The following is a 230,686-nucleotide window of genomic DNA, read 5'->3' on the forward strand; positions in this document are numbered from 1 at the left end:
CGAGACCGAGAGCGATACGAGTGCGCCAGGACTTCATGAATTCCTCCATTGGTTGTTTTCGGGTCGTTCTCCGCACAGCTCTCCTGGAGAGACGCTGCGGCCGAAAGCCGCCTGAGCTGTGCGTCCTTCACTGGGTTTGTTGCGCGCACCGGGCCAGAAGTTCACTGGGTGGTGAGCTTTTCCGGCCAGTGCTGTCCGGGGGCCGGGGCCCTCGTACGAGCTGGTCGGCACGTCCCCCACCGGTAGATCGGTGAGCGGTCTATGGGGCGCGTATGGCGCGGGGAGCGGGGGTTACGGGTGGTACTTCTCCTCGACCGTCTCGGCGGCGCCGGACTTGGTGTCCATGGTCACGCGGACGGTCACGCTGCCGCTCTTCGCAGCCTTCTCCAGCTGCTCCACGGTGCACTTCGAGGTGCCGTAGCCGTCCTTGCCGATGGACACGCTGCCCGCGTCGTCGGAGCAGATCGCGGCCGCGCCGAGAACCGTCGTGGCGTTCGCGACAAAGAACGCCTGGTCCGTGCCGCCGCCCTGGGGCTTGACGATCAGCTTGCCGGGCGCAAGGTACTCCAGCTTGCCGACGATCGTGCGGTGGTTACCCGCGTGGGCGACGCCACCCCCGGCCGCACCGGACCCGCTGCCGGTCTTGGCGGCGGACGACGCCCTGGTGGACTTGGCGCCGTCCTGGCCCTGCGAGGCGGAGTGGGCCGAGGAGGAGCCGCTCGTGTGCTGGGCCGGGGCCGCGACCGAGGCGTGTTGCGAGTCGGACGCGGTCGAAGAGCTCGTGGAGCCGACGGCGCTTGCCGCCCCGGAGCCCTGCCCGCAGGCTGTGAGCCCCATGCCCAGCGCCGCCGCGGCGACAATGGTGGTGGCGATGCGGCGGCCGGCGCGACCGCGGAGGCGGGTGGTGACGGTGGCGGTGTTCATCGTGGATTCCTGTTGCTCTGCTCGCTCGTTCGCTCCCGGACAACCATCACCTTCGTAGCCCGGGTTGGCGTTCTGCTAACGGACGACTAATGCGGTGCAGCGACGCACCGCAGCGCGCTTGTCGCCGCCCGCATCAGCGTCGCCGGCCCTGGCGTTCAGGTGTGACTGCCTCGATCAGCCCAGGTACCGAGGGACCACTACGACGAGGAGGGAGAGGAAGGGACGAGGGGCCGCTCGCAGAGGAAGACTCGGGGACGTTCCTCAGAACGACATCGAACTGAGCTGAACCGGATTTTGTAGCGGCCCTGCAGCCAGGCATGGTCGCCTCGGCAGATGGGAGGACACAGGTCCGATGCCTGCACCACGGAAGTACCCCGACGAGCTGGGCGAGCGAGCCGTCCGCAAAGTCCGGCCCTCCGTGTCCATTTGGAGATTGCGCGTTTGACGATGGTCCAGAACGTGACGGCCGATGGTGCCGACAAGGTCAATGTCGGTGCCGGTGAGGACGCCCGCGGCCAGGACGAGTTGGTCTCGGGCAGCGGCGAGGGCGGTGGTGAAGCCGGCCCGGTCCGGGTCGGTGCCCGGGGTGCTGTCGGTGGCGTCGGTCATCGCGGTGCGTAATGCCTGGTAGGCGGTCAGCAGGGCCCAGACCTCCTGCTCGATGCCGTCGGGGTGCGGGCCCGCAGGACGCGTCCGCCGAGAATCGTGGACTTCAGCTCGGCGTAGGCGGTCTCGATCTCCCAGCGCTCGTGGTAGAGCCGGACGAGTTCACCGGCCGGGTGGGTAGCCGGGTCGGTGAGGGTGGTCAGGAGCCGGTAGTGGCCGGTGCGGGTGCCCTGAACGGTGCGGATGGCGATCTCGGCATCGACGACACGCATGGTCAGCGGCCCGATCTGGGTAAGTGTCGAGCCGTCGTTGCAGCGGGCCACCAGGGGCAGGTTCCGGTTGGTCTTGCAGCGCACGAGCAGATGGGCGCCGGTGGCGGCCGGCTGGTTCAGCAGGGCGGCGGCCGAGAAGTTCCGGTCGCCCAGCAGCAGCATTCCGGCCCGCAGGCTGTCCGCCAGGCGGCGGGCGTACTCCAGCTCACCATGCGTGGCCGGACCGAACACGGCCCCGGTCACGGACCGGGTGCCGCGGGCCACCAGCGCGGCCAGCCGCAGTTGCGGGTAGCCCGAGGTCCCGTTGCCGAGCCGCTGCCGGGTGAACACCGCGAGGTTGGCCGGGCAGTCCAAGACCGGCAGCAGGGTGCCGTCGACCGCGACGACCTTCAGGCCCCGCCACCGTCCGGCGGCAGCGGTCGTGGCGGCGGGTCCGCTCACCAGGTTGACAGTGCTTTCATCGGTGCCGGACCCAGCCGCTGGCGGGCTTGGCGAAGAGCGCTGCCGCTGGGCCGGAGCAGCGACAGGCCCGCCAGCCCGGCACACAGTCGATCGAAAACCTGCTGGTAGCCCAGCCCGTTGAAGAGTGCCGCTGCCAACAGCAAGTACACCGTGACCCGCGCCGGCACCAGCCGGACCCTGCGTTGCACCGCACCTGTCTCTGCCAGCACTTCGTCGACCATCTCGAAGGGCACGATCTGGGTCAGCTCACCGATATGTCCCGGCGCGAACACCCCGGCCGCTACCCCGACCGTCCTGGTTATGGCAACCTGTTCCAACAGCGGAGCTCCTGTAGCGCCTAACTGAACGGCGTTGGCGCTAGACCGCGGTGAAGCCGCCGTCAGCGGCGACCACGGCTCCTGTGATGAAGCTGGAGCGTGGTGAGGCCAGGAAGCACAGGACCTCGGCGATCTCTTCAGGCTGTGCGACTCGGCCCAGGGGCTGCGCGTTGGCGAAGGACGCCAGGTACGCACGGCTGTCGGAGCGGATCGTGTCGAGGAAATCGGTCTCGATGACGCCTGCGGCAACGATGTTGGCGCGGATGCCCAGTGGCCCGCCCTCGACGGCGAGCACCTTGGTCAGTTGGGCCAGAGCGCCCTTCGACGCGCTGTAGGCGGCGCCTTCGGGCAGGGCGACGGTGCAGGTGTAGGAGCCGGTACTGACGATGGCGCCGCCGCCGCGGTTCTTCATGGCCCGGAAGGCTTCGCGGGTGCAGAAGAAGGAGCCGCGGGCGTTGACCGCCATCACGGCGTCCCAGTCCTCGGCGGAGGTTTCGGTGATGGGCTTGTTCAAGGCGCGTCCGGCGTTGTTCACCAGGATGTCCAGGCCTCCGAAGGTATCCAGAGCCGATTGCACCGCGCGGGCGGCGGTCTCTTCCTGCGCGATGTCGCCGCGCATCGCGAGTACGCCGGGAAACTCGTCCGGCAGAGTCGTGATGTCGGGGCGTAGGTCGACGGCGACGACGCGGGCGCCGCGGGCGTGGAGGAGCGCCACGGTCTCCTTGCCCACGCCGCGCGCGGCCCCGGTGACGAGGGCGGTCTTCCCGGCGAACTCGGCGGATTCGGATGCTTCGGCGGACGCAGTGGCAGATGTCATGGTGCGGTCCCTGGAAAAGGTGAGTGTGAGTGCAGGGCGCCGGTGCGGGGCACCTGAAGCGCTGTGGAGGGCTGTTCAGTGCGCGGTGAGCCCGCCGTCGACCACCAGTTCCGAGCCGGTGACGAACGAGGAGTCGTCGCAGGCCAGGAAGAGGATGGCGGGTGCGATCTCGTCGGCGCGGCCGGCTCGGCGCATGGGGGTGCGTTGGATGTCCGGTTGCTGGTCGCCCTGGGCGTCCAGGAGTTCCTGGATCATCGGTGTGGCGATCACCCCGGGATGCACCGAGTTGATCCGTACTCCCCGCCGGGCGTACTCGACCGCGGCGGTCTTGCTCAACAGGCGCACGGCCCCCTTGGACGCCTGGTAGGCCGCAGCCGCACCGCTTCCTACCAGGCCGAGTACTGACGACGTATTGATCACCGACGCGTTGCCGCTCGCACGCAGGAGCGGCATCGCCGCCTTCATGCCGAGCCAGGTGCCTTTCTGGTTCACGTCGATGACGCGGTCCCAAGCCTCTTCCCGCGTGTCCTCGATACCTGGCCAGTCCAGGATGCCGGCGAGGTTCACGAGCACGTCCAGCGTTCCGAACCGGTCGCGTACGAGGGTGATCACTTCGTCCCACTCCCGCGCGGAGGAGACATCGAGGCGGGCAGCGACGACCTCCGCGCCGCGTGCCCCGATCCGGTGGGACAGGTCCCGCAGGGGGCCTTCGGCGACATCGGTGATCACTAGCCGGGCGCCTTCGCGGGCGAAGAGTTCGGCGGTCGCTGTGCCGAGGCCGCCGGTCGCGCCCGTGATCAGCGCGACCTTGCCGTCAAGTCGTTGTCCTGTCATGGATATGGTCCTTGAATCTGGTTGATGCTGGCTGACTGGCTGACTGCTGTGTCGGGACTTCTTGGTCCGCCGACGGCGGATTCGCCCCCGGTGACCAGGGCGGCCGCGGCCCGGCCTCCTCTACGACGACTTCTGCTCCCGGTAGAGCACGAGGTGCTCGTGAGAGAGCACTCCGTCCTGGATGTCGCCCGTGGCGGTGAACCCGGTGTCGTCGACGTAGTCCAGGTGGCTGCCGGTCACCGTGTACCGGCCGGTGTACGCGCTGCGCCGCTCGCCGCGAGCTTCGTCGTAGCGGCCGTCCGGCCGCAGCTCCTGACGGATGTGACCATCCGCGGTCACCCACATCCCGACCACGTCGACGTGGTCGCCCTCAACGGCCCCAGCCATGGCGGACTCCTCTCCTCGAATGGTGCGGTCTTCCCCGCTCGACCGAGTCTGGGCAGGTCAGCGGCCATCAACCAGGACGCGTGCTGCCTGGGTGTGGCACACCCGGGCAGCACACCGGGCCGCCGCCTAGCCTGAACACATGGACGACAACCCCCTGGGAGACTTCCTGCGCATACGCCGCGCCGGCCTGCGGCCGGAGGACGTCGGCATGGCGAGCTACGGGGCGCGCAGAGTCGCCGGACTGCGCCGCGAGGAGGTCGCCGTCCTGGCCGGAGTGAACGCCGACTACTACACCCGCGCAAGCCCGGTTCGGTCTGGACCGAACTGCCTCGACCCGTGAGCGCCGACACCAAGCCGGTCGGCCACGTCCGCCTCGGGTACGCCCCGCCTCGACCGCACGGCAGTCCCTGGACGCACAGCTCGACTCCCTCGCCGAAGCCGGGGTCACCCGGGTCTACTCGGAGAAGATCTCCACCCGCGCCACCAGGCGCCCCGAGCTGGAGGCCGCCGTCAAGCTCGCCGGGGAGATCCGCTCGTCCGGCGTCGCCGCCACCCTCGTCGTCCACGAACACAAACGGCTCGGCCGCGGTATCGAACTCGCCATGCTCGCCGAGGAGCTGAAGGCCGGCGACGTCGGCCTGGAGTTCCTCACCGGAGAACTGAAGGGCTCGCACGACCCCTCCGGGATCGTGTTCACCGTGCTGGCCGCCATGTCCGGCATGGAGCGCGAGTACATCTGCGACCGCACCCTCGAAGGACACGAGTCCGCCCGCAAGCGCGGCAAGACCATCGGCGGCGCCGGCGTCACCGACGACGACATGCTGTCGATGGCCCTCCGTCTGCGCGACCAGGAGATGAGCCTGCGGGACATCGCCAAGCGTCTCGTCATCACCACCGGCACGAAGAAGGGACAACACCCCTCGCCCGCCACCGTCATGCGGATGCTGCGCGAACACGACGAACAGGCCGCCGAGCCGGCGAGCGCATGACGACGGTCGCGAAGCCCCGCAACCTACTTTGCGGCTGGTGTCTGGGCTAGGAGTCCAGGGCCAAGGAGCGCGAGGAGTGGAGCGAGGTAGACGCCTGGTCGACTCCGACCGGGTGTGGGCCCAGGAGAACGGAGAGCCCGTTCACCGACTGGGTGTCACGCCACTTCAAGCGCCTCGTGGAGTTGTCCGGCCTGCCCCCGGTTCGGCTTCACGGCCTCCGGCGCATCTCCGCGTCGCTGTCCCTGCTCGCCGGGACCGACATCAAGGTCGTACAGGAGCGGCTGGGGCACTCCTCCCGGCAGATCACCTCCGACACCTACACCAGCGTGGTGCCCGAGATGATGCGCACCGAGGCAGAGTCCATCGCTTCTGTCGTGCCTCGCATTGTGGTGTATGACGTCCACCGCGAGCTGGAGATCCCCGAAGGAGCGTTCCACGACAGTGTCGTCATCGTTTTCACCCGCTGCTGGCGAGACGACGCCGGCACCTGGACGGTCGAAGCAAGGACGGCTCCCGAGACCCCTGCGCTCGGACAGATCAGTACGCCTGGAGGCAGCCAGGACCAGGCCACGTTCGCCGCACTGCAATGGATTCGCGAGCACTGTGCCGACCGTGGCTGGGACGGGATGCGCATCGAAAACCTGAGCGACCACTACCCGGAGGAGCTGCGCCCGTTCAACGCCCTGCTCCGCTTCACCATCGTCAGGCCGGAGGAGCCGGACGTTGCCAAGTGGTGCCCACTGTCCGCGCCCTCTGACGGCCACACAGGGAGCACGCGGCCTCGTGCCGGCGGTCGGCCGAAGCGGTCCAAGAAGGCTGTGTGAGCGCCTGCGGGCCACCGCAACGCCATCCGGGCCACTGTAGGGCCACTGGATCTTGGTCTGAACGGCTGAACGGGGGCCACCGCGCTGTGGCGGTGGCCCCCGTTCTGACGTTTCCCCAGGTAGAAAGGGGCTTCGCCCTGGGTGCTGCGGTGGGGCGGGTGGGACTCGAACCCACGGCCGACGGATTATGAGTCCGCTGCTCTAACCGGCTGAGCTACCGCCCCCCACGGCGCGTCGCGCACATTTGTGCGCGCCGTCTGCCGCAGCATAGCCGCTCATACGATCTGTTGCCCGTGAGGGCTGCCGTCGCGCGACCTCGCACGCCCAAGAGGACTTCGATCACGGGTCGTTCGGTTCCACGGCACAAGAAAAAGGACCCCTTCCGGGGTCCTCTTCTCTCTGCTCCCCCGACTGGACTCGAACCAGTAACCCTCCGGTTAACAGCCGAATGCTCTGCCAATTGAGCTACAGGGGACCGAGCTCCCCCGACTGGACTCGAACCAGTAACCTGCCGGTTAACAGCCGGCTGCTCTGCCAATTGAGCTACAGGGGATTGCTCTGTGTGCCTCGAATGCACCGCAGTCCGGGGCTCCGGACGGCGCGCGTTCGCTGCGACACATACATTAGCGCAAGCAGGGGGGTGCTCCGCCAATCGGTATCGCCTCAGGTCACCTCGGGTGATCTCCGGCCCCGGAGGGTAGGCGCGCGTCACAGCCAGACGCTCGGGTGCGCACCGGCACCGGAGGGGTCCGACGAGAGGAAGGGTGGAGCAATGCGCTACCGGCTCACGTTCATCGCGGGACTGGCCACGGGGTATGTGCTCGGCGCACGGGCCGGCCGGGAACGGTACGAGCAGCTCCGCAAGGCCGCCCAGCGGATCTCGCAGAATCCGGCGGTCCGGAACACCGCGGAGTCCGCCGCGCTGACCGGCCGCGACGCGGCGTCGAAGGCGTTCGGGACGGTGTCGGCCAAGGTCGGCGACCGGCTGCCGGGCTCGGTCGGCGCGCGGGTCCGCTCGCTGCGCGAGCAGCGTTCCCCCGACGAGGACGACTGGGGCACCAGCAATACCTGAGCCGGGGGCCCCCGGCGGCAAACCCTGACGCTGCTCCTATGCGTCGTATGGGGCATCATCTGGGTGCATGGGGATAGTCGCCGGATTGGACAGTTCGTCCGAGAGCACACGGATCGTCGTCTGCGATGCGGACACGGGTGCCGTCATCAGGCAGGGGTATGCGCCGCACCCCGTCGAGAAGGGGCCCGAGGCCGACCCGCAGGCGTGGCTGATCTCACTCGGCGAGGCGGCGGGCCGGGGGCTGCTCGAAGGGGTGCAGGCGATCGGTGTCTCCGCGCAGCCGCACGGTCTGGTCCCGCTGGACGTCGAGGGCAACCTCGTACGCCCCGCACTGGTGGGCAACGACAAGCGGGCGCAGGGCGCGGCCGCGGAGCTGATCGACGCGCTGGGCGGGCGCAGCGCGTGGGCGCAGGCCGTCGGGGCGGTGCCGCAGGCGACGCATGCGGTGACGAAGATGCGCTGGCTGGCCCGTACGGAGCCGGCGCATGCGGCCCGGATCGCGGAGATCATGCAGCCGCACGACTGGCTGGCGTGGCAGCTGCTGGGGCGTCCCGCGCGGCGTACGACGGACCGCGGCGGGGCCTCGGCGACGGGCTTCTGGTCGGCGGCGACCGAGACCTACCGGCCGGATCTGGTGGAGCTGGCGCTGGGCCATCAGGTGCGGCTGCCGGAGGTGCTGAGCCCGTCGGGGACGGCCGGGTTCACCCCGGAGGGGCTGCTGATCTCGGCGGGTACGGGCGAGACGATGGCGGCGGCCTTCGGGCTCGGTGTCGGGGAGGGTGACGCCGTGGTGTCGCTGGGCGCTTCGGGGTCGGTGTTCGGGATCCATCACGAGGCGCTGGCCGACCCGACCGGGACGATCAGCTCGTTCGCGGACGCGACCGGCCGCCACCTGCCCGTCGTGCACACCAGCAATGCCGTGCGGGTGCTGCGCGGCGCGGCGGAGATGCTGGGGACGGATCTGGAGGGTCTGTCCGAGCTGGCGCTGAAGTCCTCGCCCGGCGCGTACGGCATGGTGCTGCTGCCGTATCTGGAGGGCGAGCGGACGCCGCATCTGCCGCATACCGCCGGGTCGTTGCACGGGATGCGCCGGGAGAGCATGAAGCCGGAGCACATGGCGCGGGCGGCCGTGGAGGGCATGCTCTGCGGGCTGGCGGACGCGCTGGATGTGCTGCGCGGGCGGGGCGTGGCGGTGCGCCGGGTGTTCCTGCTGGGTGCGGCTGCCGAGCTGGGTGCCGTGCAGGCGGTGGCGCCGGGGCTGTTCGGGGTGCCGGTCGTGGTGCCGCAGCCGGCCGATTACGCGGCGCTGGGTGCGGCGCGGCAGGCGGCCTGGGCATGGGGGGTGGCACACGGCACGCTCACCCCGGCTCCCGGGGCGGAGGCGGGCGCGGGCGGCGGGGCCGCATGGGTCGATCCGCCGCAGTGGCCGGCCGCCGCGAGCCAGGTCTTCGAGCCCGGTGAGGAACTGCCGGTCGGGCAGGCCGTGCGCCAGCAGTACACGACGGTGCGCGACGAGATCCATCCCGGGGCGTTCCAGCGGTCGGCGTGAGGCCGGCGGCGGCCCGGTACCCCCGTAGCCCAGTAGCCCTGATAGCCCTGTAGCCCATCAGCTGCCCGGTGTTCCGGCGGGTCGGCAGGCCGGTGATTCCGCGGCCGGCAGTTCTGTATTCCCTCGGCCCGGCATCCGGCGCTCCCCCGGGCCGGCAGCCCGGTGTCCCCGCGGCCCGGGAGGTCGGCGCTCCCGCGGGGAAGTGGCCCCGCGGCCCGCGGCCCCGGTTGCCTCAGTCGAGGTAGCCGCGGAGCTGGTCGGCGAAGGCGTGGTCGCGGAGTTTGCCCAGGGTCTTGGACTCGATCTGCCGTATGCGTTCGCGGGTGACGCCGAAGATCCGGCCGATCTCCTCCAGGGTGCGGGGGCGGCCGTCGGCGAGGCCGTAGCGGAGCTGGACGACCTTGCGTTCGCGTTCCCCGAGGGTGGACAGGACCGCGTCGAGGTGTTCGCGGAGCAGCAGGAAAGCGGCGGATTCGACGGGTGAGGCGGCGTCGCCGTCCTCGATGAGGTCACCGAGGGCGACATCCTCCTCCTCGCCGACGGGAGCGTGCAGCGAGACCGGCTCCTGGGCGAGCCGGAGGACTTCGCTGACGCGTTCGCCGGTCAGGTCGAGATGGGCGGCGACCTCCTCGGGGGTGGGTTCGTAGCCGCGTTCCTGGAGCATCCGGCGCTGGACCCGCACCACGCGGTTGATCAGCTCGACGACATGGACCGGGACGCGGATGGTCCGGGCCTGGTCGGCCAGCGCGCGGGACATCGCCTGGCGGATCCACCAGGTGGCGTAGGTGGAGAACTTGTAACCGCGGGCGTAGTCGAATTTCTCGACGGCGCGGATCAGTCCGAGGTTTCCCTCCTGGACGAGGTCGAGCATGGTCAGCCCGCGGCCCACATAGCGCTTGGCGACGGAGACCACCAGGCGCAGGTTGGCCTCGATCAGGCGGCGCTTGGCCATCCGGCCCAGCACCACCAACCGGTCCAGGTCGTGGGCGAGTTGGGAGGACAGGTCGGGAGTGGTGGTGAGCTTCTCCTCGGCGAAGAGGCCGGCCTCGACGCGGCGGGCCAGCTCGACCTCCTCCGCGGCGGTGAGCAGCGGGATCCGGCCGATCTCGCGGAGGTACTGGCGGAAGAGATCGGCGGACGGGCTGCCGGCCTCGGGGCGCGGTGCCGGCTCCGGGATGATCTCCGCGATGATCATTTCGGCGGCGGGTGGTTCGGGCTGCTGGGGCACGGTGAGCGGGTCGCGGGCCTGTTCCGGGGCCTGTTCCGGGGCCTGCTCCGGGGCCTGCTCCGGGGCCTGCTCCGGGGACGACTCCGGGAAAGGGTCCGAGAACGATTCGGCGTCCGGCTCCGCGTCGGTTTCCGCGTCCGGCTCCGCGTCGGTTTCCGCATCCCGTTGCGCGTCCGGTTCCGTGACCGGCTGTGCGGCGGGCGGCGCGTCGGCGAGGGTCTGGGTCTGCACGGGGGCGACCTCCAGGGTGATCGCTGCTGAGGCGGCAGAAAGGCCGGGCACGGGTGCGGCCGAGCCGCTGTCCGTCCCGAACGTCACAAGCGGTTGTGCGGGGGATTCCGGCGAGGTGCGACCGGGCCCGCCGCGCTCCGAGGACTCAGGCACCGCTTCTCAGTGTGGAGTACGACACACCCCCGCCACGAGGGGCGTGCGACCACTTTTTGAGTCCGGTCCGTGACCGGACGGCTACCGCGGGGAGTGTCCGGGGGTGTTAGGAGGCCCCTCAGGGTGCTCTAAAGGGGTCACTCCGGACGCCCCGGAGGCGCCGGAACCCAAAGGCCCCGGACGCCCCGGACGCGCCGGATACCCGGACGCCCCGGACGCCCCCCCCGAGAGGACGTTCTACAAGGCGGCGTAGCCGCGTTCGCGCAGGGACTGGCCGTACTGCTGGAGGACCCAGAGTTCGTTCTGTACGGCGGCGAGGTGTTCGGGGTCGGCGCGGGGGCCGAGGCGTTGGAGGGTGCCGCGGATTTCGGTGACGCGATGGTTGACGGCGGCGAGGCGGACGGCGACCAACTGGACGCCGGCGTAGGCCTCGTCGGGGTCGCGGCGGGTGTGCAGCGGTTCGACGGCGAGCTCGGTGACCATGGCGCGGACGGTGTCGTCGGGGGCGGCCTCCCGCACCCGGGGGACGTACGCGCTGTCGGCGGCGCCCGCCGAGGCGCCGCCGGCGGCCTCGATGCACTGGCGGACCACGGCGTAGGGCGGGGCGGTGAACTCGTCGGCACCGTAGGCGTCGAAGGCCGGGGAGACCAGGTCGGGGCGCTGCAGCGCGAGCTTCAGCAGCTCTCGCTCGACGCGGTGGGCGGGGCTGCGGAGGTTGAGCGCCGGGCCGCGCGGACCGGGCGCGGGGCGGGCCTGCTCGGTGGCCGGGGGCTGGCCCCGGCGCTGCTGACGGCCCTGGTCGGGGCCGCCGTCGCGGCCGCGCTCACGGGCCCAGCGGGCGAGCTGGCTGACGCGCTTGACCACGAACTGGGTGTCCAGGATGCCGAGCATGCCGGCGAGCTGGACGGCGGATTCGTGCTGGATGGAGCTGTTCTTGATGTTCGCGACGATGGGGGCGGCCTCGTCGAGGGCGGCGGCGCGGCCGACGGTGGTGTCGAGGTTGTGCCGCGAGACGACATGGCGCAGCGCGAACTCGAAGAGCGGGGTGCGCGCCTCGACGAGGTCGGCGACGGCCGCATCGCCCTTGGCGAGCCGCAGGTCGCAGGGGTCCATGCCGCCGGGGGTGATCGCGATGGAGGTCTCGGCGGCGAACTTCTGGTCGTCCTCGAAGGCGCGCAGGGCGGCCTTCTGGCCCGCGGCGTCGCCGTCGAAGGTGAAGACGACCTCGGAGCCGGCGTTGTCCATCAGGAGGCGGCGGAGGATCTTGATGTGGCCCTCGCCGAAGGCCGTGCCGCTGGTGGCGATGGCGGTGGTGACACCGGCCAGATGGCAGGCCATGACGTCCGTGTAGCCCTCGACGACGACCGCGCGGTTGGTCTTGGCGATCTCCTTCTTGGCGAGGTCGATGCCGTAGAGGACGTGGGACTTGCGGTAAATGGGGGTCTCGGGGGTGTTGAGGTACTTGGGGCCGTTGTCGTCGTCACGGAGCTTGCGGGCGCCGAAGCCGACGACCTCGCCGGCGATATCGCGGATCGGCCACATCAGGCGGCCGCGGAAGCGGTCGATGGGGCCGCGGCGGCCCTCCTGGGCGAGGCCGGCGAGCACCAGCTCCTGGTCGCTGAAGCGGCGGCCGCGCAGGAAGCGGGTGAGGTGGTCCCAGCCGGCCGGGCTGTAGCCGACGCCGAAGTGCTGGGCGGCGGCCTGGTCGAAGCCGCGCTCGGCGAGGAACTTGCGGGCGATCTCGGCCTCGGGGCTGTCGAGCTGCTCGACGTAGAACTGGGCGGCGGCTTTGTGGGCCTCCACCAGGCGGGTGCGCTCGCCCTGCTGGCGGCCGGGGGTGTAGCCGCCTTCCTCGTAGCGCAGGGTGATGCCGGCCTGGGAGGCCAGCCGCTCGATGGTCTCGGCGAAGGAGAGGTGGTCGAGCTTCATGATGAAGTCGACGGTGTCGCCGCCCTCCTGGCAGCCGAAGCAGTGGTAGAGCCCCTTGGCCGGGCTGACGTGGAAGGACGGGGACTTCTCGTCGTGGAAGGGGCACAAGCCCTTGAGGTTGCCGCCGCCAGCGTTGCGGAGCTGGAGATATTCGGACACGACGGCGTCGATCGGGACCGCGTCCCGTACCGCCTTCACATCGTCATCGTTGATCCTGCCTGCCACGCGTGAATTCTACGGCCGGGGGCGGACACTCCTGGCCGGGAGGCGGGGGCGGATGGCTGGGGGGGGCGTCGGCGAGTGGCCGATGGGGCGTCGGCAGGCGGCTGGGGAAGCGTGCGCGGGTGGCCGGGAGGCATCGGCGAGTGGCTGGAGGGCGTGCGCGGGTGACCGGGGGCAGTGGCGGGTGACCGGGGGCGGTGGCGGGTGGCTGGAACCGTCCGCGGGTGGCCGGGAGGCGTCCGCGAGCGCCGACGGCTCCCCCCACCCCCGAACCCACCCCCGCCCCCTCCCCCGAAGGGGGAGGAGGGGGGAGGGGGCGGGGGAGCAGCCTCGCCGTTCGCTCACCCCAGGAGTTCCCGAAACCGTTCCACCCCCACGTTGCCGCCCGAGAGGATGATGCCGACGCGCGGCGGACGGGGGGACCGACCAGGTCGTTCAGGCCGTTCAGGCACCGGGGGAAGGCCGATGTGCCCGGCGAGGAGGGCGGCCAGGGCGGTGGCGCCGCTGGGCTCGATGACGATCTTGAGGCGTTCGAAGGCCAGCCTCATGGCCGCGCGGATCTCGTCGTCGCTGACCAGGACGACCGAGTCGAGCAGCCACCGGTTGATGGAGAAGGTCAGCTCGCCGGGGATTTCGGCGGCCTGGCCGTCGGCGATGGTGCGCGGGACGGGCACGGTGACGCGGTGTCCTGCGGCCAGTGAGCGCCGGGTGTCGTCGCCCGCCTCCGGCTCCACGCCGATCATCCGGATGCCGGGGACCAGGGCGGTCGCGGCGGTGGCGGCGCCGGCCATCAGCCCGCCCCCGCCGACCGGGACGAGCAGGGCGTCGAGCGGTCCGGTCTCCTCGATCAGTTCCAGGGCGGCGGTGCCCTGGCCCGCGATGATGTGCGGATGCTCGTACGGCGGGATCAGGACGAGGCCGCGCTCCTCGGCGATCTTGCGGCCGAGGGCGACGCGGTCCTCGGTGTACCTGTCGTAGGTGATGATCTCGGCGCCGTATCCGGCGGTGGCGTCCTTCTTGGACGCCGGGACGTCCTCGGGCATCACGATGACGGCGTGGCTGCCCAGCTCCCGGGCGGCGAGGGCGACGGCCTGGGCGTGGTTGCCGGAGGAGTAGGCGGCGACCCCGCGGGCCAGTTGCTGCGGGGAGAGCCGGGAGAGGGCGTTGTAGGCGCCGCGGAACTTGAAGGCGCCGACCCGCTGGAAGTTCTCGCACTTGAGGTGGACCTCAGCACCGGTCAGCGCGTCGAGGGTGCGGGAGCGCAGGACCGGTGTGCGGTGGGCCACGCCTGCCAGCCGCCGGGCGGCGTCCCGGACGTCGTCGAAGGTGACGGCCGGGACGCCGGCGCCGCTGGAGCCGGGGCCGGAACCAGAGAAGGAGCCGGAGCCGGAGCCGGTGGAACCATGCGGGTTCTGCGTCATACGCGCACGCTACGGGAGCAGCGAGGCCAGTGGAACCTCCGGATCGGCCAGTGCCTCGGGCCGCAACCGCGCCCCGCCGCGGATCAGTTGCTGGATGGATTCGGCGACGTCCCAGACGTTGACGTTCATCCCCGCGAGCAGCCGTCCGTCCGCGCCGAGCCAGAAGGCGATGAACTCCCGCTTGGCGACGTCGCCGCGGCAGACGACCTGCTCGTAGGAGCCGGGCGGGGCGTAGCCGGAGTACTCCATGCCGATGTCGTACTGGTCGGAGAAGAAGTACGGGATGCGGTCGTAGCTGATGTCCTGGCCGAGCATGGCGCGCGCGGCGGCCGGGCCGCCGTTGAGGGCGTTGGCCCAGTGCTCGACCCGCAACCGGGTGTCCAGCAGCGGGTGATCGGCGGCGGCCACGTCCCCGGCGGCGTAGATGAACGGGTCGGAGGTGCGCAGCGCCGCGTCGACGGCCACCCCGCCGCCGGCCTCCGGGTCGGCGAGGTCCAGCCCGGCCTGTTCGGCGAGCGCGGTGCGCGGCGCGGCACCGATCGCGGCGAGCACGTCGTGGGCGGGGTGCTCCTCGCCGTCGTCGGTGCGCACCGCGAGCACCACGCCGTCCTGCCCGACGATCTCGGTGAAGCGGGCGCCGAAGTGGAAACGGACGCCGTGTTCGCGGTGCAGATCGGTGAACAGGCCGCCGAGTTCGGGGCCCAGGATGCCGTGCAGCGGGGTCGGCGCGGCCTCGACGATGGTCACCTCGGCGCCGTAGGAGCGGGCCGCCGCGGCGACCTCCAGGCCGACCCAGCCGGCGCCGGCGATGACCAGATGGCCGTTGTCCCGGCCGAGGGAGGCCAGCACGCCGCGCAGCCGTTCGGCGTGGGCGAGGCGGCGCAGGTGGTGCACGCCGGCCAGGCCGGTGCCGGGGATGTGCAGGCGGCGGGGTTCGGCGCCGGTGGCCAGCAGCAGCTTGTCGTAGGCGATCAGGGTGCCGTCGCCGAGGCGGACGGTTTTGGCCTCGGGGTCGAGGTGGACGGCGGGCTGGCCCAGATGCAGTTCGATGTGCGCCCGGGCGTACCAGGCGGGCTCATGGACGAAAACGCTGTCGCGCTCTTCCTTCCCGAGCAGGAACCCCTTGGAGAGCGGGGGGCGCTCGTACGGGTGGTCGCGCTCGTCGCAGATGAGGATCACCCGGCCGGTGAATCCCTCCGCGCGGAGAGTCTCCGCGGCCTTTGCGCCGGCCAGGCCACCCCCGACGATGACGAACGTCTGGTGTGCGTCGACCACTTGTCTTCCTCCTCGTTGCGGTGCCGTACGTCCGCGTCCGCGTCCGTAAACGCCCCCCTGTGTGCCCCCGGCCTGCTCTCCCCGGGTTTCTCTCCCCCGGCCTGCTCTCCCTCGTTGATGCCCTCGGTGCCGCAGGGGTTCCCGTTCACCGGTGAACGGGGGTGCCGGTGCGGCGGCGCGCCGGTGAACCGGGGTCCTCGGGCGCCGGTGAACCGGGGTCCTGGCGCGCCGGTGAACCGGGGTGTCCCGTGCGCTGCGGCCGGGGTTCGCTGTTCACCGTGGTCGGCGTTCTCTGTTCACCATGGTCAGCGTTCTCTGTTCACCGTGGTCAGGGTTCTCTGTTCACTGTTGTCAGGGTGCTCCGTTCGAAAGCGGTCGGGTTCGAGCGTCCCGCACGGAGCGTGAAGGGGGAAGAGCATGAGGGGGAAGAGGGGCTTCCCCCTAGGGTCGCCCTCGGTTGCCCGGCGCGTGACCAGGGTGGCGGGTGAGCCGGGCGTGCAAAGAGCGGGCCGAGGTGTCGGTCAGGGCCGCGATCTGGTCGATGACGGCGCGCATCCGGGCGGTGTCGTCGGGGGCCGCGTCGAACAGTGAACGGAACTGCGGATCAAGGCCGTCGGGGGCGCGGGCGAGCAGCGCCTCGGCCAGTTCGGCGAGGACGATGCGCTGCTCGGCACGGAGCGCTTCCTGGTCCGGGCGCTGCATGACGTACCGGTCGGCGACGGCTTTCAAAACGGCGCATTCCCACCGCGTTTCGGCCGGAACCACCAGCTCGGCTCCGTATCGGGTGAGCCGCCCGGTCCCCCACCGGGCCCGGGTCGCGGTCTCGGCCGCGAGGCAGAAGCGGCCGATCAGCTGGCTGGTGGCGTCCTTCAGACGGGCCTGGGCGAGCGCGGAGCCGTCGTAGCCGTGCGGCCACCACTCCTGCTCCAGCAGGCGGTCCAGCGCCGCGGCCAGCTCCTCGGATCCGGCGCCGGGCGCATAGCGCGCACCGGCGACCGCGAAGATCTCGGCCCGTTCGGCGTCTGCGAGCAGGAGGTTGGGGTCGAGGTGTCCGGCGTGCAGCCCGTCCTCGACGTCGTGCACCGAGTAGGCCACATCGTCGGACCAGTCCATGACCTGCGCCTCGAAGCTCTGCGCACCGGCGGGCGTGTCCCGCCGGAACCATGCGAAGACCGGCAGGTCGTCCTCGTAGACCCCGAACTTCCGGGACGCCGGGTCGGTGGGGTGGGCGCCGCGCGTCCAGGGGTACTTGGTGGCCGCGTCGAGGGCGGCGCGGCTGAGGTTCAGCCCGACGCTCACCGTCGAGCCGTCCGCGGTGGGCACGAACCGCTTGGGCTCCAGCCGGGCCAGCAGCCGCAGCGACTGGGCGTTGCCCTCGAAACCGCCGCAGGGCGCGGCGACTTCGTTGAGCGTCTGCTCGCCGTTGTGCCCGAAGGGCGGATGGCCGAGATCGTGCGCCAGGCAGGCGGTCTCGACCAGGTCCGGGTCGCAGCCGAGGGCGGCGCCGAGTTCCCGGCCGACCTGGGCGCACTCCAGGGAGTGGGTCAGCCGGGTGCGCGGGCTGGCGTCCCAGGCGGGGGTGTGGGCGCCGGGGGTGACGACCTGGGTCTTGCCGGCCAGCCGGCGCAGCGCGGCGGAGTGCAGCACCCGGGCCCGGTCGCGCTGGAAGGCGGTGCGTCCCGGCCGTTTGTCGGGCTCGGAAACCCAGCGCTCGGTATCGGCCGCGGTGTAGCCGGGGATGGTGGGTGAGGTGCCGGTCATACAGCGACGGTAGCCGCCTTGGCGCTCTCGGGACCGGATCCGGTACGCGCGAGGAGCGCCTGGTCGTAGCGGTGCAGGACGAGACGGGCCAGCGCGGGGTGGTCGCCCAGGGGCGCGGAGGCGGTCCCCGGGGCGGCGGCCGCGCACTGGGTGGCGAAGCGACCGGGGGCGGTGAAGCAGGAGGCGACGGCGATCCGGTCGTGGCCGCGGGCGGTCAGTGCTCGGATCGCGTCGGGGACGGTGGGGGCAATCTGAGAGGGGCGACGCGAAGCGTCTCGGGCTGGGGCGGTGGCGGGCGACGGGAGGGCAGAGGCGTAGGCGGGCAGTACGGGGGTGCCGCCGAGGCGGGCCGAGAGCAGCCGGGCCGTGCGCTCGGTGTCCTGGGCGGAGCGCGGGGCACGGGAGCCCGCGGCGGCCAGGACCACGGCGCTGCGCGGGCAGCGGCCGGCGGGGAATCCGGCCTCCAGGAGGCGGCCGTGCAGCGCCTCGGCGAGGAGGGTGTGCGGCCCCAGGGGTTCGGCGACCCGGCCGGTCAGATGAGGGGCGCCGGTCAGCGCGGCGGGCAGGTCGTGGGTGACGTGGTGGCCCCGGCCGAAGAGCAGCGGGACGAGGACGGCCGCACCGTCCAGCTCGGCGAGGGTGTCGGCGAGCAGGGGGCGGTTCAGTTCGATGTGCCCGAGCCGTACGGGCAGCCCGGGGCGCAGCGCCCGGACCCGGTCGAGCAGCGCCCGGACGGTGGGCAGGGCGCGGGGGTCGCGGCTGCCGTGCGCCACGGCCACGAGGGTGGGGGGCGGCGGGGCCGGGCGGCGGAAACCGTGCAGCCGGACCCGGCCGAGCCGGGTGCCGAGCTGGGCACTGATCTCGGCGGCGAGGTCTCCCGCGCCGAGGGGGCCGGGGAACGCGGAGGGCGGGTGCGGTATCGGCGCCGTCATGCCGTGAGCGTGGCAGGCGCGCGTTGCGGTGCCGTTTCGCCGCGGCGAAATCCGTGTTCCTTCCGGTTGCCGGCGGGCCCGGTCGCCCCGGGAAGGACGGGCTGACGGGACGGGCGGCAGGGACCGGGCAGGGGCCCGCCCCGCCCGGTTCCCTGCCGCCCGCTTCCCTGCCGCCCGCGCTACGCCCCGTGCGCGTCAACCTCCCGCAGGTACGCCGCGCGGTCCGCCTCGTCGAGGAAGGAGGCGCGGAAGGAGTTGCGGGCGAGGGTGCGCAGCGTCTCGGGGTCGAGGCCGAGGGCGTCGCGTACGGCGGTGAAGTTGTCGCCCGCGTAGCCGCCGAAGTAGGCCGGGTCGTCGGAGTTGACGGTCACCAGTAGTCCGGCGTCCAGCATCGCGGGCAGCGGGTGGCCGGCGAGGTCGTCGATGACCCGCAGCCGGACGTTGGACAGCGGGCAGACGGTGAGCGGCACCTGCTCGGCCGCCAGGCGGGCCACCAGCCGCTCGTCCTCCAGGGAGCGCACCCCGTGGTCGATCCGGTCCACGCCGAGGACGTCCAGGGCCTCCCACACATAGGCCGGGGGCCCCTCCTCCCCCGCGTGCGCGACGCACTTGAGTCCGGCCTCCCGGGCCAGCGCGAAGACCTCCTTGAACTTCGACGGCGGGTGCCCCACCTCGGCGGAGTCCAGGCCGACGGCGGTGATCTTGTCGAGGAAGGGGCGGGCCGCCTCGAACGTCGCCAGGGCGGAATCGGCGCTCTCGTCGCGCAGGAAGCACATGATCAGGCGGGTGCTGATGCCGTAGGTCTCCTGGGCGCTGTCGAGCGCACGGGCCAGGCCGTTGATGACCGTCGCGATCGGGACGCCGCGCGCGGTGTGCGCCTGCGGGTCGAAGAAGATCTCGGCGTGCCGTACGCCCTGTTCCCGGGCGCGGGCGAGATAGGCGTGGGCGAGGTCGGCGAAGTCGTCCTCGGTGCGCAGCACGGCCATCAGCGCGTAGTAGAGGTTCAGGAACGACTGCAGATCGTCGAAGGAGTAGGCGCGGCGCAGCTCGTCCTCGGTGGAGTACGGCAGGGCGACGCCGTTGCGCTCGGCGAGCGCGAAGGCCAGCTCGGGCTCCAGGGTGCCCTCGATGTGCAGATGCAGCTCCGCCTTGGGAAGCGGCGCGGGGGCGGTTGGGGCGGAGGGGGAGGACGGGGAGGAAGCCACGCGGGTCACACCTGTTCTGCGGGTCGGAAGTGTTCTGCGGTACGGGGAGTGTTCTGCGGTACGGGGAGTCGTCAGCGGTACGGGAAGGTGTTGCGGACAGTGGTCAGCGGTCGTGGTTGCGGTTGCGGTTGCGGGGATCTCCGCCGGTGACCGGAAGGGGCCCGTCCGGCGAGGAGTCGCCAGGCTATCGGGGCTGGTGACCGGTGCCGCGGCGGCGCTCTTGCCACCCGCGCGTCGATGGCGGCCCTGCGGCCGCGCCCTCAGCCGGCCGCGGCTCTCGACGCCGGCCAGTCGCCGCCCTCGATGGGGGTGCCGGTCGCGCGCAGCCGCGCGGCGAGGCGGTCGGCGGCCAGGTAGACCCAGGCCCGTACGGTCCTGCCGTCCGCGCACACGGCGTCGGTACGCACCCGCTCGTAAAGGTTCTCCGGGTCGCCGGGGGCGTAGTCCTCCAGCCGGTCCAGCGTCGCGCGCACCTCGTCGTAGTCGGTGTCGCGGGGCAGGACGAGGTCGCCGTGGACCACCGCGCCGGCGGGTCCGGCCGTCGCGTACGGGTATCCGGGGCCGTCGTAGAGCAGCGCGCCATCGATGTGGGCCGGTTCCTCGGCCGTGGTCCGGCCACGCAGGGCCCAGGCGTGGTTGGCCTCGCCGGGGCGCAGCGTTCCGTAGACGAAGAACGGCAGGCGCTCGGGCTCGGGCAGGCGCCCGGGCGCGGGCTCGGGCTCGGGCAGGCGCTCGGGCTCGGGCTCGGTGGTCATGGCGGTGCTTCCTCTCCGGGCCGGGGTGCTCCCTCTGCCACGATGCCAGGCCGCCTGCGCAACCAACACGGCGCGGTGGGGCGTCGCAGCCTGCAAGACCCATCACGACAGGCACGGCCGGGAAACGGGGCACGGACGGATGCAAGGGCAGGAAACGGGGCCGGTGCGGCGCGCGGGGCGGCGCATACGGCAGCGGGCAGGGAGCGGACTGCGGGGACTACCCGTACTACGCGGACTACGCCGGATCCGGCTGCCGCGGAGCCGCCGTGGCCGGCGCCGCGCCTATCAGGCGGTCGTCGCCTTGACGGTGCTGGCGCTGGCGCCCGCGACCTGGATGAACGCCTCGGCGGGCCCCCGGGTGCGCAGTGTCGCGGACGCGCCCGCCGCGCCCGTCGCCATCGTGTTCGGCGCGGGGCTGTGGAACGGCGCGCCGTCGCCGTACCTCGCCCACCGGCTGGACGCGGCCGCCGCACTGTACGACCGGGGCACGGTCCGCGCGGTCCTGGTCACCGGCGACAACAGCCGGGACGACTACGACGAGCCGGATGCGATGCGCGCCTATCTGCTGCGGCACGGCGTTCCGGCCCGCAAGATCGTCAGCGACTTCGCGGGCTTCGACACCTGGGATTCCTGCAGCCGTGCGCACCGGGTCTTCGGCGTGGACCGGGCGGTGCTGGTCAGCCAGGGCTTCCACATCCGGCGCGCGCTGGCGCTGTGTCAGGCGGCCGGGGTCGACTCGTACGGCGTCGGGGTGGCCGCGAAGCGCGATGTGACCTGGGCGTACGGCGGTGTCCGGGAGATCTTCGCGGCCCCGAAGGCAGCGGCGGAGGCGCTGCTGCGGCCCGATCCGCACTTCCTCGGGCCGCACGAGAAGGGGGTGGCGGAGGCGCTGCGTTAGCGCCCCCGCCACCCCGCCACCCCGCCGTTAACGCCCCCGCCACCCCACCCGCTGGGGCACGGTCACGCCTGCGACGCCTGGGCGTAGAGGCTGAGGACCTTCTGGCCGAAGTACGGGCTGTAGGAGATGCGGTCGCTGTCCGGACCCTTGGGGCCGCCGCCGTTGAGGCCGCCGATCAGGCCGATGACCCGGCCGGTCCCGCTCTCCTCGTCGAAGTCGGCCAGCCAGGGGCTGCCGGAGGTGCCGCCGTAGAACCCGCCGCACTCCATGCGCAGTTCATGGGTGCCGGACAGCCGGCTGGTGCGGGTGGCGCAGCGTACGGCCTTGTCCTGGGGGTCGTTGCGGACGTTCGGGTAGCCGACGACGGTGACGTCGTTGGTGTAACCGGGTGCCGGGGAGAGGGTGTTGCCGCCGGTGGTGTCCTCGACGGGTTGGCCGCCCTCGTCGGGGGCGACGGTGGCGAAGGCGAAGTCGAGGTCCGCCCCGGCGCCGCTGGTGCCACGGCCGGGGTAGGCGAAGGTGTCCTCGATCGCCCACACCCCGTACGGCTGCTTGTCCGCGCCGGAACGATACTGCGGGACAAAAGCCGCCCGGGTACCCGGATTGCAGTGCCCGGCGGTGAGGATCAGATTGCGGTGCGGGCTGTGCACCACGCTGGCGGTGCAGTGGTGCGCGCGGGCGTCCCCGTCCACGGAGAACAGCACGCCGACGGACGGGACGCCGTCGAAGTGCCGGGCGATGGCGGCCGACTTGGCGGCGGGAGCGGACCGGGTGGTGGCGGCCCGGTCCGAGGTGCCGCGTTCGGGGCCGGCCGGTGCGGCGGCCGCCATCCGCTCCCGCGTCCAGTAGGCGGCGGCGTCCCGGCTGGTCCAGGTGGCACCGGGGCGGGGGCTGGGGCTCGGCCGGCCGTCGTGCGCCGCCGCCTGCGGGGTGTCCTGCGCGGCATGGCCCACGGAGGCGAGGGTCAGGCACGCCGCCACGCCGGCCACCGCGGTCCCGGCCGCGATCCAGCGCCGCCGGACCGGCCGCTTCTGCGCGTGCCGCGTCGTCGCACCGCGACCGGTGGTGTTGCGTTCCACGTCAGCTCGTCTCCTTCGCGACCCAGGACAGATAGCCGGCGCCACCGTGGGTGACCGGCGTGGCGATGATCTCGGGGGTGTCGTAGTCGTGCGCCTGCAGGAGGTAGGACTCCAGAGCCTCGTAGCGCGCCCGGGCCGTCTTGAACAGCACCTGCCACTCCTGGCCGGTCTCGATCGCGTCGTCCCAGCGGTACACCGAGGTCACCTGCGCACTGATCTGCGCGCAGGCGGCGAGCCTCTGCTCGATCGCGCCGCGGGCCAGGTGCGCGGCCTTGGCCTCGCTGTCGACGGTCGTCATCACGGTCAGGAATCGGGCGTCCGGGTTCCCGGCGGAACCGGGTGGTCGGGTCGGTTCGGTCGGGTCGGTCGGATCGGTCGGATCGGTCGGGTCGGTCGGGTCGGTCGGGTCGGCCACAGGTGCATCCTTCGCGGTGGGGGTCGGGAGGGATCGGGACAGACGGGACGGTGGGCCCGCACCGGCCGAGCAGGCGCGCCCGCCGCCACGGAACCGTTCCGCATCGTACGGACCGAGATGATCATCCCGTAAGGGACCGGCCCGCCCGGAAGCGGTATGCACCCGGACGCCGTCCCGTCCGCGAAGCGGCTCCCGGGCGGTTTCCGGGCGGGGGTCCGGGGCGGTTTACGGACGATTCCGGGGTTGGCTCCTGGGTTGGCTCCCGGACAGTTTCCGGGCGGCCCGCGGACGGTTTCCGGGTTGGCTTCCGGGCGGCTCCCCGACGGGTTTCCGAACGGTCCCCGGCCCGTGGGCGCGCTCCCCGGTTGCGTCCCGGGGCGCACCGGCAACGATGGAAAGGAAGCTCCGCCGCGTCCGCACGCGAAAGGCCGGCCTCATGGACGATCTCGATGCACTCGCCCGTCACCTGCTCGACGAAGCCAGGACCTCCGCGCACGGCCGCAGCGCCCACCTCTTCCTGCACGACGGCCCGCTGCGGCAGGCCGTGATCGCCCTGACCGCGGGCACCGAGCTGGACGAGCACAACACTCCCCCGGCAGCGAGCCTGCACGTCCTGCTCGGCCGGGTCCGGCTGACCGGTGAGGGCGGCGGCCCGGAGCTGAAAGCCGGTCAGGTCGTCATGCTCCCGCGCGAACGGCACGGGCTGCTGGCCCTGGAGAACGCGGCGGTGGTGCTGACGGCCGTCACGGGAGTCCCGCTGAGCGAGCGCCGCACGGCGGCCGCGGCGGCGACGTCCGGGTAGGGGCACGGTGGGCACCCGAGGCAGGGCCGCGGCGGCGCCCCGGGGCAGGCGGCGACGGCCCGCGACGGCCCGCGACCACCGGACTACCGGACTACCGGACTACCGGACTACCGATTCTTCACGTCTTTCTGAATCTTCCGCACTGTCGAGAGCGTGACCAGCCCGAGGGCCCCCGAGTGCCCCCGAACGCCCCCGGGTGCATCTGACCGAGGAGGACAGTACGGCCCTGCCGCGGCGACCCACCCCCGGTGCCGGGGTCAGACCGCCAGCCACTGGTCGTAGCCCAGCTTGCACAGCAGGGCGACGACGACCACCACCAGGACACCCCGCACGAAGCCGGCGCCGCGCTTGAGGGCCATCCGGGCGCCCACCATGCCGCCGACGAGGTTGAACAGCGCCAGCAGGGCGCCGAGTTGCCACAGCACGGTGCCCTGGATCGCGAACATCGCCAGCGCGCCGATATTGGTGCAGACATTGACGACCTTGGCGGTGGCCGACGAGCTGACCAGGTCCATGTGCAGGATCGCGGTGAGCGCGACGACGAGGAACGCGCCGGTCCCGGGCCCGATCAGGCCGTCGTAGAAGCCGATGCCCAGGCCCGCGACGAGGACGGCCGCCACGACGCGCCGGCGGGAGACCGGCCCCGAGGGCGCGGGCGCGGTCCCGAAGGCCGGGCGGAAGAGGACGAAGGCGAGCACCGCCAGCAGGACGGCCATGATCAGCGGGCGCAGCACCTCGCTGTTGATCCCCGCCGCGAAGAACGCCCCGGCCAGCGAACCGGCCATCGCGGCGAGGCCGATGCGCAGCGCGCTCCGGACATCGATCGGGGCCTTGCGGACGTAGGTGACCGCGGCCGCGGTGGTGCCCACGACAGCGGTGGACTTGTTGGTCCCGAGGACGAACGCGACGGGCGTGTGCGGCAGGCCGACCAGCAGGGCGGGAAGCAGCAGCAGTCCGCCGCCGCCCACCACGGCATCGATCCAGCCCGCCGCGAGGGCGGCCAGACAGAGCAGGGTCAGGGTGAACAGCGATATGTCAGGAGGCACCGGTTGATCTTATAAACCACGCCCCGCCCCAAGGCCTCCCGACGTGCCACAGGCCCGCCGCGAAGAGCAGCGACAGCAAGCCCGCGAAGAGGAAGTTGACGGTCTGCGCCCACCCGTCGCGGCCGAGGCAGAGCGAACTGACGGGATGACGGAACGGTTTGGTGACGCGATCGGATGCAGGCACCAGGAGGACCAGGGGGCCTGCACCAGTGCGTCGACGTTTGCCACACGTGAGGCTGAACTAGCTCTCGCCGAACCGAACTTGGAGGAAATCGTGGCCATCCCTGTCTTACTCTCGTCGCCCAGCAGAACCCGGTATCGCAGCGGTCTCCGGGCGCACGTGGCAGCCGTCTGCTGTGGCCTGCTGCTGAGCGGGGCGGCCGTCACCACCGCTGCGGCTGCGCCCGCTGATCACGCCCAGGCGCAGGCGCAGTTCAAGGAGCGCGGACGGGGCACGCTGGTCTCCACAGAGAAGCTGTACACGCTCCCGACCCCGCAGGCCGCGGCCGCCGAGCTGGACGCGGCCGGGTTCGAACACGACACCGTCCGCTACGGCGTGGTTGCGTACCGGCTGGTCTACCGGACCGTCGATCCCTACGGACGGCCCACTACGGCGAGCGGTCTCTTCGCGCTGCCGCTCAACAGCGAGGAGCGGTTACGCGCGGTCTCCTTCGCGCACGGCACCGGCAGTCACAAGAACGACTCCCCGTCCATGCAGCGCGGCGCGTTCGTGTCCGCGCCGGTGATCGCGCACGCGGCGGCCGGCGCCGCGGGGGTCGCGCCCGACTACCTGGGGCTGGGCAAGGGACCTGGTTTGCACCCCTGGATGGACATCGGCTCGGAGACGACGGCTTCCCTGGACATGCTGCGGGCGGCCCGGGCCTTCGCGCCCCTCACCGGACATGCGCTGGAGCGCAAGGTCATGGTCACCGGCTTCTCGCAGGGCGCCTCGGCGGCGCTGGGGCTCGGCCGGGCTCTGGAGGCGGGTGAGGACCACTGGTTCAGGCTGGATGCGCTGGCACCCGTCAGCGGCGCGTACGACTTCGGTGGTACGGAGCTGCCCGCGCTGCTCGAGGGCAGGCTGGAGCCCAAGTCCGGTGTGCTGTATGCGGCGTACACCCTGGTGGCATTCAACCGGCTCCACCACGTCTACGACAGCCCGAGCGAGGTCTTCCGAGCCCGTTATGCGGGCACCATCGAGGCGCTCTTCGACGGCGCCCAAACGGGGGAGCAGCTGATGCGGGGCACCCCGGGCACGCCGGACGAGCTGTTGACCGAGCACGGCCGCGACCTGCTCGCGCATCCGACGGGGCCGCTGGCGGCGGCGCTGCGCACAACCGGCGCCGTATGCACCGGCTGGGCCCCCGGTGCGCCGGTTCGGCTGTACATGGCGACCGGGGACGAGCAGGCCGCCACCGCCAACACCGAGCGCTGCCAGGAGGCTCTGCTCAGGAATGGCGTGGACGCCCCGGTCGTCGATCTCGGCGCCGTCGACTACCGGGGGTCCCGTCACTTGGGGTCCAATGTCGCGGCCACGTCGGCGATCGTGCGCTGGTTCGGTGAGTTGCGCCGCCGGTGACGTGCACTCGGCCGTGGATCGTGGACGATGACTTGTGGACGCAGGTTGAGCCGTTGCTGCCACCCTGGCCCGAGCGGTCGCCGCGACCACGGCCGATGACAGACCGGCTCTGCCTCCAGGTACCGATCCGGTGGCGACAGCAGTGGCAACAGCGATACCGAGGAGGCCGAGGCCATGGGAGACATCTTCGCGATCGGTGGGGAGCTGCCTGTCCGGCGGCTGGGGTTCGGGACCGGCGGGCTCGTCGGGCCCGGCTACTGGGGGCCGCGGCACGACGATCCGCGGCGCTCCGTCGTCCTGCTGCGACGGGCCGTCGAGCGCGGGGTCACGCTGATCGACACGGCCGACAACTACGGTCCGGACGTGGCCGAGGAGTTGGTGGCGCGCGCCCTGCACCCGTATCCGGAGGGGCTGGTGATCGCGACGAAGGGCGGCGTGGTCCGTACCGGCCCGGACCTTTGGCACATCGCCGGACGCCCGGAGGACCTGCGCGCCATGTGCGAGGCGAGCCTGCGGCGGCTGCGCACCGACACCATCGACCTCTACCAGTTGCACCGGCTGGACCCGCAGGTGCCGATGGCCGACCAGCTGGGCACGCTGACCGAGCTCCAACAGGCGGGAAAGATCCGGCACATCGGCCTGGACTCCGTCAGTGCGGCCGAACTGGCACAGGCCCAGCGGCTCGCCCCCATCGCCTCGGTGCAGAACCGATACAACCTGCTGGACCGCGCCGCGGAAGACGTCCTGGAGCTGTGCGAGAAACAGGGCACGGCGTTTCTGCCGTGGTTCCCGTTGGGCAACGGCGCCCTGACCGAGGGCGCCGGCACGACGCTCGCCACCGTCGCCGCCCGGCACGGCGCGACCACCGGCCAGATCGCGCTGGCCTGGCTGCTGCACCGCTCCCCCGCCCTCCTCCCCACCCCCGGTACGGGCTCGCCCGCCCACCTCGACGAGAACCTGTCCGTGACGGATATCGCCCTCACGGAAGGGGACTTGGCCCAGCTGGACGCCGTGAGGTAGTCACGCGGCAAAGACGCCGGGGCGGGAGGTGGCGCCGGCGGTCCTCATCGCTCCGTCCCCACCACCAGTTCCACGGCGCCGCTGCGGTCCGGGAGGCTGTACCCGGCCGGTGCCCGGTCGGGGGCGGGCGCAGCGGCCGGGGTGACCGTCCGGGACACCAGGGTGGCGGTGAGCGCGCTCGCCCCCAGCAGACAGGCGGCGAGCTGACGGCGGGCCCGGACGGTGACGGCCGGGACGGTGTGCGGTTTGCGGTGTCGTGCCATGGGGGCGTTTCCCTTACGAGTGGGGGGCGATCGGGGACTGCGGGGCGAGCGCGGCGTGGCGCAACGGGTGAGGCGGCGGAGCGGGATGCACGGCGGAACGGACCGGGTGACGGAACGGACTGGGTGACGGGGCGGACTGGGTGACCGACCGGCCGCGTGGACCGGGTGACGGAGCGGGCTGGGCGACCGACCGGTCGGCGTGGGCTGAGTGACCGGCCGCGGGGACTGGGTGAAGGAGCGGCGGGCTCAGAACGTGAACTGCTCGGAGTGGATGCGGCCGGCCGGCACCCGGCCCGTTCCAGGGCGGCGGCCGCGGCTCTGGACATGCCGGGCGGGCCGCACAGATAGACGTCGTGTTCCGCCAGGTCCGGGACGAGGTTGCGCAGGGCCCGGGGCGCCAGCGGGTCGAAGGGGCCGTCGGACGGGCCGAGGAGGTAGTGCAGCGCCGCCCCCCTGGCGGCGGCGATCCTCTCCAGCTCCTCGCGCAGCACCAACTGGGCGGCGCTGCCCGCCCGGTAGAGGAGAGTGAGGTCACCCGGGCCACCCGGCAGGGTCTCGAAGAGCGCACGCATCGGAGTGATCCCGACTCCGCCGGCGAGGAGCAGCACCTTGCGCCGGGTCCGCCGGTGTGCGGTCAGCGCGCCGAACGGGCCGGTGGCCAGCACCCGTACGCCCGGCCGCAGCCGGCGAATCCGACGGGTGTGGTCGCCGCACGCCTTCACGGTGATCCGGAGCGCGTCGTCACGCACCGGTGCGGAGAGCGAGAAGGGCAGGGCCGTCCGCCACAGCCGCCGGTTCAGGAACCGCCAGCGGAAGAACTGCCCCGGCTCGGCCCGCAGTGCGTCCAGACCCACGCCCCGCATGACGACCGAGACCACATCCGGCCCCTCGGTGCGCACCTCGGTGACCCGCAGGCCGTGCCGCAGCGCCTGGCGTACCGGTACGACCAGCCGGTACCAGACCAGCAGGGTGCCGACCGTGGTGTGCAGCAGGGTCCACAGCCAGACGGCAACCGGGCCACCGGCCAGATCCGGGCCGGACAGCTGATGGGCGAAGGCGAGAGCGGCGCTCACGTAGGTCAGCAGATGTACGGCGCGCCACGTTTCATGGCCTAGCCGCCTGCGGGCCATACGGGCCGAGGTGATGCCGACGCCGGCCAGCAGTACGGTGCCGACGGCGGCCGCGGCCAGGCCCGGATAGCCCATCAGGCCGACGGCGGCACCGAGGACATCGGTGCCGGTGTGGGCGGCGTAGCCGCACAGCGCGAAGACGGTGTGGGCGAGGCACAGGGTCAGGACATGGCGGCCGCCGAGCGCGTGCCAGTGGGCCAGCCGGTCGGCGCCGACGCCGTGTTCGACGGCCGGGACCCGGGCCATCAGCAGCAGCATCACCAGGATTCCGTAGCCCGCGAGCAGTCCGCTGAGGTGGGCCAGGGTGGCGAACAGCGCATCGAGCCGCACCGAGGGATCGGCCTGCACCAGCCACAGGCCGACGACCAGCACCGCACCGCCGGCCAGCACCTGCCGCAGCGCCGTCGGCGTCAGGCGCAGCGGAGGCGCGGGCACCGGTGCCCTGCGCGGCCTCCTGCTCGTCCTCCTGCGCGGCGCGCGGACGGGCCGGGGCGGCAGGTGCCGGGGGTCGAGTCGCGAATACAGCGGGTGAGTGGTCGGTGGGTCGGCGGGGCCCGGAGTCGGGGCACCAGGACCGGGCGCGCCGCCCGGTGCGTACCCGTCACTGAGGTCGGCCTGGATCGTCACGGCGTCGAAAATACGGCTGTCCGGACACCGGAAAGAGCAGGTCAGGCCCTCTCCGCAGATCCTTAAGGCGGCCTTGAGGATGTGCTGACCGAGGGTACGTCAGCAAGGTCGAGTCCGGCACGCTGCTCCCCAGACCCAGCCAGAAGTTCGCCAAGGGCTGCGATCTCACCTTCGGGACGGGCGAGTTGTTCTCGGGCATGCTGGAGAGGATCGACGAATGGGAGCACCCGAGTTGGTTCGTCCCGTACCTCAATCTGGAGCGGAAGGCTTCGCGGATTCTGACCTACGAGACGAACCTCGTGGCAGGCATCGTTCAGACAGAGGACTATGCACGGTCCGTCTTCCGTGTATCCAACCCTCATGCGAGCGCGGAGGCGATCGAGGACAAGGTTGCCGCGCGACTACGACGGCGTGAGGTGTTCGGGCGGGACGCTCCGCCGCACCTATGGGTAATCCTTCATGAGGCATGCCTGCGCACCACGGTCGGTGGCGCCGAGGTCATGGCCGGACAGCTCGACTACCTGCTGACGGTGGGCACATCACCACGCGCCGAACTCCAGGTCATGCCCTACTCGGCGGGTATCCCGGCCACGTCCTCAATGCCCTTCATCGTGTTGCGCTTTCCGAGTTCCCGCACGGTGTTGTACACGGAGACCCGGGTAGGAGCCCGGATGCACGATTCCGAACAGGCGGTCGATGCGGCCCTGGACGACTATGATCTGCTCAGGGCGAATGCGTTGTCCCCGGATGAATCATTGCCCCTGATCAAGTCTCTGCTGAAGGAGTACCGAGCATGAGCCCCGACTTGGATCTCGCCGTCGCCACGTGGGTCAAGTCGTCCTACAGCGAAGGCAACGGCGGGGACTGCATCGAGTTTTCACGCGACTTCGCCTGGACCAAGTCGTCTTACAGCGAAGGCAACGGCGGGGCATGCGTCGAGTTCTCCCGTGCCCTCACCGATGCCCACGGCCTCGTCCCCGTCCGCGACTCCAAGAACCCCGGCGGTCCGGCGCTCGTCTTCCCGGCGGGTGGCTGGTCGTCGTTCATCACCGCGGTCAAGGGCGGGGAGTTCACGGCCTGAGGCACGGCAGTAGCTCTGATTGACCGGCCCCCGCTGTCCGGCGGGGGCCGTCGTCATGTCGGCGTGCCCCGGCTCACCCACCCGCGGAGGTCGGCGGCGAGCGCGCCGCCCGCCGCCGAGGGGTCGGTACGCGCCGCCCACGCACGCTGCGCCATCCGGGGGAACCCGGTCGTCAACCCGTAGCGCGGCGTCCCGCCGTTCCCTTCAATCGGTGCTACCGACGGTGGGGTGCCCATCCCCTGTCGGGGGACCATGGACGGCTGCCGGCGTGCTGCAGTTTCATCGTTGTTCAGGGCACCCCCCGGCAGGTCCGCGCGCCCGGACAGCTTCCTGCCCTCCGGCGTGCAACGGCCCCCCGCCTCCTCTGTGGAGCCTTCGAAAGGGGCTGTCCAACATGGCACTCGCTCTCACTCTCACCCCGTCCTCCCTCACGGCGGGCCAGACGTTCCAAGCCGCTGTCACCGGTGCCGTCGTGGGAGAGTTGATCACTTTCACGTATGACGCGGCACTCCCGCAGACAGCGGTCGCCGACCTCTCCGGCAATGCGAGCGTCACCTTCACAGCGAGCACGACGGACGTGGTGGTCGCCGCCGGTCCCACCAGTGGTGCCGCGACGGCGACCGTGACCGTGACGCCGGCGACGAACTGTGTGGTCACGCTGGAGTCCACACCGGCCAACCCGGCCCCCGGCCAGCCCGTGACGATCACCGCCACCGTCACCTGCGGCGGGGTGCCCGTCGCGGGAGCGACCGTCGTCTTCGCCACGGTCGGCGGGTCCCTGGGTGTCGGCGTCACCACCGCCGCGGGCACCGCCACCCTCACCACCAGCCTGCTGCCGCTCGGGCTCAACGTCGTCACGGCCACCGTGATCGCCGCCACCACCACCTGCACCTGTATCGGCATCGCCGCCTCGATCGACATCACCGTCACCGCGTTGTCGGACTGTGTGGTCACGGTGACCTCCTCGCCCGCCAACCCGGCCTCGGGCCAGCCGGTGACCTTCACCGCCACCGTCACCTGCAACGGGGCACCAGTCGAAGGCGCGACGGTACTCTTCGCCTCCACCAGCGGGTCCCTGGGTGTCGGCGTCACCACCGCCGCGGGCACCGCCACCCTCACCACCAATCTGTTGCCGCTCGGGCTCAACGTCGTGACGGCCACCGTGATCGCCGCCACCACCACCTGCACCTGTATCGGCATCGCCGCCTCGGTGAACGTCACCGTCACCGCGCCGCAGAACTGCGTGGTCACGGTGACCTCCTCGCCCGCCAACCCGGCCTCGGGCCAGCCGGTGACCTTCACCGCCACCGTCACCTGCAACGGGGCACCCGTCACCGGCGCAACCGTCCTCTTCGCCACCACCAGCGGCTCCCTGGGCGTCGGCGTCACCACCGCCGCAGGCACCGCCACCCTCACCACCAGCCTGCTGCCGACCGGGCTCAACGTCGTCACGGCCACCGTCATCGCGGCCACCACCACCTGCACCTGCATCGGCATCGCCGCCTCGGTGAACGTCACCGTCACCGCGCCGCAGAACTGCGTGGTCACCCTGACCTCCAGCCCCGCCAACCCGGCCGCCGGACAGCCGGTCACCCTCACCGCCACCGTCACCTGCGGCGGCGCACCCGTCACCGGCGCAACCGTCCTCTTCGCCACCACCAGCGGCTCCCTGGGCGTCGGCGTCACCACCGCCGCAGGCACCGCCACCCTCACCACCAGCCTGCTGCCCGCCGGGGCCAACGTCGTCACAGCCACCGTGATCGCCGGCACCAGTACCTGCACCTGCATCGGCGTGGCCGCGACAGCGACCGTGAACGTCACCGCCGCGCAGAACTGCGCCGTCACCCTGACCTCCAGCCCCGCCAACCCGACCGCCGGACAGCCGGTCACCCTCACCGCCACCGTCACCTGCAACGGGGCACCCGTCGTCGGCGCCTCGGTACTCTTCGCCACCACCAGCGGCCCGCTCGGCATCGGCGTCACCAACGCGTCCGGCCAGGCCACCGCCACCACCACCACGCTGCCCGCCGGCAGCACCACGGTCACCGCCACCGTGCTCGCCGGTACCACCACGTGCACCTGCGTCGGTGTTGCCGCAACGGCGACCGTGACCGTCGGAGCCGCACAGAACTGCGCCGTCACCGTGACGTCCACGCCGGCCAAACCGACCGCCGGCCAGCCGGTGACCGTTACGGCCACCGTCACCTGCGGCGGCGTACCGGTCCCGGGCGCGACCGTGCTGTTCAGCACCACCAGCGGCCCGCTCGGCATCGGCCTCACCAACGCGTCCGGCCAGGCGAGCGTCATCACCAGCACGCTGCCGGCCGGCAGCACCACGGTCACCGCGACCGTGCTCACCGCCACCGGCAGCACCTGCAACTGCGCGGGTTCCTCCGGCACCGGAACCGTGACCGTGGGCGGGGCGACGGGGCTCACCGCGCACCCGGCCTGCTACCGGCTCAACGTCCCCCCGCTGCCCTGGGCCTTCGCCACTGCCACGTTCAGCGCGAGTGGTGCAACTCCCGGCGCGACGGTCACCTTCCACCTGAACGGAGCCGCCGGCCCGGTGGTATGCACCGCCGTCGCCGATGCGAGCGGGAACGCCAGCTGCACGGCGAACCTCACCGTCGGGCAGGTGCTTTCCTCCAGCTACACCGCGACCAGCGGCGGCGCCTCCTCGTCCAACACCCTGTCCATCTGCCTCACCTGAGGCGCGACCCCGGCTCGCACACCGCGGCCGGAAACGCCGTACCGCGGCCCACCTGAACCGGCCCGTCCGCCAAGGGAGTTGCCGAGCGGCACAGCACAGCAGTCGACGAAACAGTCGGCACGGCAGTCGGCACAGCAGTCGACGAAACAGCCGAACCGCCGACGAACCGCCGACGAACCGCCGACGAAACAGCCGGCAAAACGGCCGTCCCCCGTAGTGCAAGTACGGGGGACGGCCGCTGGACCCCAAGGATAGGCCCCGGGGGCACGGCGGTACGCCTGCCGGCCGACGGGGCCGTTGGCCCTCATCGCACAACGTCACAGAAGGAGCGGAACATGGGCTGCAATTGCGGCGGCGGTGCCCGCCCGACCGTCATCATCTACCAGCTGAACCTGCCCGATGGCACCGTGCGCCAGTACTACACCTGGCAAGAGGCCGACGCGGCCAACCAACGCGCGGGCGGCGTCGGCACCATCCTCGTCATCAATCAGTAGCGGCCGGCTGGGTCCCTTCACGGTGACGGGGTGGATCTCATGAGCCTTGTGGCGTTTCTCCTTTCCCTCGGCGCGACGTGCCGCATCACCAGATTCCTGACGAAGGACTCGCTCGCGGCGGGATTCCGTTCCTGGGTGGCCGGCCGCTTCGGCGACGATTCCAAACCCGCCTATCTGGTCAGCTGCAGCTGGTGTTCGAGCATCTGGGTGGCTGCCGTCATGGCCCCGCTCGGGCACTGTACCGGAGGGACAACCGGATTCCAGATCGTCGCGACAGCGTTGTCCCTCTCCTACCTCGCCGGGCTGGCTTCCCGGTGGCTCGATTGAGCGGTGGGGGTGGGGCCAGGCCGGATATCCAAAAAGATGCGGGAAAGGCCGAGGCGAGATCCCTATTCGTCACGCCTACGCACCACCCGCAGCGAAGTGAATCAGCGGCTTGATGATTCCGTCCTCTTTCGAGGCCATCATGGCAAAGGCCCGTTCGATCTCGTCGAAGCCGAATTCGTGCGTGGTCATCGGGGTGGGGTCGACCTTTCCGTTCTCCAGGAGCCGGAAGATCCGCCGGAGCCACCCCCGGCCACCGCGGTTGAACCCGGCGTAGACCTGCTTGTCGGACATGCCGTAGCCGAAGGGCTCCAGGGGATCCGCAGCGGCTCGTGCACCTCGTCGTGGTACCCGACGTTGGAGATACGGCCTCCCGGCTTGGTGACCCGGAAGGCCGCCTCCCAGGTCTGCGGGGTGCCAAGTGCCTCGATGGCGGCGTCGACCCCCTGGCCGTCCGTCAGCTCCATGATCCGCGCGACCGGATCGCACCGGGTGTGGTCGACGATCAGATCGGCGCCGAAGCGGCGGGCGAGTTCCTGGCGGGCGGGAACCGACTCGACGGCGATGACGAGGCCCGCGCCGAGCAGCCGGCAGCCGATCGTCGCCGACAGCCCGACCGCGCCCTGGGCAAAGACCGCGACGGTCTCGCCCAGGGCGAGTTCCGCGTGTTCGGCGGCCACGAACCCGGTGGAGAGCATGTCGGTGGCGTACAGCGCCTGGTGGTCGGAGAGCGAGGCGGGAATCGGGGCGAGGTTGGCCTCGGCGTTGTTGACGAGGAAGTACTCGGCGAGGTTCCCGTCCCGCCGGGTGGTGAATCTGGCGCCTCCCAGCATCCGCCCCTGGCACTGCGAGGAGAACCCGCGCTGACAGGAATCGCACTGGAAGCAGGGCGTGATCCCGCCCACCGCGACGCGCTCGCCCTCGGCCAGCCCTTCGACGGCCGACCCGAGCGCATGGACCACACCGACCGCCTCGTGCCCCAGCGTCACATCCGGCGCGACCGGCATCGCGCCCCTCATGGTGTGCACATCGGTGGTGCACACCATGGCGGCGGTGGTGCGCACCACCGCATCAGTGGGGCCCGGTTCGGGGACCGGCTTCTCGATGACGGCGACTTCCCCGACCCTCCGGAGAACGAAAGCCCTCACGTCTGCGTACCTGCCGTTCGGTGCGGGGAGCGAGCGGAGACCGCCGGCCGGCCCCGGACCGGGCTCCGGACCAGGCCCTGGCCGCTCCGGCCGTCCGTGCGGCGGCCCCGGAGCAGGGCCGTGCCGTGCTCGCGGATACGGATTCGGATATGGGTACGGGTGTGGGCGTGGGTGTGGCGCATGATCCGGGTGTGGCGCATGCCCTCGCTCTTCCCGCAGGGGAGGCCCGGCGGTGTGTCGGGGCGTCATCTTCCGCCCGTTCGGCCGACCGCCCGGTGGTCACCTGGCATGCGCGAGCAGCCGGTCCGCCTCACCGGTGCGCTGGTAGCGGACGCTGCTGCCGTCCCGCAACCGGATGAGCAGGCCCGCCCGGTGCAGGCGGGTGAGGTGGTACGAGACCGTGGACGGGCTGAGGTGGTGCACCGCGGCGAGGCGGGTGGTGGTGAACGGCCGGTCCAGGCTGGACAGCAGCATCAGCCGCGTATGGCCGAGAACTTCACTGAGTACCTCACCCGCGCGCTGCGGTGTCCGGGGCCGCCCGCCGCCGCTCCCGGCCGACCGCAGAGCCGGATAGACAAGGCAGAGGCGGTAGCCCGCACGGTGGTCCAGCGCCAGGAAGCAGCGGGTGGCCAGAGTGGACGGGACGAGGGCGATCTCCCGGTCGTACGCGGAGTTCAGCTCGGTGTCGTGGGCAACGCACAGGGTGCCGTCGCGATAGGAGACCGAGGGGTGGAGCGAGGCGAGGCCATGGGCCAGCCCCTGCTTGGCGATGACGCCCGCGCGACGGAGGATGTCCTCCTCCGCCCGTTCCTCGATCACCGGCCAGTGGGGCTCCAGGCAGAGCCGGAAGAACCGCTCGATCTCTTCCACGAACCGCTGGGTGAACCTGTCGTCCCCGCGCACCGCTGCCTCCTGAAGGGCCTGCAGCGCCCGGGCGCGGGGCCGGGACGTGGTGGACGACGGGGAGAGGGCCAGGTACCAGGCCTTCGCCTCGTCGTCGGGAACGGCCGGTACCGCCCGGCAGGGGACCGCACCGGACAGGCCGTCCGGCGCGGAACCGTGGACGGCGGCGGGCACGGTTTCCCCGCTGTCACCCAGCAGATGGGAAAGGAACTGCAGCCGCTTCCACAACCGCGGGTCACGGGCCGTCCGGGCCCACGGGGGCTCTCCCGGCAGGGTGTGGGGCGCGAACCATCCGTGCTGTATCGCCGTCACGGTCTCCATCATGGGCGAGACCGCAAAGCGGATTGATCCCAGAGCCCGCATACTCAATTTCATCCGGATCACCGGCAACTCCCCCGTAAATCCATGCGGTGCGCCACGACACACGCCGTACGTCATACGCCATACGTCACAGTTCGCGCATCACAGTTCGCGCATCACGGTTCACGCGTCACACATCCCACGTGAACACGTCACGCATCTCACGTCACGCCCATTCGAACCTCATCGAATGGCCTTCCACGCATCCGTGGCTGCCTCTTGAATCGAGCTTATAGCGGGGAACGGCCCCGCACTCACGGGAGGAACAATGCGGATGATGCGCAAGGCGATTCTGAGCGCCGGTGCCATGTCACTGAGCGTCATGGCTCTGATCGGCTTCAGTCCGGTCGCTCATGCCGATAACGGCGCGTGCCCGAAGAACAGCTTCTGTCTGTTCGAGCACGACAACTACCTGGGCGGGCGGGCCGTGTTCCACAAGACCACCAGGCACCTGGGAAATCACAAGTTCGACAATGGCACCACGGTGGGCGACAACGCGAGCTCAATGATCAACAACATGGGCGTGGCCGTGGGGCTCTATCAGGACGGCGACTGCACGGGTAGGCACTACAACGCCCGCAGGGAAAGCACCGATGGAGACTTCAGCAACAACGGCTTCGACAACAAGGCCAGCTGCCTCGTCGTCAGCTAGGGCTTTTCCTCTGGATCACCTCACTGACCCGGTCGGTGAGGTGATCCGAAGGAGCGCGGGCCTCGGCCTGCACGGCGGCGACTGGCGGGGCGGCGGGTGACCGTGACATCGGCCGGTGCAGCAGCGGCCGATCCGCCCCCCCGCCCGAGCGGCACCGACCGGCTGAGCAGCACCGACCGGCTCTTAGAACTCTCTTAACCCCGCTGACTATTCACTCAGGTATGAAATCCCACCTCCCCACGACCACGGGGCGACGCCCCCGTGCCACCCGCGTCCTCGCCGCCTCCCTCGCGCTCACCGCGACCACCCTTGGAGTCGCCGGATGTGACAGCGCGGCCGCCGGCACCCTGGAGGGCAGCCGCCTCTCGCTTCCCGTCGCGGGCGGCACGGCCGTCGTCGACACCGCCTCGCTGGCCGTGAACGCACACACCGAGGACGGGCGGCAGCTGGTGCTGTCGGCTCCGGCCGGCGGCGGGCTCGGGAAGCCGGGGCCGGTGACCCGTACGGCCGAAGGGGCGCGCTGGAGCTACCCCGACAAGGGGCTGAAGGTGACGGCGAGTGCGGAGCGCGGGCGGCTGCGGATCAGGCTGCGGGCGGACCGCGACGGGTCGGTCAACTGGCCGGTGACCGGCACCGACCGGGCCGCCTCCGCCGTGCAGGTCCCGCGCGGCGAGGGGCTGGACATCCCGGTGAAGGACGCCTTCTGGAACGCCGGTCCCGAGAAGGGCGGGCTGGCCGGCAGCACCGTCGACATGGGCGAGGGCCTGTCCATGCCCCTGTGGGGCTACTCCATGGGCGGGGCGAGCGGTGGCGGGGCGAGCGGCAAGGGCACGGAGAGCGGCAAGGGCGGGCGCGGCGTCAGCTACCTCACCCCCACCGACCTCGGCACCTCGCTGCAGTTCGCCTCCACCGGCGGGCGGCTGCGCACCACGGCCCAGCACGCCTTCGACGCCGATGAGGGCACCCGCGACTACGAGGTCTCCTTCGCGCTCACCGACGGCAACCCGGTCGCCTCCGCCACCGACTACCGCTCCTACCTCTCGCAACACGGCCAACTCGGCAGCCTGCGCAAGAAGATCGAGCAGAACCCGGCCAACGGCAAGCTGCTGGGCGCGTTCCACGCCTATGTGTGGGGCGATGCGCGCACCGCCGCCGGGGTGGACAAGCTGAAGAAGCTGGGCGTGGACCGGATGTGGCTCGGTTACGACGCCGGCCCCGGCCCGATGAACGCGCAGGCGGTGCGGGCCGCCAAGAAGGCGGGCTACCTCGTCGGCCCGTACGACACCTTCGCCAACGGCCAGGAGCCCAAGGGCGCCGACAGCCCCACCTCCGTCTGGCCGGGCCGGGTCTATCCCGACTTCTGCGTCCGCAAGGCCGACGGCACCCCGAAGACGGGCTTCGGCAACCGCGGCTGCTACCTCAGCTCGCGTGCCTTCGAGAACGCCGAGCCGGTCAAGCACTACCTCGCCGACCGCACCCGGCAGATGGTCGCCAACGGCGCGGACAGCTACTTCCTCGATGTGGACGCGACGGGAGAGGTGTTCCGCGACCACGGCAAGGGCCATGAGATGACCAAGGCCGAGGACCGCGCGTACCGCCTGGCCCGGATGCAGCGGCTGTCGAAGAACCTCGTCCTCGGCTCGGAGAGCGCCCAGGCGTGGGCCAACCGGGTGCTGGCCTACAACCACGGCGCGCTCACCCCGGTCGACGACGGCCTGTGGAAGCTGGAGAAGGACCGGAAGACATGGGGCGGCTACTACCCGGAGAAAGCCCCCACCGCCTTCTTCAAGCCGGTGCAGCTGCCCCGCACGATGGCCACCGCCATGTACGACCCGAAGTACCGCGCGCCGCTCTACGAGACCGCGCTGCACGGCTCGCTGGTCAACGCCGAGCGCTGGGAGCTGTCGTACGAGAAGCTGCCGGCCCAGAAGACCACCAGGGCGCTGCTGGCGATGCTCTACAACACCCCGCTCAACTACGTCCTCGACGGCCCCACGATCGACAAGAACGGGCCGGAGCTGGCCGCGCTGCAGAAGTACTTCTCGCCGCTGCACCGCGCCGCGGGTACCGAGCAGCTGACCTCGTTCCGGTGGCTGACCGGTGACCGTACGGTCCAGCGCACGGTGTTCGGCAACGGCAAGCTGACCGTGACCGCCAACTTCGGCAGCAAGGCCGTGGACGGGCTGCCGGGCGGCTGCGTGGACGCCAAGCTGTCGGGCGACAAGCAGCCGCGGCGGCTGTGCCCGGCGCAGCTGAACGGCTCGAAGGGCTGAACGGCGGAATGGCTGCAAGCTGAACGACTGAACGGCTCAATAGTTGAACGACTGAACGGTTGAAGGGCTGAAGGGCTGAAGGCTTGATCAGCGGTGGGGGCCGCCGCCCTTACACGGCCGCGGCCCCCACACGGGCGGTGCAGTCACACGGGCGGTGCCGCCACCCGGCCGCCGCCCTCACACGGCCGCGCCCCCGCCACTGAGGGCAGCGTTCCGCCCGGGAAACAGTGCAGATGCGGGCGGGTAACAGCCACGCCGCAGGCTGAGTGGCATGACCTCGATGCCGCCGCACCCCGATGCCACGCCGGACGCCGCACCCGGCACCCCCACCCTCGTCCTCATCGGCCACGGCATGGTCGGCCAGCGCTTCCTGGAGGAGCTGGCCGACCGCGGTGTCACCGAGCGGACGCGGGTGGTCGTGCTGTGCGAGGAGCCCCGCCCGGCCTACGACCGCGTCCAGCTCACGTCGTACTTCGCCGGCCGCACCCCGGACGACCTGAGCCTGGCCGATCCGGACTTCATGGCCCGGCACGGCATCGAACTGCACCTCGGCGACCCGGCCACGGCCGTGGACCGCACCACCCGTACGGTCACCGCCCGCTCGGGCCGGACCGTCCGCTACGACGCGCTGGTGCTGGCCACCGGCTCGTACCCCTTCGTGCCGCCGGTGCCGGGCAAGGACAGCACGGGCTGTTTCGTCTACCGCACCATCGAGGACCTACTCGCCATCGAGGAGTACGCCGAGAACGCCCGCACCGGTGTGGTGGTCGGCGGCGGACTGCTCGGCCTGGAGGCGGCCGGGGCGCTCAAGGGGCTCGGGCTGCGCACCCACATCGTGGAGTTCAGCCCGCGGCTGATGGCCCTCCAGGTCGACGAGGGCGGCGGCCGGGCACTGCGGCGCACCGTCGAGGGGATGGGGCTGGAGGTGCACACCGGCGTCGGCGGCAAGGAGATCGTCGCGGACGGGGCGGGCGCGGTCACCGCCATGGGCCTGTCCGACGACTCCCGTATCGACACCGACCTGGTGGTCTTCTCCGCCGGTGTCCGCCCCCGCGACCAGCTCGCCCGGGACTGCGGGCTGCCGGTCGGCGAGCGGGGCGGCATCGTCATCGACGAGCAGTGCCGCACCGATGACCCCGCCGTGTATGCGATCGGCGAGTGCGCGCTGGCCGCGGACGGCCGGGTCTACGGGCTGGTCGCCCCGGGCTACGACATGGCCCGGGTGGCGGCCGCCACCATCGACGGGCAGCTCGGAAGCGACACCGCCCGGTTCGGGGGCGGCACCGGGGAGCCCGCCGGCTTCACCGGCGCGGACCTGTCCACCAAGCTGAAGCTGCTCGGCGTGGACGTCGCGTCCTTCGGCGACGCACACGGCACCACGGACGGCTGCCTGGACGTGGTCTACGCCGACTCCCGCAGCGGCGTCTACAAGAAGCTGGTGATCGGCGCCTCCGGCGAGCTGCTGGGCGGTGTGCTGGTCGGCGACGCCGACGCGTACGGGATGCTGCGGCCGCTGACCGGCACCGTTCCGCCGCTGGCGCCCGAGCAGCTGGTGCTGCCCGCCGGGGTCGCGGCCGAGGGCGGCGGCGCGCTCGGCCTGTCCGCGCTGCCGGACGACGCGGTGCTGTGCAACTGCCACAACGTGACCAAGGGGACGGTCAGGGCGGCGGTCACCGAGCACTCCTGCGGCACCCTCCCCGAGGTCAAGAAGTGCACCAAGGCCGGTACCGGCTGCGGCAGTTGCGTCAAGTCGCTGACCGCCGTGATGAACGACGAGCTGGCCGCGTCCGGCGTCAGTCTCGACACCGGTCTGTGCGGCTGCTTCCCGCACACCCGCGCCGAGCTCTACGAGATCGTCCGTACCCTGCGGCTGACGAGCTTCGCGGCGCTGCTGGACTCGCACGGCCGCCCGGAGGCACGGAACGGCGACGGCTGCGAGATCTGCAAGCCCACCGTCGGCTCGATCATCGCCTCCCTCGCGCCAGCCGTCGGCGCCGACGGCTATGTCCTCGACGGGGAGCAGGCCGCCCTCCAGGACACCAACGACCACTTCCTCGCCAACCTCCAGCGCAACGGCTCGTACTCCATCGTGCCACGCATCCCCGGCGGGGAGATCACGCCGGAGAAGCTGATCGTCATCGGCGAGGTGGCCCGCGACTTCGGCCTCTACACCAAGATCACCGGCGGCCAGCGGATCGACCTGTTCGGTGCCCGGGTCGACCAGCTCCCGCAGGTGTGGGCCCGGCTGGTGGCGGCCGGCTTCGAGTCGGGGCACGCGTACGGCAAGGCGCTGCGCACCGTGAAGTCGTGCGTCGGCCAGACCTGGTGCCGCTACGGCGTCCAGGACTCGGTCCGTATGGCCATCGAACTGGAGCTGCGCTACCGGGGCCTGCGCTCCCCGCACAAGCTGAAGTCCGCGGTCTCCGGGTGCGCGAGGGAGTGCGCGGAGGCCCGCGGCAAGGACTTCGGCGTCATCGCCACCTCCAACGGCTGGAACCTGTACGTGGGCGGCAACGGCGGCGCCGATCCGCGCCACGCCGACCTGCTCGCCCAGGACCTGGACGACGCCGGGCTGATCCGCCTGATCGACCGCTTCCTGATGTTCTACATCCGCACCGCCGACCGCCTGGAGCGCACCTCGGCCTGGCTGGAGCGGATCGAGGGCGGCCTCGACCACGTACGGGATGTCGTCGTGCACGACTCCCTGGGGCTGTGCGACGAGCTGGAGGCCCTGATGGCGGCCCATGTCACCCACTACCGCGACGAGTGGGCCGAAACCCTCGCCGATCCCGAACGGCTGGCCCGCTTCGTGTCCTTCGTCAATGCGCCCGGCGCACCGGATCCGTCCGTCCGCTTCGTACCCGAGCGCGACCAGGTCAAGCCGGATCTGACGCTGCTGGCCGGCCCCACTCTGCCCGTTCGCACCCTGGAAGGGACGTCCGTCTGATGACCACCGCACTCACCGCCCTCGCCCCCATTGCCCACCCCGGGGCCGTCGCCGCGGCCGCCACGGCCGCCACAGCCACTGCATCCGCCACAGCCGCCACGGCCGGTACAGCCGGTACAGCCGGTACAGCCGGTACAGCCGCCACGGTTGAGATCCGCTGCCCCCAGGGCTGGGTCGCGGTGTGCACGATGGACGACCTCACCCCGGGGCGCGGGGTCGCCGCCCTCCTTCCGGACGGCACCCAGGCCGCGCTCTTCGCCGACCGCGCCGGGCAGGCCTATGCGATCGCCAACCGCGATCCGTTCACCGGCGCCCAGGTCCTCTCCCGTGGCTTGACCGGCTCGGCCGACGGCCGGGCATTCGTGGCATCGCCGCTGCTCAAGCAGCGTTTCGACCTGGCGTCGGGGGACTGCCTGGACGACCCGGAGGTCGCGGTGGCGGCCTATCCCGTACGGACGCGGGGCGGGGAGCGCGACTGCTGAGACCTGCCCCTCCCTACCCATGAGCGCATGGGCGCCCGAGCACATGGGGCCTGAGTGCACGGGGGCCTGAGCACACAGGGGCCTGAGCACATGGGGGCCCGAGCACACGGGATCACAGGCGCAACCCAGCGGTTGCACCTCCTGTCGTCACGTGCAACCATCAGGTAGCACGTAAGCACCGGAAGGGCACGACAGGAGGAGCACCCCATGAGCACCGACAGCGATCAGCACAAGGACAGCGGCGGGGGCGGCGCAGGTGGCGCAGGCGACACCAACGACCGCATCGAGCGGGAGATCAGCATCGCCGCACCCGTGGAGCGCGTCTGGGCCGTGCTCACCGAGCCGGAGCACGTCGGCTCGTGGTTCGGCCAGGGCGAGCCGGCGCCGGTCGACCTGCGGCCGGGCGGGATCATGGAGCTCGACCACGGTGAGTACGGCCAGTTCCTGACCAAGATCGTGAAGGTGGACCCGCCGCACCACTTCTCGTACCGCTGGGCCAGCGCGCACCCCGGCGAGGTGGCGGTCGAGGGCAACTCCACCCTCGTCGAATTCACCCTCACCCCGGAGGGCGACGGCACCCACCTGCGCGTGGTGGAGAGCGGATTCGCCGGCCTCCGCATCCCCGAGGACCGCAGGAAGACCGCCGGGTACGAAAGCCACTCCGCAGGCTGGTCCGGCCAGGTGGAGAACATCCGGCGGTACGCGGAGCAGCTCGCGGCATGACGAGGGCCGGAGAAGCGGGCGGGGGGCCGGGCCGGGGCGTTGGCCAGGACTCGGGAGGGGGCGGCGGCGGTCCGGGCTCGCATGTGGACGCCGGCCAGGGCTCGGGCGTTGGCCAGGGCTCGGGGGCGGGCTCGGGCGTTGACCGGGGCTCTGGCCAGGGTTCCGGCTCGGACGCCGTGGCGGAGGTCTTCTCCGCGCTGGCGGACCCGACCCGCCGCCGGATACTCGACGCCCTCGCCGCGCACGGCGAGGCGACCGCCACGGTCCTGGCAGCCGAACTGCCGGTCAGCCGCCAGGCCATCGTCAAACACCTGGGGATCCTGGACCGCGCCGGTCTGGTCGCCGGCCACCGGGAGGGCAGGGAAGCGCGCTACCGGGTCATACCGGAGCGGCTGGGGGTCACCGCCCGGTGGATGGACCGGGTGGCCGCCGCCTGGGACACCCGCCTCTCGGCGATCAAGCGCCTCGCCGAGGAGGAGTGATCACGGACGCGACGCCCGGGGCAGAGGGAGGGCGGACGGGGAGGACGTAAGACGGACAGGGGACGGACAGCCCTCCTCCGGCCTTCCTCCAGCCCTCTCCGGTCCCGGCCGCCCCACCCACGTACTCTGGTCGCCCCCGTACGGAGGAGCACAGGCGTGACCCGGTGGAACACCAGCCACATCGCCGACCAGACCGGCCGCTCGGCGGTCGTCACCGGCGCCAACAGCGGACTCGGCTACGCCACGGCGCGTGAACTGGCCCGCGCCGGCGCCCGCGTACTGCTGGCCTGCCGCAACGAGGCACGGGGCATGGCCGCCCTGGACCGGCTGCGGTCCGATGTCCCCACCGCCGAGGCCGAGTTCCGGCCCCTCGACCTGGCCGATCTCTCCTCCGTACGGGACTTCGCCGCCGCCCTCGACGACTTCGACGGCGACCGCCTCGACCTGCTCATCAACAACGCCGGCGTGATGGCATTGCCGTACCGGACCACCGCCGACGGCTTCGAGATGCAGTTCGGCACCAACCATCTCGGCCACTTCGCACTGACCGGGCTGCTGCTGCCCAAGCTGCTCGCCACGCCCGGCGCCCGGGTCGTCACCGTCTCCAGCATGCTGCACGCCCTCGCCGACCTCGACTTCACCGACCTCAACAGCGCGCGCTCCTACCGCCGCTGGATCGCGTACAGCCGCTCCAAGGGCGCCAACCTGCTCTTCACCCACGAACTGTCCCGGCGGCTGGCCGCGGCCGGCTCCCAGGTCGTCGCGGCCGCCGCGCACCCCGGATACGCCTCCACCAATCTCATGACCGCCGGCGTCCGCATGGAGGGCCGCACCTCCGCCGAGCGGATCATCGACTTCGGGACGGGCCTCGTCGCCCAGTCCCCGGACGGCGGTGCCCTGGGTACCCTCTGCGCGGCCACCGCGCCCCATATGCGGCCCGACTCCTTCATCGGTCCGCGCAACGGGCTGCGCGGCGCCCCCGTCCAGTCCTTCCGCGCCCCCTGGACCAGGAAGGACGCCAACGGCGAGCGCCTGTGGGCCGCATCGGAGGAGCTCACCGGTGTCCGCTACGACTTCTCGCGCCCGGCTGCGGCATTCTGAACGAGCGGTACGGCACAGACCGGCACGGCACAGACCGGCACGGCACAGGCCGGCACGGCACAGGCCGGCACGGCGCAGACCGGCACCGCCGACCGCACCACCCCGCGTCAAGACCCCGTGAAGAACACCCCGTTGCCCGCCAGGAGGCCGCCAAGGCCGTGGGCGGCGGCCGCTCTGCCCCGCACGCTGGCCTGGTCCCACACGGTGCCGCACGGAGGTACGACGCACAATGCCGATGGTGTCCCGGCCCGATGGCCGGCCCGAGGAACCGCCGGATACCGCCACCGGCACCCTCAGCACCCGACCGGGTGCCGGCCGCAGCGGCTCCGGAGCCGGATCCGGAGCCGGCCATGCCACCACCGACCGCCTCACCGGCCGCCCCGATAACCGCACGGCTGCCACACCTGCCGCGAGCGCCACGCCCACCACACCCGCCAGACCCGCCACACCCGCCACACCCGCCACACCCGCCACGACTGACGAACCCGACACGACTGACGAACCCGACACGACTGACGAACCCGACACCCGCCACCGGCTCACCACACTCCAGGGCCTGGCCGCCCTCTCGCCCGATGCCATGGCGTCCGTCGCCTACGGCCCCGAGTCGATCGTGCTGGTCCTGGCCGCGGAAGGCAGCTACGGCCTCGGTTTCCCCCTCCCCGTTACCCTCGCCATCGCCGCGCTGGGGGAAGAGCTCGCGAGGGGAAGGGCTCGCGAGGGGGACGTGAGGGGAAACGACCCGTGATGCGGAACTGCTCACTTCTCACTTCTCACTGCTCACCGCTCGTGACACGGAACTGCTCGTGGTGACGCTCCGTTGTCAGTGGTGCGTCCTACCGTGAGGTCATGAACCCCGCGAACCCCGCCATGGATTACGAAGGTCACTGCGCCGCCATCGTCGACCAGGCCACACTGCTGGCGTCCTGCCTCACGGAGCAGGACGCCGACCTGACGACCACCGTCCCCTCCTGCCCCGACTGGAACCTCGCCCAGCTGCTCCGTCATCTGGGCGAGGCCCATCGCTGGGTCGAGGACCTGGTACGGACCCGGGCGACCGAACCCCCGCCCGAGACCGCCCTCCGCGTCCTTCCCCGCGACACCACCCAGTCCCCCGCCGAGGCCGCCGCCTGGCTCACCGAAGGTGCCCGGCGCCTTGCGGACACGCTGCGCTCCACGGACCCCGGCACCGAGATCTGGACCCCGCTCCCCTCCGGCTCCCCGCGCTTCTTCGCCCGCCGCATGGCCCACGAGACGGTCATGCACCGCGCCGATGTCACGCTCGCGCTCGGCAGCGACTTCACCGTCGACCAGCACCTCGCCCTCGACACCGTCGACGAATGGATGGAACTCGGCTCCCTCCCCGAGATGTTCGACTTCCATCCCGACCGGCGCGAACTCCTCGGCCCCGGCCGCACCCTCCACTTCCACGCCACGGACACCCCGCCGGAAGCCGCCGCCGACTGGCTCGTCGACCTCACCGGCGACACCCTCGCCTGGCGCCGCGCCCAGGAACCAGCCGCCGTCTCCATCCGCGCGCCCCTGACCGACCTCCTGCTCCTCATCTACGGCCGCACCCCCGCCGACGACACCGCCTTCGAGATCACCGGCGACGCGGAACTGCTGGAGTTCTGGCTGGCACGGGTGCTGTTCGGCTGAGAACCGGGGTCCCGGCCGGCCCCGCCTCACCTCGCCCCACTCACCTCGCCCCACCCCGGAGACGAACCGATCAGGCCGCCGGTGCGTGGATTAAGTTGACCTCGCCCACAGGCACCGGCCCACCCGAACCAACCCACCCGAGGAGAGAGCCCCATGACCGAGTCCGACCGTCCGGGCAGCACTCCCGGCCTGCCACCCACGCCTCCCCCGTACCGTCCGCGGCTCGGCCCTGAGCCCCTGCCGACGAACGAGGCCGAGGCCCTGGCGATCGGCCGGAAACACTTCCCCGAGGTCGGTTCGCCCGGCGGTCCTTCCGGCCTCTTCGTCCATGAATTCGACATCGGCTACCTGATCCACGCGAGCTGGCCGCGCCCCGAGGACCCCACCGCCCCTCCCGCGGAGCCCGGTGGCAGCAACGTCATCATCTCCAAGATCGACGGCGAGGTGTCGAACGTACCCAACTTCCCACCGGAGTCGGCGGTGAAGCTCTATTACAGGGTCTACCGCCCGAACGAGGTCCGCCGGAACGACGTCTGACCCCGGCGTGGCTGCCCGCCGGAGTGACCTGGCGCTGCGCGTATCAAGGCACTTCTTCCATCCCGGCAGCCGCCCCCGCCCTGGTCATCGGTATGAAGGCCCGCCGGCAGCGGCAACGGCTTCCGTGCCGGGCCCCGGGCGAGTCGCCCACGTAAGCACCGCACCGAACAGAAGAGAGACGGCCATGCCACAGGACACCCCCACACCACCGGCCACCCCCGAGGACGCACTCGCCATCGTCCGTAGCCGCTATGCCGAGCCCAAGCTGCCGGACGGCTCCCCCGCCCCCCTGCGCGTCCACGAATTCGACGTCGGCTACCTCGTGTACGCCGCCTCCCCCCGTACACCCGACGCATCCGGCCCCCCGCAGCCGGCCCCGCCCGGCGGGTCAAAGATCATCGTGGCCAAGGACACCGGCGAAACCGTCACCGTGCCCAACTTCCCCACCGAGACAGCCATCGAGCTGTACCGCAAGCAGCGGCAGGCCCATTCGTAACGGGCGGCAGCGGGCCCTCGGGCTTCCGGGCTGCCGGGCTGCCGGACTCCCGGATAGGCCCCGGCCCCGCTCCCTCAAGTCACTCATCCGCCCAACAGATCCCTCAACAGCCCGTCCCTGACCGGTCCCCAGCCGCGACCCAGCCCTCTCTGCTCCCCTCCCCTCCTTTCCCAGCCCCGTTTCGTGCAGATGCCATGCGCGCTTCACAGTCGTGCGGCAGAGTGGACGGTCGCACCGTCGGTGATCGATGATCACCGGTAGGTTACGAGCGCAGGGGGCGACGTGCCATGACGGAGATCGACAGGCGGCGGTTGCTGGCGGCCGGCGGCGGGGTGGCCCTTGCCGCGGGACTGACGGCGGCATGCGGGTCCAACACCGGGCGGGGCGGCGGTGGTTCGGGGCCCGCGATCAGTCAGTGGTACCACCAGTACGGGGAGCCCGGGACCCAGCAGGCCGTGAAGCGGTACGCCGCCGCGTACAAGAAGGCGAACGTCTCCGTGCAGTGGCGGCCGGGTGACTACGACCGGCAGACGGCGGCTGCGCTGCTCACCGACTCGGGGCCGGACGTCTTCGAGGTCAACGGGCCGCTGCTGGACCAGATCCAGGGCGGCCAGGTCGTCGATCTGACCGCCGAAGTCGAGCCGGTGAAGGACGACTTCAACCAGGCCGTGCTGGCGCCGAAGATCTGGCAGGACAAGATCTGGGGCATCCCGCAGGTCGTCGACATGCAGCTGCTGTACTACCGCAAGAGTCTGCTGAAGAAGGCCGGGGTGCGGCCTCCGCAGACGCTCGACGAGCTGGTGGACGGGGCGAAGAAGCTCAGCGGCAAGAAGGCCAAGGGGCTGTTCCTCGGGAACGACGGCGGGGTGGGGGTGCTCGGCGGGACTCCGTTGTTCGCCGCCGGGCTGAGCCTGATCGGCCCGGACGGCAAGGTCGGGTTCGACGATCCGGCCGCGGCGCGCACCCTGGGCAAGATCCGGCAGCTGTACGCGGACAAGTCGTTGCTGCTCGGTGCGCCCACGGACTGGTCCGATCCGGCCGCCTTCATCCAGGGGCTGACCGCGATGCAGTGGTCGGGGCTGTGGGCGCTGCCGCAGATCAAGAAGGCGCTGGGGGACGACTTCGGGGTGCTGCCATTCCCGAAGGACGGGAGCGGAGGGAAACCCTCCGTACAGGTCGGTGCCTATGGCTCCGCGGTCAGTGCGCGGAGCAAGCGCAAGGCGGAGGCCAAGGCCTTCGCGAAGTGGCTGTGGGTGGACCGCACCGACTACCAGCAGGACTTCGCACTGTCGTACGGATTCCATATCCCGGCGCGGATCTCACTGGCGAAGAAGGCCCAGCAGCTGCAGTCAGGACCGGCGGCGGACGCGGTCCGGCTCTCGACCGATCACGGCTACGCCGAGCCGCTGTTGTGGACGACCGCGGACCGTACCGCCTATCAGGACGCGCTGAGCCGGATCATCAAGGACGGCGCCAACCCGGAGAGCGAGCTGAAGGCCGTGGTGCGCAAGGTCAACGCCGAGCTCCAGCGGGTCAAGAAGAAGTGACCGCGGGCGGGACCGAAGAAGCGGTCACAGACGTACCAGCTCCGCGGGCCGCGGCGGGTCCGGAAGCCGGGCCCCGTTCGCCCGGCGCCCGTTTGTTCGGCCCGCAGCGGCGGAACCTCTGGTTCTGGGTCTTCGTCGGGCCGTTCGCGATCGGGCTCGGGCTGTTCACCTACGTACCGTTGGTGTGGAGCGTCTACCTGAGCTTCTTCGACGCGCACAACACCGTCAGTCCGGCCGGCTCGGACTTCGTCGGGCTGGGCAACTACGCCGCGATGCTGAGCGATCCGGCGTTCCTCGGCAGCCTGGGCACCTTCGCCCTGTTCACGGTGTTCATCGTGCCGGCGACCTATGCGCTGTCGCTCGCGCTGGCGCTGATGGTGAACCGGCTGCGCTGCGCCCAGGCGTTCTTCCGGTCGGTGTTCTTCCTGCCGACCGCCTGCTCCTATGTCGTCGCATCGGTGATCTGGAAGCTGTCGGTCTTCAACGGAGTCCGGTTCGGACTGGCCAACACCGTGCTGGGATGGTTCGGCGCGGATCAGACGGCCTGGCTGTCGACGACCCATCCGCCCTGGTACTGGCTGGTCCTCGTGACCGTACGGCTGTGGCTGCAGGCCGGGTTCTACATGATCCTGTTTCTGGCCGGGCTGCAGCGGATCTCACCCCAGCTGTACGAAGCGGCGGCGATGGACGGGGCGCGTCCTGGCTGGCAGGTCTTCCGGTACATCACCTTTCCGCAGTTGCGCGCCACGTCCGTGGCCGTGGTGCTGCTGCTGGTGATCAATGCGTTCCAGGCGTTCGACGAGTTCTACAACCTGCTGAGCGATGCCCGCGGCTATCCGCCCTACGCCCGGCCGCCCTTGGTCTATCTGTATTACACGGCGCTCGGACAGGACCAGAACCTCGGGCTGGGCAGTGCGGGTGCGGTGATCCTGGCGCTGATCATCGCGGTGGCGACGGTCGTCCAGGCCCGCTGGTTCGGCCTCGGCCGCAAGGAGGAGTGAGCACCGATGCATGACGCGCTGACCAGAGCCGGGCGCGCGCTGCGGGTCGTCACCGTGATCACCCTCGCGCTGCTGTTCCTCATCCCCTTCTACCTGCTGGTGCGGAACGGGCTGGCCACCGAACGGGAGATCACGGCCCCCGACTGGACGTTCTTCCCGCACGAGCTGCAGTGGTCGAACCTCACCGAGGTCTTCCGGGATCCGAACCTCCCCCTGGGGCGAGCGCTGCTCAACTCCACACTGATCGCCGTGTCGACGACCATCGGCACGGTGGTGACGGCCTCGCTCGCCGGGTACGGCCTGGCCCGGATCCCCTACCGGCACGCCAATGTCGTCTTCTACGCGATCCTGGGGACGCTGATGGTCCCGGCGGCCGTGACGTTCGTGCCGAGCTTTGTGCTGGTCTCGACGCTCGGATGGATCTCCACCCTGCGGGGTCTGGTCATTCCGACGCTGTTCAGCGCGTTCGCCTGCTTCATCTTCCGGCAGTACTTCCTGGGCTTCCCCAAGGAACTGGAGGACGCGGCACGGGTCGACGGGCTCGGCTACTGGCGGACGTACTGGCGCATCGTGGTGCCCAATGCCCGGCCGGTCTTCGCCGCCGTCGCCACCATCGTCTTCATCGGCGCCTGGAACGCGTTCCTGTGGCCACTGGTGATCGGGCAGGACCAGGAGGCCTGGACGGTGCAGGTGGCGCTGTCGACGTTCACCACCGCGCAGAACCTCAATCTGCACGAGCTGTTCGTGGCCGCGGCGGTCTCGATCGCCCCGTTGGTGGTGGTCTTCCTGCTGCTCCAGCGGTACATCGTGGCGGGGGTGGAGCGCAGCGGGATCGACGACTGAGGGACGGCCGACGGATTACTGAGGGACGGCCGGCGGACTCTGAGGAACGGCCGAAGGATTGAGGCCGTCCGCCCGAGGGGGTACGGTGCGTGGCATGAGCACGCATCCGACCGTCCGTGAGGTGGCGCCGCGCGAGAGCGGCCCCCACGGCGAGTGCGCGCCCCGCGGCCTGAGCTTCCTGCGCCGCCGCGGCCGGGTGGGATCTCCCCCGGCCGGTTGTTTCTGTACGGCCTGACGGCTTCCCGCGGTGATGGTCCCGCAGCAACGGGTCTCCTGCACTGACGGGTTCAGGCTCCGTCGGGTTCAGGCACTGACGGGTTCAGGCGCTACGGGCTTCTGCTCTGACGTGCAGCGGGCAGTGGTCCGTCCGTCCGACGACCGCGTCCGCCATGGCCGCACCACGCTCCCCGACCAGGCACCTGGCTCCCTTCCTTCTCTCCCCCATCCCCCTTCTCCCCCTCTCCCCTTCTCCCCCTCTCCCCTTCTCCCCTTCTCTCGTTCAGGAGGATCAGTTGACGACGCTCGCCGATTCCGCGGCTTCCCTCGCCCCCGTGACCACCCCCGTCCTGCGCCCCCATCGCATCCCCGCCGACGGCCTGTACGAAGGGCACCGCGTCCTGCGCCGCACTCCCGACGGCTGGGAGGACCGGCCGTACGAGCGCTTCGAGGTCGTGCCGCAGGCGGCCACCATCGGGGCCGAAATCCGTGGGCTGGACCTGTCCCGCCCGCTGTCCGGCGGCCTGCGCGTGGAGTTGAACCGGGCGTTGCTGGAGTGGAAGGTGCTGTTCTTCCGCGGGCAGCATCTGAGCTCCGCGGCGCAGCGTGAATTCGCTCGCAATTGGGGTGAGCTGGAGACCAACCCGTTGCTGGCGCGGGGCGATGCGAAGGATGTGGTGCGGTTCGACAAGGCGGCCGGCGGGGTCCCGACGTTCGAGAACGTATGGCACACGGATGTCACGTTCCGCGAACGTCCGGCCCTGGGTGCGGTGTTGCAACTGCGGGAGGTGCCGCCCGCGGGCGGAGACACGATGTGGGCCGATATGGCCGCGGCATACGACAATTTGCCTCCGGAAATCCGGGCGCAGGCCAATGGGGCGCGGGCGGTGCACGACTATCTCCCGGGTTTCGCGCGCTTCTACTCCGCCGTTCAACTGGCGCCATTTCAGGAGGAGTTCCCGCCGGTCGAGCATCCGGTGGTGCGCAGACACCCGGAGACCGGGCGGCGGATGCTGTTCGTCAACGCCTCCTTCACCACCCGGATCGTGGGTCTGGCCGAGGCGGAGAGCGACCGGCTGTTGCGCGTGTTGTTCCAGCAGGCGCAGGTGCCGGAGTTTCAGGTGCGGTGGCGCTGGCAGGCGGGGGACCTCGCGTTCTGGGACAACCGTGCCACCCAGCACTATGCGGTGAACGACTACGGGACGCATCGCCGGGTCGCCGAACGGGTCGCCATCGCGGGCGACCGTCCCTACTGATCGCGGGCCTTGCGCATCTGCCGCCCCTCAGGATGCACCCGAGGGGCGGCAGCGCCGCCCGGGAGGACCACAGGGCCGCCGACAGGACCGCAGGGCCGCCCGGCAGGACGGCACGGCGCCCCGGGCGCGCGGCACGGCGTACCTCACGCGCCCGCCGGCGTACCCGGCCCCGCTCACCCCAGCCGTTCGTACGCCGCCGCTTCCGCCGGACGCGCACCGCGCAGCAGGGCCGCCCCCAGCGGAGTGAGGGTGTGCAGCACCGCGTTGCCCTGCCGCAGGGTGACCAGCAGGCCGGCGTCGCGGAGCACCGTCGCATGCTGACTGGCGGAGGCCAGTGAGACATCGGCACGGCGGGCGAGTTCGCTGGTGGTGCAGCCGACGCCGATGCCCTGGAGTATCGCGGAGCGGGTCTGCCCGACGAGCCGGCCGAGGGAACGTTCCGGCGGGACCGGCGGGGTGAGCCGCGGCGTCTGGTGTTCCACGGGGTAGACCAGCACGGGCGTCAGGTCCGTGTTGTGGAAGGTGACCGGGGTGCGGCGGCAGAAGTACGACGGCAGCAGCAACAGCCCCCGGCCGCCGAGGTGGAGATCGCGGTCCACCGGATAGTCGGCCTCCAGTACGGGCGAGCGCCAGCGCATCATCGGCGGGAGCGAGGCGAGCAGCCGGTCCGCGCCGCCGTCGAGCAGCGCCCTGCCACGGGCGGCCCGGTCGGCCTCGATACGGCCCTGGACGCGCGGCCAGTACGGGGCGACGGCCGCCTCGTAATAGCGCTGGAGGATCCCGGCGAGCCGGCCGAGGGCACGGGTGTCGCCCTCGGCCATCGCCCGTATCCACGACGGCAGCGGGCGGGTGGCCGTGGAGAGCCGGGCCAGTTCCTCCTGCAGCCGGACGGCCGGCGTCTCGCGCAGCGCGGCGAGCGCGTCGGTCATGCCGAGGAGCCCTTCGGCGGGCGTCAGGAAATCGGGAAAATATCCGCGGGTGGGCACGAGCGGCGCCAGCAGACGCGCTTCGCCATTCAACCTTCCGCGCGTTTCCGATCGCCATTTGCCGAACGACGAATCGTCCCGTCGGTCGCGCAGCCGATGAAAGCTTAAGACGGTCTCCCACAGTGCGTCCGGGCGTGCCGCAATGCGCACACGGGCCAGATCGAGTCCACTGAAATGGACGCGTAACACCGAAACCCCCACCTCTGGTTTCCTCTGTCGGCCCCCGGCACGCCTGAGTATGCACGCCAACACGTGCGGTCACCATGCCCTTTTGGCCAGACTTGAAAGTGGTCGCGCCACCGGGCCGGGTGGAGGAAAGCTTGTACTCAATTCAGCGGCGGTGCGAACGGACCGGATTGCTCGATCCCGTGGGGGGTGATGAGCAACCACCCGGCCGCTCGCCAGCCCCGCTGAAGGCCGCACCCCGCGCCGACCGGGGTGACGGCAGCTCCCGAGGGGGGAGTCCGGAAAGAGCGAGGGCGGCACCTCCGCACAGGTGCCGCCCTCGTTATATCTGACCTGCGAAAATCAGCGGGTCCCCTTGGTCAGTTGGTGCCCCGGGCCCCGCGCTGACGGCGTACGGCGAAGACCACCCCGGTGCCGAGCAGCACAGCACCGCCGCCGACGAGGGCGAGCTGCGGCACGGCGGGCGACGCACCCGTCGTGGCGAGGCTGCCGCCGTTGGATTCCGACGCCGGCTGGGCGGAGGCGGTGGAGCCCGCGGACGCGGAGGACGCGGTCTGCGCGGCCGGCTTCGACTTCGGCTTCGGGCGGTCCTTGTCCTCGACCTTGCCGGGCTTCGCCTCGCCGACCGTGCCGGGCTTGCTGCCGGCCGGCAGCACCTTGAAGTCGTAGCGCTTCATGGGGCCGAGGACACACGGGTTGTACGCGTCGGAGGCGTCACCCGCGAAGAGCGCGAAGGCATCGAGGGCCGGGGCACCCGCTTCGAGGGTCATCCGCATCTTCACATCGGTGCGGGCGCCCGGCTTCATGTCCTTGACGGGGGCGACGTGGAAGTCGTCCTGGGAGTCCAGCTCCTGCCAGCCGGAACCGCCGGCCCACTGCACCTTCATGAAGTGCTGTTCCTGGTTCTTGGCGTTCAGGCGGAAGAACACCAGCGGGCCCACGGTCAGCGTGCGGTCGGTGGCGTTGGCCACGGTGAACGAGAAGTCGACCGTGGTCCCGGCGACGACCTTCGCGGGCAGGCGGTTGGCGAGGACGGTCAGGCCCGGCACGCGTACGCAGTCGGCGGCAGCGGCGAGCGCCTTGTCGGCCGCGTCCTTGGCCTTGCGGGCCTCTGCCGAGGCGGTCTGGACCTTGTTCCACTCCCGGAACGCCGCGACCCGGGCATCGTCCCAGGCATCCCTGGTCGCCTTGCGCTTGGCGTCCGCGTTCGTCTTGGCATCGGCGGCCGTCCTGGCCTGCGCCTCGGCGGCGCTCAGCGCCTCCTGGGCCTTGGCCTTCCCGGCCTCGTCCTTGGCCTCGTCCAGCGCGGCCTTGGCGTCCGTGACGGCCTTGTCGGCGGCGGTCTTGTCGGCGGCAGCGGCCTTGGCCGCCTTGTCCGCGGCGAGGTAGGCCGCCCTGAGCGGGTGGGAGTCCTGGCCCAGGGCTTCCATGGTGGTCTTGATCTTCTCGCGGCCGGCCTTCTCGGCGGCAACCGCGTCCTCGTACGCCTTCTTCGCCTCGTCGGCGGTCTTCTTCAGTTCCGCGTAGGTCGGCTTCTGCTGCGTCTGCGCCGGGGCCTTGGCATCGGCGAAGGCGGCGCTCGCGGAGAGCAGGACCGCAGGCGCGGTCACGGCGGCGACGGCGGCGGTCGCGAGGGTACGGCGAAGGTTCACTAGAGACCTTTTCCTGGTCAAAGAGAAGGGAATCCGCCGCGTGGGCGTGGCGCTCGGGCGGCGGGACGCCTGGGATCTTATGACCGATATAAGGTCCAATAGCAACGAAAAAATTACTTGATACGAGTGCTCCCACCCTCGCCCCCCGCGGGTAAATCGGGGCAATACCCGGCAGTTGCCCTCTTTGCCGCAGGTTTTTCTGTGATCTAACCAACGGGACGTTCCGACCGGCCCGCGACCGGCTTTCGGCTGCCGTGCGACCGCTCTTCGGCCGTCCCGCAACTGCCCGGCAGCGCCGGGGCGTTGCGTCGCCACGCCGCAGAGACACGGAGGACACCGAGGACACCGAGGCCATACCGCAGGCCACCGCAGGCGAGCGACCGCGGATAAAGACCGAGGGCGGCACCTCCGCACAGGTGCCGCCCTCTTGGGGTGCCGGAGCCGACAGCCGGGCGGCTGAGGGTAGGGGCCCGTACTGCCGGGCTCCGGTGGGTCTTTCAGGCCACCGCGGGCGCACTCGGCGTCCACGGTGACCGGTGGGGGCAGTGGTGCTCACTGCCCCCGGTGTGGTCAGCGGCTGTCGCTGCCCTTGGACTCCGCGGCCGCGCGGCCCGCCTCCAGCCGTGCGACCGGGATGCGGAACGGGGAGCAGGAGACGTAGTCCAGTCCGGCCTCGTGGAAGAAGTGGACGGACTCCGGGTCACCGCCGTGCTCGCCGCAGACCCCGAGCTTGAGGTCGGGGCGGGTGGCCCGGCCGGCCGCGGCGGCGTTGCGGACCAGGGCGCCCACGCCGTCCTTGTCGATGGTCTCGAACGGGCTGACGCCGAAGATGCCCTTCTCCAGGTACGCGGTGAAGAAGCTGGCCTCGACGTCGTCGCGGCTGAAGCCCCAGACCGTCTGCGTGAGGTCGTTCGTACCGAAGGAGAAGAAGTCGGCCGACTCGGCGATCTGTCCGGCCGTGAGGGCGGCGCGGGGCAGCTCGATCATCGTGCCGAGGGTGAGCTTGAGGCTGACGCCGTGGGCCTTCTCGACCTCGGCGATGACCTGCTCGGCCTCGTCGCGGACGATCTCCAGCTCCTGGACGGTGCCCACCAGCGGAATCATGATCTCCGCACGCGGGTCGCCCTTGGCGTTCTTGCGCTCGGCGGCCGCCTCGGCGATCGCGCGCACCTGCATCGCGAACAGACCGGGGATGACCAGGCCGAGGCGCACACCGCGCAGTCCCAGCATCGGGTTCTGCTCGTGGAGCTTGTGCACGGCCTGCAGCAGCCGCAGGTCGTTCTCGTTGGCGTCCTTGCGGGCCTCGGCGAGCGCGACCCGGACCGACAGCTCGGTGATGTCGGGCAGGAACTCGTGCAGCGGCGGGTCCAGCAGCCGGACGGTCACCGGCAGTCCGTCCATCGACTCGAACAGCTCGATGAAGTCGGCCTTCTGGAGCGGCAGCAGCTGGCTGAGCGCGGCGTCCCGGTCGGTCTCGGTGTCGGCCAGGATCAGACGCTCGACCATCTCGCGGCGCTCACCGAGGAACATGTGCTCGGTACGGCACAGGCCGATGCCCTGGGCACCGAACCGGCGGGCGCGGGCGGCGTCCTCGGCGTTGTCGGCGTTGGCCCGTACGCGCAGCCGGCGTACCCGGTCCGCGTAGGCCATGATCCGGTGGACGGCCTTGACCAGCTCGTCGGCGTCCTCGGCGCCGGCGTGCATCCGGCCCTCGAAGTACTCCACGACCGGGGACGGCACGACCGGCACCTCGCCGGCGTAGACCTTGCCGCTGGAGCCGTCGATGGAGACGACGTCGCCCTCCTCGATGACGGTCCCCTCCTGGGTCGTCATCCGGCGGGACTTGGTGTCGACCTCCAGCTCCTCGGCGCCGCAGACACAGGTCTTGCCCATGCCGCGGGCGACGACGGCGGCGTGCGAGGTCTTGCCGCCGCGGGAGGTGAGGATGCCCTCGGCGGCGATCATGCCGTTGAGGTCGTCGGGGTTGGTCTCGCGGCGGATCAGGATGACCTTCTCGCCGGAGCGCGACCACTTGACGGCGGTGTACGAGTCGAAGACGGCCTTGCCGACCGCCGCGCCCGGGGAGGCGGCGATACCGCGGCCGATCGTCTCGGACTTCGCGCCGAGGTCGAAGCGGGGGAACATCAGCTGCGCCAGCTGCGCGCCGTTGACCCGCTGCAGGGCCTCGGCCTCGTCGATCAGGCCCTGGTCGACGAGCTGGGTGGCGATCCGGAAGGCGGCACCGGCGGTGCGCTTGCCGACCCGGGTCTGCAGCATCCACAGCTTGCCGCGCTCGATGGTGAACTCGATGTCGCACAGGTCCTTGTAGTGCGTTTCGAGCGTCTCCATGATCTGCATCAGCTCGTCGTACGACGCCTTGTCGATGTTCTCGAGGTCGGCGAGCGGCACGGTGTTGCGGATACCGGCGACGACGTCCTCGCCCTGCGCGTTCTGCAGGTAGTCGCCGTAGACGCCCTGGTGGCCGCTGGCGGGGTCGCGGGTGAAGGCGACGCCGGTGCCGGAGTCGGGGCCGAGGTTGCCGAAGACCATGGAGCAGACGTTGACCGCGGTGCCGAGGTCGCCGGGGATGCGCTCCTGGCGGCGGTAGAGCTTGGCGCGGTCGGTGTTCCACGAGTCGAAGACCGCGCGCACCGCGAGGTCCATCTGCTCGCGGGGCTCCTGCGGGAAGTCCCGGCCGGTCTCCTTGGACACGATGTCCTTGAAGTGCGCGACCAGGGTCTTGAGGTCGGCGGCGTCGAGCTCGATGTCGACGCGGACGCCCTTGGCCTGCTTGGCCTCCTCCAGCGCCTCCTCGAAGAGCTCGCCGTCCACGCCCAGCACGGTCTTGCCGAACATCTGGATCAGGCGGCGGTAGGAGTCCCACGCGAACCGCTCGTCACCGGCCTGCGCGGCGAGGCCGGAAACCGATGCATCGGAGAGGCCGATGTTGAGGACGGTGTCCATCATGCCGGGCATGGAGAACTTCGCCCCGGAACGGACCGATACGAGCAGCGGGTCGTCGGCCTGGCCGAGCTTCTTGCCCATCTGCTGCTCAAGGGCGTCCAGGTGCTCGGAGACCTCGGCACGCAGTGCCGCGGGCTCGGTGCCGCTGTCGAGGTAGACCTTGCAGGCTTCGGTGGTGATCGTGAAGCCGGGAGGGACCGGAAGTCCCAGGTTGGTCATCTCGGCGAGGTTCGCACCCTTGCCGCCGAGGAGGTCCTTGAGCTCCTTGTTGCCCTCGGTGAAGTCGTAGACGAACTTCACGGACGAAGGCTGGGTTACGTGGGGATCTTGCGTTTCCGGCACGGCACTGACTCCTCGCCGACGGGCTGCCCTGACGGCGAGGAACATACCCAGATCGAAGGCGCATGGGTACGTCCACTTGGTCGACATACGTGCGTAACCAGCCGTCCGCCACTGGATCGAAAGTGATCATGCATTCGGGCGTAACTTCATTACCTGAATGCATCACTCCGCTACGCAGTCGAAATGGCGACCATGTGCTACTCAGAGCAACGAATGGCGTAATCACTCGAACGCATGATGCATGGCACCCGGTGCCACCATTGGAGAGGTGGAGTCCCATCGCCAGTGCTCATCTGAGCGCAACCCCTATCAGGGGTGGCGAGAATCACGCGCTCATGTGTGACCCGGTCCCATCATTTGGACCCTCTTCAGTCTCTCGCTCCACGACCTGTTCCACGAAGCCATCCGCCGGACGCACGCCTGCTCCGCTACGGTCGGCGGATCCGAGCGTCACATCAGGCCATAGTTCTCGGTCCGTGGTTCCCGGCCTTCCCTGTCACGCCTTTACCCCTTGGCCCGGCGTCCGCTCCGCCGTGGCCGGGGGTCCTGGCCGTCCAGCAGTTCCAGGCGCCGGCCGGCACCCCGGGTCTCGACCTGCAGCACGATCCGGCCCAGCAGGTCCGCCAGGTCCAGCGCCTCGTCATCGCTCAGGGTCTCGGTGACAAAGGCTTCCTCGGCGTGAAACTCCGGGAAGACCCTGATCATCAGCCGCTCGCCCTCGGGGGTCAGGGAGAGCAGGGCGAGCCGCCCGTCGGCCGGGTGGCTCTTGCGCTCCAGCAGGCCGCGACCCTGGAGCGTGCGGGCGACGCCGGTGAGCGTGCCCTTGGAGATGCCCGCGTCCTCGGCCACCCGCCGGGTCTCCCGCTCGCCCCAGATCCAGACCACCCACAGCACGACGAAGGAGGTCCAGGTCAGCTCGGCGTCGCGCAACACGGAGTTCTCGAAGTACTGCCGCACGGCGGCCGCGGCACGATAGATGCTCGCCACCGCGGCCATCCGCTCGTGACAGACGGGGACGGGGGCGTCAGCGAGCTTGGCCTGGACCGCCTTCTCCGTGTCCGCGGGGGAACGGTGCCCACTCACCACAACGGCTCCCTCGGCTTCCGCCCGGCCCGCATGCGCCCGGTCCGCATTCGCCCGGCATGGCATTGACCCAGGCCCGTGACACCCAGTGCCCATACGGACTCAAACGGTAGCGGCGGGCGGCAGCCGCCCGCTCGCCGACACGCCCGACGCGCCCCGGGTGCCTCCGAGCACCCCTGTCCGTACCGGGGGAAACGGCGCCACTGCCTCCGCCGGGCCCGTCCCCCGTACGGGCCCGGCGGAGGTTCACCGATTCCTCCGGGCGGCCGTAGGCGCGCCGTACTCAGGCTGCTGCCTGACGTAGCGTCAGGGTCAAGTCCGGCCGGTGAGGACCCGGTGGGCACCGCGGGACTGCCACGGGAGTACCGCGTGAGCGCCGAGGGAGCACCGCGTGAGTGCCTTCGGCAAGATTGCACCGCACGGCAGTGGGGACGCGTCGGCCTCCAGCACGACAGCGCGCCCGGCACCTCCGCCACATGGGGGAGGTGCCGGGCGTTGAACCAGGGTCCGGCCTGAGCCGCCTCAGCCGCCCGAGGTGTCCAGCTCCGCGTCGGCGTCCACGCCCGCGCAGTCGTAGGGGTCGTCCAGCCAGCCGTCCGGCAGGACGACGCGGTTGCGGCCGGAGCCGCGGCCGCGCGGGCCGTCCGCGCCCACCGGCCACGGCTGGTCCAGGTCCAGCTCCGCCAGCAGCGCGTCCAGCTCGTCGAGCGAGGAGGTCACCGCGAGGCTGCGGCGCATCTCGGAGCCGATGGAGAAGCCCTTGGTGTACCAGGCGACGTGCTTACGGAAGTCGATGACTCCGCGCTTCTCGTCGCCGATCCACTCGCCGAGCAGGGTGGCGTGCCGCAGCATCACCGCGGCGACCTCCTTGAGCGTGGGCTGCGCGTACCCCCTGGAGGCGTCGCCCCCGGTACCCGTGCCCTCGAAGGCGGCGACCAGATCGCCGAACAGCCAGGGCCGTCCCAGGCACCCGCGCCCCACGACCACTCCGTCGCAGCCGGTCTCCCGCATCATCCGCTGCGCGTCGTCGGCCGACCAGATGTCGCCGTTGCCGAGCACCGGGATCTCCGGGACATGCTCCTTGAGGCGCGCGATGGCGTCCCAGTCGGCGGTGCCGCCGTAGTGCTGGGCCGCGGTCCGGCCGTGCAGGGCGATCGCCGTGATGCCCTCCTCGGCGGCGATCCGTCCGGCGTCCAGGTAGGTGATGTGGTCGTCGTCGATGCCCTTGCGCATCTTCATCGTCACCGGCAGGGCCCCCGCGTTCGCCACCGCCTCGCGCAGGATCGAGCGCAGCAGGTTCCGCTTGTACGGCAGCGCCGAGCCGCCGCCCTTGCGGGTCACCTTCGGGACCGGGCAGCCGAAGTTCAGGTCGATGTGGTCGGCAAGGTCCTCTTCCGCGATCATGCGGGCGGCCTTGCCGACGGTGTCCGGGTCGACGCCGTAGAGCTGGATCGAGCGCGGCTTCTCGGTCTCGTCGAAGTGGATCAGCTGCATGGTCTTCTCGTTGCGCTCGACCAGCGCCCGCGTCGTGATCATCTCGCTGACGAACAGGCCCTTGCCGCCGCTGAACTCCCGGCACAGCGTCCGGAACGGGGCATTGGTGATCCCGGCCATGGGCGCGAGGACCACGGGCGGCTGCACCGCGTGCGGACCGATCTGCAGCAGAGTCATGACGGCAATACCTTCGGCTTTCTTCGGCTTCCTTCGGCGGGACGGGCGAGCCGCGGCCGTACCGGCGGTCCGGCCACCGCGATCTCCCATTGTCCCGCACACCGGGAGCGGCCCTGCCGGGACCGGGCACCCAGGATCGTTGTAGCGTTCAACCATGCCCGATCTCAGCCGCCGACGGCGTCTGCTGGTGCTGGCGATCTGCTGCATGAGCCTGCTGATCGTCAGCCTCGACAACACCATCCTCAATGTCGCCCTGCCGTCCATCCAGCACGAGCTGCATGCCTCGGTCGCCGGGATGCAGTGGACGATCGACGCCTACACCCTGGTCCTGGCGGCGCTGCTGATGCTGTCAGGTTCCACCGCCGACCGGCTCGGCCGGCGCCGGATCTTCCTGGTGGGGCTGGTGGTCTTCGCGGTCGGGTCGCTGCTGTGCAGCCTGGCGCCCGGCCTGGAGTGGCTGGTGGTCTTCCGGATGGTGCAGGCGGTCGGCGGCTCGATGCTCAACCCCGTCGCCATGTCGATCATCACCAACACCTTCACCGACCCGCGGGAGCGGGCCCGCGCGATCGGGGCGTGGGGCGGGGTCGTCGGCATCAGCATGGCGGCCGGGCCGGTGATCGGCGGGCTGCTGGTGCAGAGCGTCGGCTGGCGCTCGATCTTCTGGATCAACGTCCCGATCGGGGCGCTGGCGTTCTTCCTGACCCTGCGCTACGTCCCGGAATCCCGCGCTCCCAAGCCGCGCCGCGTCGACCCGGTCGGCCAGCTCCTGGTGATCGCGCTGCTCGGCTCGCTGACGTACGCGATCATCGAGGCCCCGGACGCCGGCTGGACGTCCCCCGAGATCCTGGTGCTCGTGCTGGTGGCGCTGGCGTCCCTGGCCGGTCTGATCGCCTACGAGCGACGCCGTAGTGAACCCCTCATCGACCTGCGGTTCTTCCACAGCGCGCCGTTCAGCGGGGCCACGATCGTGGCGGTGTGCGCCTTTGCCGCGCTCGCCGGCTTCCTCTTCATCAACACGCTGTACCTGCAGAACATCCGTGGTCTGTCCGCTTTGGACGCCGGTCTCTACATGCTCCCCATGGCCGGGATGACGCTGATCTTCGCGCCGGTATCGGGGCGGCTGGTCGGCAACCGGGGGCCCCGGCTGCCGCTGCTCCTCGCAGGGACGGCGATGGGGGCGAGCGGGCTGCTCTTCGCGGCCTTCGACGCCCAGGCGACGAACGCGTTGCTGTTCACCGGCTATGTCCTGTTCGGCATCGGGTTCGGCCTGGTCAACGCCCCGATCACCAACACCGCGGTGTCCGGTATGCCGCGTACCCAGGCAGGAGTGGCCGCCGCCGTCGCCTCCACCAGCAGGCAGGTCGGGCAGTCGCTCGGCGTCGCGGTGATCGGCGCCGTACTGGCGGGCGGGGCCCACGCCTCCGCCTCCGCGGACGCCTTTGTCGCGGCCGGCCGCCCGGCGTGGTGGATCATCGCCGGCTGCGGCGCGGCCGTGCTGCTGCTCGGTGCCCTGACCACGGGCCGGTGGGCGAAGGCGACGGCCGACCGTACGGCGACCCTGTTCGACGACGAGGCACGGGGGCAGCAGGCGGCGCAAGCGCGGCCGTAGGGGGCGGTGGACGCACAGTCGTAGGGGGCGGACGCACGGCCCGTAGGACGTAGGCGTAGGCCGTAGGGGCCGGCGCACGAGCGTCGGGGCGGACGCACGGCCGTAAGACCCGGACGCACGGCCGTGTACGGGGCGGATGCGCGACCGTAGTGGCCGGAGGCGCGGTCAATGCCCCTCAGGTCAGACCGTGACGAGCGCCGGGGATTCCGCCGACTCCGCCGACCGCGCCGACTCGGCCGACCGCGACGCCTCCGCCGCCAGCTGTTCCAGCCGCTCCCGGGTCACCTCGTCGACCGGTGTGTAGGACAGCAGCTTGGGACCGGGGTTGGGCCCCGTCCACAGGCTCGTTGCGGACAGCTGCAGCCCGCCCACCCGGGGATGCCGGAAGAGTTTGACGGAGCTCAACGGGCGGATGACTTCATGCTGTGCCCAGATCTCCCGGAACTCGGACGACGCCTCCGTCAGCCGCGCGAGCAGCGCCTTCCAGGCCGGCTCCGCGACATGCTCGGCCATCGACGCCCGGAACTTGGCGGCCATCACCCGCATCGTGCCGTCCAGGTCGACCACGCTGGCCCGCCACTCGGGGTGGGTGAACGCCAGCCACAGGCAGTTGCGGTCCTCTTCGGGCAGCGCATCGAGATCGCACATCAGACGGCCGTACGTGGCGTTGTAGGCGAGGATGTCGAAGCGGCTGTTCTGGAGGACGGCCGGGAACGGCTCCAACTGGCGCAGCATCTGCCGCAGTTCGCGCGTGACGCCGGTGCACTCCGTGCCCGGCGTCGGGTCGATCGCCCCGGCCAGCGCGAACAGATGGCTGCGCTCGGCGCGGTCGAGCAGCAGCGCACGGGCGACCGCATCCAGGACCTGCGGCGAGACGTGGATGTCCCGGGCCTGTTCGAGCCAGGTGTACCAGGTGACCCCGACGGCGCCCAGGTGCGCGACCTCCTCCCGGCGCAGTCCGGGGGTACGGCGGCGGGCGCCCCGCGGCAGCCCGACCTGCTCGGGCGTGATCCGCTCCCGGCGGCTGCGCAGAAAGGCGGCCAGCTCGTCCCGGCGGGCGGCGTCGTCGCGCGGAGTGGTGGCGTGCCGTGGGCCGGTGGCGCCCTGGGGGCCGGTGGTGTGCCGCGCGGCGGTGGCGCCATCAGGGCCTGTGGCAGTCTGCGTCAGGGGCGTGTCCACGGTCATGGCTCCAGGGTGCCGCAGTCCGGAGCCGGTTGCCAGGTAGCACCGGTACCAGGATAAGAACACTCTGGTACCAGCCTGAGCGGTCGACGATCGTCGGGTGAGTGAGCGATACCCGAGCACAGATGACCACTACGGAAGCCCCGGCTGCGCCCCCTGGAGCCCCGACCACCCTCGCGGATGCCGCGATCCCAGGGGCCCCGGGGGTCCCAGCGGCACCGGCCGCGCCCCGCCCCGCCGTCCAGCGGCACCCGGCCACGACCGTGCTGACCCCGCTCGGCCTGCTGACCGTGCTGCTGGGCGCGGCCCTGCCCATGATCGACTTCTTTATCGTCAATGTCGCGCTGCCGACCATCGACCACGACCTGCACGCGGGGCCCGCGATGCTGGAGATGGTGGTGGCCGGTTACGGCGTCGCCTACGCCATGCTGCTGGTGCTCGGCGGCCGGCTCGGCGACATGATCGGCCGCCGTCGCCTGTTCCTGTGGGGCCTGGCCACCTTCGGCCTCACCTCGCTCGCCTGCGGTCTCGCACCGGACTCCGGGACGCTGGTGGCCGCCCGGGTCGCCCAGGGCGCCGCGGCGGCGCTGCTGCTGCCGCAGGTGCTGGCCACCATCCAGGCCACGACCACGGGCAAGCGGCGCGCCAAGGCCGTCAGCCTGTACGGGGGCACGGCCGGTGTCGCCAGCGCCGTCGGCCAGGTGCTCGGCGGCCTGCTGGTCTCCGCCGACCTGGCGGGCACCGGCTGGCGCGCGGTCTTCCTGGTGAACGTCCCGATCTCCGCCGCGGCCTGGCTGCTGGCCGCCCGTACGGTCCCCGAAACCCGGTCGCCGCACCCGAGCCGGGTGGACGTCCCCGGTACCGCGCTGCTCGCCGCCACCCTGATCACCCTGCTGCTGCCGCTGACCGAGGGCCGGGCGGCCGGCTGGCCCGTGTGGTCCTGGGTCCTGCTGGCCGTCTTCCCCTTCGCCGCCGCCGCGTTCCTGCTCGTCGAGCGCCGGGCCGAGCGTGCGGGACGCACCCCGCTCGTCCCGCCCTCGCTGCTGCGCATCCCCTCCGTGAACAGCGGACTCACCATGATCATCCCGTTCTCGCTGGGCTTCGGCGGCTTCATGTTCGTGGTCGCCGTCGCCCTCCAGAACGGGCTGCACTACGGCCCCTTCGCGGCCGGGCTGTCCCTGGCGCCGCTGTGCGTCACGTTCTTCTTCGCCTCGCTGGCCGGTCCGCGGCTGGTGATGCGGTTCGGGCGGCGCGTGGTGATCGCCGGTTCGCTGATCCAGGGCGCCGGCCTGATCGCCCTGGCACTGACCGTGCACACGGGCTGGCCCGGGATATCGGTGGCCGGACTCGCGTCGAGCATGGCCGTCCTGGGCCTGGGGCAGGGCATGGTGCTGCCGGTGCTGATGCGCATCGTGCTGAGCGAACTGCCGGTGGCGCAGGCAGGCGTGGGCGGGGGCGTCATGGTCACCACCCAGCAGTCCGGCCTCGCGCTGGGCGTGGCCACCCTCGGCACTCTCTTCCTCGCCCTGATGCCGTCCCTCGGCATCCGCGACGCCATGCTCGCCGCCCTGCTGACGCAACTGGCGATCGTCGCGGGCACGACGGCGCTCGCGCTGCGCCTGCCCCGCGTCGTGCGCTGACCTGGTCGGACCTGGTCGGACCTGGTCGGACCTGGGCCGGGCGGGGCTGGGCCCGGGCGGGGACGACGGGGATGACGGGAACGACGGGAGCGGGACGCGGCACTCGACACATGACGACTGACAATTATTGAAATCTGTCAGCCGTCATGTCATAGTGATTGCAGGGCAGCGACCTGCCCGCGCCCCCACCCCCTTCCTCCCTTCCCCTCTTCCAGGAGCACGCAGTGCAGACCCGCACCCTGGGCACCACCGGCCCGCAGACGTCCGCCCTCGGCCTCGGCTGCATGGGCATGTCCGCCCTCTACGGCGACAGCGACCGCAGCGAGTCCATTGCCACCGTTCACGCCGCCCTCGACGCGGGCATCACCCTGCTCGACACCGGCGACTTCTACGGCATGGGCCACAACGAACTGCTGATCAACGAGGCTTTGCGCACCGCTCCTGCGGCGGCCCGCGAAAAGGCGCAGATCAGCGTCAAGTTCGGCGCTCTGCGCACGGTCGAAGGCGGCTTCACCGGCTATGACGGCCGGCCGAACGCGGTGAAGAACTTCGCCGCGTACTCCCTCCAGCGCCTGGGCACCGACCACATCGACATCTACCGGATCGCCCGGGTCGATCCGGGTGTCCCGATCGAGGAGACCGTCGGCGCCATCGCCGAGCTGGTCGCGGCCGGTCACGTCCGGCACATCGGCCTCTCCGAGGTCGGCGCGGAGACCCTGCGCCGGGCCGCCGCCGCCGCCCCGATCTCCGACCTCCAGATCGAGTACTCCCTCATCTCCCGCGGTATCGAGGAGGCGATCCTGCCGACCGCCCGCGAACTGGGCATCGGCATCACCGCCTACGGCGTACTGTCCCGCGGCCTGATCAGCGGCCACTTCAGCCGGGACCGCAAGCTCGCCGCGAACGACTTCCGCGGCATGAGCCCGCGCTTCCAGGGCGACAACCTCGACCGCAACCTCGACCTGGTGGACGCACTGCGCAAGATCGCCGAGCAGAAGGGCATTTCGGTCGCGCAGACCGCCATTGCCTGGGTGCTCTCCCGCGGCGAGGACATCGTTCCCCTGGTCGGCGCCCGCCGCCGCGACCGGCTGACCGAAGCACTCGGCGCCCTGGAGGTCGCCCTCGACGCCGACGATCTGGCCGCCATCGAGCGCGCCGTCCCCGCCGACGCCGCTGCCGGTGACCGCTACCCCACCGACCAGATGGCCCACCTGGACAGCGAGCGCTGACCGCGGGGCAGCATGCCCGACGGAGCGGGTACGGGGCACGGACAGGTACCGTCCGTACGTACCCGGTGGAGGGTCCGGTCTACGGATCCGGTGTCCCCACACACCGGCGACCGGGGCCGGCACCTGCGACCGGCGCCGGCACCGGCGCACCACCTGGTGGCCCACCCGGACCGCCGGCAGACCCGCCTCCCCCGTCCCCCACCGCGCCCCGCCCCTCCGAAAGGCCGACCGCCCCATGCCGCCCGAGACGTTGACCCCTGAGCGCATCCTCGAAGCCACCGAGGAGGTACTGCGGCGCTACGGCCCGGCCAAGGCCACGGTCGTGGACGTGGCGCGCGCCCTGGGCGTCAGCCACGGCAGCGTCTACCGCCACTTCCGTACGAAGGCGGCGCTGCGGGAGGCGGTCACGGAGCGCTGGCTGGACCGTACGAGCAAGGAGCTCTCGGTCATCGTCGCGACGGAAGGGCCGGCTCCGGAGCGTCTGGACCGCTGGCTGACCGCGCTGTTCGAGGCCAAGCGGCACAAGGCCGGTGACGATCCCGAACTCTTCGCCACCTATATGACGTTGATCGGAGAGAGCGGCGGCGTGGTCGACCGGCACGTCACCGATCTCGAAGCCCAGCTCACCACCCTCATCGAAGCCGGCGTCAGCCAGGGCACCTTCCACACCCCCTCCCCCGCCACCACCGCCCGCGCCGTCTTCGACGCCACCGGCCGCTTCCACGACCCGTGCTACGCCCCCGAGTGGTCCCGCCCCGGGATCACCGCCGACTTCGAGGCCGTCCGCGACCTGGTGCTACGGGGCCTGCGCGGCTAGCACCTGCCTGTTGGGGTACTCGGTCCAGAGGAAGGTGGCTTCCCGGAGGAGCCGAGTAGGACGTGTCACGAGGCGGACGGCAGCGCGAGCCAGTCCTGCCAGGTGATGTCGCGGCCCAGGTAACGAGGCTGCTGGAAGGGCCAGTCGGCGGCGATCCACTGCGGCACCAACGCGTCGAGCGCGCGCTCCGCTTCGCCGCCGACGAGGTCGTCCACCACCCACCAGGAGATCTCTCCGTCGGATCCGGCGCGCTCGGGCGGGTCGATGTAGACGCAGCCGAGGATCGCCGTCTCCTCCTCGTTCAGCAGCGCGTAGTTGAACGACTGGTGCGCGGCTATCTCCTTCTCGTGCCGCAGCAAGTCGATGCGGTCCTCTTCGTAGGTCATCGTCTCCCTGGGCCAAGCCCAGGCCGGGCCGAAGATCTCCCACAGGCGTTCTCGGGAGCCCATCACGGCGGGGTAGTCGATCGCGGTATCCGCCTCCCGGATCGGCCGCAGGTGAACCGCGGTGCCGGGCACGGGCACGTGGACGGGGTGGACGAAGTCCTCAGGTAGCCAAGTCATAAGGCCTGACGCTACAGCCGGTCGGCGCGGCATGATCCGGGCCGTTACACCGCCTACCCTGTCACCCCGTAGCGGCCGTGCCGTGCAGGAAGAGGGCCCAGGCGAGCGTGCCGAAGGCGGCGGTGTGGGCGAGCGCGCGCACGATGTTCCAGGTGACCCACCGCCCCTCGAAGCTCTCCCGCGCGGCCTTGAGCCCACCGGGACGGTCGGCCGGGGCACCAGAGCCGCCGGAACCGCCCGCGCTGCCAGAACTACCGGAACTACCGGCGGTGTTGGGCCCGTCGCGACCGTCGCCCAACGCCGCATTGTCGAGCGCGCTGTTGAGCGGGACGTTGACGCCGCCGGTCACGAAAAAGGCCGCCAAGTACAACACCAGCGCCGCGAGGATCCAGGGCAGGGCCACCTGCCCGGGCCCGCTCCAGGCCAGGACCGTGGCGAGAGCCAGCAGAGGGATGGGCAGCAGAAAGGGGAGCAGGAACCAGCCGTTGATGATGGCCCGGTTGATGTTCTGCATGGCCTGCACGAAGGTGCGGTCGGCGGACCGGCCGAGGCCGGGCATCACGGCGTAGGCGAAGGCCGCGAACAGGCCGGCCATCAGGCCCGCGCCGAGGGTCGCGACCAGGAGCGTGACGGTCTGCAGGACTCTCATGGCTCCTCCGTGTCCGGTACGTGGAGCGACCCTGTCGACACCGGCCACAGCTTCGATGCCTGCGAGGGCCTGTCCTCAAGTCCCGGGCGCAAGGCAGGCGTCACCGCGGCGCCCGGGCCGGCGGAGGAGGCGCTACCCGGCCCTCCGATAGCTGCTGCCGTCCTTGGGCCGGGCCAGCAAACCCGCCACCACGAGGTAGCGGCGCAGCGCCGAGCAGTCTTCATGCACCGTCAGCAGCGCCTCGTTGACCTCGCGCTCGCTGTATTGCCGGTCCCGCTCGAACAGCGTCTCCGCAAGATGTACGAGCAACTGCTCGCGGCGGGCCGCCTTCCGCGGGATCGCCGTGAGCCGTCCCCGCGAGAAGAGGGAGGCCACCCCCTGTGAACCACTCGACTCATGCTCAGACATGCCGGGAGCCTCCCCCGCCGCCCCACGCCCGGGCAACGCATTTTCCTGGGGCGACCGGGCCACGCGCTTTCACGAGTGAGGCGTACGACGGCAAGCGGGCCACAGCCTCACCCCTCGGATGACCTCGCCCGCCCCCGGGCCCCGGCTCACCAGGCAGGCCGGATAGGCCCGTTGGGCGCAAGCCGGGCCAGGTCGGCGGCAAGGGCGCCAAAGCGCTCCGCGCCCAGCGACTCCCGCCATGGCGCGACAGCCGCCCGGGCCGCCTGGTCGGCGGCACGCGTCGCCGCCCGGCCACGCTCGGTCAGCTCCAGGAGCCGGGCGCGGGCATCCTGCGGGTGCGGCCGGCGCAGCACATACCCCTTGCGGACCAGTTCCTCGACCAGCTGGGCGGCGGCCTGCTTGGTGACTCCCAGATGCTCGGCCAGATCAGCGGTGGTGACCTCGCCCCGGGAGATCCGGGCAAAGGCGAACCCGTGCACAGGACGCAGGTCCGCGAACCCCTGCTCGGCCACACGTGTGTGAATCTCCTGCACCAGCTGTCCGGACAGCGCGAGCACGAGCGTGGAGAAGGACAGGGCGTCATCCATGCCTTGACTATAACTGGACAAGGGGCTTGTCTATATGGACAAGTAACTTGTCTATACGTGCGGCAGCCGCGCAATGCGGCCGCCCGGGGAGGCCGACATGCCCTTCATCCGCAGTAACGAAGCCGCCGTTCACGAGGTCCACGGCGCACGCTTCCTCTCCTACGTCCGGCCCGCCACCGGCAGCCGGGATCTCGCGGCCTGGACATGCGAGATCCCGGCCGGAACGGTGCCTCCGGCTCATGTGATCAGCCAGGAGGAAGCCTTTTACGTCCTGTCCGGCCGGCTGCGCTTCTCCATCGACGGCGCGACCGCCGAACTCGGCCCCGGCGATGCGGCGGTGGCACCTGCCGGCTCGGCACTGGCGGTGGCCAACCCGGCGGACGAGCCGGCGCGGATGTGGGTCACCACCCGTGCCGGCCTGACCGCCGAGCTGTCCGACGGCAGCAGCATGTCGCCGCCCTGGGCCAACTAAGGGCTGTCCCTTACTTCTTCGACCAGGCGATCAAGCAGCTCGGCTAGGGCCGGAGATAGGGCCGGGTCATGATCTCCATGTTGTGGCCGTCCGGGTCGGCGAAGTAGGCACCGCGGCCGCCGAACCAGCGGTTGATCTGGGCGTTTTCGGTGTGGCCGGGGTCGGCGAAGTAGGTGACCCCGACCGCTTCCAGACGGGCGATCATGTGGTCGAACTGCTCGTCAGGCACGAGAAAGGCGTAGTGCTGTGACTGGATCGGCTCATCGCGCTTCTCGTAGTAGTCGAGCGTCACGCCGTTGCCGAGGTCCACGGGGAGGAACGGCCCGAAGGGAGCGCCGACCTTCAAGCCCAGTATCACGGCCAGGAACTCGGCCGACAGCTGCCGGTCTCTGGCGTAGATGGCGGTGTGGTTCAACTGCACGGAGCTCACCGGCAGCTCGGGTTCCTGCAGGTACTGCGGTTCGTTTGCCTCGTTGGGTTCGTTCAGCTCGTTCGGCATAGGTGGTGGGTGTCTCCGGGTCTTGGGGTCCGCTGGGAAGGGCGCCGCACTGGGGCGCCACGCGAAAGACTTCGGAGAAGGGGGCGGGGCTCTGGCCCGCCTCGCGCTCACGCCGAGGCCGGGGACCCCACTCGTGTATGGCCCATGGCCGACCCGGCAGTCACCCGGGTGATCTTAGTGAGCACGACGGGCCGCGGCAATCAATGGTCGTGGTCGAACAGACACCGCCCGCGGCCGGACAGGGTGCAGCGCGTAACGACCGCAGCGAGGCCGCGTCCCGTGGAGCCCGGTTGATCCGTAGGAGTGCACCGACCGGGTCCTTGTCGTTTCGCTGCCTGGGGAAGCGGTGCGCAGGCATACGTTGATGGGCCACAGCAGAGGGTGCCCACCAGACAGCCGCTGAGCCAGGGGTAGCGATGCGTCAGACCAATCTCACCGGGGAGCCGGCCGACTACGTGAGCGCCCGTGAGGAGCTGCGGGAAGCCGAGATCGAGCTGATGCGTCATCGCGAACGCGTCGCCGGCCTACGTCGCCGGCTGCCGCTGGGCCCCGCCGTAGAGGACTACGTGTTCGAGGAGGGCCCTGCCGATCTGGAGGCTGGTGACTCCCCGGCGCGGACCGTGCGCCTGAGCGAACTCTTCACCCGGCCCGGGCGTGACCTGATCGTCTACCACCTCATGTACGGCAAGAAGCAGACCGAGCCGTGCCCCATGTGCACGATGTGGCTCGACGGGTTCAACGGCGTGGCCCGCCACCTCGCGCAGAACGTCGACCTCGCGATCGTCGCCGCGGCCGGCCTGCCCGCGCTCCGTGCGCACGCCCGGGACCGGAAGTGGACGAATCTGCGGCTGCTCGGCGCCGGGTCCGGCACCTTCAAATACGACCTGGGCAGCGAGGACGCCGAGGGCAACCAGGACTCGACGGTGTCCGTGTTCACCCGCGACGACAGCGGGTCGGTACGCCACGTCTACTCCGTGCACCCCCGGATGTCCGACGACATCGACCAGCGGGGCATCGACCTGCTCAGCCCGGTGTGGCACCTGCTCGACCTCACCCGCCAGGGCCGGGGCAACTGGTTCGCCGCACTCGACTACTAGGGCCTGTCGTCCTGGCCGCCCACCCCGAGGAAGTGCAGCACCGCCAGCACCCGGCGGTGATCGGCGTCCGCCCTGGGCAGGTCCAGTTTGGCGAGGATGTTGTTGATGTGCTTGGCGACCGCGCTCTCGCTCACCACGAGCTGGGCGGCGATGCCCGCGTTGGAGCGGCCCTCGGCCATCAGGGCGAGCACCTCCCGTTCGCGGGCCGTCAGCCGCTCCAGCGGATCGCTGGACCGCCGCACCAGCAACTGGGCGACGACCTGCGGGTCCAGCGCGGTCCCGCCGGCCGCCACCCTCCGCAGCGCCTCGATGAACTCCTCGACATCCGCGACCCGTTGTTTGAGCAGATAGCCGACGCCGCTGGTGTTCGTCGCGAGCAGATCGGCCGCGTAACGCTCCTCGACGTACTGGGAGAGCATCAACACGGCCGTATGCGGCGAGTTCTGACGTATCGACAGCGCGGCACGCACGCCCTCATCGGTGAAGCCGGGCGGCATCCGGACGTCCACCACCGCGAGGTCGGGCCGGTGTTCGCCGACCGCCGCCAGGAGCTCCTGCGCGTCGCCCGCCTCGGCCGCCACCTCGAACCCGGCCATCTCCACCACCTTGACCAGCCCGATCCGCAGCAGCACGGAATCCTCGGCGATCACGGCACGCCTCACATCGGGCACGGCAGCTCCACGTTCATCATGGTCGGGCCCCCCACGGGGCTGCTCATCCGGAAGGTCCCGTCCACGGACCGCACACGCTGGGCGAGCCCCTTCAGACCGCTCCCCTTGGACGGATCGGCGCCACCCACACCGTCGTCGGCGATCACCACCCGCAGTATCCCGCCGAGCCGGGTGACCGTCACGTCCGCCCGGGTCGCCTCCCGTGCGTGCTTGGCGATATTCGTCAGCGCCTCGGAGACCACGAAGTAGGCGACCGCCTCGACGGCCGGTGCCGCCCGCTGCGGCAGGCCGGGCGGCAGATCCACCCGCAGCCGGACGGGCAGCGGGGCACGGGCCGCGAGTCCGGACAGCGCGGCGTCCAGCCCCAGCTCGTCCAGAACGGCCGGGTGCAGCCCGCGCACCAGGTTGTTGAGCTCCTCGATGGCGTCCTTCGCCTCGCGGTGCGCGGCGTCGATGACCTCCCGCGCCTCCGGTGGCAGATCCGTGAGCGTGGCCTTGGCCAGCCCCAGATTCAACGCCAGCGACACCAGCCGCTGCTGCGCGCCGTCGTGCAGATCCCGCTCGATGCGCCGCCGTTCGGCATCCGCGGCGTCCACCGCACCGGCCCGGCTCTCGGTAAGGTCCTCGACCCGGCGCGCCAGCTCCTCGGACCGGCTCACACCCAGCACGGCCCGCCCCACCAGGATCTCCAGCCGGACGAGTCCGGTGGCCAGAGGGGGCACCCCGGCGAGGGCCAGCAGTCCTGCCACCGTGAGATATACGGCGTTGGTGGTGTATCCCCCGTGCGCCTGCCGCCACTCCCCCGGCACCACCCAGACCCACACCAGGACCAGCGACGCCGCCAGTGCCGCCAACAGCAGTGCCAGCAGCAGGAATTCCAGTACGCCGAGCAGCGGACCGATCAACAGGTGGTAGCCGAACTGCCGCTTGGCCTCCTTGAACCGCAGCCGCGGCAGCTCCACCCCGCACAGCGCCCGGAACCGCCAGCGCTGCGGCTCGGTCAGTCCCCAGCCCGCGACGGCCAGCAGGGGAAGCGAGAACGCCAGTATCACCGGCGTCTCGGGGTCCGGGTCGAGCGCGGTGCCGAGCGACAGCACCACCACCCAGACGTGCAGCGCCAGGGGAAGGAGATGCAGCGTCATTCCGGCGGCTATGAAGGCGATGTCACGCCGCATACGGACGAGAGCCCGGCGCAGCCGGGGCGGGACGGTCATGATCCAACCGTATGGGGCGGGTTCACCCGGCGGCCATGACAGCAGTGTCCGCAGCGAGGGTGTAGCTGGTGCCACCCCAAGTCGGACAGCGGCGTTACTGACGGTGGCCGGCGAAAACCGGAGTGTTGATCCCGAGCCCGACGGCCGGGTTCGCGACTTCGAAAGAGACCCTTTCCATGACTCTGACCGCCTTCAACGCCCCGTTCAAGAGCGGCAGTTGCCCTGTCACCGGCAGCGCCCGCGGCCCCGTACGGCTCACCGCGGCGCGCCGGCTGCAGGGCAGGATCCTGACCGGCGCCGGGCTCGCGCTCCTCCCCTGGCTCGGCTACCTGGCCGGCACCCTGCCGCCCGCCGAGGCCGCCGCCTGGGTCGTCCTGGACGCCCTGGAGGCCGCCGCCCTCCTCGCCGCCGGCACCCGGCTGCTGCGCGGCGACTCCCGCCACCGCGCACCCGCGGCCGCCGCGGCCGTCCTGCTCCTCGCCGACGCCTGCCTCGACCTGGCCACCGCCGCCCCTGGCACGGAGCTGGCCACCGCCCTCGCCATGGCCGTCGGCGCGGAACTGCCCCTGGCGGGCCTGTGTGCCTGGCGGGCGTCGCGGCGGTCGTGAGGCCTGGGGGGGGGGTAGGGGGTCGGCCTGAGGGAGGCCTAGGGGATCGGCCTACGGGGTGGGCCTAGGGGGCGGGCGAACACATCCCGTAAGGGGTGCGAGGGCCCCCTGCGGGCCACAACGCGGGGGCGCGGAGAGGCATTCCCGCTGAGGCATTCCCGCTGCCGGCCCAGCCCCCGCGACACCCGCCCAGGCCCCTGCGCCCTCCCCTCCCCCACACCGCACACAAAAGCGCCGGCCGAGCCCGGAAGATCCGAGCCCGGCCGGCGCTTGAGGTCACACCTCAGGCCACGCCTGACATCACGCCTGACGTCACACCTGGCGTCACATCTGACATCACAGGTGGACGCCGCCCCGCGAAGGATTAGCAGCCGAGCAGCCGCGCGCCCAGGTAGGCCTGGATCTGGTCCAGGCTGACCCGCTCCTGCTTCATGGTGTCGCGCTCGCGCACGGTCACCGCGTCGTCGTCGAGGGTGTCGAAGTCGACCGTGACGCAGAACGGCGTACCGATCTCGTCCTGGCGGCGGTAGCGGCGGCCGATCGCGCCCGCGTCGTCGAACTCGATGTTCCAGTTCTTGCGCAGGTCCGTGGCCAGCCCCTTCGCCTTCGGCGACAGCTGCGGGTTACGGGACAGCGGCAGCACCGCGACCTTGACCGGCGCCAGGCGCGGGTCGAGCTGCATGACGGTGCGCTTCTCCATCTTGCCCTTGGCGTTGGGCGCCTCGTCCTCGATGTACGCGTCGAGCATGAAGGCGAGCATCGCGCGGTTCACGCCGGCCGCCGGCTCGATGACGTACGGAGTCCAGCGCTCGCCGGCCTCCTGGTCGAAGTAGGAGAGGTCCTGGCCGGACGCCTTGGCGTGCGCGGACAGGTCGAAGTCGGTGCGGTTGGCCACGCCCTCCAGCTCGGAGAACTCGGTGCCGCCGAAGTTGAAGCGGTACTCGATGTCGGCGGTGCGCTTGGAGTAGTGCGAGAGCTTCTCGGCCGGGTGCTCGAACCAGCGGATGTTCTCCTCGCGGATGCCGAGGTCGCGGTACCAGTTCCACCGCTCGGCCATCCAGTACTCCTGCCACTTCTCGTCCTCGCCCGGCTTGACGAAGAACTCCATCTCCATCTGCTCGAACTCGCGGGTCCGGAAGATGAAGTTGCCGGGCGTGATCTCGTTGCGGAAGGACTTGCCCATCTGCGCGATGCCGAACGGCGGCTTCTTGCGCGACGTCTGCTGCACCTGGGCGAAGTTGGTGAAGATGCCCTGCGCGGTCTCGGGGCGCAGGTAGGCGACCGAGGCGGTGTCCTGCGAGGGGCCGAGGTGGGTGGAGAGCAGGCCGGAGAACTGCTTGGGCTCGGTGAAGCCGCCCTTGTTGCCGCAGTGCGGGCAGTTGATGTCCGCCATGCCGTTCTCGGGGAGCCGGCCGTGCTTGGCCTCGTACGCCTCTTCCAGGTGGTCGGCGCGGAAGCGCTTGTGGCAGGAGGTGCACTCGGTGAGCGGGTCGGTGAAGGTGGCGACGTGGCCGGACGCCTGCCAGACCTCGGGGGCCAGGATCACCGACGAGTCGAGGCCGACCACGTCTTCGCGGGAGGTGACCATGGCGCGCCACCACTGACGCTTGATGTTCTCCTTGAGCTCGACGCCCAGCGGACCGTAGTCCCAGGCAGCGCGGGAGCCACCGTAGATCTCACTGCAGGGGTATACGAAGCCACGGCGCTTGCTCAGGCTGACGATGGTATCGATCTTGTCGGCGGCCACGGTGCTCTCTTCATTACGACGACGAACGATGGACGGGCGGCGCCCGAACGTCTCGCTGGGGGGTGCAGGCCGGGAGACGGGTGGGCGAATAGTTCAGGGTACCGGCGGCCGTACCCTCTGGATCAAATCGGTTACGGCCCCGCTGTCGCCCCGCTCACAGCCACCCATTCGCTGTTGACAATCGTTTCCAACTTTGTTGAAAATGAGTGTCATGAACATACGCCGTCACATATCCACCGCGACCCTCGCCGGAGTCTCGGTGCTCGGCCTGCTGGCCCTCTCCGCCTGCTCCCCCGCCGGCGGGGCCCGCACCGAGGACGGCAGGCTGCGGGTGACAGCGTCCTTCTACCCCATGGAATTCCTCGCCCGGCAGATCGGCGGGAAGCACGTCGAGGTGACCGACCTCACCAAGCCGGGCACCGAGCCGCACGACCTGGAGCTCACCCCGAGGCAGACCGGCCAGCTCGGCGATTCCGGCGCGATCGTCTACCTCAAGGGCCTGCAGCCCGCCGTGGACGACGCCGTCGCACAGTCCGGCAACAAACACGTCGCCGACGCCGCCGCGCTGACCTCCCTCGAAAAGCACGGCACCGAGGTCGACGGCCACCACCACACCACCGGCGACAACCACTCCCACTCCGAGGCCGAGGGCGGCAACGACCCGCACATCTGGCTCGACCCCGTGAAGTACGCCGAGGTCGCCAAGGGCGTGAACAAGACCCTCGCCAAGGCCGACCCGGACCACCGGGCCGCCTACCAGAAGAACACCGATGCGCTGGTGAAGAAGCTGGACGGGCTGGACAAGGCCTTCCGGGACGGACTGAAGAAGCGGTCCTCGGACACCTTCCTCACCACCCACGCGGCCTTCGGCTACCTCGCCGAGCGCTACGGCCTGACCGAGGAGGCCATCAGCGGCCTCGACCCCGAGTCCGAGCCCAGCGCCCACCGCATCAGGGACCTGCACACCCTCGCCGCCGAGCACCACGTCTCGACCGTCTTCTTCGAGACAATCGCCAACCCGGCCACCGCCAAGGCCCTGGCCGGCGACCTGCACCTGAAGACGGATGTCCTCGACCCGCTCGAAGGGATCAACGACAAGTCCCGCGGCAGGGACTACTTCGGGGTGCAGCGCGCCAACCTCGCCGCGCTCCAGAAGGCGCTCGGCAGCAAGTGACGGAGACCGGACAAGTGACACAGACCGGACGAGCGACGGAGACGAGCCGCGGAGACCGGACGAGCGACGGGCACCGGGCAGGCAGCGGACACCCGGCACCCGACGGACAGCCGCAAGTGACGGACACCGCACCACACGTGACGGAGGTCACCATGAACCAGCCCTCGCCCGGCCAGCCGGTCATCGACCTGCGCGGGGCCACCGCATCCCTGGGCGCCCGCCCCGTGCTGCGCGGCGTCGACCTGACGGTGCACACCGGCGAGGTCGTCGCGCTCCTCGGCGCCAACGGCTCCGGCAAGTCCACCGCCGTCCGCTCGGTGATCGGCCAGGTCCCGCTCACCGGCGGCGACCTGGCCCTCTTCGGCACGCCGTTCCGGCGGTTCCGGGACTGGGCCCGGGTCGGGTACGTACCGCAGCGCACCACCGCGGCCGGCGGCGTCCCTGCCACGGTCCGCGAGGTCGTCACGGCCGGCCGGCTCGCCCGTACGAAGCTGGGAATCCTGCGCAAGGCCGACCGCGCCGCCGTGCACCACGCCCTGGAACTGGTCGGCATGGCGGACCGGGCCAAGGACTCCGTCAACGCGCTCTCCGGCGGACAGCACCAGCGGGTGCTGATCGCCCGCGCGCTGGCCGGCGAACCGGACCTGCTGATCATGGACGAGCCGATGGCCGGCGTCGACCTGGTCAGCCAGGAAGTGCTCGCCTCCGCACTGCGCGAACAGGTCGGCCGCGGCACCACCGTCCTGCTCGTGCTGCACGAGCTGGGCCCGCTGGAGCCGCTGATCGACCGCGCGGTGGTGCTGCGGGACGGCTGCGTGGTCCACGACGGCCCGCCGCCCGAGGCCGTGGGCCAGCATGCGCTGCCCGGCCACGATCATGTCCACCCGCACGCCGACGCGGCCGCGGAACCGATCCGGACGGGGCTGCTGAGCTGATGCCGCGATCTTCCGGGGACACCCCCCGCACCCCCAGCCGACACCCGAGCGCCAGCTCCCTTTCGCGAGGACGACCGACATGGAAATCCTGAGCTACGCCTTTATGCAGCGGGCCCTGATCGCCGCCCTGATCGTCGGCGTCACCGCACCCGCCATCGGCATCTACCTCGTCCAGCGCCGCCAGGCCCTGATGGGCGACGGCATCGGCCATGTCGCGCTCACCGGTGTCGGCCTCGGCTTCCTGCTCAACACCAGCCCGGTGTGGGTGGCCACCGCCGTGGCCATCGCCGGCTCCGTCGTCATGGAGCTGATCCGCTGGTACGGCAAGACCCGCGGTGACCTGGCACTGGCCATGCTGTTCTACGGCGGTATGGCGGGCGGCGTGATGCTGATGAACCTCTCCGACGCCGGCTCCAACGCCAACCTCGGCACCTACCTCTTCGGCTCGATCACCACCGTCTCGCCCCAGGACATGACCACGATCTACGTCCTGGCCGCCCTGGTGCTGGCGATCACGATCGGACTGCGCCGCCAGTTGTTCGCCGTCTGCCAGGACGAGGAATTCGCCCGGGTGACGGGCCTGCCGGTACGGCTGCTCAACCTGCTGGTCGCCGTCACCGCCGCGGTCACCGTCACCGTCGCCATGCGGGTCGTCGGGCTGCTGCTGGTCAGTGCCCTGATGGTGATCCCGGTCGCGGCCGCCCAGCAGATCAGCCGCAGCTTCGCCCTCACCTTCGCGGTGGCCGTCGCGATCGGTGTCGCGGTCACTCTTACGGGCACCGCCACCTCGTTCTACGTGGACGTGCCGTCCGGCGCCACGATCGTGCTGTTCGCCATCGGACTGTTCGTGCTCTTCACGGCGCTCGCCGCGCCGCTCGCGAAAAAGCGCGCCAGGGCTGCCGCGGAGGGCACCGAGGGGTGCACCCTGGAGGTACCCGGCGGCCGCGCCGCCATGGACGATGTCAGCGTGGCCGGATGAGCGCGGGCAGAGAGGCGTCGGCAGGTAGCGTGAGCACAGAGACGTACGCGTAAGCGTCCCCCCGGTGGCCCGGCCATCACCTGGCACAATGACGGAACGCACGTGCAGGGGGAAGTCCTGACGTCCTAGGGAGGCAACGGTGGCGACGAGCGCGGGATCTCCGGTACGCGGCCGGTCGACGCGGCAGCGGACCGCGGTGTCGGCCGCACTCGACGAGGTCGAGGAGTTCCGCAGTGCGCAGGAGCTGCACGACATGCTCAAGCACAAGGGCGACTCGGTCGGGCTGACCACCGTCTACCGGACGCTGCAGTCCCTCGCCGATGCCGGTGAGGTCGACGTACTGCGCACCAGCGAGGGCGAGGCCGTCTACCGCCGGTGCAGCACCGACGATCACCATCACCATCTGGTGTGCCGGGCCTGCGGCAAGGCCGTCGAGGTCGAGGGCCCCGCGGTGGAGAAGTGGGCCGACCAGATCGCCGCGGAACACGGCTTCCGGGACGTCGCGCACACCATCGAGATCTTCGGGACCTGCGGGGAGTGCGCGGCACGGTCCGCCGCGGAGCAGAAGTAGCCGCGGAGCGGAAGTAGCGGAGCAGAAGCCGCAGAGCCGCCGTAGCCGCAGGGCACGAGCAGCAGCGAGCACGCGAACGGGCCGCCTCCACACGGAGGCGGCCCTTCCGTCTGTCCGGACCGTCTGTCCGGACCGCCGAACCGCGCCAGGGGCATCTGTCAGGTACACGCCCCTGCTAGCCTTACGCGGCATCAGCGTGGAGCCACACGCGTACACGGGGGTAGAACATGGACGTTCTCGGGGAACTCCGGGACGACGGCACCGAGCCGGCTGGCGATGCGGTCGGGATCGGCAAGGACGTCATGACGACGCCGGCCGAGCTCGCGCACCTCGCGACGACCCGCTCTCCACTCTGAGCACGTCGGCCACCCGCCGTCGCCTGCCGCCCGTCGCCTGCCGCAGACCTGCTGACGAAGCATCCGCTTTGCTGGACGAGAGAGAACTCCTGCATGTTCGCCCGCCGCCTGCTCGCCGCAGCCGCTGTCGCTGCGGCACTGGCCACACTGACCTCCTGCAAGGGCGAGGGCACGGACGCTTCCCCGGAAGCAACCGCCTCGGCCGCCTCAGCCGCCCCGGACGCCTCATCCCCGGCGGCCGCGCCCTCCGGCTCACCGGCCCCCTCGGCCCCGGCGTCCGCCCCGGCCTCGCCCGTGAAGGACCTGCCGATCGACCCGGAGCCGTCCTCCGACTGCACCCCGGGCAAGGTGACCAAGGGGCACCGGATGGTGCAGGTCATGGGCGCGCCGTCGCAGGGCGCGCTGTCCGTCCGGGCGGCGAAGTTCGCCTGCGATCCCAACGGCGGAGGCTATGCGGGGACCGGGAAGGCCGCCCGACAGCCGCTGGCCCCGGGCGTCACGGCCGAGCTGAGCACCGGCGCGACCGGCCACCGCACGGTGCCCCTCGCCACGCTCACCCGGCACCTCACCGCCTGCCTGAAGCACGACCAGGTCAAGCCGCCGCTCGCCTGCTCGGGAGACATCTACGAGATCACCGTGAACGGCTCCGGCGCCGTCTCGCACCTCCGCGAGATCTGGCACTCCTGACGGCACACGAGGCAGAGGGGCCAGGGGCCGGCGGCGTTCGCCCGAACACCGCCGGCCCCTGGCCCGCCCTCTTGGCACACCCCTGGGCGCCCTACCCCGCGGACTGGTCCTCCGCCTCCGGCGCAGCCCCGAACCTGCGGTCCCGCTTCGCATACTCCAGGCACGCCTGCCACAGATTCCGGCGGTCGAAATCCGGCCACAGAATGTCCTGGAAAACCATCTCGGCATAGGCGCTCTGCCAGATCAGGTAGTTCGAGGTCCGCTGCTCACCGGACGGCCGCACGAAGAGATCCACATCCGGCATGTCCGGGTAGTACATGTACTTCGCGATGGTCTTCTCGTTCACCTTCGACGGGTCCAGCTTTCCGGCCCGCACATCCGCCGCGATGGCCGCCGCCGCATCCGCGATCTCGGCCCGCCCGCCGTAATTCACGCAGAAATACAGCGTCATGGCGTCATTGTTCTTGGTCTGCTCCTGGGCGATCTGGAGTTCCTGCACCACGGACTTCCACAGCTTCGGCATCCGGCCGACCCACCGGATGCGAATACCCAGCGCGTCCATTTCGTCACGCCGGCGCCGGATCACATCGCGGTTGAAGTTCATCAGGAACTTCACCTCGTCGGGCGACCGCTTCCAGTTCTCCGTCGAGAAGGCGTACAGCGAAAGGTTCTTCACGCCCATTTCGATGCAACCCTTGAGGACGTCCATGACGACACCCTCGCCGACCTTGTGGCCCTCGGTGCGCGGCAGCCCGCGCTCCTTGGCCCAGCGGCCGTTGCCGTCCATGACGACCGCCACATGGTTCGGGACGAGCTCACCGGGGATCTTCGGCGGCCGCGCACCGGAAGGGTGCAGCTCGGGCGTCACGTACTCACGTCGATTACGGCCCAGAATCCCGCGTCGTGCCATGCGGCCCACGTCTCCTATGTGTCTTGAGGGCGTTTGTGTCTTGAGGGCTTTTTGCCTTGAGGAGCGTATGTGTCTTTGGGGTGCTGTTCGCTATTTCTCTACGTACCGGAGGGAACGCAGGCCCCGCTCCAGATGCCAGTGCAGATACGCCGTGACGAGCCCGCTGCCCTCCCGGGCATGACGGGCCTCGCAGGCGTCCGCGGTCTCCCAGTCGCCGGTCAGCAGCGCGCTCAGGAGGCCGATGGCCTCAGAGGAGGGTACGACGCTCCCCGGCACCCGGCAGTCACCGCAGGTCACACCGCCCGCCCCCACGGAGAAGAACCGGTTGGGGCCGGGCAGCCCGCACCGTGCGCAGCTGTCGAAACTCGGCGCATAGCCGTTGACGGCGAGCGAGCGCAGCAGAAAGGCGTCCAGCACCAGATGCGGCTCGTGCTCGCCGTTGGCCAGCGTCCGCAGCCCGCCGACCAGCAGCAGGTACTGCTGTACGGCGGGCTCGCCCTCGTGGTCGGTGAACCGCTCGGCGGTCTCCAGCATGGCCGTGCCGGCCGTGTAGCGGGCGTAGTCCGTGACGATCCCGCCGCCGTACGCCGCGATCGTCTCGCTCTGCGTGCACAGCGGCAGCCCGCGCCCGATCAGCTCGCTGCCGCGCGCATAGAACTGCACGTCGACGTGCGAGAACGGCTCCAGCCGCGCCCCGAACTTCGACTTCGTGCGCCGCACCCCACGCGCCACCGCACGGACCCGGCCGTGGCCCCGGGTGAGCAGCGTGATGATCCGGTCCGCCTCACCCAGCTTCTGGGTGCGCAGCACGATGCCGTCGTCGCGGAACAGACTCATGGCGCCATTCTCGCGCATCGGCGGGGGCGGACGTCCCTCAGGCCCGTTCGCCCCTGCTGCGGGCATTGACGTACGCGGTCGCGACGCTCAGCCGCTCGGCGACGGTGTCCCGCGGGTGCGGCGCGGGCTCGGCGGGACACGGCGGAGCCCCGTCGAGCGCACGGGTCAGCCGCCGGGCGACGTCCATCGTGCACCGTCCCAGCTCCACGAGCGGCGGCAGATACCGATGCTCGTACGAGACGGGATCGGGGCGCAGGGAAGGCAGCACGACGCCGACGCGGGCGAGGGCTTTCCGCAGATCCGTCGTCACGGTTTCCACTTCCTTGGGCTGATTCATGATCGTCCGCACTTTCCGTGAGGGGTTTCACTGTTCGCATTCAGAGCGTGACGGTGCGGAACTAGGCTGGGCAAGAAGGTCGGCAATACAACTGCCGGGATGAGAAAGGGAGTCAGTGATGGCCCAAGCTTCACGGCATGCAGCATGGGAATTCTGGGGTACCGAACTCAAGCGCCGCCGGGAAGAGGCCCGCTTAACCCAGGAGGAACTGGGGCAACGAATCTTCGCCTCCGGCGGCTACATCAGCCAGCTTGAGCAGGCGTCCCGGAGGCCGCAGTTGGATGTAGCAGTGCGGATCGACGGAGTTCTACAAACCGATGGTTTTTTCGAGCGGACCTGGCGACAGCTGATCGACGACCAGCGGTACCCGGATTACTTCGCGGCAGCGGCGGAGCTGGAGCGGTTGGCAACGAAGATCTGCGAGTTCGCACCCATGATCATGCCGGGACTGCTGCAGACGCCGACGTATGCACACGCCCTCATGGTCGCGGGTAATCCACTCGCGACGGACGAGTACATCGAAGCGGGGGTCCACGCCCGCCTGGACCGGGCAGTCATCCTCAAGGAAGCCGCACGGCCGATGTATTGGGTGGTGCTGCACGAGGCCGGGCTAAAGGTCCCAGTGGGCGGGGCAGCCATCATGGCCGAGCAGTTGGCGTACGTCGCGCAGCTGACGCGCGAACGGAAGCTCCTGATGCAGATCCTCCCGTTCGCCGCCGGCCCGTACCCCTCCATGGGAAAGATGTTGAAGATCATGGAGTTCGACGACGCCCCGCCAACCGCCTATACAGAGGGCGTGCATTCGGGAAACCTGCTGGATGATCCGGCCGTAGTGAAGCATGTACAGGCGGACTACGATCTGGTCAGGGCCGCCGCACTGTCGCCGGAGGCGTCCCTGGCCCGGCTCGAATCGGCGGTGGAGGACTACAGACGATGCGCGAGTACAACCTGAGCGCCGCTCGTTGGCGCAAGAGCAGCTACAGCGACGACAAAGGTGGCGACTGCGTCGAGTTCTCCGACGCCCACCCCGGCATCGTCCCCGTCCGCGACAGCAAGAAGCCCCACGGCCCCGCCCTGGTCTTCCCCGCCACCCGCTGGACCGCCTTCGTCGATGCCGTCAAAAACTCACATTTCACCGGCGCCTGACGCCCTTTCACCAGCCGTACACACCAGGCACACAAAGGCCCCGCCATCCCACTGGATGACGGGGCCACATCACGTTATGGTCCGGGTCATCGCGGGCGGAAGGCGACCTTCCGCACTTCTCAGTCCCCCGAGGGAAGTGGCCCTCACGGCACGTCAACAGCCCGGTAGCATCCCGTGATGATCGGCAGCACGACGCCGTGATGGCCGGCCGACCCAGTCAGTACCCCAATTGAGGATCTCGATGACATCCATACCGGAGGCGCTGTTGTGGTGCCTCAGCGCAGGTACGGCCGCCGCCGTGGTCCTGGCGGCGCTCTCGATCCGCGCGCGCGGGCAGCGCGCCGGTCTGAGATCGCGCCTGTCCGCCGCTGAGGAACGGAACAGCGCCACGCTCCACAGCAATACGGAGCTGTCGGCCCGGCTGCGCGCCACCGAGGCCGAGATCCGGCACCTGTCCGGTACCCGGCTCCCCGACCTGACGCTGGCGCTGGCCCACCCGCATGTGCCCGTACCGGGGCTGCTGGACGCGCGGTTCGCCGGGACGGAGACGGACCAGGCGCTGAACGCCGTACTGGAGCAGGTCAGCGACGCGATCACCAAGGAGCGGGCGCGCGTCGACGCCGCCGCCCAGTCCACCCTGCGCGGCGCGACCACCACCATCCAGGCGCTGCTCTACCAGCTCCAGTCGGCGCTGCAGGAGATGCAGCACCGCTACGACGACCCGAACGTCGCCCAGGACCTGCTGAACGCCGACTTCCTCAACGAGCAGGCGCTGCGGCGCATCCAGGCCACCGGTGTCGTCTGCGGCGCCTGGCCGGGCCTGACCCGCGAGGACTCCTACCTCGCCGAGCTGGTCGTCGGCGCCACCTCCCGGCTGCGCGGCTACGAACGGGTGCAGGTCAGCAACCAGTTGCGCGACCCGGTCGCCGTGGTGGCGCGGGCCGTGGAGCCGGTCGCGATCGTGGTGACCGAGCTGCTGGCCAACGCGCTGCACCACTCGCACCGTGAACTGCCGGTCACCATCACCCTCCAGCAGGGCAACCGCGGCGCCTCGGTCATCGTCGACGACTACGGCGTCGGGATGCACGACGACGAGATCAAGGCCGCGATGGAGCTGCTGTCGGGTGACGAGGACCTGCTGCTCACCCAGCTCGGCGACCCGCCGCGGTCCGGGTTCGCCTCGGCCGGCCAGTTGGTGCGCCAGTACGGATTCGGAGTGCATGTCGAGCCGTCGCCGTACGGCGGTGTGCGGGCGGTCGTGTACCTCCCGGGCGACCCCCTCCTCACCGTCCTCGACGAGAGCGCCCAGCCGATGTCCGTGATGGCTCCTCTGCCGCACCGTTCCGCGGTGCCGGATCGTTCCTCCTCCGTACTGCCCACCGGTTCCGCGACGCCGCCCCCGGCCGCCGCGCAGCCCGCGCCCGCCGCGCAGCCCGCCCCCTCCTACGAGGCACCCGCCCAGCAGGCCGACGGGGAACTCCCGCGCCGGCGCCGCCGTAAGCCCGTGTCCGAACTCGACGAGAGTGCCCCGCGCACCGAACCGTCTCCCCCGCGCTCCCCGGAAGAGACCGGATCCCGCTGGGCCGCGCTCCAGCGCGGTACCGAAACCGGCCGGGCAGCCGCCCAGTCAGAACCCCCTCGCAGTCCCGAAGGGAACGCACAGTAATGAACAGCCCCACCCGCCGCCGCGTCGCCGAGGACAAGTCCTGGGTGCTGGCGCCCCTCATGGAGTTGCCGCATGTGATTCACGCAGCCGTGATCTCCGGTGACGGTTTCATCGAGGGCGCCTCGCCGGGCCTGAAGCGTGACTCCGGCGAGGGTGTCGCCGCGATGATGTCCGCGCTCCAGGGCGCGGGCCGTGCCGTGACCGCGGCGTTCGCCGGGAAGGACGACACCCGGCTGCGGCAGACGGTCATCGAGTCCGACGAGGGCTTCGTCTTCGCGATACCCGCCGGTGAGAACACCTGCCTCGCCGTCTTCGCCGGTCCGGAGGTGAACATGGGCGTCGTCGCCCACCACATGCAGATCCAGGTGACGACCCTGGGCAACAAGGTCATGAACAGCCCGGCCCGGGATACGGGTAACCCCGTATGACCCCGCGCCAGAGCAGCGGCAGGCGCCTCGTACCGGCCTATCTGGCCACCGGCGGACGCGCCCGTCCCAGCCGCAACACCCTGGACCGGCTCACCCTGCTGCACAGCGTCGGGATGCCGATCACCAGCGAGGTACGCCCGGAGGAGCACCGCATCCTGGAGCTGCTGCAGCCCGGGGCGCTGTCTCTGGCCGAGGTCGCCGCCCACCTTCACCTGCCGGTGAGCGTGGTGAAGGTGCTGGTGGCCGACCTCGTCGATGCCGGGCGGCTGCACGCCCGTGTCCCCATTCCCGAAGCCGAGCAATTCGACCGACAGATCCTGGAGAGGGTTCTCGATGGACTCCGCTCTCTCAAGTCCTAGCGCCCACGCCGACGCGAGCAACGGCAGCATGTACCTCTCCGGCGAGAACCAGACCCTGGTCAAACTCCTGGTGGCGGGGCCGTTCGGCGTCGGCAAGACCACGCTCATCCGCGCGTTGTCCGAAACCCCGCCGCTGCACACCGAAGAGGTCATGACCCAGACCGGCGCGATCGTCGACGATCTCGCCGGCGTCCGGGAGAAGACCACCACCACCGTCGCCATCGACTTCGGGCGGCTGACGCTGCCCGGGGACCTGGTGCTGTATCTGTTCGGCACCCCCGGGCAGAAACGGTTCCGCCCCTTGTGGCAGGACATCGCCCGCGGCGCGCTGGGTGCCCTCGTCCTCGCCGACACCCGCCGCCTGGCGGACTCCTTCGAGGTCATGGACATCGTCGAGGAGGCCGGGCTGCGCTACGCGGTGGCGGTCAACACCTTCCCCGACGCGCCCCAGTACGACGTCGAAAAACTCCGCGAGGCGCTCGATCTGCACCCCGAGACGCCGCTGGTGCTGTGCGACGCCCGCGACCGGGAGCAGTCCGTCGACGCGCTGATCGCGCTCGTCGGGCACGTCCTGGCCCACACCCCCGAGGAGAACCCGAACCCGTGACTTCCCCGCACCAGCCGGGAGCCGCACCGCCACCGGGCTGCCCGGCGCACGCCGCCGCCCCGTACCAGCAGGTGCCGGCCCAGCCCGACGCCCACACCCCGGTGAAGCTCTACGGACCGGACTTCGCCGCCGACCCGCACCGCGTCTACGACCAGTTGCGCCAGTTCGGTGCGCTGGCGCCGGTCGAGATCGCGCCGGAGGTGACCGCGATGCTGGTCACCGACTACCGGGCCGCCCTCGATCTGCTGCACGACGACGCCACCTGGTCCAAGGACTCGCGGGAGTGGATGACCACGGTCCCGCCGGACTCGCCGGTCATGCCGATGCTGATGTGGCGCCCCAACCTCTTCTACGCCGACGGTCCTGCGCACGTCCGCTACCGGGACGTCGTCGTCGACAGCTTCAAGCTCGTCGAGCCGCACGAGCTGCGTGCCCGGGTCCACCACGCCGCGGACTCCCTGATCCGGCGCTTCGGCGCGCACGGCGAGGTCGATCTGATCGCCGACTATGCGCGGCTGATCCCGCTGCTGATGTTCAACAACCTCTTCGGGATGCCGGATTCGTACAGCGACCGGCTCATCACGGCCATCGGGGGCATGCTGGACGGCAACTCCCCCGAGGAGGCCGCGGCCGCCAACGAGGCCTACACCAGCTACATCATGGAGCTGGTCGGCTCCAAGAAGGCCGAGCGCGGGCCGGACCTGACCTCCTGGTTCATGGACCACCCCAACGCGCTCAACGACGAGGAACTGATCCACAACATCATCCTCACGATGGGCGCGGGCCACGAACCGCTCGCCAACCTCATCGGCAACGCGCTGTCGCGGATGCTCTCCGACGACCGCTACTACCACACCCTCTCCGGCGGCGCGCTCACCGCGCACGACGCGCTCAACGAGGTGCTGTGGAACGACCCGCCGCTGGCCAACTACTCCGCGCACTTCCCGGTCCGTGACGTCTTCTTCCACGGCACCTGGGTGCGCAAGGGGCAGCTGGTGATGGTGTCGTACGCGGCCGCCAACAGCCAGTTCGACACCACCGGGCAGACGGGCCCCGGCTCGGGCGGCGGCTCGCACCTGTCCTGGGCGGCAGGACCGCATGCCTGCCCGGTGAAGCGGCACGCCCTGCTGATCGCCACCACCGCGATCGAGCGGCTGACCGCCTGGCTCTCGGACATCGAACTCGCCGTGGACGCACGCGAGTTGCAGTGGCGCAACGGTGCGTTCCACCGGGCCCTGGCCGCGCTCCCGGCCCGCTTCACCCCCATCACCCCCGACCAGGCAGGAGCCACTCCATGGCACAACAGGGACAGCAGCCCTACGTCATCGACCCGGTCGGAAGCGACATCCACGGAGAGGCGGCCCGTCTCCGCGCGCTAGGCCCGCTGGCGCGCACCGAGCTCCCCGGCGGCATCGAGGCCTGGTCGGTCACCAGCCACACCCTGCTCAAGCAGCTGCTGACCGACGACCGGGTCTCCAAGAACCCCCGGGAGCACTGGCCGCTGTGGCAGCGCGACGACATCCGCGGCAGCTGGCTGCAGTCGTGGATCGGCGTCACGAACATGTTCACCGCGTACGGCGCCGACCACCGCCGGCTGCGCAAGCTGATCGCCCCCGCGTTCACCGCCCGCCGCACCGACGCCATGCTCCCGCGCGTGGAGGCCATCACCACGGCCCTCCTGGACGGCCTGGCCGCGCACCCCGCGGGCGAGCCCGTGGACCTGCGCGCCCGCTTCAACCACCCGCTGCCACTGCAGGTGATCTGCGAGCTGTTCGGCTTCCCGGAGGGCGAGCAGCGCGCCGAACTCGCCCGTCTCGTCTCGGCCATCATGGACACCACGGCCACCCCGGAGCAGGCCGCCGCCACCGGCGCGGCCGTCCATGCGCTGCTGTCGGAGCTGGTCGCCGCCAAGCGCGAGCACCCGGCCGACGACCTGACGAGCCTGCTGGTCTGCGCGCGGGACGACGAGGGCGAGCGGATGACCGAGCAGGAACTTCTCGACACCCTCCTGCTCGTCATCGGCGCCGGCCACGAGACCACCGTCGACCTCCTCGGCAACGCCGTGCACGCCCTGCTGACCCACCCCGAACAGCTCGCGCTGGTGCTGTCGGGCGACGTCCCCTGGAACGATGTGATCGAGGAGACGCTGCGCTGGGCCCCCAGCATCGCGGCGCTCCCGCTCCGCTTCGCCGTGGCGGACATCGAGGTCCCGGGCGGCCCCACCATCCGCAAGGGCGAGGCGATCCTCCCGGCGTACGCGGCGGCCGGCCGTGACCCCGCGTTCCACGGCGAGAGGGCCGACGGCTTCGACGTCCGGCGCACCCGCCAGGAGCACCTGGCGTTCGGCCACGGCGTCCACCACTGCCTGGGTGCCCCGCTGGCCCGTATGGAGGCGCGGACCGCGCTGCCGGCCCTCTTCGCCCGCTTCCCGGACCTCCAACTGGCCGTACCGTCCGAGGAGTTGGCGCCGACGGACGGCTTCATCTCGGGCGGTCTGCGCAGCCTGCCGGTGCGTCTCCGGTGCGCCTGACGCCGGGCTGAACCGCCCGGACGCTGCCGGTGTCCGACCCCGTCGTCCTGCTGGGGTGGCGGGGTCTTTCCGGCTCCCGTGCGGCCGTCGCGCCGCGGGCCGGTCGGGCGCATCCGGCCGTCGTGCCGCGGGCCGGTCGGCGCATCCGGCCGGTCGTCCCGCCCCTCAGGACGGGGTGCGCGCCGCCGCCAGCAGCCGGTTGGTGTCGGCGGGGCGGAGCGTCAGGGCGCTGCCGACGGTGCTCAGCACCTCGCGCTCCGCGGGCGTGTAGGAGCCGTCCGCGAGAGCGATACGGGCGCCCTGGAGGAGGATCGCCTCCCGGCCGGCGGGGGCGAGGTGCGGGGCGAGCGGTTCCAGGGCCTCGTGGAGCTCTATGGCCAGCGCGGTGCCGCACGGGTCCAGACCCTGGGGCGCGCAGTGACCGCCGGTGACCGCGCCGTAGGTGCCGGTGAGCCGGCCGGTGTCGGCGGCGAGGGCGGCGAGCAGGGTCAGCAGTTCGTCCTCGGAGCAGTCCGCGAAGCCGGCCGCGCGGACCGTGCCGACGGCGGCGTCGCGGACGGCGCGGGAGGACGTGCCCCCGGCGGCGAGCAGCGCGAGGGTGACGGTGTGGACGGCGTCCCTGAGCATCGCGGAGAAGCGGACGGTGGTGGGGTGGTCGAGGGCGTCCGGGCCGAAGTGGCCGTGGCAGGCCGAGCACTCCAGGACCGGGCCGGTGGCACCGCGGGGCACGAGCGGGACACCGAGGACGGTGAGACGGCGGCGGCCTGCCCGGCGGAGGTAGTTGCGGTCCCCGCCGCAGTCCGGACAGAAGAACTCGCCATCGGCGACGGTGCGCCAGGACGTGCGCACACCCATCACACACATCTTGTGCCTCACGTCAGCCCTCCGTAACTCCCCCGTAGCCCTCCGGGCACGGGTGGGGGTCCCCAGCGGTACCTGGGGGACTACCCCGTGGCCCCTCGCCGTATGGGACGTGATGTTAGCCACATACGTGATGTGGCGTCAGCACCTCGTACCGGACAACTGGCCGGATGACGAAGGCCTCTGCCCCCGGTACGGGCGGGGCAGAGGCCTGCGGGCGCTGTGAACCGCGTGGCTACGAGGAGGCGGGCGGCGGGTGAGGCGGTTGCGGGCCCCGGTGGCGCCGCGGTCCCGGCTTGGCCAAAACGGTGAGGGTGCGGCGGGAGCGCACCGGGTTCCCCGTCACCCCATCGAGGTCATCAGGGCCCGGGTCACCTGGTGTGCCTGGTTGTCCAGGCCGCGGGCGTTGGGGTGGACGAAGGTGCAGGCCTCGCCGGAGCCGGGGATGGTCTTGCACAGCTCCGACGGCGTGTCGGTCTGGTCGCCGTCACCGGTGAGGTTGTCCCGGACGCCGTACATCCACTTCGCGTCCCCGCTCCGGCACACCCCGTGGTTCACACTGGGCCCGTAGGTGTCGACATAGAGCGCGGCGTGCTCCTCGGCGTGCCGGTGGAGCAGCCCGTTCAGACGCTTTTCGAGCCCGTCCAGCCAGGGCATGTCGCCCTTCTTGACGCTGCCGAGCTGGTTCCAGTGCAGGAACGAACAGCCGGAGCTGTCCGGGACGATGGCGGGGTAGCCGACGACGGCGATCCTCGCCTGCGGTGCGCGCCGGTGGATCACCGTCATCATGTGCGCGAAGTCGGCGTCGAGCTGCGCGAACCGCTCCTCCAGCCAGCTCGCCCCCTCGCCCCCGCCGGTGTAGTGGTCGGTGCAGGGCTTGGTCTGCAGGGGCTTGGTGATGCCCAGTTCGAGGCAGGTGCTCACGATGGACCCGAAGCCGAGGGAGTTGCCGCCGATGCCGACGGTGACGTAGTCGGTGGTGGGGGACAGCGCTTCCACCTGCGGGGGCAGATCGGACCAGCCGCCCGGCGGCGGGATCGACGGCGGCCCGTAGATCTTGGCGGCCGGCTGGGGTCCCAAGACCCCGTCGACCACCTCGGCGGCCCCGCAGGTCGCATCCGTCAGGTGGAACCCCAGCTGACGGGCGACCTGGTGCGGGTAGTTGCGCGCGGAGCGGCCGCAGCCGTCGTCCTCCTCCCAGGGGCGGACGAACACCCCGGCGCTGTAGGAGTCGCCGAGCGCCACGTACTCCGGCCGGTCCGCGGCCCGGGCCGGGGCGCCCGAGGCCGCCGGGGCGAAGGCTGCGGCCACCACGGCCAGCGAGGCGGTCGCCGCCACGAGGAGCCGGGAGAGTGCGGGCATGCCGTGTCTGCTCATCTGCACGTCCTTGGTGTCCGGCGTCGCGGCCTGTCCGACGAACGCCCGTCACCAAACGTACTGATGTGCTTACTGACTGTGATGCAAAGGGGATTCAAACCCCACCATCAGGTGGCGGGGTCGCACAACGGCGCCCCCGCCGCTCGGGGAGAGCGACGGGGGCGCGTGCGGAACGGGTGGTGCGGAACGGGTGGTGCGGAACGGTGCGGCTGCCGGGTCAGCGGCCCGCGCGGTTCACGGCGGAGACGACGGCCTTCAGCGAGGCGCGCGTGGTGTTCGCGTCGATGCCGATGCCCCACAGCACCTTGTCGCCGATCGCGCACTCGATGTACGAGGCGGCCAGCGAGGAGGCGCCCTCGCTCATGGTGTGCTCCTGGTAGTCCAGCAGCCGCGCGTCGATGTCCAGGCCCTGCAGCGCCTGGAAGAACGCGGAGATGGGGCCGTTGCCGGTGCCGGTCAGCACCGTCTCCGCGCCGTCCACCTCGGCCTCGACGGTGAGGGTGTCGATGCCGTCCTTGTCGGTGGTGGTCTGGCCGTTCCTGACCTGGATACGGCCCCACGGGTTGTGCGGGTTGGGCAGGTACTCGTCCTGGAAGGCGGACCAGATGGCGGTGGGCGTGATCTCGCCGCCCTCGGTATCGGTCTTCTCCTGGATGATCCGGGAGAACTCGATCTGCATCCGGCGCGGCAGGTCCAGGTGGTGGTCGTTCTTCAGGACGTAGGCGATACCGCCCTTGCCGGACTGCGAGTTGACGCGGATGACCGCCTCGTAGGAGCGGCCGACGTCCTTGGGGTCGATGGGCAGGTACGGGACCGCCCACTCGATGTCGTCCACGGTCTTGCCGGCGGCGGTGGCCTCGGCCTCCATGGCGTCGAAGCCCTTCTTGATGGCGTCCTGGTGGGAGCCGGAGAAGGCGGTGTAGACCAGATCGCCCGCGTAGGGGTGGCGCGGGTGGATCTCCATCTGGTTGCAGTACTCGCTGGTGCGACGGATCTCGTCGATCTGCGAGAAGTCGATCTGCGGGTCGACGCCCTGGGAGAACAGGTTCATGCCCAGCGTCACCAGGTCGACGTTGCCGGTGCGCTCGCCCTGGCCGAACAGGCAGCCCTCGATGCGGTCGGCGCCCGCCATGACCGCCAGCTCGGCGGCGGCGACGGCGGTGCCCCGGTCGTTGTGCGGGTGCACGGACAGGCAGACGTGCTCGCGCCGGGACAGGTGGCGCGACATCCACTCGAAGCGGTCGGCGTGGGTGGACGGCGTCGAACGCTCCACGGTGGCGGGCAGGTTCAGGATGATCTCGCGGCCCTCCTCGGGCTGCCAGACGTCCATCACCGCCTCGCAGACCTCCAGCGCGAAGTCCAGCTCGGTGTCGGTGAAGATCTCCGGGCTGTACTGGTAGCCGAAGATCGTCTCGTCGCCCAGGATCTTGTCGGCGTACTCCATGACCAGCCGGGTGCCGTCCACGGCGATCTGCTTGACCTGCTCCTTCGAGCCGCGGAAGACGACCCGGCGGAAGGTGGGCGCGGTGGCGTTGTACAGGTGCACGGTGGCCCGGTGGGCGCCGCGCAGCGACTCCACGGTGCGCTCGATCAGCTCCTCGCGGGCCTGCGTCAGGACGGAGATCGTCACGTCCTCGGGGATCGCGCCCTCTTCGATGATGGAGCGGACGAAGGCGAAGTCGGTCTCACCGGACGACGGGAAGCCGACCTCGATCTCCTTGTAGCCCATGCGTACCAGCAGGTCGAACATCTCGCGCTTGCGGGCCGGCGACATCGGGTCGATCAGCGCCTGGTTGCCGTCCCGCAGGTCGGTCGAGAGCCAGCGGGGCGCGGCGGTGATGCGGTTGTCGGGCCAGGTGCGGTCGGGGATGTCGACGGCTTCGTAACGGCCGTACTTGTGGACCGGCATGCCCGAGGGCCGCTGCAGCTGCGTCGCGCTGGTGACCGGGGTGGGCCGGCCGACGGGATGGCCTGCGGGGCTCGACGGATTCGTCATGGTGCGTGGGGCTCCTCGTGTGTCCGCTGGGGGTCCCCCTGCTCCTGGGAGTCAGGGAGGGCCGACGGGGCGAAAACATCGCAACACCGAACTCCGCGGGGAGGGGGTCGGCCTACGACTACAGGCCCTCACCGCGGCAGCTAAGGAGAAGCAGCCCGAAACGCATGATGCACAGCACCTTAGCCGAGGTCGGCCCTGGAGGGCGGTCGCGTATCAGTATGCGGGACCGGGCGGACTTTGTTCCCCAAATGCGACCAACCACACTTTTTCGGGAATTTCGGCCGCAGGCAGTGACAGCCGCATTACACAGTGCCACCTTTTGTGCATGGACCTCAACGACGCGCAGCCAGTTCCCGCCACCGGCCACACGCCCGTCTTCTGCACGATCATCCCGCCGCACATCCTCGACAACCTGGCGCAGTCCGACGACCCGGAGCGGCACGAGCCCGCCCGCCGCACCCTGGAGCACGACCACGTACGGCGGACCGAGCGCCGCGAGATCGCCGCCCGGGGCGGACTGACCCCGGGAGAACCCGGCGCCGCCCCCGGCAAGCCGAACCGCACCGTCTACGACGCCAGGCACCAGGAGAACCTGCCCGGTCACAAGGTGCACGCGGAGGCGGACGGCCCCGTCAAGGACGCCTCCGTCAACCGCGCCCACGCCGGTCTCGGTGCCACCTTCGAGCTCTACCTCAAGATCTACGGCCGGAAGTCCATCGACGGCGCCGGCCTGCCGCTCAACGCCACCGTCCACTATGGCCGGAAGTACGACAACGCCTTCTGGGACGGCGAGCGGATGGTCTTCGGCGACGGCGACAACGACCTGTTCAAGGACTTCACCATCCCCGTCGACGTCATCGGCCACGAGCTCACCCACGGCGTCACGCAGTACACCGCCAACCTCACCTACGAGGGCCAGCCCGGCGCCCTCAACGAGTCCGTCTCCGACGTCTTCGGCGTGCTGATCAAGCAGTACGCCCTCGGCCAGACCACCGACCAGGCCGACTGGCTGATCGGCGCCGACCTCCTCGGCCCGAACGTCACCGGCAAGGCGCTGCGCTCGATGAAGGCCCCGGGCACCGCGTACGACGACGACGTCCTGGGCAAGGACCCGCAGCCCGCCACGATGAAGGGCTACGTCCGCACCACCGACGACAACGGCGGCGTCCACATCAACTCCGGCATCCCCAACCACGCCTTCTACCTGGCCGCCACCGCCCTCGGCGGCAAGGCCTGGGAGCGGGCGGGGCAGGTCTGGTACGACGTCCTGACCGGCGGCAAGCTCTCCTCGGACGCGCAGTTCGCCGACTTCGCGGCCCTGACCGTCAAGGCCGCCCAGGCCCGCTTCGGGGCCGGCGACGAGCACGAGGCCGTGGTCAAGGCCTGGACCCAGGTCGGCGTGACCCCGAAGTAGCGGCGCCACGAGGTCCGCGGGGCGGGCGGCGCCGGCAGGCGCGGCCGCCCCGCGCACGGTTAGCGTGGCCGTACGGGGTAGAAGTCCGTCGGAGGACGTCGGAGGAGTCGTTATGCGCATTCACGTTCATCGCACCGGCGGTTTTGCGGGCGTCGACCGCCGCGCCGAGGTCGACACCTCGGGCCGCCCGGACGCCGAGGACTGGCAGAGCCTGGCCAAGGACGCCGTCGCCACCGCCCGCACCGAGCCCCCCGTCGGAGTCCCGGACGGCTTCAGCTACCAGATCACGGTCGACGGCCGGACGGTCTACTGCTCCGACCCCCGCCTCACCGACGAGCAGCGCAAGCTGATCACCAAGGTGATGAAGGAAGGGGCGTAAGGGCCAGGGGCACCACCAGGTCCCGCCCCCGCCCGGGCCAGGCCGGCGCGGCATGCAACTTCCCGCCGCCGCTTGCCCCTTGACACTGTTACCGCCGGTTACAAAGATCCGGTGGCATGACGAGCGAACCGGTGTCCGACGCGCTGCCCCGCTTCCCCCGTGACTTCGTCTGGGGGGTGTCCACGTCCGCCGCGCAGATCGAGGGGGCGGTGGCGGACGGGGGGCGCGGGCGGTCCGTGTGGGATGTGTTCGCGGCGGAGGCCGGGCGGATCAAGGACGGGTCGGACGCCCGGGTGGCAACCGGTCACTACCACCGGTACCGGGAGGACGTGGGGCTGCTCCGGGAGCTCGGGGTCGGGGCGTACCGGTTCTCGGTGGCCTGGCCACGGGTGGTGCCGGACGGGGACGGGGCGGTCAACGGCGCGGGGCTGGACTTCTACGACCGGCTGGTGGACGCGTTGCTGGCGGCGGGGGTCGCACCGGTGCCGACGCTCTTCCACTGGGACACCCCGCAGGCGCTGGAGGAGCGCGGCGGCTGGCTCCGGCGGGAGACCGCCGAGCGCTTCGCGGCGTATGCGGACGTGGTGGCGGGGCGGCTCGGGGACCGGGTGGAGCGGTGGATCACGCTCAACGAGCCCGCCGAGGTGACCTTGCTGGGCTACGGGCTGGGCCAGCATGCGCCGGGCCGGCAGCTGCTGTTCGAGGCGCTGCCGGCCGCGCACCATCAACTGCTGGGACACGGGCTGGCCGTGCAGGCACTGCGGGCCCGCGGGGCGCGGAGCATCGGGATCGCCAACTCCCACGGTCCGACCTGGACCGCGAGTGCGTCGGAGGCGGACACCGCGGCGGCGGATCTGTACGACCTGCTGCTCAACCGGCTGTTCGCGGAGCCGGTGCTCCTGGGCCGGTATCCGGACGAGGAGCTGGCGGCGCTGCTGCCGGGCCCGGTCGCGGACGACCTGAAGGTGATCGGGCAGCCGCTGGACTGGTACGGGATCAACTACTACCAGCCGACGCTGGTGGGCGCCCCGGGCGCGGACGGTACCGCGGCAGCCGACTTCGGCGGGATCCGGCTGCCGCCCGAACTTCCCTTCGCGCCCCGGGAGATCGAGGGCTACCCCCGCACCGACTTCGGGTGGCCGGTGGTGCCCGGGGCGCTGACCGAGCTGCTGGTGTCCTTCCGGGAGCGGTACGGGGACCGGCTGCCGCCCGTCGTGATCACCGAGAACGGGTGCTCGTACGAGGGCGTCGAGGACCGGGAGCGGATCGCGTTCCTGGACGGGCATCTGCGGGCGCTGCATGCGGCGATGGCGGCCGGCGTCGATGTCCGCGGGTACTTCGTGTGGTCGCTGCTGGACAACTTCGAGTGGGCGGAGGGGTACGCCCGGCGGTTCGGGCTGGTGCACGTGGACTACGCGACCCTGGAGCGGACGCCCAAGGCCTCCTACCACTGGCTGCAAGGCGTGCTGCGGGAGCAGGCCCGGGGATGAGCGGCCCGGCTCCCGAGGCGCTTGCGGAGCCGTCGCAGCAGGCCGGGCGGGCGTGGACCGCCGCGCTGTCGCTGGCCAACGGGGCGATCTGGGTCGGGTGGTACGGGCCGCTGCAGATCCTGCTGGCGCTGCAGGCCGCGCAGCTCGCGCCGCCGGAAACGCCGAAGGAATCGGTGCTGGCGTGGGTGACCGGGGCGGGGGCCGTCGTCTCCATGGTGTCCAACCCGCTGTTCGGGGCGCTGTCGGACCGTACGGCCTCGCGGTTCGGGCGGCGTACGCCGTGGATCGCCGTGGGGGTGCTGGGCGGGGCCGGGTCGCTGGTGCTGCTGGCCGGGGCGGGCACGGTGGCGGTGATGGTGCTGGGGTGGTGTCTGGTGCAGCTCACCCTCAATGCGGCCTTCGCGGCGGTCACCGCGGCGGTACCCGACCGGGTGCCGCCGCGGCAGCGCGGGGCGGTGGGCGGCTGGCTGGGTGCCGCGCAGATCCTGGGCGTGGTGGCCGGCACGGGGCTGGCGACGGCGGCGGGAGGGGTGGCCGCAGGGGGCGTGGCCGCGGGAGGAGTGGCCGCGGGCTATCTGGCCTGTGCCGGTTTCGTGGTGCTGGGCACCCTCCCGTATGTGCTGTTGCACCGGGATCCGGTGCTGCCGGCCGGACGGCGCCCGGCGCTGAGCGTACGGGCCCTGGCCGCCGGGTTCTGGATCAGTCCGCGCCGGTATCCCGATCTGGGGTGGGCCTGGCTGACCCGGTTCCTGATCAACCTGGGCAACGCACTGGCCCTGCTGTACCTGCTCTACTACCTGCGCGACGTGCTGCACCGCCCTGACCCGGGCGGCGGGGTGCTGATACTGACCGCGGTGAACGGCGTGACCCTGCTGGGCACGGTCGTGGTCGGCGGGTTCTGGTCGGACCGGGCCGGGCGGCGGCAGCCGTTCGTGCTGTGGTCCGGGGTGATCATGACGGTGGCGACCGGGCTGCTGGCCGGATGGCAGACCTGGCCGGGCGCGCTGTGCGCCGCGGCGCTGCTCGGCGTCGGCTTCGGCGTCTTCACCTCCGTCGACTTCGCGCTGATGACGCAGGTACTGCCGGCCGCCGCGCACCGCGGCAAGGACATGGGCGTCATCAATATCGCCAACGCACTGCCGCAGGTGGCCGCCCCCGCGCTGGCCGCGCCGATCGTCCATCACCTCGGCGGCTTCCGGATGCTGTACGCCGTCGCGGCGGCGGTGGGGCTGGTGGGGGCGCTGCTGGTACGCCGGATCCGGGGCGTGGCCTGAGGGCCGCGGCGCGCTGCGGGGCGTGGCCCCGTACGGGGCCGTGGCACCCACGGCCGGGAGCCGGACCGGGCCGGCCCAGAGGCCAGAGCGGCTCAGAACCCCAGTTTGCGGAGCTGCTTCGGGTCGCGCTGCCAGTCCTTGGCGACCTTGACGTGCAGATCCAGGAAGACCGGCGTGCCGAGCAGTGCCTCGATGTGCTTGCGGGACTTCGAGCCGACCTCCTTGAGGCGCTTGCCCTTGGGGCCGATGATGATCCCCTTCTGGCTGGGGCGCTCGATGTAGACATTCGCGTGGACGTCGAGGAGAGGCTTGTCGGCGGGGCGGTCCTGGCGCGGCAGCATCTCCTCGACGACCACCGCGATGGAGTGCGGCAGCTCGTCGCGGACGCCCTCCAGCGCGGCCTCGCGGATCAGCTCGGCGACCATGACCTGCTCGGGCTCGTCGGTGAGATCGCCCTCGGGGTAGAGCGGCGGGCTCTCCGGGAGCATCGGCACGAGCAGGTCAGCGAGGAGCGCCACCTGGGTGTCCCCGACCGCCGAGACCGGGATGATCTCGGCCCACTCGATGCCCAGTTCCTTGCCGAGCTGGTCGATGGCGATCAGCTGGGCGGCCAGCGCCTTGGAGTCGACCAGGTCGGTCTTGGTGACGATGGCGACCTTGGGGGTCTTCTTGATGCCGGCCAGCTCCGCCGCGATGTAGCGGTCGCCGGGGCCGAGCTTCTGGTCGGCGGGCAGACAGAAGCCGATCACGTCCACCTCGGACCAGGTGGTCCGCACGACGTCGTTCAGCCGCTCGCCGAGCAGCGTGCGCGGCTTGTGCAGACCGGGGGTGTCGACGAGGACCAGCTGCGCCTCGGGGCGGTGCACGATGCCGCGGACCGTGTGGCGGGTGGTCTGCGGGCGGTTGGAGGTGATGGCCACCTTCGTGCCGACGAGAGCGTTCGTAAGGGTGGACTTGCCCGCGTTGGGGCGGCCGACGAAGCAGGCGAAGCCGGCGCGGTGCGCGGCGGAGGACTCTGTACGAACGCTCATGGCGCCCATTCTCCCCGATCCCGGGCGCGGCTCCGACCAACCGGCCGCGGGGGCCGGTACGGGCGGGCGGTACGGGGCGGCCGGAGCCGCCGCGGGCCGGTACGGGGCGGCCGGCCACGGTCGGGCGGCCGCATCCGGTGGGCCGCCCCCGCACGCCGTCCGTACGCCGTCCGCGCATTGTCCGTACGACGCCCGTACACCGCCCTCCAAGGCTCCCGCGCTCAGGCCGGTGCGTCCCCCGCCGGGACGGCGCTGCGCAGGGTGCCGTCGGGGCCGGCGACCAGGACGGGCGTCGCGGGCCCGCCGAGGTCGCGTACGGCCGCACGGTCCGCGTCGGCGGCGCGCTCGGCGTCGGTGACCACGGCCGCGGCCTCCAGGGACGTGGCCCCGCTGGCGACGGCCATCGCCACGGCCGTCTGCAGCGCGCTGAGCTGCAGCGAGTCCAGGGCGACGGTGCCGGCGACATAGGTGCGGCCGGTCTCGTCGCGGACGGCGGCGCCCTCGGGCACGCCGTTACGGGCCCGCGCCGAGCGGGCAAGCGTGATGATCTTGCGGTCTTCCGGGTCCAGCGGTGCGGCTTCGCTCATACGGGCGAGCATATGCGGGGCCGCGGACGGCGGCGGAAAAGGGGGCGGTCGGCCCGGGGCCGCGGACGATGCGCAGGCAGCCCGCGGCGGAAGGGAGAGGTGGCTGCCCCGGTCCCCCGCTCCGGGGCAGCCTGCGCGGGAAGATCTCTGTGACGATTTCCCTCACGCACGGCGGCCGCGCTTCCAGCGACCGCCAGAAGATCTTTCCATGCGGCACACGACAGAATCCAGCCCCACTGGAAATGACTTGCAGAACATTTCCGGTGCACTGGAGATAAGTAGCCTTGTGGAGTTCGGCGGCGAAGAAAATTCCCGCCCTCACACGAAATTACGCAATGAATTCCGCATACGTTCAGCCGGCGGAACGACCGCCCTCCCAGGGCCCCTCCGACGCGCTCGCGCCCTCGGGACGCACCGGCTCGCAGACCACCGTGATGATCTTGTTCCGGCGGCCGCCCGGGGACTCCGCGGTCAGCCGGAGCGCCTTCAGGCCCGGGTCGGACGCGTCCTCGGAGAGGTCGACCTCGGCGGTGGCGCCGGCGATCGGAACCCGGCCGAGGAGCTTGGCGAGCAGTCCGCCGACCGTTTCGACATCCTCGTCGTCCAGCTCGGCCAGGCCGTACAGCTCGCCGAGGTCGCCGATGTCCAGCCGGGCGGTGACGCGATAGCGGCCGTCGCCGAGGTCTTCGACGGGCGGCAGTTCCCGGTCGTATTCGTCGGTGATCTCGCCGACGATCTCTTCCAGGATGTCCTCGATAGTGACAATACCGGCGGTGCCGCCGTATTCGTCGATGACCACCGCGACATGATTGCGGTCCTGCTGCATTTCGCGCAGCAGATCACCGGCATTCTTGGTATCGGGGACGAAGACGGCGGGGCGCATGGCCGTGGAGACCAGCTCGTTCTCGGCGTCGCGGCTGATGTGGACCTTGCGGGCGAGGTCCTTGAGGTAGACGACGCCGACGACATCATCCTCGTTCTCGCCGGTCACCGGGATGCGCGAGAAGCCGGAGCGCAGGGCCAGGGTGAGCGCCTGGCGGATGGTCTTGAAGCGCTCGACGGCGACCAGGTCCGTACGCGGCACCATCACCTCGCGGACGAGGGTGTCACCGAGCTGGAAGACGGAGTGCACCATCCGGCGCTCCTCGTCCTCGATCAGCGACTCCTTCTCCGCGAGGTCGACCAGCGAGCGCAGCTCGGCCTCGGAGGCGAACGGGCCCTTGCGGAAGCCCTTGCCGGGGGTGAGGGCGTTGCCGAGGAGGATCAGGAGCGGCGGGACGGGGCCCATGATGCGGGCCAGCGGCAGCAGCACATAGGCGGCGGCGGTCGCGGTGTTCAGCGGGTGCTGGCGGCCGATGGTCCGCGGCGAGACGCCGACGGCGACATAGGAGACCAGCACCATCACGGCGATGGCGACGGTCAGCGCCTGCCACGTCTTGTCGAAGGAGCGCAGGCAGGCGTAGGTGACCAGGACACCGGCGGCCATCTCGCAGCCGACCCGCACCAGCAGGGCGACATTGAGGTAGCGGGTGGGGTCGGCGGCGACCGCGGCGAGCTTGGCGCTGCCGCGGCGCCCCGAGCGGACGGCCTCCTCGGCCCGGAAGCTGGTCGTCCGGGCCAGGCCGGCCTCCGCGCAGGCGGCGAGCCAGGCGATCACGACGAGCAGGACCGCGACCGCGATCAGCTGGGTGGTCATCGCAGCGTCCCGTCAGGTCACGGTGGGGGCCGGCGAGGGGCCGGTCAGGCCCTGCTCGGTCCGCCAGCCGTCGATGATCGCCGCCTGCAGGCCGAACATCTCGGCCTTCTCGTCCGGCTCTTCGTGGTCGTAGCCGAGGAGGTGGAGCACGCCGTGGACGGTGAGCAGCTGGAGCTCTTCGTCCATGCTGTGCCCCGTCGGGGCCTCCTCGCCCTGCTTCTTGGCGACCTCGGGGCAGAGCACGATGTCACCGAGGAGTCCCTGCGGGGGCTCCTCGTCGTCCTTCGCCGGCGGACGCAGCTCGTCCATCGGGAAGGACATGACGTCGGTCGGGCCCGGCAGGTCCATCCACTGGAGATGGAGCTGTTCCATGGCCTCGGCGTCCACGACGATCACGGACAGCTCGGAGAGCGGGTGGATACGCATCCGGGCGACGGCGTAGCGGGCGACATCCAGGATGGACTGCTCGTCGATATCCGTGCCGGACTCGTTGTTGACGTCGATGGACATGGGGGAGTTGCTTCTCGCTTCTGTGTGCCGGGCGCGGGCCGGCCGGTGGTCCCGGCCGGCCGGGGCTCATGTGCCGTTGCGGCTGTCGTACTTCTCGTAGGCGTCGACGATACGGCCGACCAGCTTGTGACGGACCACATCCTGGCTGGTGAGCAGGGAGAAATGCACATCGTCGACGCCGTCCAGGATGTCCCGGACCTGGCGCAGACCGCTCTTCGTGCCGCCGGGGAGGTCGACCTGGGTGACATCGCCGGTGATGACGATCTTCGATTCGAACCCGAGGCGGGTGAGGAACATCTTCATCTGCTCGGGGTTCGTGTTCTGCGCCTCGTCGAGGATGATGAACGCGTCATTAAGCGTTCTACCGCGCATATACGCCAGCGGAGCGACCTCGATCGTGCCCGCGGCCATCAGGCGCGGGATGGAGTCGGGGTCGAGCATGTCGTGCAGCGCGTCGTAGAGCGGGCGCAGATACGGGTCGATCTTCTCGTAGAGGGTGCCGGGCAGGAAGCCGAGGCGTTCGCCGGCCTCGACGGCGGGGCGGGTCAGGATGATGCGGTTGACCTGCTTGGCCTGCAGCGCCTGCACGGCCTTCGCCATCGCGAGGTAGGTCTTGCCGGTGCCGGCCGGCCCGATGCCGAAGACCACGGTGTGCTCGTCGATGGCGTCGACATAGCGCTTCTGGTTGAGGGTCTTGGGCCGGATCGTGCGCCCGCGGTTGGACAGGATGTTCTGGGTGAGCACCTCGGCGGGTGTCTCACTCGCCGCTCCCTCGCCGTCCTCCGCCGCGCGGAGCATGGCGATGGAGCGTTCCACTGCGTCCTCCGTCATCGGTTGTCCGGTGCGGAGCACCAGCATCATCTCGTCGAAAAGGCGCTGGACGAGGGCGACCTCGGCGGCGTCGCCGACAGCGCTGACCTCGTTGCCACGGACATGGATGTCGGTCGCCGGGAAGGCTTTTTCGATCACGCGCAGAAGGGAGTCTCCGGATCCCAGGACCGTGACCATCGGGTGTTTGGCCGGGACGGTGAACTGGGCGCGCGCCTGCGGTTGCGTGGGTGTCTGCGTCATGGGGCGGCTCGGTGGCCTGCTCAACCCCCATCCTTTGCTCGTATGAGGTGCCTGCCTGCAATGACCTGCACTCGACTCCTTGGGATACAAGAGTACGACGGGGCACCGACAAGCCCGAGGCCTTTTCCTGCCAGGGGTGGGCGTGGGGGCGGCCGGGACGCGGCCGGACGGCCCGATCGGCCCCGGCCTCATCGGCCCCGGGCCCGGTCCGCAGGCCGGGCCGCGCTCAGGCCGGGCGGCGGAAGCCGATCGTGGGGACGGCGCGGGCCAGCGGGGCGGGCCGGTAGGCCGCGGGCAGCACCTCGTCGAGGAAGGCGTACTGGCGGCGCAGCGCGCCCGGCGCACCCGCCTCGCAGCCCCGCACCTGCTGCCACCAGCCGGCGATCTCGGCCCACCCGGGTGCGGACAGCGAGCCGCCGAACTCCTGTACGGACAGCGCGGCGCTCAGCCCCGCGAAGGCGAGCCGGTCGGCGAGCGGCCAGTCGGCGAGGGTGCCGGTGACGAATCCGGCGACGAAGACATCGCCGGCGCCCGTGGGGTCCAGCGCCTCCACGGCGATGCCGGGCACCTCGGCGCTCTCGCCGGTCCGCCCGTCCACCGCGTAGGCCCCCTCGGCTCCCAGCGTGACCACGGCAAGCGGCACCCGGTCGGCGAGCTTGCGGGCGGCGGCGCGCGGGCAGTCCGTGCGGGTGTAGCGCATCGCCTCCTCGGCGTTGGGCAGGAACGCCTCGCAGTGTTCGAGGTCGGCTAGGTCGGCCGGGTCCCAGCGGCCGGTGTCGTCCCAGCCCACATCAGCGAAGATCCGGCTGCCGCGGCCGGCCGCGCAGCCCAGCCAGCCCTCCCGGCGGCCCGGTACCAGCGAGGCGACGCAGGCGCGGGACGGCGGCGGGCAGCCCGGGGCGTGCTTGCCGTCGAAGGTGTAGTCGGGCGGCGGCGCCTCGTGGCCGTGCGAGACCATCGTGCGCTCGCCCTCGTACGCCATGGAGACGGTGACCGGGGAGTGCCAGCCGGGGACGGTGCGGGACAGCGCCAGGTCGATGCCCTCGCCCTGTTCCAGCGCCTCCCAGCAGTACTCGCCGTAGTGGTCGTCGCCGAACGCGGCGGCGAGGGAGGTGCGCAGGCCGAGCCGGGCCAGCGCGGTGGCCATGTTGGCGACGCCGCCGGGGCTGGAACCCATGCCGCGGGCCCACGATTCGGTGCCGCGGACGGGGGCGCTGTCCAGGCCGGTGAAGATGATGTCCAGGAAGACGGTGCCGGTGAGGTAGACGTCGGTGTGCGGGTCTCCGTCGGCGCGCACCGCTGCGAGCGGATCGAGGGCCGGTGGCACTGCGGCCGGTCCCGCGGGCAAAAGGTCATCGCGTCGGCTGCTCACCGTGCTCGCTCCTCTCGTATCGGCACGTGCCGCCAGTGTGCCTGATGCTGCGGTACGTTCCGCCCCATGAGGCTGACGATTCTGGGCGGGGGCGGCTTCCGGGTGCCGCTGGTCTACCGCGCGCTGCTGGACGACCCGGCACACGCCGTCTCCGAGGTGGTGCTGCACGACACCGATCCGCGCCGGGTGGGGGTGATCGCCGAGGTGCTGACTCGGCTGGCGCGGGGGCATCCGGCGCCGGTGCCCGTACGGGTCGAGGAGCGGCTGGACGACGCGCTGGCCGGGGCCGGCTTCGTCTTCTCGGCGATCCGGGTGGGCGGCACGGCAGGGCGGATACGCGACGAGCGGATCCCGCTGTCCGAGGGGGTGCTGGGCCAGGAGACGGTCGGCGCGGGCGGTGTCCTCTACGGCCTGCGGACGGTCCCGGTGGCCCTGCACATCGCCGAGCGGGTCGCGGCGCTCGCCCCGGAGGCGTGGGTCATCAACTTCACCAACCCCGCGGGCACGGTCACCGAGGCGATGTCCCAGGTGCTGGGCGACCGCGTCATCGGGATCTGCGATTCGCCGGTGGGGCTGGTGCGCCGGGCGGCACGGGCGGCCGGCGTGGACCCGGCGGCCTTCGACGGGACCGGCCGGGTCGGCTACGACTACGTGGGGCTCAACCACCTCGGCTGGCTGCGGTCGTTGACGCTGGACGGCACCGAGCTGCTGCCGGGGCTGCTCGCCGACGACGCCGCGCTGGGCTCCTTCGAGGAGGGCCGGCTCTTCGGCGCCGACTGGCTGCGGACCCTGGGCGCGCTGCCCAACGAGTATCTGCACTACTACTACTTCCGCCGCGAAACCCTCGGCTCCGTACGGGACACCACCGAGACCCGCGGCGAATTCCTCGATCAGCAGCAGGGCGGCTTCTTCGAGCGTGCCGCGTCGGCCGGCGGCCCGGAGGGGGCGTACGAGCTGTGGGAGCGCACCCGGCTGGAGCGCGAGGAGACGTATATGGCGCACAGCAGGGAGGCCAGTGGCGGCTGGCAGCGCGACAGCCACGACCTGGAGGGCGGTGGCTACGACCGGGTGGCGCTGGCGTTGATGCACGCGATCGTGGGCGACAGCGGGACCCGGCTGATCCTCAACGTCCGCAACGGGACGACGGTGCCGCAGCTGGCGCCGGACGCGATCGTGGAGACGGTGTGCGAGGTGACGTCGCAGGGCGCCAGGCCGCTGCCCTGCGCGCCCCTGCGAGAGGACCAGTTGGGGCTGATGCTGCAGGTCAAGGCGGTGGAGCGGGCGACGGTGGAGGCGGCGGTCTACAAGGACAGGGACGCCGCGCTGCGGGCGCTGGCGCTGCATCCGCTGGTGGACTCCCCCGCGGTGGCCGCCCGCATCCTGGAGCGGGCGGCCGGGGAGGCATGAGGAGGCGGAGGCCCGGCGAGGGACAACCTCCGACCGGCCGGAATGCCTCCGCCCTCGCCGGAATACCCTCCGTCCCCGTCGGAATACCCTCCGTCCCCGCCGCGTTGTGGCCCGCAAGGGGCGTCCGCAACCCTTACGGGATGCGGCCGCCCCGGCCCTTAATGGCCCGCGCGCCCCCAGCGCCTTCGTTCAGCCCAGCGCCCCGCGCCGCCTCAGTGGCCCGCGCCGCCGCCCCAGCGCCCCCGCCGCCCCAGTGGCTGCGCGCCCCTCAGTGCCCCCGCTTGATCCACTCCTCCAGATGCGGGGCCTCCGCCCCGATCGTCGTCGGGTCGCCGTGTCCGGTACGGACCTGGGTCGCGGGCGGCAGGGTCAGCAGCCGGTCCCGGATCGAGGCCACGATCGTCGGGAAGTCCGAGAAGGACCGGCCGGTGGCGCCGGGGCCGCCCTGGAAGAGGGTGTCGCCGGTGAAAACGGTGCCCAGCTCGCGGGCGTAGAGGCAGACCGCGCCGGGCGCATGGCCCGGGGTGTGCAGCACGGTCAGATCCGTACCGGCGATGGTCAGCACCTGGCCGTCCGCCAGCTCCGCGTCCGGCGCGGTGTCCGCGTGGGTCATCTTCCACAACGGCAGGTCGGCGGGGTGCAGATGGATCCGGGCACCGGTGCGGGAGGCCAGCGCCGGGGCCGCGTCGATGTGGTCGTCGTGCCCATGGGTGCAGACGATCGCCCGCAGCGTCCGGCCGCCGAGGGCTTCGAGGATGGCGTCGGCGTCATGGGAGGCGTCGATGACGATCGCCTCGTCGTCGTCGCCGACGATCCAGACGTTGTTGTCGACGTCCCAGGTGCCGCCGTCGAGGGAGAAGGTTCCGGAGGTGACCAGGTGGTCGATACGGGCCGCCATCAGAGCGTCACCACCGAACGCAGGACGTCGCCCGCGTGCATCCGCTCGAAGGCCTGCTCCACGTCCTCGATGCCGATGGTCTCCGTGACGAACGCCCCCAGGTCGATCCGGCCCTGCAGATGCAGGTCGATCAGCATCGGGAAGTCACGGGAGGGCAGGCAGTCGCCGTACCAGGAGGATTTGAGGGCGCCGCCGCGGCCGAAGACGTCCAGGAGGGGGAGTTCCAGGGTCATGTCCGGGGTGGGGACGCCGACCAGGACGACGGTGCCGGCCAGATCGCGGGCGTAGAACGCCTGCCGGTAGGTCTCGGGGCGGCCGACCGCGTCGATGACGACGTCCGCGCCGAAGCCGCCGGTCAGTTCGCGGATCGCCTCGACGGGGTCGGCGGTACGGGAGTTGACCGTGTGGGTGGCGCCCATGGAGCGCGCGGTCTCCAGCTTGCGGTCGTCGATGTCCACCGCGACGATCGTGACCGCACCGGCCAGCCGCGCGCCCACCACGGCCGCATCGCCGACGCCGCCGCAGCCGATGACCGCGACCGAGTCGCCGCGCCCGACGCCACCGGTGTTGATCGCGGCGCCGATGCCCGCCATCACCCCGCAGCCCAGCAGCCCGGCCGCCTCGGGCGCCACCCGGGGGTCGACCTTGGTGCACTGCCCGGCGGCGACCAGCGTCTTGTCGGCGAAGGCGCCGATGCCCAGTGCCGGGGTCAGCTCCGTGCCGTCCTTGAGCGTCATCTTCTGGCGGGCGTTGTGGGTGTCGAAGCAGTACTGGGGGCGGCCCCGCAGACAGGCGCGGCACTGGCCGCACACCGCCCGCCAGTTGAGGACGACGAAGTCCCCCGGCGCCACATCGGTGACCCCGGCGCCGACCGACTCCACGACGCCGGCGGCCTCGTGCCCGAGCAGGAACGGGAAGTCGTCGTTGATGCCGCCCTGCTTGTAGTGCAGATCGGTGTGGCACACCCCGCACGTCTGAATCTTCACCACGGCCTCGCCGGGGCCCGGATCCGGCACCAGGATGGTCTCCAGCCGGACCGGTTCGTTCTTCCCCGGCGCAATCACGCCGCGCACTTCCTGTGCCATCGGGACAGCCCCTTTCAAAGATCACGTACGGGACCACTGTGGCGCGCCGCCACCGATCCGTGCCTCACCGTACGCGCGCCGGGCCACCGGGCACAGGACCACGGCCGGGTCCGTGATCTCCGGTCCGGGACCGCCGGGCGCACGCCCGCTCGTGGTGCCCGCGGGCGACCTACTCGCGTCTGCAGAGGGAGTGGGCGGCCAGGGAGCGTCATGGCTGTCAAGAGTCCGTACCCATGAGCCTTTGCCAAGGGTTGAATCTTCGCGCGTAGAGACCGACTTGAGGCTCTGTTAGACCTACGGGGTCCACTCATGTCTCCTGAGGAGTCGCGCATGCCCCGCCCCGCCCGTTTCCGCCCCGCCCTCACCCGGAGAGCCCGGCTCGGCGCCGCGACGGTCGCCGCCCTCGTCACCGGCACCGCGGTCTTCGGCATAGGCCAGGCCACCGCCGAACACTCCGTGCCGCGCACCGACAAAGAGATCCCCAACCTCACGCAGGTGCAGGACAAGATCAAGGCGTACTACGGCGACACGGTGACGGCGGACGGCGAGCACTACGCCTCCCCGCACAGCAACTACGCCCGCCAGGTCCGCGGCATCGAGGCCAAGGCCCGCGGCTACCTGTCCAAGGCCCTTGCGCAGCACGGCCGGACGGGCAAGCAGGGCAAGGAAGGCAAGCAGGCCAAGCCGGCCATCGTCCTCGACATGGACGACACGACCCTGCTCACCTACAACTACGAGCTCCAGGTCGGCTTCCACTACACCGAGGAGAGCCAGGACAAGTACCTGGCCCACCACGACATGGACCCGGTCTTCGGCATGAACCGGCTCGTGAACTGGGCGCACGCCAAGGGCGCCGAGGTGTTCTTCCTGACCGGCCGCAAGGAGGCGCAGCGCGACTGGAGCGTGCGCAACCTCACGAACGTCGGCTACGACGTGCCCCTGGACAGCCGGCACGTCTACCTGAAGAACAAGGAGCACCCGCCGGCCTACCTGCCCTGCGGCGCCACCTGCACGACGGTCGAGTACAAGTCGGGCACCCGCAAGCACATCGAGTCTCTCGGCTACCGCCTCGTCGCCAACTTCGGGGACCAGTACAGCGATCTGAACGGCGGTGCCGGGGACCGGACGTTCAAGCTGCCGAACCCGATGTACTACCTGCCGTAGGAGCGCGGCGCACGGCCGCGGAAGCACGGCGCGCACGCCCGGAGCGGCGCGGCACACGCCCGGCGGACGGATCTCCGCCGGGCGTTCAGCGCCGCTTGGGCACCGGCACCCGCATCAGGTCCTTGGCGATGGTCAGCTCGCCCGTGAAGCCCGCCGCGCGGGCCTGCCGCTCGAACTCGGTGGGGTCGTCGTAGCGCTGCGAGAAATGCGTCAGCACGAGGTGCCGCACCCCCGCCGACGCCGCGACCTGCGCCGCCTGCCCGGCGGTCAGGTGCCCGTGGTCGGTGGCCAGCTGAACGTCCTCGTCCAGGAACGTCGACTCGATGACCAGCATGTCCGCCCCCTCCGCGAGGGCATGGACGCCGTCGCAGAGGCGGGTGTCCATGACGAACGCGAAGCGCTGGCCGGGGCGCCGCTCGCTCACCTCGTCGAGGGTGACGCCGTTCAGCTCGCCGAGCCGCCGGAGGCGCCCGACGTCCGGTCCGGCGATGCCGTGCGCCGCCAGCCGCTCCGGCAGCATCCGGCGCGCGTCCGGCTCGATGAGCCGGTAGCCGTACGACTCGACCGGGTGCGAGAGCTTGCGCGCCTCCAGGACGTACGCCGCCGAGCGCTCCAGCTCACCGTCGACGGCCACCGGCCGCTTCACCAGCCGGACCGTCTCCCGGTACGCGGTGGCATAGCGCAGCCGGTCGAAGAAGTGCTCGCCACTGGCCGGGTAGTGGGCGGTGACCGGGTGCGGCACCCGGTCGAGGTTGATCCGCTGGATCACCCCGGCCAGGCCGAGCGAGTGGTCGCCGTGGAAGTGCGTGATGCAGATCCGGTGGAGGTCGTGGGCGGCGACCCCGGCGCGCAGCATCTGCCGCTGGGTTCCCTCGCCGGGGTCGAAGAGCAGCCCCTGGCCGTCCCACCGCAGCAGGTAGCCATTGTGGTTGCGGTGCCGTGTGGGAACCTGGCTCGCGGTGCCGAGGACCACCAATTCACGTACGGACACGGTGCGTTACCCGGGGGGCCACTGCAGGCCGCGGCCGCCGAGCACGTGCAGGTGGGCGTGGAAGACGGTCTGGCCCGCGCCGGCGCCGGTGTTGAAGACGACCCGGTAGCCCCGGTCCTCGACCTTGTCCTCGGCGGCGACCTCGCGGGACTCGCGCAGTATGTCGGCGATGACCTGCGGTTCGGCGGCGGCCAGGCTCGCGGCGTCCGGGTAGTGCACCTTGGGGATCACCAGGACGTGCGTGGGCGCCTGGGGGTTGATGTCGCGGAACGCGACGGTGGTGTCGGTCTCCCGGACGATGGTCGCCGGAACCTCTCCCGCCACGATCTTGCAGAACAGGCAGTCGGCCTGCGGTTCTCCCGCCACCGGTGGCACCTCCCGGGTCGTGTGTCGTACGCACGGTGCGCACGGCCTCGGATGCTACCGGGCGGGCCGTATCCGGGCGTCCACCCCACCCCACGCCGCGCGGTCCCCGCCGCCCGGAACCGCACACCGCACGGGAGGGCTGGTCGCCCGGAGGTCCGGGGCGGCCGGTGTGACTCCCTAGCTCCAGCGCCCCGTGCGCCCCAGCAGCAGCGCCGTGGCCGCGGTGCCCGCCGTGGAGGTGCGCAGCACGGTCGTCCCCAGGCGGTAGGGCCCCGCGCCCGCCTCGGCGAAGAGGGCGAGCTCTTCCGGGGAGACACCGCCTTCCGGCCCGACGACGAGCACGATCCGGCCCTCGGCGGGGAGTTCGGCGGTGGCGAGCGGGGAGCTGCCCTCCTCGTGGAGGACGGCGGCGAAGTCGGCGTCGGCGAGCAGGGTGGCCACCTGCTTGGTCGTCAGCGGGTCCGCGACCTCGGGGAAGGTCAGCCGGCGCGACTGCTTGCCCGCCTCACGGGCCGTGGCACGCCATTTGCCCAGCGATTTGGCGGCCCGCTCGCCCTTCCACTGGGTGACGCAACGCGCCGCCGCCCAGGGCACGATGCCGTCCACACCGGTCTCGGTCATCGTCTCGACGGCCAGCTCGCCGCGGTCGCCCTTGGGGAGCGCCTGGACGACGGTGATCGTGGGTTCCGGCGGCGCCTCGGTGCGCAGCTCCGCGACGGCGACGGTGAGCCGGTCCTTGCCCTCGACGGCGGCGACCGTGCCGTGCGCGCCCGCTCCGCGGCCGTCCGTCAGGACGACCTCCTCACCGGCCCGCAGCCGGCGCACCGACACCGCGTGCCGGCCCTCGGGACCGTCCAGGGTCAGCGTGCCGCCGGCCCGTACGTCCGCGAGCGAATCGACGAGGAACACCGGCGCGGTCATGCGGCGCCACCGGCGCCCGGGTGGCTCAACGCGGCGCGCGCCGCTTCCAGTTCACCCGCCAGTACTTCCACGAGCTGCCCGGCAGGCAGCTCCCGCGCCAGCCGGTGCCCCTGCCCCGCCCACAGGTTCATGCCCTGCGCGTCGCCCGCCTTGGCCGCGGCCTTGCGCACCGTGGAGGTGAGGTAGTGGACGGCGGGGTAGGCGGCCGGGGCGTACGGGCCGTGCTCGCGCAGGAAGCGGTTGACCAGTCCGCGGGCGGGCCGCCCGGAGAACGCCCGGGTCAACTCCGTATGCGTGAACAGCGGGTTGGTCAGCGCCTGCTTGTGCAGCGGGTTGGCGCCCGATTCGGGGGTGGCCAGGAAGGCGGTGCCCAGCTGCGCCATGCTCGCCCCGGCGGCCAGCACCGACGCGATCTGCGCCCCGCGCATCAGCCCGCCCGCGGCGATCACCGGGATCTGTACGGCCTCCCGGACCTGGCCGAGCAGCGCCAGCAGTCCCAGCCCCGCGCCGGTGCCGTCCGCATGCGGATCGTCCCGGTGGGTGCCCTGGTGGCCGCCGGCCTCCACGCCCTGCACGCACACCGCGTCGGCACCCGACCACTGGGCGGCCTGCGCCTCGGCGGCGGTGGTGACCGTGACAATGGTGTACGTACCGACCGCGGCGAAGGAGTCGAGGACGGCACGCGAGGGGCAGCCGAAGGTGAAGGACACCACCGGCACCGGGTCGTCCCGCAGGATCGCGAGCTTGGCCTCGTAGCCGTCGTCGATGGGCCCGTCGATGTCACCGAGCTCGGTCTCGTACCAGGCGGCCTCGCCCGCGAGTTGCTCGCGGTAGACCTCGACGACCGAGCCGTCGGCCAGCGAGGGCTGCGGCATGAAGAGGTTGACGCCGAAGGGCCGGTCGGTCAGCGACCGCAGCTGTTTGATCTCCTGGTACATGCCGTCGGCGGTTTTGTAGCCGGCGGCGAGGAAGCCGAGACCGCCGGCGCCGCAGACGGCGGCGGCCAGCTCGGGTCCGGAGCCGCCTCCCGCCATCGGGGCCTGCACGATCGGATGGCGGCAGAGATCGGTCAGTGCGGTGGGCATGCGCACATCGTGTCACGCCCACCGCGCCGTTCTGAACCGGGGCCGAGGCCGCCGCGCCGCCCGGGGAACGGCTCCGGCCCCCGGGCTCACCTGCGGCTATCGCCCGTTGAACGCATCCTTCAGGCGCGAGAAGAGTCCCTGCTGCCCCGGCTGGAACTGCCCCGTGGGCCGCTCCTCCCCGCGGAGCTTGGCCAGCCGCCGCAACAGGTCCTCCTGGTCGGCGTCGAGCTTGGACGGCGTCATCACCTCGACGTGGACGATGAGATCGCCCCGGCCGCCGCCCCGCAGATGGGTCACACCGCGCTGGTGCAGCGGAATCGACTGGCCGGACTGGGTACCGGGCCGGACATCGATCTCCTCCACCCCGTCCAGCGTCTCCAGCGGGCACTTCGTGCCCAGCGCCGCCGCCGTCATCGGGATGGTGACCGTGCAGTGCAGATCGTCGCCGCGCCGCTGGAAGACCGAGTGCGCCACCTCGTGGATCTCCACATAGAGATCACCGGCGGGGCCGCCGCCCGGACCGACCTCGCCCTCGCCCGCAAGCTGGATGCGGGTGCCGTTGTCGACACCGGCCGGGATCTTGACGGTGAGCGTGCGGCGCGAGCGGATCCGGCCGTCGCCGGCGCACTCGTGGCACGGCGTCGGCACGACCGTGCCGAAGCCCTGGCACTGCGGGCACGGCCTGGACGTCATGACCTGGCCGAGGAAGGACCGGGTGACCTGGGAGACCTCACCGCGGCCGCGGCACATGTCACAGGTCTGCGCCGAGGTGCCGGGAGCCGCGCCCTCACCGCTGCAGGTCGTACAGACGACGGCGGTGTCGACCTGGATGTCCTTGGTGGTGCCGAAGGCGGCTTCGTTCAGCTCGATGTCGAGCCGGATCATGGCGTCCTGGCCACGGCGGGTGCGCGAGCGCGGTCCGCGCTGCGACGCGGTGCCGAAGAAGGCGTCCATGATGTCGGAGAAGTTGCCGAAGCCCGCGCCGAAGCCGCCCGCGCCCTGGCCGCCGCCGGCCTGCGAGAGGGGGTCCCCGCCGAGGTCGTAGACCTGCTTCTTCTGCGGGTCCGACAGCACCTCGTAAGCGGCGTTGATCTCCTTGAACCGCTCCTGGGTCTTCGGATCCGGGTTCACGTCCGGGTGCAGCTCACGCGCCAGCCGGCGGAAGGCCTTCTTGATCTGGTCCTGCGAGGCGTCGCGTCCGATACCGAGGACCGAGTAGTAATCCGTGGCCACTTACGACTCCGCGAGGATTTGTCCGACGTAACGTGCCACTGCGCGTACCGCTCCCATCGTTCCGGGGTAGTCCATGCGGGTCGGTCCGACCACGCCGAGTTTGGCGACTGCCTCGTCGCCCGAACCGTAGCCGACCGTGACGACCGATGTGGACGCCAGGCCTTCATGGGCATTCTCATGCCCGATACGTACGGTCATGCCCGAGTCCTTGGCTTCCCCGAGCAGCTTGAGCATCACCACATGCTCCTCAAGGGCCTCCAGCACCGGCCGGATGGTCAAGGGGAAATCGTGTCCGAAGCGCGTGAGATTGGCGGTACCGCCGATCATCAGCCGCTCTTCGGTCTCTTCCACCAGAGTTTCCAGCAACACCGACAGCACTGTCGAGACCGTGCCGCGGTCGTCCTGCTCGAAGGACTCCGGAAGATCCTGCACCAACTGCGGCACATCCGCGAACCGGCGACCGACGACCCGGCTGTTGAGCCGGGCCCGCAGATCCGCCAGGGAGGCTTCGCCGAACGGTGCCTGGCAGTCGATGAGCCGCTGCTCGACCCGGCCGGTGTCCGTGATCAGTACGAGCATCAGCCGGGCCGGGGCCAGGGCCAGCAGCTCGACATGCCGGACCGTGGACCGGGTCAGGGACGGATACTGCACGACGGCGACCTGCCGGGTCAGCTGCGCCAGCAGCCGGACCGTGCGGCCCACCACGTCGTCGAGGTCGACGGCGCCGTCCAGGAAGTTCTGGATCGCCCGCCGCTCCGGGCTGGACAGCGGCTTGACGCCGGCCAGCTTGTCGACGAACAGGCGGTAGCCCTTGTCGGTCGGGATCCGCCCGGCGCTGGTGTGCGGCTGGGCGATGAACCCCTCGTCCTCCAGGGCCGCCATGTCGTTGCGGATGGTGGCCGGGGAGACCCCGAGCCGGTGGCGTTCGGTGAGCGCCTTGGAGCCGACCGGCTCCTCCGTCCCGACGTAGTCCTGGACGATGGCGCGCAGCACCTCCAGCCTGCGTTCACTGAGCATCCCGCGCACCTCCAGTCCGGCCGTCCGCCGCTTCGTCTTCCCTGGCACTCACACGGGCCGAGTGCCAGACCTTGGGCCAGTGTACGGCCGGGTAGCACGGGTGCGGCAAGGGCGGGCGCGCGGAGTACCCGCCCGATGACCGGGATCGGCCGATCTGTCGGGCAACGCTATCGCGATGGCGCTAGCGTCTCGGTATGCGTACTGCTTGGGAAGAGGCCGGTTGGGAACGACTCGGTGACGGCGTCGCCAGGCGCCGGATGCCGGGCTGGGACGAGACGATCGGGGTGATCGCGGGGAGCACCGGGGTCATGATCGTCGACACCGGCGCGACCCTGCGCGACGGCGCGGATCTGCGCCGGACGATCCGCGGTGTGCTGGGCCGGGAAGTGACGCATATCGCGCTCACCCACCCCCACTTCGATCATGTGCTGGGCACGGCCGCCTTCGCGGGCGTCGAGGTGTTCGGCGCGGCCGGCCTGGGCGAGCTGCTGCGCCGGGGCAAGGACGAGCTGCGGCACGACGCGATCCGGCAGGGCGTCGCGCGGGACGCCGCCGCGGAGGCCGCCGATCTGCTCGTCGCCCCGCACCACCATGTGCACGGCCAGCTGACCGTCGAGCTGGGCGACCGGCAGGTGCTGCTCGCCAACGTCGGCCCCGGGCACACCGCCCACGATCTGGCCGTCCTGGTACCGGGCCGGCGCGGGGAGCCGGAGATCGTCTTCTGCGGCGATCTGGTCGAGGAGTCCGGCGAGCCCCAGGCGGGCCCCGACGCGCTGCCCCAGCAGTGGCCCGGCGCGCTGGACCGGCTGCAGGCCCTCGGCGGCGAGGACGCACGGTACGTTCCCGGCCATGGCGCCGTGGTGGACGCCCGGTTCGTCCGTGCCCAACGCGACGCCCTGGCGGCCCGCTTCGGCGTCGCGCCTTCCTGACCCCGCCCGCCGACCTCACGAGACAGGCCCCCATGCACAGCAAGCACTACGGCCCCGACCTCACCCCACCGTGGAAGAAGCAGCGGCCCGCCCCCGAGGTGCCGGCCGAGCCCGATCTGGTCGTCGAAGAGGTCGCCTCGGGCTTCTGCGGCGCCGTGATCCGCTGCGAGAAGACGGCGCAGGGGCCGACGGTCACCCTGGAGGACCGCTTCGGCAAGCACCGGGTCTTTCCCATGGAGCCGCGCGGCTTCCTCCTGGAGGGGCGGGTGGTCACCCTCGTACGCCCCCAGGAGAGGCCGGCGGCCACCGCTCCGGCGCGTACGGCATCGGGATCACTCGCCGTGCCCGGCGCCCGCGCACGGGTCGCCCGCGCCGGGCGCATCTATGTGGAGGGCCGGCACGACGCCGAGCTGGTGGAGCGGGTGTGGGGCGACGACCTGCGCATCGAGGGGGTGGTCGTGGAGTACCTGGAGGGCATCGACGACCTGCCCTCGATCGTCCGCGGCTTCGCCCCCGGACCGGACGCCCGTCTCGGCGTCCTCGTCGACCACCTCGTGCCCGGCTCCAAGGAGTCCCGTATCGCGGCCGGGGTGACCGGGGACCATGCACTGGTGGTCGGCCACCCGTACATCGACGTCTGGGAGGCGGTGAAGCCGTCCTCGGTCGGGATCGCGGCCTGGCCGTCCGTCCCGCACGGGCAGGACTGGAAGACGGGGGTGTGCCGGGCGCTGGGCTGGCCGGAGAACACGGGCGCCGCCTGGCAGCGGATCCTGTCCTGCGTGCGCTCCTACAAGGACCTGGAGCCGGCGCTGCTGGGGCGGGTGGAGGAACTGATCGACTTCGTCACGGCCGGCGGTGCGGCCTGACGTTGGGGAGGGTCCCGAATTCGGTGGTGTCGAGTACGACATCGAGCTGGTCCAACGGCACGGGATCGCCAAATTTATAGATCGACTGCGACCGGTAGTCGGCGTTCTCCCCCGTGCCAGTGGGGCCGGTGAGCAGGACGCAGTGTGCCACGAGGGGATCGATGATCAGGTAGAGCGGAAGTCTGCTCGCCGCGTAAATCGAACGCTTGATGACATAGTCATGATCAACGCTGGTCTTGGAGACAACCTCGACAACCATCTTGATCACCTCGGGCGGCATCATGCGCCCGGAGTCCGGTCCGGTTCCGCGCTCCACCAGCACGAGATCCGGCTGAGGCTCGCTGGACTCTTGATGAAGCGCGACATCCTGGGTTTGCAGGCGTCGCCACTTCTTCCGCGGAAACTGGTCAAGGACAGCTTCCACGATGTCGTTATGGACCACGTCTGGCCCCGCCATCATCACGATGTTCCCCCGGAGGAGCTCGATCTTGACGCCCTCGGGAACCTCAAGGTTCTCGAAGAGCTCCGTCATCCGGCGTTCATCCACAGCGGTCATCTCCATGGCCTCCGTATCCCGTCGCCGTGTATACGGCACAGGCTAGGAGCAGCCTAGGCGGGGCCGCGGGCCCCTCGCATTGGTTCACTCATTCGAGCACAGCAGCGACTCAGTCCACCAGATCCCGCACCACCGCGTCCGCCAGCAGCCGTCCCCTCAGGGTCAGGACGGCGCGGCCCGCCTCGTACGGACCGGGTTCCAGGAGGCCGTCGGCCAGGGCGCGGGACGCCGCCCGCGCGCCCGCCGGGGCGAGGATGTCCAGGGGGCAGCCGTCCGCGAGGCGCAGTTCCAGGAGGATGCGTTCGACCCTGCGGTCCTCGTCCGTCAGGAGTTCGCGACCGGCGCCCGGGGAGCGGCCTTCGGAGAGGGCCTGCGCGTAGGCGCCGGGGTGCTTGACGTTCCACCAGCGGACGCCGCCGACGTGGCTGTGGGCGCCGGGGCCCGCGCCCCACCAGTCGGCGCCGGTCCAGTACAGCTCGTTGTGGCGGCAGCGGGCCGCGTCGGTGGTGGCCCAGTTGGAGACCTCGTACCAGGTGAAACCGGCCGCGGCGAGGCGTTCGTCGGCAATGAGGTAGCGGTCGGCGTGCACGTCGTCGTCGGTCATCGGGACCTCGCCACGGCGGATCCGGCGGGCCAGCTGGGTGCCCTCCTCGACGATCAGGGCGTAGGCGGAAACGTGGTCGGGGCCGGCCCCGATCGCGGCGTCCAGGGAGGCGCGCCAGTCGTCGTCGGTCTCGCCCGGGGTGCCGTAGATCAGGTCGAGGTTGACGTGGTCGAAGCCGGCCGCGCGGGCCTCGGCGACACAGGCCTCGGGGCGGCCGGGGGTGTGCGTACGGTCGAGGATCTTCAGGACGTGCTGCCTGGCGCTCTGCATGCCGAAGGAGACCCGGTTGAAGCCGCCCGCGAGCAGCCCGTCGAGATAGCGCGGGTCGACGGACTCCGGATTGGCCTCGGTGGTGATCTCCGCGCCCGGCGCCAGGCCGAATTCCTCGCGGATCGCGGCCAGCATCCGGCCGAGATCCGCTGCGGGCAGCAGGGTCGGGGTGCCGCCGCCGACGAAGACCGTCTCGACGGGGCGCGGGTCGTCGCCCAGCACCTTGCGGGCCAGCCGGATCTCGTCCACGACGGTGTCGGCGTAGTTGTCGCGGGAGGCCAGGGCGCCGCCGGAGCCGCGCAGCTCGCTTGCGGTGTAGGTGTTGAAGTCGCAGTAGCCGCAGCGGGTCGCGCAGTACGGCACATGCAGATAGAAGGCCAGGGGCCGGCCGGCGGCGGCCGCCGGCGTATGACCGGGCAGCGCCCCGTCCTCGGGCATCGGCTCACCATCGGGCAGTGCGGAAGGCATGGGAACCATTGTCCGTCATGGCGGGGCGGTGCCGGTCCGGGTGCGGTGTGCCCTACGGCACCCCGGGCCCGGCCGCCTGGAGGACCAGCAGGGCCAGGTCGTCGTCGGGCGGGACCGGGCCGAAGGCGTGGACGGTGTTGCGGATGTGATCGGCGAGGGCGGTGGCGCCCAGGCCGGCACCCGCGGCGAGCGTGACGGCCAGACCGTCCTCGTCGTCGAAGAGCCGCCGCCCCGAGCGCCGCTCGGTCACCCCGTCGGTGACGCACAGAAGCGTTTCCCCCGGGCAGAGGTCGAACGATTCGCTGACGTACGCGGCGTCCTCCACCACCCCCAGCAGCATCTGCGGCGCCGCGACCACCCGGACCCCGCCGTCCGTGCCCAGCACCAGCGGCAGCGGGTGGCCGGCGCTGGCGAGGGTGCAGCGGGCGCCGCCGCCGGGGTACGGGACGATCTCGCCGTAGAGCAGGGACAGGAAGCGGGCCTGTTCGCCCTCCTCGCGGATCTCGACCGGCGCCTCGGCCCCGGCCCCGGCCGCCGCGACCGCCGCCGCGACCGCCGCGACCGAGTCCGCGGCCTCCCGTGCCATGGTCTTGTTGAGCCGGTCGAGCACCGCGGCCACCCCGAAGCCGTCCCGGGCCAGCAGCCGCAGCACCGGGCGGGCCAGCCCCGTCACCGCGGCCGCCTCGGGCCCGCTGCCGCAGACGTCGCCGAGGGCGAAGCACCAGCGGCCGTCCCCGGCGTCGAAGAGGTCCCAGAAGTCGCCGCCCGCCCAGGCCCCCTCCCGTGGTTCGTAAACCACCGCCGACTCCACGCCCGGCACCTGCGCCCGCCCCCGCGGCAGCAGACGGCGCTGCAGGACCTGGCTGATGCGCTCCTGACGGCTGTAGGCGCGGGCGGTGGCGACGGCGCGGGCGACCCGGCGTCCCAGGTCCTCGATCAGCCCGACCACCTCGTCGGGGAAGCGCAGCAGCCCGCCCCGCCCGAGCAGCAGGGTGCCGAGCCGGCGGCCTCCCGCGACCAGGGGGCAGGCGAGCGCGGCGCCGCCCGGCCCGTAGCCGCCCGGTTCGTACGGCCAGGGCCAGGGAACCGCGCCGGACGCACCGCTGGGCGAGCCGCCGGCCGGCAGCTCCGGCGGCTGCTTCTCCAGCGCCGTGCGCAGCGCGTCGATCCGGCTCTCGGAGGTGTGCCAGACGCGGGCGAGGCGCTGTTCCTCGGCGTCGGCCGCGAGGCCCCGGCCGGGGGCGCCGCTGTCGCCGTCATAGAGCCACACCGCGCACCATTCGGCGAGCCGCGGCACGATCAACTGGGCGGCGAGCGAGGCGACCTGATCGGCGTCGAGCTGACCGGAGAGCAGGTCGGAGGCTTCGGCGAGGAAGGAGAGGGCGCCGTTGTCGACCCCGCCGGCCTCGTGGTCGGGCGGGGCGGAGCGGCGCGGCGCCGGGGCCAGGAGCTCGGCGGCCCGCAGCCCGTGCTGCAGCAACTGGTCGTCGAAGGCGAGCTCCGGCTCGGGCCCGGCGCCGTCCCGGGCGCCGACGGGCAGCCGGAACCAGACGGTCTTCATGGCCCTGCGGTAGGTGATGCCCCAGGATTCGGCGACGGCGCTGATCAGCTGGAGGCCGTGGCCGCCGTTCTCGGAGGCGGCACTGTCCTCGTGGGCGCGGACCGGCTGGGCGGGGTGGTGGTCGGAGACCTCGATGACGAGGCCGGGGGCGGCGTCGGGGGCGGGGCCGGGTGCGCCGTCGAGTCCTGCGCCGGAGGCGTACGCGGGCGGCGCCGGGTACGGCTGCCCGCTCCGGGCCCCGCACGGCTCGCCGCTCCGGCCCTCCGGGTACTCCGCGCCCGCTTCCCGCTCCGGCTCCAGGCGGCAGCGCAGCTCGACGGTGGTGCCCGCGTGCACGACCGCGTTCGTCACCAACTCGCTGACCAGCAGCACCGCTTCGTCCGCGAGCCGCCCGGTCAGGCTCTCCGCGCCCGCCAGCCCCTGGTCGGCCCAGTCCGCGAACGCGGCCCGGACGAAGCGGCGGGCGACGGCAGCGGCCTGCGGATCACCGGGCAGGCTGGTCCACCGGGAACGGGCCACGGCCCCCTCGGCAGGCCCGGCCACCGTGCCGGCCCCGGCTGCGGGTCCCGTCGCAGGACCGGCCCCGGGTCCGCCACGGGACCCGCCCGCCCTCGCCATGCGCGTCGCCGTGACGCCGTCGTCCCGTGGAGACGAAGTTGTCGTCCGCATTGAGCAACTCCCGACCAGCTCCGCTGCAGCGCCGGATGCGCCAACGACAGAGTGACAGAACGAGCGCAGACATAAGCACGGAGTCACAGAAGTGGGTGGTCGCGGCGCCCAATTCGGCTGACGCGCCGAGGGAGTTGGCCGACGTCCGCCAAGCGGCCTCCGGGGGACTTGTACGGACAAGTCCGGCGAAATCCACGGTTCCCGCCGGCCGCCGCCTTCACCCGTACGGGTGCGGCGATACGGGACCCGCCAACCCGTACGAGCACGGCGATACGCGACGCGCGCACCCGAGGTGCCACGCCACACGGGGCGACGCGCCGGCCCCTATAAGCGCGGCGATACGGGACGCGCCGACCCGCCCCGTACCGCCGTGTCCTTGCGGCTACGCCTCGCGCGTGCCCGCGTACATCTCGTCGAGCAGGTCCTTGAACACCCGCTCCACCACCGGCCGCTTGACCTTGAGGCTGGGGGTCACCTCACCGTGCTCGATGTCCAGGTCGCGCGGCAGCAGCCGGAACTTGCGGATCTGCTGCCAGCGCTGCAGGCCCTCGTTGACCCGCTCGACATAGCCGTCGATCAGCTCGCGGGCCTGTGCGGTGGCGACGACCTCGGCATACGTCCTGCCTTCCAGACCGTGCTCCTTGGCCCAGGCCATGATCGTCGGCTCGTCGAGGGCGATCAGGGCGGTGCAGAAGTTCCGATTGGCGCCGTGCACCAGCACATTGGAGACGAACGGGCAGACCGCCTTGAACTGGCCCTCGACCTCGGCGGGCGCGATGTACTTACCGCCCGAGGTCTTGATCAGGTCCTTCTTGCGGTCGGTGATCCGCAGATAGCCGTCCGGGGAGAGCTCACCGATGTCACCGGTGTGGAACCAGCCGTCCTCTTCCAGCACCTCGGCGGTCTTGTCCGGCAGGCCGTGGTAGCCCTGCATGATGCCGGGGCCGCGCAGCAGGATCTCGCCGTCCTCGGCGATCCGCACCTCGGTGCCGGGCAGCGGCTTGCCGACCGTTCCGGTGCGGTAGGCCTCGCCGGGGTTGACGAAGCTGGCGGCGCTGGACTCCGTCAGGCCGTAGCCCTCCAGGATGTGGATACCGGCGCCGGAGAAGAAGTAGCCGATCTCCGGCGAGAGCGCGGCCGAGCCGGAGACCGCGGCGCGCAGCCGCCCGCCGAACGCCTCCCGCAGCTTGGCGTAGACAAGGGCATCGGCGATCCGGTGCTTGGCGCCGAGTGCGAACGGCACCGAGGCGTTGCCGGTGCGGCGGAAGTTGTCCTGCGAGACCTTGGCGTACTCGCGGGCCACCTCGGCCGCCCACTGGAAGATCTTGTACTTGGCGCCGCCGCCCTGCCGGGCCTTGGTCGCGACACCGTTGTAGACCTTCTCGAAGATCCGCGGCACGGCCGCCATGTACGTGGGCCGGACGACCGGCAGATTCTCGATGATCTTGTCGACCCGGCCGTCCACGGCGATCACATGTCCGGCCGCGATCTGGCCCGCGGTGAGCACCTTGCCGAAGACGTGCGCCAGCGGCAGCCAGAGGTACTGCACGTCCTCCTCGGTGACCATGCCGGTGGCCGGGATCGCCCGGGCCATGTACGCCCAGCAGTCGTGCGGGAGCTGAACACCCTTGGGGCGCCCGGTGGTCCCGGAGGTGTAGATCAGCGTCGCCAGCTGGTCGGCGCGCAGTGCGGCGACCCGCTCCTTGACGCACTCCGGGTGGTCCTCCAGATAGGCGGTGCCGCGCTTCTCCAGCTCGGCCAGGGTGAGCACCCAGCCCTCCGGATCGCCCTCGGCGGGCTCCGCGCCCGCCTCGTCGATGACGACGACATGCGCCAGCTCGGGCAGCTCCGCGCGCCGCTCACGGGCCTTGGCGAGCTGCCCGGCGTCCTCCGCGATCAGCACCCGGCTTCCGGAGTCGGCCAGGATGTAGGCGGTCTCCTCGGTGTTGGTGCTGGGGTAGACCGTGGTGGTGGCGGCGCCGGAACAGAGCACACCGAGGTCGGCGAGGATCCACTCGACGCGGGTGCTGGCGGCCAGCGCCACCCGCTCCTCGGGCAGTATGCCGAGCGCCATGAGCCCGGCGGCCACGGCGTAGACCCGTTCCGCGGCCTGCGCCCAGCTGATCGACTTCCAGTCGTCCGGCCCGGGTCCGGAGGCCGGGACCGGATAGCGATAGGCCTCGATATCGGGCGTGGCCGCAACCCGTTCCAGGAAGAGATGCGCCACCGAAGGCGGCCGGTTTTCGATCAGCGTGTGGGTGTCCGTCACGGCGTCCTCCGGGGCCCGCTTCGATGCTGGTGACTCGCGAGTAACCTTTGAGCAGTGATCAGACTAGAGCGCGAGAAGCCGACGCGTAAGAGGCTACGGCCGACTGGTTAAGGAAGTGACCAGTGCGATGGGTGTACGTAGCACGCGCAACGCCCGACAGCGAGCCGCGCCGAGCGCCCGCATCGGGCGGCCCGGGGGCTCTGCGGCCCGCTGTGGACCGCCGCGGACCGTTCCGGCCATCAAGGACTGCTCCGGACCGGCCCGCTCCGGACCGACCGCCCCAGACCACCGCGGGTGGGATGGATCACACCTTCCGCACCCCGCCTGCAGGCCGGCCGGGCCGGATGACCTGCCCAACTTCCTGCCCAGTTGCCCGTCTGCCGCCGCGCTCCGCCTCTCCCCGCCTCCGGTGAGCGGGGAAAAACCGGCAGGGCGCCGGCTCCCTGTCCGGGGACCGGCGCCCTGCGGCCGTCACGGGCGGCGCGCGCTACTTCTTCGCCTTCGCATCCCCGTCGGAGTCCGAGGACAGCACCGCGATGAAGGCCTCCTGGGGGACCTCCACGCTGCCGACCATCTTCATCCGCTTCTTGCCTTCCTTCTGCTTCTCCAGCAGCTTCCGCTTACGGGAGATGTCACCGCCGTAGCACTTGGCGAGGACGTCCTTGCGGATGGCGCGGACCGTCTCACGGGCGATGACCCGGCTGCCGATGGCGGCCTGGATCGGCACCTCGAAGCTCTGCCGCGGAATCAGCTCCCGCAGCTTGGCGACCAGCCGCACGCCGTACGCGTACGCCTTGTCCTTGTGGCAGATCGCGGAGAACGCGTCGACCTTGTCGCCGTGCAGCAGGATGTCGACCTTGACCAGGTCGGCGATCTGCTCGCCGGTGGGCTCGTAGTCCAGCGAGGCATAGCCGCGGGTCTTGGACTTGAGCTGGTCGAAGAAGTCGAAGACGACCTCGGCGAGCGGGAGGGTGTAGCGGATCTCGACCCGGTCCTCGGAGAGGTAGTCCATGCCGAGCAGGTTGCCGCGGCGGTTCTGGCACAGCTCCATGATCGCGCCGATGAACTCGCTGGGTGCCAGGATCGTGGCCCGGACGACCGGCTCGTGCACGTTGTCGATCTTGCCCGTCGGGAACTCGCTCGGGTTGGTGACCTCGTGCTCGGTCCCGTCCTCCATGTCGACGCGGTAGACCACGTTCGGCGCGGTGGCGATCAGATCGAGGCCGAACTCGCGCTCCAGGCGCTCGCGGACGACCTCCAGGTGCAGCAGGCCCAGGAAGCCGACACGGAAGCCGAAGCCCAGGGCCGCGGAGGTCTCGGGCTCGTAGACGAGCGCGGCGTCGTTGAGCTGCAGCTTGTCGAGGGCGTCGCGCAGCTCGGGGTAGTCGGAGCCGTCCAGCGGATACAGCCCCGAGAACACCATCGGCTTGGGGTCCTTGTAGCCGCCCAGGGGCTCCGTGGCTCCCTTGGTGAGCTGGGTGATCGTGTCACCCACCTTGGACTGCCGGACGTCCTTCACGCCGGTGATCAGGTAGCCCACCTCGCCGACGGACAGCCCGTCGGCCGCCTTCATCTCGGGCGAGTTCGTGCCGATCTCCAGCAGCTCGTGAGCGGCGCCGGTCGACATCATCCTGATGCGCTCGCGCTTGCTGAGCGTGCCGTCGACGACCTTCACGTAGGTCACGACACCGCGGTAGGCGTCGTAGACCGAGTCGAAGATCATCGCGCGGGCGGGGGCGTCCTTGACGCCGACCGGGGCAGGCACCTCGCGGACGACCTTGTTCAGCAGCTCGGCCACGCCGACGCCGGTCTTGGCGGAGACCCGCAGCACGTCCTCGGGCTCGCAGCCGACCAGATTGGCCAGCTCGGCGGCGAACTTCTCGGGCTGGGCGGCCGGCAGGTCGATCTTGTTGAGGACGGGGATGATCGTGAGCTCGTGCTCCATCGCCAGGTACAGGTTGGCGAGGGTCTGGGCCTCGATGCCCTGAGCGGCGTCGACGAGGAGGACGCAGCCCTCGCACGCGGCGAGCGAGCGCGAGACCTCGTAGGTGAAGTCGACGTGGCCCGGGGTGTCGATCATGTTGAGGATGTGGGTCGTCCCACTGCCCTCTTGGCCCTCGGTGGGGTCCCAGGGCAGCCGGACCGCCTGGGACTTGATCGTGATGCCACGCTCGCGCTCGATGTCCATGCGGTCGAGGTACTGCGCGCGCATCTGCCGCTGGTCGACGACACCGGTGATCTGGAGCATCCGGTCGGCGAGCGTCGACTTGCCGTGGTCGATGTGCGCGATGATGCAGAAGTTACGGAGGAGGGCCGGATCGGTACGGCTCGGCTCCGGCACGTTCGTAGGGGTCGCGGGCACGCAGGGTCCATTCAGTGAACGCGGGTAGGCGGGACTCGGGTATATGACGTCTCCCCCATCGTCCCATGACCTAGGGGCTCGGTCCGGTTTGGGCGGGGCGGGGTGGGTCCGGGGGGGCTTCGGGCGGGGGGCTTCGGGGCGGACGGGTCGGGCAAGGCCGGGGCGTGGTCGGTCGAGGCCGGGTGGTGGTCGGCGGCGGCCGGGGGGGTGGTCGGCGTGGCTCGGGTCGGTGGGTTCGGTCCGGATTGGGCGGTGGGGCCGGTCCGGTCTGGGCGGTGGGTCCCGTCCGGCTCGGGCGAGTGGGTCCGGTCCGGTTTGGGTGGCCGTAGACCCTGCTGGTAGCCTGGTCCACTGCGCTTCGTGCCCTCTCACGTACGAGGCGCTACTCGAAACTCCAACGAACCTGAAAAGGCTCTTTCGTGGCGAACATCAAGTCCCAGATGAAGCGGATCAAGACCAACGAGAAGGCTCGTCAGCGCAACAAGGCTGTCAAGTCCACTCTGAAGACCGCGATCCGTCGCACCCGCGAGGCCGTGGAGGCCGGTGACCTGCAGAAGGCCACCACCGCCCAGGCCGCCGCTGCCAAGACGCTCGACAAGGCCGTCAGCAAGGGTGTCATCCACAAGAACGCTGCCGCCAACAAGAAGTCGGCGCTGGCCAAGAAGGTCGCGTCCCTCAAGGCCTGACCTTCCTCCCGGAGGAGATCATCGGCCGGTCCAGGTCTGATCCTCCTCCATCGCAGCATCCGTAGTACCCCTGTCGGCAGGGACCCAGCGGCCCCTCTCTCCGCTCCCTGACCGATGCACCACCGCGCCGCACACGGCCTGCGTTCGCCACGCGGGTGCGGCGCACCCGGCTCACTCGGCGTAACCCGCCGACCAAGCCGCAACAGCTTGATACGAAGGCCTCGCCTCACCCCTTCCCCAGGGGTGAGGCGGGGTCTTCTTTCTTTTGCCGGGGTGGGGTGGCGGGGGTTGGTGCCGGCGGTGGGGCTTCTCTGCCGGTGGGGGTCAGTGCTGAGGGTGGGGCGCTCTCTGCCGGTGGGACTTGGCGGGCAGGGGTTGCCGGGGCGGGGTTTCCCGGGGTGGGTTTTCCGGAGCGGGCTTCCCCGGGGTGGGTTTGCCGGGATGGAATTGCGTAGGGCGCTTGGTTCGGGGCATTCCCATCAGGCTGGGCTTCCATTCTGGAGTTCCCATGCGAGGTTCCTTTACGGGAATTCTTGTGGGGTTCTGTTGCGAAGAGGCGTGGACGATGGACGGGAAATGTTTTGTGGTGTTCCATCGCCGGGGCTTCTGCTGTGGGGTCTTTACTGTTAGGCCATCGCTTGGGGCTTCTGCTGTGGGGCCATTGCTGCGGGGATATCGTTTTGGGGCACTTGAGGCACCAGCGCCTGGCCCGTGGCATGGGGGCGAAGGTGGCGTGAGCTTGCAGGTGGGGGCAGATGGGGCCGCATTTCCGCCTGCTCACCATGGGGGAACTTGCGTGCCGCAGAGCCGGGTTCGCTTTCTGCGGGGTCCGCTACGCTGCCGCCATGTCTATTTCGGGGGACCAAAACAATCCGTACGCCCAACCACAGCCACAGCCACAGCCACAGCCGAACCCATACGGTCAGGTGCCCGCACCCCAGAATCCGGTGCCCACACAGCAGAATCCCTACGCACAGCAGGCCATACCTCCGGGTCAAGCCGGCGGATACGGCTATCCGGCGCCTGGCGTACCCGCCCCGCCCCTGGGGCCACCCGCGGGGACACCCGTCGCCGCACCCGGTGGCGCGGACCGTGGCACGTCCGGCTGGCTCTGGGCCGTCGGCGGCGTGGTCGCCGCGTCCACGATCTGGGCCTCGTTGTTGTTCGCCACCGGGGGCTTCTCCTCCGAGCCCAGCCCCGACCTCGCGGGCTACGCCTACACGAACGATCTGTGTGCGGACACCTCGATGACCCCCTTCGAGGACGCCCACTACAAGACCAAGGCGAGCACCGGAACGGCCTCGAAGGACGCCAACCCGCAGCACAGCGGCGCCCAGCTGAAGTCCCTGGACACGATGACCTGCAACGTCTCATTCGAGCAGGACGGCGCAACCACCTCCGCCTACTCCTCCACCTGGCTCTACAACACCGCCACGCTCCACAAGGAGACCGATCCGACGCAGGAGTTCGCCGACGGCTACCGCTCGTACGAGAAGCAGGACACCTCGATCAGCTACCAGGTCGAGGCCGTACCGGGAATCGGCGACGAGGCCTATCTGGTGACCCGCAAGGACGACGGCGGCACGAGCAGCAGCTCGTATGTGATCCTCGGCGTCCGGGACGGCTGGATGACGTACCAGTCGACGTGGTCGAGCTATGCGTCGAGCAGTGGCAGCGACAGCGCCAAGCAGCCGACGGCCACCGAGGTGGCCACGATGCTGAAGACCAGCGCGAGGGAAACACTCAGGCGGCTGCACACGGAGCGCTGATCACGCCGGCCACCGTCTCGATGACGGCCTGCCTGCCCACAGCGCCGGCACCAGCGCGGGCGTCGGCAACGCCGCCGACGCCTGGGCCGACACCAGCGCCGACGCCGAAGCCGCCCGGTATCACGCTGCTGCACGCCCGCGCCGACAACAAGGAGCCGGGCGTCACCGCGAACGGGCCGCCCGGGCAATGGCCACGACGGCCTTCTCCAGGGCGTACGCCGGGTCGTCCCCGCCGCCCTTCACCCCCGCGTCGGCCGCTGCCACCGCGCGCAGCGCCGTGGCCACGCCGTCCGCCGACCAACCGCGTATCTGCTGCCGTACCCGGTCGATCTTCCAGGGCGGCATGCCCAGTTCGCGGGCGAGGTCGCCGGGGCGGGCGCCGCGCGGGGCGGAGGCCAGTTTGCCGATGGCGCGGACGCCCTGAGCGAGCGCGCTGGTGATCATGACGGGGGCGACGCCGGTGGCGAGGGACCAGCGCAGTGCCTCCAGTGCCTCGGCGGCCCGGCCCTCGACGGCACGGTCCGCGACGGTGAAGCTCGACGCCTCGGCCCGGCCCGTGTAGTAGCGCGCGACGACGGCCTCGTCGATGGTGCCCTCGACATCGGCGGCCAACTGCGAGCAGGCCGAGGCCAGCTCACGCAGATCGCTGCCGATCGCATCGACCAGCGACTGGCAGGCCTCGGGCGTCGCCGAACGCCCCGTCGCACGGAACTCACCCCGCACAAAGGCCAGCCGGTCGGCCGGCTTGGTCATCTTGGGGCAGGCCACTTCCCGCGCCCCGGCCTTGCGGGCGGCGTCCAGCAGACCCTTCCCCTTGGCGCCGCCGGCGTGCAGCAGCACCAGCGTGATCTCCTCGGCGGGCGAGCCGAGATACGCCTTGACGTCCTTGATGGTGTCCGCGGAAAGGTCCTGGGCGGCGCGCACCACGACGACCTTACGCTCGGCGAAGAGCGAGGGGCTGGTCAGCTCCGCCAGGGTGCCGGGCTGGAGCTGATCGGGAGTGAGGTCGCGCACATCGGTGTCCGCATCGGCCGCCCGGGCAGCCGCCACCACCTGCTGCACCGCGCGATCCAGCAGCAGGTCTTCCTGGCCCACCGCGATCGTGACGGGGGCGAGCGGGTCGTCTTGAGCTGTCTTCCTGGCCATCGCGTCCAGCATCCCACGCCCCACTGACACCCCGTCCCGGACGACTCGGACACCCCGGCCCTGCCCCCGCTTTGGTGCCTCTGCCGGACCGCTCGACACCCCGGCCCTGACCGCTCGGCTCTGTTGCCGGTGCCGGTGCCGGTGGCGGACGGCTCGACGTCCCTGTCTGTCCCTGTCCCTGTCCCTGTCCCTGTCCCTGTCCCTGTTCCTGACCCTGTTCCTGTACCTGACCGACTCTGCTCCGGTGCCCGTGCCGGAGCGGCTCAGTACCCCGGCGGTGACCGCTCTGGTGCCCCTGCCGGGCGGCTCCGCTCCGGTGCCGGTGCCGGTGCCGGACCCGCTCGGTGCCCCGGCGGTGACCGCTCTACTGCCCCTGCCGGGCGGCTCCGGTGCCCCTGACCGACTCTGCTCCGGTGCCCCTGTCGGGCTGCTCCGGCCCCTCCCTGACAGCGGCGTCATCGCCGTGTCGGACAATGGCCGGGTGAATGATGCTGCCCCACACCCACCGCACCTCCGGCACGTTCTGGTACTGCCCGACCGCGATGCCGCGGAAGAGGTGGCCGAGGCCCTGACCGAACGCTTCGGTGTCGCCGAGGAGCCCCAGCTCGTACGGGACGCCCTGGCCGGTGAGGACGACGCCGAGGACGCCCAGTGGCTGGTGGTGGTCGAAGACCCGGACGCCGCCCACGACCCGGCGCGGCTGCACGACCTCGCGGCGGAGTACGAGGGCTGGCGCGAGGCCGAATAACGACGGGGCCGCGGAGCCACGGGGGCCATGGGGGCTGCCGGGGCCGTGGGGGCCGCCGGGGCCGCGGGCCTAAGCGCCGCCGCCGGGCGCCCGCACCGCACCGACTCGGGGCTCCCGCTCCAGAACAATCCCGAAGCGCTCCCGGTAGGCGGCCAGGACCTCTCCCTCCCCCCCGTCCAGCTGACGCTCGTCCCGTGCACCATCCGCCCCGGTGGTCACGAGCGTACGGCCGGAGAGCGTGACCCGGCCGGTCCCGGTCAGCCGTGAGCACACCAGGGACTGGGTGAAGTGCGACTTGGGCGAGGTCCGGTGCCACCAGCAGCCGGCCTCGAAGTCCGCATAGGCACGCGGGCGTTGTTCGAGGCGGTACTGCGGATCGCCGTCCCTCAGGACATCGAGGTCTCCCTCACTCGTCTCCTCGATCCGGAACACCCCGCCGGGATCGGCCTGCTCGGCACGGCTGTCCCAGCGCAGCGGAAAGTGGCTGTGCCTGCCGAAGCCGACGTCCGCAAGCCACGGCCCGCTCGGCGTCTGTACACGCAGCGCGAGGTGGTCATACGGAATTCCGGGCCCGTCGGCGCCGAACACGCGGGCGGAGAGCAGTTCGACGTCATAGCCGAGCGCGCCCAGGAGCAGGGCGAAAGCACCGTTGAGCTCGTAACAGAAGCCGCCCCGGCGGGCGCGGACGATCTTGTCCAGCAGCGGCTGCTCCACGAGCACGATTTCCTCGCCGAGGTGGATGGAGAGATTTTCGAAGGGAACGGTGCGCAGATGGCTGAGGTGCAGCGCACGCAGCGCCTCGGCGTCCGGCGCCGCGGGGCGGGCGGCACCGATCCGGTCGAGGTAGGCGTCGGCGGCAGCGGTGTCCATCAGGGGTGCGTCCTCTCCGAAGCGGGCCGGCGGCGCCCTTCGAACCCGGCCGGCCCCACACAGCAGTGAAGGCCCCATTCGACGCCTTCACCCCTCCTCATGATCTGGATCCTACGGATCCTGAGGCAGCAGCAATCGCGCCACGTACTCGCCTGCACTGCCTGCTCGGTCCATGGCCTTGTGCGCCACACAGCCCGCCGGCGGCCTCCGGCCCGCTGAGCTGCACGATGCCGTCGGCCCACGCGGCCGGTCGTCCAGGGTCACCGCCGCCTAAGTGGCTTCTCCACTGGGTTCGGGGAGGTGCACGGAGGGGCCGCGGTCCGGCCCGGGCGCAGACTCCTGGGGCGTGGTGGCTCCCGGAAGGCTGCGTATTCGGGGGACGGGTGAGGGCAGCAGCCAGAGAAGGCAGAGGGTGGCACCGGCGGTAGCGATCCAGAGGGTGGGACGCAGGCCCAGCGCCGTGCCGAGCACACCACCGGCCATGGCACCGATGGGGCGGAAGCCGTAGTTCAGCGTGCGGGACGCACCGGCGACGCGAGAGCGCAAGACGTCCGGTACCAGCGCCGCGAGCAGTGAGCCGGAGGAGATGTCGACGAGCATGACGCCGACGCTGGACAGGAATTCGGCGACGAAGAGCAGCGCGGCAACCAGCGAGGTGGCACCGTCGGCGAGCGGGACGAGCAGGAGCGGCACGGTGAACCCGGCGTAGCCGAGCAGAATGGCCGGGCCGATACCGATGGCGCGCACCACCCTGCCCGCGACCGCCGCGCCGATGAGACCGCCGATCGCGCCGATCCCCAGCACCGCCCCCAACAGTGCGGCTTCCAGGCCGAGTTCGGTGGTGGCGTAGAGCACGAAAAGGGTGTGGAACATGAGGTTGAAGAACTGCACCGTCCCCGAGGCGGCGAACATGGCGCGCAGGGTGGGGTGCCGCAACGCCCAGCGCACTCCCTCGGTGGCATACCCCTTGGCGGGCGGCGCGGGCGGTGGCTCGGTCGGCGCGATACGCGCCAGCAGCACGGCGGAGTACAGAAAGGTCAGCGCGTCGGCGAGCAGCACCAGGGGCACCGCGAGCAGCTGGACGAGCAGGCCGCCCGCGCCGGGCCCGCCGACAAAGGCCATCGCGCGACTGCCGTTGAGCAGGGAACTGCCCGCAATCAAGCGGCTCCTGGGAACGAGCGCGACGAAGAGAGTGACGTCGCAGATATCGAAGAGGACGGTGCACGCACCGACGGCGAAGGCGACGGCATAGAGCTGGGCGAGAGTGAGCGCGCCCACGGCGTAGGCGACGGGCAGGGAGATGATCAGCAGCGCACGGAGCAGATCGGCAGCAATCATGATCCGGCGACGCCGGGCCCGCCGGTCGATCCAGGCCCCCGCGGGCAGACTCAGCAGCAGGGCGGGGAGCAGCTCCGCGGTCTTGAGCAGACCCATTTCCGCGGCCCCGGCACCCAGAACGAGGACGGCGACGAGCGGGACGGCGAGCAGGGAGATCTGATCGCCGGCGAGGGAGACGGACTGAGCCGCCCAGTAGCGGCGGAACGCGCGCTCCCGTAAGAGGACGGGGACCCGGACCGCCTGACTCATAAGGCCCCGCCGCCGTCCGCGCCGTCGTCCCCGGGACGGGACGCGCCGCCGCTCCGCGTCTCGATATGCCGGACGAACGCGACCTGAAGGAAGCTCACCAGCCGTGCATCGGCCGGCCGGGCCCCCGGGTCCTGCAACCGTGCCACATAGGGGCTCAGCAGCTCCGTCACCCGCTCGCCGAGTTCGGTGAGTTCGTCGGCGGTGAGATAGAGCGAGACATCCCCGTACTGCTCGGCCTGCTGCCATGCACGGGGCAGGGCGGCGCGCTGCTCCAGGGCGTGCGACATCTTGGTGAAGTAGTTCTCGGCAAGGGCGACGTTCAGGGCCGTGGAAGCCTCGGTGACCTCGGGGTCGTCGGAGTGCCCTGGCCAGCCGGTGAACTGTGCGGTCGCCCGCCATGGCTTCTCCCGCCCCCGACCGCCCTCGGCCTCCTCCACCAGGTCGTACTTCGCGAGCATCCGCAGGTGGTACGAGCAGCTGGCGACGGACTGCCCCGTCAGCTCGGCCGCGCGGGTGGCGGTGAGCGGGCCTTCGCGGCGCAGCAACCCGACCAGCTCCATGCGGGTGGGATGGGCATAGGCGCGCAGCGCACGCGGATCGGAGAGCTGTATGCAGTCGGCGAACGGATCGGACCGCGGCCGCAGTTCGCCGTCCGCGTCCGGCCGCACCGGCTCGGGCTGCTGGGATGGTTCCGACCTCGGAGACATGAAATAAAGGTATCTTTAGAAAGGTTCCTTTATAAGGATCCGGTCGGTAACTGTGAGAGAAAAGGCGTAGGCGGAGGAGGATGCGGCGGCGTCCGATCCAGCGGTTGCCGACGGGGAGAGCACGAGGGCCGGTAGGTGAGCGACGGCGGTCGGGCCTGCGCATCACGGCTCGGTGGCCACCGGGCGGGTGGCCACCGGGTGGACGGCCGCCGGGCCGATAGCCACGGGACGGACGGCCACCGGGTGCGCCGCCATCGGGTGGACGGCCGCCCACTGGACGTGCCGGGGCTCTCCGGGCCGTTACCGGGCGGGACCGGGTTCTCCGGCCGGGGACCGGGCCGGCCTTGGTTCGGTGGCCGTTGACCGTCGCCGAGAGCCTGGCCGTCGTGCCCAGGATCGCGATGGCTCCGTCGGTGTCCGTCCGCAGCACCCGGGCGCCCTGAGCGCGCAGCGCGGCAATGGTGCGGGGCCCCGGATGGCCGTACGGATTGCCGACACCGCAGGAGATCAGCGCCAGGCGCGGCGCCAGCCGATGCATCAGCGGAGGGTCCTGATAGGCGGATCCGTGGTGCGCCACCTTCAGGACATCGACACCGCCCAGCTCCGGGTGGGCCGCCAGCAGTGCGCGCTGTGCAGGTGGTTCGAGGTCACCCAGCAGCAGGAGGGTCAGGCCGCCCGTACGGACGAGCAGGGTGACGCTGGCGTCGTTGGGGCCGTCGAGCTCGTCGGGACCGGCCGATGGACCCGTGGGATCGGCGGGGCCGGTGGGGCTGGTGGGGTCGGTGGGGCCAGGGAGAGTGGGCGGGGCCGGCGGCCAGAGGACCTGCCAGGCGAGTGGGCCCAGGTGGCGCCGCTCCCCCGGTACGGCACGGATGACCGGCACCCGTGCCGCCGCTGCCACACGGTGTACGAACTCCGCCTGTCCCGGAGGGTCTTGCAGCGTCGTGGTCTCGATCGCGCCGACCGCACGACCGCGGAGCGCCCCCGGGAGCCCGTCCACATGGTCGGCGTGGAAGTGCGTCAGGACCAGGAGCGGGATACGGCGGACGCCCAGGTCGGTGAGGCAGCGGTCGATGGCCTGGGGCTCGGGTCCGGTGTCCACGACCAGCGCCGTACCGTCCCCGGCTGCCAGCACCAGGCCGTCGCCCTGCCCCACGTCGCACACCACGGCCCGCCACCCCGGCGGCGGCCATCCGGTGAGGATGCGGGTGAACGGGGCGGGGCGGCACACCGCCAAGATCATTGCCAGCACACACAGCACGCACAGCCAGGGACGGCGCAGCACCCTGCGGACGGCCGGCACCAGGGCCACCAGAGCAGCCGCCAGCACCAGCCCGCCACCCCAGCCGCCCGGCCAGTCGAACTCCGCCCCCGGCAGCGCCGCCCCCGTGCGGGCGACGCCGGCGACCCACTCAGCCGGCCAGCCCGCGCACCACGACAGCGCCTGGGCGGCCGGCAACGCGACCGGGGCGGTGGCGAGGGCCGCGAAGCCCAGCACCGTCGCGGGGGCCACGGCCACTTCCGCCAGCAGATTGCAGGGCACCGCGACCAGGCCCACCCGGGCCGCCAGCACGGCGACCACCGGTGCACAGACCGCCTGGGCAGCGGCCGCGGCGGCGATCACCTCCGCGATCCGGGGCGGCACCCGGCGCCGTTGCAGCGCGGCACTCCAGCGTGGCGCGAGCAGCAGCAGCGCGCCGGTCGCCAGGACGGACAGCAGAAAGCCGTAACTACGGGCGAGCCAAGGGTCGTAGAGGAGCAGCAACAGGACCGCGGCGGCGAGGGCGGGGAGCAGCGAGCGACGGCGGCCGGTGCCGATGGCCAGCAGTGTGATCAAGCCGCAGGCGGCGGCCCGCAGCACGCTCGGGTCCGGGCGGCACACCACGACGAAGGCGAGGGACAGCGCACCGCCGATGACGGCCGTGCCGCGCAGTGACAGCCCCAGGCGTGGTGCCAGCCCTCGGCGCTCGGCGCGCGTCGCGAGATGGGGCGGCCCGATCAGCAGGGCGAGCACAATCGTCAGATTGCTGCCGGAGACGGCCAGCAGATGCGTGAGGTCGGTGGCGCGGAAGGCGTCGTCGAGATCCGGCGGCACGCGTGAGGTGTCACCCACCACGAGGCCGGGCAGCAGGGCACGGGCATCGGGACGCAGCCCGTCGGTGGCCTCGCGCAGCCCGGCACGCAGGTGTCCTGCCAGCCGTTGCAGAGGAGACGGGGCGCCGACCTTGACCGGTGGCGCCTCTGCGGTGACCCGGAGCACGGCGGCAACCTGGTCGGCCGGCGAGAGCGGCGGCGCGGCGTGCGCCACCACCCGGATGCGTGTCGACGGCAGCAGTCCGCGCCACGCCGATGACAGGCTCTCGTGAGCCCCGGGGCCGTGCGCTTCGCCACCCCCTCCACGCTGCTGTACGACCACCAGCACCGGGGTGCGTACGGTGGTGACCTCACCGCCCGGCGCCCTGACCCCGACGGCATCGGCCGTGAACACCAGTACCGGGGGCGTCCGTTGGGAGCCTCGCACCTTGGGGCGGGTGAGTCGTGGATCACCACTCACTTCCAGCTCCGCCGTGAGCCCCGCGTAGTGCTCCGCCAAGGCCGGCAGCGGTCCGCGCCGCACATCCGACGCATGCAGGGCCGCGGCCGCGGCCCCCGCCGCAGCGCACAGCAGCACCGCGGCCAGGGCCACGAACGCCCCGGCGGACCAGCGGCGGGGAGAGCGCGGCCGGAGCGGCCCCAGCCCTCGCCGGGCAGCTCCCGTCTCAGGCCCGGCGCAGGGCCGCCCGTCTCCCTCCGCAGCACACTCCGCCCTGCGCCGGACCACAGCCATCCGCCACGCGGACAGCGCGAGCGCCACGGCCGCCCCACAGGCCACCGCCACTCCCCCGGCGGGGGCGCCCAGGCCGATCACCGCCCCCGCCCAGGCAGCCAGCGCGGGCGCGACCAGCCGCAGATCGGCCGGGCCCTCCTGATGCGGGTCCGAGGCACCGTGCGACGACGACGCCGTGGCGTGCACGGGGGCGCGGAGACGGGTCACGGCTGGACCAGGGAGCGCAGATCGGCGAAGCGGCGGTCACCGATACCGGTCACCTGACGGAGCTGGTCCACCGAGGTGAACCCGCCGTGCTGGGTACGGAATTCGACGATGTGCCGGGCCAGGACGGGCCCCACTCCGGGGAGCGAGTCGAGCTGCTGCTCGGTCGCCGTGCTGAGGCTGACCGGTCCGGCCGGACCGCCTCCGGCCCCCGGCGACCCGCTTCCCGGCCCGGATGCCCCCGGGCCGACGGGCCCGGCAGCGCCCCCGGTGCCCCCGGTGCCCCCGGCGGCCGCGGCGGCCCCGGGCGCGCCGACCACGATCTGTTCGCCGTCGGTCAGCAGTCGTGCCCGGTTCAGCCCGCCGGTGCTCGCTCCCCGCAGCACCCCGCCCGCGGCCTGCAGCGCATCGATCACCCGCGACCCCTGCGGCATCCGGTGGATGCCCGGGTGCCGGACCTTGCCCGTGACATCGACGACCAGTTGCCGTCCCGCACCACCCGGCGGACCGTGCGCCATCGCTGCGGCGGACGACGACGGCAGTGAGGGCGGATGCGGCGCGGGGCCGGACGCCGCGGGCCGTTCGGCCGCCGGGGCCCGCACCGGTTCGGGGCGGCCGGCCCAGAAGTGCTGTACGGCCAATCCCAGCGCCAGTACGAGCACCAGTACCAGGGCAGCGAGCATCTTCGGGTCGGCGCCGCACCGTAACTGCACCCAGAGCGGCAGCCGTTCGCGTACGGCAAGCCACATCCGCTCCCGTCGGCGCGGCCCAGGCGGACCGCCCCCAGAAGGCGGCGGACCGTGCCCCGGAAGTGGCGGACCGCCCCCGGCCACCGCAGCCCCACCCCCGCCCGGCCCGGACCAGGCACCCGGCCCCGGCCCAGCACTCGCGTCCGCCCCTGCACCCGCACCCGCACCCGCACCCGCACCCGCACCCGCACCCGCACCACCGAAGATTGCCGCGACCCGGTCCCGTACCCGCTCGCGCTCCCACTCCCGCCGCTCCGACGCACCGGACGGAGCCAGGGAACCTGCGGCAGTGAACGGGGGAACGGAGGGAGCCGCCCCCGAGGCCGAGGCCGAAGAGGCCAAGTCCGAGAACACCGCGCCCGAGGACGTCGAGCCCGAAGAGGCCGAAGGGCCGAAGGAGAAGGCCTGATACGGCCAGGCCGACGAAAACGACGGAACGGAAGCAGACGATGAAGCCGGAAGAACGGGGGAAGCCCCCCACGCAGATCGAAACGAGTTCATACCGATCGACGCTAAGCACGTCGCGCAGATCTCGCCGAGCTGCCGCAATTCCGGTGGATGAAGGACGAGTTGTGGAAAACTCCGTCACCCACAGGAGGTCCCACCACTCCCCCTCACAGCGACGAAACCACGACCCCCAACAGCCCCGGACCCGTATGCGCGCCGATCACCGCGCCCACCTCGCTCACCAGGAGCTCGTTGAGTCCCGGCACCCGCTCCCGGAGCCGCTGGGCCAGCGCATCCGCGCGCTCCGCGGCGTCGAGATGGTGCACTGCGATATCGACCTGCCCCTCGCCGGCCCGCTCCGCGGCGAGCTCCTCCAGCCGTGCGATCGCCTTGGACGCCGTACGGACCTTCTCCAGCAGCTCGATCCGCCCGTCGGCCAGTTGGAGGAGCGGTTTGACGGCGAGCGCGGAGCCGAGCAGCGCCTGGGCGGCACCGATACGGCCGCCGCGACGCAGATAGTCGAGGGTGTCGACGTAGAAGTAAGCGGAGGTGGCGGCGGCACGCTTCTCGGCGGCGGCCACGGCTTCGTCGATGTCCCCGCCCGCCTCCGCCGTCTCCGCGGCGGCGAGAGCGCAGAAGCCGAGGGCCATCGCGACCATGCCGGTGTCCACGACGTGTACGGGCACCGGCGCCTCCTTGGCCGCCAGCACCGCCGCGTCGTACGTACCGGAGATCTCCGAGGACAGATGGAGTGAGACGATGCCGCTCGCACCGGCCGCCGCGACCTTGCGGTAGGTGTCGGCGAACATCGTGGGGGCGGGCCGGGAGGTCGTCACCGGACGGCGCTTCTGGAGTGCCTGGGCGACGGATCTCGCGGAGATCTCGGTGCCCTCTTCCAGGGCCTGGTCCCCCAGGACGACAGTCAGCGGAACGGCCGTGATGCGGTGACGCTCGACAGCCGTCCGCGGCAAGTAGGCCGTGGAATCGGTGACGATCGCGACATGGGGGGACATGACTGGGAGGTTATCCGGGGATCCGGACGCCGCACAGTGCGGGCCCCTCCCCAAGATCTTCCAGGTTTCCCCAAGGCTCTGCCAAGAGGGCGCCGGAGCATGCCGTCCCCGCCCTCGTCCCCATCCCCGTCCCGTCCTCGGATCCGCGATCCGCGCGGCACCGCTGACGTTCCGGGCTTTCTCTCCGTCTCCCCCGGGCCCCCCACAAACCCCCTCGCCTCGCTTCGCGTCTCCGACGTCTTATGGCCTCACCTGGCCGTGCCCTCCGTTGGTCGTGTCCTCCGTCCGTGGTGCCCGTGACGTCCGTGTCCGCGGTGCCTTCTCCCACGGGTAGGACGGCTGGGTGCGCGGGTCACGGGCGGTGAGCGCCTGCGGGCCCTCGGGGGCCTGGCCCGCGGAGCGGCCGTCCTCGGACGCCGAAGGCCGGCCCGTCCGGACGCCGGCGTCCGGGGCCCCGCCGTCGGTACGCGCCCGTGACGGCCCGTCCGCCGACGGGTGTACGGGCTCCTGCAGCGGGTCCGCGACATCCTCGACCCGGGTCCAGTGGCGCAGCGCCCCCGCCTCGACATCGATCTGGTCGCTCAGCGCCGCCAGATCGTCGTCCGCGAACTTGCGGGCGCGGTCCCGGGCGGCCCAGCGCAGCGACTCCGCGGAGTGCGTGATCCGTTCCAGGCGCTCCCTGAGCTCCGGGAGGCGCGTGGCGATGGTGGCCCGGTCGGGCTCGCGCTCGAGCCGCTTGAGTTCGTCGTCGAGCTCATGGCCATGGGCGCTCAGCCGCTCGAAGAGCCCGATCGCCTCGCTCAGGGAGGCATCGTCGGAGGATCCGCCGCGGAGCGCCTCCTGGGTGGCGCGCATGGACGTACGCAGCGAGAGCCGCAGCTGTGCGAGTTCGCCGACCACACCGGGCTGGGCGAGCTGCCGGGCGCGGAGGCTGGTGTCCTCGACGGTTCTGCGGGCCTGGGCGACCGTGCGGTCGACGCCGCGCTTGGCCGCCGTCACGGCCTTGACCGTGACGAACACGCCTGCCAGGACGAACAGCACGAAGAGCAGCCCGACGATGGCGACAGCAGCTTCCATGGGCGCTCCCCAGACGTGTCGGCGGCGCCGGATTTCCGCCCGCGCCCTTGTCTCTCCACGGTAAACGGCTCGGGCAGGCCGCGGGTTCCGAACGAACCCCCAACCTGCCCGTAGGGGAAACCACCCATGGCGCCGGCGCGACGGCGCCGGCCGCAGCGACAGCCAAAGCCACAACCCACGCGACCAGAAGCCGGCCACCGGGTCGGCACCACACACAAGCCCCCGGCCGACCACCGCCCCCGCGCAGCCCCCACGGGCCGAGCCCACCGGCCGAAGCCCACCGGCCGCCGAAGCCCCCGGCCAGGCACCCGCAACCAGCCCCGGGCGCCCGGGACCAATCCAGGCCCCGGCCGCCCTCCCCCGGCCTACGCCGGAACGATGTTCACCAGCTTCGGCGCCCGGACGATGACCTTCCGGATGCCCGCGCCGTTCAGCGCCGCGACCACGGCGGGCTCGGCCAGTGCGGTGGCCTCCAGGTCCGCATCGGAGATCGACGGGGAGACCTCCAGGCGGGCCTTGACCTTGCCCTTGATCTGCACGACGCAGGTCACGGCCTCGTCGACGACATACGCCGGGTCGGCCACCGGGAAGTCCGCGTGCACCACGGTGTCCGTGTGGCCCAGCTTGCGCCACAGCTCCTCGGCGATGTGCGGGGCCAGCGGGGCGATCAGCAGCACCAGCCGCTCCGCGACCGTGCGCGGAATCGGGCCGCCCGCCTTGGTCAGGTGGTTGTTCAGCTCGGTCACCTTGGCGATGGCGGTGTTGAAGCGCAGGTTCGCCAGGTCCTGGCCGACCCCGTCGATCGCCTTGTGCAGGGCCCGCAGGGTGGCCTCGTCCGGCTCGGTGTCGACGACGGTGACCTCACCGGTCGCCTCGTCGACGACATTGCGCCACAGGCGCTGCAGCAGGCGGTACTGGCCGACGACGGCCCGGGTGTCCCACGGCCGCGACACGTCCAGCGGTCCCATCGCCATCTCGTACAGGCGCAGGGTGTCCGCGCCGTACTCCGTGCAGATCTCGTCGGGGGTGACGGCGTTCTTCAGGGACTTGCCCATCTTGCCCAGGACGCGGCTGACCTTCTCGCCCTGGTAGTAGTAGCCGCCGTCGCGCTCCTCGACCTCGGCGGCCGGGACGGCGATGCCGCGGCTGTCCCGGTAGACGAAGGCCTGGATCATGCCCTGGTTGTACAGCTTGTGGAACGGCTCGGAGGACGAGACGTGTCCCAGGTCGTGCAGCACCTTGGACCAGAAGCGGGCGTACAGCAGGTGCAGCACGGCGTGCTCCGCGCCGCCCACGTACAGGTCGACGCCGCCGGCCGGCTGACCGTCGCGCGGGCCCATCCAGTACTGCTCGATGTCCGGGGCGACCAGCGCATCGGCGTTGCGGGGGTCCAGGTAGCGCATCTCGTACCAGCACGAACCCGCCCAGTTGGGCATGGTGTTGGTCTCGCGCCGGTAGCGCTTGATGCCGTTGCCGTCGCCCAGGTCCAGGTCGACATGGACCCAGTCCTCGTTACGGGACAGCGGGGTCTCCGGCTGGGTGTCGGCGTCGTCCGCGTCGAAGGTGCGCGGGGAGTAGTCCTCGACCTCGGGCAGCTCCAGCGGCAGCATCGACTCGGGCAGCGCGTGTGCCACGCCGTCCTCGTCGTAGACGATCGGGAACGGCTCGCCCCAGTAGCGCTGCCGGCTGAACAGCCAGTCGCGCAGCCGGAAGTTGACGGTGCCCTCGCCGATGCCCTCGGCGGCCAGCCAGTCGGTGATCTTCGCCTTGGCCGCCGTCACGCCCAGACCGTCCAGCGAGATCGCCGCGCTCGACGAATTGACGATCTTGGCGTCGTACGAGGCGAAGGCGTCGTCCCAGGCCGAGGGGTCGGTGCCACGGTCGTCCGACGGCTCGACCACACAGCGCATCGGCAGCTCGAAGGCGCGGGCGAAGGCGAAGTCACGGCTGTCGTGCGCCGGGACGGCCATGATCGCGCCGGTGCCGTAGCCCATCAGGACGTAGTCGGCGATGAAGACCGGGACCTGCTCGCCGCTGACCGGGTTGGTCGCGAAGGCGCCGGTGAAGACGCCGGTCTTGTCCTTGGCCTCGGCCTGCCGCTCGACGTCCGACTTGGAGGCGGCCTGCTTGCGGTAGGCGGAGACGGCGTCGGCCGGAGTGGCGTGGCCGCCGGTCCAGACGTCGTGGGTGCCCTCGGGCCAGGCGTCCGGAACGATCGACCCGGTGCCGGTGCCGGTGCCGTTGTCGGAGCCGGCGACCAGCGGGTGCTCGGGCGCCAGCACCATGTACGTCGCGCCGAACAGGGTGTCCTGGCGGGTGGTGAAGACGGTGATCTTGTCGTCACCCACGGGGAAGTCGACCCGGGCGCCCTCGGAGCGGCCGATCCAGTTGCGCTGCTGCAGCTTGATGGCCTCCGGCCAGTCCAGCGCGTCCAGGTCGTTCAGCAGCCGGTCGGCGTAGGCGGTGATGCGCATGTTCCACTGGCGCAGCTTGGCCTTGAAGACCGGGTAGTTGCCGCGCTCGGAGCGGCCGTCGGCGGTGACCTCCTCGTTGGCCAGCACCGTGCCCAGGCCGGGGCACCAGTTGACCGGCGCGTCCGAGGCGTACGCCAGGCGGTACTCGCCCAGGACGTTGGCCCGCTCGATGGGGCTCAGCCCGTCCCAGGGACGGCCGTCAGGGGTCTGCCGGGTACCGGCCTCGAACTGGGCGACCAGGGTGTCGATCGGACGCGCCGCGTCCGCCTCCGGGTCGTACCAGGAGTTGAAGATCTGCAGGAAGATCCACTGGGTCCACTTGTAGTACGCCGGGTCGATCGTCTCGACCGAGCGGCGCTGGTCGTGGCCCAGGCCCAGGCGGCGCAGCTGGCGCCGCATGTTCACGATGTTGGCCTCGGTGGAGACCCGCGGGTGGGTGCCGGTCTGCACCGCGTACTGCTCGGCGGGCAGGCCGAAGGCGTCGAAGCCCAGGGTGTGCAGGACGTTGTGGCCCGTCATGCGCTGGTGGCGGGCGTAGACGTCGGTGGCGATGAAGCCCAGGGGGTGGCCGACGTGCAGGCCGGCGCCCGACGGGTACGGGAACATGTCCATGATGAACTTCTTGGGGCGGGCCGCCACCGCGGCGTCGCCGGTCAGCTCCCCGGTGGGGTTCGGGGCCTCGTAGGTCCCGTCCGTCTCCCAGAAGTCCTGCCAGCGGGCCTCGATGTCGGCGGCCAGCGCTGCCGTATAGCGGTGCGGTGCTGCCACCTCGGCAGCAGTGGTCGTCTCGCTCATCGTCCTCAAAGCTCCATCGATCGTCTCTGCCTGCGGAAACGCGCCGGAATCCCCGGCACGCCGGAAACAAAAAGACCCCTCGCACAGGAGGGGACGCCGCGCCGATTCCGACGGCTTCTGTCATCCGTCGGTACTGATCAGCGCGGCCCGCTAAGCAGAAGGCGTACGGCACGCATGGCGTCAGGGTACCGCAGGGCGTACGAGGCCCGCGCTGAGGATTCCCCCAACACGGGCCCCGCCCCCCGTTACCCCGCGCTCCCGCCGCCGCCCCACCGGGGTCACGGACGGCGGCGGGCAGGCGGTGCCGCGCGCCCGTTTCAGGGGCGGTAGGAGCTCACATATCCGGCGCCCGGCGAGCCCACGCCCGTGACGTCGTCGTAGCCGACGCCCGCGTGCAGCGAGCTGTCCTTGCCCAGGCTGCGCAGCGAGGTCGTGGTGCCCTTGCTGCTGTCGACACCGTTGACGTAGTCGACGCGGACGACGGCGAGGTCACGGCCGGCGCCCAGCGGGTGGTCGGTGACGTCGTGGTAGGCGGCGGTGCCGTAGCGCTGGTAGATGGCAGGGTTGGCGAAGCCGATGGCGACGCCGTGCCGGGCCTGCTGCGCCAGCGCCTGGACGCCGGCGATCACCGGAGCGGCCAGCGAGGTGCCGCCGATGCGGTACTCGTCATAGCCGAGCTTTCCGTCCGGCAGGGTCTGGGTCTGGCCGACGAGGAAGCCGGTGTTGGGGTCGGCGACCGCGGCGATGTCCGGGACGGTGCGCATCGCGCCGCCGCCGTTCGCCTTCGCGAGCCCGTCCGGCACGACACCGCGCTGGTAGAAGGGCTGCTCCACGGTCTTGCTGGTGCCGCCGCCGGCGCCGCCGTTGAAGGCACCGGGGAATCCGGTCCAGTCGTTGCCGTCCTGGGAGAGCCCCGCCTTCAGGGTGCCCCAGCCGGTCTCCCACTGGTACGCGTCGTGCTTGCCGACGGCCAGGGAGGTGCCGCCGACCGCGGTCACCCAGGGGGAGTTCGCCGGGCTGTCGACCTGCTTGGTGCCCGTCTTGGCGACCTCGTCACCGTCGTCGCCGGAGGAGAAGTAGAAGCCGATGCCCTGCACCGCGCCCTGCTGGAAGAGCTGGTCGTAGGCGGCCGCCGAGTCCGGGGTCTCGTTCGCCTCCAGGTCGCCCCAGGAGTTGGAGACCATGTCGGCGAGGTGCCCGTCGACGACCTTGCCGAGCGAGTCGATCAGGTCGTCGTCCATGCAGGAGGCGCCGCCGACGTAGACGATGTCGGCGGCGGGGGCGACCGCGTGGACGGCCTCGACGTCGAGGGTCTCCTCGCCGTACCAGCCGGCCGCGCCGCACTCCTTGATGTGGGTGTAGTCCGCGGGCAGCACCTGGGACAGCTGGCCGTGGCGGTAGCGGGGGTCCCCGTTGCGGCCGGCGTAGGTGTCCGCGTCCTTGGCGATGCTCGGCGAGGCGTAGGCGTCGGTGATCGCGACGGTGACGCCCTTGCCGGTCCACTTCTTCGCACCGTAGGCGGCGCGCAGCTGCTTGCCGGTGTAGCCCTTGATCGCGTACGGGGCCTTGCCGCCGTAGGCGGACGGCAGCTTCTTGTTCGTCGTGGAGCCGTAGTACGAGGAGAACGGGCCGGAGTTGCGGAAGACGCCCTCCGGCGGCGGCAGTTCACTGGAGTGGTGCTTGGCCATCCGCGGCGCGTTGTCCAGGCCGGTGACCGTCAGCACCGCACCGGCCAGTGTGGCGGGCGCGGAGGCGGTGGTCGACGGGGCGTGGTACAGGTGGCCGCTCTTGCGGTAATTGTGCAGGTCGGTGGCGAAGGCGCGCTCGGCGGCGGCCGCGTCTCCCTTGACCGTCACATACCGGTTGCTGGTGCCGGTGACCGTCAGGCCGGACTTCTTCAGCCAGTCGGTCACCTTGGCTATCTGGTCGTGCGTGGCACCGTAACGGGCCCGCACCTGGCCGGGGCTCAGGTACTTCCCGTACGCGGCGGAGTGCGGGTCGGACACGGCCCTGGCGTAGTCCGCGAGCCCCTTGGCGTCGCGGCCCGCCAGGTAGACGCGGGCGGTGACGGCCGCAGAAGCGGAGGTGTCGCCCTGGTCGGCCTGCCGGGTGGCCCACAGGGGCTTGGTGCCCTGCAGTGCGTGCCGTCCGCCGTCGTGGCCCGCGGCGTCGGCGGCGGGTGCGCCGAGCGCGAGCGCACCGGCGACCAGCGGCAGCGTCGCTGCCCAGGCCAGACCGGCGCGGGCGCGCAGTGATCTGGTGCGGCTTGATCTCATGTAACCCCCTGCTGTGGCGATGCGGTGCGCTGCGGGGTGCCGCGCTGCGCCGGTGCGCAGGTGCGCGGCACCGCACAAGCGGTGAATGCGTGGGATGTGACGTTCACGCGATGCGCCACTCTTTCGGTGAACCGTTCATGTCAGGGACATGCGATCACCAAGAAGAGACCAAGGAATGGCAAGGACTGGCCACGAATGGGCAGGGAGCGAACATTCAACTCGCCATAACGGGCGCCTCGCTGACCGGATATCAGGGGAACCCGGGAGGAACCGCCGCCGGGGCGCCGGACGGCCAGAACACCCGGCCCGCGGACACATACGGCGAAGCGAGCACACACGAGGGAGCCGTCGCACACAACGGAGCGGGCGCACGCAACAGAGCGGGCCGTCCATATCGGACGACCCGCTCCGTTCTCTGTGGAGCTAAGGAGAATTGAACTCCTGACCTCCTGCATGCCATGCAGGCGCTCTACCAACTGAGCTATAGCCCCGTATTCTGTTGCCCGCCCGGCTCCCCGCTGCGGCATCGCCTACATTACACGGACCTCCCCGGCTTCTGCCAAATCGTTCTGCCCGGGGCCCCCGGCCGTTCTGCCCGGCTCCCTCGGCGCGACGCGCGGTACTGTCGGCACGCCGTGCCCGATTCGTCCTGGGGGAGCCGTACGCCGTGACCGCGCTGGAGCTGGAAGCGCCCACCGACCCCCGCGGCGCCCGCCCCGGCAGGGGCCTCGTCCGCCGGCACCCGACCCGCGCGGCGGCCCTCGCCTGCCTGGTCTCGTTCACGGCCTTCTGGATCGCGCAGCGCCTCGCCCACGTGACGATGCTCGACCTCATGGTCTACCGCGCCGAGGGTTTCACGGTCCGCAACGGCGGGTCCCTCTACGACATGGTGGCGACCTCGGCGCACCTGCCCAACACCTACCCGCCCTTCGCGGCGCTGCTGTTCACCCCGCTCACCCTCCTCGGCGTCCCCGCGATGCGCACCCTCGCCACGGCCGGCAACCTCGTGCTGCTCCTCGCCGTCGTCCACCTCTCGCTGCGGCTGGCCGGCCGGCCCCGGTGCCTGCCCGGGCCGGCCGCGACGCTCGCGGTCTCGGCGCTGCTGGTGTGGTGCGAGCCGGTGTGGACGACGCTGCGCTACGGCCAGATCAACCTGCTGCTCGCCGCGCTCGTGCTGTGGGACCTGACCCGCAAGGACACGTACCGGCTCGCGGGTACCGGCATCGGCCTCGCGGCCGGCCTCAAGCTCACCCCTGCGCTGTTCGCCGTACTCCTCGCGCTGGCCGGCGCCGTCCGTGCCGGGCAGCTGCTCCGCTCCGGCGCGGGCGCGCGCGCCGCCTGGAACCCTTGGCTGCGGCAGGCCGTCGTCGCCACCGCCACGTTCCTGGCCACCGCCCTCCTCTCCGCGCTCGCGCTGCCGCGTGACGCGCACCGCTTCTGGACCGAGATCGTCTTCGCCGCCGACCGGGTCGGCGAGGTGGAGATCACCGCGAACCAGTCGCTGCGCGGCGCCCTCGCACGGCTGCTGCACACCCACGATCCGGGCCTCGCCTGGCTCGTGGCCGCCGGCCTGACCGCGGCCCTCGGCCTCGCTCTGGCGGCCGGGTCGCTGCTGCGCGGGCAGCGCGCCTGGGCGGCCGTCGCCTGCGCGGCGACCGCGCTCCTGGTCAGCCCGATCTCCTGGTCCCACCACTGGGTGTGGTGCGTACCGATGCTGATCCTGCTCGGCTCCGAGGCGCTGCACCGGACCGGGACCGCCGCCCGGCGCCGGTGGGCGGTGGCCACCGCACTGGGCCTGCTCTTCTCCTCGTTCGCGCTGTGGTGGGTGCCGCACCGCTGGCACCACCACGAGGAACTGCACCAGAACGGCGTCCAGATGTTGCTCTCCGACGTCTATCCGCTCGCCGGCCTTGCGCTGCTGGCGCTGACCGGGGCCCGGCTGTGGCGGCTCACCGGACGACCGGGGCGTGGCGGCTCACCCCGGAGGGTCGGCGCCGGCAGTGGTACGTGAACCGACCGCCCGCGCTACGGAGTTGCGCAGGGGCCTCTCGGCACTAAGCAGGGACCTCTCGGCACCAAGGGGACCTTTCGGCTCCCCCGCCGGCGCACACATGCCGCCGTGTCGTCACCGCCGCCCGGCGGCCCCCGCTCAGGCCGTCGCGAACGAGTAGAAACGCTTCAGCGTGCAGTGCTCTTCCAGCAGCCGTCCGTAGATCGGCTCCCCGTCGAGCTCCCGGTAGGTCTCGATGGGGTCGCCCTTTATGACGAGGGCGCGGGCGCATTCCTCGCACCAGTACTGGTAGTCGGCGTTGACCGGTTCCATGTCGCGGACAATCGGCGTACCGCTGCCGCACCAGTCACATTTCCTGCTGTGGGCGCCCATCCATCAGCTCCAACTGCGGCCGCAGGCCGTACAAACGAAGGAAATGTCCCCGTCGTCACCCAGCGCCTGCGCCACATGGGAGGAGTCGCAGGAGGGGCACCGCAGAGCGGAACCGTCCTCGCCGCCGACTGCGGGAAGGGGCTCGTCCACGGGGCAGGTGAAGCGGAGCGCATACTCCGGCAGCCAGTCATCACCCTGCGCCGCGGCCACTTCGAGCAGGTCATTGACCTCCTCGAGGATGCTCGTGGGCATCGCGATCTCTCCTCCCCTGCCGGCGCCGTCCGATTCTGCCACGGACGACGGACCGGGTCAGGTCCGCCTTCTGGCCATAGCGGCGAACTCCCTGCGGCCTGCCAACGGCGCTTTCGCCCGGTGGCGTTGGCGTACAGCCCCTGTGGCCGCCCTGCGCGGCATCACGGCCTCACGGGCAAGCCGTACTCCGCGGGCCCCGGCCAACGTCATACGGAGCCCTGCCCGCCCTGCCCGCGCGGCCCGGCTGCCCGGCCTCCCTGCGATCACGCACCACACAGAGATCACACACCACACGAAGATCCCGCAAAACGCAGAGATCCCGCCTCCGTCTGGAGGCGGGATCTTCCGGGCTGTGGAGCTAAGGAGAATTGAACTCCTGACCTCCTGCATGCCATGCAGGCGCTCTACCAACTGAGCTATAGCCCCGGGTCTTGTTCCGCTCCCCCGGGTTTCCCCCGGCGGCGCCGCGAACAAGAAGAACTTTAGCCTGCGACCTGCCCAGATGTGAAATCCGGTCGGCCGGGGGCGCCCGGCGGGCTCAGTCGTCGTCGCCGAGCACCGGCTCCGGCAGGGTGCCGGCGTTGTGCTCCAACAGGCGCCAGCCGCGTGCGCCCTCTCCCAGTACGGACCAGCAGCAGTTCGACAGACCGCCCAGGCCCTCCCAGTGGTGGGCCTCCAGGCCGAGCAGCCGCCCGATGGTGGTGCGGATCGTGCCGCCGTGGCTGACGACGACCAGGGTGCCGTCGTCGGGCAGCTTCTCGGCGTGGCCGAGCACCACGGGGGCGGCCCGGTCGGCGACCTCGGTCTCCAGTTCGCCGCCACCGCGCCGCACCGGCTCACCGCGCTTCCAGGCGGTGTACTGCTCGCGGTACTGCGCCAGGATCTCGTCGTGCGTCAGCCCCTGCCAGGAGCCCGCGTAGGTCTCCCGCAGAGCCGCGTCGTGCGTGACGTCGATGCGGGTGAGCGCGGCCAGCTCGCTCGCGGTCGCCGAGGCCCGCTGCAGGTCGGAGGCGATGATGGCGTCCGGCCCCAGGGCGGCGAGCAGGCGGGCGGCGCGGCGCGCCTGGCCGAGGCCCTCCTCGGTCAGCTCGATGTCCGTCGACCCCTGGAAGCGGCGCTCCAGGTTCCAGGCCGTCTGGCCGTGCCGCCAGAGGACGATGCGGCGGCCCCGGCCGCCCTTGGTGCCGTTCAGCGCAGCTCTCCGTCCTGCTCGCCCGCCGTGGCCTCGACGTGCTCGGCGGCCTTGCCGCGGGTGGCCTTGGCCTCCTCGGGGAGGTCGATCTCGGGGCAGTCCTTCCACAGGCGCTCGAGCGCGTAGAAGACACGCTCCTCGCTGTGCTGGACGTGCACCACGATGTCGACGTAGTCGAGCAGGACCCAGCGGGCCTCGCGGTCGCCCTCACGGCGGACCGGCTTGGCGCCGAGTTCCTTGTTGAGCCGTTCCTCGATCTCGTCGACGATCGACTTGACCTGGCGGTCGCTGGGCGCCGAGGCCAGCAGGAAGGCGTCGGTGATCGAGAGGACGTCGCTGACGTCGTACGCGATGATGTCGTGCGCGAGCTTGTCGGCCGCGGCCTGGGCGGCGGCGTTGATGAGCTCGAGGGAACGGTCCGTGGCGGTCACAAGCGGCTTTCCGGGTCGAGGGCAGCCTCTCCGGCCGGGCAGGGGCGGCTAGCTCACCGCTGAGTCGCGGCGCGCGCCGCAGTCCCCGTGGACGACCGGATCGGCGGTCAAGTACCCCTCAAGGGTCTCACGGACCATCGACACTCCCGACTGGGTTTTCGAACCAGTGGGTCGGTTCCGGTGTCCGGGCAGGTCAGAGCCGCTTTCGGGGAGGTGCGCCCCCGCCGGTGGAGACCGACGGGGGCGGACGCATCGTGCCGGCCGTCAGCCCTTGTAGTCCTGTCCCAGCACCACCGTGATGTCGGCGTTCGAGGCGCCCTTGCCCTGCGTGACCACGCTCGCCGGCAGCCCCAAGGTCTTGGCGACCTCCGCGGCCCTGGCCTTCTGTGCGGCGTCCGCGTAGGTGATCCGGGACCTGGCGGCCGCGCCCGCGGTGCCCGCGTCGACGAAGCTGTAGCCGCCGTTGAGCAGCGCGACCTGCGCCTTGTTGGTGGCGGCCTTGTTGCCGGTGGCGTTGCGCACGGCGACCCGGGCGGTCGCGTCGGGGGCGGTCTTCTTGACCGTGCCGCCGAGCACGTCCTTGACCATGCCGGCCGCGGCGGCCTGGCTGAGCGTGCCGTTCGCCTGCACGGGCAGCAGCGTCGTGCGGTACGCGCCGGTCTTCGCCAGCTCCGCCCGCTGCGCCAGCGAGCTGCCCAGCTGGCCCTCGGTGAGCGGCGGGTCGAGCACCTGCAGCAGCGACTTCACGGTGGCCGTGGCGCCGTCGGCGTCGCTGGAGACCTTCTTCAAGGTCGCCTGCATGACCTGGCCGAACCGCTGCAGCTGCCGGGTCTGGGGCTCGCCGGGCGCCTGGTAGGTGGCGTAGGCGACGGCGGCCTGGCCGTTCAGGTCCTGGGCGCTGCCCTGCTTGACGACCGGGGAGGCGCCCTTCTTGGCGCCGGGCACGGTGGCGTCGGTGTCCAGCGTGATCCCGCCGACCGTCTCGACGAGGTTCTCCAGATACGGCGTGTCAAGCCGCCAGCTGGCCTTGAGGTCGGCGCCCAGGAGGCTGTTGAGGGAGTCCCGGGTCGGCTCGGTGCCGTCGTCCTTGACGGACTTGCCGAGCGTCGTGCTGCTGCCGTCGTCCTTCGGGACGACGAGGCTGTTGGGCAGGAGGACGGTGGTGCCCTTGTGGGTGGTCTCGTTGTCCGCCAGCAGCGCCGTGGAGCTGTTCCCGGACTTGGTGTCCCGCAGATGGACGACGAGGACGTCGCGCTTCTGACCGGCGGCCGCGGCCGCCTGGCCGGTGCCGGGACCGGCCAGACCGGGCAGCTTGCCCGCCCACCACAGATAGCCGACGCCGCCGGCGACCAGCAGGGCCAGCACGACGGACAGCGCGACGATGCGGCTGCGGCCGCGCCGCTTGGCCTCCTCGCGCCGCTCGGTGCGGCTCTCGGTGAACTTCAGCCAGTCGATGACGTCCTCGGAGTCCTCGTCCGGCTCCTCGATGAAGGAGAACTGCTCGGTGCGGTACTCCGGGTCCTCGCCCGAGGGACCGGGCGCACCGGCCGCGCCCGGCTCCGCGCCGTCGTCCGCCGGGGCGCGGCGCCGCTCCGGCGGCCGCGGCGGCTGGTCCTGGCGCTGCGGAGCGGGCTCGTCGTAACGGGGCCCGTCGGCGTAGGAGGCCTGCTCGTACGGGGACTGCTGGGCCTGCTGGGGGATCCACTCCTGCTGGTGCGGCTGCTGCTGAGGAGGCTGTTGCCGAGGCGGCTGCTGGGGCTGGGCGTACGGGTCGTACTGCTGCGGATAGCCGGGCCGGTCCTGCACCTGCGGACGGCCGTACGCGTCGTAGCCGTACTCCGCCTGTCCCTGGTGCCCCTGATGCTCCTGGTATCCCTGGTGGCCCTGCGGGGTCTGGCTGCCGCCGCCCTGGTAGCCGCCGTAGGGGTCATAGCCCTCGTAGGCGGAGGGGGCGGTCTGCTGCCCGTAGGCGTCGTAGTGCTGCTCGTACGACGACTGAGCGGCTTCGCGGTACACCGGCTGCCCGTAGGCGTCGTAGGTGTAGCCCGTATGCCCCTGCTGCTCCTGGCCATAGGGGTCGTGGGCATACGGGTCCTGCGGCCCGTACGGATCCTGTCGGTCGCTCACCGGTGCCCCTTTCCGTCAGCCCCGTCAGCGGTCGTTGCGGTACAGCTGTTTTTTGTCGATGTAGCGCACCACACCGTCCGGCACCAGGTACCAGACCGGATCCCCCTGGGCGACGCGCGTCCGGCAGTCGGTCGAGGAGATGGACAGCGCCGGCACCTCGACCAGGGACACCGCCCCCGCGGGCAGCCCGGGGTCCGCGAGGACATGGCCGGGCCTGGTCACCCCGATGAAGTGGGCGAGCGACACCAGTTCCGCGGCATCGTGCCAGGTCAGGATCTGGCTGAGCGCATCGGCGCCGGTGATGAAGAACAGATCCGCGTCACGGTGCTCGGTCCGCAGGTCACGCAGCGTGTCTATGGTGTACGTCTTGCCGCCGCGGTCGATGTCGATGCGGCTGACGGAGAACTGCGGATTCGACGCGGTCGCGATGACCGTCATCAGATACCGGTCCTCGGCCGGGGACACCTTCTTGTGGCTCTTCTGCCACGGCTGTCCCGTCGGCACGAAGATGACCTCGTCGAGGTGGAACTGGCTGGCCACCTCGCTGGCGGCGACCAGGTGTCCGTGATGGATCGGGTCGAACGTGCCGCCCATCACTCCGAGTCGCCGCTTCACGGGCCCTGTGTGCTCTCCCATGCGTGCAGACCCTACTGGGCTGTGCGCGATGCCGGAGGCCGGGTGCCGGGCTCAGCGGTCCCGGTTGAAACGGGTGGTGATCCAGAGCAGGAGGAGCAGGACAAACAGGGCGCCGCCGCCGGTCACGAAGGGGCTGAGGCTGGCGTGACCGCCCTCGTGTCCGGCGTCGGCGGCGAGGGAAACCAGGGACTGTGCGGTGGTGTGCAGGCTCATCGTCAGCAGGACCAATCCGGGCTGGGGTCGGGCAGAGACTTCCACCACATCGTAAGCGCCGCCTCACCGCGGGCTCACGGCGACTCCGCCCGGAGGCGTCCTGGCCGTGCGCGGGAGGTCAGTCCTGGCCGTAGCCGCGCAGCAGGAACCAGGCGAGCAGGCCGGCGCCCACGAAGCCGACGACGATCACGGTGCGCAGGATCCATCCGGGTCCGCCGTCCCTGGCGGTCTCCTGGGCTGCGGCGAGCAGCACGCTCGGATACGGCATGACGGTGCGCTCCCTCGGGTACGGCCCGTGCGGTCATCTGTACGGGCCCGTGCGGTCATTGGTGCGATCGCCAGCGTACGCCCGAGCATCCATTCTCCTGTCGGTGGCGTCCTCTACTGTGAAACACACGCAGTCGAACAGGGGGAGGCCCCAATGACGGAGAGCCCAGGCGGCAGCGCGAACGTTCCGAGCCGGGACCGGCGGCGATTCCCCGGAATCTCGTCGCGGTCGTACGAGCACCCGGCGGACCGCTCGGCGCTGGTGGCGCTGCGCAAGCTGAGCGGGTTCGACACCGTCTTCAAGACGCTCAGCGGCCTGTTGCCGGAGCGCAGCCTGCGGCTGCTGTTCCTGTCGGACTCGGTGCGGGTGGGCGAGCAGCAGTTCGCGCACCTCAACGACATGCTGCGCGACGCCTGCTACATCCTGGACCTGGAGAAGGTCCCGCCGATGTACGTCAATCAGGACCCGCAGCCCAATGCCATGTGCATCGGTCTGGACGAGCCGATCATCGTGGTGACGACCGGTCTGGTCGAGCTGCTGGACGAGGAGGAGATGCGGGCGGTCATCGGCCACGAGGTCGGGCATGCGCTGTCCGGGCACGCCGTCTACCGCACGATTCTGCTGTTCCTGACGAACCTGGCCATGAAGGTCGCCTGGATCCCGCTGGGCAACGTCGCGATCATGGCGATCGTGACCGCACTGCGCGAGTGGTTCCGCAAGTCGGAACTGTCCGCCGACCGCGCCGGGCTGCTGGTCGGCCAGGATCTGCAGGCCTCGATGCGCGGACTGATGAAGCTGGCCGGCGGCAATCATCTGCACGAGATGAACGTCGACGCCTTCCTCAAGCAGGCGGACGAGTACGAGGCGGGCGGCGATCTGCGCGACTCCGTGCTGAAGATCCTCAACCTGCTGCCGCGCAGCCACCCGTTCACGACCGTACGGGCGGCCGAGCTGAAGAAGTGGGCGGAGAGCCGCGACTACCAGCGGATCATGGACGGCCACTACCCGCGCCGGGACGAGGACAAGGACACCTCGGTCTCCGACTCGTTCCGGGACTCCGCGGCCCACTACGCCGACTCGGTGCGCAACAGCAAGGACCCGCTGATGGGCCTGGTGCGCGACATCGCGGGCGGTGCGGGCGATCTGGGCGGCAAGCTGCGCGACACGGTCTTCCGTGGCGGCGGCCGCCACGACGGCCAGGGCGGCAGCAACGGCTCCGGTGGGGACGACCGCCCGGCCTCCTAACGCAGCGGATGGCGCGGCTTCGGCTGGGCGGCGGGCGCCAGCTCACCGCAGAGCGAGGGGTTGGCCCGGTCCCTGGCGTAGGGGTCGGTGCCCCGGGGCCGGTCCTGGCCGGCGTGCTGTCCCGCGAACAGCGGGCGCAGCGCGTCGGCAGGCCGCGAGGAGCAGGCCAGCGGCCCGGCCTGCAGGCCGCTCTGCACGACCTCCAGGCGGTGGTCGTTGAGGTTCTCCCGGCTCAGCCGGAAGTGCACCTCACGCCGGACGGTGACCAGCGAGGCGGCGCCCGGAGTGGGCTTGCCGACGCCCTGGCCCGGGGTGTTGGCCGGCGCGCCGGGGGCGGGCCGGACGGCGTAGACGAAGGTGTAGTCGGCGGTGACGTCGAGCGCGTCCGGGCTCAACTCCGACGCGGCAAGCGTGCCGTTGACCCGTACGTTCCGGTCGGCGAGCCGGGTCTGCCGGGGGTCGAAGCGGATCAGCCACCCGGTCGCCGCGTCGTGGCCGTTGTCGTCGGATCGCGCCAGGCTGCGGTCGAACTGGTCGAGTTGGCCGGTGTCGAGCAGCAGCCGTACGGGCCGTACGGATCCGCCGGTGAGGGTGGCCGGGTCCAGCGAGGACCGGACGAGGTAGTCCTTCGCCACGGTCAGGGCGGCGACGATCTGGCCGTCGGAGAAGTGCTCGGTCCGGGTGACGGGGGGCAGATTGACGCCCGCGGCGCCGATCCGGTAATTGGCCGCGGGGCTGTGGGCGAAGAGGTCTCCCGGCGCCGCTCCGGGTACCGCCCCGGCCGGCGCGAGCGGCACCACCGCGGACCGCAGCGGCTGCGCCCGGACCGTCTCCGGGGTTTTGTACGGATGGCGTACGCCCATGTAGACGGCGGTGCCGAAGGCGAGGACGATCAGCAGCACCAGCAGGACGGCCTGCCGTGAGCCGCCCAGCCGCATCCAGGCGTGCCGGGTCTTGACGGCCGGCGAATGGTGCTCGCCCAGCCGCTCGTCCGCGGAGAATTCCTGCAGTCGCGCAGCCCGCACAAACGATTCGTCGAAGACGACGGATCGGTATTCGTCCTCACCGCCTCCCGGGGCGCCGTTGGGCGTCCCTTCGGGAGGGTCCCCAGGCCCGGTCATACAACAAGAGTAGGTCGGCCGGGGCGAAGGTAAACGCCGGGGCGGCGGGCAACTTCACCGGACGATTCCGTTTCGAAAACGCGTTTTGCGGGCACGGCGCACACCGCGTCAGTGCGGCCTGGGCACCGCCGGGAACGACGGGCGCAGGGGCTCGGCCGACGGCAGCGACGGCAGGCCGGGGCCAGCCGTGCGGACGCTGTCCACGACGCCCGTGGCGGGGGCGTCCACGCCGCTGGACGTGGGCACCGGTGCCGGGCTCTGGGTCCGTCCCGAGGAGCCGCGGTAAACGGCGCTGAAGGCCAGCGCGACCAGCCCGATGCCCATCACCACGGCCAGCACCCAGGCGACGGGGCGGTGCCAGCGGGTACTGCTGCGGTAGGGGCGCAGCGCGCCGCCGTAGGGGCCGTACGGGCCGTAGGGCGGGTAGTCGCCGAACTCACTGTCGTCGTCGTACTCGGCGTAGTCGGTGTACCCGTCGAAGTCGTCGCTCCCCCGGACGCGGCGGTGGCGGCGCAGGCCGGTCTCGTCCGGGTCGTCGCCCTCGGGGCCGAAGCCGGGTCCGGAGCGGGCCGCCTCGGCCTCCGCGCGCGCCTCGGCGGCGGCGAGCATCCGCTCGACCGCCGAGGGTTCATGAATCTGCGCCGACCGGACGAATTCCTCGTCGAAGACCACGGAGGCGAATTCTTCGTCCGCTTTTCCGTGGCTCCCGTGGTGGTGCTCGTCGGGCTCTTCACCGTCCGGGAACGGCTTGCCCCCCACGTCGTCCGGCACCCGTCCAGGTTAGCCCCGGGCGCTCATTTTGGGCAGGGAGAACGGGGAATCCGGGGGACGCTTCAGCGGGTGTGGCCGTCTCCCGTCAGGATGTACTTGGTGGAGGTCAGCTCGGGCAGTCCCATCGGGCCCCGGGCGTGCAGCTTCTGCGTCGAGATGCCGATCTCCGCGCCGAAGCCGAACTGGCCGCCGTCGGTGAAGCGGGTCGAGGCGTTGACCGCGACGGTGGTGGAATCCACCACCTGGGTGAAGCGGCGGGCGGCGGCCTGTGACGTGGTGACGATCGCCTCGGTGTGACCGGAGGTCCAGCGCCGGATGTGGGCCACCGCGGCGTCCAGGTCGGGGACCACGGCGGCCGCGATGTCGTACGAGAGGTACTCCGTCGCCCAGTCCTCGTCGGTGGCGGGGGCGACCAGCCCGGGGCCGGCCTGCTGCCAGGCGGCGTCGCCGTGCACGATCACGCCGGCCTGGGTCAGCGCCTCCAGGGCCCGCGGCAGGAACTTCTCGGCGATCCCGGCGTGCACCAGCACCGTCTCGGCGGCGTTGCAGACGCTGGGCCGCTGGGTCTTGGAATTGACCAGGATGTCGAGGGCCATGTCGAGGTCGGCGGCCTCGTCGACGTAGACGTGGCAGTTGCCGGTGCCGGTCTCGATCACCGGGACCGTGGACTCCTCGACGACCGTACGGATCAGGGACGCGCCGCCGCGCGGGATCAGCACATCGACCAGGCCGCGGGCGCGCATCAGCTCGCGCACCGAGTCGCGGCTCTCGCCGGGCACCAGCTGCACCGCGTCGGCGGGCAGCCCGGTGCTCTGTACGGCGTCGCGCAGCACGTCCACCAGGGCGCTGTTGGAGGCGTACGCGGAGGACGAGCCGCGCAGCAGCACCGCGTTGCCGGACTTCAGGCACAGGGCCGCGGCGTCCACCGTCACATTGGGCCGGGCCTCGTAGATGATGCCGATCACCCCGAGCGGGACCCGGACCTGCCGCAGGTCGAGGCCGTTGGGCAGGGTAGAGCCGCGCACCACCTCGCCCACCGGGTCGGGCAGCGCCACGACCTGGCGGACGTCCGCGGCGATGGCCGCGATCCGCTCGGGGGTGAGGGTGAGCCGGTCCACGATCGATTCGGCGGTGCCGGCCGCCCGTGCCTTGGCGATGTCCTCGGCGTTGGCAGCGACGATCGCGTCGGTCCGCTCCACCAGGGCGTCGGCGATGGCGAGCAGCGCTGCGTCACGGGCCGTACGCGGCTGCGGCGCCAGGACGGCGGCGGCCTCCCGCGCGCGGCGGGCGGTCTCGAGGACGGGCGAGGTGTGCGATGCGCTGCTGGTCATGGCGGCAGCCTAACGGGGCGGCGGGCCGCGGCCACGCCGTATCTCACAGCGCGGGACGCGGACGACCGCGGGTCAGAAGGGGTGGACGCCGACCGGTGAGGCAGGGGGCGGACCGTAACCCTCCGCTACCCGCTGGTGGTAGGTCTCGCGGTCGATGACCTCCAGGCCGACAATCTCCCACGGCGGCAGCTTGGCCGTCGAGCGGTGCTCGCCCCACAGCCGCAGCGCGACCGCCGCGGCGTCGTGCAGGTCCCGCGCCTCCTCCCAGTAGCGGATCTCGGCGTGGTCGTTGGCGTAGCGGCTGGTCAGCAGGAAGGGATGGTCGTGGGCGAGCTGTTCCAGGGCGCGGCGGACCTCCTTCAGCGGGGCCTCGGCGCCCGAGACGCTGAGGGTGATGTGCCACAGCCGGGACGTCTCGCGCTGCACGGCGTCCGGTCCGCGCTGTGCCGCCCCGTCCCGCCGGGCGCCCCGCTCGTCCGGCCGGCCGGTGTCCTCGCCGGTTCCGACGCTGGTCAGCGTGCGCTCCGCCGTCCCTCGGGGCAGCGTCTCTGGGCGCCCTCGTCTCACCGGCGGCCTCCTGTGATGCGAATCGCTCCGCCCTCGGGGGTGCGGAGCCTCGTACGTCGGCGGGTGCGCTCGCGCGCTGCGGGTGCCGCCCCCCACGGCGTCCCCGCAACAAAGTTGACCAGCCCGCGGCCCGTCGCGGGGGCGTTTTCCCCAAGGTCTCCACGGAAAGGCCGGTCTCCGCACCGCGTGGTGGGAGGGGTTCACGGAGCGTGACGACGTCGGCCGGAGGGCGGCCTCAGGGGTGGAGCAGCACCAGATCGTCGCGGTGCACGACCTCCCGCTCATAGGCGGGGCCCAGCTCGCGGGCGAGATCGCGGGTCGAACGGCCCATCAAACGGGGGATTTCCCTCGCATCGAAATTGACTAGCCCGCGCGCGACCGCGCGGCCCCCGGCGTCCCGCAGCTCGACCGGGTCACCGGCGGAGAACTCACCGTCGACCGAGGCGATGCCGGCCGGCAGCAGCGAGGAGCGCCGTTCGACGACGGCCCGTACGGCGCCGTCGTCCAGGACGAGGGCGCCGCGCGGCGTCGAGGCGTGCGCGAGCCACAGCAGCCGGTCGGCGGAGCGGCGGCCGGTGCGCAGGAAGTGGGTGCCGGTCGAGCCGCCGGCCAGCGCGTCCGCGGCGTGCACGGCGGAGGTCAGGACGACCGGGATGCCGGCCGCGGCCGCGATCCGGGCCGCCTCGACCTTGGTGACCATGCCGCCGGTGCCGACCCCGGCCTTGCCCGCGCTGCCGATGGAGACGCCCTCCAGGTCCTCGGGGCCACTGACCTCCGCTATCCGGGAGGTACCGGGGGCGGACGGGTCGCCGTCGTAGAGGCCGTCCACGTCCGAGAGCAGGATCAGCAGGTCGGCGCGGACGAGGTGGGCGACCAGGGCCGCCAGCCGGTCGTTGTCGCCGAACCGGATCTCGTCGGTGGCGACGGTGTCGTTCTCGTTGACGATCGGTACGGCGCCCATGGCCAGCAGCTGGTCGAGGGTCCGGTAGGCGTTGCGGTAGTGGGCCCGTCGGCTGGTGTCGTCGGAGGTCAGCAGGACCTGGCCGACCCGGCGGCCGTAGCGGGCGAAGGACGCGGTGTAGCGGGCGACCAGCAGGCCCTGGCCGACGCTGGCGGCGGCCTGCTGCCGGGCCAGGTCGCGGGGCCGCTTGGCCAGCCCCAGGGGCGCCAGCCCGGCCGCGATCGCTCCGGAGGAGACCAGCACGATCTCCTTGTCCTGGTGCTTGGCCAGCACATCCACCAGCGCGTCCACACGGTCCGCGTCCAGCCCCCCGGCGGCCGTGGTCAGCGAGGACGAGCCGACCTTCACCACGATCCGGCGAGCGTCCTTCACGTCCTGCCTTGCGCCTGCCACCTGCATACCCCTGTGCTCGCCGATCCCACCGCCGTACGGGGGATTACTGCCGACCCGCACCACGGCCCTACGGGCGCAATCTACGGCAGGGCGGACCCCGGGCGCTTCGTGATATTGCCTGGCGGACGCCCTGCGGGAGGGGACCGGCCGGCCGGGGCGCCCGGCGGAGGGCGCAGAATAGGGGCCGAAATGCCGGGCCTTGCTTCCGTGCCTTTCCCCGCCCGCGCGGTTTTCCTTAAGAGGGAAGCCGAGGCCAAGAGGTTGCGTTCGATTGGTCCGCTTTCGCGGTGATGAGAGCCACAGCAGATTGTCACCAAGGCCAACAAGGTCATACGGTCGGGTGTCCATCGGTCCCGTTTCGCCGCTCCGGCGGTGTCGCAGCGCGGGACCCGGCCGCCCCCCTCGGCCTCCCCTTTGACCTTTCGTGCTGCCAGGAGCCCTCCCCCGTGCCTTCCGCCGGAATCGCCCCCCGCCGAGCCGTACAGCTCGCGGCACTCTTCGCGATGATGGTCGCGTTCACCGCCCAATTGGTCGGTGCACTGCTGCCCGTCATCCCGCTGTTCATCGCCGCATCCGTGGTCAACCTGGGTCTCGACCTGGTCCTCCAGCACAAGCAGCCCGGCCTGCTCGCGGTGCTCGGCCGGATCCGGTTCGATGTCACGGTGCGCCAGTTGCTGCGCGACATGCTGATACTGGTCGGCCTGCTGCACATCGACGGCATCAACCCGCTCGAGGAGCAGGCGCCGCTCACCATCACGCTGCTCCTCTTCTACGGCACCCACTTCGTGTGCCAGGCGGTCGCGGTGCTGGTCCGCAGGACCCGCAGCCTGCCGTTCGTGACCCGCAACATCGACGCGAGCGCGCTGCGGCTGTGCGACGCCCCGCCGCGCATCCTCTCCCGCCAGACGGGCCGGCGGCTGCTGCGTTTCTCCGTGCCCACCACGGTCGGCATGATGCTCACCTCGATCACCACCGACGCGTACTGGGGCGGCATCGGCCTGGCCGTCTCCCTGACCCTGTCCGCCGGCGGCACCCTCTACCTGGGCACCTGGCTGCTGCCCAAGAAGCGGGTGGCCAGCGAGAAGCAGGCCCTGGCGTGGCTGGACAACTGGCTGGCCGAGTACCGGCCGACGGTCGGCATGTACTTCTCCGGCGGCTCCTCCTCCGCCTACCAGGCCAACATGTGGCTGAGCACCCTGGCCTCCCTGGACGGCAACCCGATCATCGTGCTCCGTGAGCGCTTCATGGTGCAGAAGATCGAGGCCACGGACGTGCCGATCGTCTGCATCCCCAAGGTCGCCAACCTGATGCGTCTGGAGCACTCCACGCTCAAGGTCCTGCTGCACCCGGCGAACTCCGGCAAGACCTCGCAGATCCTGCGCATCCCCTCCATCAAGCACGCCTTCACCAACCACGGCGAGAGCGACAAGCTGTCCTCCTGCAACCCGTACGCCAAGGCGTACGACGAGGTGTGGGTGGCGGGCCCGGCGGCCCGTGACCGCTACCAGCTCGCCGACATCGGCGTCGAGGACAAGGACGTCATCGAGGTCGGCCGCCCCCAGCTGGCCCCGATCCAGCCGTACACGGGCGCCCCGGCCGGCCGGATGACCACCGTGCTGTACGCCCCGACCTGGGAGGGCTGGGACGGCAACCCGGGCAACACCTCGGTGATCCTGGCGGGCGAGAACATCGTCCGCGAACTGCTCGCCGACGAGAACGTGCAGCTGCTGTACAAGCCGCACCCGATGACCGGTTCCGTGGACCCGCGCGCGGGCGCCGCCAACACCCGCATCCAGGCGATGATCACGGAGGCGAACACCCGGCGCAGCGGGGAGCGGCCCGGCCCGGAGGCCGCCGCCGAGCTGGCCCGCCGCGCCGAGGAGCTCAATGCGCTGACCACCTCCGCGTTCCGCAAGAGCGCGGACGAGCTGGAGCGGATGGGGCTGCAGGGCACCCCCGAGGAGGGCCGCGCCGCCGCCGTCGAAGCGGCCGTCACCGCCTGGGAGGCGGCGTACTGGAACTCCTTCCCCCGGTGGGAGCACCGCGTCATCACCACCGCCCGCCCCGGCATCTTCAGCTGCTTCAACCAGGCCGATGTGCTGATCAGCGATGTCTCCAGCGTGGTCTCCGACTACCTGAGCAGCGAGAAGCCGTACGCGGTCGCCAACACGTCGGGGATGAGCGAGGACGACTTCCGGGCGAACTTCCCGACGGTGCGGGCCGCGACGATCCTCACGCCCGGGGCGCAGGAGGTGGCGGGCCTCCTCGACGCGGTCCGCAACCCGGAGCAGGACACCCTGGCCGCCGAGCGGGCCGAGCTCAAGGAGCACCTGCTGGGCCCGTCGGACCCGCCGTCGTCGGTCCGCTTCAACCAGGCGGCGCTGGAGCTGGCCGCGAAGGCCGACGAGCGGCGCATCCGGATGGAGAACCGGCTGTCCGGTATCCCCGGGCAGCGCTCGCAGGAGGACATGGACGCCTCCGAGGCGGCCGGGCACGAGGCCAGCGGCGCCTCGGACACCACGGCCGCCGTCTAGGCCGCAGCGGGCCGCTCACGGCTTCAGCCGCGGCGCACGGCAACGGACAACGGGGAAGGCCCCCGGGAGGAGATCTCCCGGGGGCCTTCCCCGTTTGCTGCGGCGGCGGTGCCAGGGCGGTCCGCCCGGCGGACCGCCCCTCGGCCTCAGAAGGGCTTGAAGCCCTCGTACTCCTGGTCGGCCTCGTCCCGTGCCAGGTCCCGGTCCCTGCGGCGCTGCGCGGCCGGCCGGGGCGCCTCCATACGGTGGTCCTCGCCACGACGGCCCAGCATCTCCGCGCCGGCGGCCATCATCGGCTCCCAGTCGAAGACGACCGCATTGTCCTCGGGACCGATGGCGATGCCGTCGCCCGCGTGCGCGCCCGCCTTGCGCAGTGCGTCCTCGACGCCGAGACGGTTGAGGCGGTCGGCGAGGTAGCCGACGGCCTCGTCGTTGTTGAAGTCGGTCTGCCGGATCCAGCGCTCGGGCTTCTCGCCGCGCACGCGGAAGAAGTTCTCGCCCTCTTCCGTGACCGTGAAGCCGGTGTCGTCGACGGCCTGGGGCCGGATGACGATACGGGTGGCTTCCTGGACGGGCTTGGCGGCGCGGGCCTGGGAGACCACGTCGGCGAGCGCGAAGGACAGCTCCTTCAGGCCCATATGGGCGACCGCGGAGACCTCGAACACGCGGTAGCCGCGCTCCTCCAGGTCGGGGCGGATCATCTCGGCGAGGTCCTTGCCGTCCGGGACGTCGATCTTGTTGAGGACGACCATCCGGGGCCGGTTGTCCAGGCCGCCGTACTGCTTCAGCTCCTCCTCGATGATGTCGAGGTCGGAGACCGGGTCGCGGTCGGACTCCAGGGTCGCGGTGTCCAGGACGTGCACCAGCACCTCGCAGCGCTCGACGTGCCGCAGGAACTCCAGGCCCAGGCCCTTGCCCTGGCTCGCGCCGGGGATCAGGCCGGGGACGTCCGCGATGGTGTAGACGGTCGAACCGGCCGTCACCACACCGAGGTTGGGCACCAGGGTGGTGAAGGGGTAGTCGGCGATCTTGGGCTTGGCGGCGGAGAGCACCGAGATCAGCGAGGACTTGCCGGCGCTCGGGTAGCCGACCAGTGCGACGTCCGCGACGGTCTTGAGCTCCAGCACGATGTCCCGGGCCTCGCCGGGCACGCCGAGCAGCGCGAAACCGGGGGCCTTGCGGCGGGCGGAAGCCAGCGCGGCATTGCCGAGACCGCCACGGCCGCCCTGGCCGGCGACGAAGGTGGTGCCCTGGCCGACGAGGTCGGCGAGCACATTGCCCTCGCGGTCCAGGACGACGGTGCCGTCGGGGACCGGCAGGACCAGGTCCTCGCCGTTCTTGCCGGAGCGGTTGTCGCCCGCGCCCGGCTGGCCGTTGGTGGCCTTGCGGTGCGGGTGGTGGTGGTATTCGAGAAGGGTGGTGACGTCCTGGTCGACGACCAGGATCACATCGCCGCCGCGGCCGCCGTTGCCGCCGTCCGGGCCGCCCAGCGGCTTGAACTTCTCCCGCATCACGGAGGCCACGCCGTGGCCTCCGTTACCCGCGGCGACGTGCAGCTCGACGCGGTCCACGAAGGTGGTCATGGTGGGGGTGCCTCCAGATAACTACGGGTATGTCGCTGTACTGCGCGCACGTCTTCGCCCTGCGCGCATGTCTCTGTACTAACACGCAAGGGCGGACCGGCCTTCCCGCTCGCGCGGGAGAAGGCGGTCCGCCCCTGAGTGATGCTGATGCTGAGCTATCGCCCGGTCAGGCCGTGATTACTCGGCGACCGGAACGATGTTCACGACCTTGCGGCCACGGTGGGTGCCGAACTGCACCGCACCGGAAGCCAGGGCGAACAGGGTGTCGTCGCCGCCGCGGCCGACGCCCGTGCCCGGGTGGAAGTGGGTGCCACGCTGGCGGACCAGGATCTCACCGGCGAGGACGGCCTGACCGCCGAAGCGCTTCACGCCGAGCCGCTGAGCATTGGAATCGCGACCGTTCCGAGTGGACGATGCGCCCTTCTTATGTGCCATGTCTCCTCAGTCCCTTACTTCGCCGGAGCGTCGATGCCGGTGATCTTCAGCGCCGTGTGGAGCTGGCGGTGGCCGATCCGCTTCTTGTAACCGGTCTTGTTCTTGTACTTCTGGATCCGGATCTTGTCGCCCTTGTGGTGGTCGACGACCTCGCCCTGGACCTTCACGCCGGCCAGGACCCACGGGTCGCTGGTGACCGAGTCGCCGTCGACAACCAGCAGCGTGGAGAGCTCGACGGTGTCGCCGACCTTGCTGGTGGAAATGCGGTCAACCTCGATGACGTCGCCAACAGCAACCTTCTGCTGGCGTCCGCCGGTGCGCACGATCGCGTACACGCGGAACTCTCTTTCGCTAGGAACGGATCCTCTGATGCCAGCCGCTCACACGGGCTCGGGATGGGGCCCGTGGAATCCGAGTGGACGAGCGGCCTCCCTCGGCGGACCGAGAGGTGTTTGCTCAGGGGTTCGGTGTCACAGACACCGACGGTCAAGATTACGGGGCCTTGACCAGGGGGTCAAACCGGCCCCGGACCACTGACGGTCCGGGGCACGGCTCTGCTGCGAAGCGGCTTACGCCACGCCCTCCGCCTGCGCCGCCGAGGGCTGCTCGGCGGCAGCGGTCTTCTTGGCCGCCGCCTTCTTGGTCGTGGCCTTCTTGGCGGTGGTCTTCTTCGCCGCGGCCTTCTTGGCGGTGGTGGCGGTGGTCTTCTTCGCCGCCGTCTTCTTGGCCGTGGTCTTCTTCGCCGCGGCCTTCTTGGTGGTGGCCTTCTTGGCCGCGGTCTTCTTCGCGGTCTTCTTGGCCGCCGGCTCCGCCTCCGGCGCGGCGCCCTCGGCGGGCTCCGCGGCCTCGGCCGGCTCCGGCTCGCCGGCCGGCTCGGCCGACGGGGCCGGCTCGGCGGGCACCACGATCTCGGTGGCCTCCGCGGCGGCCTTGGGGGCGCCCGCGGGAGCGGACACCTTCCGGGTCGCCCGGCGGCGCGGACGGGCCGGTGCGGGCTCCGCGGCCGGCGCCTCGGCGACCGGCTCAGGGGCCTTCTCCGGCTCCGGGGCCTGCTCCGGCTCGGCGGGCACCACGATCGCGGTGGCCTCCGCGGCGGCCTTGGGGGCGCCCGCGGGAGCGGACACCTTCCGGCTCGCCCGGCGGCGGCCACGGCCGCGTCCGGCGGCCGCCTCGGCCTCGGCCGGGCTGCCGAACCATTCGTCGGTCCCCTCCACCGCGGGCTGCAGCTCGGCCTCCGTCACCGGGGCGGGCTCCAGCTCGGGCTCGCCGCCGTCCGGCGTCGGCTCGGCGGCCTCGGCCTCGTGGACGTGCGGCTCGGGCTGGCCGCCCTTGCCCTTCTTCTTGCGCTTGCCACCGCCGCCGGCCACCGCCGGCTGGTCCATGTGGACGATGACGCCGCGGCCGTTGCAGTGCACACACGACTCGGAGAAGGACTCCAGCAGGCCCTGGCCGACCCGCTTACGGGTCATCTGGACCAGGCCGAGCGAGGTGACCTCGGCGACCTGGTGCTTCGTCCGGTCCCGGCCCAGGCACTCCAGCATCCGCCGCAGCACCAGGTCCCGGTTGGACTCCAGCACCATGTCGATGAAGTCGATGACGACGATGCCGCCGAGGTCGCGCAGCCGCAGCTGACGCACGATCTCCTCGGCCGCCTCCAGGTTGTTCCTGGTGACGGTCTCCTCGAGATTGCCGCCCTGACCGGTGAACTTCCCGGTGTTGACGTCGATCACGATCATCGCTTCGGTCTTGTCGATCACCAGCGAACCACCGCTGGGCAGCCAGACCTTGCGGTCCAGCGCCTTCATCAGCTGCTCGTCGATGCGGTACGTCGCGAAGACGTCGACGTCCGAAGTCCACTTCTGCAGCCGGTCGGTGAGGTCCGGGGCGACGTGCGCGACATAGCCGTGGATGGTCTGCCACGCGTCGTCACCGCTGACGATGACCTTGGAGAAGTCCTCGTTGAAGATGTCGCGGACCACCCGGACGGTCATGTCCGGCTCGCCGTAGAGGAGCGACGGGGAGCTCGTGGAAGCGGCCTTCGCCTTCTTCTGGATCTCTTCCCACTGCGCCTGCAGCCGCTGGACGTCGCGCGCCAGCTCGTCCTCGCTCGCGCCCTCGGCGGCGGTGCGGACGATGACGCCCGCGTCCTCGGGGACGATCTTCTTGAGGATCTGCTTCAGCCGCGCCCGCTCGGTGTCGGGGAGCTTGCGGCTGATACCGGTCATCGAGCCCTCGGGCACGTAGACCAGGTAGCGGCCCGGGAGCGAGACCTGGCTGGTGAGCCGGGCGCCCTTGTGGCCGATCGGGTCCTTGGTGACCTGCACCAGCACGGACTGGCCGGACTTCAGCGCGGTCTCGATGCGGCGCGGGCCGTTGGCCATGCCCAGCGCCTCGAAGTTGACCTCACCGGCGTACAGCACGGCGTTGCGGCCCTTGCCGATGTCGACGAAGGCAGCCTCCATCGACGGCAGGACGTTCTGCACCTTGCCGAGGTAGACGTTGCCGACGTACGAGGTCGCCTGCTCCTTGTTGACGAAGTGCTCGACGAGCACGTTGTCCTCGAGGACGCCGATCTGGGTGCGCTCGCCGCTCTGGCGGACGACCATCACCCGCTCGACGGCCTCGCGGCGGGCCAGGAACTCCGCCTCGGTGATGATCGGCACCCGGCGGCGGCCCTGCTCGCGGCCCTCACGGCGGCGCTGCTTCTTGGCCTCCAGGCGCGTCGATCCCTTGATCGACTGCACCTCGTCGGCGCTGGTGCTCTCGTCCTTCTTGCGGGGCTCGCGGACCTTGACGACCGTGCGCTCCGGGTCGTCGGGGCCGCCGGTCCCGTCCTCACCGGCGTCACCGGTGCGACGGCGGCGGCGACGGCGACGGCGGCTGCTGCTGGAGCCGCCACCGGGCTGCTCCTCGGCTTCCTCCTCCGCCTCGGGCTGCTCGTCGGCCTCCTCGGGCTCGGCCCGGTCGCTCTCGCGCTCCTCGGCGCCGCGGCCCTCGGCGGGCTGCTCCTCGGCACCCTCGGCGGACTCACCGCGACGGCGGCGACGGCCACCACGGCGGCGGCGGCGCGAGGGGCGGCCGTCGGCCTCGTCCTCGCCGTGGCCGCTCTCGGCCTCCTCGGGCTCCGGTTCGGCCGCTGCTTCGGCTTCTTCGGCCGCCGGCTCCTCGGCGGGGGCGGCGGACACCTGCTCGGGCTCGGCCGGGGCGCCACGGCGGCGACGGCGGCGCGCACCGGCGGCGGGCTGCTCCTCCACGGCCGGCTCGGCCGCGGGCTCCTCCTGGCGGGCCGCGGCAGCGGCGGCGGCCGCGGTCTCCGGCGTCTGGAACATCGGCTCGGTGAAGACCGGCGCCTGGAAGACGGCCGTCGGCGGCCGCTGCGCCCGGCGGCGGCCGCGCTGCGGCGCCTCCTGCGCGGGCTCCTCCTCGGCGCGGGGCGCCTCGGCGGCGGGCTCGGCGGCACGCTCACCACGGCGGCGTGCGCGGCGGCGGGGGGCCTCGGCGGTCTCGGCCTGAGCGGTTTCGGTCTTGGCGGTCTCGACCTCGGTGGTCTCGGCCTCGGTGGCTTCAGCCTGTGCGGGTTCGGCCTGGGCGGCCGCGGCCTGCTCGGCTTCCGCTTCCGCGGGCTGTCCGGCGGCCTGCGGGGCACCGGCGGGGGCGGTGGCCTTACGGGTGGCGCGGCGGCGGGAACGGGCCGGCTTGGCGTCCTCGGCGGCGGCCGGGGCCTCCTCGGCGGTCTCGGTCCGGGCGGCCGGCGCAGCGGTCCCGGTCCCGGCGGCGGGCGCGGCGCTCTCGGCGGCGGCCTCGTCGGCGTCGCCCACCTGCGGGGCACCGGCCGGAGCGGTGACCTTGCGGGTCGCCCGGCGGCGGGTACGGCGCGGTGCGGCGTCCTCGGTCTCCTCGGCGGCGGCCGGGGCAGCCGGGGCGGGCTGCGCGGCGGGGGCCGGCTCTTCGGCGGCGGCCGGAGTGGCGGGCGCGGGCTCTTCGGCGGCCGGCGCCTGGCCGGCCTCGTGCTGCGGGGCTCCGGCCGGGGCGGTCACCTTGCGGGTCGCCCGGCGGCGGCCGCGGCGCGGCGCGGCGTCCTCGGTCTGCGGGGCCTCGGCAGGTGCCTCGGCGGGCGACCCGGCGGCGGCCGCAGGCGTCTCGGCGGCGGGTTCGGCGGGGGCCCCGTCCGGCTCGCCACCGGCCGGCTGCGGGGCTCCGGCGGGGGCGGTGGCCTTACGGGTGGCGCGGCGGCGGGAACGGGCCGGCTTGGCCTCGTCCCCGGTGGTCACCGCGGAGGCGGCGGCCTCGTCGTCGAGGGCCGCGGCCTCGGGAGCGGCGGTGGCCTCGGTGCTGACCACCTCGGCTCCGGCGGCGCCATCGGCCACCGGAGGACCGGCCGGCCGGGAGGCCGCACGGCGCCGGCGGCGCGGCGGCAGCGTGTCGCTGGGTGAGTGGTTGTCGTCGGCACCACGGTCCTGGGACTGCGTGGCGCGGGTGGGCTCAATGGGCTCGAGCATGCGGGCGGTTCTCCCGTCACGCTCCCGGGCGCCGCGCCTGATTCCGGCCGCGGTCCGCGTGATGAGCGCGGTCCCGCTGTCCGGGGCGTGGGCGCCGCACGGGAGCTGTCGTCTCGCTCGCCGGTCCCCGTAGGGCAGGGACCGGCGAAAGTCTCCTGGTCAGTGCGCCTGCCGGACCGGGGTGGCTCCCTGGCTGATCGGCGACGCGACGACGGCGGTCCTACGCAGTACCGTCCCCGGCTGCCGGGGATGCCCCGCTCGTCACCTTCGCGGCACTCAGCCCGGCGGCCGTGGATGGGGCGGCCGTGGCAGCGTCGCGGTCGGGCGCAAGCGGGTCGGTCACCGCGCCGGTCTCCTCATCGAGCAGCCCCTGCGCCAGCCTGGTCACCGCTGCGGGGACCGGCGGCGCCAGGTCGGCCGTAGCTCGGAGGCCGGACAGGACGTCGTCGGGTCGAACGGCAGGTGTCAGATGCCGAACAACCAGCCGCAGTATCGCACAGGCTTTGCCGTCAGGCCTATCGCCGGCGTGACCGGCGGCCTCCAGACGCGTCACCGCGGCCCGCGCGTCAAAGGTCCGCATGCCGTTTTTCGTCCGCCGCTCGACCAGCACCTCGTCCGCGGCGAGGAACGCCCCGACCGCGCGCTCGGCCTCCTGCGCCTCGACCCCGTCGAGCCGGAGCTCCCACACCGAGGCCTGCAGCCGGTCGGCCAGGCCGCTGGTGCGGGCCTCGACCGCGTCGGTCACATCGAGCCCGTCCGGCAGGGACGCGTCGAGCAGGGTGCGCAGCGCGTCCGGATCGCGGTGCTCGGTGAGCTGGATCTCCAGATATTCGGCCTCGCTGCCCGTACCGGTGGGGGCGGCATTGGCGTACGACACCTTGGGGTGCGGGGTGAAGCCCGCCGAATAGGCCATGGGGACCTCGGCGCGGCGCAGCGCCCGCTCGAAAGCGCGCTGGAAGTCGCGGTGGCTGGTGAACCGGAGGCGGCCGCGCTTGGTGTAGCGCAGTCGGATGCGCTGCACCGCCGGTGCGGGCGGCGGGCCTTCGGGCTGTCGCTTGCCCAGTGTCGTTCAGTCCTTCGTGAGTGCGGTCGTACTGCTACCTAGAGTACGTGTGCCGGGGGCTCCCGGTTCCCGCCGGGGCTCGGCAGCGGCAGCCGGCTGAGGCTCCGCGGGGGCGCCGAACAGTGCCCGCCGGATCTCCCTGCGGGTCTGCCGCACGGTCGCGCGGGCGGTGCGCAGCGCCTGGCGGACCGGCCGCCAGATGCCGTCCCTGATGCCGTGCCCGAGCGGGGTGAGCACGGTGCGGTACACCCACCGCACCGGTTCGACGAGGACCCACCGCAGGACGGCGGCGAGGAAGCGGCCGACGGCCCGGGAGACGATCCCGGCGGCCCGCCAGCAGTGCCCGAACGCCGACCCGACCTCACGCACCACCACCGTCACCACGGCGGCCAGCAGCCGCCCGGCGGGTACCAGCACATACCGCCACAGGGTGACCAGCGGAACGACCACGAGCCACCGCACGAGGGTGGCGAGCGCGGTGCCGAGGCCGCGCACCAGCCAGGCGAGGCCCCGTCCGGCCGGTGTCAGCACCTGGGCGTACAGCCACCGGGCGGGGACCACGACGAGCCAACGGACCAGCCACGCCAGGACCGCGCCGATCCCCCGGCCGACGGGCGTCAGCACATACCGCCACAGGGTCGCCCACGGCCACACGAACAACGCACGGCCCAGCCACAGCAGGGCCGCGCCCAGTCCGCGCAGCAGCCAGGCAATGCCGTGCCCCACCGGCGTCAGCACGTGGGCGTACAGCCACTGCACGGGGAGCACGAGCAGATGCCGCACCAGCCACGCCACCGCCCTGCCGGTCCCCCGGCCGGCCGGGGCGAGGACGGCGCGCCACAGCCACCCGAGCGGGGCGACGACCAGCGTGCGCCAGGCCCACCCGAGCGGGAACACGACGAGGGTGCGCCAGGCCCATGCCACAGGGACGACCACGAGGGTGCGCCACAGCCGGGCGAGGCCGCGGCCGAGGGGGCGCAGCACGCTCCGGTCGACGGCCCGTCCAGCGGCGGTCAGCGCATCCCACACCAGGCGCACCGGCACCACGAGCACCAGCACCACGATCCGTACCGGAATACGGACCACTTGGGTCACACAGCCCTCGCCCGGCTCATAACGGGCCGGCACCCGCCGGTCGTTGTCCGTGGGCTCCATCCGGCCCCTCCCCCTTGTTCTTCCGTCGCCGCGCCGCGTGTCCCGCGGCCCCTCAGGGGTGCCGGTGCGGCTGCTGTCCGCCGGCGGGTGCGGCCGCGTGGATCCAGTAGCGCAGCTTTTCGCCCCGCTGGTCCTCGAAGATCCCGCCGCAGGCCTCGATGACCTTACGCGAGCCGCTATTGGTGTGGTCGCAGGTGACCAGCACCCGGTCAATGCCCAGCTCGTGATGAGCGATCGGCAGTGCGGCGCGCAGCATCGCGGTGGCGTGGCCGCGGCGGCGGGCACCGGGGCGTACGGCATAGCCGATGTGGCCGCCGTAGTGGAGGAGTTCGTCGGTGAGGCGGTGGCGGAAGGTGACCCGTCCCAGGTAGCTGCCGTCCGCCACCCACCACCGGGTGGTCTTGGGGACCACACCGTCGGCGCGTTCCTCGCCCGGCGCGCCGCCGATCGCGTCGACGTACTCGGCGAACCCCTCCGCGGTCGGCCAGCGGGTAGCCCAAGTCCGCAGCTCGCGGGCGAGGTTGGAGTGCGGTACGTGCTCGGCGCCGTCGGCGCGGAACTCCTCCATCGCGGCGAGGAACGAGGCATGGACGCGAACAGTGGGGGCGATGAGCTGCGGCGGCATCACGTCATTGTGCGGGAGCACGCCACGGCCCGGCCACCGCGGGACGCGGGACCGGGCCGAAGCCCCCTACGGGAGCCGCTACTTGACGACGGTCAGCGGCAGCAGCTTCTTGCCGGTGGGGCCGATCTGGATGTCGAGGTCGAGCTGCGGGCAGACGCCGCAGTCGAAGCACGGGGTCCAGCGGCAGTCCTCGACCTCGGTCTCGTCGAGGGCGTCCTGCCAGTCCTCCCAGAGCCAGTCCTTGTCCAGACCGGAGTCCAGGTGGTCCCAGGGCAGGACCTCCTCGTACTCCCGCTCACGGGTGGTGTACCAGGCGACGTCCACGCCGAAGTCGGGCAGCGTCTCCTCGGCGGCCTTCATCCAGCGGTCGTAGGAGAAGTGCTCGCGCCAGCCGTCGAAGCGGCCGCCGCCCTCGTAGACGGCGCGGATGACCGAGCCGACGCGGCGGTCGCCGCGCGAGAGCAGGCCCTCGACGATGCCGGGCTTGCCGTCGTGGTAGCGGAAGCCGATGGAGCGGCCGTACTTCTTGTCGCCGCGGATCTTGTCCCGGAGCTTTTCGAGACGGGCGTCCGTCTCCTCCGCCGACAGCTGCGGCGCCCACTGGAACGGCGTGTGCGGCTTGGGGACGAAACCGCCGATGGAGACCGTGCAGCGGATGTCGTTCTGCCCGGAGACCTTGCGGCCCTCGGCGATGACCTTGACCGCCATGTCGCCGATCTGGAGCACGTCCTCATCGGTCTCGGTCGGCAGACCGCACATGAAGTACAGCTTCACCTGCCGCCAGCCGTTGCCGTAGGCCGTGGAGACGGTCCTGATCAGGTCCTCTTCGGAGACCATCTTGTTGATGACCTTGCGCATCCGCTCGGAGCCGCCCTCGGGCGCGAAGGTCAGACCGGAGCGACGGCCGTTGCGCGTCAGCTCATTGGCAAGATCGACGTTGAAGGCGTCGACGCGGGTCGACGGCAGCGACAGACCGATCTTGTCTTCCTCGTACCGGTCGGCGAGCCCCTTGGCGATGTCGCCGATCTCGGTGTGGTCCGCGGAGGACAGCGACAGCAGGCCGACCTCCTCGAATCCCGTGGCCTTCAGGCCCTTGTCCACCATGTCGCCGATGCCGGTGATGCTTCGCTCCCGTACGGGGCGCGTGATCATGCCGGCCTGGCAGAAACGGCAGCCGCGGGTGCAGCCACGGAAGATCTCGACCGACATCCGCTCGTGGACGGTCTCGGCCAGGGGGACGAGCGGCTGCTTGGGGTAGGGCCACTCGTCCAGATCCATGACGGTGTGCTTGGACACCCGCCACGGTACGCCGGAGCGGTTCGGCACGACGCGGGAGATCCGCCCGTCGGCCAGGTATTCGACGTCGTAGAACTTGGGGACGTAGACGCTGCCGGTCTTCGCCAGGCGGAACAGCAGCTCGTCGCGGCCGCCGGGCCGGTCCTCGGCCTTCCAGGCGCGGATGATCTCGGTGATCTCCAGCACCGCCTGCTCGCCGTCGCCCACGACCGCGCAGTCCAGGAAGTCCGCGATCGGCTCGGGGTTGAAGGCCGCATGGCCGCCCGCCAGGACGATCGGGTGGTCCTCCGTGCGGTCCTTGGACTCCATCGGGATACCGGCGAGATCCAGGGCGGTGAGGAGGTTGGTGTAGCCCAACTCGGTCGAGAAGGAGACACCGAGCACGTCGAAGGCGCCGACGGGGCGGTGCGCGTCGACTGTGAACTGCGGGACGCCGTGCTCACGCATCAGCGCTTCGAGGTCCGGCCACACGCTGTACGTGCGCTCGGCCAGCACGCCCTCGCGTTCGTTGAGGACCTCATAGAGGATCATGACGCCCTGGTTGGGCAGACCGACCTCGTAGGCGTCCGGGTACATGAGCGACCACCGCACATCACAGGAGTCCCAGTCCTTGACGGTGGAGTTCAGCTCACCGCCGACGTACTGAATGGGCTTCTGCACATGCGGGAGCAGGGCCTCGAGCTGCGGGAAGACCGACTCGGCAGACATCTCGAACCTTCGTGAGCTGGCGGGGGGGCGACTCTCAAGCGTAACTGCTCGAAGCCACCCCCTCGCACGGTGATCCGGCAGCCCCGGTGCACCCCTGCGGAGCAGGCGTGCACCGGGCCGGCTCGGAGCCGTCGTGCGGTGAGGCGGCCGGCCGCCGTGCGACGGGGTCCCGCCACCGTGCGGTGAAGCGGCCCGCCGCCGTGCGCTCACGGCCGGAGCGCGGCCCGGTGCTTGCGCCGTGAGGCCTTCTTCCACCGGCGCGGCAGCTCCCGTTCCCGGTCCGCCGCCCGGGCCTCCTCGCGCCCGTAGAGCAGACCGAAGGTGAAGCCGCCCTCGCCGGCCTTCTGCGCCTGGGTGGCCAGCTCACGCAGCGCGCCGCGCGCCACCACGCTGTCCTGGTGATCACCCAGCAGCTGCTGCACCCGCTTGATCCGCCTGGCGAACTTCTTCGCCGGCCGGCCGAGCGCCGGACGGGCGGCCTCCGCCGCGTACCGCGTCCGCTTGGCGGCCTTGCGGGCGCCGTGCAGCGCCTCGTCCCGCGCCTGCCCGGCCGGGGCCGCCAGCGCGGCCTCCATCCGGCGGGCCAGCCGCCGGTAGTCCTTCCGTACGGCCCCGGCCGCCACCTCGGACGCCGGACTGTCCGCGGCCGGGCGCAGCGGCGGCGCCTCCAGGAGGGTGTGCAGGGTCTTCAGCAGCTCCAGATAGCGGGGTCCGTCCAATACGGAGAGCACTTCCCTGCGCGCGCCGGTGCGGCGTCGCTCGGACCAGATGCGCAGCCGGGCGGCCACCGGGCCGAGCCGCAGCGTCCTGGGCACCTCGGCCAGCGCCTGCTGCAGCCGCGCGGTCAGCACCTCCCGGTCCCGGTCCACCCCCAGCTCGGCCGCCAGCCACTGGAGCTCCAGGCCGATGGGCCGGGTGGCGGCGCGGTCGAGCACCTTGGTGTACGAGCGGAAGGCGCTGCGCAGCCGGCGGGTGGCGACCCTCATCCGGTGTACCGAGTCGGGCAGATCGCGGCGTACGGCGGGATCCAACTCGATGATCACCCGTACCTGCTCGCGGACGTACCGGAGCACCACGTCTCCGGCAGTGGGTTCTTTCTTCTTCCCGGCCTTCTTGTTGCCGGCCTTCTTGTTCCCGGCCATGACCTTGCCTCCGCGCTTGCCGGACCCTCGGGGCCGGGACGCGCCGGGGCGCGCGGGACGCTCGCGCTCCAGGCCCGTCTCGGCGAGTGCCCGCGCCAGCTTCGACTCCGATGAGGCGGGGCGCGCCCCGGCCGCGACCAGCGCCCGGCCGACCTCGTCCAGCACCGCGCTGTCGCCGCTTCCGACCAGTTCCACCTCGATCTCGCGCCACCGGGCCCCGGCCGTGCCCGCTTTGCCCTTGGCGGCCTTCCCCGCCCGCTGGGCGTGCACCTCGTCCACCGCCAGCTCCGCGAGCGGTGCGCCCGCGGCATCCCGCAGGACCCGGACCGTGCGCCGTGTCCGCAGCCGGACGAGGGGGACCAGTTCCCCCTCCAGCACCCGGGACCGGACGAGCGCGGTCAGCTCCGGCGGCGGTGTATCGGACAGCGGCGCCCGTACTTCGTCCCGGATGCCCGGCGCGACCGGGAGCTTCAGGTGCCAGCCCGCGTCTCTGCCGCCGGTGCGCCGGCGCAGCGTGATGGCGTCGGCGGCGAGGCGCTGGTCGGACGTGTCGTAGTAGCAGGCGTCCAGCTCCTCGACGCCCTCTTCTGTCACGGTGGCGACCCGGCCGGTGCCGGCCAGGTCGGGCAGCTGCGCGCCGCCGTCGATCTCGTACTTCCGTTCGACTTCCCGCACGGTGTCCGCCATGCATCGAGGCTAGCCATCCGCCCCGGCCGAGGCCACCCATCGGGAACGGGGAGCCGCCCCGTCACGGGATCCGCCGCAGCGGAATCCACGGCAGCGGGTAGCGCCGACCACACCACCTGCGTTACTCTGTGTGACGAATCGAGTACGCAGAGTGCGAATCCGCATCTAGCGTGCCATCCGATCGCCGCTCACTCGCCCCCAGGGGAGGGAGACATCCGTGCACCCCTCAACCGCGCCCGTCACCCGGACACGCGTCCGCGTCCCGGCAGGCGCCCGCCCGTACATCCTCACCGCACCCAGCACCCCCACCGCCCCCAAGGCCGCCCGCGATTTCGTCCGCGCCGTACTGCGCCGCACCCCGCTCTCCCCGCTCCTCGACACCGCCGTGCTGCTCACCTCGGAGGCGGTGACCCGCGCTCATCTGCACACACCGCGGACGGCGGACATCCTGCTGCGGATGCTCACCACCGGGCACGGTGTGCGGATCAGCGTGCACGGCCGGGCGCAGGCCCGGATTCCGCGGCCGTCGCACCGCGGGCAGCCCGACGATTACGGGCTCCTGCTGACCGGCCGCCTCGCCGACGACTGGGGCACGACGCCGCCCGAGGACCTGCCACGGCCCACCTCGCTGTGGTTCGAGCTGCACCTCAGGCAGTGAGGTGCGCCACGATCAGCGGGGTGCCCCGGCAGTGCGGTGCGCCTCCAGCAGCGGTGCACCCCGGCAGTGCGCTCTGCCTCGGGCGGTGAGGCGGCGTCAGCGCGAGGCCGACAGGGGGCGCTGTACGCGGATCGACTGGAGCAGCCCGATCGCGATCCAGACCGCGAACATGGAGGTGCCGCCGTAGGAGACGAACGGCAGGGGGAGGCCGGTGACGGGCATGATGCCGAGCGTCATCCCGATGTTCTCGAACGCCTGGAAGGCGAACCACGCGATGATCCCGGCGGCGACGATCGTGCCGTAGAGCTCGGTGGACTCGCGCGCGATCCGGCAGGCGCGCCACAGGACGACGCCGAGCAGCACAATGATCAGGCCCGCCCCCAGGAAACCCAGCTCCTCACCGGCAACGGTGAAGATGAAGTCCGTCTGCTGTTCGGGGACGAACTGACCGGTGGTCTGGCTGCCGTGGAAGAGCCCGGAGCCGGTCAGTCCACCGCCACCGATCGCGATCCGGGCCTGGTTGGTGTTGTAGCCGACGCCGGCCGGATCGAGGCTCGGGTTGGCGAACGCGGCGAAGCGGGCGATCTGATAGGCGTCCAGCAGACCGAGCTGCCAGATGGCGACACAGCCCACGACGCCGGTGCCGGCCAGCCCGAGGATCCAGCGGTTGGAGGCGCCGGAGGAGAGCAGTACGCCCAGGATGACCGCGCCGAGCACCATGACCGAACCGAGGTCGGGCATCAGCATGATCACGCCGACGGGGACGGCCGCCAGGCCGAGGGCCTGGACGACGGTGCGGTGGCCGGGGTGCGGGCGGTCCCCCGCATCGACCCGGGACGCCAGGATCATCGCCATGCCCAGCGTGATGGTGATCTTCGCGAACTCGGCGGGCTGGAGCGAGAAGCCGCCGGGGATCGCCAGCCAGGAACGCGAACCGTTGATGGTGGCGCCCAGTGGCGTCAGGACCAGCAGCGCCAGCACGACCGAGAGGCCGTAGAGGATCGGCACCGCGCCGCGGAGGGTGCGGTGCCCGAGCCAGATCGTGCCGGCGGCCAGCGTCAGGCCGATACCGAGGTTCAGCAGATGGTGCAGGAAGTAGTAGTACTCGTCGCCGTGGTTGAGCTCGGTGCGGTTGCGGGTGGCGGAGAAGACCAGCAGCGACCCCATCAGCGACAGCACCAGACAGGACAGCAGCAGCATCCAGTCCAGCTTGCGCAGCACCGAATCACGCGCCGTCAGCTTGCCCCAGGTGCCGAGCTCGGGGGTGTAGCGCCGGATCGAGAACGCCCGGGAGGTAGGGCTGGTCGTCACTGTGGGCTCTCCGATGCGGACGGCGACGGCGACGGCAGGACATACGGCTTGATGGGCTGCGCCTCGATGGTCCCGTCACCCTCGACCTTGGGGAGCGAGCCCTGGGGCTTCGGCAGCAGGGCGGCCTTCGGGTTGATGCCCCCCTTCTCGTCGACTCCGTACAGGGCGTTGTAGATGTTGCGTACGGCCGGACCGGAGGCACCGGAGCCGGTACCACCCTGGGCGATCGTCATGACGATCGTGTAGTCCTTGGTGTACGTCGCGAACCACGAGGTGGTCTGCTTCCCGTAGACCTCGGCGGTACCGGTCTTGGCGTGCATCGGAATCTTGTCCTGCGGCCAGCCCTGGAAGCGCCAGGCGGCGGTACCGCGGGTGGCCACACCCGCCAGCGCGGAATCGATCTGCCGGAGCGTCTTGGGGCTGTCCGGCAGCTTGCCGTGCGGCGTGGGCTTGACCTGCTGCACCTTCTTGCCGTCAGGGCTGACGATGGCCTTGCCGACGGTCGGGTTGTAGAGCGTGCCGCCGTTGGCGATCGCGCCGTAGATGGTCGCCATCTGGATCGGTGTGACGAGGGTGTCGCCCTGCCCGATGGCGTAGTTGATGGAGTCGTAGGCGTGCAGCTTCATGCCTTCGAGGCAGCCCTCACGGGCGAGCTTGGTGCCGAAGTCCTTCTTCTTGGGCCAGGCCTTGGCCTGCTTGCACCAGCCGGCCTTGTTGGCCTTCCAGAAGTCGTTCTTCCACTTGCGGTCGGGCACCCGGCCGGTGACCTCGTTGGGCAGGTCGATGCCGGTCTCCTTGCCGAGACCGAACTGGTGGGCGGTCTTGTAGAACCAGTCGTTGGGGTCCTTCTTGGGCTTGTCCCCGCCGTCCTTCTTCCACTCGTCGTGCGAGAGGCGGTAGAAGACGGTGTCGCAGGAGACCTCCAGCGCCCGGCCCAGGCTGATGTCGCCGTGGCCCTCGCCCTCGAAGTTCTTGAAGGTCTGGCCGCCGATGCTGTACGAGCTGGTGCAGGGGTAGTGGCCGTTGAAGTCATAGCCCGCGTTGATCGCGGCCGAGGTCGAGATGACCTTGAAGATCGAGCCGGGGGCCGCCTGTCCCTGGATGGCGCGGTTCAGCAGCGGGTAGTTGGAGTCCTTGCCGGTGAGGTGGGCGTAGTCCTTGCCGGAGATGCCGCCGACCCAGGCGTTGGGGTCGTAGTTGGGGTTGGAGGCCATCGCCACCACCCGGCCGGTCTTGGCCTCCATCACGACCACGGCGCCCGAGTCGGCCTTGTAGTTGGTGCCGGTGTTCTTGTCGTGCACCTTGCGGGCGTCCTTCATTGCCTGTTCGAGCTGCTGCTCCGCTATGGCCTGCACGCGGGCGTCGATGCTGGTGACGACGCTCGCGCCGCCCTGGCCCTTCTCGCTCTTGGCCTGGCCGATGACCCGGCCGAGGTTGTCGACCTCGTAGCGGGTGACGGCGGCCTTGCCCCGCAGATAGCGGTCGTACGTACGCTCCAGACCGGACCGGCCGATCTGGTCGGAGCGCAGGAACGGCGAGCTGGTGTTCTTGGCCTTGTTGATCTCCTCGTCGGTCACCGGCGAGAGGTAGCCGAGCACCTGGGCGGTGTTGGCGTTGCCGGGCTCGGCGTAGCGGCGCACAGCGGTGGGTTCGGCGCTGATGCCGGGGAACGCCTCGGACCGTTCGCGGATCTGGAGGGCCTGCTGGGTGGTGGCCTCGTCGGTGATCGGGATCGGCTGGTACGGCGAACCGTTCCAGCAGGGCTGCGGGGTCTTGGCGTCGCACAGCCGGACCTTGTTGCGGATCTCCTTCTCGGACATCCCGAGCACCTTGGCCAGCCGGCCGAGCACGGCCTTGCCGTCGTCCTTCATCTTCAGCAGCTCGGTACGGCTCGCGGAGACGACCAGACGGGTCTGGTTGTCGGCCAGCGGCACTCCGCGCGCATCGAGGATCGACCCGCGGGTGGCGGGCTCGATGACCTGCTGGACGTGGTTGTTCTTCGCCTCGGTGGCGTACTCCTGGCCGTTGCGGATCTGCAGATACCAGAGCCGGCCGCCGAGGGTGAGCAGCAGGGAGAAGACCAGGATCTGGATCGCGATGAGCCGGACGCTGACCCGGGAGGTCCGGGTTTCCGGGAGATTACTCATGGCGCGCAGCGCCTCCACGAGGGGTGGTGATCGGAAGGAGACAGGGCGTCACAGTCGCTTGACCCCCTTGATGCGGCCCACCTTGTCGCGGGCCGACTTGCCGAGCAGGCTGCCGCGCTGACTGCCGATGCCCGTGCCCGTGCGCAGGGATTTCATGGCGCCGCGGCTGGCCTTGAGTCCCGTGCCGGTGGTGAGCCAGCCGTATCCGGCATCGCGGCTGCCGGCCCCGCCGCTCTGGCTGCCGGAACTGTCGCCGGCCAGCAGATCGCCCTCGGTCTTGCGTGCCAGCGCCATCACCACGGGAACCGTGAAGGGGGCCAGCAGCAGGTCGTAGAGGGTGGCGCTGAGCAGCAGTCCGACGATGCCGACGTGGCGGGCGGCGGTGTCACCGACCAGCGAGCCGACGCCGGCGTACATCAGCGTCGAGCCGACGGCGGCGCCGAGGACGACGAGCAGCGGGAGCGTCGCCGAGCGGTGCCGGCCCGAGTCCGGCTTGGTCAGGCCCGCGGCGTAGCCGATGACGCAGAGCACCAGCGCATAGCGGCCGATGGCGTGGTCGGACGGCGGGGCGAGGTCGGCCAGCAGCCCGGCGAAGAAGCCGACCAGCGCGCCGGCGACATGGCCGTAGACCAGCGCGAGCCCGACGACGACGAGCAGCAGCAGATCCGGTACCGCCCCGGGCAGCTGGAGTCTGGCGAGAATGGTGACCTGGATGACGAGGGCGACGACCACCAGCGGGGCCGAGAGCAGGATCCGGTTGATGCGCATCGGTCAGCTCCTGGGAGAAGCGCTCGCGGAGGGGGTGGCCGTGACGGTGACCGTCGGCGTCGGCTTGGGCTTCGCGGGGGCAGGCGGCAGGACGGTGTCGCGCGGGTCCTGGCGGGGCGGTGCGACGACCACGCCGACGATGTCGAGCTGGGAGAACGAGACGAAGGGCCGGACCTGGAGGTTGCGGGTCAGATCGCCGTTGGACGGCTCGACCTTGACGACCCTGCCGACGGGCACCCCGGGCACGAACGGCTTGTCCCTGCTGGAGCCGAAGGTGACCAGGCGGTCGCCCCGCTTGATGTTGGCCTTGCCATTGAGAAGCTGAACGCGCAGCGAGCTGACGCCCTGCCCGTTGGCGAAGCCGATCTCGTTGGTCTTCTCCATACGGGTGCCGACGGTGAAGTCGGGGTCGGCGGCCAGCAGGACGGTGGAGGTGTCGGCGCCGACGGTGGTGACCCGGCCGACCAGGCCGTCGCCGTTGAGCACGGTCATGTCGCGGGCGATGCCGTCCCGGCGGCCGGCGTCGATGGTGACGGTCCAGGAGAAGCCCTGGGCTGATCCGATGGCGATGACCTGGGCGCCCTTGATGCCGTACTGGCCGGTGCCGGCGGTCTTGAGGATCTTGTCGAGCTCGGCGGCGCGGCTGCGGTTCCGGTCGGAGGAGCCGAGCTTGGCCTTCAGCGCCTCATTCTCGTGCTCCAGGGTGCTGATCCGGTTGTGCCGGCGGCCGGAGTCCCGCACGGCACCGATGGCGTTGCCGACCGGATTGACGACGCGGGCCACGCCGCCTTCGACCGGGCCGAAGGCAGAGGCGGCGGCTTGCCGGGCACCATCGAGCGGGGACTGTTCGCCGCCGCGGATATCGACCGTGATCAGCGCGAACGCGATCGCGACCAGCAGCACCAGCAGCAGCCGGCTCTCTCGTGTGTCCCTCACGTGCGGCGGCCGTGTCCTTCCTCGTAGGACCGGCCGGCTGCGGGCCCCGCCGGTCTCGTTCGGGAGTTGAGCGTTGTGCCTGTGTGACGGTGCCGGATGGTGGAGCGTCAGTGCACCGTGTCTGTCGGGATGTTGTGCCTGTATACCAGCGATCCGCCGGGCGGACCGGCCGCGGTCGCCAGGGGTCCCGGCCGCCGCGGACGCCGTTCGGCGGCCGCGGCGCTGACCGGGACCCGGGCCGTGCTACCTGCGCGGCTGGGAGTCGAGGACCTGCTGGAGCGCCTCGAACTCCTCGACGCACTTGCCGGAACCGAGCGCGACGGAGTCGAGCGGGTCCTCGGCGATGTGGATGGGCATACCGGTCTCGCGGCGCAGCCGCTCGTCGAGGCCGCGGAGCAGGGCGCCGCCTCCGGTGAGCACGATGCCGCGGTCCATGACGTCACCGGACAGCTCCGGCGGGCACTTGTCGAGCGTCGTCTTGACCGCGTCGACGATGGAGTTGACCGGCTCCTCGATGGCCTTGCGGACCTCGGCGGCCGAGATGACCACGGTCTTCGGCAGGCCGGAGACCAGGTCACGGCCGCGGATCTCGGTGTGCTCGTCCTGTTCGAGGTCGTACGCCGAACCGATGGTGATCTTGATGCTCTCGGCGGTGCGCTCGCCCAGCAGAAGGCTGTACTCCTTCTTGATGTGCTGGATGATCGCGTTGTCGAGTTCGTCGCCGGCCACCCGGATGGACTGCGCGGTGACGATGCCGCCGAGCGAGATGACCGCGACCTCGGTCGTACCGCCGCCGATGTCCACGACCATGTTGCCGGTGGCCTCGTGGACCGGCAGGCCGGACCCGATCGCGGCGGCCATCGGCTCCTCGATGATGTGGACCTGGCGCGCGCCGGCCTGGGTCGAGGCCTCGATGACCGCGCGGCGCTCCACCCCGGTGATGCCGGAGGGGACACACACGACGACCCGCGGGCGGGCCAGGTAGCGCCGCTTATGGATCTTGAGGATGAAGTAGCGGAGCATCCGCTCGGTGATCTCGAAATCGGCGATCACGCCGTCTTTCAGGGGCCTTACGGCGACGATGTTGCCGGGCGTGCGCCCGATCATCTTCTTCGCCTCAGCACCTACCGCGAGAATCCCGCCGGTGTTGGTGTTGATGGCCACGACCGACGGCTCGTTGAGGACGATGCCGCGGCCCCTGACGTACACCAGCGTGTTGGCGGTCCCGAGGTCGACAGCCATGTCACGGCCGATGAACGACATGTTGTTCCCCATGAGGATACGTCTGGCCTTCCCAACTGGAGCGAATGCTTACTGGAGGTCGGCAGGAGGTGATGCGCTGTGCGGCGCGGAAGCCCCCATCGTAGTTCGTAGTGCGCCCACTCGAACACGTCGGGAGGCTGTTTCGCCATTGTCAGCCGTACAGGCACCCGCCCCCCTTAATGGTGACGTCGTGTCGCGATGATGCGTTCCCCCGATCGTGTCGTATACACCAAAGGGCGACCGATGATTTTTTCGGTCGCCCCTGGTCACAAGGGGTCTAAAGCTGACGACTCGTCAGGAGATGCCGGGGAAGAAAATCTTGATTTCACGCTCTGCGGACTCTTCGGAATCCGACGCATGGATCAGATTCTCTCGGGTGATCGTTCCGAAGTCCCCACGAATGGACCCACCCGGCGCGGCAATCGGGTCAGTCGGACCGGCGAGCGTCCGTACGCCCTCGATCACCCGCTCACCCTCGACGACCATCGAGACCACCGGTCCGGAGGACATAAAGGCGACCAGGGGCTCATAGAACGGCTTGCCGACGTGCTCGGCGTAGTGCTGCTCGAGAAGCGCGCGGTCCAGGCTGCGCAGCTCCAGCGCGCTGATCGTCCAGCCGGCCTTTTTCTCGATACGGCCGATAATCTCGCCGATCAGGCCGCGCTGGACGGCGTCGGGCTTGAGGAGGACGAGGGTGCGCTGGCTCACGGAGGAACTCCCTGGATATGAACAATGGTCAGCGGGTGAACTGAGGCTACATGGGACGGTCCCACCTCCCTTTACCCACCCACCCACGGGAGGGGACGGACCGGAGGGGCCGGATGTTCAGGGCTTTGCTTCCGAAGGCTCCGATAAGGAGCAAAGGCGGAGCACAGCGGAGCGTAAAGCGCAGCAGTCCTGAACACCGGCCCCGGAGGGCCGTCACCGCACCCGGCAGCCCCGCGCAGCGGATCACGCCCGCCGCAGGCACGACGGTGCCGCACCCGGCAACGCGGGAATCAACCTGCCGTAGGCGACGCGGCCCAACGGGCCTTGGCCTCGTCGATCTTGCGGCCGAAGTGGACCGACGCCCACCACAGGGCCGCGAAGACCACGCCCAGGAAGAACATCGTCGGGACCACGAAACCGCCGGCGATCAGGGCGAACTGCAGCGCCCAGCCGAGCTGGACGCCGCCCGGGCGGTTCAGCATCCCGCACAGCAGGAGGCTCAGCAGCATCCCGATGCCGCTGACCGTCCAGACCGTCGCCGCCGGCAGGTCGGTCATCTGCATCGCGACCAGGCCGGCGAAGCCGATCACGAAGAATTCACCTATCAGGGTGCTCGCACACAGGGTGCGCATGATCAGCTCCTCACCGTCAGCAGCCGGGCCTCGCCGACCGTGATCACCGAACCGGTCACCAGCACACCCGCTCCGGAGAACTCGCCCTCTTCCTCGGCGAGGGTGATCGCCGCCTCCAGGGCGTCGTCGAGCCGCGGCTCGACCTGGACCCGCTCGGCGCCGAAGACCTCGACGGCGATGGCGGCCAGCTCATCGGGGTCCATCGCACGATGGCTGGAATTACGGGTCACCACGACCTCGGCGAAGATCGGCTCGAACGCCTCCAGGAAGCCGCGTACGTCCTTGTCCCCGCTGGCGCCGACGACACCCACCAGCCGGCTGAACCCGAACGCCTCGGTGACCGCCTCGGCCGCCGCCCGCGCGCCCGCGGGGTTGTGCGCCGCGTCCAGCACGACCGTCGGGCTGCGCCGGACGACCTCCATCCGGCCGGGCGAGCTGACGGCGGCGAACGCGGAGCGGATGGTGTCGATGTCCAGGGTGCGGGCGTGGTCCGAGCCGACGCCGAAGAACGCCTCGACCGCGGCGAGCGCCACCGCGGCGTTGTGCGCCTGGTGGGCGCCGTACAGCGGAAGGAAGATCTCGGGGTACTCGCCGCCCAGCCCGCGCAGCGTCAGCATCTGGCCGCCGACCGCGACCTCGCGGCTGAGCACGCCGAACTCCATGCCCTCACGGGCGACCGTGGCATCCACCTCGACCGCGCGCTTGAGCATCACCGACGCCGCGTCCACCGGCTGCTGCGCCAGCACGACCGTGGCGTCCTTCTTGATGATCCCGGACTTCTCGCCGGCGATCTGCTCGGGCGTCTCCCCCAGCCGGTCGGTGTGGTCCAGGGAGATCGGGGTGACCACGGCGACATCGCCGTCGATGACGTTCGTCGCGTCCCAGGTGCCGCCCATGCCGACCTCGACGACCGCGACGTCCACGGGGCTGTCGGCGAAGGCGGCGTACGCCATGGCCGTGAGCACCTCGAAGAACGACAGGCGATACTCCTGCCGGGAGTCGACCATCTCGACGTACGGGGCGATGTCCCGGTAGGTCTCGATGAAGCGCTCGGCGGAGATCGGGGCGGCGTCCAGGCTGATCCGCTCGGTGATCGACTGGACGTGCGGGCTGGTGTAGCGGCCGGTGCGCAGGTCGAAGGCGGACAGCAGGGCCTCGATCATGCGGGCGGTGCTCGTCTTGCCGTTGGTACCGGTGATGTGGATGGAGGGGTAGGCGCGCTGGGGTTCGCCGAGGATGTCCAGCAGCGCCGCGATGCGCTGTACCGACGGGTCGAGCTTGGTCTCGCCCCAGCGGCCGGCCAGCTCGTCCTCGACGGCGCGCAGCGCACGGTCGACCTCGGGGTCGGCCGGGCGGGCAGGGATTCCGTCCCCCTGCGGCGGCCCGGCCTGGGCGCGCAGGGTCCGGCTGCCGGCCTCGATCAACGCAAGATCGGGGGTTGGGGTCTCCCCTGATTGAGCGGAGTCGAGATCTTGGGGAAGGTCGGTCTCCGCCTCGACCAGTTCGTCGAAGGCTTCGTTCGGGTCGGGGTCGTCGTTCTGGGGGCGCTCGCTCACGCCGACCAGTCTACGAGGCACGTGTGACAGCGGTGCGTTGCGCTGCCCCCTCCCCGGTACCGCGCCGCCTGGGGGGTGGCGGCCGGCGCGACCCGGCCCCGGGCCCCGCCCGTACTCCGAGCCCGGACCCGGACCCGGACCCGGGCCCGTACGCCGGGAGCCGCCCCTCGCCTGCGGCGGTCCGCCTGCCTCAGCGCCGCCTACGCCAGCGCCGCCTTCATCATGGCCCGCGCGGTCGGCGCCGCCAGCCCGTTGCCGGAGACCTCGTTGCGGGCGGCATGCCCGTCCTCGACCATCACGGCCACCGCCACCCGGTGCCCCTTGCCGTCCTCGGCGTAGGAGACGAACCAGGCGTAGGGCGTACCGCTGTTGTCGACACCGTGCTGGGCGGTGCCCGTCTTGCCGCCGACGGTCAGTCCGCCGATCTTCGCGCCGGACCCGGTGCCCTTGTCCACGACCGTCTGCATCGCCGACTTCAGCTGCTGGGCCGTGTGCGCCGACACGGCCTTCCCGTCGCCGTACGCCGCCGGCCCGAAGTCCTGGACGGTGTTGCCGCCGCCGTCGGTCAGCTTGTCGACCATCTGCGGCTTCTTGAGCTCGCCGCCGTTCGCGAGGGCCGAGGAGACCATCGCCATCTGCAGCGGGGTCGCCTGGTCGTCGAACTGGCCGATCCCGGACAGCGCGGTCTGTGCCTCGTCCATGTCGGAGGGGTAGACGCTCTTGCCGGCCCGCACCGGGGTGTCCACCTTCTCGTCGTTGAAGCCGAACTTCTCGGCCTGCGCCTTCACCTTGTCCTTGCCCAGGTCGACGGCCATCTTCGCGAAGACGGTGTTGCAGGAGTACTGGAGCGCGGTGCGGATGTCCGCGTTCTTGCAGGGTGCGGCCCGGTTCTCGTTGCTGAGCTTGGTGCGGGTGTGCGGGAGCGTGTACGGGTCGGGGCTGTGCGTGGGCTCGTCCACCGAGGAGTACAGACCGTTCTCCAGCGCGGCCGCGGCGACCACCAGCTTGAAGGTGGAGCCGGGCGGCAGCGGCTGCCGCAGCGCCCGGTTGACCTCGGGGTGGTCCGGGTCGGCGGACATCCGCTTCCAGGCCTTCTGGTCGGCCCCGTCGGACCCCGCGAACTTCGCCGGGTCGTACGAGGGGGTGCTGACCATGCCCAGGACCCGCCCCGTGGCCGGGTCCATGGCGACCGCGGCGCCCTTCTTGCCGTCCAGCGCCCGGTAGCCGGCCTTCTGCACCGCGGGGTCGACGGTGGTGGCCACGTCGCCGCCCTTGGCCCGGGTGCGGGTCAGCGCGTCGGCGGGGCTCTGCAGCCGGCTGTCGGAGCCGTCGAGGAGGTCGCCGTAAAGGCTCTCCAGCTGGTTGTGGCCGAAGATCTGCGAGGTGAAGCCGGTGACCGGGGCGTAGAGGCTGCCGTCCCGGTAGGTCCGCTTGTACTTGAGCGTGGAGGAGGTGGCGGCGGAGCCGGTCACGGGCTCGCCGCCGACGAGGATGTTGCCCAGCGGCGCCGCGTACTTGCCGATCGCCACCCGCGGATTGTGCGGGTCCTCCTTGTACTCGCCGGCCTTTGCGCCCTGGATCCAGGTGGCCCAGCCCATCAGCGCGACGATGAGTGCCAGGCAGAAGATCGAGGCCCGGCGCAGGGGCTTGTTCATGGGGCGCGGCTCCTCGGTGGTGGACGGGCGGTGGTGCCGGTATTCCGGTCCACCGTGCCCGGGCTTTATGAGAGCGCGATGAGAACCGGCCGGATCGGGCGCCCGGGACAACGTCCCGCCGCCTTTCGCCCTCTTCGACGGCGGGCTGTGCACGCCCCCGGGATCAAGATCATCACAACGTGGCGCACAGGAAGGCTGGAGCTGAGGACGGGTGCCGGCAATCAGTCAGCGGATGCATTTGGTACTGCTCAGCGCCTGGACGGTGCTGTGGTTCGTCGTCGTCGAACCACACGGCGGCTTCTCCTGGCACTATCTGCGCACCGGCGGCGAACTGATCTACCAGGGCGGCGCGGGCGACGGCTCCGGCGGGCTGAACCTCTACGCGCACCACCCCGAGCTGCAGATGGGCCCGCTCAGCTTTCTGACGGCGGGCCTGTTCAACCCCTTCCCCGAGGCCACCGGGCAGTTCCTGGCCGCGGCGCTGATGTCGCTGCTCGGCCTGGTCATCGTGGTGCTGGCGGGCCGCAGCGCCGCCCACCACTTCCTGGGCACCGGCACCAACCACCAGCGGCTGCGGCAGCGCGTACTGATCGCCGGGCTGGCCTTCATCCCCATGTGGACCGAGGTCGCGGTCCGCTTCGGGCATCTCGACGACGTCCTCGCGCTGTTCTTCACCGCCCTCGCGGTACGCGCCCTCACCCGCGGCAATGCCGCGCTCACCGGTGCCTGCCTGGCCCTGGCGATGGATTCCAAACCCACCGCGCTGGCCTTCCTCCCCCTACTGCTCGCCCTGCCGAGGGAGAAGTGGCTGCGCGCCGGGGTGTGGTGCGCCGGCCTGGTCGCCTTCGCGTGGCTGCCGTTCTTCCTCGGCGACTCGCAGTCCTTCGCCGCGGCGAAGTTCGCCATCCCCAACCATCCGGCGTCCGCGCTGCGCTGGCTGGGCGTCGGCGACCCCGAGACCCCGGGCTGGGACCGCCCCGCCCAGGCCGCCCTCGGCCTGACACTGGGCTCGATAGCCGTGTGGCGGGGGCGCTGGGCGGCGGTGGTGCTGCTCGGTGCCAACGCCCGCATCGTCCTCGACCCCAGCGTCTACACGTACTACACCGCGTCGGTGCTGCTCGGCACCCTGCTGTGGGACGTGATCGGCCAGCGCCGGCTGGTCCCCTGGTGGAGCTGGCTGGCCCTGCTGATCCTCTACGGCAGTGTCTTCGCCGTCCCCGACAACGCCGCCCGGGGCCTGATCCGTCTGGCGTTCGTGGCCGTCTCGACGGCGTACGTCCTGCTCTGGCCGGTGCGCGAGCGGGGCCGGCGGGGGCCGGGACGGCGCAGGCCCCCCGCCCGTACGGACGAGGGGCCTGCGCACAACGGTCCCGAGGGCCGCCCGGATCCCGGACCGTGGCCGGGACCCCCGACTACGCCTGGGGCAGGGCCGCCAGCTGCGCGGTGATCCGGACGATGTCCGCCTCCGCGGCCTCCAGCCGGCCGCGGATCTTCTCCACGACCTTCTCCGGCGCCTTGGCGAGGAACGCCTCGTTGCCGAGCTTGGCGGTGGCCTGCGCCTTCTCCTTCTCGGCGGCGCCCAGGTCCTTCGTCAGCCGCTTGCGCTCGGCCTCGACGTCGATCGCACCGGACAGGTCCAGCGCGACCGTCGCACCCGCGACCGGCAGCGACGCGGTGGCGCTGAAGTCGTCACCGGCCGGCTGGAGCCGCAGCAGCGACCGCATCGCGGCCTCGTGCGCGGCCAGTGCCGTACCGGACAGCTCCAGCTGCGCCGGGACCTTCTGGCCGGGCTGCAGCCCCTGGTCGGAGCGGAAGCGGCGGACCTCGGTCACCACCTGCTGGACGGTCTCGATCTCCCGCTCGGCGGCGGCGTCACGGAAGCCGGAATCGGACGGCCACTCGGCGATGACGACCGACTCCCGGCCGGTCAGCGTCGTCCACAGGGTCTCGGTGACGAACGGGACGACCGGGTGCAGCAGCCGCAGCGTGACGTCCAGGACCTCGCCCAGCACCCGGCGCGAGGCGTCCGCGGCCGGGCCGCCCGCCATGAACGTGGTCTTGGACAGCTCGACGTACCAGTCGAAGACCTCGTCCCAGGCGAAGTGGAAGAGGGTGTCCGACAGCTTCGCGAACTGGTAGTCGTCGTAGTACCCGTCGACCTCGGCGACGACCGAGTTCAGCCGGGACAGGATCCACCGGTCGGTCGCCGACAGCTGCTCGGCGGGCGGGAGTTCGCCCTCCACCGTCGCACCGTTCATCAGCGCGAAGCGGGTGGCGTTCCAGATCTTGTTGGCGAAGTTACGGGAGCCCTGGACCCAGTCCTCGCCGATCGGGACGTCGACACCGGGGTTGGCGCCACGGGCGAGCGTGAACCGGACGGCGTCGGAGCCGTAGGCGTCCATCCAGTCCAGCGGATTGACCGCGTTCCCGAAGGACTTCGACATCTTCTTGCCGAACTGGTCGCGGACCATGCCGTGCAGCGCGATGGTGTGGAACGGCGGGGTGCCGTCCATCGCGTACAGCCCGAACATCATCATCCGGGCGACCCAGAAGAAGAGGATGTCGTAGCCGGTGACCAGGACGGCGTTCGGGTAGAACTTCCCGACGCTCGGGGTCTGCTCGGGCCAGCCGAGCGTGGAGAACGGCCACAGCCCGGAGGAGAACCAGGTGTCCAGGACGTCGGTGTCCTGCGTCCAGCCCTCGCCGGTGGGCGCCTCGTCGTCCGGTCCGACGCAGACGACCTCGCCGTTCGGCCCGTACCAGACGGGGATGCGGTGGCCCCACCACAGCTGCCGCGAGATGCACCAGTCGTGGAGGTTGTCGACCCAGCCGAAGTAGCGGGACTCCATCTCCTTGGGGTGGATCGCGACCTTGCCGTCACGGACCGCGTCCCCCGCGGCCTGCGCCAGCGGGCCGACCTTGACCCACCACTGCATCGACAGCCGCGGCTCGATGGTGGTCTTGCAGCGCGAGCAGTGGCCGACGGAGTGGGTGTACGGGCGCTTCTCGGCGACGATCCGGCCCTCGGCGCGCAGCGCGCCGACGATCGCGGACCGGGCCTCGAAGCGGTCCAGGCCCTGGAAGGGGCCGTGCGCGGTGATCACGCCGCGCTCGTCGAGGACGGCGAGGTTGCGCAGGTCGTGCCGGCGCCCGATCTCGAAGTCGTTGGGGTCGTGCGCCGGGGTGACCTTGACCGCGCCGGTGCCGAACTCCGGGTCGACGTGCTCGTCGGCGACGACCGGGATCCGGCGGCCGGTCAGCGGCAACTCGATCTCGGTGCCGATGAGATGGGCGTAGCGCTCGTCGTCCGGGTGGACCGCGACCGCGGTGTCGCCGAGCATCGTCTCGGCCCGCGTCGTCGCCACGACGATGGAGGAGTCGCCCTCGCCGTACCGGATCGAGACCAGCTCGCCGTCGTCGTCCTGGTACTCCACCTCGATGTCCGAGATGGCGGTCAGACAGCGCGGGCACCAGTTGATGATGCGCTCGGCGCGGTAGATCAACTCGTCGTCGTAGAGCCGCTTGAAGATCGTCTGGACGGCCTTGGACAGGCCCTCGTCCATGGTGAAGCGCTCGCGCGACCAGGCGACGCCGTCGCCGAGCCGGCGCATCTGGCCGGAGATCTGGCCGCCGGACTCGTTCTTCCACTGCCAGACCCGCTCGACGAACGCCTCACGGCCCAGGTCGTGCCGGGAGACGCCCTCCTTGGCGAGCTCGCGCTCGACGACGTTCTGGGTGGCGATACCGGCGTGGTCCATGCCCGGCTGCCACAGGGTCTCGTAACCCTGCATGCGCTTGCGGCGCGTGAGGGCGTCGATCAGCGTGTGCTCGAAGGCGTGCCCCAGGTGCAGGGAGCCGGTGACGTTCGGCGGCGGGATGACGATGGTGTACGGGGGCTTGTCGCTCTTCTCGTCCGCCTCGAAGTAACCCCGCTCTACCCAGCGCTCGTACAGCGGCCCCTCTACATCGGCCGGCGTGTACTGAGTCGGCAGTTCGGGGGCGCTGTGGTTGCTCTGCTGAGTGTTCTCGGTCACGACGCACAGTGTACGGGCGCGGATGTCGCAGCTTCGAACCGGTTTCGCCCCCGGGGCACCGGCTGTCAGCGGCGTCGTACAGGATGTCGGAAGCGTATAAACATCACGCAGCACTCAACTGGCTTCAGTTGTCACGAGGGGAACCGCTCCATGAGCTTCAACCAGCCGCCTCCCGGCCCGTACGGCCAGCAGCCCCAGCAGCCCGGCCCGTACGGCCAGCCGCAGCAGCCGCCGGCCCCTCAGCCGGGCTACGGCTACCCGCAGCAGGGCGGCCAGGTCCCGGGGCAGCAACAGGGCTACGGCTACCCGCAGCAGGCCCCGCAGCAGGGCTACGGGTACCCCCAGCAGGGCGGCCAGCAGCCCGGCTACGGCCAGCAGGCTCCGTACGGCGGCCAGCAGACCCCCTACGGCACGATCCCGCAGGGCGCTCCGGAGAGCGGTGGCAACGGCAAGAAGATCGGCCTGATCGTCGGCGCGGTCGCGGTCGTCGCGGCGATCGGCGTGGGGGCGTACTTCGCGTTCGGGTCGGGCGGGGATGTGACGCCGTACACGATCTCGTTGCCGGACAAGCTGCTGAGCGGGCAGTTCGAGAAAGTGCAGCAACCCGGCAGGTCGGGGGGCGCCGAGGACTTCACCAACGACAAGGAAGCCAAGGCGCTGGGCATCACGAACGCCAAGGGCGTCAGCTCCAGCTACAAGAGCGGCGGCGGGCTGCAGCTGACGGTCAGCGGCGTGTACGGCAGCGTCGCCGACCCGAGCGGAACCGTGGGCCAGGTGTTCGCCAAGGTGGACGAGGGTCAGAAGAAGACCTTCGAGAGCAAGGGCGCCAAGATCGAGGACGTCACGCCGACCACCTCCTACTCGCCGAGCGACTTCGACGGGTCCGTGATGAAGTGCCGGACCCAGAAGATCACGATCTCGCAGGGCGGCGTGAGCGTGCCCGTCACCCTCTCCACCTGCGTCTGGGGCGACAGCAGCGCCATCGGCGTCGTCCAGGCCGCGGCCGCGCCCTCCCCCACCGGTGGCACCACCACCACGGCGCCCGGCGCGGAGGAGCTCTCCGAGAAGACCGCCAAGATCCGCAACGAGGTCCGCAAGGAGAAGTAGCCCACGGCCGCCGCGTACGGAATACACCGGCTGCTAGCTTGATCGGCGACCGACTCACGACATTTCACATACAGGGGGAGAGTCGCCATGCGCAATGCGCTGCGTCGCCTGGCAGCGGCAACCGGAGTGCTGGTGGCGGGAGCCGCGCTTCCGCTCGTCGTCACCGCGCCGGCCCAGGCCAGCACCGGGGACTGCACGGCCTACTTGAGCAGCAAGGGCTACATCGTGGGCAACAGGGTGCTTGCCGTGTGCGAGGACTGGGCGGCAAGCCCGACGGGCGCGACTCCGCCCCTCCCGTGCATGAAGCCTTTGCACAGCCTCGGCGTCAAGTGGTCCCACGCCGAGGCAGCCTGCAACCGCGCGCAGTCCTGACCCGGCTCGGCAAAGACGCCACCGCCCGGCAGCGTTCCCGCTGCCGGGCGGTGGCGTATCGGTGATCCGCTACGGCCGCGCCCTACGCGCTCTTCTCCTGCGGCTCCCCCGAGTCGCCGCGGTTGCGCGGCACCAGGGTCGGGTTCACATTCGAGTGCACGACGTCCTCGGTGATGACGACGCGGGCGACGTCCTTGCGGGACGGGATCTCGTACATCACCGCCTGGAGGACTTCCTCCATGATGGCGCGCAGGCCGCGGGCGCCGGTGCCGCGCAGGATGGCCTGGTCGGCGATGGCTTCCAGGGCCGGGCGGTCGAAGTCCAGCTCGACACCGTCGAGTTCGAAGAGGCGCTTGTACTGCTTGACGAGCGCGTTGCGCGGCTCGACCAGGATCTGCAGCAGGGCCTCGCGGTCGAGGTTGTGGACCGAGGTGAGGACGGGCAGGCGGCCGATGAACTCCGGGATCATCCCGAACTTCACCATGTCCTCCGGCATGACGTCCTGGAGCTGGTCCTTGGACTCGATCTCGCGCTTGGAGCGGATCGTGGCGCCGAAGCCGATGCCCTTGGCGCCGGACCGGGCCTCGATGATCTTCTCCAGCCCGGCGAAGGCACCGCCGACGATGAAGAGGACGTTGGTGGTGTCGATCTGGATGAATTCCTGGTGCGGGTGCTTGCGGCCGCCCTGCGGCGGGACCGAGGCAGTGGTGCCTTCCAGGATCTTCAGCAGCGCCTGCTGGACGCCCTCGCCGGAGACATCGCGGGTGATCGACGGGTTTTCGCTCTTCCGGGCGACCTTGTCGATCTCGTCGATGTAGATGATGCCGGTCTCGGCCTTCTTGATGTCGAAGTCCGCGGCCTGGATCAGCTTGAGGAGGATGTTCTCGACGTCCTCGCCGACATAGCCGGCCTCCGTCAGCGCCGTGGCGTCGGCGAAGGCGAACGGTACGTTCAGCATCCGGGCGAGGGTCTGCGCGAGCAGGGTCTTGCCGGAGCCGGTGGGGCCGAGCAGCAGGATGTTGGACTTGGCGAGCTCGATGCCCTCCTCGCCGCGGCCGGGGCCGTTCTCGCCCGCCTGCACCCGCTTGTAGTGGTTGTAGACGGCGACCGAGAGCGCCTTCTTGGCGGGGTCCTGGCCGACGACATAGCCGTTCAGGAACTCATAGATCTCCCGCGGTTTGGGGAGCTCCTCCCACCGCACCTCGGAGGTCTCGGCGAGCTCCTCCTCGATGATTTCGTTGCAGAGGTCGATGCACTCGTCGCAGATGTACACACCAGGTCCCGCGATGAGCTTCTTCACCTGCTTCTGACTCTTTCCGCAGAATGAGCACTTGAGCAGGTCGCCGCCGTCACCGATGCGTGCCACGAGGTGCTTCCCCTTCGCCTGGGATCCGTATTGCTCCACGGACCCGGGTGCTTGCCTATCGACGGTACCTTGCCGGGCCCCCCGTTCGGGCCCCCCTTGGACCGACTCGGTTCACTCGATCCGATTCCGGTCCAAGGGGGCAGCGCTCCGGCTCACTTCGCGAAGATCGTCAGCCGATGGCGACGGACGACTTGCGGGTCGAGACGATCTGGTCGACCAGACCGTACTCCAGGGACTCCTCGGCGGTCAGAATCTTGTCACGCTCGATATCGTCACGGATCTTCTCGACCGGGGTGGAGGAGTGCTTGGCCAGCAGGTCCTCCAGCTGCGAACGCATCCGCAGGATCTCGTTGGCGGCGATCTCCAGGTCGGAGACCTGGCCGCGGCCGGTCTCGCTGTAGGGCTGGTGGATCAGCACACGGGCGTTGGGCAGCGCCATCCGCTTGCCGGGGGTGCCGGCGGCGAGCAGCACGGCCGCGGCGGAGGCCGCCTGGCCCATGCAGACCGTCTGGATGTCCGGCTTCACGAACTGCATCGTGTCGTAGATGGCCGTGAGCGCCGTGAAGGAGCCGCCCGGGCTGTTGATGTAGATCGAGATGTCCCGGTCCGGGTCCATCGACTCCAGGCACAGCAGCTGCGCCATGACGTCGTTGGCCGAGGCGTCGTCGATCTGCACGCCGAGGAAGATCACGCGCTCCTCGAACAGCTTCGCGTACGGGTCGTACTCGCGCACGCCCTGCGAGGTGCGCTCGACGAAGCGCGGGACGATGTAGCGGGACTCGGCGCGCGGGCCGGAAAACTCGGACTCCGCGCCCTGGTAGAGGCCGCTGCCGGGGTAGTTGTTCATCGTGGTGTTCACCGTCCTGGTGGCGATCAAGTGGGGTGGGGGCTGAAAGGCGAGTAATACGGGGCTCAGGCCCCGGTGCCGCCCCCGCCCGGAACGCCGGCGGCGGAGGTCATCACATCGTCGATGAGGCCGTACTCCTTGGCCTCATCGGCGGAGAACCAGCGGTCGCGGTCGGAGTCCTGGGTGATCCGCTCGACGGTCTGACCGGTGTGGAAGGCCGTCAGCTCCGCCATCCGCTTCTTGGTGTGCAGCAGCCGCTCGGCGTGGATCTTGATGTCCGACGCGGAACCCGCCAGGCCCGCGGAGGGCTGGTGGATGAGGATCTCGGCGTTGGGCAGCGCGAAGCGCTTGCCCGGGGTGCCGGCGCTCAGCAGGAACTGTCCCATGGAGGCGGCGAGGCCCATCGCGATCGTCACCACGTCGTTCTTGATGTACTGCATGGTGTCGTAGATCGCCAACCCGGCCGAGATCGAGCCGCCCGGGGAGTTGATGTAGAGGAAGATGTCCTTGTCCGGGTCCGCGGCGAGGAGAAGCAGCTGCGCGGTGATCTTGTTGGCGATGTCGTCGTCGACCGGCTGGCCGAGGAAGATGATCCGCTCGCCGAGCAGCCGGTTGTAGACCTGGTCGCCGAGGCCACCGAAGGTCGGCTCAGCGGCGGCGGAAGGCATCGGGATCGTCACGTGTCCACCTGCTCGTTGTCGGACGGCTCCAGGCCGTCTCAGCGTCGTCTGCTGGGGCGTGGGGAGGCGGCGCCGTGTGTGGGCCCGGCGCGGTTTCAGGGACTCCCCTGCCCTCGTATCTACGGACCCTAACGCGCAGGTCGGACAACGCCATCCCGCATCGATAACTGTTCGCTGTGAGCGCAGGCTCACGGGGTGGTACGACCACGGGCCCGAACACGCGGACGTGCGTGTTCGGGCCCGTGATCAGAGAACTGCGCGCAGGCGCAGGGCGGCGTCCGGGGCTCAGGCCTCGGGCTTCTCCTCCGCGCCCTCCGCCTCGGCCTCGGCGTCGGTGACCTCGACGGTCTCGGCGGTCTCGTCCTCGTCGTCGAGCTCGATGACCTCGCCGTTGCTGTCCTTGACCGTGGCGGCCTCGACGACGACCGCGAGGGCCTTGCCGCGGGCGACCTCACCGACGAGCATCGGCACCTGGCCGCCCTCGACGACGGCCTGGGCGAACTGGTCGGGGGACATACCGGAGGACTGCGCGCGGCGCATGAGGTGCTCGGTGAGCTCCTCCTGGCTGACGTTCAGCTTCTCCTTGTTGACCAGCTCATCCAGGATGAACTGGGTCTTGATGCCCTTCTCGGCCTGCTCCTTGGTCTCGGCGTCGAACTCTTCCTCGGTCTTGCCCTGGATCTCCAGGTACTTCGCGAGGTCGAGGCCCATCTGGCCGAGCTGGTGGTTGACCAGGTTGTGCTTGCGGGTCTCCATCTCGTCCGCGAGCAGCTTCTCCGGCATCGGCACCTCGACGAGCTTCAGCAGCTCGTCCAGGACCTTCTCCTGAGCCTGAGTGGCCTGGTCGTACTTCTTCATCTGCTCAAGGCGCTTGCGGCTGTCCGCGCGCAGGTCCTCGAGGGTGTCGAACTCGCTCGCCAGCTGGGCGAAGTCGTCGTCCAGCCCGGGCAGTTCGCGGGACTTGACCTCGGTCACCTCGACCGTGACCTCGGCCTCCTTGCCCTCGGCGGAGCCGCCCTTGAGCTCGGAGGTGAAGGTGACGCTGTTGCCGGCCTCCACGCCGGTGACGGCCTCGTCGATGCCGTCGAGGAGCTCGCCGGAGCCGACGGTGTACGAGACACCCTCGGCGACGCCGTCCTCCAGCACCTCGCCGTCCACCTTGGCCTCGAGGTTCAGCGTCAGGACGTCGCCGTCCTGGGCCGCGCGCTCGACCGGGCTGGTCGTCGCGAAGCGCTCACGCAGCTGCTCGACGGACTTGTCCACGTCCTCGTCCGACACCTCGACGGCGTCGACCTCGACCTCGATGCCGGAGTAGTCCGGGATCTCGAGGGCGGGGCGGATGTCGACCTCGGCGGTGAAGGCCAGCAGCTCGCCGTCCTTCAGCTCGGTGATGTCGACCTCGGGCTGGCCGAGGACGTTGAGCTCACCCTCGTTGACCGCTTCGGTGTAGAACTTCGGGAGCGCGTCGTTGACGGCCTCCTCCAGCACGGCGCCACGGCCGAACCGCTGGTCGATGACCCGGGCCGGGATCTTGCCCTGGCGGAAGCCCTTCACCGTGACCTGCTGGTTGATCTTTTTGTACGCCGCGTCGAGGCTGGGCTTGAGCTCCTCGAAGGGCACCTCGACAGTGAGCCGAACCCGAGTCGGGTTCAGGGTCTCCACGGCGCTCTTCACGGTTCGGTCTCCTTGGGGCTGACTTCTGGGGTTCTGCGTGAGATCTGCCCGTCCCGGCTGATCCGGGTCCGGCCGATCGCGCCCGGTACACAGACACACGGGCACGCAGCTTGCATAGTAACCGCAAGGAGGATGACGCCCACAACGCGATCTTGAACAGCCGCTCTTCCGCGGCGCCGCCGCGGTGGACCGAGGCCGTGCCCGACGCCGTGCTGTCGGGCTGACCTGCTGCTGGTCGGGGTGGCCGGATTCGAACCGACGACCTTCCGCTCCCAAAGCGGACGCGCTACCAAGCTGCGCCACACCCCGTCGGTGCGACACGTAGGGTACATGGCCGCAGGCGGTACGGCTGCCAGTTACCGGGATGCCTCGTGGGGCGACGCAGGGGCGGGAACGGGCCGTGCGCCTCGTCCGCGTGAGGGGATGTGCGGTGCACCGCCGCGACCCGCTAGGATGCACTGCGTGCCGAGGTCCTGCGACCTGCGGCGCTCGCGGGCGTAGCTCAATGGTAGAGCCCTAGTCTTCCAAACTAGCTACGCGGGTTCGATTCCCGTCGCCCGCTCTCACCAGGAAACCCCGGGCCGGCTGGCCTGGGGTTTTCCGCTTTCCGGAACGGGCCGCCGGGTGCCTGCACACCCCTTCGCTCCGCGGCGGCCGCCCCATAAGGTGACCCGCATGGAGATCTGGCTCAATCCTTCGTGCTCCAAGTGCCGTTCGGCCGTGGAGATCCTGGACGAAGAGGGCGCCCGCTACACCGTGCGCAGATACCTCGAGGACCCGCCGGACGCCGACGACCTGCGCGGTGTGCTGACGCGGCTGGGCCTGGAGCCCTGGGACATCACCCGGACCCAGGAGGCCGAGGCGAAGGAGCTGGGCCTCGCACAGTGGGAGCGCACCGGCGCCACGCGCGAGCAGTGGATCGCGGCGCTGGCGGCACACCCCCGGCTGATCCAGCGGCCGATCATCACGGCGGACGACGGTTCGGCACTGGTGGGGCGGAGCGAGGAAGCCGTACGCGAGGCAGTGGCGCGGACCGGGGGCGAAGAGGCCTCGAAGGGCTGAACCCCGTGCGGCGCCCGGCACGGGGCCGGCGGACACCCGGAGGCTGACCGCCTAGAAGGTGATGTGGTTGATGGTGTCCGCGATCGAGTTGAGGAACCGGTTGATCGACGGAGCCATGCCCGTGGAGGCAAGGAAGAAGCCGAACAGTATGGCGACGAACGCCGGACCTGCCTTGATCGACTTCCCTCTGATCAGGACGATCAGAATGATCCCCAACAGCAGCACCACTGACAGCGAAAGAGCCACACTGATCACACCCTCGGTCGGAACGCCTCACCGGCCCGGGGGCATGCCGCGCACACCCCCCTGCACCCATCGTGCCACCAACTCCATGCCCACTGCAGGCCGGTGACGAATCATCGGCCAACGCTTTGCCCGATTCCAGCCGATGGTGGCCATGAGACTGCGGCAGGGTGACGCGCGGGCGGCGCGGCGGCGGACGTGGCACACCGGCGCCGGGCCGGCGCCGGGAATTTCTCCGTCCGGCGCGCGGCAGCAATTCACCACAGCCCACCACGGCCATTCCGCCCGGGGATTCTGATCATTTTCCGGCCCGGAGAATTTCTCGTCCGTGGTATCCGTCACGGCCTTGAAGGGCGCTCTCAAGGCTTATTAGCATTCGGACATAAGACCAAGGAATCGGACATTCCCCCTGAGTCGTTTGCGGGGGATACGGGGCGATTTGTGGGGATGATAGGGAATGAATCGGACAGCGATGGCGGGGGCCCTCCGCGGCGATAGCGGATTTTATCCGCGCCCCGTCCCCGGTGGAACCCGAGGAGAAAGGGGAATGACTTCGAGGCGGTTTTACGCATTCGCCGACCGCCGCTATCGTGCCTCCAATGTTTCCCGCTGCCCCGACACCGCGCACCGAACTTCCCCCTGCCCGGGCAGCGGAGGGCTCCGGCCGGACGGAGCCCGCGGACCGGCCGTCGGGCGCGGACGGCGCCGAGGGAGCCGAGGCAGCGGCGCCACCCGCACCGAAGAGCGACGGCCGCTTCGCGTTCTTCGACAACGCGAAGTACCTGGCCATCGTGCTCGTGGCGATGGGGCATGCATGGGAGCCGCTGACCGACGGCAGTCGCACCGCCGAGGCGCTCTACATGACCGTCTACACCTTCCACATGCCGGCCTTCATCATCATTTCCGGCTACTTCTCGCGCAGCTTCGACATGCGCAAGGACCGGCTGCAGCGGCTGGTCACCGGGGTCGCGGTCCCCTATGTCCTCTTCGAGACCGCCTATGCGTTCTTCAAGCGCTGGGCGGACGACGATCCCGGGCACCCCATCAGCCTTCTCGATCCGTGGTTCCTGACGTGGTTCCTGGTGGCCCTGTTCATCTGGCGGCTGACCACCCCGCTGTGGAAGGTCGTGCGCTGGCCGATTCCGCTCGCGGTGGCCATCGCCGTCCTCGCGTCCGTGTCCCCGGACATCGGCGATGACCTGGACCTCCAGCGGGTGCTGCAGTTCCTGCCGTTCTTCGTCCTGGGACTGGCGCTGCGGCCCGAGCACTTCAAGCTGGTGCAGCGGCGGGCCGTGCGGATCGCCTCGCTGCCCGTCTTCGCCTGTGCGCTGGTGATGGCCTACTGGGCGGCGCCCCGGATGAGCTCGGCGTGGTTCTACCACCGCGACAGCGCCCAGGAGTTGGGCACCACCTGGTGGATCGGGGCGGTGATGACGCTGGCGCTCTTCGGCTGCTCGATCGTGATGACGGCCTGCTTCTTCTCGTGGGTGCCGACCCGGCGGACCTGGTTCACGGTGCTGGGCGCCGGGACGCTGTACGGCTATCTGCTGCACGGTTTCCTGGCCAAGGGCTCGCGGTTCTGGGGCTGGTTCGACGACTACGCCTGGCTGCACTCCCCGCTCGGCGAGATCGCCGTCACCCTGCTAGCGGGAGGCGTCGTGACGGCCCTGTGCACCCCGCCGGTCCGCAGGGTGTTCCGCTTCGCGATGGAGCCGACGATGGCCTGGGCGTTCCGCAAGGATCCGGCCGATACGGCGCGGGCCCGCGTCAGCGCCTGAGCGCGCGTCGTCCCGGCCGGCGGCGCGTCCTTCCCGGGCCGGGAAGGTGTCCGGCCCGGGCGCCCGGTCCCTCGTGCTGACGCGTCGCGTCCCGGCCCGTGTTAGGCGTCCCGGCAGATCAGCAGCAGCGCGCGGTCGTCGTTGACGTCCTTGGCGACGGACTCGATCAGATGCCAGGCGGCCCCGGCGAAGCCGCCGGCGACATAGCGGTCGGCCTCGCCGGTCAGCCGGTCGATGCCCTCGGTGATGTCCCGGTCGGCGGCCTCGACCAGGCCGTCGGTGAACAGCATCAGGACATCGCCGGGCCGCAGCGTCCCCTTGACCGGGTCGAACTGGGCGCCGTCGAAGACGCCGAGCAGCGGCCCCTCCCCCGGCTTCTCCTCCCAGCGGCCGCTGCCGGCGCTGAGCTGGAGGGCCGGCAGGTGTCCCGCGGAGAGGAGTTCGTAGTCGCCGGACTCCAGGTCGAGGACGAGATGGACGGACGTGGCGAACCCCTCGTCCCAGTCCTGGCGCAGCAGATAGCCGTTGGCGGCGGGCAGGAAGGCGTGCGGCGGCAGCGAGCCGAGCAGGCCGCCGAAGGCCCCGGACAGCAGCAGCGCGCGGGAGGCCGCGTCCATGCCCTTGCCGGAGACATCGGTCAGCACCACTTCGAGGATCTGGCCGCCGTGGGTGCGGGAGGCCACCACGAAGTCGCCGGAGAAGAACTGGCCGCCGGCCGGGCGCAGCGCCATCTCGTGGTGCCAGCCCTCGGGGAGCGCGGGCAGCGTGCTCTGGACCCGGATTCGTTCGCGCAGGTCGAAGAGCATGGTGCCGCCGCGCCGCCAGGGCACCCCGACCCGGCTGCGGAACTGGGCGATCAGCAGGCCGGCGAACCCGACCGCGGCGACGACCAGGACCGTGCCCGGAGTGATCCGTTCCGGCCCTTCGTCGTACGGGCCGAACAGCGCGGCTTCGACGACCAGCGCGGCCGCGGACGCGCCGTACAGGATCAGGAGGTTGGCCGGCCGCAGCAGCAGTCCGCCGGCGATGACCGGGAGGACCAGCGCCGTCGGGGCGATCCATTCGGGCCACCCGAGGGTGCCCGCGGCGAGAGCGGGTATGGCGAGAAGGAGGACGGCCAGCGCGAAACGGTCGGAGCCGTCACCGCGGAAGTAGTCGACCCCCGCCTTGCGCACGCCGATACGGGCCCGGTGCAGGCCTTTGTGCACCCGGGCCGTCAGGGCTTCCGTTCCCTGGCCGGTTGTCATTGTTCTGGGACCTTATCCACCCGTTCGGCGGTGCGTCGATTCGCCGCACGACGGCCTGGCCAATTGCCGGGAAACGGCGTGCGAAATGCGGTCGCGCGACCGGAAGCGGTCCTGCTGCCGTACGGGCTGCGCCGGCCGGTCCGGCGGTCAGCCGCCGCCGGTGGACGGCTGGCAGCCCGGGCACCAGAAGAGGTTGCGGGCGGCGAGGCCGGCGGTGCGGATCTCGCTGCCGCAGAGATGACAGGCCTGGTGGGCCCGGCGGTAGACGTACACCTCGCCGCCGTGGTCGTCGACCCGCGGCGGGCGGCCCATGGCCTCCGGCAGATGTTCCGGGCGGACGGTGTCGATCCGGTTGTCCCGGACACCCTCGGCCATCAGGAACACCAAGTCGGCCCAGATCGCGTCCCACTCGGTGCGGGTGAGGTCGCGGCCGGGGCGGTAGGGGTCGATGTGGTGGCGGAAGAGGGCCTCGGCGCGGTAGACGTTGCCGACCCCGGCGATGATCTTCTGGTCGAGCAGCAGCGCCGCGATCGTCGTACGGCTGCGGGAGATCCGCTGCCAGGCGCGGGTGCCGTCGTCCCCGGGGCGCAGCGGGTCGGGGCCCAGCCGGTCGTGTATCGCGCGCTTCTCGTCCTCGGTGATCAGTGCGCAGGTGGTAGGGCCGCGGAGGTCCGCGTAGGCGGCCGGGTTCGCGAGCCGGAGGCGCACCGTGTCGGTGGGCGGCGGGGCGGGGGCCGTGCCGAAGCCGAGCTTGCCGAACAGGCCGAGGTGGACATGGATCCAGCGGTCCTGGCCGAAGCCGAGGAAGAGGTGTTTGCCGTGTGCCTCGGCGGTCGTCATGACCTGGCCGTCCACGAGGGCGGCGCCGCCCGCGAACTTGCCCTGGGGGCTGCTCGCCCGTACCGGTCCGCCCTCGAAGCGTGCGCGGTGGTCCAGGGCGAGGCGGTGGATCGTATGCCCCTCGGGCACGGGGGTCCTCCAGTGGGCGCGCCCGCCCGCCCCGGCGGCCGGGGCGGGCGGGCGACGGGTTGAACGGGGGTCAGCCCTGCGGGTGGTGGGCGGGGATGGCGGGCAGCTCGCCGGTGGTCTCGTAGGCCGAGAGCATCTCGATGCGGCGGGTGTGCCGCTCCTCACCCGAGTAGGGCGTGCCGAGGAAGACCTCGATGAACCGGGTCGCCTCTTCCCGGGTGTGCATCCGGCCGCCCACGGAGATGACGTTGGCGTCGTTGTGCTCGCGGCCGAGCTTGGCGGTCTCCTCGCTCCAGGCCAGCGCGGCCCGTACGCCCTTGACCTTGTTGGCGGCGATCTGCTCGCCGTTGCCGGAACCACCGATCACGATGCCCAGGCTGTCCGGGTCGGCAGCGGTCTTCTCCGCGGCGCGCAGGCAGAACGGCGGGTAGTCGTCCTGGGCGTCGTAGATGTGGGGACCGCAGTCGACGGGCTCGTGGCCGTGGGCCGTGAGCCACTCGACGAGGTGGTTCTTGAGTTCGAAACCTGCATGGTCGGAGCCGAGGTACACGCGCATGCGATGAGTGTGACACGAGCGGCGGCGGGTAGGCGCCGCTGGGTCTTGCCGGGCTGCGTGCACAGAAAGCGACTCTCCGCCTTCCGTACGCAAGCGCAGAGCGAAGCCATCCAGGGTTTCACACAACAATCCGGCTGCAGACCTTCCAATCCACGGTTAACGAAGATCTAATGCGGGGGATCCATCCGCGAACCACGAAGGACGGTCACATGGGCGCGCACCCTTCCCCGAGCTCTCCAGGAGCAGGGGGCACCCCCACCTCCACATCGGCCCCCGCCCCCGGCGGCGGGCCCACCGGGGGACAGTCGCAGGACGGGCTGCAGGCAGGGCTCAAGAACCGCCATCTGTCGATGATCGCCATCGGCGGCGTCATCGGCGCCGGCCTGTTCGTCGGCTCCGGCGCCGGTATCGCGGCCGCCGGTCCCGGCATCCTGCTCTCCTACGCGCTGACCGGTCTGCTGGTCGTGCTGGTCATGCGGATGCTGGGCGAGATGGCCGCGGCCTCGCCCACCTCGGGATCGTTCTCCGCGTACGCGGACCGGGCGCTGGGCCGCTGGGCCGGGTTCACGATCGGCTGGCTGTACTGGTTCTTCTGGTCGGTCGTGCTGGCCGTCGAGGCGACCGCGGCCGCCGCGATCCTCACCGGCTGGGTCCCGGCCGTCCCGCAGTGGGCCTGGGCGCTGCTGGTGATGATCGTGCTGACCGGCACCAACCTGGTCTCGGTCGGGTCGTTCGGCGAGTTCGAGTTCTGGTTCGCCGGGATCAAGGTCGTCGCGATCGTCATCTTCATCGTGGTCGGGGCGCTGGCGATATTCGGGCTGCCGCCGGGCGGCGCCCCGGTCGGCACGGCGAATCTGACCGGGCACGGCGGATTCCTGCCGCACGGTCCCGGCGCGATCCTCTCCGGCATGCTGCTGGTGGTCTTCTCCTTCATGGGCAGCGAGATCGTCACGCTGGCGGCGAGCGAGTCGCCGAACCCGGTGCAGGCCGTCCGCAAGGCCGTCAACAGCGTCATCTGGCGGATCGCGCTCTTCTACATCGGCTCGATCGCGGTGATCGTGACGCTGCTGCCGTGGAACTCCAAGGCGGTGGAGAAGAGCCCGTACGTGGCCGTGCTGGAGTCGCTGGACATCCCGTACGCGGGCACCGTGATGGACGTCGTGGTGCTGACCGCGGTGCTGTCCTGTCTGAACTCCGGGCTCTACACCGCTTCCCGGATGGCGTTCTCGCTCGGTCAGCGCGGCGATGCGCCGAAGTCGTTCGCCACCGTCAACAAGGGCGGGGTGCCGGCGGTCGCGATCTGGGCGTCGGTCGCCTTCGGCTTCGTGGCGACGATCTTCAGCTACACCTCGAAGGACACCATCTTCCAGTTCCTGCTGAATTCGTCGGGCGCGGTGGCGCTCTTCGTGTGGCTGGTCATCTGCTTCTCGCAGCTGCGGATGCGCCGGGTCATCGAGCGGGAGACGCCGGAGCGGCTGACGGTGCGGATGTGGCTGTACCCGTGGCTGACCTACGCGACGATCGCGCTGATCGTCTTCGTCATCGGCTACATGTTCTACAACCCGGACGGGCGCCAGCAGATGGTGCTGTCGGTGGTCGCGGCCGTGGTGGTGCTGGCGGTCGGCCTGATCCTGGACCGGCGGCGGCCGCGGACGGCCGTGGCGGACAAGGTCGACGGGCCGGACGCCCCGGGCGTCGGCGCCGGGGTGACGGACCGGGTCCAGTAGCGGGCAGCGCGCGCACCGGTACAGGCGGCGTGCGAAGGGGCCGGGCCCCGTACACACCTCTGTGGTGTGCACGGGGCCCGGCCCCTTCGTGTGCGGTGTGCGGCCCGCTCAGCCGCGGCGCCCGGCCAGCTTCCAGGCGGTGGGCAGCGCACCCATGGCCAGCGCGGCCTTGAGAGCGTCGCCGATCAGGAACGGGACGAGGCCGGCGGCGACGGCCTGGCCGAGGGACATGCCGGTGCTCAGCGCCAGGTAGGGAACGCCGACGGCGTAGATCACGGCCGTGCCCGCGGCCATGGTGGCGGCGGTGCGCAGCACCCCGCGGTCGCCGCCGCGGCGGGCCAGCGCGCCCACGACGGTGGCGGCGAGCAGCATGCCCACGATGTAGCCGAGGGTGGCCCCGCCCGCTCCCGAGGTGCCGCCGGCGAACCACGGCAGGCCCGCCAGCCCCGCCAGGGCGTACAGCGCCAGCGACAGCGCACCGCGGCTCGCGCCGAGCGAGGCGCCGACCAGGAGGGCGGCAAAGGTCTGACCGGTGACCGGGACCGGGGAGCCGGGGACCGGGACGGCGATCTGGGCCGCGATGCCGGTGAGCGCGGCGCCGCCGAGGACCAGCGCGGCGTCACGGACGCGGGCGCGGGAGGCGGTGGCGGCCGGCAGCAGGTCGGCCAGGACAGCGCGGGTGGGGGTCCCCCCGTGCGCAGCATGGGGGAGGGAAAGACCGGCAGTGCTCATCGGGGCTCCGCGGGTGTGAGAGGGACAGGACGGGACGCGATGACGTTAGTCCAGCGGACCACCGGAGATCATCGTGTGGCGGCGACAAAGCCGCGGCGGCCTGCTTGGAGAGTTCCGAACACGGGTCCGGACAACGCCGCCATGCCCGGCTCCGGCGGGCCGTGCGGCGTCATTGCAGGTCACGTGATGCTCATCACGGCCCGGACCGCCTCCGGACGCCGGTTTTGTGGTAGCGCGCGCCCTGCGGCGACACTGGGCGCGCCCCGCGGTGACCTGTGGAGTTCCCCCAACCCGCCGGCGGCCCCCGCCGCCCCGGCCCTTGCGAGAGTACGAGCCCATGCACGACGCACCGACCCACGCCGTCGAGTCCTCCCCGGGGACGGCTGCCGACGGGAAAGAGCCGCTGGCCGCGGGCCTCAAGCAGCGCCATCTGACGATGCTGGGCCTGGGCGGAGTGATCGGCGCGGGCCTGTTCGTGGGCTCCGGCGCGGGGATCGCGGTGGCCGGGCCCGGGATCGTGCTGTCGTATCTGATCGCGGGCGCGCTGGCCATGCTGGTCATGCGGATGCTCGGCGAGATGTCGGCGGCGATGCCGGCGTCCGGTGCGTTCTCGGTGCACGCCGAGCGGGCGCTCGGGCGCTGGGCCGGGTTCAGCGTCGGCTGGCTGTACTGGTTCCTGCTGGTCGTGGTGCTGGCCGTGGAGGCCACCGGTGCGGCGCAGATCGCGAACGGCTGGCTACCCGCGGTGCCGCAGTGGGGCTGGGTGCTGATCTTCATGATCGTCTTCACCGCCGCCAACCTGGCCGCGGTGAAGAACTTCGGCGAGTTCGAGTTCTGGTTCGCGACGCTGAAGGTCACCGCGATCGTGCTGTTCCTCGCGCTGAGCCTGCTGGCGGTCTTCGGGGTGCTGCCGGACACCGAGCCCGTCGGGCTGGCGAACCTCACCGGACACGGCGGGTTCCTGCCGCACGGCTGGTCCGGGGTGGTCTCCGGGGTCCTGGCCGTGGTGTTCGCCTTCGGCGGCCTGGAGGTCGTCACCATCGCCGCGGCCGAGTCGGACGATCCGGCGCGTGCGGTGGGCCGGGCGGTGCGCAGCGCGGTCTGGCGCATCCTGTTCTTCTACGTCGGCTCGATGCTGGTCATCGTGACCCTGCTGCCCTGGTCGTCGATGCAGCCGGGCAAGAGCCCCTACGTCGCGGTGCTGGACAGCATCGGGGTGCCGGGCGCCGGCCAGATCATGAACATCGTGGTGTTCGTGGCGCTGCTCTCCGCGCTGAACGCCAATCTCTACGGCTCGTCACGGATGGTCTTCTCGCTGGCCGAGCGGGGCGAGGCGCCGCGGGCGCTGCTGAAGGTGTCGGGCGGAGGGGTGCCGCGCCGTGCGGTGCTCGCCTCGGTGGCGTTCGGGTTCGTCTCCGTCCTGCTGAATCTGAAGTGGCCGGATTCGGTCTTCCTCTACATGCTCAATGCGGTCGGCGCGGTGCTGCTCTTCGTCTGGGGCCTGATCGCCGTCTCCCAGCTGCGGCTGCGTCCGCGGATCGCCCGCGAGGAGCCCGGGAAGCTGACCCTGCGGATGTGGGGCTTCCCGTATCTGACCTGGGCGGCGCTGGTGGCGATGGGCGCGGTGCTGATCCTGATGCTGACCGATGACACGGCCCGGCCGCAGCTGCTGTGGTCGGCCGGGGCGACCGGCCTGGTGCTGCTCGTCGCGGGCGTGCGCGCGCTTCGGGAGCGCCGCGCACGCTGATTCCCGCCAGGCGGACAGTCACCCCACGTCACAATCGAACACAGGCTGAACACACACCGTGCCGATGACGTCTGAATACCGAACATTCGCTGCACGACTGTTGCCCTGAGCGGACACCGGCGCTCAAACTGGGCCCGCTTTGCCGAGGACCCCGGAGTTCAGCCGTCGGCAGGCCCTGCGCGATCCGCCCGCACCGGCGGGGTCCAGGGGGCCCGGCAGCACCGTCGCACCGGTCGCGGCCCGGGGGAACGCAGTATCGCCTTGCTCCGCTCTCACCTACTGGGACAGGTACGACATGAATCGGACACCCTCGTCCGCCGCATCCGCGCGCGAGCACGGCGACGCGGTCCAGGGCGCCGGCCCCGACAGCTCCACCACGCTGTCCAACGGCCTCAAGCAGCGCCACCTCTCGATGATCGCCCTGGGCGGGGTGATCGGCGCGGGACTGTTCGTCGGCTCCCGCGCCGGCATCGCGGCGGCCGGTCCGTCGATCGTGCTGGCCTACGCCGTCTCCGGCGCCCTGGTCATGCTGATCATGCGGATGCTCGGCGAGATGGCCGCGGCGAATCCGGCCTCCGGCTCCTTCTCGGTGCACGCCGAGCGCTCCATAGGCTCCTGGGCCGGGTTCACGGTGGGCTGGATGTTCACCGCCCTGCTGTGTGTGGCGGTGGCGGCCGAGGCGCTGGGCGCCGCGGACGTGATGCACCAGTGGTTCCCGGGCACCCAGCCCTGGATCTGGGTCCTGCTGTTCATGGCGATCTTCACGGGAACGAACCTGACCGCGGTCTCCAACTTCGGTGAGTTCGAGTTCTGGTTCGCCGCCCTGAAGGTCGCGGCGATCGGCATCTTCCTGATCCTGGGCCTGCTGGCCATCTTCGGCATGCTCCCCGGCTCCGACGCCCCGGGTGCCTCGCACCTCACCGGTGACGGTGGCTTCCTCCCCAAGGGCGTCGACGGCCTGATGGTCGGTCTACTGGCCTCGGTGTTCGCCTACGGCGGGCTGGAGACGGTGACCATCGCGGCGGCCGAGTCCAAGGACCCGGTACGCGGAGTGGCCCGCGCCGTGCGCACCGCGATGTGGCGCATCGCCCTCTTCTACGTCGGCTCGATGGCCATCATCGTCACGGTCATCCCCTGGAGCGCCCCCTCCATCGCCAAGAGCGGCCCGTACGTGGCGGTCCTGGACTACCTCAAGATCCCCGCGGCCGGCCAGATCATGAACGTCGTCATCCTGATCGCGCTGCTCTCCGCGGTGAACGCCAACCTCTACGGCGCCTCGCGGATGGCCTACTCCCTCATCTCCCGCGGCCAGGGCCCGGCCTTCCTCGGCAAGGTGAGCGGCGGCGTTCCGCGCCGCTCCGTCCTGCTGTGCTCCGCCTTCGGCTTCCTCGCGGTCCTCTTCAGCTTCCTGTGGCCCACCACGGTCTTCCAGTGGCTGCTGAACATGGTCGGCGCGGCCGTCCTGGTGGTGTGGGGCTTCATCGCCGCCGCCCAGCTGCGGATGCGGCGGCAGCTGGAGCGCGAGGCGCCCGAGAAGCTCGTGGTGAAGATGTGGGCCTTCCCGGTCCTGACCTGGGTGGCGCTGGCGGGCATCGTCGTCGTGCTGCTGCTGATGGTGCGCGACGAAAACCAGCGGATCCAGCTGCTGTTCACCGGTGGCTTCGGGGCGGTGCTGGCCGTGATCGGACTCATCCGGCAGCGGTCGCTGGGCAACGGCGCAGGGCTGGCCAAGAAGTAGCAGCTCCGCAGCGCTCCCCACTTTCCACAGGCGGGGCGGGACCTCCTTCCGAGGTCCCGCCCCGCCTGCGTCTTCGGTACCAGGCCGGTGCCCGTACCCGGCCGGTGATCACTCCTGCTGGTAGCGTGCTCTTGCACATTGTTTGCAACTACTGCATATGAGCAGCTTGGAGGCGGGATCGGCATGGCGACCTACACACTTCCGGAACTCCCCTACGACTACGCGGCGCTGGCACCGGTTATCAGCCCCGAGATCATCGAGCTGCACCACGACAAGCACCACGCGGCGTATGTGAAGGGCGCGAACGACACCCTGGAACAGCTCGCCGAGGCCCGCGACAAGGACGCGTGGGGCGCCATCAACGGCCTGGAGAAGAACCTCGCGTTCCACCTCTCCGGCCACATCCTGCACAGCATCTACTGGCACAACATGACCGGTGACGGCGGCGGCGAGCCGCTGGCGAAGGACGGCGTGGGCGAGCTGGCCGACGCGATCGCCGAGTCCTTCGGCTCGTTCGCGCAGTTCAAGGCCCAGCTGACCAAGGCCTCGGCCACCACCCAGGGCTCCGGCTGGGGCGTGCTCGCCTACGAGCCGGTCTCCGGCCGGCTGATCGTCGAGCAGATCTACGACCACCAGGGCAACGTCGGGCAGGGCTCGGTCCCGATCCTGGTCTTCGACGCCTGGGAGCACGCCTTCTACCTGCAGTACAAGAACCAGAAGGTGGACTTCATCGAGGCCATGTGGCAGGTCGTGAACTGGCAGGACGTCGCCAAGCGGTACGCCACCGCCAAGGAGCGCGCGCACAGCCTGCTGCTGGCGCCGTGAGGCGCTGAGACGTCCCGCCTCGTGATCGTCTTCTCACCCTTCGCCTGGCGGGCGGAAGAACGGCGAGGCCCCACGAGGACGTGACTCGTGGGGCCTCGCCCGTGTCCGGCCCTCAGTCGAAGACGGGGCCCTGGGTCCGGGTCCGCTTGATCTCGTAGAAGCCGGGGATGGATGCGACCATCAGCGTCCCGTCCCACAGCTTGGCGGCCTCCTCGCCCTTGGGGGCCGGGGTGACGACGGGGCCGAAGAAGGCGATCTGCTCGCCGTCGTGGCCGGGGACGGCGATGACCGGAGTGCCGACCTCCTGGCCGACCAGGTCGATGCCTTCCTTGTGGGAGGCGCGCAGTTCGGCGTCGTAGGTGTCCTTGCCGGCGTACTCGATCAGGCCGGCGGGCAGGCCCGCGTCCTCGAGGGCGGCGGCGATGCTCTCCGGGTTCACCCCGAGGCCTTCGTTGTGGAAGCGGGTGCCGAGCGCGGTGTAGAGCCTGCCCACGGCCTCGTCGCCGTGCAGCTGCTGCGCGGCGATCACCACGCGGACCGGGCCCCAGGCCTTGCCGCCGGGGCGCATGTTCTCGGCGTACTCCTCAGGCAGCTGGTCGAGCTTGTCCTCATTCAGCACCGCCAGGCTCATCACATGCCAGCGCACCTCGACCGGGCGGACCTTTTCCACCTCCAGCATCCAGCGGGAGGTCATCCAGGCCCAGGGGCACAGCGGGTCGAACCAGAAGTCGGCGGGGGTCTTCGCGGTGTCGGACACGGGGTCTCCTTATGAGGGCTGTGCTGGATCGGTACGCGAGCTGGGCAGGGCCGGTTCACGGTGTTGCTCCGTGGAAGGTTCAACCGACGGCGGGCGTGCCATGATTCCCGTTGTTCGATATTCGAGACGAGGACGAGGGAGTCACGCCGTGCCAGGTGAGAATCTGTCCCGGGACGAGGCGCAGGAACGGGGCCGGCTGCTGAGCGTCGACTCCTACGACGTGGCGCTGGACGTCCGCTCAGCGGTCACCTCCGGTCCGGAAGGGGAGACCTTCCGCTCCCTGACGACGCTGCGCTTCCGCTGTGCCGAGCCCGGTGCCTCGGCCTTCGCCGACCTGCTGGCGCCGTCGGTCACCTCGGTCACGCTCAACGGCCGGGAGCTGGACCCCGCAGCGGTCTTCGACGGCACCCGGATCACGCTGGACGCGCTCGCCGCCGAGAACACCCTGGTCGTCGACGCCCGGTGCGCCTACAGCCGGACCGGTGAGGGCCTGCACCGCTTCGTGGACCCCGAGGACGGCGAGGTCTACCTCTACACCCAGTACGAGCCGGCCGATGCCCGCCGGGTTTTCGCCAATTTCGAACAGCCCGATCTGAAGGCCCCGTTCACCTTCGAGGTCACCGCCCCCGAGGGCTGGACCGTGCTCAGCAACGGTGCCCAGGAGGGCGAGGCCGAGGGAGGGCGGCACCGCTTCGCGACGACCGAGCCGATCTCGACGTACATCACGGCCGTGGTCGCCGGCCCGTACCACTACGTCTGTGACGTCTACCGGCGTACGTTCGAGGACGGCACGGAGCTGGAGGTGCCGCTGGGCGCGCTGTGCCGCAAGGGCCTGGCGAAGCACTTCGACGCGGACGACGTCTTCACCGTCACCAAGCAGGGCCTGGACTTCTTCCACGACCACTTCGACTTCCCCTACCCGTTCGGGAAGTACGACAGCGCCTTCGTCCCGGAGTACAACCTCGGGGCCATGGAGAACCCGGGCTGTGTCACCTTCCGCGAGGAGTTCATCTTCCGCGGGAAGGTGACCGAGGCGTCCTACGAGCACCGGGCCAACGTCATCCTGCACGAGATGGCGCACATGTGGTTCGGCGACCTGGTCACCATGCAGTGGTGGGACGACCTGTGGCTCAAGGAGTCCTACGCGGACTTCATGGGCGCCTTCGCGCTGGTGGGGGCGACGCGCTTCGCCGACGGCTGGATCACCTTCGCCAACCGCCGCAAGTCCTGGGCCTACCACGCCGACCAGCTGCCCTCCACCCACCCGGTCACCGCCGACATCCGTGACCTGGAGGACGCCAAGCTCAACTTCGACGGCATCACCTACGCCAAGGGCGCGGCCGTCCTCAAGCAACTGGTGGCGTACGTGGGCCAGGACGCCTTCCTGGAGGGCGCGCGGCGCTACTTCAAGCGGCACGCCTACGGCAACACCCGGCTCGGGGACCTGCTGGCGGCGCTGGAGGAGACCTCGGGCCGGGAACTGGCGTCCTGGTCGCGGGCCTGGCTGGAGACCGCGGGCGTCAACTCCCTCACCCCGCAGGTCACCTATGACGCGCAGGACCGGATCACCGAGCTGAGCATCCTCCAGGAGGCGGCGCCCTCGCACCCGCAGCTGCGGGTGCACCGGGTCGCGGTCGGCCTCTACCGGCGGCAGGACGGACTCGCGGAGGGCGGCGGCTCGGCGCTGGTGCGCTACGCCCGCGCCGAGGTGGACGTGGACGGGCCGCGGACCGCCGTACCCGAGCTGGCCGGCCTCGAACGCCCCGAACTGGTGCTGGTCAACGACGAGGACCTGACGTACGCCAAGGTCCGCTTCGACGAGGGGTCGCTGGCCACCCTGCGGGCCCGGCTCGGCGATCTGGCCGACCCGATGGCGCGGGCGGTGTGCTGGGCCGCGCTGTGGGGCCTGACCCGCGACGGGCTGGTGCCGGCCCGCGACTACCTCGACCTGGTACGGCGGTTCGCCGGCCGGGAGACCGGCATCGGCGTGCTGCAGTCGCTGCACGGACAGGCACGGACGGCGCTGGAGCAGTACTCCGCGCCGGAACACCGGGAGCAAGCCGCCCGGGAGCTCGCCGAGGCCGCGCTGCACGAGCTGCGGCTGGCCGAGCCCGGCAGCGGCCATCAGCTCGCCTGGGCCCGGCACTTCATCGCCCTCGCCGCCGCCCCCGCCGATCTCCAGCTGCTCCAGGGCCTGCTGGACGGCACCGCGAAGATCGACGGCCTGGACGTGGACCAGGAGCTGCGCTGGACGATCCTGGAGCCGCTGGCCGCGCACGGCGTCGCGGATGAGGGCGTGATCAGCGCCGAGCTGGCCCGCGACAACACCGCCTCCGGCAAGCGCCACCAGGTGCGCTGCCTGGCCGCCCGCCCCTCGGCCGAGGTCAAGGCCGAGGCATGGGAGGCGGCCGTGGAGTCCGATGCGCTCTCCAACGCCCTGGTGGAGGCGACGAACGCCGGGTTCGCCCAGTTCGGGCAGCGGGAGCTGCTGACTCCTTACCGGGCGCGCTACTTCGCGGCGATCGAGCGGGTGTGGCGGGAGCGCTCCATCGAGATCGCGATGGAGGTGGTGCGTGCGCTGTTCCCGGCCTGGCTGGTGGAGCAGGACACCCTGGACGCCGCGGACGGCTGGCTGGACGGGCACCCCCAGGCGGCGCCCGCGCTGCGCCGGCTGGTCCTGGAGAAGCGGGACGATCTGGCCCGGGCCCTGCGGGCACAGGCTTGTGACGAGGCGGCCGGGGCGAGGCCGTAACCCCCGGGGCGACCAGCCCCTTTCGGCAGTCGAACGCCCGTACTTTAGTACGGGGTTGTCCGGTTTGTGGCACGGGCGTGTAACAGCGGTTAGGAGGCGGAGCGGGGGCGGGAATCGAGGTGTCATGAACCACGACACCCCGCTCTCCCCCCTCCCCCTCCGTCACCTCTCCGAGGCGCAGTGCCGGGTGATGACCACCCGTCAGCTGCGTGAGCACGGCGTCCCGGCGGCGGAGACCACCGAACGCTGCCGCGCCGGCGGCCCCTGGCAACAACTGCTCCCCGGCATCTATCTGCTGCACGCGGGGCCGCCCACCAGCGAGGAACGGCTGCATGCGGCCCTGCTGTACGCCAGCCACCGGGGGCCGGCGGTACCCCGGCAGGGCGACGGGTCAGGGGACGCCCCCGAGGCGATGATCACGGGTCTGGCGGCGCTCGCCCTGCACGGCTTCACCGAGGCGCCCCCGCTGCTCGCCCTGGACCGCATCGAGGTCCTGGTGGCCCGCACCCGGCGGCTGCGCTCGACCGGTTTCGCCCGGATCGTACGGACGGTGGAGCTGCCCGTCGCCCAGGAGATCACCGGGGTGCCGGCCGCGCCGGTGCCGCGCGCGGTCGCGGACGCCGTCGCCACGCTCACCGACGCCACGACGGTGCGCCGGCTGCTGACCGAGGCGGTGCGCGGCGGCCACTGCGAGGCGACCACGGTGGTGCGGGAGCTGAGCCGGGCCCGGCTGCTGACCCGGCCGCACGTGGTGGACGCGGTGGACACCCTGCTGGCCGAGGGCCGGGCGCTGGCCGAGCAGCGGCTCTATGCGATGGTGCGCGCCCACGGCCTGCCCGACCCGCTGTGGAACGTCGAACTGCGGCTGCCGGGCGGGCCGCAGCTGGGCGGCGTGGACGCCTTCTGGCCGGAGCACGCGGTGGCCCTGGAGATCGACACCCGGGCGCCGCGCCCCGAGGAGGACCCGCTGCAGTCGCCGTTCTTCCACAAGCGCGAGCATCTGGAGCGGCTGGGCATCACCGTCGTCCGCTGCCTGCCGCGCACCCTGCGCACGGCTCCCGAACAGCAGGCCGCAGTGATCCGTACGGCGCTGATGGCGGCGGGCGACCGCGAGCCGAGCGCGTATGTGGTCGTGCTGCCGCGTTGAGGGGTGCCCCCGTCAGGGGCCCCCGCGCCGTCAGCTCCGCTTGAGCAGCAGCTCGACGTTGCGGTCCCGGGCCGTGCCCGCCAGGTCGCTGCGGGCCTCGGGGGCGTTGAAGGACAGCTCGCGGTAGAGGGCCGCCAGCCCGGTCTGCGAGAGGTCGCCGAAGTCCGTGCGGTGCGGGGCGGCCGACTCGACCAGGGTGGTGAACAGCGACAGCGTGCCGTCGTGGTTGTCCACCAGCTCGATGACCCGGGCCAGCTGCGGGAAGTCGATGTGCGAGGCGGTGGAGACCTCCCAGAAGCTGCCGTGCGCGGTGATGTCGTTCTTGTGGCTGTGGCCGTTGATCCAGCCGACGACACGGGGGTGGGCGGCCAGCACCTCCACCAGCTCGGCGCCGCTGTGCCGCTTCTCGTGCGGGCGGGCCGGGTCGGGCCGGGTGTTGTTCATCGTCTTGCTGGTGTGGTGGCTGAAGACCAGCACATGGGCCTTCTCCCCCTTCTCGTTCTCCTTCAGCGTCCGCTCCAGCCAGCGCAGCTGGGCGTCGCCGACCGAGCCGGTGTAGTGGCCGCCGGGGTCGGTGGTGTCCAGGCTGATCCCGAGGACGTCATCGGAGACCCGGAAGGTGTAGTAGAGGCGGTCCTCGTCGAGATGCGCGGAGGTGTAGCCGTGGCCGTGCGGACCGGGGCCGGTGTGCGCCGGGTCGAGGTGGGCGCGCAGATACTCGGCCCGGGTGAAGGGGGCGCGCCGCTCGTCGGGGGTGACCCTCCTGGCCTGCTTGGCGTGCGCCGTCAGCAGCCGCTTGAAGTCCGCCCCCTCGGGGTCGAGGCCATCCTTGACCGCCTTCCAGACCTTGGCGGCCTCGGCGGCGGGCAGCGTCTCCAGCTTGCGGCCGCCGGTGGCGATCTCGGCCCAGAAGGGGTCGCCGGGGGCGTAGCAGCCGCCGGGCAGCGAGTCGTGGTTACCGACCGTCGAGTACCAGGGCAGGTGCAGGCCCGGGCTGTGGACGGTGCGGATCGCGGCCGCCAGGAACCCGTCCAGCTGCGGGAAGCCCAGCTTCTTGTCGGCGTCGCGCAGGGCGCGCTCCGGCTGCCAGTACAGCGGCAGCCCGCTGTCCTGGACGCCTTCGTAGCGGCGCGGGTCGCCGGAGTTCGGGGTGATCCTGCCGCCGCTCATCGCGGTCAGGAACCACTCCAGCTCCAGCTTGGAGTTGTTGTCGGTGTTGTCGCCGGTGGTCATCACGAAGGACAGCGGGGCGCCGGTGGCGGGCCCGCCGGGCAGCGCATTGACCCGCTCGACCAGCGAGACGGCCCCGGCGACCGACAGCGCCTCCTGGGGCCGCCAGGCGCTGGCGGTCTCGGCGCGCAGGTACTCGTAGCGCAGCGGGCTCTGCACATCGACCAGGTGCAGATCGGTGAACTGCACGAACGACGCCAGCGCGGTGCGCCGCTTGTCGCGCCCGCCGTGCGCCGTGGCGAGGTCGGCGCGGACCACCCGGTCCCAGGCGGGGCCGTCACCGAGCCTGCGGTAGCCTCCGCTGCCGCGCGGGGCGGAGACCCCGGCGAGGGTGGTGCCCCGGGTGTACGGCGTACGGGGGACGGCGGGGGCGTCGACCGGGACCGGTGCGGCAGGGGCCGGGCCGGAGGCCACGGTGGCGGCCTGCGCCTGCCGGTCCGGGCCGACGCCGAAGGCGAGCCCGAGCCCGGTGGCGGCGCCGGCCGCTCCGGTGGCGGTGAGGAACGTACGGCGGTCGAAGGTGGCGGCGGACCGTATACGGGACATACGCAAGGCTCCCCGGGTGCGAACGCGAAGGCGGCCGGGCAGCACAACTGCCCTGTCACCTGGGATGGTTGGCATCGGGGATGACCTGCGCGTGAACGCCGTGGCAACGCGGAGAACCCATCACCGCACAGGGATCCGCCGGCCACCTTCCGGCCATGGAGCCCTGCCCGGCGGTGCGGCCGGCGGTCACCGGCTGTTCACTCCACGGGGTAACCGGACCCGTCCCGGGCCGCCCCCGCCCCCTCGGAACCCCTCCCGGACCGCTCGCCCCGGGGACCGCTCCCGGACCGCCCTCACCCCGGGGCCCGCACCGGGGGCCGCGCGGCGACCACCCCGTACGCACCGTGAGCACACCGGTGCACTACGCGCCGGTACGGCCTCCCGACCCGCCACGGAAGGGAACGGATTGGACAACGCGACGGGTATCACACACATGATGGAGGCACTACTGAGCAGGTGTTCCGAGCAGACACCCATGTCAGGCCAGAAAGAAGGAGTCCCATGAGGATCGGAATCGTCGGAGCCACCGGACAGGTCGGCGGCGTGGTGCGAGGCATCCTCGCCGAGCGGAACTTCCCGGTGGAGCAGCTGCGGCTGTTCGCTTCGGCCCGGTCCGCCGGACGGACACTGCCCTGGCAGGACACCGAGATCACGGTCGAGGACGCAGCCACCGCCGACTACTCGGCGCTGGACATCGTGATCTTCTCGGCCGGCGGCGCCACGTCCAAGGCGCTGGCGGAGAAGGTCGCCGACGCCGGCCCGGTCGTGATCGACAACTCCTCGGCCTGGCGCCGTGACCCCGAGGTCCCGCTGGTCGTCTCCGAGGTCAACCCGTCGGCGATCACCGACCGGCCCAAGGGCATCATCGCCAACCCGAACTGCACCACCATGGCCGCGATGCCGGTGCTGCGCCCGCTGCACGAGGAAGCCGGTCTGGTCTCCCTGGTCGTCGCCACCTACCAGGCGGTCTCCGGCAGTGGTCTGGCCGGCGTGGAGGAGCTGGACGGCCAGATCCGCAAGGCCGTCGAGCAGGACGCCACCAAGCTGACGCACGACGGCGCGTCCGTGGAGTTCCCCGAGCCGGACAAGTACGTCCGCCCGATCGCCTTCAATGTGCTGCCGATGGCCGGCGCGATCGTCGACGACGGTCTGAACGAGACCGACGAGGAGCAGAAGCTCCGCAACGAGAGCCGCAAGATCCTGGAGATCCCGGACCTGAAGGTGTCCGGCACCTGTGTCCGCGTCCCGGTCTTCACCGGCCACTCGCTGCAGATCAATGCCCGCTTCGCGCGTCCGATCAGCCCGGCCCGGGCCCAGGAGCTGCTGGCCGGCGCCCCCGGCGTCACCCTCTCGGACGTCCCCACCCCGCTCCAGGCCGCCGGCCAGGACGCGTCCTTCGTGGGCCGGATCCGTACGGACGAGACCGCCGAGAACGGTCTGGCGCTGTTCGTCTCCAACGACAACCTCCGCAAGGGCGCGGCGCTGAACGCCGTCCAGATCGCGGAGCTGGTCGCCGCGGAGCTGCGCGGCTGACGCCGTCCCCTCGAAGCACGGCGGGTGCCCCTGCGGAGTCTCCGTAGGGGCACCCGCCGTTTCTGTCGCCGGGCGACAGGATCACGACAGGCTCAGCTGACGCGCCGCACCTCGAACTGGAAGCAGCCGTACTCCACGGCCCGTACGTGCACCAGTGCCGTCTCCGGGTCCGCGAACGCCTCCCCGAGGGCGGCATCGAACGCTGCCTGCGTCTCCTCGGGGACCTCCAGCTGCCGGCCGCCGATGATCTGCCCCTGCGCGTTGTAGCGGCGCAGTACCCGCAGCGCGCCGGCCCTCATGGCCGGGTACCGGCCGGCCGCGACGTCCGGCCCGCCGCACGCCCCGGCGTGGATGAACACCGGTCCCTGCTCGTCGTACGCCCCGGGCTTCGCCCCGCTCCCGGCCGCCCAGCGGCGCAGCGGCGCATACGAGACCAGCGCCACCCGCTCCCCGGCCCGGGCGTCGCGCAGACAGCAGCGCAGCAGGGCCCCGATGCAGTCCTGGGGCACGCCGTCCTCGCGTGCGGTGAACGGCTCGGCGGGCCGCCCGGCGTCGTCGGTGACCCTCAGTTCCGCGAGCGCGGCCTCGGGGATGGCGTGAGCGGTGCAGTCGGTCGTGTGAGCGTCGGTCCGGTGCGCGGTGTGGGTTGTCATGCCTCAAGCGTCGGCGCCGCGGGCGCGCGGTGCTGGCGGGAATCGGACGCCGTGTTTCCGGCCACGGGTCCGGCCGCGGTGCGACGGGCGCCCTGCGACGCGCGCGGGCCGGGTGGTGACCGATCCCGAGCTGCCCACGATCAAGGGGCCCGTGCCGTGGAAGGATGACGGAAACGCCGCATACGAGGCCGCTTACGAGGAGATGACCTGGTGCCTGGCACGAATCTGACCCGCGACGAGGCGCAGCAGCGGGCGCGCCTGCTGACCGTGGACGCGTATGAGATCGATCTCGACCTCTCCGGCGCGCAGGAGGGGGGTACCCCCGGCGACGACGGGAACGGGGGTGGCACATACCGGTCGGTGACGACGGTGCACTTCGATGCGGCCGAGGCGGGCGCGGACTCCTTCATCGACCTGGTGGCCCCGGCCGTGCACGAGGTCGTGCTCAACGGCGAGGCGCTGGACCCGGAGGCGGTGTTCAAGGACTCGCGGATCGCTCTTGCGGGGCTGCGGGCCGGCCGCAACGAGCTGACGGTGGTGGCGGACTGCGCCTACACCAACACCGGTGAGGGGCTGCACCGTTTTGTCGACCCGGTGGACCAGCAGGCTTACCTGTACACGCAGTTCGAGGTTCCGGATGCGCGGCGGGTGTACGCCTCCTTCGAGCAGCCGGACCTGAAGGCGACCTTCCGGTTCACCGTGAAGGCCCCGGAGGGCTGGACGGTGATCTCCAATTCGCCGACGCCGGAGCCGAGCGACAACATCTGGCGCTTCGAGCCGACGCCGCGGATCTCCACCTACATCACGGCGCTGATCGCCGGTCCTTACCACAGCGTGCACAGCTCGTACGAGAAGGACGGGCGGACGGTGCCGCTGGGCATCTACTGCCGGCCGTCGCTGGCCGAGCACCTGGACGCGGAGGAGATCTTCGCGGTCACCCGGCAGGGCTTCGAGTGGTTCCAGGAGAAGTTCGACTACGCCTACCCGTTCGCGAAGTACGACCAGCTCTTCGTGCCGGAGTTCAACGCCGGCGCGATGGAGAACGCGGGCGCGGTGACCATCCGCGACCAGTACGTCTTCCGGTCGAAGGTGACGGACGCGGCGTACGAGGTGCGGGCGGAGACGATCCTGCACGAGCTGGCGCACATGTGGTTCGGCGACCTGGTCACCATGGAGTGGTGGAACGACCTGTGGCTGAACGAGTCGTTCGCCACCTACACCTCGATCGCCTGCCAGGCCTACGCCCCGGGCTCGAAGTGGCCGCACTCGTGGACGACGTTCGCCAACTCCATGAAGACCTGGGCCTACCGGCAGGACCAGCTGCCGTCCACCCACCCGATCATGGCCGAGATCAACGACCTCGACGACGTCCTGGTCAACTTCGACGGCATCACCTACGCCAAGGGCGCCAGCGTCCTCAAGCAGCTGGTCGCCTACGTCGGCATGGACGAGTTCTTCCAGGGCGTCCAGGCCTACTTCAAGGCCCATGCGTACGGGAACACCCGGCTGTCGGACCTGCTCGGCGCGCTGGAGGAGACCAGCGGGCGGGATCTGAAGACCTGGTCGAAGAAGTGGCTGGAGACGGCGGGGATCAACATCCTGCGGCCGGAGATCGAGGTGGACGCCGAGGGCGTCATCACCTCCTTCGCGGTCCGGCAGGAGGCCCCGGCGCTGCCGGCCGGCGCCAAGGGCGAGCCGGTCCTGCGGCCGCACCGGATCGCGATCGGCGCCTATGAGCTCCAGGGCGGCAAGCTGGTCCGCACCGAGCGGATCGAGCTGGACGTGGACGGCGAACTGACCGCAGTGCCCCAGCTGGTGGGCACAGCGCGGCCGGCCGTCATCCTGCTCAACGAGGACGATCTGTCGTACGCCAAGGTCCGGATGGACGAGGAGTCGCTGAAGACCGTCACCGAACACCTCGGCGACTTCACCGAGTCGCTGCCGCGCGCCCTGTCGTGGGCGTCGGCCTGGGACATGACGCGGGACGGCGAACTGGCCACCCGCGACTACCTGTCGCTGGTGCTGTCCGGCATCGGCAAGGAGTCGGACATCGGTGTCGTCCAGTCGCTGCACCGCCAGGTGAAGCTGGCGCTGGACCTGTACGCGGCTCCGGAGTGGCGCGAGAGCGGGCTTGCGACCTGGACGGCGGCGGCCCTGGAGCAGCTGCGGGCGGCCGAGCCGGGCAGCGACCACCAGCTGGCCTGGGCCCGTGCGTTCGCCGCTTCGGCCCGTACGGACGAGCAACTGGACCTGCTGCAGGGCCTGCTGGACGGCACCCAGGAGATCCCCGGGCTCGCCGTGGACACCGAGCTGCGCTGGACGCTGCTGCACCGGCTGGCCGCCACCGGCCGGGCGGACGAGAAGGCCGTCGCGGCGGAGCTGGACCGGGACAAGACCTCGGCGGGCGAGCGGTACGCCGCGACGTGCCGCGCGGCGCGTCCCACGGCGGAGGCGAAGGCCGAGGCCTGGGCCTCGGTGGTGGAGTCGGACCGGCTGCCCAACTCCACGCAGGAGTCCGTCATCGGCGGCTTCGTGCAGACCGACCAGCGGGAGCTGCTGGCGCCCTACACCGCGAAGTACTTCGACGCGGTGAAGGACATCTGGAACTCCCGCAGCCATGAGATGGCGCAGCAGATCGCGGTGGGCCTCTACCCGGCGCTGCACGTCTCGCAGGAGACGCTGGACGCCACCGACGCCTGGCTGGCGTCGGCCGAGCCGAGCGCGGCGCTGCGCCGGCTGATGACCGAGTCGCGGGCGGGGATCGAGCGGGCGCTGAAGGCGCAGGCCGCGGACGCGGCGGCGGGCTGACCGTCCCCGGCCCGGCGGACGGGCGCTGACGCGCCTTGGTCCGCCGGGCGCGCTCGTCCGCCGGGCCCCGCCCCCTCCCGCGGGGCCCGGCGCAAGCGGGTGCGGCTCAGCCGCCCAGCACGTCGAAGCGGCTGCCCAGGGCGGCGCGGCCCGCCGCGGTGAGCTCGCCGTGCAGCCGCAGCCGCGCCAGACCGCCATCGGGGAAGACGTCCAGCCGTACGTGGGTGGCCGTCACGGCCCGCGGCAGCCGGAAGCGGTGCGGGGTGTCGGGCTGGAGCCTGGTCTTCGGCAGGATCTCGAACCAGGAGGCCTCGTCGGCCGGGTCGCCGTCACACCCGGACAGGGCGGCCCAGCCCGCGGAGTTGCCCTTGAGGTAGGCGGTGTCGATCTCCACCGCACGGATCTCGCCCTGCGCGGCGAGGCGGAAGCGCACCCAGTCGTTCGTGCCCTTGACCCGGCGGCGGCGGTTCTCCCAGCCGTCGTCCATCTTGCGGGACAGATCGGGCCGGATGAGCTGGGCGGGCGAGGAGTAGAAGCGGTCGGACGCGTCCTCGACGGTGCCGCCGTGCAGCACCGAGGCCAGGTCGAGGGTGCCGAGCACATCGAGCCATTCCGGGTCCGGCACGACCTCGCCGTGGACCCTGAGGCGCGCGATCCCGCCGTCGGGGTGCTGCTTGAGGCGGAGGTGGGTGAAGCGGCGCTCCACAGTGACCTCGAAGCCGTTGGCGGCGTGGCCGCGGACGGGGGTGCGCGGAACCAGCTCCTCCCACTGCACCCCGTCGGCAAGCAGGTCCTCGGGCCCCGGGCTGCCGGGGAGCGCGGTGGCCTCGACGCTGATCTGCTGGGGGTAGTTGCCGCGGAAGTGGGCGGTGTCGACGACGACGCCACGGATCACGCCGGGGGCGGCGAGCCGGATCAGTGCCCAGTCGTGCGCGTCGTCGTCCGGGAAGGGGTGGTCGCCGTCGGTGCCACGGCGGCGGCGGGTCTCCCAGCCGTCCATGATCTTGCCCTTGTGGCCGAAGTGCTCGGGGTCGAAGACCGCCGGGGTGGGCTTCAGCAGGTTCTCGCGCTCGGCGAAGAACTCGTCGTTCGCGGCGATCACCCCGGCACCGAGGCGGCGGTCGGCGAGGTCGACGAGGGAGGTGAAGGGGAAGTCCCCGCCGCGGTAGTCGGCGTAGGGGTCTCCGCCGCCGTACGGGTTCGCGTCGTTGGCGTGCGGATCAGTGGAGTCGGCGGCCGGGTTGGCGGTCATCGTTGCCTTTCGACGGGTTCAGAAGTGCGGACCGCTCCACGGTCGCAGCGCGCCACCACTCAGGTCCATCGAAAGTTTTTGAGGAATACGTTCAGCCGATCTGAACGGTCGGGTCCTCCGGAGTCTGGGCGGCGGCCGCCTGCCGGAGTGCGGCCAGCACCCGGGCCAGGCCCGGCGCCCCCTCGGAGCCGCGGCGGACGGCGGCGACCACATGGCGGCGCGGCTGGTCGGCGTGCAGGACCCGCACCGCCACTCCCCCGCCGGCGAGCCGGCCGCGTACGCCGTGGTCCCCCGCACCGCGCCCGGCGGCGCCGAGGCCGCCCGCCAGCGCCATCCGGGGCACCAGCGCCACCCCCATCCCCGCCGCCACCATCGCCCAGATCGCGCTCCAGTCGGCGGCGGCATGCGCCTGCTCGGGCACGAAGCCGGCGCTCTCGCAGGCGGTCGTGGTGATCTGCGACCAGGGCCCGCTGCTGCCGAAGATCCAGGGCTCGTCCGCCAGGTCGGCCAGCCGCAGCCCCGGCTCGCCGGCCAGCGGATGGCCGGCCGGCAGCGCCACGTCCAGCGGGTCGGCGAGCAGCGAGACCCGGCTGAACTTGGGATCGCGCGGGGTGGGGGCGTGCGCGGCCAGCGACAGCGCCAGATCGACGCTGCCCCCGGCCAGCAGCTCGTAGGCGGCCTCCGCCTCCGCCTCCCGTACGACGACCGCGAGGCCCGGGTGGCTGCGGCGCAGCTCCAAGGCGGCCGGGACCACCAGGGCGGGGATGGCCGTGGAGAAGGCGCCGATCCGCACCTGGCCCGCCTCGCCCTGGAGGTAGCCGAGCAGGTCCGCGTCCGCGCGCTCCAGCTGGGCGAAGACCGCCTCGGCGTGCCGCAGCACCAGCTGCGCGGCGTCGGTCAGCCGGACCCGCCGGCCGTGCGCCTCCAGCAGCGTGACGCCGAGCGCCCTGGCCAGCCCGGTCAGCTGCTGGGAGACCGCCGAGGGCGTCATGTGCAGCGCCTCGGCGGTCGCGGTGACCGTGCCCAGCTCGTGGAGGGTGCGCAGGATACGCAGCTTCTTGAGGTCCCAGTCGGCCATGCGGGCAGCGTACGCATCCGCCGCCGCGGTCACCCGCCCGCAGGCGGCGGAGGGAGGCCGGCCGGGTCAGGCGCGGCGGTTGGCCTCGCGGCGGGCGAGGATGGCGGCCTGGCGCTCGTCGAACTTCCGCGCCTGGCCGTCCAGCCCGTCCATGAACAGGCCCAGCTCCTCCTGCGCGGCCAGTCCGGCCGGGCCCAGCCCGCCGATCTCCAGCACCTTCAGGTAGCGCAGCACCGGCTGCAGCACATCGTCGTGGTGGATCCGCATGTTGTAGATCCCGCCGATGGCCATCCGGGCGGCCGACCGCTCGAAGCCGGGCATGCCATGGCCGGGCATCCGGAAGCCGGTGACGACATCGCGCACCGCGCACATGGTCTGGTCGGGGGCCATCTCGAAGGCCGCGCCGAGGAGGTTGCGGTAGAAGACCATGTGGAGGTTCTCGTCGGTGGCGATCCGCGACAGCATCCGGTCGCAGACCGGGTCACCGGAGTGGTGGCCGGTGTTGCGGTGCGAGATCCGGGTGGCCAGCTCCTGGAAGGCGACGTACGCGACCGAGTGCAGCATGCTGTGCGCGTTGTCGGACTCGAAGCCCTCCGACATATGGGCCATGCGGAACCGCTCCAGCTCGTCCGGGTCGACGGCCCGGCTGGTGAGCAGGTAGTCGCGCATCACGATGCCGTGCCGGCCCTCCTCGGCGGTCCAGCGGTGCACCCAGGTGCCCCAGGCGCCGTCGCGGCCGAAGAGGGTGGCGATCTCGTGGTGGTAGCTGGGGAGGTTGTCCTCGGTGAGGAGGTTGACCACGAGGGCGATCCGGCCGATGTCGCTGACCTTGGACTGCTCGGGTTCCCAGGCGTCACCGTCCAGCGGCCCGGGGAAGTTGCGCCCGTCGCTCCACGGCACGTACTCGTGGGGCATCCAGTCCTTGGCGATCTTCAGATGGCGGTTGAGTTCCTTCTCGACGACCTCTTCGAGCGCGTAGAGCAGCTGAGCGTCGCTCCAGGCGGCCTGGCCGAGCTCTCCGTTATGGCGGGCGGGGGCGATGGTCACGGGGGAACTCCTGGGGACGATGACCTACGGGTCCGTAGGTTTGACCTACGGACCCGTAGGTTACGTCATCGTAGGTTAGATCCGGTTAAGCGCCTCCCCCGTTCAAACCGGCCGAAAACCGGCCGATAGCCGCCTCGCAACCCCTTTTCCACCTGCGCAAATAGCCGGGTACGACAAAGGGCGCCGCCCGGTTCTGTCACCGCTGGGCGCCCTGCACCACGACCGCTCCCGGGCCCGGTCCGAACCCCGTCCGGGCCCTGCCCGAGCCCTGTCCGGGCCCTGTGTCCGGGCATGACGAAGGGCGCCCCGCGGTCCTGTGACCGTGGGGCGCCCTCAAGGCGTCACTGGTGCCCGGCGTCAGCCCTTGGGCTGGGCCTGCTTGCGGGACTTTTCGCCGGCGACGACCAGCCCGGCGATGATCAGGAAGAGCACGATGGGTGCAGCGACATAGAGGCCGAGCGTCTGGATCACGCTCAGGCCCGGACCCGGGTCGTCACCGTCGTCGCGGGCGAGCGCAAACGCGGGGGACGACATCAGCAGCATCAGCGCGGTGCCGGCGGTGATGGTTCCGGCGCGCAGGACATTCTTCTTGACCTTGTGGCTCACGAAATCAACGTATCGGACGCCCCGGCGCCCCGCGCGCGCGGGGTGGCACAACCGGCGGCCCCGGCCGGGCCGGCTCCCGGGGCGTCCGGTCCGGGAGCGCCCGGCGGGACTACCGCCGGCCGTCGGACAACTCGCGCATCAGCGCATGCAGGCGGGGTGCGGCGGCCAGCTCCTCCAGGGTGCACGGACGGCCGTCGGGGCCGGCGACCGGAAGGCGCCAGTTCGGGTACTCCTGCCATGTCCCGGGGAGGTTCTGCGGGCGCCGGTCGCCCACCGCGTCGGGCAGCCAGACGCCCACCATGCGCGCCGGGGTCCGCAGCAGAAAACGGTGGACCGCCTTGACGGCCGCTTCCTCGTCGCCCGCCCCTTCGGGCAGCAGGCCGCGCCGCACCAACTCCCGCAGCCACTCGGTGCGTTCGTAACGGGCGCGGGAGCGCTCCCGCTCCGGCGGTCCGGTGAGCAGCCCGAGCCGTTCGCGCAGGGCGACGTCCTCGCCGGTCAGCCGGGCCGCGGTGGGCGGCAGATCGTGGGTGGTGACGGTGGCCAGACAGGCGCTGCGCCACTCCTCGGGCGCCAGGATGCGGGCCACGGGGGCGGGGGGCGGGGCGGGCTTCGGCGCGGGTTCCAGGGTGGCGCTCCCGGCGGGCTCCGGGGCGGCGCTCCCGGCGGACTGCGGGGCGGGCCCGGGCTCGCCCTCCCGCCCCCCGCTCACGCCTTCCCCGCTCACGCCTTCCCCGCACGCGCCCTCCCCGCTCACGTCCTCCCCGTTCGGGCCCTCCCCGTTCGCGCTCTCCCCGCCCCCGTAATCCCGCTCGAACCACAGCACCGACGTCCCCAGGACGCCCCGTTCGGCGAGCGCCGCGCGGACGCCGGGACCGACCGTGCCCAGGTCCTCGCCGATCACCGCGGCGCCGGCCCGGTGCGCCTCCAGGGCCAGCACCGAGAGCATCGCCTCACCGTCGTAGCGGACATAGGCGCCGTCCGTCGGCGGCCGGCCCTCGGGGACCCACCACAGCCGGAACAGCCCCATCACATGGTCGATGCGCAGCGCCCCGGCGTGCCGCAGCATGCCGCGCAGCAGCTCGCGGTAGGGGGCGAAGCCCGCGGCGGCCAGCGCGTCCGGGCGCCAGGGCGGCAGGCCCCAGTCCTGGCCGCGGGAGTTGAAGGCGTCCGGCGGCGCCCCGACGGACATCCCGGCGGCGAAGGCGTCCTGCTGCGCCCAGGTGTCGGCACCGGAGGGGTGGACACCGACGGCGAGGTCGTGCACCAGCCCGATGCCCATCCCGGCCTCCCGCGCGGTCCGTTGCGCGGCGGCCAGTTGCTGGTCGGTGAGCCAGACGAGCCGGCTGTGGAAGTCGATCCGGTCCAGTAACCGCGGCCGCAGCCGGGCGGTGCCCGGGGAGCGCGGATCACTCAGCCCGTCGGGCCAGCCGCGCCAGTGAGGGCCGTGCCGCTCGGCGATCGCGCACCAGGTGGCGTGGTCCTCCAGCGCCTCGCCCTGCTCGGCGAGGAAGTCGCAGTACGCGGCCCGCCGGCCCGGGGTGAGCGGGACCGCGCACATCAGCTCCAGGGCCTCGCGCTTGAGCGCCCACACCGCGTCCCGGTCGATCAGCGCGCCCCCTTCGAGCACCCCGGTCCGCAGCGCACGGGCCTGCGCGCTGAGCTCGTCGGCCCGTAAGCGGGCGGCACCGGTGAGCCGGGCGTACTCCGGGATGTCCTCGATCCGCAGATGGACCGGGTCGGGGAAGCGGCGCGAGGAGGGGCGGTAGGGCGAGGGGTCGGTGGGCGGGCCGGGGACGGCCGCATGCAGCGGGTTGAGCTGGAGGAAGCCGGTGCCCAGCGCGCGCCCCGACCAGGCGGCGAGGTCGGCGAGGTCCCCCAGGTCGCCCATGCCCCAGGACTGCCGGGACAGGAGAGAGTAGAGCTGCACCAGGAAGCCGTGACTGCGGCCCGGCGGAGCGGGCACCCGGTCGGGCGCGACGATCAGCCGGGCGCGGGCGCTGCGGCCGTCGGGGGCCCGGGCGTGCAGCACATGGACGCCCAGGGGCAGCCGGGCGAGGGCCGCCGGACCGGACGCCGCCGGGTCCTGTGCGGCCGCCCCGCTCTCGGTCTCGACCCGCAGGACGGTGCCTTCGGGGAGACGGGCGAGGTCGGGCGGCCGGCCGGGGCGGGCGACGACGGTACGGGGAAGCAGGGCGCGACGCGCGCCGTCCTCATACGCGGCCAGGGCGCTGCGGACGGCTTGCGGGGTCGAGGCATCGACCCCCAGTGCGGCGAGCACGGCGACGACGGTGTCGCCGGTGACCTGGACGCTCCTGCCCGGCGAGGGCTCGTAGGACGTGGCGATGCCGTGCAGCCGGGCGAGCCGCGCGCGGCCCATGGGTCCTCAGACCTCCATGGACTCCGTGCCGTGGCCGGCGGCCGTCGGCTCGCTGGTCAGCGGCAGCTCGGCGGAGATCGGGACCTCGCTGGTCAGCGGGGCGGCGTCGGCGAGCGGGGGCTCGCTGGTCAGGGGCGGCTCTACGAAGCTGAAGGATCCGGAGCCGTCCAGGCCGGAATCGGGGTCGGACACCCCGTCGAAAATGTCGGACTCCATCGTCGCACCTCCCGGTTTGGAGGACAGAGCGTCGAGGAGCAGCTGAGCGGATGCGGCCACGAGGGCCTCCCGTTCATCGGTAATGGGACACGTTGGCCCTACCCACTCGACACGTTCGCAGACGTACCTGCTCACGAAACGTGACTCACGTCACATTATGCCTTACGCAGGCGATTTCACTGTGCCGGGCCCCGGGGGGCGCAGAGAACGCCGGGGAACCGGGCTCCGGGACGGAAGTTCTGCGGGCCGGCGAGCCCCCGGATTCCGCCCGCGGCACCGGCCGGAACCCGTCCCCCGGCAGGCCCCTCCGGGCCCCGCCCTCGCCCGGTTGACACCCGAACCGCCACAATGGTGGGCTCACGGCCGGAGGTCTGTCCGAACGGGCATCGGCGGGGATAAACGGGGCGCCGGTGCAGACCGGCGAGTGATGGACGGGGATGAGGAGCAGCCGTGCGAGGCCGGGGCGTATGGAGCGTCGGAAGTATCGGTAGGAGCGGCAGGGGGAACGGCGCGGGCGCCCGTGCGCGGGTGGCCGGAACCACCGCACTGGCCGCCGCCGTCATCGGAGGTCTGCTGGGCGGGGTGCCCAGCGCCCAGGCGGCGCCCGCCGACCCCGCCGTCGGCGCCCCCGACCGGCCCGACCGGCCGACCGGCGCCGGGCACGCGCCCGCCGTCTGGCCGCGCCCGCAGTCGATGCAGGAGCTGGGCGCCGCTGTGCCGCTCGGCCGCGAGGCGGTGCTGGTGGCCGCTCCGGACGCCGACCCCTACGCCCTGGACGTGCTGCGCGGCCTGCTGCGGGACGCCGGGGTGCACACCGTCCGGCAGCAGGAGCCCGGCGACCGACTGCCCGCGGCCGGTCCGGTGATCCGGGTCGGCGGCAAGCAGGCCGCGGACGCGCTGCGGGCGCTGCGGGCACCGGCCCGCGGGGATCTGCCGGCCGGCGGCTACCGCCTGGCCGTGGGCCAGGTCGCGGGCCGGGACACCGTCGCCCTGGACGGCGTCGGCTCCGACGGCCTCTTCCACGCCGCGCAAACCCTGCGGCAGCTGGTCACCGACGGGGACGGCCGGCGGCAGCTGGCCTCGGTGGCCGTACGCGACTGGCCCGGCACGGCGGTGCGCGGCACCACCGAGGGCTTCTTCGGGCAGCCCTGGAGCCAGGCCCAGCGGCTCGCCCAGCTGGACTTCATGGGCCGCACCAAGCAGAACCGCTATCTGTACGCGCCGGGCGACGATCCGTACCGCCAGGCCCGGTGGCGCGACCCCTACCCGGCGGAGCAGCGCGCCGGCTTCCGGGCGCTGGCCGAGCGGGCCCGGGCCAATCACGTCACGCTGGGCTGGGCCGTCGCCCCCGGCCAGTCGATGTGCCTGTCGTCCGAGGAGGACAGGCGGGCGCTGCGGCGCAAGGTGGACGCCATGTGGGCGCTGGGCGTGCGCTCCTTCCAGCTGCAGTTCCAGGACGTCAGTTACAGCGAATGGCACTGCGACGCCGACGCGGACACCTTCGGCACCGGCCCCCGGGCCGCGGCGAAGGCACAGGCCACGGTCGCCAACGCGCTCGCCGCGCATCTGGCGCAGCGGCACCCGCAGGCCGGGGCGCTCTCCCTGATGCCGACCGAGTACTACCAGGACGGCTCGACGGCGTACCGCCGGGCGCTGTCCGACGCGCTCGGCGACCGGGTCGAGGTGGCCTGGACCGGTGTGGGCGTGGTCCCGCGGACCATCACCGGCGGCGAGCTGTCCGCCGCCCGCCAGGTGTTCGGCCACCCGCTGGTGACCATGGACAACTACCCGGTCAACGACTACGCCCAGGACCGGATCTTCCTCGGGCCCTACCGGGGCCGGGAGCCCGCCGTCGCCACCGGCTCCACGGCGCTGCTGGCCAACGCCATGCAGCAGCCGCTCGCCTCGCGCATCCCGCTGTTCACGGCCGCCGACTACGCGTGGAATCCGCGCGACTACCACCCGGACCGGTCGTGGAAAGCGGCCGTCGACGATCTTGCGGGCAGTGATGCACGGTCCCGTGCCGCGCTGCGTGCGCTGGCCGGCAACGCCTCCTCCTCGCTGCTGGACCGGACCGAGTCGGGGTATCTGCAGCCCCTGATCGACCGCTTCTGGAAGGCCCGCGAGGTGGCGGTCAACCACGGCCGGCCGGGCCGGGACCCGGATCTCGCCAAGGCCGCCAGGGCGCTGCGGGCTGCCTTCACCACCATGAGCACCGCGCCCCGGGACCTGCGCTCCGACCTGGCCGCGGAGGTCCGTCCGTGGGCCGAGCAGCTGGCCCGCTACGGCAGGGCCGGCGCCGAGGCCGTCGACACGCTCATGGCACAGGCCCATGACGACGGCGACGCCGCCTGGTCGGCCCAGCGCACGGTGCAGCGGCTGCGCAAGGAGTGCGCGCACAGCCCGGCGACGGTCGGCAAGGGGGTGCTGGCCCCGTTCCTGGAGCGCGCGATGACCGAGGCCGACGCCTGGACCGGCGCCCGCCGCACCGCCCCCGGGCCCGACGACGGCGCGGGCGAGGCCGAGGGCGAGGGCCGGACGTCCCTGACCGTCCCCTTCGAGCGGACCCGCCCGCTCGCCGCGGTGACCGCGCTGACCGACCCGGGCCCGTCCGCGGGCGCCGTCTCCATGGAGGCGCATGTCCCCGGCGAGGGCTGGCGCCGCCTCGGCCGGCTCTCCGCCACCGGCTGGACCGAGTCGAAAACACCCCGGCTGCGTGCCGACGCGGTACGGCTGACCTGGGCGAAGAGCGCGAAGGCCCCGTCCGTGCACGCCTTCACCCCCTGGTTCGACGACACCCCGGCGGCCGGGCTCGAACTGTCCCGCAAGGAGTCGGACGCCCAGACCGGCGGCAGCGCGACGGTGGATGCCCTGATCTACTCCCGCCGACCCGGCGATGTCCGCGGGAAGCTGGCGGTCAAGGCGCCCAAGGGCTTCACCGTGCACGCCCCCGAGAAGGTCACCGCACCCCGTGGCGGCACGGCCACGGTCCGCATCACCGTCGACATCCCCGAGAACGCCCGCTCGGGGACGTATGAGATCCCGGTGGAGTTCGGCGGCGCGGAGCGGACGCTGACGGTGCGCTCGTATCCGCGCACCGGCGGCAAGGACCTGGCGCGCGGCACCGTCGCCACCTCCTCCGGGGACGAGACCGCCGATTTCCCGGCCTCGGCGGCCACCGACGGCAACCCCGCAACCCGCTGGTCCTCCGCCCCGGAGGACGGCGCCTGGCTGCAGTTCGCGCTGGCCCACCCGACCCGCCTCGGCCGGCTCGTCCTGAACTGGCAGGACGCCTACGCCGCCCGCTACCGCATCCAGGTCTCACCGGACGGCCGCAGCTGGCGCACGGCGGCCACCGTCCGGGACGGCAAGGGCGGCCGCGAGTCCCTCCGGATGGACGCCGCGAACGCCCGGTTCGTCCGCATCCAGGGCGACAAGCGGGCCACCCGCTTCGGCTACTCGCTGTGGTCGGTGGAGGCGTATGCGGTCACGAAGCACGACACTCGGTGAACGGGGCCCGGCGAACGGGGCCCGGTGAACGGTGCGTGGTGACTGCTGAACGGTGAGGGTGCGGTGGGTGCGGCGGGCGGCCGTCGTGGACGCCGCGGGATCCTCGTCGCCGCGGCCGGCGGCCACGGGGCGAGAATCCGGCGGCGTCCGCCCCGGCCGGAAGCGGGCCGCACGACAGGTGCGGGACGTGCGACACCACCGTCGTAACGCAGAAATCCGGACCTACGCCGATACGGCGTCGATCCGGGCCAGGGCGTCATCCGCGCCGTACGGCTGCAAGTACGGCAGCCAGCGCGGGTCGCGATGGCCCGTGCCGATGATCCGCCACGCCAGCCCTGACGGCGGGGCGGGCTGGTGCCGCAGCCGCCAGCCGATCTCGGCGACATGGCGGTCGGCCTTGACGT

General features: G+C 71.3%; 201 protein-coding genes, 7 tRNA genes and 3 pseudogenes (2 of these 211 cut by a window edge). 82 read left to right on the plus strand and 129 right to left on the minus strand.

The genetic code is table 11. The features are described from left to right. Positions 1-37, minus strand: the 5' end (the start) of a protein-coding gene (locus ABR737_RS15520; protein WP_350250768.1) for a hypothetical protein. Its footprint begins 230 nt before the window's first position; only the first 37 of its 267 coding nucleotides appear in the window; the start codon lies at positions 35-37; its stop codon lies beyond the left edge, outside the window. 254 nt (positions 38-291) lie between these two features. Next, positions 292-924: a hypothetical protein gene (locus ABR737_RS15525; protein WP_350250769.1), complete on the minus strand. Its 633-nt coding sequence runs from the start codon at positions 922-924 to the stop codon at positions 292-294. 459 nt (positions 925-1,383) lie between these two features. On the opposite strand from ABR737_RS15525, the gene ABR737_RS15530 reads away from it, so the two are divergent. Next, entirely contained in the window at positions 1,384-1,545 is a 162-nt protein-coding gene (locus ABR737_RS15530) for a hypothetical protein (protein ID WP_350250770.1), read from the plus strand. 14 nt (positions 1,546-1,559) lie between these two features. Here ABR737_RS15530 and ABR737_RS15535 read toward each other — a convergent pair whose 3' ends face one another. The 5 genes from ABR737_RS15535 to ABR737_RS15555 form a co-directional block, all read right to left on the minus strand. After that, positions 1,560-2,243, minus strand: coding sequence for an IS4 family transposase (locus tag ABR737_RS15535; RefSeq protein ID WP_350250771.1), 684 nt, complete (start codon positions 2,241-2,243; stop codon positions 1,560-1,562). After that, complete coding sequence (locus tag ABR737_RS15540; protein ID WP_350250772.1) at positions 2,240-2,581, minus strand: transposase domain-containing protein; 342 nt, start codon at positions 2,579-2,581, stop codon at positions 2,240-2,242. Before ABR737_RS15540 ends, ABR737_RS15535 begins: the two co-directional genes overlap by 4 nt. A gap of 40 nt (positions 2,582-2,621) precedes the next feature. Beyond that, positions 2,622-3,398 carry an SDR family NAD(P)-dependent oxidoreductase gene (locus ABR737_RS15545; RefSeq protein ID WP_350250773.1) on the minus strand — a complete coding sequence of 259 codons (777 nt, stop codon included), beginning with the start codon at positions 3,396-3,398 and terminating at the stop codon, positions 2,622-2,624. A gap of 75 nt (positions 3,399-3,473) precedes the next feature. After that, on the minus strand, positions 3,474-4,232 hold the full coding sequence (locus ABR737_RS15550; protein WP_350250774.1) for an SDR family NAD(P)-dependent oxidoreductase: 759 nt from the start codon (positions 4,230-4,232) through the stop codon (positions 3,474-3,476). Positions 4,233-4,352: 120 nt separating this feature from the next. After that, positions 4,353-4,619, minus strand: a complete 267-nt coding sequence (locus ABR737_RS15555) for an Atu4866 domain-containing protein (RefSeq protein WP_350250775.1) — start codon at positions 4,617-4,619, stop codon at positions 4,353-4,355. Positions 4,620-4,758: 139 nt separating this feature from the next. On the opposite strand from ABR737_RS15555, the pseudogene ABR737_RS15560 reads away from it, so the two are divergent. The 3 genes and pseudogenes from ABR737_RS15560 to ABR737_RS15570 form a co-directional block, all read left to right on the plus strand. Continuing rightward, positions 4,759-4,917: pseudogene (locus ABR737_RS15560) on the plus strand (transcriptional regulator); the annotation flags it as partial. 109 nt (positions 4,918-5,026) lie between these two features. Beyond that, positions 5,027-5,608 (plus strand): recombinase family protein, encoded by a 582-nt coding sequence (locus ABR737_RS15565; protein ID WP_350256794.1) that lies wholly within the window; start codon positions 5,027-5,029, stop codon positions 5,606-5,608. Positions 5,609-5,760: 152 nt separating this feature from the next. After that, positions 5,761-6,432 (plus strand): tyrosine-type recombinase/integrase, encoded by a 672-nt coding sequence (locus ABR737_RS15570; protein ID WP_350250776.1) that lies wholly within the window; start codon positions 5,761-5,763, stop codon positions 6,430-6,432. A 150-nt stretch (positions 6,433-6,582) separates the two neighbouring features. Here the strand turns inward: ABR737_RS15570 and ABR737_RS15575 are convergent. The 3 genes from ABR737_RS15575 to ABR737_RS15585 all read right to left on the minus strand — a co-directional run bounded on the left by ABR737_RS15575 (position 6,583) and on the right by ABR737_RS15585 (position 6,985). After that, a tRNA-Ile gene (locus tag ABR737_RS15575) sits at positions 6,583-6,656 on the minus strand. A gap of 178 nt (positions 6,657-6,834) precedes the next feature. Continuing rightward, a tRNA-Asn gene (locus ABR737_RS15580) sits at positions 6,835-6,907 on the minus strand. Positions 6,908-6,912: 5 nt separating this feature from the next. Continuing rightward, positions 6,913-6,985: transfer RNA gene (locus ABR737_RS15585), tRNA-Asn, on the minus strand. A gap of 219 nt (positions 6,986-7,204) precedes the next feature. Here ABR737_RS15585 and ABR737_RS15590 point away from each other — a divergent pair. After that, on the plus strand, positions 7,205-7,504 hold the full coding sequence (locus tag ABR737_RS15590) for a YtxH domain-containing protein (protein WP_350250777.1): 300 nt from the start codon (positions 7,205-7,207) through the stop codon (positions 7,502-7,504). A 67-nt stretch (positions 7,505-7,571) separates the two neighbouring features. Further along, positions 7,572-9,053: an FGGY family carbohydrate kinase gene (locus tag ABR737_RS15595; RefSeq protein ID WP_350250778.1), complete on the plus strand. Its 1,482-nt coding sequence runs from the start codon at positions 7,572-7,574 to the stop codon at positions 9,051-9,053. Positions 9,054-9,285: 232 nt separating this feature from the next. Here the strand turns inward: ABR737_RS15595 and ABR737_RS15600 are convergent, their stop codons facing one another. The 8 genes from ABR737_RS15600 to ABR737_RS15635 form a co-directional block, all read right to left on the minus strand. Next, positions 9,286-10,665, minus strand: a complete 1,380-nt coding sequence (locus ABR737_RS15600; protein ID WP_350250779.1) for an RNA polymerase sigma factor — start codon at positions 10,663-10,665, stop codon at positions 9,286-9,288. A 237-nt stretch (positions 10,666-10,902) separates the two neighbouring features. Then, the gene (gene dnaG, locus ABR737_RS15605) at positions 10,903-12,819 is read right to left on the minus strand and encodes a DNA primase (protein WP_350250780.1); all 1,917 of its coding nucleotides are present in this window, start codon (positions 12,817-12,819) and stop codon (positions 10,903-10,905) included. Positions 12,820-13,157: 338 nt separating this feature from the next. Further along, the gene (locus tag ABR737_RS15610) at positions 13,158-14,237 is read right to left on the minus strand and encodes a pyridoxal-phosphate dependent enzyme (protein WP_350250781.1); all 1,080 of its coding nucleotides are present in this window, start codon (positions 14,235-14,237) and stop codon (positions 13,158-13,160) included. A 9-nt stretch (positions 14,238-14,246) separates the two neighbouring features. Continuing rightward, a complete protein-coding gene (locus ABR737_RS15615; protein ID WP_350250782.1) occupies positions 14,247-15,512 on the minus strand; it encodes an NAD(P)/FAD-dependent oxidoreductase in 1,266 nt (421 codons plus the stop codon). Between the two features lie 441 nt (positions 15,513-15,953). Continuing rightward, positions 15,954-17,273 carry a deoxyguanosinetriphosphate triphosphohydrolase gene (locus tag ABR737_RS15620; protein WP_350250783.1) on the minus strand — a complete coding sequence of 440 codons (1,320 nt, stop codon included), beginning with the start codon at positions 17,271-17,273 and terminating at the stop codon, positions 15,954-15,956. Beyond that, positions 17,270-18,205 carry a sirohydrochlorin chelatase gene (locus tag ABR737_RS15625; protein ID WP_350250784.1) on the minus strand — a complete coding sequence of 312 codons (936 nt, stop codon included), beginning with the start codon at positions 18,203-18,205 and terminating at the stop codon, positions 17,270-17,272. The genes ABR737_RS15620 and ABR737_RS15625 overlap by 4 nt, the downstream gene beginning before the upstream one ends. 179 nt (positions 18,206-18,384) lie before the next feature. After that, positions 18,385-19,410 carry an adenosine deaminase gene (locus ABR737_RS15630; RefSeq protein WP_350250785.1) on the minus strand — a complete coding sequence of 342 codons (1,026 nt, stop codon included), beginning with the start codon at positions 19,408-19,410 and terminating at the stop codon, positions 18,385-18,387. A gap of 260 nt (positions 19,411-19,670) precedes the next feature. Then, the gene (locus ABR737_RS15635) at positions 19,671-20,165 is read right to left on the minus strand and encodes a gamma-glutamylcyclotransferase family protein (protein ID WP_350250786.1); all 495 of its coding nucleotides are present in this window, start codon (positions 20,163-20,165) and stop codon (positions 19,671-19,673) included. A gap of 139 nt (positions 20,166-20,304) precedes the next feature. Between ABR737_RS15635 and ABR737_RS15640 the strand changes: the two genes are divergently transcribed. Then, positions 20,305-21,063 carry a SanA/YdcF family protein gene (locus ABR737_RS15640; RefSeq protein ID WP_350250787.1) on the plus strand — a complete coding sequence of 253 codons (759 nt, stop codon included), beginning with the start codon at positions 20,305-20,307 and terminating at the stop codon, positions 21,061-21,063. A gap of 62 nt (positions 21,064-21,125) precedes the next feature. Here the strand turns inward: ABR737_RS15640 and ABR737_RS15645 are convergent, their stop codons facing one another. Together ABR737_RS15645 and cutA are read right to left on the minus strand one after the other, a co-directional pair. After that, positions 21,126-22,142 (minus strand): trypsin-like serine peptidase, encoded by a 1,017-nt coding sequence (locus ABR737_RS15645; RefSeq protein WP_350250788.1) that lies wholly within the window; start codon positions 22,140-22,142, stop codon positions 21,126-21,128. A gap of 1 nt (position 22,143) precedes the next feature. Continuing rightward, positions 22,144-22,440: a divalent-cation tolerance protein CutA gene (gene cutA, locus ABR737_RS15650; protein ID WP_350256795.1), complete on the minus strand. Its 297-nt coding sequence runs from the start codon at positions 22,438-22,440 to the stop codon at positions 22,144-22,146. Between the two features lie 553 nt (positions 22,441-22,993). On the opposite strand from cutA, the gene ABR737_RS15655 reads away from it, so the two are divergent. Beyond that, on the plus strand, positions 22,994-23,359 hold the full coding sequence (locus tag ABR737_RS15655; RefSeq protein ID WP_350250789.1) for a cupin domain-containing protein: 366 nt from the start codon (positions 22,994-22,996) through the stop codon (positions 23,357-23,359). A gap of 257 nt (positions 23,360-23,616) precedes the next feature. Here ABR737_RS15655 and ABR737_RS15660 read toward each other — a convergent pair whose 3' ends face one another. Next, positions 23,617-24,405, minus strand: a complete 789-nt coding sequence (locus ABR737_RS15660; protein ID WP_350250790.1) for a sulfite exporter TauE/SafE family protein — start codon at positions 24,403-24,405, stop codon at positions 23,617-23,619. Beyond that, complete coding sequence (locus ABR737_RS15665) at positions 24,395-24,589, minus strand: DUF998 domain-containing protein (protein WP_350250791.1); 195 nt, start codon at positions 24,587-24,589, stop codon at positions 24,395-24,397. The genes ABR737_RS15660 and ABR737_RS15665 overlap by 11 nt, the downstream gene beginning before the upstream one ends. A 156-nt stretch (positions 24,590-24,745) precedes the next feature. On the opposite strand from ABR737_RS15665, the gene ABR737_RS15670 reads away from it, so the two are divergent. Together ABR737_RS15670 and ABR737_RS15675 are read left to right on the plus strand one after the other, a co-directional pair. Continuing rightward, complete coding sequence (locus ABR737_RS15670) at positions 24,746-25,984, plus strand: lipase (protein ID WP_350250792.1); 1,239 nt, start codon at positions 24,746-24,748, stop codon at positions 25,982-25,984. 174 nt (positions 25,985-26,158) lie between these two features. Beyond that, positions 26,159-27,004 (plus strand): aldo/keto reductase, encoded by an 846-nt coding sequence (locus ABR737_RS15675; RefSeq protein WP_350250793.1) that lies wholly within the window; start codon positions 26,159-26,161, stop codon positions 27,002-27,004. Here ABR737_RS15675 and ABR737_RS15680 read toward each other — a convergent pair. Next, positions 26,964-28,832 carry a ferredoxin reductase family protein gene (locus ABR737_RS15680; RefSeq protein ID WP_350250794.1) on the minus strand — a complete coding sequence of 623 codons (1,869 nt, stop codon included), beginning with the start codon at positions 28,830-28,832 and terminating at the stop codon, positions 26,964-26,966. The genes ABR737_RS15675 and ABR737_RS15680 overlap by 41 nt on opposite strands. Positions 28,833-29,221: 389 nt before the next feature. Here ABR737_RS15680 and ABR737_RS15685 point away from each other — a divergent pair, with 389 nt between their 5' ends. From ABR737_RS15685 to ABR737_RS15705, 5 genes are all read left to right on the plus strand, one after another. After that, positions 29,222-29,821 (plus strand): DUF5753 domain-containing protein, encoded by a 600-nt coding sequence (locus ABR737_RS15685; protein ID WP_350250795.1) that lies wholly within the window; start codon positions 29,222-29,224, stop codon positions 29,819-29,821. Beyond that, positions 29,818-30,105 carry a DUF397 domain-containing protein gene (locus ABR737_RS15690; RefSeq protein ID WP_350250796.1) on the plus strand — a complete coding sequence of 96 codons (288 nt, stop codon included), beginning with the start codon at positions 29,818-29,820 and terminating at the stop codon, positions 30,103-30,105. Before ABR737_RS15685 ends, ABR737_RS15690 begins: the two co-directional genes overlap by 4 nt. 394 nt (positions 30,106-30,499) lie before the next feature. After that, positions 30,500-32,815, plus strand: coding sequence for an Ig-like domain repeat protein (locus ABR737_RS15695; RefSeq protein WP_350250797.1), 2,316 nt, complete (start codon positions 30,500-30,502; stop codon positions 32,813-32,815). 335 nt (positions 32,816-33,150) lie between these two features. Continuing rightward, positions 33,151-33,309 (plus strand): DUF7196 family protein, encoded by a 159-nt coding sequence (locus ABR737_RS15700; RefSeq protein ID WP_350250798.1) that lies wholly within the window; start codon positions 33,151-33,153, stop codon positions 33,307-33,309. Positions 33,310-33,348: 39 nt separating this feature from the next. Beyond that, positions 33,349-33,636 (plus strand): hypothetical protein, encoded by a 288-nt coding sequence (locus ABR737_RS15705; protein ID WP_350256796.1) that lies wholly within the window; start codon positions 33,349-33,351, stop codon positions 33,634-33,636. A gap of 185 nt (positions 33,637-33,821) precedes the next feature. On the opposite strand, the gene ABR737_RS15710 is transcribed toward ABR737_RS15705, so the two are convergent. From ABR737_RS15710 to ABR737_RS15720, 3 genes are all read right to left on the minus strand, one after another. Then, complete coding sequence (locus ABR737_RS15710) at positions 33,822-34,781, minus strand: zinc-binding dehydrogenase (RefSeq protein ID WP_350250799.1); 960 nt, start codon at positions 34,779-34,781, stop codon at positions 33,822-33,824. After that, positions 34,778-34,981: a hypothetical protein gene (locus tag ABR737_RS15715; RefSeq protein ID WP_350250800.1), complete on the minus strand. Its 204-nt coding sequence runs from the start codon at positions 34,979-34,981 to the stop codon at positions 34,778-34,780. The genes ABR737_RS15710 and ABR737_RS15715 overlap by 4 nt, the downstream gene beginning before the upstream one ends. 79 nt (positions 34,982-35,060) lie before the next feature. Further along, on the minus strand, positions 35,061-35,996 hold the full coding sequence (locus ABR737_RS15720; RefSeq protein ID WP_350250801.1) for an ArsR/SmtB family transcription factor: 936 nt from the start codon (positions 35,994-35,996) through the stop codon (positions 35,061-35,063). 322 nt (positions 35,997-36,318) lie between these two features. Between ABR737_RS15720 and ABR737_RS15725 the strand changes: the two genes are divergently transcribed. From ABR737_RS15725 to ABR737_RS15800, 16 genes and pseudogenes are all read left to right on the plus strand, one after another. Beyond that, entirely contained in the window at positions 36,319-36,696 is a 378-nt protein-coding gene (locus tag ABR737_RS15725; protein ID WP_350250802.1) for a peptidase inhibitor family I36 protein, read from the plus strand. Between the two features lie 221 nt (positions 36,697-36,917). After that, positions 36,918-38,969, plus strand: coding sequence for a glycoside hydrolase (locus ABR737_RS15730; protein WP_350250803.1), 2,052 nt, complete (start codon positions 36,918-36,920; stop codon positions 38,967-38,969). Between the two features lie 271 nt (positions 38,970-39,240). Continuing rightward, positions 39,241-41,916: a nitrite reductase large subunit NirB gene (nirB, locus tag ABR737_RS15735; protein ID WP_350250804.1), complete on the plus strand. Its 2,676-nt coding sequence runs from the start codon at positions 39,241-39,243 to the stop codon at positions 41,914-41,916. Positions 41,917-42,068: 152 nt separating this feature from the next. Beyond that, positions 42,069-42,398 (plus strand): nitrite reductase small subunit NirD, encoded by a 330-nt coding sequence (nirD, locus tag ABR737_RS15740; protein ID WP_350256797.1) that lies wholly within the window; start codon positions 42,069-42,071, stop codon positions 42,396-42,398. Between the two features lie 207 nt (positions 42,399-42,605). Beyond that, positions 42,606-43,121, plus strand: a complete 516-nt coding sequence (locus ABR737_RS15745; protein ID WP_350250805.1) for an SRPBCC family protein — start codon at positions 42,606-42,608, stop codon at positions 43,119-43,121. A gap of 176 nt (positions 43,122-43,297) precedes the next feature. Beyond that, a complete protein-coding gene (locus ABR737_RS15750) occupies positions 43,298-43,603 on the plus strand; it encodes an ArsR/SmtB family transcription factor (protein ID WP_328391413.1) in 306 nt (101 codons plus the stop codon). 156 nt (positions 43,604-43,759) lie between these two features. Next, on the plus strand, positions 43,760-44,704 hold the full coding sequence (locus ABR737_RS15755; RefSeq protein ID WP_350250806.1) for an oxidoreductase: 945 nt from the start codon (positions 43,760-43,762) through the stop codon (positions 44,702-44,704). Positions 44,705-44,933: 229 nt separating this feature from the next. Further along, positions 44,934-45,392, plus strand: a pseudogene (locus ABR737_RS15760) (hypothetical protein); the annotation flags it as partial. Between the two features lie 161 nt (positions 45,393-45,553). Further along, positions 45,554-46,363: a maleylpyruvate isomerase family mycothiol-dependent enzyme gene (locus ABR737_RS15765; protein ID WP_350250807.1), complete on the plus strand. Its 810-nt coding sequence runs from the start codon at positions 45,554-45,556 to the stop codon at positions 46,361-46,363. Positions 46,364-46,516: 153 nt separating this feature from the next. After that, positions 46,517-46,900 carry an SUKH-4 family immunity protein gene (locus tag ABR737_RS15770; RefSeq protein ID WP_350250808.1) on the plus strand — a complete coding sequence of 128 codons (384 nt, stop codon included), beginning with the start codon at positions 46,517-46,519 and terminating at the stop codon, positions 46,898-46,900. 184 nt (positions 46,901-47,084) lie between these two features. After that, positions 47,085-47,396: an SUKH-4 family immunity protein gene (locus ABR737_RS15775; RefSeq protein ID WP_350250809.1), complete on the plus strand. Its 312-nt coding sequence runs from the start codon at positions 47,085-47,087 to the stop codon at positions 47,394-47,396. A gap of 287 nt (positions 47,397-47,683) precedes the next feature. Further along, positions 47,684-48,943, plus strand: a complete 1,260-nt coding sequence (locus ABR737_RS15780) for an ABC transporter substrate-binding protein (protein ID WP_350250810.1) — start codon at positions 47,684-47,686, stop codon at positions 48,941-48,943. A 92-nt stretch (positions 48,944-49,035) separates the two neighbouring features. After that, positions 49,036-49,944 (plus strand): carbohydrate ABC transporter permease, encoded by a 909-nt coding sequence (locus tag ABR737_RS15785; protein ID WP_350250811.1) that lies wholly within the window; start codon positions 49,036-49,038, stop codon positions 49,942-49,944. 6 nt (positions 49,945-49,950) lie between these two features. Continuing rightward, positions 49,951-50,787 (plus strand): carbohydrate ABC transporter permease, encoded by an 837-nt coding sequence (locus tag ABR737_RS15790; protein ID WP_350250812.1) that lies wholly within the window; start codon positions 49,951-49,953, stop codon positions 50,785-50,787. A gap of 94 nt (positions 50,788-50,881) precedes the next feature. Continuing rightward, positions 50,882-51,022 carry a hypothetical protein gene (locus tag ABR737_RS15795; RefSeq protein WP_350250813.1) on the plus strand — a complete coding sequence of 47 codons (141 nt, stop codon included), beginning with the start codon at positions 50,882-50,884 and terminating at the stop codon, positions 51,020-51,022. A gap of 277 nt (positions 51,023-51,299) precedes the next feature. Beyond that, positions 51,300-52,259 carry a TauD/TfdA dioxygenase family protein gene (locus ABR737_RS15800; RefSeq protein WP_350250814.1) on the plus strand — a complete coding sequence of 320 codons (960 nt, stop codon included), beginning with the start codon at positions 51,300-51,302 and terminating at the stop codon, positions 52,257-52,259. A gap of 173 nt (positions 52,260-52,432) precedes the next feature. Here ABR737_RS15800 and ABR737_RS15805 read toward each other — a convergent pair whose 3' ends face one another. The 5 genes from ABR737_RS15805 to dusB form a co-directional block, all read right to left on the minus strand. Continuing rightward, positions 52,433-53,278: an ArsR/SmtB family transcription factor gene (locus ABR737_RS15805; RefSeq protein WP_350250815.1), complete on the minus strand. Its 846-nt coding sequence runs from the start codon at positions 53,276-53,278 to the stop codon at positions 52,433-52,435. 512 nt (positions 53,279-53,790) lie between these two features. After that, positions 53,791-55,083: a hypothetical protein gene (locus ABR737_RS15810; RefSeq protein ID WP_350250816.1), complete on the minus strand. Its 1,293-nt coding sequence runs from the start codon at positions 55,081-55,083 to the stop codon at positions 53,791-53,793. Positions 55,084-55,653: 570 nt separating this feature from the next. Continuing rightward, on the minus strand, positions 55,654-58,434 hold the full coding sequence (gene ppdK / locus ABR737_RS15815; protein WP_350250817.1) for a pyruvate, phosphate dikinase: 2,781 nt from the start codon (positions 58,432-58,434) through the stop codon (positions 55,654-55,656). Between the two features lie 459 nt (positions 58,435-58,893). After that, positions 58,894-59,472: a MarR family winged helix-turn-helix transcriptional regulator gene (locus tag ABR737_RS15820; RefSeq protein ID WP_350250818.1), complete on the minus strand. Its 579-nt coding sequence runs from the start codon at positions 59,470-59,472 to the stop codon at positions 58,894-58,896. A 522-nt stretch (positions 59,473-59,994) separates the two neighbouring features. Continuing rightward, a complete protein-coding gene (gene dusB / locus ABR737_RS15825; protein WP_350250819.1) occupies positions 59,995-61,143 on the minus strand; it encodes a tRNA dihydrouridine synthase DusB in 1,149 nt (382 codons plus the stop codon). A gap of 154 nt (positions 61,144-61,297) precedes the next feature. Here dusB and ABR737_RS15830 point away from each other — a divergent pair, with 154 nt between their 5' ends. After that, positions 61,298-62,752, plus strand: coding sequence for an MFS transporter (locus tag ABR737_RS15830; protein ID WP_350250820.1), 1,455 nt, complete (start codon positions 61,298-61,300; stop codon positions 62,750-62,752). A gap of 180 nt (positions 62,753-62,932) precedes the next feature. On the opposite strand, the gene ABR737_RS15835 is transcribed toward ABR737_RS15830, so the two are convergent. Next, the gene (locus ABR737_RS15835) at positions 62,933-63,937 is read right to left on the minus strand and encodes a helix-turn-helix transcriptional regulator (RefSeq protein WP_350250821.1); all 1,005 of its coding nucleotides are present in this window, start codon (positions 63,935-63,937) and stop codon (positions 62,933-62,935) included. Between the two features lie 122 nt (positions 63,938-64,059). On the opposite strand from ABR737_RS15835, the gene ABR737_RS15840 reads away from it, so the two are divergent. The 3 genes from ABR737_RS15840 (at position 64,060) to ABR737_RS15850 (ending at position 67,620) form a co-directional block, all read left to right on the plus strand. After that, complete coding sequence (locus ABR737_RS15840) at positions 64,060-65,574, plus strand: MFS transporter (RefSeq protein WP_350250822.1); 1,515 nt, start codon at positions 64,060-64,062, stop codon at positions 65,572-65,574. 224 nt (positions 65,575-65,798) lie between these two features. Beyond that, on the plus strand, positions 65,799-66,803 hold the full coding sequence (locus tag ABR737_RS15845; protein WP_350250823.1) for an aldo/keto reductase: 1,005 nt from the start codon (positions 65,799-65,801) through the stop codon (positions 66,801-66,803). Between the two features lie 235 nt (positions 66,804-67,038). Continuing rightward, positions 67,039-67,620: a TetR/AcrR family transcriptional regulator gene (locus ABR737_RS15850; protein ID WP_350250824.1), complete on the plus strand. Its 582-nt coding sequence runs from the start codon at positions 67,039-67,041 to the stop codon at positions 67,618-67,620. Positions 67,621-67,685: 65 nt separating this feature from the next. Here the strand turns inward: ABR737_RS15850 and ABR737_RS15855 are convergent, their stop codons facing one another. From ABR737_RS15855 to ABR737_RS15870, 4 genes are all read right to left on the minus strand, one after another. Then, positions 67,686-68,183 (minus strand): GNAT family N-acetyltransferase, encoded by a 498-nt coding sequence (locus ABR737_RS15855; RefSeq protein ID WP_350250825.1) that lies wholly within the window; start codon positions 68,181-68,183, stop codon positions 67,686-67,688. A 61-nt stretch (positions 68,184-68,244) separates the two neighbouring features. Continuing rightward, on the minus strand, positions 68,245-68,832 hold the full coding sequence (locus ABR737_RS15860) for an anthrone oxygenase family protein (RefSeq protein WP_350250826.1): 588 nt from the start codon (positions 68,830-68,832) through the stop codon (positions 68,245-68,247). Between the two features lie 132 nt (positions 68,833-68,964). Further along, a complete protein-coding gene (locus ABR737_RS15865; RefSeq protein ID WP_350250827.1) occupies positions 68,965-69,240 on the minus strand; it encodes a DUF2087 domain-containing protein in 276 nt (91 codons plus the stop codon). 146 nt (positions 69,241-69,386) lie between these two features. After that, a complete protein-coding gene (locus tag ABR737_RS15870; protein ID WP_350250828.1) occupies positions 69,387-69,827 on the minus strand; it encodes a MarR family winged helix-turn-helix transcriptional regulator in 441 nt (146 codons plus the stop codon). A 97-nt stretch (positions 69,828-69,924) separates the two neighbouring features. Between ABR737_RS15870 and ABR737_RS15875 the strand changes: the two genes are divergently transcribed. Continuing rightward, entirely contained in the window at positions 69,925-70,299 is a 375-nt protein-coding gene (locus ABR737_RS15875; protein ID WP_350250829.1) for a cupin domain-containing protein, read from the plus strand. Between the two features lie 43 nt (positions 70,300-70,342). On the opposite strand, the gene ABR737_RS15880 is transcribed toward ABR737_RS15875, so the two are convergent. Beyond that, the gene (locus tag ABR737_RS15880) at positions 70,343-70,798 is read right to left on the minus strand and encodes a VOC family protein (RefSeq protein ID WP_350250830.1); all 456 of its coding nucleotides are present in this window, start codon (positions 70,796-70,798) and stop codon (positions 70,343-70,345) included. Between the two features lie 416 nt (positions 70,799-71,214). On the opposite strand from ABR737_RS15880, the gene ABR737_RS15885 reads away from it, so the two are divergent. After that, positions 71,215-71,895 (plus strand): DUF899 family protein, encoded by a 681-nt coding sequence (locus tag ABR737_RS15885; protein WP_350250831.1) that lies wholly within the window; start codon positions 71,215-71,217, stop codon positions 71,893-71,895. On the opposite strand, the gene ABR737_RS15890 is transcribed toward ABR737_RS15885, so the two are convergent. After that, entirely contained in the window at positions 71,892-72,545 is a 654-nt protein-coding gene (locus tag ABR737_RS15890) for a response regulator (RefSeq protein ID WP_350256798.1), read from the minus strand. The genes ABR737_RS15885 and ABR737_RS15890 overlap by 4 nt on opposite strands. An 8-nt stretch (positions 72,546-72,553) precedes the next feature. Continuing rightward, the gene (locus tag ABR737_RS15895) at positions 72,554-73,780 is read right to left on the minus strand and encodes a sensor histidine kinase (RefSeq protein WP_350250832.1); all 1,227 of its coding nucleotides are present in this window, start codon (positions 73,778-73,780) and stop codon (positions 72,554-72,556) included. Between the two features lie 176 nt (positions 73,781-73,956). Here ABR737_RS15895 and ABR737_RS15900 point away from each other — a divergent pair, with 176 nt between their 5' ends. Continuing rightward, a complete protein-coding gene (locus tag ABR737_RS15900; RefSeq protein ID WP_350250833.1) occupies positions 73,957-74,388 on the plus strand; it encodes a hypothetical protein in 432 nt (143 codons plus the stop codon). 364 nt (positions 74,389-74,752) lie between these two features. Here the strand turns inward: ABR737_RS15900 and ABR737_RS15905 are convergent, their stop codons facing one another. Next, positions 74,753-76,135 carry a glycine--tRNA ligase gene (locus ABR737_RS15905; RefSeq protein WP_350250834.1) on the minus strand — a complete coding sequence of 461 codons (1,383 nt, stop codon included), beginning with the start codon at positions 76,133-76,135 and terminating at the stop codon, positions 74,753-74,755. Positions 76,136-76,346: 211 nt separating this feature from the next. On the opposite strand from ABR737_RS15905, the gene ABR737_RS15910 reads away from it, so the two are divergent. From ABR737_RS15910 to ABR737_RS15935, 6 genes are all read left to right on the plus strand, one after another. Further along, entirely contained in the window at positions 76,347-77,309 is a 963-nt protein-coding gene (locus ABR737_RS15910) for a metal ABC transporter substrate-binding protein (RefSeq protein ID WP_350250835.1), read from the plus strand. 152 nt (positions 77,310-77,461) lie between these two features. Next, the gene (locus ABR737_RS15915) at positions 77,462-78,244 is read left to right on the plus strand and encodes a metal ABC transporter ATP-binding protein (RefSeq protein WP_350250836.1); all 783 of its coding nucleotides are present in this window, start codon (positions 77,462-77,464) and stop codon (positions 78,242-78,244) included. A gap of 79 nt (positions 78,245-78,323) precedes the next feature. Further along, positions 78,324-79,223: a metal ABC transporter permease gene (locus ABR737_RS15920; RefSeq protein WP_350250837.1), complete on the plus strand. Its 900-nt coding sequence runs from the start codon at positions 78,324-78,326 to the stop codon at positions 79,221-79,223. Between the two features lie 139 nt (positions 79,224-79,362). Further along, a complete protein-coding gene (locus ABR737_RS15925; protein WP_350250838.1) occupies positions 79,363-79,794 on the plus strand; it encodes a Fur family transcriptional regulator in 432 nt (143 codons plus the stop codon). Between the two features lie 227 nt (positions 79,795-80,021). After that, positions 80,022-80,150: a hypothetical protein gene (locus ABR737_RS15930; protein ID WP_350250839.1), complete on the plus strand. Its 129-nt coding sequence runs from the start codon at positions 80,022-80,024 to the stop codon at positions 80,148-80,150. Positions 80,151-80,243: 93 nt separating this feature from the next. Beyond that, positions 80,244-80,837 carry a hypothetical protein gene (locus tag ABR737_RS15935; protein WP_350250840.1) on the plus strand — a complete coding sequence of 198 codons (594 nt, stop codon included), beginning with the start codon at positions 80,244-80,246 and terminating at the stop codon, positions 80,835-80,837. Between the two features lie 91 nt (positions 80,838-80,928). Here the strand turns inward: ABR737_RS15935 and ABR737_RS15940 are convergent, their stop codons facing one another. The 3 genes from ABR737_RS15940 to ABR737_RS15950 form a co-directional block, all read right to left on the minus strand. Beyond that, positions 80,929-81,747, minus strand: a complete 819-nt coding sequence (locus tag ABR737_RS15940) for an isoprenyl transferase (RefSeq protein WP_350250841.1) — start codon at positions 81,745-81,747, stop codon at positions 80,929-80,931. Between the two features lie 90 nt (positions 81,748-81,837). Beyond that, a complete protein-coding gene (gene recO, locus ABR737_RS15945) occupies positions 81,838-82,584 on the minus strand; it encodes a DNA repair protein RecO (protein ID WP_350250842.1) in 747 nt (248 codons plus the stop codon). 37 nt (positions 82,585-82,621) lie between these two features. After that, entirely contained in the window at positions 82,622-82,921 is a 300-nt protein-coding gene (locus ABR737_RS15950; RefSeq protein ID WP_350250843.1) for a hypothetical protein, read from the minus strand. Positions 82,922-83,039: 118 nt separating this feature from the next. Between ABR737_RS15950 and ABR737_RS15955 the strand changes: the two genes are divergently transcribed. The 8 genes from ABR737_RS15955 to ABR737_RS15990 all read left to right on the plus strand — a co-directional run bounded on the left by ABR737_RS15955 (position 83,040) and on the right by ABR737_RS15990 (position 89,657). Further along, positions 83,040-83,873, plus strand: coding sequence for a helix-turn-helix domain-containing protein (locus tag ABR737_RS15955; protein ID WP_350250844.1), 834 nt, complete (start codon positions 83,040-83,042; stop codon positions 83,871-83,873). Further along, positions 83,855-84,067, plus strand: a complete 213-nt coding sequence (locus ABR737_RS15960) for a DUF397 domain-containing protein (RefSeq protein WP_350250845.1) — start codon at positions 83,855-83,857, stop codon at positions 84,065-84,067. The genes ABR737_RS15955 and ABR737_RS15960 overlap by 19 nt, the downstream gene beginning before the upstream one ends. Positions 84,068-84,308: 241 nt before the next feature. Further along, complete coding sequence (locus ABR737_RS15965; RefSeq protein WP_350250846.1) at positions 84,309-85,733, plus strand: ATP-binding protein; 1,425 nt, start codon at positions 84,309-84,311, stop codon at positions 85,731-85,733. After that, the gene (locus tag ABR737_RS15970) at positions 85,733-86,161 is read left to right on the plus strand and encodes a roadblock/LC7 domain-containing protein (RefSeq protein WP_350250847.1); all 429 of its coding nucleotides are present in this window, start codon (positions 85,733-85,735) and stop codon (positions 86,159-86,161) included. Before ABR737_RS15965 ends, ABR737_RS15970 begins: the two co-directional genes overlap by 1 nt. After that, entirely contained in the window at positions 86,158-86,520 is a 363-nt protein-coding gene (locus ABR737_RS15975; protein WP_030413708.1) for a DUF742 domain-containing protein, read from the plus strand. The genes ABR737_RS15970 and ABR737_RS15975 overlap by 4 nt, the downstream gene beginning before the upstream one ends. Before the next feature lie 28 nt (positions 86,521-86,548). After that, on the plus strand, positions 86,549-87,127 hold the full coding sequence (locus ABR737_RS15980) for a GTP-binding protein (protein ID WP_078889372.1): 579 nt from the start codon (positions 86,549-86,551) through the stop codon (positions 87,125-87,127). After that, on the plus strand, positions 87,124-88,506 hold the full coding sequence (locus tag ABR737_RS15985; RefSeq protein WP_350250848.1) for a cytochrome P450 family protein: 1,383 nt from the start codon (positions 87,124-87,126) through the stop codon (positions 88,504-88,506). The genes ABR737_RS15980 and ABR737_RS15985 overlap by 4 nt, the downstream gene beginning before the upstream one ends. Beyond that, a complete protein-coding gene (locus tag ABR737_RS15990) occupies positions 88,422-89,657 on the plus strand; it encodes a cytochrome P450 family protein (protein ID WP_350250849.1) in 1,236 nt (411 codons plus the stop codon). Before ABR737_RS15985 ends, ABR737_RS15990 begins: the two co-directional genes overlap by 85 nt. A gap of 165 nt (positions 89,658-89,822) precedes the next feature. On the opposite strand, the gene ABR737_RS15995 is transcribed toward ABR737_RS15990, so the two are convergent. The 3 genes from ABR737_RS15995 to leuA form a co-directional block, all read right to left on the minus strand. Further along, positions 89,823-90,521 (minus strand): TerB family tellurite resistance protein, encoded by a 699-nt coding sequence (locus ABR737_RS15995; RefSeq protein ID WP_350256799.1) that lies wholly within the window; start codon positions 90,519-90,521, stop codon positions 89,823-89,825. 339 nt (positions 90,522-90,860) lie between these two features. Continuing rightward, the gene (locus ABR737_RS16000; protein WP_350250850.1) at positions 90,861-91,895 is read right to left on the minus strand and encodes an SGNH/GDSL hydrolase family protein; all 1,035 of its coding nucleotides are present in this window, start codon (positions 91,893-91,895) and stop codon (positions 90,861-90,863) included. Between the two features lie 217 nt (positions 91,896-92,112). Further along, the gene (leuA, locus tag ABR737_RS16005; protein WP_350250851.1) at positions 92,113-93,891 is read right to left on the minus strand and encodes a 2-isopropylmalate synthase; all 1,779 of its coding nucleotides are present in this window, start codon (positions 93,889-93,891) and stop codon (positions 92,113-92,115) included. 325 nt (positions 93,892-94,216) lie between these two features. Between leuA and ABR737_RS16010 the strand changes: the two genes are divergently transcribed. The 4 genes from ABR737_RS16010 to ABR737_RS16025 all read left to right on the plus strand — a co-directional run bounded on the left by ABR737_RS16010 (position 94,217) and on the right by ABR737_RS16025 (position 98,448). Then, positions 94,217-95,305, plus strand: a complete 1,089-nt coding sequence (locus ABR737_RS16010; RefSeq protein WP_350250852.1) for a M4 family metallopeptidase — start codon at positions 94,217-94,219, stop codon at positions 95,303-95,305. A gap of 112 nt (positions 95,306-95,417) precedes the next feature. After that, positions 95,418-95,684 carry a protealysin inhibitor emfourin gene (locus tag ABR737_RS16015; RefSeq protein WP_350250853.1) on the plus strand — a complete coding sequence of 89 codons (267 nt, stop codon included), beginning with the start codon at positions 95,418-95,420 and terminating at the stop codon, positions 95,682-95,684. Between the two features lie 116 nt (positions 95,685-95,800). Further along, positions 95,801-97,174: a GH1 family beta-glucosidase gene (locus tag ABR737_RS16020; protein ID WP_350250854.1), complete on the plus strand. Its 1,374-nt coding sequence runs from the start codon at positions 95,801-95,803 to the stop codon at positions 97,172-97,174. Further along, complete coding sequence (locus tag ABR737_RS16025) at positions 97,171-98,448, plus strand: MFS transporter (RefSeq protein WP_350250855.1); 1,278 nt, start codon at positions 97,171-97,173, stop codon at positions 98,446-98,448. Before ABR737_RS16020 ends, ABR737_RS16025 begins: the two co-directional genes overlap by 4 nt. A 92-nt stretch (positions 98,449-98,540) precedes the next feature. On the opposite strand, the gene era is transcribed toward ABR737_RS16025, so the two are convergent. The 6 genes from era to ABR737_RS16055 form a co-directional block, all read right to left on the minus strand. Beyond that, complete coding sequence (era, locus tag ABR737_RS16030; protein ID WP_502964329.1) at positions 98,541-99,488, minus strand: GTPase Era; 948 nt, start codon at positions 99,486-99,488, stop codon at positions 98,541-98,543. Positions 99,489-99,700: 212 nt separating this feature from the next. Continuing rightward, positions 99,701-100,066, minus strand: a complete 366-nt coding sequence (locus ABR737_RS16035) for a cytidine deaminase-like protein (protein ID WP_350250857.1) — start codon at positions 100,064-100,066, stop codon at positions 99,701-99,703. Between the two features lie 352 nt (positions 100,067-100,418). Beyond that, on the minus strand, positions 100,419-101,762 hold the full coding sequence (locus ABR737_RS16040; protein WP_350250858.1) for a hemolysin family protein: 1,344 nt from the start codon (positions 101,760-101,762) through the stop codon (positions 100,419-100,421). 12 nt (positions 101,763-101,774) lie between these two features. Next, the gene (ybeY, locus tag ABR737_RS16045) at positions 101,775-102,272 is read right to left on the minus strand and encodes an rRNA maturation RNase YbeY (RefSeq protein WP_350250859.1); all 498 of its coding nucleotides are present in this window, start codon (positions 102,270-102,272) and stop codon (positions 101,775-101,777) included. A 66-nt stretch (positions 102,273-102,338) separates the two neighbouring features. Then, positions 102,339-103,343: a PhoH family protein gene (locus ABR737_RS16050; protein ID WP_350250860.1), complete on the minus strand. Its 1,005-nt coding sequence runs from the start codon at positions 103,341-103,343 to the stop codon at positions 102,339-102,341. A gap of 226 nt (positions 103,344-103,569) precedes the next feature. Next, entirely contained in the window at positions 103,570-104,715 is a 1,146-nt protein-coding gene (locus tag ABR737_RS16055) for a carbohydrate kinase family protein (RefSeq protein ID WP_350250861.1), read from the minus strand. Positions 104,716-104,781: 66 nt separating this feature from the next. On the opposite strand from ABR737_RS16055, the gene ABR737_RS16060 reads away from it, so the two are divergent. Then, positions 104,782-106,122, plus strand: a complete 1,341-nt coding sequence (locus ABR737_RS16060) for a 6-phospho-beta-glucosidase (RefSeq protein WP_350250862.1) — start codon at positions 104,782-104,784, stop codon at positions 106,120-106,122. A 268-nt stretch (positions 106,123-106,390) separates the two neighbouring features. Here ABR737_RS16060 and ABR737_RS16065 read toward each other — a convergent pair whose 3' ends face one another. Both ABR737_RS16065 and ABR737_RS16070 read right to left on the minus strand, forming a co-directional pair. Then, the gene (locus ABR737_RS16065) at positions 106,391-107,020 is read right to left on the minus strand and encodes an MBL fold metallo-hydrolase (protein WP_350250863.1); all 630 of its coding nucleotides are present in this window, start codon (positions 107,018-107,020) and stop codon (positions 106,391-106,393) included. Then, the gene (locus ABR737_RS16070) at positions 107,020-108,105 is read right to left on the minus strand and encodes an S-(hydroxymethyl)mycothiol dehydrogenase (protein ID WP_350250864.1); all 1,086 of its coding nucleotides are present in this window, start codon (positions 108,103-108,105) and stop codon (positions 107,020-107,022) included. The genes ABR737_RS16065 and ABR737_RS16070 overlap by 1 nt, the downstream gene beginning before the upstream one ends. A 330-nt stretch (positions 108,106-108,435) precedes the next feature. Between ABR737_RS16070 and ABR737_RS16075 the strand changes: the two genes are divergently transcribed. Continuing rightward, entirely contained in the window at positions 108,436-109,269 is an 834-nt protein-coding gene (locus ABR737_RS16075; protein WP_350250865.1) for an HAD family acid phosphatase, read from the plus strand. Positions 109,270-109,354: 85 nt separating this feature from the next. Here the strand turns inward: ABR737_RS16075 and ABR737_RS16080 are convergent, their stop codons facing one another. From ABR737_RS16080 to hrcA, 6 genes are all read right to left on the minus strand, one after another. Continuing rightward, positions 109,355-110,260 carry a ribonuclease Z gene (locus ABR737_RS16080; protein ID WP_350250866.1) on the minus strand — a complete coding sequence of 302 codons (906 nt, stop codon included), beginning with the start codon at positions 110,258-110,260 and terminating at the stop codon, positions 109,355-109,357. A 6-nt stretch (positions 110,261-110,266) separates the two neighbouring features. After that, complete coding sequence (locus ABR737_RS16085; protein WP_086720407.1) at positions 110,267-110,626, minus strand: histidine triad nucleotide-binding protein; 360 nt, start codon at positions 110,624-110,626, stop codon at positions 110,267-110,269. 177 nt (positions 110,627-110,803) lie between these two features. Continuing rightward, positions 110,804-111,547, minus strand: a complete 744-nt coding sequence (locus tag ABR737_RS16090; protein WP_350250867.1) for a 16S rRNA (uracil(1498)-N(3))-methyltransferase — start codon at positions 111,545-111,547, stop codon at positions 110,804-110,806. Continuing rightward, positions 111,544-112,632, minus strand: coding sequence for a nitronate monooxygenase (locus tag ABR737_RS16095; protein ID WP_350250868.1), 1,089 nt, complete (start codon positions 112,630-112,632; stop codon positions 111,544-111,546). The genes ABR737_RS16090 and ABR737_RS16095 overlap by 4 nt, the downstream gene beginning before the upstream one ends. Positions 112,633-112,728: 96 nt before the next feature. Then, positions 112,729-113,865: a molecular chaperone DnaJ gene (gene dnaJ, locus ABR737_RS16100; protein WP_328386887.1), complete on the minus strand. Its 1,137-nt coding sequence runs from the start codon at positions 113,863-113,865 to the stop codon at positions 112,729-112,731. Next, positions 113,866-114,882, minus strand: coding sequence for a heat-inducible transcriptional repressor HrcA (hrcA, locus tag ABR737_RS16105; RefSeq protein ID WP_350250869.1), 1,017 nt, complete (start codon positions 114,880-114,882; stop codon positions 113,866-113,868). It lies immediately after the preceding gene. 194 nt (positions 114,883-115,076) lie between these two features. On the opposite strand from hrcA, the gene ABR737_RS16110 reads away from it, so the two are divergent. After that, the gene (locus tag ABR737_RS16110) at positions 115,077-115,811 is read left to right on the plus strand and encodes an MBL fold metallo-hydrolase (RefSeq protein ID WP_350250870.1); all 735 of its coding nucleotides are present in this window, start codon (positions 115,077-115,079) and stop codon (positions 115,809-115,811) included. A 32-nt stretch (positions 115,812-115,843) separates the two neighbouring features. Next, entirely contained in the window at positions 115,844-116,677 is an 834-nt protein-coding gene (locus ABR737_RS16115; protein ID WP_350250871.1) for a DUF3097 domain-containing protein, read from the plus strand. Here ABR737_RS16115 and ABR737_RS16120 read toward each other — a convergent pair. The 5 genes from ABR737_RS16120 to lepA form a co-directional block, all read right to left on the minus strand. Further along, positions 116,655-117,233, minus strand: a complete 579-nt coding sequence (locus ABR737_RS16120) for a Uma2 family endonuclease (protein WP_350256800.1) — start codon at positions 117,231-117,233, stop codon at positions 116,655-116,657. The two genes, ABR737_RS16115 and ABR737_RS16120, sit on opposite strands and share 23 nt — an antisense overlap. 109 nt (positions 117,234-117,342) lie before the next feature. After that, on the minus strand, positions 117,343-118,575 hold the full coding sequence (gene hemW / locus ABR737_RS16125; RefSeq protein ID WP_350250872.1) for a radical SAM family heme chaperone HemW: 1,233 nt from the start codon (positions 118,573-118,575) through the stop codon (positions 117,343-117,345). Positions 118,576-118,627: 52 nt separating this feature from the next. Then, on the minus strand, positions 118,628-120,805 hold the full coding sequence (locus ABR737_RS16130; protein WP_350250873.1) for a SpoIIE family protein phosphatase: 2,178 nt from the start codon (positions 120,803-120,805) through the stop codon (positions 118,628-118,630). A 382-nt stretch (positions 120,806-121,187) separates the two neighbouring features. Then, on the minus strand, positions 121,188-123,074 hold the full coding sequence (locus ABR737_RS16135; protein ID WP_350250874.1) for an AMP-dependent synthetase/ligase: 1,887 nt from the start codon (positions 123,072-123,074) through the stop codon (positions 121,188-121,190). 487 nt (positions 123,075-123,561) lie between these two features. Then, a complete protein-coding gene (gene lepA, locus ABR737_RS16140; protein ID WP_350250875.1) occupies positions 123,562-125,436 on the minus strand; it encodes a translation elongation factor 4 in 1,875 nt (624 codons plus the stop codon). Between the two features lie 419 nt (positions 125,437-125,855). Between lepA and rpsT the strand changes: the two genes are divergently transcribed. Together rpsT and ABR737_RS16150 are read left to right on the plus strand one after the other, a co-directional pair. Further along, a complete protein-coding gene (gene rpsT, locus ABR737_RS16145; RefSeq protein WP_327156985.1) occupies positions 125,856-126,122 on the plus strand; it encodes a 30S ribosomal protein S20 in 267 nt (88 codons plus the stop codon). 947 nt (positions 126,123-127,069) lie between these two features. Continuing rightward, complete coding sequence (locus tag ABR737_RS16150) at positions 127,070-127,891, plus strand: hypothetical protein (RefSeq protein WP_350250876.1); 822 nt, start codon at positions 127,070-127,072, stop codon at positions 127,889-127,891. 162 nt (positions 127,892-128,053) lie between these two features. On the opposite strand, the gene holA is transcribed toward ABR737_RS16150, so the two are convergent. Continuing rightward, positions 128,054-129,037, minus strand: coding sequence for a DNA polymerase III subunit delta (holA, locus tag ABR737_RS16155; RefSeq protein ID WP_350250877.1), 984 nt, complete (start codon positions 129,035-129,037; stop codon positions 128,054-128,056). Between the two features lie 463 nt (positions 129,038-129,500). Here holA and ABR737_RS16160 point away from each other — a divergent pair, with 463 nt between their 5' ends. After that, the gene (locus ABR737_RS16160) at positions 129,501-129,785 is read left to right on the plus strand and encodes a hypothetical protein (protein ID WP_502964486.1); all 285 of its coding nucleotides are present in this window, start codon (positions 129,501-129,503) and stop codon (positions 129,783-129,785) included. A gap of 69 nt (positions 129,786-129,854) precedes the next feature. On the opposite strand, the gene ABR737_RS16165 is transcribed toward ABR737_RS16160, so the two are convergent. The 10 genes and pseudogenes from ABR737_RS16165 to ABR737_RS16210 form a co-directional block, all read right to left on the minus strand. Next, on the minus strand, positions 129,855-130,655 hold the full coding sequence (locus tag ABR737_RS16165) for an arylamine N-acetyltransferase family protein (RefSeq protein ID WP_350250878.1): 801 nt from the start codon (positions 130,653-130,655) through the stop codon (positions 129,855-129,857). 270 nt (positions 130,656-130,925) lie between these two features. Beyond that, positions 130,926-132,242 (minus strand): MFS transporter, encoded by a 1,317-nt coding sequence (locus ABR737_RS16170; RefSeq protein ID WP_350256801.1) that lies wholly within the window; start codon positions 132,240-132,242, stop codon positions 130,926-130,928. After that, on the minus strand, positions 132,239-132,949 hold the full coding sequence (locus ABR737_RS16175) for a winged helix-turn-helix domain-containing protein (RefSeq protein WP_350256802.1): 711 nt from the start codon (positions 132,947-132,949) through the stop codon (positions 132,239-132,241). The genes ABR737_RS16170 and ABR737_RS16175 overlap by 4 nt, the downstream gene beginning before the upstream one ends. 616 nt (positions 132,950-133,565) lie before the next feature. Then, a pseudogene (locus ABR737_RS16180) lies at positions 133,566-135,776 on the minus strand (ComEC/Rec2 family competence protein); the annotation flags it as partial. A gap of 203 nt (positions 135,777-135,979) precedes the next feature. Next, positions 135,980-136,729, minus strand: a complete 750-nt coding sequence (locus tag ABR737_RS16185; protein WP_350250879.1) for a ComEA family DNA-binding protein — start codon at positions 136,727-136,729, stop codon at positions 135,980-135,982. Positions 136,730-137,343: 614 nt separating this feature from the next. Then, on the minus strand, positions 137,344-138,189 hold the full coding sequence (locus tag ABR737_RS16190) for a DegV family protein (protein ID WP_350250880.1): 846 nt from the start codon (positions 138,187-138,189) through the stop codon (positions 137,344-137,346). Between the two features lie 240 nt (positions 138,190-138,429). After that, positions 138,430-139,266 carry a hypothetical protein gene (locus ABR737_RS16195; RefSeq protein WP_350250881.1) on the minus strand — a complete coding sequence of 279 codons (837 nt, stop codon included), beginning with the start codon at positions 139,264-139,266 and terminating at the stop codon, positions 138,430-138,432. A gap of 365 nt (positions 139,267-139,631) precedes the next feature. Continuing rightward, positions 139,632-142,535 carry a leucine--tRNA ligase gene (locus ABR737_RS16200; RefSeq protein ID WP_350250882.1) on the minus strand — a complete coding sequence of 968 codons (2,904 nt, stop codon included), beginning with the start codon at positions 142,533-142,535 and terminating at the stop codon, positions 139,632-139,634. A gap of 317 nt (positions 142,536-142,852) precedes the next feature. Beyond that, positions 142,853-144,811 (minus strand): S53 family peptidase, encoded by a 1,959-nt coding sequence (locus ABR737_RS16205; protein ID WP_350250883.1) that lies wholly within the window; start codon positions 144,809-144,811, stop codon positions 142,853-142,855. A gap of 418 nt (positions 144,812-145,229) precedes the next feature. Then, positions 145,230-145,302 (minus strand) — tRNA-Ala (locus tag ABR737_RS16210). A 176-nt stretch (positions 145,303-145,478) separates the two neighbouring features. Here ABR737_RS16210 and ABR737_RS16215 point away from each other — a divergent pair. Next, positions 145,479-146,822 (plus strand): glycosyltransferase 87 family protein, encoded by a 1,344-nt coding sequence (locus ABR737_RS16215; protein WP_350250884.1) that lies wholly within the window; start codon positions 145,479-145,481, stop codon positions 146,820-146,822. 138 nt (positions 146,823-146,960) lie between these two features. Here ABR737_RS16215 and ABR737_RS16220 read toward each other — a convergent pair whose 3' ends face one another. From ABR737_RS16220 to ABR737_RS16260, 9 genes are all read right to left on the minus strand, one after another. Next, complete coding sequence (locus ABR737_RS16220) at positions 146,961-147,194, minus strand: hypothetical protein (RefSeq protein WP_147245244.1); 234 nt, start codon at positions 147,192-147,194, stop codon at positions 146,961-146,963. 3 nt (positions 147,195-147,197) lie between these two features. Then, entirely contained in the window at positions 147,198-147,446 is a 249-nt protein-coding gene (locus ABR737_RS16225) for a hypothetical protein (RefSeq protein ID WP_350257160.1), read from the minus strand. A 353-nt stretch (positions 147,447-147,799) separates the two neighbouring features. Next, positions 147,800-147,872 (minus strand) — tRNA-Ala (locus ABR737_RS16230). A gap of 112 nt (positions 147,873-147,984) precedes the next feature. After that, on the minus strand, positions 147,985-148,638 hold the full coding sequence (locus ABR737_RS16235) for a histidine phosphatase family protein (protein WP_350256803.1): 654 nt from the start codon (positions 148,636-148,638) through the stop codon (positions 147,985-147,987). Continuing rightward, complete coding sequence (gene rsfS / locus ABR737_RS16240; RefSeq protein WP_350250885.1) at positions 148,635-149,069, minus strand: ribosome silencing factor; 435 nt, start codon at positions 149,067-149,069, stop codon at positions 148,635-148,637. The genes ABR737_RS16235 and rsfS overlap by 4 nt, the downstream gene beginning before the upstream one ends. 264 nt (positions 149,070-149,333) lie before the next feature. Next, positions 149,334-151,196, minus strand: a complete 1,863-nt coding sequence (locus ABR737_RS16245) for an LCP family protein (RefSeq protein WP_350250886.1) — start codon at positions 151,194-151,196, stop codon at positions 149,334-149,336. Positions 151,197-151,220: 24 nt separating this feature from the next. Then, on the minus strand, positions 151,221-151,832 hold the full coding sequence (gene nadD / locus ABR737_RS16250; RefSeq protein WP_350250887.1) for a nicotinate-nucleotide adenylyltransferase: 612 nt from the start codon (positions 151,830-151,832) through the stop codon (positions 151,221-151,223). A gap of 51 nt (positions 151,833-151,883) precedes the next feature. Continuing rightward, positions 151,884-152,045 (minus strand): hypothetical protein, encoded by a 162-nt coding sequence (locus ABR737_RS16255; protein WP_350250888.1) that lies wholly within the window; start codon positions 152,043-152,045, stop codon positions 151,884-151,886. Positions 152,046-152,163: 118 nt separating this feature from the next. Then, positions 152,164-152,313 carry a hypothetical protein gene (locus ABR737_RS16260; RefSeq protein WP_164993054.1) on the minus strand — a complete coding sequence of 50 codons (150 nt, stop codon included), beginning with the start codon at positions 152,311-152,313 and terminating at the stop codon, positions 152,164-152,166. Between the two features lie 153 nt (positions 152,314-152,466). Between ABR737_RS16260 and ABR737_RS16265 the strand changes: the two genes are divergently transcribed. Beyond that, entirely contained in the window at positions 152,467-153,558 is a 1,092-nt protein-coding gene (locus ABR737_RS16265) for a M48 family metallopeptidase (protein WP_350250889.1), read from the plus strand. On the opposite strand, the gene ABR737_RS16270 is transcribed toward ABR737_RS16265, so the two are convergent. From ABR737_RS16270 to proB, 5 genes are all read right to left on the minus strand, one after another. Further along, complete coding sequence (locus tag ABR737_RS16270) at positions 153,555-154,679, minus strand: SCO2583 family membrane protein (protein WP_350250890.1); 1,125 nt, start codon at positions 154,677-154,679, stop codon at positions 153,555-153,557. The genes ABR737_RS16265 and ABR737_RS16270 overlap by 4 nt on opposite strands. 108 nt (positions 154,680-154,787) lie before the next feature. Next, positions 154,788-155,450, minus strand: coding sequence for an SCO2584 family spore wall biosynthesis protein (locus tag ABR737_RS16275; protein WP_350250891.1), 663 nt, complete (start codon positions 155,448-155,450; stop codon positions 154,788-154,790). Positions 155,451-155,512: 62 nt separating this feature from the next. Then, on the minus strand, positions 155,513-156,781 hold the full coding sequence (locus ABR737_RS16280) for a glutamate-5-semialdehyde dehydrogenase (RefSeq protein WP_350250892.1): 1,269 nt from the start codon (positions 156,779-156,781) through the stop codon (positions 155,513-155,515). Positions 156,782-156,853: 72 nt separating this feature from the next. Further along, a complete protein-coding gene (locus tag ABR737_RS16285; RefSeq protein ID WP_350250893.1) occupies positions 156,854-157,348 on the minus strand; it encodes a DUF8830 family protein in 495 nt (164 codons plus the stop codon). A 235-nt stretch (positions 157,349-157,583) separates the two neighbouring features. After that, the gene (gene proB, locus ABR737_RS16290) at positions 157,584-158,708 is read right to left on the minus strand and encodes a glutamate 5-kinase (RefSeq protein ID WP_350250894.1); all 1,125 of its coding nucleotides are present in this window, start codon (positions 158,706-158,708) and stop codon (positions 157,584-157,586) included. 440 nt (positions 158,709-159,148) lie between these two features. Here proB and ABR737_RS16295 point away from each other — a divergent pair, with 440 nt between their 5' ends. Beyond that, the gene (locus tag ABR737_RS16295; protein ID WP_350250895.1) at positions 159,149-161,236 is read left to right on the plus strand and encodes a hypothetical protein; all 2,088 of its coding nucleotides are present in this window, start codon (positions 159,149-159,151) and stop codon (positions 161,234-161,236) included. A 146-nt stretch (positions 161,237-161,382) separates the two neighbouring features. Here the strand turns inward: ABR737_RS16295 and obgE are convergent, their stop codons facing one another. From obgE to ABR737_RS16340, 9 genes are all read right to left on the minus strand, one after another. Further along, entirely contained in the window at positions 161,383-162,819 is a 1,437-nt protein-coding gene (gene obgE, locus ABR737_RS16300) for a GTPase ObgE (protein ID WP_350250896.1), read from the minus strand. A 177-nt stretch (positions 162,820-162,996) separates the two neighbouring features. Continuing rightward, positions 162,997-163,254, minus strand: coding sequence for a 50S ribosomal protein L27 (rpmA, locus tag ABR737_RS16305; RefSeq protein WP_085925635.1), 258 nt, complete (start codon positions 163,252-163,254; stop codon positions 162,997-162,999). 14 nt (positions 163,255-163,268) lie between these two features. Continuing rightward, entirely contained in the window at positions 163,269-163,589 is a 321-nt protein-coding gene (rplU, locus tag ABR737_RS16310; protein WP_006605648.1) for a 50S ribosomal protein L21, read from the minus strand. Positions 163,590-163,823: 234 nt separating this feature from the next. Beyond that, positions 163,824-167,753, minus strand: a complete 3,930-nt coding sequence (locus ABR737_RS16315) for an Rne/Rng family ribonuclease (RefSeq protein WP_350250897.1) — start codon at positions 167,751-167,753, stop codon at positions 163,824-163,826. Between the two features lie 220 nt (positions 167,754-167,973). Next, on the minus strand, positions 167,974-168,774 hold the full coding sequence (locus tag ABR737_RS16320) for a TIGR03936 family radical SAM-associated protein (RefSeq protein ID WP_350250898.1): 801 nt from the start codon (positions 168,772-168,774) through the stop codon (positions 167,974-167,976). Between the two features lie 48 nt (positions 168,775-168,822). Then, positions 168,823-169,971 carry a hypothetical protein gene (locus ABR737_RS16325; RefSeq protein ID WP_350250899.1) on the minus strand — a complete coding sequence of 383 codons (1,149 nt, stop codon included), beginning with the start codon at positions 169,969-169,971 and terminating at the stop codon, positions 168,823-168,825. Positions 169,972-170,023: 52 nt separating this feature from the next. Further along, positions 170,024-170,596 carry a GNAT family N-acetyltransferase gene (locus tag ABR737_RS16330; protein ID WP_350250900.1) on the minus strand — a complete coding sequence of 191 codons (573 nt, stop codon included), beginning with the start codon at positions 170,594-170,596 and terminating at the stop codon, positions 170,024-170,026. A 78-nt stretch (positions 170,597-170,674) separates the two neighbouring features. Then, the gene (locus ABR737_RS16335; RefSeq protein ID WP_350250901.1) at positions 170,675-172,600 is read right to left on the minus strand and encodes a TIGR03960 family B12-binding radical SAM protein; all 1,926 of its coding nucleotides are present in this window, start codon (positions 172,598-172,600) and stop codon (positions 170,675-170,677) included. Between the two features lie 206 nt (positions 172,601-172,806). Beyond that, complete coding sequence (locus ABR737_RS16340) at positions 172,807-174,429, minus strand: CYTH and CHAD domain-containing protein (protein WP_350250902.1); 1,623 nt, start codon at positions 174,427-174,429, stop codon at positions 172,807-172,809. Between the two features lie 217 nt (positions 174,430-174,646). Here ABR737_RS16340 and ABR737_RS16345 point away from each other — a divergent pair, with 217 nt between their 5' ends. Then, a complete protein-coding gene (locus ABR737_RS16345) occupies positions 174,647-175,087 on the plus strand; it encodes an ATP-binding protein (protein WP_350250903.1) in 441 nt (146 codons plus the stop codon). A 96-nt stretch (positions 175,088-175,183) separates the two neighbouring features. Here ABR737_RS16345 and ABR737_RS16350 read toward each other — a convergent pair whose 3' ends face one another. From ABR737_RS16350 to ABR737_RS16390, 9 genes are all read right to left on the minus strand, one after another. Beyond that, positions 175,184-176,365: an FtsW/RodA/SpoVE family cell cycle protein gene (locus ABR737_RS16350; RefSeq protein WP_350256804.1), complete on the minus strand. Its 1,182-nt coding sequence runs from the start codon at positions 176,363-176,365 to the stop codon at positions 175,184-175,186. A 29-nt stretch (positions 176,366-176,394) separates the two neighbouring features. Next, positions 176,395-178,545, minus strand: coding sequence for a penicillin-binding protein 2 (gene mrdA, locus ABR737_RS16355; RefSeq protein ID WP_350250904.1), 2,151 nt, complete (start codon positions 178,543-178,545; stop codon positions 176,395-176,397). 48 nt (positions 178,546-178,593) lie between these two features. After that, entirely contained in the window at positions 178,594-179,313 is a 720-nt protein-coding gene (mreD, locus tag ABR737_RS16360) for a rod shape-determining protein MreD (RefSeq protein WP_350250905.1), read from the minus strand. Between the two features lie 3 nt (positions 179,314-179,316). Continuing rightward, on the minus strand, positions 179,317-180,249 hold the full coding sequence (mreC, locus tag ABR737_RS16365) for a rod shape-determining protein MreC (protein ID WP_350250906.1): 933 nt from the start codon (positions 180,247-180,249) through the stop codon (positions 179,317-179,319). A gap of 243 nt (positions 180,250-180,492) precedes the next feature. Continuing rightward, the gene (locus ABR737_RS16370; RefSeq protein WP_003985182.1) at positions 180,493-181,512 is read right to left on the minus strand and encodes a rod shape-determining protein; all 1,020 of its coding nucleotides are present in this window, start codon (positions 181,510-181,512) and stop codon (positions 180,493-180,495) included. A gap of 294 nt (positions 181,513-181,806) precedes the next feature. Then, positions 181,807-182,220, minus strand: coding sequence for a nucleoside-diphosphate kinase (ndk, locus tag ABR737_RS16375; protein ID WP_350250907.1), 414 nt, complete (start codon positions 182,218-182,220; stop codon positions 181,807-181,809). A gap of 290 nt (positions 182,221-182,510) precedes the next feature. Next, positions 182,511-182,852 carry a DUF4233 domain-containing protein gene (locus tag ABR737_RS16380; protein WP_350250908.1) on the minus strand — a complete coding sequence of 114 codons (342 nt, stop codon included), beginning with the start codon at positions 182,850-182,852 and terminating at the stop codon, positions 182,511-182,513. 2 nt (positions 182,853-182,854) lie between these two features. Then, positions 182,855-184,408, minus strand: a complete 1,554-nt coding sequence (gene folC / locus ABR737_RS16385; protein ID WP_350250909.1) for a bifunctional tetrahydrofolate synthase/dihydrofolate synthase — start codon at positions 184,406-184,408, stop codon at positions 182,855-182,857. A gap of 200 nt (positions 184,409-184,608) precedes the next feature. Further along, on the minus strand, positions 184,609-186,063 hold the full coding sequence (locus ABR737_RS16390) for a peptidoglycan D,D-transpeptidase FtsI family protein (RefSeq protein ID WP_350250910.1): 1,455 nt from the start codon (positions 186,061-186,063) through the stop codon (positions 184,609-184,611). A gap of 232 nt (positions 186,064-186,295) precedes the next feature. On the opposite strand from ABR737_RS16390, the gene ABR737_RS16395 reads away from it, so the two are divergent. Next, positions 186,296-187,510 carry a hypothetical protein gene (locus ABR737_RS16395; protein WP_350250911.1) on the plus strand — a complete coding sequence of 405 codons (1,215 nt, stop codon included), beginning with the start codon at positions 186,296-186,298 and terminating at the stop codon, positions 187,508-187,510. Here the strand turns inward: ABR737_RS16395 and ABR737_RS16400 are convergent. Beyond that, positions 187,476-190,097, minus strand: a complete 2,622-nt coding sequence (locus tag ABR737_RS16400) for a valine--tRNA ligase (RefSeq protein ID WP_350250912.1) — start codon at positions 190,095-190,097, stop codon at positions 187,476-187,478. The two genes, ABR737_RS16395 and ABR737_RS16400, sit on opposite strands and share 35 nt — an antisense overlap. Positions 190,098-190,247: 150 nt before the next feature. On the opposite strand from ABR737_RS16400, the gene ABR737_RS16405 reads away from it, so the two are divergent. Together ABR737_RS16405 and ABR737_RS16410 are read left to right on the plus strand one after the other, a co-directional pair. Next, positions 190,248-191,204 carry a hypothetical protein gene (locus tag ABR737_RS16405; RefSeq protein WP_350250913.1) on the plus strand — a complete coding sequence of 319 codons (957 nt, stop codon included), beginning with the start codon at positions 190,248-190,250 and terminating at the stop codon, positions 191,202-191,204. 87 nt (positions 191,205-191,291) lie between these two features. Beyond that, positions 191,292-191,576, plus strand: a complete 285-nt coding sequence (locus tag ABR737_RS16410; protein ID WP_350250914.1) for a hypothetical protein — start codon at positions 191,292-191,294, stop codon at positions 191,574-191,576. A gap of 82 nt (positions 191,577-191,658) precedes the next feature. Here the strand turns inward: ABR737_RS16410 and clpX are convergent, their stop codons facing one another. The 5 genes from clpX to ABR737_RS16435 all read right to left on the minus strand — a co-directional run bounded on the left by clpX (position 191,659) and on the right by ABR737_RS16435 (position 196,452). Beyond that, positions 191,659-192,942, minus strand: a complete 1,284-nt coding sequence (gene clpX / locus ABR737_RS16415; RefSeq protein ID WP_020397704.1) for an ATP-dependent Clp protease ATP-binding subunit ClpX — start codon at positions 192,940-192,942, stop codon at positions 191,659-191,661. A gap of 169 nt (positions 192,943-193,111) precedes the next feature. Next, the gene (locus ABR737_RS16420; RefSeq protein ID WP_350256805.1) at positions 193,112-193,789 is read right to left on the minus strand and encodes an ATP-dependent Clp protease proteolytic subunit; all 678 of its coding nucleotides are present in this window, start codon (positions 193,787-193,789) and stop codon (positions 193,112-193,114) included. A 65-nt stretch (positions 193,790-193,854) separates the two neighbouring features. Beyond that, positions 193,855-194,457, minus strand: coding sequence for an ATP-dependent Clp protease proteolytic subunit (locus ABR737_RS16425; protein ID WP_030283915.1), 603 nt, complete (start codon positions 194,455-194,457; stop codon positions 193,855-193,857). Positions 194,458-194,754: 297 nt separating this feature from the next. After that, on the minus strand, positions 194,755-196,143 hold the full coding sequence (tig, locus tag ABR737_RS16430) for a trigger factor (protein ID WP_350250915.1): 1,389 nt from the start codon (positions 196,141-196,143) through the stop codon (positions 194,755-194,757). 232 nt (positions 196,144-196,375) lie between these two features. Beyond that, positions 196,376-196,452 (minus strand) — tRNA-Pro (locus ABR737_RS16435). Positions 196,453-196,634: 182 nt separating this feature from the next. Between ABR737_RS16435 and ABR737_RS16440 the strand changes: the two genes are divergently transcribed. Beyond that, positions 196,635-196,705 (plus strand) — tRNA-Gly (locus ABR737_RS16440). A gap of 113 nt (positions 196,706-196,818) precedes the next feature. After that, positions 196,819-197,205, plus strand: a complete 387-nt coding sequence (locus tag ABR737_RS16445; protein WP_350250916.1) for an arsenate reductase family protein — start codon at positions 196,819-196,821, stop codon at positions 197,203-197,205. 51 nt (positions 197,206-197,256) lie between these two features. Here ABR737_RS16445 and ABR737_RS16450 read toward each other — a convergent pair whose 3' ends face one another. Further along, positions 197,257-197,451, minus strand: coding sequence for a hypothetical protein (locus tag ABR737_RS16450; protein ID WP_030082107.1), 195 nt, complete (start codon positions 197,449-197,451; stop codon positions 197,257-197,259). Between the two features lie 596 nt (positions 197,452-198,047). On the opposite strand from ABR737_RS16450, the gene ABR737_RS16455 reads away from it, so the two are divergent. Continuing rightward, entirely contained in the window at positions 198,048-199,226 is a 1,179-nt protein-coding gene (locus ABR737_RS16455) for an acyltransferase family protein (protein ID WP_350250917.1), read from the plus strand. Between the two features lie 101 nt (positions 199,227-199,327). On the opposite strand, the gene ABR737_RS16460 is transcribed toward ABR737_RS16455, so the two are convergent. From ABR737_RS16460 to ABR737_RS16470, 3 genes are all read right to left on the minus strand, one after another. After that, positions 199,328-200,473 (minus strand): SpoIIE family protein phosphatase, encoded by a 1,146-nt coding sequence (locus ABR737_RS16460; protein WP_350250918.1) that lies wholly within the window; start codon positions 200,471-200,473, stop codon positions 199,328-199,330. A gap of 147 nt (positions 200,474-200,620) precedes the next feature. Further along, complete coding sequence (locus tag ABR737_RS16465; RefSeq protein WP_350250919.1) at positions 200,621-201,442, minus strand: Fpg/Nei family DNA glycosylase; 822 nt, start codon at positions 201,440-201,442, stop codon at positions 200,621-200,623. 70 nt (positions 201,443-201,512) lie between these two features. Continuing rightward, positions 201,513-201,998, minus strand: coding sequence for a ribose-5-phosphate isomerase (locus ABR737_RS16470; RefSeq protein WP_350250920.1), 486 nt, complete (start codon positions 201,996-201,998; stop codon positions 201,513-201,515). Positions 201,999-202,207: 209 nt separating this feature from the next. Here ABR737_RS16470 and ABR737_RS16475 point away from each other — a divergent pair, with 209 nt between their 5' ends. Continuing rightward, positions 202,208-203,725: an amino acid permease gene (locus ABR737_RS16475; RefSeq protein ID WP_350250921.1), complete on the plus strand. Its 1,518-nt coding sequence runs from the start codon at positions 202,208-202,210 to the stop codon at positions 203,723-203,725. Positions 203,726-203,833: 108 nt separating this feature from the next. Here ABR737_RS16475 and ABR737_RS16480 read toward each other — a convergent pair whose 3' ends face one another. After that, positions 203,834-204,457 (minus strand): biotin transporter BioY, encoded by a 624-nt coding sequence (locus ABR737_RS16480; protein WP_350250922.1) that lies wholly within the window; start codon positions 204,455-204,457, stop codon positions 203,834-203,836. 337 nt (positions 204,458-204,794) lie between these two features. Here ABR737_RS16480 and ABR737_RS16485 point away from each other — a divergent pair, with 337 nt between their 5' ends. The 3 genes from ABR737_RS16485 (at position 204,795) to ABR737_RS16495 (ending at position 208,767) form a co-directional block, all read left to right on the plus strand. Then, positions 204,795-206,204 (plus strand): amino acid permease, encoded by a 1,410-nt coding sequence (locus ABR737_RS16485; RefSeq protein WP_350250923.1) that lies wholly within the window; start codon positions 204,795-204,797, stop codon positions 206,202-206,204. 295 nt (positions 206,205-206,499) lie between these two features. Then, positions 206,500-207,942, plus strand: coding sequence for an amino acid permease (locus tag ABR737_RS16490; RefSeq protein ID WP_350250924.1), 1,443 nt, complete (start codon positions 206,500-206,502; stop codon positions 207,940-207,942). A gap of 183 nt (positions 207,943-208,125) precedes the next feature. Further along, entirely contained in the window at positions 208,126-208,767 is a 642-nt protein-coding gene (locus tag ABR737_RS16495) for a superoxide dismutase (RefSeq protein ID WP_350250925.1), read from the plus strand. 112 nt (positions 208,768-208,879) lie between these two features. Here ABR737_RS16495 and ABR737_RS16500 read toward each other — a convergent pair whose 3' ends face one another. After that, positions 208,880-209,524 carry a mycothiol-dependent nitroreductase Rv2466c family protein gene (locus ABR737_RS16500; RefSeq protein ID WP_350250926.1) on the minus strand — a complete coding sequence of 215 codons (645 nt, stop codon included), beginning with the start codon at positions 209,522-209,524 and terminating at the stop codon, positions 208,880-208,882. A 148-nt stretch (positions 209,525-209,672) separates the two neighbouring features. Here ABR737_RS16500 and pepN (ABR737_RS16505) point away from each other — a divergent pair, with 148 nt between their 5' ends. Both pepN (ABR737_RS16505) and ABR737_RS16510 read left to right on the plus strand, forming a co-directional pair. Beyond that, positions 209,673-212,276 carry an aminopeptidase N gene (gene pepN / locus ABR737_RS16505; protein ID WP_350250927.1) on the plus strand — a complete coding sequence of 868 codons (2,604 nt, stop codon included), beginning with the start codon at positions 209,673-209,675 and terminating at the stop codon, positions 212,274-212,276. Positions 212,277-212,400: 124 nt separating this feature from the next. Then, positions 212,401-213,423 (plus strand): hypothetical protein, encoded by a 1,023-nt coding sequence (locus tag ABR737_RS16510; RefSeq protein WP_350250928.1) that lies wholly within the window; start codon positions 212,401-212,403, stop codon positions 213,421-213,423. Between the two features lie 30 nt (positions 213,424-213,453). Here ABR737_RS16510 and ABR737_RS16515 read toward each other — a convergent pair whose 3' ends face one another. After that, a complete protein-coding gene (locus ABR737_RS16515) occupies positions 213,454-215,199 on the minus strand; it encodes a TIGR03767 family metallophosphoesterase (protein WP_350250929.1) in 1,746 nt (581 codons plus the stop codon). A 501-nt stretch (positions 215,200-215,700) separates the two neighbouring features. Between ABR737_RS16515 and ABR737_RS16520 the strand changes: the two genes are divergently transcribed. Further along, a complete protein-coding gene (locus ABR737_RS16520; RefSeq protein WP_350250930.1) occupies positions 215,701-216,732 on the plus strand; it encodes an aspartate-semialdehyde dehydrogenase in 1,032 nt (343 codons plus the stop codon). Between the two features lie 92 nt (positions 216,733-216,824). Here the strand turns inward: ABR737_RS16520 and ABR737_RS16525 are convergent, their stop codons facing one another. Further along, positions 216,825-217,385, minus strand: a complete 561-nt coding sequence (locus tag ABR737_RS16525; protein ID WP_350250931.1) for a DUF1203 domain-containing protein — start codon at positions 217,383-217,385, stop codon at positions 216,825-216,827. Positions 217,386-217,595: 210 nt separating this feature from the next. Here ABR737_RS16525 and pepN (ABR737_RS16530) point away from each other — a divergent pair, with 210 nt between their 5' ends. Continuing rightward, positions 217,596-220,193: an aminopeptidase N gene (gene pepN / locus ABR737_RS16530; protein ID WP_350250932.1), complete on the plus strand. Its 2,598-nt coding sequence runs from the start codon at positions 217,596-217,598 to the stop codon at positions 220,191-220,193. Between the two features lie 106 nt (positions 220,194-220,299). On the opposite strand, the gene alc is transcribed toward pepN (ABR737_RS16530), so the two are convergent. The 6 genes from alc to ABR737_RS16560 form a co-directional block, all read right to left on the minus strand. Next, the gene (alc, locus tag ABR737_RS16535; RefSeq protein WP_350250933.1) at positions 220,300-221,445 is read right to left on the minus strand and encodes an allantoicase; all 1,146 of its coding nucleotides are present in this window, start codon (positions 221,443-221,445) and stop codon (positions 220,300-220,302) included. Positions 221,446-221,536: 91 nt separating this feature from the next. Next, positions 221,537-222,523, minus strand: a complete 987-nt coding sequence (locus ABR737_RS16540) for a LysR family transcriptional regulator (protein ID WP_350250934.1) — start codon at positions 222,521-222,523, stop codon at positions 221,537-221,539. Positions 222,524-222,589: 66 nt separating this feature from the next. Then, positions 222,590-223,570, minus strand: coding sequence for an acyl-ACP desaturase (locus ABR737_RS16545; protein WP_350250935.1), 981 nt, complete (start codon positions 223,568-223,570; stop codon positions 222,590-222,592). Positions 223,571-223,927: 357 nt separating this feature from the next. Then, positions 223,928-224,176 (minus strand): hypothetical protein, encoded by a 249-nt coding sequence (locus ABR737_RS16550; RefSeq protein WP_350250936.1) that lies wholly within the window; start codon positions 224,174-224,176, stop codon positions 223,928-223,930. Positions 224,177-224,285: 109 nt separating this feature from the next. Next, on the minus strand, positions 224,286-226,556 hold the full coding sequence (gene malQ / locus ABR737_RS16555; RefSeq protein ID WP_350250937.1) for a 4-alpha-glucanotransferase: 2,271 nt from the start codon (positions 226,554-226,556) through the stop codon (positions 224,286-224,288). Positions 226,557-226,562: 6 nt separating this feature from the next. Beyond that, positions 226,563-226,832, minus strand: a complete 270-nt coding sequence (locus tag ABR737_RS16560; RefSeq protein ID WP_311623753.1) for a hypothetical protein — start codon at positions 226,830-226,832, stop codon at positions 226,563-226,565. 468 nt (positions 226,833-227,300) lie between these two features. Between ABR737_RS16560 and ABR737_RS16565 the strand changes: the two genes are divergently transcribed. Next, positions 227,301-230,282: a glycoside hydrolase family 84 protein gene (locus ABR737_RS16565; protein ID WP_350250938.1), complete on the plus strand. Its 2,982-nt coding sequence runs from the start codon at positions 227,301-227,303 to the stop codon at positions 230,280-230,282. A gap of 222 nt (positions 230,283-230,504) precedes the next feature. Here the strand turns inward: ABR737_RS16565 and ABR737_RS16570 are convergent, their stop codons facing one another. Continuing rightward, on the minus strand, positions 230,505-230,686 hold the 3' end of the coding sequence (locus ABR737_RS16570; protein WP_006605595.1) for an HNH endonuclease. It continues 355 nt past the right edge of the window; the window shows 182 of its 537 coding nt (coding positions 356-537); its start codon lies off the right edge, out of view; the stop codon is at positions 230,505-230,507.

This window comes from Streptomyces sp. Edi2, from assembly GCF_040253635.1.
In the GTDB taxonomy this organism is placed as follows: domain Bacteria; phylum Actinomycetota; class Actinomycetes; order Streptomycetales; family Streptomycetaceae; genus Streptomyces.

Bases quoted from the DNA above. Each gene is read 5' to 3' on its own strand.
- ABR737_RS16075 (WP_350250865.1), top strand. From the start codon at position 108,436: ATGCCCCGCCCCGCCCGTTTCCGCCCCGCCCTCACCCGGAGAGCCCGG.
- ABR737_RS16010 (WP_350250852.1), top strand. From the start codon at position 94,217: ATGGACCTCAACGACGCGCAGCCAGTTCCCGCCACCGGCCACACGCCC.
- hemW (WP_350250872.1), bottom strand. From the start codon at position 118,575: ATGCCTTCCGCACTGCCCGATGGTGAGCCGATGCCCGAGGACGGGGCG.
- ABR737_RS16190 (WP_350250880.1), bottom strand. From the start codon at position 138,189: ATGTCCCCCCATGTCGCGATCGTCACCGATTCCACGGCCTACTTGCCG.
- ABR737_RS15970 (WP_350250847.1), top strand. From the start codon at position 85,733: ATGAACAGCCCCACCCGCCGCCGCGTCGCCGAGGACAAGTCCTGGGTG.
- ABR737_RS16515 (WP_350250929.1), bottom strand. From the start codon at position 215,199: ATGTCCCGTATACGGTCCGCCGCCACCTTCGACCGCCGTACGTTCCTC.
- mrdA (WP_350250904.1), bottom strand. From the start codon at position 178,545: ATGAGTAATCTCCCGGAAACCCGGACCTCCCGGGTCAGCGTCCGGCTC.
- cutA (WP_350256795.1), bottom strand. From the start codon at position 22,440: ATGACGACCGTCGACAGCGAGGCCAAGGCCGCGCACCTGGCCCGCGGC.
- ABR737_RS15640 (WP_350250787.1), top strand. From the start codon at position 20,305: ATGCAAGGGCAGGAAACGGGGCCGGTGCGGCGCGCGGGGCGGCGCATA.
- ABR737_RS16220 (WP_147245244.1), bottom strand. From the start codon at position 147,194: ATGGGCGCCCACAGCAGGAAATGTGACTGGTGCGGCAGCGGTACGCCG.
- ABR737_RS15885 (WP_350250831.1), top strand. From the start codon at position 71,215: ATGCGTCAGACCAATCTCACCGGGGAGCCGGCCGACTACGTGAGCGCC.
- ABR737_RS15790 (WP_350250812.1), top strand. From the start codon at position 49,951: ATGCATGACGCGCTGACCAGAGCCGGGCGCGCGCTGCGGGTCGTCACC.
- ABR737_RS15625 (WP_350250784.1), bottom strand. From the start codon at position 18,205: ATGACGGCGCCGATACCGCACCCGCCCTCCGCGTTCCCCGGCCCCCTC.
- ABR737_RS15780 (WP_350250810.1), top strand. From the start codon at position 47,684: ATGACGGAGATCGACAGGCGGCGGTTGCTGGCGGCCGGCGGCGGGGTG.
- ABR737_RS16510 (WP_350250928.1), top strand. From the start codon at position 212,401: ATGAACCACGACACCCCGCTCTCCCCCCTCCCCCTCCGTCACCTCTCC.
- ABR737_RS15620 (WP_350250783.1), bottom strand. From the start codon at position 17,273: ATGACCGGCACCTCACCCACCATCCCCGGCTACACCGCGGCCGATACC.
- ABR737_RS16495 (WP_350250925.1), top strand. From the start codon at position 208,126: ATGGCGACCTACACACTTCCGGAACTCCCCTACGACTACGCGGCGCTG.
- ABR737_RS16520 (WP_350250930.1), top strand. From the start codon at position 215,701: ATGAGGATCGGAATCGTCGGAGCCACCGGACAGGTCGGCGGCGTGGTG.
- ABR737_RS15765 (WP_350250807.1), top strand. From the start codon at position 45,554: ATGAACCCCGCGAACCCCGCCATGGATTACGAAGGTCACTGCGCCGCC.
- ABR737_RS16390 (WP_350250910.1), bottom strand. From the start codon at position 186,063: ATGAACAAGCCCCTGCGCCGGGCCTCGATCTTCTGCCTGGCACTCATC.
- ABR737_RS16380 (WP_350250908.1), bottom strand. From the start codon at position 182,852: ATGCGCACCCTGTGTGCGAGCACCCTGATAGGTGAATTCTTCGTGATC.
- ABR737_RS16020 (WP_350250854.1), top strand. From the start codon at position 95,801: ATGACGAGCGAACCGGTGTCCGACGCGCTGCCCCGCTTCCCCCGTGAC.
- alc (WP_350250933.1), bottom strand. From the start codon at position 221,445: ATGACCGCCAACCCGGCCGCCGACTCCACTGATCCGCACGCCAACGAC.
- ABR737_RS16335 (WP_350250901.1), bottom strand. From the start codon at position 172,600: ATGTCTGCCGAGTCGGTCTTCCCGCAGCTCGAGGCCCTGCTCCCGCAT.
- ABR737_RS15910 (WP_350250835.1), top strand. From the start codon at position 76,347: ATGAACATACGCCGTCACATATCCACCGCGACCCTCGCCGGAGTCTCG.
- ABR737_RS15935 (WP_350250840.1), top strand. From the start codon at position 80,244: ATGTTCGCCCGCCGCCTGCTCGCCGCAGCCGCTGTCGCTGCGGCACTG.
- ABR737_RS15635 (WP_350250786.1), bottom strand. From the start codon at position 20,165: ATGACCACCGAGCCCGAGCCCGAGCGCCTGCCCGAGCCCGAGCCCGCG.
- ABR737_RS16325 (WP_350250899.1), bottom strand. From the start codon at position 169,971: ATGGAGCCCACGGACAACGACCGGCGGGTGCCGGCCCGTTATGAGCCG.
- ABR737_RS16260 (WP_164993054.1), bottom strand. From the start codon at position 152,313: ATGCCGTATCCGAGCGTGCTGCTCGCCGCAGCCCAGGAGACCGCCAGG.
- ABR737_RS15690 (WP_350250796.1), top strand. From the start codon at position 29,818: ATGAGCCCCGACTTGGATCTCGCCGTCGCCACGTGGGTCAAGTCGTCC.
- ABR737_RS16185 (WP_350250879.1), bottom strand. From the start codon at position 136,729: ATGTGGCTTGCCGTACGCGAACGGCTGCCGCTCTGGGTGCAGTTACGG.
- proB (WP_350250894.1), bottom strand. From the start codon at position 158,708: ATGCAGGTGGCAGGCGCAAGGCAGGACGTGAAGGACGCTCGCCGGATC.
- ABR737_RS16315 (WP_350250897.1), bottom strand. From the start codon at position 167,753: ATGCTCGAGCCCATTGAGCCCACCCGCGCCACGCAGTCCCAGGACCGT.
- ABR737_RS16395 (WP_350250911.1), top strand. From the start codon at position 186,296: ATGCATTTGGTACTGCTCAGCGCCTGGACGGTGCTGTGGTTCGTCGTC.
- ABR737_RS15545 (WP_350250773.1), bottom strand. From the start codon at position 3,398: ATGACATCTGCCACTGCGTCCGCCGAAGCATCCGAATCCGCCGAGTTC.
- ABR737_RS15715 (WP_350250800.1), bottom strand. From the start codon at position 34,981: ATGCGCCACACCCGGATCATGCGCCACACCCACGCCCACACCCGTACC.
- ABR737_RS16050 (WP_350250860.1), bottom strand. From the start codon at position 103,343: ATGACGCAGACACCCACGCAACCGCAGGCGCGCGCCCAGTTCACCGTC.
- ABR737_RS15950 (WP_350250843.1), bottom strand. From the start codon at position 82,921: ATGAATCAGCCCAAGGAAGTGGAAACCGTGACGACGGATCTGCGGAAA.
- ABR737_RS16475 (WP_350250921.1), top strand. From the start codon at position 202,208: ATGGGCGCGCACCCTTCCCCGAGCTCTCCAGGAGCAGGGGGCACCCCC.
- ABR737_RS15860 (WP_350250826.1), bottom strand. From the start codon at position 68,832: ATGAGAGTCCTGCAGACCGTCACGCTCCTGGTCGCGACCCTCGGCGCG.
- ABR737_RS16175 (WP_350256802.1), bottom strand. From the start codon at position 132,949: ATGTCTCCGAGGTCGGAACCATCCCAGCAGCCCGAGCCGGTGCGGCCG.
- ABR737_RS15855 (WP_350250825.1), bottom strand. From the start codon at position 68,183: ATGACTTGGCTACCTGAGGACTTCGTCCACCCCGTCCACGTGCCCGTG.
- ABR737_RS16170 (WP_350256801.1), bottom strand. From the start codon at position 132,242: ATGAGTCAGGCGGTCCGGGTCCCCGTCCTCTTACGGGAGCGCGCGTTC.
- ybeY (WP_350250859.1), bottom strand. From the start codon at position 102,272: ATGTCCATCGACGTCAACAACGAGTCCGGCACGGATATCGACGAGCAG.
- ABR737_RS15725 (WP_350250802.1), top strand. From the start codon at position 36,319: ATGATGCGCAAGGCGATTCTGAGCGCCGGTGCCATGTCACTGAGCGTC.
- nadD (WP_350250887.1), bottom strand. From the start codon at position 151,832: ATGGGAGAGCACACAGGGCCCGTGAAGCGGCGACTCGGAGTGATGGGC.
- ABR737_RS16225 (WP_350257160.1), bottom strand. From the start codon at position 147,446: ATGCCCACGAGCATCCTCGAGGAGGTCAATGACCTGCTCGAAGTGGCC.
- ABR737_RS16070 (WP_350250864.1), bottom strand. From the start codon at position 108,105: ATGGCACAGGAAGTGCGCGGCGTGATTGCGCCGGGGAAGAACGAACCG.
- ABR737_RS16255 (WP_350250888.1), bottom strand. From the start codon at position 152,045: ATGAGCCTGCACACCACCGCACAGTCCCTGGTTTCCCTCGCCGCCGAC.
- ABR737_RS15775 (WP_350250809.1), top strand. From the start codon at position 47,085: ATGCCACAGGACACCCCCACACCACCGGCCACCCCCGAGGACGCACTC.
- ABR737_RS15975 (WP_030413708.1), top strand. From the start codon at position 86,158: ATGACCCCGCGCCAGAGCAGCGGCAGGCGCCTCGTACCGGCCTATCTG.
- ABR737_RS16205 (WP_350250883.1), bottom strand. From the start codon at position 144,811: ATGAGATCAAGCCGCACCAGATCACTGCGCGCCCGCGCCGGTCTGGCC.
- ABR737_RS16480 (WP_350250922.1), bottom strand. From the start codon at position 204,457: ATGAGCACTGCCGGTCTTTCCCTCCCCCATGCTGCGCACGGGGGGACC.
- ABR737_RS16200 (WP_350250882.1), bottom strand. From the start codon at position 142,535: ATGAGCGAGACGACCACTGCTGCCGAGGTGGCAGCACCGCACCGCTAT.
- ABR737_RS16330 (WP_350250900.1), bottom strand. From the start codon at position 170,596: ATGCCGCCGCAGCTCATCGCCCCCACTGTTCGCGTCCATGCCTCGTTC.
- holA (WP_350250877.1), bottom strand. From the start codon at position 129,037: ATGGCCAGGAAGACAGCTCAAGACGACCCGCTCGCCCCCGTCACGATC.
- ABR737_RS15840 (WP_350250822.1), top strand. From the start codon at position 64,060: ATGACCACTACGGAAGCCCCGGCTGCGCCCCCTGGAGCCCCGACCACC.
- ABR737_RS15700 (WP_350250798.1), top strand. From the start codon at position 33,151: ATGGGCTGCAATTGCGGCGGCGGTGCCCGCCCGACCGTCATCATCTAC.
- ABR737_RS15695 (WP_350250797.1), top strand. From the start codon at position 30,500: ATGGCACTCGCTCTCACTCTCACCCCGTCCTCCCTCACGGCGGGCCAG.
- ABR737_RS15830 (WP_350250820.1), top strand. From the start codon at position 61,298: ATGCCCGATCTCAGCCGCCGACGGCGTCTGCTGGTGCTGGCGATCTGC.
- ABR737_RS16270 (WP_350250890.1), bottom strand. From the start codon at position 154,679: ATGACCGGGCCTGGGGACCCTCCCGAAGGGACGCCCAACGGCGCCCCG.
- ABR737_RS16540 (WP_350250934.1), bottom strand. From the start codon at position 222,523: ATGGCCGACTGGGACCTCAAGAAGCTGCGTATCCTGCGCACCCTCCAC.
- ABR737_RS16425 (WP_030283915.1), bottom strand. From the start codon at position 194,457: ATGCCTTCCGCCGCCGCTGAGCCGACCTTCGGTGGCCTCGGCGACCAG.
- ABR737_RS16015 (WP_350250853.1), top strand. From the start codon at position 95,418: ATGCGCATTCACGTTCATCGCACCGGCGGTTTTGCGGGCGTCGACCGC.
- ABR737_RS16525 (WP_350250931.1), bottom strand. From the start codon at position 217,385: ATGACAACCCACACCGCGCACCGGACCGACGCTCACACGACCGACTGC.
- ABR737_RS15965 (WP_350250846.1), top strand. From the start codon at position 84,309: ATGACATCCATACCGGAGGCGCTGTTGTGGTGCCTCAGCGCAGGTACG.
- ABR737_RS15880 (WP_350250830.1), bottom strand. From the start codon at position 70,798: ATGCCGAACGAGCTGAACGAACCCAACGAGGCAAACGAACCGCAGTAC.
- ABR737_RS15865 (WP_350250827.1), bottom strand. From the start codon at position 69,240: ATGTCTGAGCATGAGTCGAGTGGTTCACAGGGGGTGGCCTCCCTCTTC.
- ABR737_RS15870 (WP_350250828.1), bottom strand. From the start codon at position 69,827: ATGGATGACGCCCTGTCCTTCTCCACGCTCGTGCTCGCGCTGTCCGGA.
- ABR737_RS15915 (WP_350250836.1), top strand. From the start codon at position 77,462: ATGAACCAGCCCTCGCCCGGCCAGCCGGTCATCGACCTGCGCGGGGCC.
- ABR737_RS16095 (WP_350250868.1), bottom strand. From the start codon at position 112,632: ATGCCCACCGCACTGACCGATCTCTGCCGCCATCCGATCGTGCAGGCC.
- ABR737_RS15655 (WP_350250789.1), top strand. From the start codon at position 22,994: ATGGACGATCTCGATGCACTCGCCCGTCACCTGCTCGACGAAGCCAGG.
- ABR737_RS16040 (WP_350250858.1), bottom strand. From the start codon at position 101,762: ATGACCACCCAGCTGATCGCGGTCGCGGTCCTGCTCGTCGTGATCGCC.
- hrcA (WP_350250869.1), bottom strand. From the start codon at position 114,882: ATGCTCAGTGAACGCAGGCTGGAGGTGCTGCGCGCCATCGTCCAGGAC.
- obgE (WP_350250896.1), bottom strand. From the start codon at position 162,819: ATGACCACCTTCGTGGACCGCGTCGAGCTGCACGTCGCCGCGGGTAAC.
- ABR737_RS15940 (WP_350250841.1), bottom strand. From the start codon at position 81,747: ATGGCACGACGCGGGATTCTGGGCCGTAATCGACGTGAGTACGTGACG.
- ABR737_RS15995 (WP_350256799.1), bottom strand. From the start codon at position 90,521: ATGTGTGTGATGGGTGTGCGCACGTCCTGGCGCACCGTCGCCGATGGC.
- ABR737_RS16060 (WP_350250862.1), top strand. From the start codon at position 104,782: ATGAGGCTGACGATTCTGGGCGGGGGCGGCTTCCGGGTGCCGCTGGTC.
- ABR737_RS16470 (WP_350250920.1), bottom strand. From the start codon at position 201,998: ATGCGCGTGTACCTCGGCTCCGACCATGCAGGTTTCGAACTCAAGAAC.
- ABR737_RS15525 (WP_350250769.1), bottom strand. From the start codon at position 924: ATGAACACCGCCACCGTCACCACCCGCCTCCGCGGTCGCGCCGGCCGC.
- ABR737_RS16115 (WP_350250871.1), top strand. From the start codon at position 115,844: ATGCACAGCAAGCACTACGGCCCCGACCTCACCCCACCGTGGAAGAAG.
- ABR737_RS16035 (WP_350250857.1), bottom strand. From the start codon at position 100,066: ATGAGCGAAGCCGCACCGCTGGACCCGGAAGACCGCAAGATCATCACG.
- ABR737_RS15770 (WP_350250808.1), top strand. From the start codon at position 46,517: ATGACCGAGTCCGACCGTCCGGGCAGCACTCCCGGCCTGCCACCCACG.
- ABR737_RS16165 (WP_350250878.1), bottom strand. From the start codon at position 130,655: ATGGACACCGCTGCCGCCGACGCCTACCTCGACCGGATCGGTGCCGCC.
- ppdK (WP_350250817.1), bottom strand. From the start codon at position 58,434: ATGTTCCTCGCCGTCAGGGCAGCCCGTCGGCGAGGAGTCAGTGCCGTG.
- ABR737_RS15835 (WP_350250821.1), bottom strand. From the start codon at position 63,937: ATGACCGTGGACACGCCCCTGACGCAGACTGCCACAGGCCCTGATGGC.
- ABR737_RS15990 (WP_350250849.1), top strand. From the start codon at position 88,422: ATGGCACAACAGGGACAGCAGCCCTACGTCATCGACCCGGTCGGAAGC.
- era (WP_502964329.1), bottom strand. From the start codon at position 99,488: ATGGGCGCCATGAGCGTTCGTACAGAGTCCTCCGCCGCGCACCGCGCC.
- ABR737_RS16265 (WP_350250889.1), top strand. From the start codon at position 152,467: ATGACGGAGAGCCCAGGCGGCAGCGCGAACGTTCCGAGCCGGGACCGG.
- ABR737_RS16490 (WP_350250924.1), top strand. From the start codon at position 206,500: ATGAATCGGACACCCTCGTCCGCCGCATCCGCGCGCGAGCACGGCGAC.
- ABR737_RS16455 (WP_350250917.1), top strand. From the start codon at position 198,048: ATGTTTCCCGCTGCCCCGACACCGCGCACCGAACTTCCCCCTGCCCGG.
- ABR737_RS15920 (WP_350250837.1), top strand. From the start codon at position 78,324: ATGGAAATCCTGAGCTACGCCTTTATGCAGCGGGCCCTGATCGCCGCC.
- ABR737_RS16405 (WP_350250913.1), top strand. From the start codon at position 190,248: ATGAGCTTCAACCAGCCGCCTCCCGGCCCGTACGGCCAGCAGCCCCAG.
- ABR737_RS16420 (WP_350256805.1), bottom strand. From the start codon at position 193,789: ATGAACAACTACCCCGGCAGCGGCCTCTACCAGGGCGCGGAGTCCGAG.
- ABR737_RS16025 (WP_350250855.1), top strand. From the start codon at position 97,171: ATGAGCGGCCCGGCTCCCGAGGCGCTTGCGGAGCCGTCGCAGCAGGCC.
- ABR737_RS16460 (WP_350250918.1), bottom strand. From the start codon at position 200,473: ATGACAACCGGCCAGGGAACGGAAGCCCTGACGGCCCGGGTGCACAAA.
- ABR737_RS15795 (WP_350250813.1), top strand. From the start codon at position 50,882: ATGAGCACGCATCCGACCGTCCGTGAGGTGGCGCCGCGCGAGAGCGGC.
- ABR737_RS16090 (WP_350250867.1), bottom strand. From the start codon at position 111,547: ATGACCGCGCCGGTGTTCCTCGTCGATTCGCTCGCGGACGTACGGGCC.
- recO (WP_350250842.1), bottom strand. From the start codon at position 82,584: ATGAGTCTGTTCCGCGACGACGGCATCGTGCTGCGCACCCAGAAGCTG.
- ABR737_RS16340 (WP_350250902.1), bottom strand. From the start codon at position 174,429: ATGGCGGACACCGTGCGGGAAGTCGAACGGAAGTACGAGATCGACGGC.
- ABR737_RS15595 (WP_350250778.1), top strand. From the start codon at position 7,572: ATGGGGATAGTCGCCGGATTGGACAGTTCGTCCGAGAGCACACGGATC.
- ABR737_RS16130 (WP_350250873.1), bottom strand. From the start codon at position 120,805: ATGCGGACGACAACTTCGTCTCCACGGGACGACGGCGTCACGGCGACG.
- ABR737_RS15730 (WP_350250803.1), top strand. From the start codon at position 36,918: ATGAAATCCCACCTCCCCACGACCACGGGGCGACGCCCCCGTGCCACC.
- ABR737_RS15930 (WP_350250839.1), top strand. From the start codon at position 80,022: ATGGACGTTCTCGGGGAACTCCGGGACGACGGCACCGAGCCGGCTGGC.
- ABR737_RS16065 (WP_350250863.1), bottom strand. From the start codon at position 107,020: ATGGCGGCCCGTATCGACCACCTGGTCACCTCCGGAACCTTCTCCCTC.
- ABR737_RS15960 (WP_350250845.1), top strand. From the start codon at position 83,855: ATGCGCGAGTACAACCTGAGCGCCGCTCGTTGGCGCAAGAGCAGCTAC.
- ABR737_RS15555 (WP_350250775.1), bottom strand. From the start codon at position 4,619: ATGGCTGGGGCCGTTGAGGGCGACCACGTCGACGTGGTCGGGATGTGG.
- ABR737_RS15610 (WP_350250781.1), bottom strand. From the start codon at position 14,237: ATGACGCAGAACCCGCATGGTTCCACCGGCTCCGGCTCCGGCTCCTTC.
- ABR737_RS16410 (WP_350250914.1), top strand. From the start codon at position 191,292: ATGCGCAATGCGCTGCGTCGCCTGGCAGCGGCAACCGGAGTGCTGGTG.
- ABR737_RS16110 (WP_350250870.1), top strand. From the start codon at position 115,077: ATGCGTACTGCTTGGGAAGAGGCCGGTTGGGAACGACTCGGTGACGGC.
- ABR737_RS15895 (WP_350250832.1), bottom strand. From the start codon at position 73,780: ATGACCGTCCCGCCCCGGCTGCGCCGGGCTCTCGTCCGTATGCGGCGT.
- ABR737_RS15955 (WP_350250844.1), top strand. From the start codon at position 83,040: ATGGCCCAAGCTTCACGGCATGCAGCATGGGAATTCTGGGGTACCGAA.
- ABR737_RS15550 (WP_350250774.1), bottom strand. From the start codon at position 4,232: ATGACAGGACAACGACTTGACGGCAAGGTCGCGCTGATCACGGGCGCG.
- ABR737_RS15850 (WP_350250824.1), top strand. From the start codon at position 67,039: ATGCCGCCCGAGACGTTGACCCCTGAGCGCATCCTCGAAGCCACCGAG.
- malQ (WP_350250937.1), bottom strand. From the start codon at position 226,556: ATGGGCCGCGCGCGGCTCGCCCGGCTGCACGGCATCGCCACGTCCTAC.
- ABR737_RS16120 (WP_350256800.1), bottom strand. From the start codon at position 117,233: ATGACCGCTGTGGATGAACGCCGGATGACGGAGCTCTTCGAGAACCTT.
- rpmA (WP_085925635.1), bottom strand. From the start codon at position 163,254: ATGGCACATAAGAAGGGCGCATCGTCCACTCGGAACGGTCGCGATTCC.
- dusB (WP_350250819.1), bottom strand. From the start codon at position 61,143: ATGACTCTGCTGCAGATCGGTCCGCACGCGGTGCAGCCGCCCGTGGTC.
- nirB (WP_350250804.1), top strand. From the start codon at position 39,241: ATGACCTCGATGCCGCCGCACCCCGATGCCACGCCGGACGCCGCACCC.
- ABR737_RS15675 (WP_350250793.1), top strand. From the start codon at position 26,159: ATGGGAGACATCTTCGCGATCGGTGGGGAGCTGCCTGTCCGGCGGCTG.
- ABR737_RS16195 (WP_350250881.1), bottom strand. From the start codon at position 139,266: ATGGAAGCTGCTGTCGCCATCGTCGGGCTGCTCTTCGTGCTGTTCGTC.
- ABR737_RS15705 (WP_350256796.1), top strand. From the start codon at position 33,349: ATGAGCCTTGTGGCGTTTCTCCTTTCCCTCGGCGCGACGTGCCGCATC.
- mreD (WP_350250905.1), bottom strand. From the start codon at position 179,313: ATGCGCATCAACCGGATCCTGCTCTCGGCCCCGCTGGTGGTCGTCGCC.
- leuA (WP_350250851.1), bottom strand. From the start codon at position 93,891: ATGACGAATCCGTCGAGCCCCGCAGGCCATCCCGTCGGCCGGCCCACC.
- ABR737_RS15875 (WP_350250829.1), top strand. From the start codon at position 69,925: ATGCCCTTCATCCGCAGTAACGAAGCCGCCGTTCACGAGGTCCACGGC.
- ABR737_RS16280 (WP_350250892.1), bottom strand. From the start codon at position 156,781: ATGACCAGCAGCGCATCGCACACCTCGCCCGTCCTCGAGACCGCCCGC.
- ABR737_RS16000 (WP_350250850.1), bottom strand. From the start codon at position 91,895: ATGAGCAGACACGGCATGCCCGCACTCTCCCGGCTCCTCGTGGCGGCG.
- ABR737_RS15745 (WP_350250805.1), top strand. From the start codon at position 42,606: ATGAGCACCGACAGCGATCAGCACAAGGACAGCGGCGGGGGCGGCGCA.
- ABR737_RS16370 (WP_003985182.1), bottom strand. From the start codon at position 181,512: ATGTCGTTCATCGGCCGTGACATGGCTGTCGACCTCGGGACCGCCAAC.
- ABR737_RS16485 (WP_350250923.1), top strand. From the start codon at position 204,795: ATGCACGACGCACCGACCCACGCCGTCGAGTCCTCCCCGGGGACGGCT.
- ABR737_RS15590 (WP_350250777.1), top strand. From the start codon at position 7,205: ATGCGCTACCGGCTCACGTTCATCGCGGGACTGGCCACGGGGTATGTG.
- ABR737_RS16445 (WP_350250916.1), top strand. From the start codon at position 196,819: ATGGAGATCTGGCTCAATCCTTCGTGCTCCAAGTGCCGTTCGGCCGTG.
- ABR737_RS15980 (WP_078889372.1), top strand. From the start codon at position 86,549: ATGTACCTCTCCGGCGAGAACCAGACCCTGGTCAAACTCCTGGTGGCG.
- ABR737_RS15685 (WP_350250795.1), top strand. From the start codon at position 29,222: ATGCTGGAGAGGATCGACGAATGGGAGCACCCGAGTTGGTTCGTCCCG.
- ABR737_RS15900 (WP_350250833.1), top strand. From the start codon at position 73,957: ATGACTCTGACCGCCTTCAACGCCCCGTTCAAGAGCGGCAGTTGCCCT.